Annotated in this window: 159 protein-coding genes, 2 pseudogenes and 1 riboswitch (2 of these 162 only partly in view); of the genes and pseudogenes, 87 read left to right on the top strand and 74 right to left on the bottom strand. The window is 72.2% G+C overall.

Features of this window, described 5'->3' with window-relative positions:
* The 4 genes from MID12_RS05135 to MID12_RS05120 all read left to right on the top strand — a co-directional run.
* Window positions 1–1,829 carry the 3' portion of a vitamin B12-dependent ribonucleotide reductase gene (locus MID12_RS05135; protein ID WP_040247432.1) on the top strand. Its footprint begins 1,081 nt before the window's first position, so 1,829 of the gene's 2,910 nt are visible here — the last part of the coding sequence; its start codon lies off the left edge, out of view; it ends in the stop codon at window positions 1,827–1,829.
* Between the two features lie 247 nt (window positions 1,830–2,076).
* The gene (locus MID12_RS05130) at window positions 2,077–2,682 is read left to right on the top strand and encodes a YdbC family protein (protein ID WP_040256399.1); all 606 of its coding nucleotides are present in this window, start codon (window positions 2,077–2,079) and stop codon (window positions 2,680–2,682) included.
* A gap of 77 nt (window positions 2,683–2,759) precedes the next feature.
* Complete coding sequence (locus MID12_RS05125) at window positions 2,760–3,455, top strand: histidine phosphatase family protein (RefSeq protein ID WP_052482153.1); 696 nt, start codon at window positions 2,760–2,762, stop codon at window positions 3,453–3,455.
* Window positions 3,456–3,467: 12 nt separating this feature from the next.
* Entirely contained in the window at window positions 3,468–4,367 is a 900-nt protein-coding gene (locus MID12_RS05120) for an ADP-ribosylglycohydrolase family protein (protein ID WP_263165119.1), read from the top strand.
* Between the two features lie 25 nt (window positions 4,368–4,392).
* Here MID12_RS05120 and MID12_RS05115 read toward each other — a convergent pair whose 3' ends face one another.
* Window positions 4,393–5,940, bottom strand: a complete 1,548-nt coding sequence (locus MID12_RS05115) for an MFS transporter (RefSeq protein ID WP_263165118.1) — start codon at window positions 5,938–5,940, stop codon at window positions 4,393–4,395.
* 397 nt (window positions 5,941–6,337) lie between these two features.
* On the opposite strand from MID12_RS05115, the gene MID12_RS05110 reads away from it, so the two are divergent.
* Together MID12_RS05110 and MID12_RS05105 are read left to right on the top strand one after the other, a co-directional pair.
* A complete protein-coding gene (locus MID12_RS05110; protein ID WP_040247428.1) occupies window positions 6,338–7,039 on the top strand; it encodes a ribonuclease HII in 702 nt (233 codons plus the stop codon).
* A gap of 67 nt (window positions 7,040–7,106) precedes the next feature.
* Window positions 7,107–7,727: a hypothetical protein gene (locus tag MID12_RS05105; protein ID WP_040247425.1), complete on the top strand. Its 621-nt coding sequence runs from the start codon at window positions 7,107–7,109 to the stop codon at window positions 7,725–7,727.
* A 66-nt stretch (window positions 7,728–7,793) separates the two neighbouring features.
* On the opposite strand, the gene MID12_RS05100 is transcribed toward MID12_RS05105, so the two are convergent.
* Together MID12_RS05100 and MID12_RS05095 are read right to left on the bottom strand one after the other, a co-directional pair.
* Window positions 7,794–8,429, bottom strand: coding sequence for a hypothetical protein (locus MID12_RS05100; RefSeq protein ID WP_263165114.1), 636 nt, complete (start codon window positions 8,427–8,429; stop codon window positions 7,794–7,796).
* A gap of 184 nt (window positions 8,430–8,613) precedes the next feature.
* Window positions 8,614–10,773 carry a RecQ family ATP-dependent DNA helicase gene (locus MID12_RS05095; protein WP_263165113.1) on the bottom strand — a complete coding sequence of 720 codons (2,160 nt, stop codon included), beginning with the start codon at window positions 10,771–10,773 and terminating at the stop codon, window positions 8,614–8,616.
* Between the two features lie 165 nt (window positions 10,774–10,938).
* On the opposite strand from MID12_RS05095, the gene MID12_RS05090 reads away from it, so the two are divergent.
* From MID12_RS05090 to MID12_RS05060, 7 genes are all read left to right on the top strand, one after another.
* Window positions 10,939–11,562, top strand: coding sequence for a ScbR family autoregulator-binding transcription factor (locus tag MID12_RS05090; protein WP_263165112.1), 624 nt, complete (start codon window positions 10,939–10,941; stop codon window positions 11,560–11,562).
* Window positions 11,563–11,918: 356 nt separating this feature from the next.
* On the top strand, window positions 11,919–13,421 hold the full coding sequence (locus MID12_RS05085; RefSeq protein ID WP_263165108.1) for a DUF4192 domain-containing protein: 1,503 nt from the start codon (window positions 11,919–11,921) through the stop codon (window positions 13,419–13,421).
* A 164-nt stretch (window positions 13,422–13,585) separates the two neighbouring features.
* The gene (locus MID12_RS05080; protein ID WP_040256389.1) at window positions 13,586–14,344 is read left to right on the top strand and encodes an NUDIX hydrolase; all 759 of its coding nucleotides are present in this window, start codon (window positions 13,586–13,588) and stop codon (window positions 14,342–14,344) included.
* A gap of 161 nt (window positions 14,345–14,505) precedes the next feature.
* Entirely contained in the window at window positions 14,506–16,677 is a 2,172-nt protein-coding gene (locus tag MID12_RS05075; protein WP_263165105.1) for an ATP-binding cassette domain-containing protein, read from the top strand.
* A 162-nt stretch (window positions 16,678–16,839) separates the two neighbouring features.
* A complete protein-coding gene (locus MID12_RS05070; RefSeq protein ID WP_078844761.1) occupies window positions 16,840–17,727 on the top strand; it encodes a FadR/GntR family transcriptional regulator in 888 nt (295 codons plus the stop codon).
* A gap of 442 nt (window positions 17,728–18,169) precedes the next feature.
* Complete coding sequence (locus MID12_RS05065; protein WP_040247415.1) at window positions 18,170–19,732, top strand: RNA polymerase sigma factor; 1,563 nt, start codon at window positions 18,170–18,172, stop codon at window positions 19,730–19,732.
* A 143-nt stretch (window positions 19,733–19,875) separates the two neighbouring features.
* Complete coding sequence (locus tag MID12_RS05060; RefSeq protein WP_263165102.1) at window positions 19,876–20,718, top strand: S1 family serine peptidase; 843 nt, start codon at window positions 19,876–19,878, stop codon at window positions 20,716–20,718.
* Between the two features lie 99 nt (window positions 20,719–20,817).
* Here the strand turns inward: MID12_RS05060 and MID12_RS05055 are convergent, their stop codons facing one another.
* Entirely contained in the window at window positions 20,818–21,048 is a 231-nt protein-coding gene (locus MID12_RS05055; RefSeq protein WP_040247410.1) for a hypothetical protein, read from the bottom strand.
* 455 nt (window positions 21,049–21,503) lie between these two features.
* Here MID12_RS05055 and MID12_RS05050 point away from each other — a divergent pair, with 455 nt between their 5' ends.
* From MID12_RS05050 to MID12_RS05030, 5 genes are all read left to right on the top strand, one after another.
* Entirely contained in the window at window positions 21,504–23,624 is a 2,121-nt protein-coding gene (locus tag MID12_RS05050; protein ID WP_040247408.1) for a type IIA DNA topoisomerase subunit B, read from the top strand.
* Between the two features lie 265 nt (window positions 23,625–23,889).
* Complete coding sequence (locus MID12_RS05045; protein ID WP_263165100.1) at window positions 23,890–25,041, top strand: sensor histidine kinase; 1,152 nt, start codon at window positions 23,890–23,892, stop codon at window positions 25,039–25,041.
* On the top strand, window positions 25,038–25,736 hold the full coding sequence (locus tag MID12_RS05040; RefSeq protein WP_040247403.1) for a response regulator transcription factor: 699 nt from the start codon (window positions 25,038–25,040) through the stop codon (window positions 25,734–25,736). Before MID12_RS05045 ends, MID12_RS05040 begins: the two co-directional genes overlap by 4 nt.
* Before the next feature lie 93 nt (window positions 25,737–25,829).
* Window positions 25,830–26,300, top strand: a complete 471-nt coding sequence (locus MID12_RS05035) for a DUF485 domain-containing protein (protein ID WP_263165099.1) — start codon at window positions 25,830–25,832, stop codon at window positions 26,298–26,300.
* Window positions 26,297–27,889, top strand: a complete 1,593-nt coding sequence (locus MID12_RS05030; protein WP_040247399.1) for a cation acetate symporter — start codon at window positions 26,297–26,299, stop codon at window positions 27,887–27,889. Before MID12_RS05035 ends, MID12_RS05030 begins: the two co-directional genes overlap by 4 nt.
* A 163-nt stretch (window positions 27,890–28,052) precedes the next feature.
* On the opposite strand, the gene MID12_RS05025 is transcribed toward MID12_RS05030, so the two are convergent.
* From MID12_RS05025 to MID12_RS05010, 4 genes are all read right to left on the bottom strand, one after another.
* Complete coding sequence (locus MID12_RS05025) at window positions 28,053–28,721, bottom strand: response regulator (protein ID WP_263165098.1); 669 nt, start codon at window positions 28,719–28,721, stop codon at window positions 28,053–28,055.
* Window positions 28,718–30,535 carry a sensor histidine kinase gene (locus MID12_RS05020; RefSeq protein WP_263165097.1) on the bottom strand — a complete coding sequence of 606 codons (1,818 nt, stop codon included), beginning with the start codon at window positions 30,533–30,535 and terminating at the stop codon, window positions 28,718–28,720. Before MID12_RS05020 ends, MID12_RS05025 begins: the two co-directional genes overlap by 4 nt.
* Before the next feature lie 103 nt (window positions 30,536–30,638).
* On the bottom strand, window positions 30,639–31,568 hold the full coding sequence (locus MID12_RS05015) for a sucrase ferredoxin (RefSeq protein ID WP_040247394.1): 930 nt from the start codon (window positions 31,566–31,568) through the stop codon (window positions 30,639–30,641).
* A 78-nt stretch (window positions 31,569–31,646) separates the two neighbouring features.
* Window positions 31,647–32,915 carry a citrate synthase gene (locus MID12_RS05010; protein WP_263165095.1) on the bottom strand — a complete coding sequence of 423 codons (1,269 nt, stop codon included), beginning with the start codon at window positions 32,913–32,915 and terminating at the stop codon, window positions 31,647–31,649.
* Window positions 32,916–33,175: 260 nt separating this feature from the next.
* Here MID12_RS05010 and MID12_RS05005 point away from each other — a divergent pair, with 260 nt between their 5' ends.
* Window positions 33,176–34,429, top strand: coding sequence for a citrate synthase (locus MID12_RS05005; protein WP_263165093.1), 1,254 nt, complete (start codon window positions 33,176–33,178; stop codon window positions 34,427–34,429).
* Between the two features lie 65 nt (window positions 34,430–34,494).
* Here MID12_RS05005 and MID12_RS05000 read toward each other — a convergent pair whose 3' ends face one another.
* The gene (locus MID12_RS05000; RefSeq protein ID WP_040247387.1) at window positions 34,495–34,872 is read right to left on the bottom strand and encodes a VOC family protein; all 378 of its coding nucleotides are present in this window, start codon (window positions 34,870–34,872) and stop codon (window positions 34,495–34,497) included.
* Between the two features lie 185 nt (window positions 34,873–35,057).
* On the opposite strand from MID12_RS05000, the gene MID12_RS04995 reads away from it, so the two are divergent.
* Window positions 35,058–36,230, top strand: coding sequence for a CobW family GTP-binding protein (locus MID12_RS04995; protein ID WP_263165092.1), 1,173 nt, complete (start codon window positions 35,058–35,060; stop codon window positions 36,228–36,230).
* Window positions 36,231–36,412: 182 nt separating this feature from the next.
* Here MID12_RS04995 and MID12_RS04990 read toward each other — a convergent pair whose 3' ends face one another.
* The gene (locus MID12_RS04990; RefSeq protein ID WP_263165090.1) at window positions 36,413–38,866 is read right to left on the bottom strand and encodes a DNA topoisomerase (ATP-hydrolyzing) subunit A; all 2,454 of its coding nucleotides are present in this window, start codon (window positions 38,864–38,866) and stop codon (window positions 36,413–36,415) included.
* 333 nt (window positions 38,867–39,199) lie between these two features.
* On the opposite strand from MID12_RS04990, the gene MID12_RS04985 reads away from it, so the two are divergent.
* The 4 genes from MID12_RS04985 (at window position 39,200) to MID12_RS04970 (ending at window position 44,005) form a co-directional block, all read left to right on the top strand.
* Window positions 39,200–40,555: a M16 family metallopeptidase gene (locus tag MID12_RS04985; RefSeq protein ID WP_078844758.1), complete on the top strand. Its 1,356-nt coding sequence runs from the start codon at window positions 39,200–39,202 to the stop codon at window positions 40,553–40,555.
* An 8-nt stretch (window positions 40,556–40,563) separates the two neighbouring features.
* Window positions 40,564–41,934 carry a M16 family metallopeptidase gene (locus MID12_RS04980; protein ID WP_040256387.1) on the top strand — a complete coding sequence of 457 codons (1,371 nt, stop codon included), beginning with the start codon at window positions 40,564–40,566 and terminating at the stop codon, window positions 41,932–41,934.
* A 202-nt stretch (window positions 41,935–42,136) separates the two neighbouring features.
* Window positions 42,137–42,324, top strand: a riboswitch (cyclic di-AMP (ydaO/yuaA leader).
* A 13-nt stretch (window positions 42,325–42,337) separates the two neighbouring features.
* Window positions 42,338–43,120, top strand: coding sequence for a M23 family metallopeptidase (locus MID12_RS04975; protein WP_040247376.1), 783 nt, complete (start codon window positions 42,338–42,340; stop codon window positions 43,118–43,120).
* Window positions 43,121–43,318: 198 nt separating this feature from the next.
* Complete coding sequence (locus MID12_RS04970; protein WP_040247373.1) at window positions 43,319–44,005, top strand: GntR family transcriptional regulator; 687 nt, start codon at window positions 43,319–43,321, stop codon at window positions 44,003–44,005.
* Between the two features lie 323 nt (window positions 44,006–44,328).
* On the opposite strand, the gene MID12_RS04965 is transcribed toward MID12_RS04970, so the two are convergent.
* Window positions 44,329–44,610 carry an HPr family phosphocarrier protein gene (locus MID12_RS04965; protein WP_040247371.1) on the bottom strand — a complete coding sequence of 94 codons (282 nt, stop codon included), beginning with the start codon at window positions 44,608–44,610 and terminating at the stop codon, window positions 44,329–44,331.
* 159 nt (window positions 44,611–44,769) lie between these two features.
* Here MID12_RS04965 and MID12_RS04960 point away from each other — a divergent pair, with 159 nt between their 5' ends.
* The 4 genes from MID12_RS04960 to MID12_RS04945 all read left to right on the top strand — a co-directional run bounded on the left by MID12_RS04960 (window position 44,770) and on the right by MID12_RS04945 (window position 50,229).
* Entirely contained in the window at window positions 44,770–47,685 is a 2,916-nt protein-coding gene (locus MID12_RS04960) for a GNAT family N-acetyltransferase (RefSeq protein WP_263165088.1), read from the top strand.
* 62 nt (window positions 47,686–47,747) lie between these two features.
* Window positions 47,748–48,335 carry a DUF5998 family protein gene (locus MID12_RS04955; protein WP_040247366.1) on the top strand — a complete coding sequence of 196 codons (588 nt, stop codon included), beginning with the start codon at window positions 47,748–47,750 and terminating at the stop codon, window positions 48,333–48,335.
* Window positions 48,335–49,522, top strand: coding sequence for an alkaline phosphatase family protein (locus tag MID12_RS04950; protein WP_263165087.1), 1,188 nt, complete (start codon window positions 48,335–48,337; stop codon window positions 49,520–49,522). Before MID12_RS04955 ends, MID12_RS04950 begins: the two co-directional genes overlap by 1 nt.
* Window positions 49,523–49,578: 56 nt before the next feature.
* Window positions 49,579–50,229, top strand: a complete 651-nt coding sequence (locus tag MID12_RS04945; protein ID WP_040247360.1) for a thymidine kinase — start codon at window positions 49,579–49,581, stop codon at window positions 50,227–50,229.
* Window positions 50,230–50,281: 52 nt separating this feature from the next.
* On the opposite strand, the gene MID12_RS04940 is transcribed toward MID12_RS04945, so the two are convergent.
* On the bottom strand, window positions 50,282–51,109 hold the full coding sequence (locus MID12_RS04940) for a VOC family protein (protein ID WP_263165086.1): 828 nt from the start codon (window positions 51,107–51,109) through the stop codon (window positions 50,282–50,284).
* Between the two features lie 334 nt (window positions 51,110–51,443).
* Between MID12_RS04940 and MID12_RS04935 the strand changes: the two genes are divergently transcribed.
* A complete protein-coding gene (locus MID12_RS04935) occupies window positions 51,444–52,274 on the top strand; it encodes a sulfurtransferase (RefSeq protein WP_263165085.1) in 831 nt (276 codons plus the stop codon).
* A 235-nt stretch (window positions 52,275–52,509) separates the two neighbouring features.
* On the opposite strand, the gene sepH is transcribed toward MID12_RS04935, so the two are convergent.
* Complete coding sequence (sepH, locus tag MID12_RS04930; RefSeq protein WP_263165084.1) at window positions 52,510–53,595, bottom strand: septation protein SepH; 1,086 nt, start codon at window positions 53,593–53,595, stop codon at window positions 52,510–52,512.
* Window positions 53,596–54,076: 481 nt separating this feature from the next.
* Between sepH and MID12_RS04925 the strand changes: the two genes are divergently transcribed.
* Entirely contained in the window at window positions 54,077–55,324 is a 1,248-nt protein-coding gene (locus tag MID12_RS04925) for a hypothetical protein (protein ID WP_263165082.1), read from the top strand.
* Window positions 55,325–55,382: 58 nt separating this feature from the next.
* On the opposite strand, the gene MID12_RS04920 is transcribed toward MID12_RS04925, so the two are convergent.
* Entirely contained in the window at window positions 55,383–56,690 is a 1,308-nt protein-coding gene (locus MID12_RS04920; RefSeq protein WP_040247349.1) for a D-arabinono-1,4-lactone oxidase, read from the bottom strand.
* Window positions 56,691–56,961: 271 nt separating this feature from the next.
* Here MID12_RS04920 and MID12_RS04915 point away from each other — a divergent pair, with 271 nt between their 5' ends.
* Window positions 56,962–58,089 (top strand): ferrochelatase, encoded by a 1,128-nt coding sequence (locus tag MID12_RS04915; protein ID WP_263165081.1) that lies wholly within the window; start codon window positions 56,962–56,964, stop codon window positions 58,087–58,089.
* A gap of 107 nt (window positions 58,090–58,196) precedes the next feature.
* A complete protein-coding gene (locus MID12_RS04910; RefSeq protein ID WP_040247342.1) occupies window positions 58,197–59,000 on the top strand; it encodes an inositol monophosphatase family protein in 804 nt (267 codons plus the stop codon).
* 97 nt (window positions 59,001–59,097) lie between these two features.
* Here MID12_RS04910 and MID12_RS04905 read toward each other — a convergent pair whose 3' ends face one another.
* A complete protein-coding gene (locus MID12_RS04905; protein WP_163011103.1) occupies window positions 59,098–59,271 on the bottom strand; it encodes a hypothetical protein in 174 nt (57 codons plus the stop codon).
* A gap of 351 nt (window positions 59,272–59,622) precedes the next feature.
* Here MID12_RS04905 and MID12_RS04900 point away from each other — a divergent pair, with 351 nt between their 5' ends.
* From MID12_RS04900 to MID12_RS04885, 4 genes are all read left to right on the top strand, one after another.
* Complete coding sequence (locus MID12_RS04900; RefSeq protein WP_040247340.1) at window positions 59,623–60,276, top strand: response regulator transcription factor; 654 nt, start codon at window positions 59,623–59,625, stop codon at window positions 60,274–60,276.
* 4 nt (window positions 60,277–60,280) lie between these two features.
* Window positions 60,281–61,561: a sensor histidine kinase gene (locus tag MID12_RS04895; RefSeq protein ID WP_040247337.1), complete on the top strand. Its 1,281-nt coding sequence runs from the start codon at window positions 60,281–60,283 to the stop codon at window positions 61,559–61,561.
* 393 nt (window positions 61,562–61,954) lie between these two features.
* Window positions 61,955–62,251: a DUF4193 domain-containing protein gene (locus MID12_RS04890; RefSeq protein WP_003951337.1), complete on the top strand. Its 297-nt coding sequence runs from the start codon at window positions 61,955–61,957 to the stop codon at window positions 62,249–62,251.
* Between the two features lie 17 nt (window positions 62,252–62,268).
* Window positions 62,269–63,198, top strand: a complete 930-nt coding sequence (locus MID12_RS04885) for a hypothetical protein (RefSeq protein WP_040247327.1) — start codon at window positions 62,269–62,271, stop codon at window positions 63,196–63,198.
* A gap of 18 nt (window positions 63,199–63,216) precedes the next feature.
* On the opposite strand, the gene MID12_RS04880 is transcribed toward MID12_RS04885, so the two are convergent.
* The gene (locus tag MID12_RS04880) at window positions 63,217–63,675 is read right to left on the bottom strand and encodes a DUF3093 domain-containing protein (protein ID WP_040247325.1); all 459 of its coding nucleotides are present in this window, start codon (window positions 63,673–63,675) and stop codon (window positions 63,217–63,219) included.
* A 183-nt stretch (window positions 63,676–63,858) separates the two neighbouring features.
* Between MID12_RS04880 and MID12_RS04875 the strand changes: the two genes are divergently transcribed.
* From MID12_RS04875 to MID12_RS04840, 8 genes are all read left to right on the top strand, one after another.
* Window positions 63,859–64,443, top strand: coding sequence for a PaaI family thioesterase (locus MID12_RS04875; RefSeq protein WP_263165080.1), 585 nt, complete (start codon window positions 63,859–63,861; stop codon window positions 64,441–64,443).
* On the top strand, window positions 64,440–64,997 hold the full coding sequence (gene dut, locus MID12_RS04870) for a dUTP diphosphatase (protein WP_263165079.1): 558 nt from the start codon (window positions 64,440–64,442) through the stop codon (window positions 64,995–64,997). Before MID12_RS04875 ends, dut begins: the two co-directional genes overlap by 4 nt.
* A gap of 1 nt (window position 64,998) precedes the next feature.
* Entirely contained in the window at window positions 64,999–65,760 is a 762-nt protein-coding gene (locus tag MID12_RS04865; RefSeq protein ID WP_040247319.1) for a DUF3710 domain-containing protein, read from the top strand.
* 295 nt (window positions 65,761–66,055) lie between these two features.
* Window positions 66,056–67,285, top strand: a complete 1,230-nt coding sequence (locus MID12_RS04860; RefSeq protein WP_263165078.1) for an alginate lyase family protein — start codon at window positions 66,056–66,058, stop codon at window positions 67,283–67,285.
* Window positions 67,286–67,518: 233 nt separating this feature from the next.
* Window positions 67,519–70,062 carry an ATP-binding protein gene (locus MID12_RS04855; RefSeq protein ID WP_040247313.1) on the top strand — a complete coding sequence of 848 codons (2,544 nt, stop codon included), beginning with the start codon at window positions 67,519–67,521 and terminating at the stop codon, window positions 70,060–70,062.
* A gap of 94 nt (window positions 70,063–70,156) precedes the next feature.
* Window positions 70,157–70,876 (top strand): response regulator, encoded by a 720-nt coding sequence (locus MID12_RS04850; RefSeq protein WP_052482150.1) that lies wholly within the window; start codon window positions 70,157–70,159, stop codon window positions 70,874–70,876.
* Window positions 70,877–70,988: 112 nt separating this feature from the next.
* Window positions 70,989–71,399 (top strand): OB-fold nucleic acid binding domain-containing protein, encoded by a 411-nt coding sequence (locus tag MID12_RS04845; RefSeq protein WP_078844757.1) that lies wholly within the window; start codon window positions 70,989–70,991, stop codon window positions 71,397–71,399.
* Between the two features lie 3 nt (window positions 71,400–71,402).
* A complete protein-coding gene (locus tag MID12_RS04840; protein WP_263165077.1) occupies window positions 71,403–72,212 on the top strand; it encodes a DUF3159 domain-containing protein in 810 nt (269 codons plus the stop codon).
* Between the two features lie 103 nt (window positions 72,213–72,315).
* Here MID12_RS04840 and MID12_RS04835 read toward each other — a convergent pair whose 3' ends face one another.
* A complete protein-coding gene (locus tag MID12_RS04835; RefSeq protein WP_040247305.1) occupies window positions 72,316–72,993 on the bottom strand; it encodes a potassium channel family protein in 678 nt (225 codons plus the stop codon).
* Window positions 72,993–73,661, bottom strand: coding sequence for a potassium channel family protein (locus MID12_RS04830; RefSeq protein ID WP_040247302.1), 669 nt, complete (start codon window positions 73,659–73,661; stop codon window positions 72,993–72,995). The genes MID12_RS04835 and MID12_RS04830 overlap by 1 nt, the downstream gene beginning before the upstream one ends.
* Before the next feature lie 296 nt (window positions 73,662–73,957).
* On the opposite strand from MID12_RS04830, the gene MID12_RS04825 reads away from it, so the two are divergent.
* Both MID12_RS04825 and MID12_RS04820 read left to right on the top strand, forming a co-directional pair.
* Entirely contained in the window at window positions 73,958–76,018 is a 2,061-nt protein-coding gene (locus MID12_RS04825; protein WP_263165076.1) for an APC family permease, read from the top strand.
* A 160-nt stretch (window positions 76,019–76,178) separates the two neighbouring features.
* On the top strand, window positions 76,179–77,507 hold the full coding sequence (locus tag MID12_RS04820) for a class I SAM-dependent RNA methyltransferase (protein WP_263165075.1): 1,329 nt from the start codon (window positions 76,179–76,181) through the stop codon (window positions 77,505–77,507).
* 206 nt (window positions 77,508–77,713) lie between these two features.
* Here MID12_RS04820 and MID12_RS04815 read toward each other — a convergent pair whose 3' ends face one another.
* Both MID12_RS04815 and MID12_RS04810 read right to left on the bottom strand, forming a co-directional pair.
* Window positions 77,714–78,067: a hypothetical protein gene (locus MID12_RS04815; protein WP_263165074.1), complete on the bottom strand. Its 354-nt coding sequence runs from the start codon at window positions 78,065–78,067 to the stop codon at window positions 77,714–77,716.
* 621 nt (window positions 78,068–78,688) lie between these two features.
* Window positions 78,689–79,057, bottom strand: a complete 369-nt coding sequence (locus MID12_RS04810) for a hypothetical protein (protein ID WP_263165073.1) — start codon at window positions 79,055–79,057, stop codon at window positions 78,689–78,691.
* Between the two features lie 236 nt (window positions 79,058–79,293).
* Between MID12_RS04810 and MID12_RS04805 the strand changes: the two genes are divergently transcribed.
* Window positions 79,294–80,427, top strand: a complete 1,134-nt coding sequence (locus MID12_RS04805; RefSeq protein WP_263165072.1) for a hypothetical protein — start codon at window positions 79,294–79,296, stop codon at window positions 80,425–80,427.
* A gap of 370 nt (window positions 80,428–80,797) precedes the next feature.
* Here the strand turns inward: MID12_RS04805 and MID12_RS04800 are convergent, their stop codons facing one another.
* From MID12_RS04800 to MID12_RS04745, 12 genes are all read right to left on the bottom strand, one after another.
* Window positions 80,798–83,143, bottom strand: a complete 2,346-nt coding sequence (locus MID12_RS04800) for a UvrD-helicase domain-containing protein (RefSeq protein ID WP_263165071.1) — start codon at window positions 83,141–83,143, stop codon at window positions 80,798–80,800.
* A 56-nt stretch (window positions 83,144–83,199) separates the two neighbouring features.
* A complete protein-coding gene (locus MID12_RS04795; protein WP_263165070.1) occupies window positions 83,200–89,910 on the bottom strand; it encodes a DEAD/DEAH box helicase in 6,711 nt (2,236 codons plus the stop codon).
* On the bottom strand, window positions 89,907–95,480 hold the full coding sequence (locus tag MID12_RS04790) for a hypothetical protein (protein WP_263165069.1): 5,574 nt from the start codon (window positions 95,478–95,480) through the stop codon (window positions 89,907–89,909). The genes MID12_RS04795 and MID12_RS04790 overlap by 4 nt, the downstream gene beginning before the upstream one ends.
* Complete coding sequence (locus MID12_RS04785) at window positions 95,477–98,623, bottom strand: DEAD/DEAH box helicase (RefSeq protein WP_263165068.1); 3,147 nt, start codon at window positions 98,621–98,623, stop codon at window positions 95,477–95,479. The genes MID12_RS04790 and MID12_RS04785 overlap by 4 nt, the downstream gene beginning before the upstream one ends.
* Window positions 98,624–98,736: 113 nt before the next feature.
* Window positions 98,737–99,900: a serine/threonine-protein kinase gene (locus MID12_RS04780; protein WP_263165067.1), complete on the bottom strand. Its 1,164-nt coding sequence runs from the start codon at window positions 99,898–99,900 to the stop codon at window positions 98,737–98,739.
* Window positions 99,901–100,293: 393 nt separating this feature from the next.
* Entirely contained in the window at window positions 100,294–103,758 is a 3,465-nt protein-coding gene (locus tag MID12_RS04775; protein WP_263165066.1) for a type ISP restriction/modification enzyme, read from the bottom strand.
* Between the two features lie 156 nt (window positions 103,759–103,914).
* Window positions 103,915–104,313, bottom strand: a complete 399-nt coding sequence (locus MID12_RS04770; RefSeq protein ID WP_263165065.1) for a PIN domain-containing protein — start codon at window positions 104,311–104,313, stop codon at window positions 103,915–103,917.
* Window positions 104,310–104,597 carry a hypothetical protein gene (locus MID12_RS04765; RefSeq protein WP_263165064.1) on the bottom strand — a complete coding sequence of 96 codons (288 nt, stop codon included), beginning with the start codon at window positions 104,595–104,597 and terminating at the stop codon, window positions 104,310–104,312. The genes MID12_RS04770 and MID12_RS04765 overlap by 4 nt, the downstream gene beginning before the upstream one ends.
* Window positions 104,598–105,785: 1,188 nt before the next feature.
* A complete protein-coding gene (locus MID12_RS04760; RefSeq protein ID WP_263165063.1) occupies window positions 105,786–107,744 on the bottom strand; it encodes a glycogen debranching N-terminal domain-containing protein in 1,959 nt (652 codons plus the stop codon).
* Window positions 107,741–109,093: an MGH1-like glycoside hydrolase domain-containing protein gene (locus tag MID12_RS04755; RefSeq protein ID WP_263165062.1), complete on the bottom strand. Its 1,353-nt coding sequence runs from the start codon at window positions 109,091–109,093 to the stop codon at window positions 107,741–107,743. The genes MID12_RS04760 and MID12_RS04755 overlap by 4 nt, the downstream gene beginning before the upstream one ends.
* Window positions 109,090–109,890, bottom strand: coding sequence for a sugar phosphate isomerase/epimerase family protein (locus MID12_RS04750; RefSeq protein WP_263165061.1), 801 nt, complete (start codon window positions 109,888–109,890; stop codon window positions 109,090–109,092). The genes MID12_RS04755 and MID12_RS04750 overlap by 4 nt, the downstream gene beginning before the upstream one ends.
* A gap of 10 nt (window positions 109,891–109,900) precedes the next feature.
* Entirely contained in the window at window positions 109,901–110,947 is a 1,047-nt protein-coding gene (locus MID12_RS04745; protein WP_263165060.1) for a zinc-dependent alcohol dehydrogenase, read from the bottom strand.
* 115 nt (window positions 110,948–111,062) lie between these two features.
* On the opposite strand from MID12_RS04745, the gene MID12_RS04740 reads away from it, so the two are divergent.
* The 6 genes and pseudogenes from MID12_RS04740 to MID12_RS04715 all read left to right on the top strand — a co-directional run.
* The gene (locus MID12_RS04740) at window positions 111,063–112,469 is read left to right on the top strand and encodes an ABC transporter substrate-binding protein (RefSeq protein ID WP_263165059.1); all 1,407 of its coding nucleotides are present in this window, start codon (window positions 111,063–111,065) and stop codon (window positions 112,467–112,469) included.
* A gap of 26 nt (window positions 112,470–112,495) precedes the next feature.
* On the top strand, window positions 112,496–113,467 hold the full coding sequence (locus tag MID12_RS04735; RefSeq protein ID WP_078844740.1) for a carbohydrate ABC transporter permease: 972 nt from the start codon (window positions 112,496–112,498) through the stop codon (window positions 113,465–113,467).
* Window positions 113,467–114,333, top strand: a complete 867-nt coding sequence (locus tag MID12_RS04730) for a carbohydrate ABC transporter permease (RefSeq protein WP_263165058.1) — start codon at window positions 113,467–113,469, stop codon at window positions 114,331–114,333. The genes MID12_RS04735 and MID12_RS04730 overlap by 1 nt, the downstream gene beginning before the upstream one ends.
* A 19-nt stretch (window positions 114,334–114,352) precedes the next feature.
* On the top strand, window positions 114,353–115,543 hold the full coding sequence (locus MID12_RS04725) for an ROK family protein (RefSeq protein WP_263165057.1): 1,191 nt from the start codon (window positions 114,353–114,355) through the stop codon (window positions 115,541–115,543).
* Between the two features lie 54 nt (window positions 115,544–115,597).
* Window positions 115,598–116,509, top strand: a complete 912-nt coding sequence (locus MID12_RS04720; protein ID WP_263172865.1) for a Gfo/Idh/MocA family protein — start codon at window positions 115,598–115,600, stop codon at window positions 116,507–116,509.
* A gap of 33 nt (window positions 116,510–116,542) precedes the next feature.
* Window positions 116,543–116,780: pseudogene (locus tag MID12_RS04715) on the top strand (IS5/IS1182 family transposase); the annotation flags it as partial.
* Window positions 116,781–116,911: 131 nt separating this feature from the next.
* On the opposite strand, the gene MID12_RS04710 reads toward MID12_RS04715, so the two are convergent.
* From MID12_RS04710 to MID12_RS04695, 5 genes are all read right to left on the bottom strand, one after another.
* Window positions 116,912–118,153 carry a hypothetical protein gene (locus MID12_RS04710; RefSeq protein WP_263165056.1) on the bottom strand — a complete coding sequence of 414 codons (1,242 nt, stop codon included), beginning with the start codon at window positions 118,151–118,153 and terminating at the stop codon, window positions 116,912–116,914.
* Between the two features lie 621 nt (window positions 118,154–118,774).
* Entirely contained in the window at window positions 118,775–119,026 is a 252-nt protein-coding gene (locus MID12_RS32380; protein WP_411576904.1) for an ATP-binding protein, read from the bottom strand.
* A gap of 874 nt (window positions 119,027–119,900) precedes the next feature.
* Window positions 119,901–121,217, bottom strand: a complete 1,317-nt coding sequence (locus tag MID12_RS04705; protein ID WP_263165055.1) for a lanthionine synthetase C family protein — start codon at window positions 121,215–121,217, stop codon at window positions 119,901–119,903.
* Window positions 121,214–124,321: a lantibiotic dehydratase gene (locus MID12_RS04700; RefSeq protein WP_263165054.1), complete on the bottom strand. Its 3,108-nt coding sequence runs from the start codon at window positions 124,319–124,321 to the stop codon at window positions 121,214–121,216. Before MID12_RS04700 ends, MID12_RS04705 begins: the two co-directional genes overlap by 4 nt.
* A gap of 109 nt (window positions 124,322–124,430) precedes the next feature.
* The gene (locus tag MID12_RS04695) at window positions 124,431–124,610 is read right to left on the bottom strand and encodes an FDLD family class I lanthipeptide (RefSeq protein WP_040246880.1); all 180 of its coding nucleotides are present in this window, start codon (window positions 124,608–124,610) and stop codon (window positions 124,431–124,433) included.
* 500 nt (window positions 124,611–125,110) lie between these two features.
* On the opposite strand from MID12_RS04695, the gene MID12_RS04690 reads away from it, so the two are divergent.
* The gene (locus tag MID12_RS04690; protein ID WP_263165053.1) at window positions 125,111–125,383 is read left to right on the top strand and encodes a DUF3253 domain-containing protein; all 273 of its coding nucleotides are present in this window, start codon (window positions 125,111–125,113) and stop codon (window positions 125,381–125,383) included.
* Here MID12_RS04690 and MID12_RS32375 read toward each other — a convergent pair.
* Window positions 125,334–125,726, bottom strand: a pseudogene (locus tag MID12_RS32375) (FG-GAP repeat protein); the annotation flags it as partial. The gene MID12_RS04690 and the pseudogene MID12_RS32375 overlap by 50 nt on opposite strands.
* A 189-nt stretch (window positions 125,727–125,915) precedes the next feature.
* The gene (locus MID12_RS04685; protein ID WP_263165052.1) at window positions 125,916–126,674 is read right to left on the bottom strand and encodes an SDR family NAD(P)-dependent oxidoreductase; all 759 of its coding nucleotides are present in this window, start codon (window positions 126,672–126,674) and stop codon (window positions 125,916–125,918) included.
* 147 nt (window positions 126,675–126,821) lie between these two features.
* Here MID12_RS04685 and MID12_RS04680 point away from each other — a divergent pair, with 147 nt between their 5' ends.
* From MID12_RS04680 to MID12_RS04660, 5 genes are all read left to right on the top strand, one after another.
* The gene (locus MID12_RS04680; RefSeq protein ID WP_263165051.1) at window positions 126,822–127,457 is read left to right on the top strand and encodes a TetR/AcrR family transcriptional regulator; all 636 of its coding nucleotides are present in this window, start codon (window positions 126,822–126,824) and stop codon (window positions 127,455–127,457) included.
* Window positions 127,458–127,519: 62 nt separating this feature from the next.
* Window positions 127,520–128,629, top strand: coding sequence for a hypothetical protein (locus tag MID12_RS04675; RefSeq protein WP_263165050.1), 1,110 nt, complete (start codon window positions 127,520–127,522; stop codon window positions 128,627–128,629).
* Window positions 128,630–129,204: 575 nt separating this feature from the next.
* A complete protein-coding gene (locus MID12_RS04670) occupies window positions 129,205–142,680 on the top strand; it encodes a non-ribosomal peptide synthetase (RefSeq protein WP_263165049.1) in 13,476 nt (4,491 codons plus the stop codon).
* Entirely contained in the window at window positions 142,677–156,293 is a 13,617-nt protein-coding gene (locus tag MID12_RS04665; protein WP_263165048.1) for a non-ribosomal peptide synthetase, read from the top strand. The genes MID12_RS04670 and MID12_RS04665 overlap by 4 nt, the downstream gene beginning before the upstream one ends.
* Window positions 156,290–156,523: an MbtH family protein gene (locus MID12_RS04660; RefSeq protein WP_263165047.1), complete on the top strand. Its 234-nt coding sequence runs from the start codon at window positions 156,290–156,292 to the stop codon at window positions 156,521–156,523. The genes MID12_RS04665 and MID12_RS04660 overlap by 4 nt, the downstream gene beginning before the upstream one ends.
* A gap of 16 nt (window positions 156,524–156,539) precedes the next feature.
* Here MID12_RS04660 and ssuE read toward each other — a convergent pair whose 3' ends face one another.
* The 11 genes from ssuE to MID12_RS04605 form a co-directional block, all read right to left on the bottom strand.
* Window positions 156,540–157,094, bottom strand: a complete 555-nt coding sequence (gene ssuE, locus MID12_RS04655; RefSeq protein ID WP_263165046.1) for an NADPH-dependent FMN reductase — start codon at window positions 157,092–157,094, stop codon at window positions 156,540–156,542.
* Window positions 157,095–157,229: 135 nt separating this feature from the next.
* A complete protein-coding gene (locus tag MID12_RS04650) occupies window positions 157,230–158,033 on the bottom strand; it encodes an alpha/beta hydrolase (RefSeq protein WP_263165045.1) in 804 nt (267 codons plus the stop codon).
* Window positions 158,030–159,085: an LLM class flavin-dependent oxidoreductase gene (locus MID12_RS04645; protein WP_263165044.1), complete on the bottom strand. Its 1,056-nt coding sequence runs from the start codon at window positions 159,083–159,085 to the stop codon at window positions 158,030–158,032. The genes MID12_RS04650 and MID12_RS04645 overlap by 4 nt, the downstream gene beginning before the upstream one ends.
* A gap of 10 nt (window positions 159,086–159,095) precedes the next feature.
* On the bottom strand, window positions 159,096–160,436 hold the full coding sequence (locus MID12_RS04640; protein ID WP_263165043.1) for an LLM class flavin-dependent oxidoreductase: 1,341 nt from the start codon (window positions 160,434–160,436) through the stop codon (window positions 159,096–159,098).
* Window positions 160,437–160,502: 66 nt separating this feature from the next.
* Window positions 160,503–161,363 carry an ABC transporter ATP-binding protein gene (locus tag MID12_RS04635; RefSeq protein ID WP_263165042.1) on the bottom strand — a complete coding sequence of 287 codons (861 nt, stop codon included), beginning with the start codon at window positions 161,361–161,363 and terminating at the stop codon, window positions 160,503–160,505.
* Entirely contained in the window at window positions 161,360–162,304 is a 945-nt protein-coding gene (locus MID12_RS04630) for an ABC transporter ATP-binding protein (protein WP_263165041.1), read from the bottom strand. Before MID12_RS04630 ends, MID12_RS04635 begins: the two co-directional genes overlap by 4 nt.
* Window positions 162,301–163,179: an ABC transporter permease gene (locus MID12_RS04625; protein WP_263165040.1), complete on the bottom strand. Its 879-nt coding sequence runs from the start codon at window positions 163,177–163,179 to the stop codon at window positions 162,301–162,303. Before MID12_RS04625 ends, MID12_RS04630 begins: the two co-directional genes overlap by 4 nt.
* Before the next feature lie 2 nt (window positions 163,180–163,181).
* Complete coding sequence (locus MID12_RS04620) at window positions 163,182–164,231, bottom strand: ABC transporter permease (protein WP_411577045.1); 1,050 nt, start codon at window positions 164,229–164,231, stop codon at window positions 163,182–163,184.
* Window positions 164,232–164,332: 101 nt separating this feature from the next.
* Window positions 164,333–165,883 (bottom strand): ABC transporter substrate-binding protein, encoded by a 1,551-nt coding sequence (locus MID12_RS04615; RefSeq protein WP_040246859.1) that lies wholly within the window; start codon window positions 165,881–165,883, stop codon window positions 164,333–164,335.
* A 432-nt stretch (window positions 165,884–166,315) separates the two neighbouring features.
* Complete coding sequence (locus tag MID12_RS04610; RefSeq protein ID WP_263165038.1) at window positions 166,316–167,260, bottom strand: DsbA family protein; 945 nt, start codon at window positions 167,258–167,260, stop codon at window positions 166,316–166,318.
* Window positions 167,257–167,685: an RrF2 family transcriptional regulator gene (locus MID12_RS04605; RefSeq protein ID WP_040256287.1), complete on the bottom strand. Its 429-nt coding sequence runs from the start codon at window positions 167,683–167,685 to the stop codon at window positions 167,257–167,259. The genes MID12_RS04610 and MID12_RS04605 overlap by 4 nt, the downstream gene beginning before the upstream one ends.
* Before the next feature lie 140 nt (window positions 167,686–167,825).
* Between MID12_RS04605 and MID12_RS04600 the strand changes: the two genes are divergently transcribed.
* Window positions 167,826–168,338: a cupin domain-containing protein gene (locus MID12_RS04600; protein WP_040246854.1), complete on the top strand. Its 513-nt coding sequence runs from the start codon at window positions 167,826–167,828 to the stop codon at window positions 168,336–168,338.
* A 156-nt stretch (window positions 168,339–168,494) separates the two neighbouring features.
* On the opposite strand, the gene MID12_RS04595 is transcribed toward MID12_RS04600, so the two are convergent.
* The gene (locus MID12_RS04595; protein WP_040246852.1) at window positions 168,495–168,959 is read right to left on the bottom strand and encodes a MarR family winged helix-turn-helix transcriptional regulator; all 465 of its coding nucleotides are present in this window, start codon (window positions 168,957–168,959) and stop codon (window positions 168,495–168,497) included.
* A gap of 131 nt (window positions 168,960–169,090) precedes the next feature.
* Between MID12_RS04595 and MID12_RS04590 the strand changes: the two genes are divergently transcribed.
* Window positions 169,091–169,828: an SDR family oxidoreductase gene (locus MID12_RS04590; protein ID WP_263165037.1), complete on the top strand. Its 738-nt coding sequence runs from the start codon at window positions 169,091–169,093 to the stop codon at window positions 169,826–169,828.
* 196 nt (window positions 169,829–170,024) lie between these two features.
* Here the strand turns inward: MID12_RS04590 and MID12_RS04585 are convergent, their stop codons facing one another.
* Window positions 170,025–170,576, bottom strand: coding sequence for a CGNR zinc finger domain-containing protein (locus tag MID12_RS04585; protein WP_263165036.1), 552 nt, complete (start codon window positions 170,574–170,576; stop codon window positions 170,025–170,027).
* A gap of 116 nt (window positions 170,577–170,692) precedes the next feature.
* Between MID12_RS04585 and MID12_RS04580 the strand changes: the two genes are divergently transcribed.
* The 8 genes from MID12_RS04580 (at window position 170,693) to MID12_RS04545 (ending at window position 177,230) form a co-directional block, all read left to right on the top strand.
* Window positions 170,693–171,640, top strand: a complete 948-nt coding sequence (locus tag MID12_RS04580; RefSeq protein ID WP_263165035.1) for an alpha/beta fold hydrolase — start codon at window positions 170,693–170,695, stop codon at window positions 171,638–171,640.
* A 530-nt stretch (window positions 171,641–172,170) separates the two neighbouring features.
* Window positions 172,171–172,704 (top strand): EF-hand domain-containing protein, encoded by a 534-nt coding sequence (locus tag MID12_RS04575; protein ID WP_040246847.1) that lies wholly within the window; start codon window positions 172,171–172,173, stop codon window positions 172,702–172,704.
* A gap of 13 nt (window positions 172,705–172,717) precedes the next feature.
* Window positions 172,718–174,031: an isocitrate/isopropylmalate family dehydrogenase gene (locus MID12_RS04570; RefSeq protein ID WP_263165034.1), complete on the top strand. Its 1,314-nt coding sequence runs from the start codon at window positions 172,718–172,720 to the stop codon at window positions 174,029–174,031.
* Entirely contained in the window at window positions 174,028–174,828 is an 801-nt protein-coding gene (locus tag MID12_RS04565; RefSeq protein ID WP_263165033.1) for a cysteine hydrolase family protein, read from the top strand. Before MID12_RS04570 ends, MID12_RS04565 begins: the two co-directional genes overlap by 4 nt.
* Window positions 174,825–175,742 carry an SAM-dependent methyltransferase gene (locus MID12_RS04560; RefSeq protein ID WP_263172862.1) on the top strand — a complete coding sequence of 306 codons (918 nt, stop codon included), beginning with the start codon at window positions 174,825–174,827 and terminating at the stop codon, window positions 175,740–175,742. Before MID12_RS04565 ends, MID12_RS04560 begins: the two co-directional genes overlap by 4 nt.
* A gap of 102 nt (window positions 175,743–175,844) precedes the next feature.
* Entirely contained in the window at window positions 175,845–176,063 is a 219-nt protein-coding gene (locus MID12_RS04555; RefSeq protein WP_052482122.1) for a hypothetical protein, read from the top strand.
* Window positions 176,056–176,619 carry an RNA polymerase sigma factor gene (locus tag MID12_RS04550; protein WP_237282656.1) on the top strand — a complete coding sequence of 188 codons (564 nt, stop codon included), beginning with the start codon at window positions 176,056–176,058 and terminating at the stop codon, window positions 176,617–176,619. The genes MID12_RS04555 and MID12_RS04550 overlap by 8 nt, the downstream gene beginning before the upstream one ends.
* The gene (locus tag MID12_RS04545; protein ID WP_263165032.1) at window positions 176,616–177,230 is read left to right on the top strand and encodes a DUF6099 family protein; all 615 of its coding nucleotides are present in this window, start codon (window positions 176,616–176,618) and stop codon (window positions 177,228–177,230) included. Before MID12_RS04550 ends, MID12_RS04545 begins: the two co-directional genes overlap by 4 nt.
* Before the next feature lie 149 nt (window positions 177,231–177,379).
* Here MID12_RS04545 and MID12_RS04540 read toward each other — a convergent pair whose 3' ends face one another.
* The 4 genes from MID12_RS04540 to MID12_RS04525 all read right to left on the bottom strand — a co-directional run bounded on the left by MID12_RS04540 (window position 177,380) and on the right by MID12_RS04525 (window position 179,649).
* Window positions 177,380–177,670, bottom strand: coding sequence for a hypothetical protein (locus MID12_RS04540; protein WP_040246844.1), 291 nt, complete (start codon window positions 177,668–177,670; stop codon window positions 177,380–177,382).
* A 235-nt stretch (window positions 177,671–177,905) separates the two neighbouring features.
* On the bottom strand, window positions 177,906–178,376 hold the full coding sequence (locus tag MID12_RS04535) for a hypothetical protein (RefSeq protein WP_397915866.1): 471 nt from the start codon (window positions 178,374–178,376) through the stop codon (window positions 177,906–177,908).
* Window positions 178,360–179,268, bottom strand: a complete 909-nt coding sequence (locus MID12_RS04530) for a Rieske 2Fe-2S domain-containing protein (RefSeq protein WP_078845382.1) — start codon at window positions 179,266–179,268, stop codon at window positions 178,360–178,362. Before MID12_RS04530 ends, MID12_RS04535 begins: the two co-directional genes overlap by 17 nt.
* 201 nt (window positions 179,269–179,469) lie before the next feature.
* On the bottom strand, window positions 179,470–179,649 hold the full coding sequence (locus MID12_RS04525; protein WP_040256273.1) for a DUF6480 family protein: 180 nt from the start codon (window positions 179,647–179,649) through the stop codon (window positions 179,470–179,472).
* 271 nt (window positions 179,650–179,920) lie between these two features.
* Here MID12_RS04525 and MID12_RS04520 point away from each other — a divergent pair, with 271 nt between their 5' ends.
* From MID12_RS04520 to MID12_RS04510, 3 genes are all read left to right on the top strand, one after another.
* Window positions 179,921–180,631: an SDR family NAD(P)-dependent oxidoreductase gene (locus MID12_RS04520; RefSeq protein WP_040246842.1), complete on the top strand. Its 711-nt coding sequence runs from the start codon at window positions 179,921–179,923 to the stop codon at window positions 180,629–180,631.
* On the top strand, window positions 180,628–181,851 hold the full coding sequence (locus MID12_RS04515) for a lycopene cyclase family protein (protein ID WP_040246841.1): 1,224 nt from the start codon (window positions 180,628–180,630) through the stop codon (window positions 181,849–181,851). The genes MID12_RS04520 and MID12_RS04515 overlap by 4 nt, the downstream gene beginning before the upstream one ends.
* 433 nt (window positions 181,852–182,284) lie before the next feature.
* Window positions 182,285–183,838 carry an NAD(P)/FAD-dependent oxidoreductase gene (locus MID12_RS04510; RefSeq protein ID WP_317633363.1) on the top strand — a complete coding sequence of 518 codons (1,554 nt, stop codon included), beginning with the start codon at window positions 182,285–182,287 and terminating at the stop codon, window positions 183,836–183,838.
* 72 nt (window positions 183,839–183,910) lie between these two features.
* On the opposite strand, the gene MID12_RS04505 is transcribed toward MID12_RS04510, so the two are convergent.
* Genes MID12_RS04505 through MID12_RS04490 form a run of 4 tightly spaced genes read right to left on the bottom strand, consistent with a single transcriptional unit; the run spans window position 183,911 to window position 188,598 of the window.
* Entirely contained in the window at window positions 183,911–184,918 is a 1,008-nt protein-coding gene (locus MID12_RS04505; RefSeq protein ID WP_263165031.1) for a Rieske (2Fe-2S) protein, read from the bottom strand.
* A complete protein-coding gene (locus MID12_RS04500; RefSeq protein WP_263165030.1) occupies window positions 184,915–185,910 on the bottom strand; it encodes a phytoene/squalene synthase family protein in 996 nt (331 codons plus the stop codon). Before MID12_RS04500 ends, MID12_RS04505 begins: the two co-directional genes overlap by 4 nt.
* The gene (gene crtI, locus MID12_RS04495) at window positions 185,897–187,465 is read right to left on the bottom strand and encodes a phytoene desaturase family protein (protein WP_263165029.1); all 1,569 of its coding nucleotides are present in this window, start codon (window positions 187,463–187,465) and stop codon (window positions 185,897–185,899) included. Before crtI ends, MID12_RS04500 begins: the two co-directional genes overlap by 14 nt.
* Window positions 187,462–188,598, bottom strand: coding sequence for a polyprenyl synthetase family protein (locus tag MID12_RS04490; protein WP_263165028.1), 1,137 nt, complete (start codon window positions 188,596–188,598; stop codon window positions 187,462–187,464). The genes crtI and MID12_RS04490 overlap by 4 nt, the downstream gene beginning before the upstream one ends.
* Before the next feature lie 99 nt (window positions 188,599–188,697).
* On the opposite strand from MID12_RS04490, the gene MID12_RS04485 reads away from it, so the two are divergent.
* Together MID12_RS04485 and MID12_RS04480 are read left to right on the top strand one after the other, a co-directional pair.
* Entirely contained in the window at window positions 188,698–188,853 is a 156-nt protein-coding gene (locus MID12_RS04485) for a hypothetical protein (protein ID WP_159392986.1), read from the top strand.
* 155 nt (window positions 188,854–189,008) lie between these two features.
* Window positions 189,009–189,551, top strand: coding sequence for a 2'-5' RNA ligase family protein (locus MID12_RS04480; protein WP_263165027.1), 543 nt, complete (start codon window positions 189,009–189,011; stop codon window positions 189,549–189,551).
* A gap of 65 nt (window positions 189,552–189,616) precedes the next feature.
* Here MID12_RS04480 and MID12_RS04475 read toward each other — a convergent pair whose 3' ends face one another.
* Both MID12_RS04475 and MID12_RS04470 read right to left on the bottom strand, forming a co-directional pair.
* Complete coding sequence (locus MID12_RS04475) at window positions 189,617–193,339, bottom strand: NB-ARC domain-containing protein (RefSeq protein ID WP_263165026.1); 3,723 nt, start codon at window positions 193,337–193,339, stop codon at window positions 189,617–189,619.
* Between the two features lie 150 nt (window positions 193,340–193,489).
* On the bottom strand, window positions 193,490–194,638 hold the full coding sequence (locus MID12_RS04470; protein WP_040256267.1) for a CapA family protein: 1,149 nt from the start codon (window positions 194,636–194,638) through the stop codon (window positions 193,490–193,492).
* Between the two features lie 1,031 nt (window positions 194,639–195,669).
* Here MID12_RS04470 and MID12_RS04465 point away from each other — a divergent pair.
* A complete protein-coding gene (locus MID12_RS04465; RefSeq protein ID WP_263165025.1) occupies window positions 195,670–197,568 on the top strand; it encodes a BTAD domain-containing putative transcriptional regulator in 1,899 nt (632 codons plus the stop codon).
* A gap of 168 nt (window positions 197,569–197,736) precedes the next feature.
* On the opposite strand, the gene MID12_RS04460 is transcribed toward MID12_RS04465, so the two are convergent.
* Window positions 197,737–200,007: an MMPL family transporter gene (locus tag MID12_RS04460; RefSeq protein ID WP_263165024.1), complete on the bottom strand. Its 2,271-nt coding sequence runs from the start codon at window positions 200,005–200,007 to the stop codon at window positions 197,737–197,739.
* Between the two features lie 310 nt (window positions 200,008–200,317).
* Between MID12_RS04460 and MID12_RS04455 the strand changes: the two genes are divergently transcribed.
* The 6 genes from MID12_RS04455 (at window position 200,318) to MID12_RS04430 (ending at window position 209,769) form a co-directional block, all read left to right on the top strand.
* Window positions 200,318–201,661, top strand: coding sequence for an FAD-dependent oxidoreductase (locus tag MID12_RS04455; RefSeq protein WP_078844730.1), 1,344 nt, complete (start codon window positions 200,318–200,320; stop codon window positions 201,659–201,661).
* A gap of 35 nt (window positions 201,662–201,696) precedes the next feature.
* On the top strand, window positions 201,697–202,722 hold the full coding sequence (locus MID12_RS04450; RefSeq protein WP_052482117.1) for a UbiA family prenyltransferase: 1,026 nt from the start codon (window positions 201,697–201,699) through the stop codon (window positions 202,720–202,722).
* A 54-nt stretch (window positions 202,723–202,776) separates the two neighbouring features.
* On the top strand, window positions 202,777–204,381 hold the full coding sequence (locus MID12_RS04445; protein ID WP_040246830.1) for a class I adenylate-forming enzyme family protein: 1,605 nt from the start codon (window positions 202,777–202,779) through the stop codon (window positions 204,379–204,381).
* 29 nt (window positions 204,382–204,410) lie between these two features.
* Entirely contained in the window at window positions 204,411–205,775 is a 1,365-nt protein-coding gene (locus MID12_RS04440) for a protoporphyrinogen/coproporphyrinogen oxidase (protein WP_263165023.1), read from the top strand.
* A gap of 225 nt (window positions 205,776–206,000) precedes the next feature.
* Window positions 206,001–208,448, top strand: coding sequence for an ATP-binding protein (locus MID12_RS04435; protein WP_263165022.1), 2,448 nt, complete (start codon window positions 206,001–206,003; stop codon window positions 208,446–208,448).
* A gap of 430 nt (window positions 208,449–208,878) precedes the next feature.
* Entirely contained in the window at window positions 208,879–209,769 is an 891-nt protein-coding gene (locus MID12_RS04430) for a S1 family peptidase (RefSeq protein WP_040246826.1), read from the top strand.
* A gap of 211 nt (window positions 209,770–209,980) precedes the next feature.
* Here MID12_RS04430 and ispG read toward each other — a convergent pair whose 3' ends face one another.
* From ispG to ispH, 10 genes are all read right to left on the bottom strand, one after another.
* Window positions 209,981–211,135 carry a flavodoxin-dependent (E)-4-hydroxy-3-methylbut-2-enyl-diphosphate synthase gene (gene ispG / locus MID12_RS04425; RefSeq protein WP_263165021.1) on the bottom strand — a complete coding sequence of 385 codons (1,155 nt, stop codon included), beginning with the start codon at window positions 211,133–211,135 and terminating at the stop codon, window positions 209,981–209,983.
* Window positions 211,135–212,958, bottom strand: coding sequence for a 1-deoxy-D-xylulose-5-phosphate synthase (locus tag MID12_RS04420; protein WP_040246823.1), 1,824 nt, complete (start codon window positions 212,956–212,958; stop codon window positions 211,135–211,137). The genes ispG and MID12_RS04420 overlap by 1 nt, the downstream gene beginning before the upstream one ends.
* 37 nt (window positions 212,959–212,995) lie before the next feature.
* A complete protein-coding gene (locus MID12_RS04415) occupies window positions 212,996–213,478 on the bottom strand; it encodes a DUF6917 domain-containing protein (protein WP_237282655.1) in 483 nt (160 codons plus the stop codon).
* A complete protein-coding gene (locus tag MID12_RS04410; protein ID WP_263165020.1) occupies window positions 213,475–214,392 on the bottom strand; it encodes a Gfo/Idh/MocA family protein in 918 nt (305 codons plus the stop codon). Before MID12_RS04410 ends, MID12_RS04415 begins: the two co-directional genes overlap by 4 nt.
* A 70-nt stretch (window positions 214,393–214,462) precedes the next feature.
* Window positions 214,463–215,608, bottom strand: coding sequence for an Ldh family oxidoreductase (locus tag MID12_RS04405; protein ID WP_040246821.1), 1,146 nt, complete (start codon window positions 215,606–215,608; stop codon window positions 214,463–214,465).
* Window positions 215,609–215,611: 3 nt separating this feature from the next.
* Entirely contained in the window at window positions 215,612–216,940 is a 1,329-nt protein-coding gene (locus tag MID12_RS04400) for a M20/M25/M40 family metallo-hydrolase (protein ID WP_263165018.1), read from the bottom strand.
* 55 nt (window positions 216,941–216,995) lie between these two features.
* The gene (locus tag MID12_RS04395) at window positions 216,996–217,865 is read right to left on the bottom strand and encodes a sugar phosphate isomerase/epimerase family protein (RefSeq protein ID WP_263165016.1); all 870 of its coding nucleotides are present in this window, start codon (window positions 217,863–217,865) and stop codon (window positions 216,996–216,998) included.
* Window positions 217,855–218,937 carry a Gfo/Idh/MocA family oxidoreductase gene (locus MID12_RS04390; protein WP_263165014.1) on the bottom strand — a complete coding sequence of 361 codons (1,083 nt, stop codon included), beginning with the start codon at window positions 218,935–218,937 and terminating at the stop codon, window positions 217,855–217,857. Before MID12_RS04390 ends, MID12_RS04395 begins: the two co-directional genes overlap by 11 nt.
* A gap of 58 nt (window positions 218,938–218,995) precedes the next feature.
* The gene (locus tag MID12_RS04385; RefSeq protein WP_040246818.1) at window positions 218,996–220,063 is read right to left on the bottom strand and encodes a polyprenyl synthetase family protein; all 1,068 of its coding nucleotides are present in this window, start codon (window positions 220,061–220,063) and stop codon (window positions 218,996–218,998) included.
* 106 nt (window positions 220,064–220,169) lie between these two features.
* Window positions 220,170–221,066 (bottom strand): 4-hydroxy-3-methylbut-2-enyl diphosphate reductase, encoded by an 897-nt coding sequence (gene ispH, locus MID12_RS04380; RefSeq protein ID WP_237283026.1) that lies wholly within the window; start codon window positions 221,064–221,066, stop codon window positions 220,170–220,172.
* Window positions 221,067–221,357: 291 nt separating this feature from the next.
* On the opposite strand from ispH, the gene MID12_RS04375 reads away from it, so the two are divergent.
* The 6 genes from MID12_RS04375 to MID12_RS04350 all read left to right on the top strand — a co-directional run bounded on the left by MID12_RS04375 (window position 221,358) and on the right by MID12_RS04350 (window position 230,126).
* Window positions 221,358–222,584, top strand: a complete 1,227-nt coding sequence (locus tag MID12_RS04375) for a DegT/DnrJ/EryC1/StrS family aminotransferase (protein ID WP_052482114.1) — start codon at window positions 221,358–221,360, stop codon at window positions 222,582–222,584.
* Window positions 222,581–223,738 (top strand): DegT/DnrJ/EryC1/StrS family aminotransferase, encoded by a 1,158-nt coding sequence (locus MID12_RS04370; protein WP_040246816.1) that lies wholly within the window; start codon window positions 222,581–222,583, stop codon window positions 223,736–223,738. The genes MID12_RS04375 and MID12_RS04370 overlap by 4 nt, the downstream gene beginning before the upstream one ends.
* A 57-nt stretch (window positions 223,739–223,795) precedes the next feature.
* Entirely contained in the window at window positions 223,796–225,061 is a 1,266-nt protein-coding gene (locus MID12_RS04365; RefSeq protein WP_040246814.1) for a nucleotide sugar dehydrogenase, read from the top strand.
* A gap of 169 nt (window positions 225,062–225,230) precedes the next feature.
* Entirely contained in the window at window positions 225,231–227,213 is a 1,983-nt protein-coding gene (locus MID12_RS04360) for an FAD/NAD(P)-binding protein (protein WP_263165010.1), read from the top strand.
* A gap of 104 nt (window positions 227,214–227,317) precedes the next feature.
* A complete protein-coding gene (gene pcaB, locus MID12_RS04355; RefSeq protein WP_040246812.1) occupies window positions 227,318–228,751 on the top strand; it encodes a 3-carboxy-cis,cis-muconate cycloisomerase in 1,434 nt (477 codons plus the stop codon).
* 97 nt (window positions 228,752–228,848) lie between these two features.
* A complete protein-coding gene (locus MID12_RS04350) occupies window positions 228,849–230,126 on the top strand; it encodes an MFS transporter (RefSeq protein ID WP_411576903.1) in 1,278 nt (425 codons plus the stop codon).
* A 152-nt stretch (window positions 230,127–230,278) separates the two neighbouring features.
* Here the strand turns inward: MID12_RS04350 and MID12_RS04345 are convergent, their stop codons facing one another.
* Window positions 230,279–230,686, bottom strand: the 3' portion of a protein-coding gene (locus tag MID12_RS04345; RefSeq protein ID WP_263165008.1) for a hypothetical protein. It continues 108 nt past the right edge of the window; 408 of the gene's 516 nt are visible here — the last part of the coding sequence; its start codon lies off the right edge, out of view; its stop codon occupies window positions 230,279–230,281.

Raw genomic sequence — 230,686 nt, 5'->3', positions numbered from 1 at the left:
ACGGCTCGAACCCCTGCAGCGAGTACATGCACCTGGACAACACGTCCTGCAACCTCGCCTCGCTGAACCTGATGAAGTTCCTCAAGGACGACGGCCTCGGCAACCAGTCCTTCGAGGCCGAGCGCTTCGCCAAGGTCGTCGAGCTGGTCATCACCGCGATGGACATCTCCATCAGCTTCGCGGACTTCCCGACCCAGAAGATCGGCGAGAACACCCGCGCCTTCCGCCAGCTCGGCATCGGCTACGCCAACCTCGGCGCCCTGCTGATGGCCACCGGCCACGCCTACGACTCCGACGGCGGCCGCGCCCTCGCCGGTGCCATCACCTCGCTGATGACCGGCACCTCGTACCGGCGCTCCGCCGAACTCGCCGCGGTCGTCGGCCCGTACGAGGGCTACGCCCGCAACGCGGGGCCGCACAAGCAGGTCATGAAGCAGCACGCCGACGCCAACGCCGAGGCCGTGCGCGTGGACGACCTGGACACCCCGGTCTGGGCCGCCGCGACCGAGGCCTGGCAGGACGTGATCCGGCTCGGCGAGAAGAACGGCTTCCGCAACTCCCAGGCCTCCGTGATCGCCCCGACCGGCACCATCGGCCTGGCGATGTCCTGCGACACCACCGGCCTCGAACCGGACCTGGCGCTGGTCAAGTTCAAGAAGCTGGTCGGCGGCGGCTCGATGCAGATCGTCAACGGCACCGTCCCGCAGGCCCTGCGCCGCCTCGGCTACCAGGAGGAGCAGATCGAGGCGATCGTCGCGCACATCGCCGAGCACGGGAACGTCATCGACGCCCCCGGCCTGAAGCCCGCGCACTACGAGGTCTTCGACTGCGCCATGGGCGAGCGCTCCATCTCCGCGATGGGCCACGTCCGGATGATGGCCGCGATCCAGCCCTGGATCTCCGGCGCCCTCTCCAAGACGGTCAACCTCCCCGAGTCGGCCACCGTCGAGGACGTCGAGGAGGTCTACTTCGAGGCCTGGAAGCTGGGCGTCAAGGCGCTCGCCATCTACCGCGACAACTGCAAGGTCGGCCAGCCGCTCTCCGCGAAGAAGAAGGACGTCGCGGAGGAGGAGAAGGCCGAGATCGCGGCCAAGGCCGAGGAGGCCATCCGCGGCGCGGTCGAGAAGGTCGTCGAGTACCGCCCGGTCCGCAAGCGCCTGCCCAAGGGACGCCCCGGCATCACCACCTCCTTCACGGTCGGCGGCGCCGAGGGCTATATGACCGCCAACTCCTACCCGGACGACGGTCTCGGCGAGGTCTTCCTGAAGATGTCCAAGCAGGGCTCGACCCTCGCGGGCATGATGGACGCCTTCTCCATCGCGGTCTCGGTCGGCCTCCAGTACGGCGTGCCGCTGGAGACCTACGTCTCGAAGTTCACCAATATGCGCTTCGAGCCCGCGGGCATGACCGACGACCCGGACGTGCGGATGGCGCAGTCGATCGTCGACTACATCTTCCGCCGCCTGGCGCTGGACTTCCTGCCCTTCGAGACCCGCTCCGCCCTCGGCATCCACTCCGCCGAGGAGCGCCAGCGCCACCTGGAGACCGGTTCGTACGAGCCGTCCTACGACGACTCGGTGGACGTGGACGTGGAGGGCCTCGCCCAGTCCGCGCCCCGGCACACCGAGTCCCTGAAGGCGGTCGACGAGGCCAAGGAGGCGGGCGCCGCCCCCGCCCCGCCGCAGGCGCACACCAGCGCCGAACTCGTCGAGATGCAGCTGGGCATCCAGGCGGACGCCCCGCTCTGCTTCTCCTGCGGCACCAAGATGCAGCGCGCCGGGTCCTGCTACATCTGCGAGGGCTGCGGCTCGACCAGCGGGTGCAGCTGAGCCGTGCCGATCCCGGGCTGACCCCGGAGTGAAGTGAACACCGTGTGGCGGAGCCGGAGTTGACGGCTCCGCCACACGGTGTCGGCGGGCCGGGTCCCGGAGCCCGGCGGAACCGATTCTTCCCAAGTCCCGCGCGCCCGTGCTCCGGCGACCGCGGAGCGAGCGGCTCCGCCAGGGCGCCCGCGACCCGGCCGGTGTGCTGCCGGAGCATGACCATGACCACACCCCGTGGCCTTACGATGGCGCGGTGCTGGTCAAGTGGATTCGCTGCACCGTGGTCGACCGCCGGGGTTTTGAGCGAGGGCAGCGGAAATGGGCGGGTCTCCCCGGTGAGCCGGGTTTCCGCGGGCAGGGCGGCGGCTGGAGCCGCGGCAAGGCGGGGGTCGCGCACCTCTTCTCCTTCTGGGAGAGCCGCGCCTTCTACGACTCCTTCATGGCCCGCTCCCACGCCCGGCTCGCCGCGGCGCAGTCCGGGACCTTCAAGAATCCCCAGGTCAAGCTCTTCGAGTACCGCTTCGATGTGAAGACCGGCTTCGAACCGCGCTTCACCGGCGCCGATCTGCTCCGCTTCGCCCACTGCCGCGTCCACGAGGAGCGCGCCGAGCACTTCGCGCTCATGCAGGAGAAGGTGTGGAACCCGGCGATGGCGGGCTCACCCGGCATGGTCCGGGGCCTGTTCGCCGAGGCCCCCGGCACCGAGTTCCTGATCCTCTCGCTCTGGGAGTCGGCCGCCGAACACGGCAAGTACCGCACCGAACGCGTCGAGCGGCTCTCGCTGCGCGCCCAGACCAGCGCCGACATCGCCGCCATCGACGGCGACCTGGTGGACCTCGAACCCTCCTGGACCGTCTGACCCCGGCCGAACCGGCCGCCGTCCCGCGATCCGGGCGGGCTGTCCGGTCCGCGGCCGGGCGATCTAGGGTTTGAGACATGGCACGTCCGCAACGCATCGTCCTCGTCCGGCACGGCGAGTCCCAGGGCAACATCGACGACTCGGTCTACGAACGCGAGCCCGACCACGCCCTCGCGCTGACCGAGGCCGGGCACGAGCAGGCCGTCAGGACCGGCGCCCGGCTCCGCCGCCTCTTCGGCGAGGAGCGCGTCAGCGTCTATGTCTCCCCCTACCGCCGCACCCACGAGACCCTGCGGGCCTTCGCGCTCGACCCCGCCCGGGTCCGCATCCGCGAGGAGCCCCGGCTGCGCGAGCAGGACTGGGGGAACTGGCAGGACCACGAGGACGTACGGCTCCAGAAGGCCTACCGGGACGCCTACGGGCACTTCTTCTACCGCTTCGCCCAGGGCGAGTCCGGCGCCGACGTCTACGACCGCGTCGGCTCCTTCCTGGAGAGCCTGCACCGCAGCTTCGAGGCGGACGACCACCCGCCGAACGTCCTCCTGGTCACCCACGGCCTGACCATGCGGCTGCTGTGCATGCGCTGGTTCCACTGGTCGGTCGCCGAGTTCGAGTCGCTGTCGAACCCCGGCAACGCCGAGATGCGGGTGCTCGAACGCGGCCCCGACGGCAAGTACACCCTCGACCAGCCCTTCGAGCGCTGGTGCGAGCCCGAGCCGTACGGTCTCACCGGGCAGCCGCCGGGCAAACCCGCGGGCTGGCCCGCCGGTTAAGCTGGCCGGGCCATGACCCACGACCTCACCGGTGCCGGGCGCCTGGAGCGCGCCCTGAGCAGCCTGCGCGGACTCGCCGTCGGCGACGCGCTCGGCTCCCAGTTCTTCGTCCCCGACAACCATCCGCTGCTCGGCGAGCGCGCCCTGCCCCCGGGGCGGTGGCAGTGGACCGACGACACCGAGATGGCCTGCTCGGTCCTCGCCGTGCTCGCCGCCCACCACCGCGTCGACCAGGACGCGCTGGCCCGCTCCTTCGCCGAGCACCACGACTTCGACCGGGGCTACGGGCCCGCCGTGAACCGCCTGCTCCGGTTGGTCAGGGAGGGCGGGGACTGGCGGGAGCTGGCCTCCGCCCTCTTCCAGGGGCAGGGTTCCTGGGGCAACGGCGCCGCCATGCGGATCGCCCCGCTCGGCGCCTGGTACGCGGACGACCCCGAGCAGGCCACCCACCAGGCCGAGATCTCCGCCTACCCGACCCACCAGCACCCCGAGGCGGTCGCGGGGGCCATGGCGGTGGCCGCGGCCGCCGCCCTTGCGGCCGCTCCTGGCGGCCCGGGCAGCGGTGCGGAACTCTTGGACCAGGTGAGCGCGCTGATCCCGCGCAGCGCCGTGGCCGCGGGCCTGCGCCGGGCCCGCGACATGCTCGACTACGAGGACGCCTCGACCGTCGCCGCGGTCCTCGGCCGGGGGCGGCGCACCAGCGCCCCCGACACGGTGCCCTTCGCCCTGTGGTCCGCGGCGCGGCACCTCGACGACTACGCCGCGGCCTTCTGGAACACCGCCCAGGTGGGCGGCGACGTGGACACCAACTGCGCCATCGTCGGCGGCATCGTCGCGGCCCGCGGCTCCCGGCCGCCCGCGGAGTGGTCCGCGCGCACCGAGGAACTGCCCGACTGGGCGCCGCGCGGCTGAACCGGGACGCCCGCGCCTCGCGGGGTCAGGCCGGGCCGGGACCCGCGGTACCGGCCAGCGCGTCGAGGTCGCTGCGGCGGACCCGCATCACGATCAGGCCGACGAGCAGGGCGAGCACGGCCATCCCCGCCGCCGGGACGAAGGCCGTGGCGATGCCGTGTGCGAGCACCTCGCTGCTCCAGGGCGCCGGCAGCTGCCGGGTCCGCGCGAACCGCGCCTTCTGCTCGGGCGAGGCCTCGGCGAGGAATGCGCGTACCTGCCGGCGGCCCTCGTCGCGGCTCGCCGTGCCGAAGACGGTGGTCAGGATCGACAGGCCGAGCGAGCCGCCGACCTGCTGCATCGCGTTGAGCAGCCCCGAGGCGGCGCCCGCCTCGTGCGGCGCCACCCCGGAGACCGCCGTCAGGGTCAGCGTCACGAAGTTCAGGCCCATGCCGAAGCCGAAGACCAGCATCGGCCCGAGGACCCCGCTCGCGTACGAACTGTCCTCCGTGATCAAGGTCTGCCAGCCCAGACCGGCCGCGGCGAGCGCGGAGCCGACCACGATGAACGGCTTGGGCCCGAACCGCGGCAGATACTGCTGGGACAGGCCCGCGCCGACCGCGATGGCCACGGTGATCGGGAGGAAGGCGAGCCCGGCCCGGATCGGCGAGTAGCCGAGCACGTTCTGCACGAAGAGCACCAGGAAGAAGAACATCCCGAACAGCGCCGCGGCCAGGCTCAGCATGATCACGTAGGTGGCGGAGCGGTTGGGGTCGGCGAACATCCTCAGCGGGGTGATGGGCTCCCGGGCCCTCGACTCGATCACCACGAAGACCACGAGCAGGAGCGCGGCCGCCGCGAAGGAGCCGAGCGTCAGCCCGTCGCTCCAGCCGTCGTCGGCGGCCCGGATGAAGCCGTACACCAGCGCGGCCATGCCGAGCGTGGAGGTCAGGGCGCCCGCGACGTCGAAGCGGCCCGGGTGGCGGTCGGACTCGTCGATGTAGAGCGGCGCGAGCAGGGCGATGAGCAGGCCGATGGGGGCGTTGACGAAGAGCACCCAGCGCCAGTCCAGCCACTCGGTGAGCATGCCGCCCGCGAGCAGCCCGACCGCGCCGCCGCCCGCGGACACCGCGGCGAAGACCCCGAAGGCCCGGTTGCGGTCCGGCCCTTCGGCGAAGGTGGTGGTGACCAGGGCCAGCGAGGTGGGGGAGCAGACCGCGCCGCCCACCCCCTGCAGGGCACGGGCCGCGAGCAGTTGCCAGGGTTCCTGGGCGAAGCCGCCGAGCAGCGAGGCCAGGCTGAACAGCAGGATGCCCGCGATGAAGACACGGCGGCGCCCGAGGATGTCACCCGCCCGGCCACCGAGCAGCAGCAGCCCGCCGAAAGTGAGGGTGTAGCCGCTGACCACCCAGGTGAGATTGGTGGTGGTGAAGCCGAGCGCGCGCTGGACGTCCGGGAGCGCGATGTTCACGATGGTCGCGTCGAGCACGACCATCAGCTGGCAGGAGGCGATCACCGCCAGGGCGAGGCCGGGATGCCTGCCCCGGCGCGCCGCACCGGGCTGCTGATCCTGCTTCAGGCGGGAGCTTGTCACGGAGGGGTCACCCACAAGTGCTCTGGTGAACGGGGGCGAGTGCGCCCGCGGTGGAACGCGCTCGCCCCCGGTCGTGCCGACTGGTGTCCACGATCGTGCCGACCGAGGTCCCGGGCCGCGCCGACAGTGGTGATGCACCGTCAGTGAATGCAACTCAGGGCCGGAATCCGCTCTCCCGGATCCCGTCGGCGTGTCCCGGCCGCCCGGTCGAAGTACCGCGATGGGGCGCCGCTCCGGCCCGCGCGCCGCGGCGGTGCCAACGGCCTTGCCGCGCACGGCAGTCCGCCTCCCCTGCGCCCCGGATCCGCCACCGGCCGTCTTCGGAGGGACGGCTTCCGGAAGCTGTGGGGGACCGGGGTGTCGTCGGCCGCGGTGCGCGGCGTAGGCTGGACGCGTCATGCCGTACGTACCGCCCACCCACACCGTCGAGCGCTCACTCCGCGCCACTACCGGTGCCAAGATCATCGCCGGAGTCGACGAGGTCGGACGCGGCGCCTGGGCGGGTCCGGTCACGGTCTGCGCGGCGGTCACCGGGCTGCGGCGGCCTCCCGAGGGGCTCACCGACTCCAAGCTCCTGACACCCAAGCGCCGCGAGGAACTCGCCGTTCTGCTGGAGAAGTGGGTCACCGCCCACTCCCTCGGCCACGCCTCCCACGAGGAGATCGACGAGCACGGCATGACGGCGGCGCTCAGGCTCGCGGCCGAACGGGCGCTCCACGCCCTCCCGGTCCGTCCCGACGCGGTCATCCTGGACGGCAAGCACGACTACCTGGGCGCGCCCTGGCGGGTACGCACCGTGATCAAGGGCGACCAGTCCTGCGTCGCGGTCGCCGCCGCCTCGGTGATCGCCAAGGTCCGCCGCGACAAAATGATGGCCGAACTCGGTGCCGACCATGCAGACTTCTGCTTTGCGGCCAACGCCGGGTATCCGTCCCCGGTGCACAAGGCCGCACTGCAGGAACGGGGACCCACCCCGTATCACCGGCTCACCTGGGCGTATCTTGATGCGCTGCCCCAGTGGCGGCACCTCAGGAAGCCCCGTCTCTGGGCGGAGCAAACGGTTCCGGAGATCGAAGGCCAGCTCGGCTTCGACTTCTGATCCGCCGTCCGTACGGATGCGCCACCCGCCGACTCGATCCGAATCGGCGTTTGATAGACATCAGCTCATGCCTCTCCCTCCCGAGGAGCCTCAGATTCACGAGAGTGCCCAGGGTCCCCGCGCCGCCGCGGCGAGCAGCCGCACCGCGCCGACCCCTCGTCCCGTACCTGGTCCCCGGCCCGTGGCCCCCGCGCGCCCCGGCCGTCCCGGTCCCGTACGCCCGTCGGCTCCCGCGCAGCGCACGCCGCGCGAGCAGCAGACGGCCGCTCCGGGCCCCGCCGCCGCACCCACCGGTACGGCGCCGCAGATCCAGCTCATCCCCGCTTCGCCCGAAGGCGCCTTGGACGCCGCCGAGGAAGCCGTCGACCTGCTGCTCGACTCCGGTCGCGCGCCGGGCGAGGTCCTCCTGGTGACCACGGGCGACCCGCACCCGTGGGCCGCCCACGAACTCTCCTTCGGCGAGGGCGCCTACTGGGCCCAGCACGACGCCGGGGACGACGTCTTCTACACCCAGCACGACATCGCCGCGCGGGCCACCGAACGCCCCGTCGTGGTCGTCGCCCTGAACGGCGGCTCCGATGCCGTCGCCGTCAGCGCCCTGCCCCTCGCGCTGACCAAGGCGGGAACCCTGCTGATCGTCTGCGGCGACCCGCAGCGCATCAACGCGGTTCTCGGCGCGAGCGTCTGAGAGCCCGGCCCCGGCGGCCGACCGGACGGGCTCCGGCCCCCCGGCCCGCCCTCGGGCCGGGCCCCCTCAGCGCGCGGCGGCCCGCCACATCGGCGAGCGGGTGCCGCCTCCGGGGCGTACATACGGTGCCTCGGTCTCCGCCAGCGGCGCGGGTGCGGAACCCGAGCGCGGGCTGCGCCCGCCGCGTCCCTCGCCCTGCACCCGCCAGCCCTCGGGCGTCAGCGTGATGTAGGCCCCGCACCGCAGCCCGTGCAGGGTGCAGGCGTCCCGCAGGCCCCACATCCACGCCCCGTCCTCCGCAGTCCAACGCCCGTCTCCGGCACGGCAGTAGAGCAGTACGGCGGTCCGCACCGGGGTCCTGCGCCGCAGATCGTGCGGGATGACCCGGCGCAGCCGGTCGAGCAGCGCGTTGCGGAAGGCCCAGCCGTCCGGTGCCGAACTCCGGCGGAAGGAGGCACTGGCCTGAAGCCGCTCCTCGGGATCGAACACCGCCACCACCGCGGTCTCCGGAGTGGGACTGTGCCTGCTGTACAGGCCGCCGACCACCTGCCGCGGATCACGCAGCAGGGGGATACCGGCGGAGGCCCACTCGGCTGGTTCCAGGAGACGTGGCGCGGTGTCCTGATGGCCGAAGAAGTCGGTGCCGGGACGGCGGGGGCGTTCCACCGGTCCGGGTGGGGGCTGCGTGGATTCGAAGGTCATGTCTCTCCCTTCGGACACGCGCCCGCAGAGGGCAGGGGAACAGGAGGCGCTTCCGCGGCACAGCGGTGCCCGGCACAGTGGACACGCGGAGGCAAGGCCAATTCTCCCTGCCGTTCACGTTCGCGGCAACGAGTAATCGACGCCACCTGCCGTCATTTCTGGTGCCTGCCCACCCGGCGCCGATTCAGGCCTGCACCGCGAGCACCAGGGGCAACACCCCCTGCGCGCCTGCCTTCCGCAGCAGCCTGGTGGCCATGGCCAGAGTCCAGCCGGTCTCCGTGTAGTCGTCCACCAGCAGCACCGGACCCTCGGACCGGGCCAGGGCGCCGCCGAGTTCAGCGGGCAGGACGAGTGCCCCGTCGAGTGCCCTGACCCGCTGGGCGCTGTTGCTGCGCCCCCGCAACTCGGCCTCCGCGCCCGGTGCATAGGCCAGTGACCCCAGCAGGGGCAGCCTCCCCACCTCGGCGATCCGCTCGGCCAGCGAGGAGATGAGCCGCGGCCGGGTGCCCGAGGGCATGGCGACCACACCGACCGGCCGCGGCTGGGCTCCCGGGCTTCCCGGGGCCCAGCCCTGCGGGCCCTTCGCCCAGTCCGCGAGCACCGAGACGACCGCACGGGCCACCTCCTCGGGCACCGGCCCGTCGGGGCTCTGGGCGCCGAGCATGGGCCGCAGCCGGTTGCCCCAACCGATGTCGGAGAGGCGCCCGAGTGCCCTTCCGGGCGCCGCCTGCTCATCGGCCGGGATCCGGCCCTTGAGCGCGAGGCCTGCCGCGGCGAGCCCGGTCGGCCACATCTTGCGCGGCTCCACGTCCACGCCCGCGCGGCCCAGTTCGCCGCTGGCGGCACTCAGGGCCGCGGGTGTCACCTCGGTGCCGAACCGCGGTCCCGCACAGTTGTCGCAGCGACCGCAGGGCGCCGCCTCCGGGTCGTCGAGCTGCCGGCGCAGGAACTCCATGCGGCAGCCCTCGGTCCGCGCGTACTCGCGCATGGCGCCCTGCTCCGCCTCCCGCTGCTTGGCGACCCAGGCGTACCGCTCGGTGTCGTACGTCCACGGTCGGCCGGTGGAGACCCAGCCGCCCTTGACCCGGCGCACCGCCCCGTCCACGTCGAGGACCTTCAGCATGGTCTCCAGCCGGGAGCGGCGCAGCTCCACCAAGGGTTCCAGGGCCGGCAGGGAGAGCGGGCGCTCCGCCGCGGCCAGGGTGTCGAGGGTGAGGCGCACCTGCTCCTGCGGGGGGAAGGCCAGGGAGGCGAAGTACCGCCAGATCGCCTCGTCCTCGCGTCCGGGCAGCAGCAGTACCTCGGCGTGCTCCACCCCGCGCCCGGCTCGGCCCACCTGCTGGTAGTAGGCGATGGGGGAGGAGGGCGAGCCGAGGTGGACGACGAATCCCAGGTCCGGTTTGTCGAACCCCATGCCCAGGGCCGAGGTCGCGACCAGGGCCTTGACCCGGTTGGCCAGCAGATCCTCCTCGGCCTGCTGCCGGTCGGCGTTCTCCGTCTTGCCGGTGTAGGAGGCGACGGTGTGCCCCGCACCGCGCAGGAAGGCCGTGACCTCCTCCGCGGCCGCCACGGTCAGCGTGTAGACGATCCCCGAGCCCGGAAGGGTGTCGAGGTGCTCGGCGAGCCAGGCGAGCCGGTGCGCCGCGTCGGGCAGTTCGACGACACCGAGGCTGAGGCTCTCCCGGTCCAGCGGGCCCCGCAGCACCAGGGCGTCCGAGGTGGCGCCGGTGCCGAGCTGTTCGGCGACGTCCGCGGTGACCCGGGCGTTCGCCGTGGCCGTGGTCGCCAGCACCGGGACGCCGGGCGGGAGATCGGCGAGCATGGTCCGCAGCCTGCGGTAGTCGGGGCGGAAGTCGTGGCCCCAGTCGGAGATGCAGTGCGCCTCGTCCACCACGAGCAGTCCGGTCGCCGAGGCCAGCTTGGGCAGCACCTGGTCCCGGAAGTCGGGGTTGTTGAGCCGCTCCGGACTCACCAGGAGGACGTCCACGCTGCCCTCCGCGACCTCGGCCTGGATCTCCTGCCAGTCCTCGGGGTTGGCGGAGTTGATCGTGCGCGCGTGGATTCCGGCACGGGCCGCGGCCTCGACCTGGTTGCGCATGAGTGCCAGCAGCGGCGAGACGATTACGGTGGGACCACTGCCCCGCTCCCGCAGCAGCGCCGTCGCCACGAAGTAGACCGCCGATTTCCCCCAGCCGGTGCGCTGCACGACGAGGGCCCGGCGGTGGTGCGCCACCAGTGCCTCGACCGCCCGCCACTGGTCCTCGCGCAGCCGGGCGCTCCCCGAGGCGTCGCCGACGAGCCGGGCCAGTACCGCATCGGCGGTGGATCGCAGATCTTCACTCATCCCCCCATGCAACCCGATCCCGGTGACATCGGGCCAACTCCGCTCCTCCGGGCCCGTCGGTGGGGCCCCGCCCGAGGCCGGGCAGGGCCGCTCGCGGGCCGTCCCGGAAGGGCCTCGGGAGTAGGCTGCTGCTGGGAGTGTCTCCTCGGCCGGGGCGGAGTGCGGATGGCACTGCAGGAACGCGGTATCAGGACGCGCCGTCTGATCCTCGAGGCGGCGGCGGGTGTCTTCGCGGAGAGCGGCTACGACGGGGCGAGCACCACCGCGATCCTGGCACGCACCGGCCTCACCCGCGGCGCGCTCTACCACCACTTCGCCTCCAAGGAGGACATCGCCGCCGCCCTGGTGGATGTCCAGTCGGAAGCGCTGGTCGCCCCGGAACGGTCGATCCGGCTCCAGGCGGTGATCGATCTGACCCTGAGCTTCGCCCGCAAGCTGCAGCGCGATCCCGTGCTCCAGGCCGGCGTCCGGCTCGCCGTGGAGCAGACCTCCTTCTCCGAGGGGAAGGTCGTGGCCTACCAGCGCTCGGCGGAGGTCGTCCTCGCTCTGCTCGCCGAGGCCGCGGAGCGGGGCGAACTGCAACGGGACGTCGATGTCGGGGACGTGGCCGATCTGGTCGTCGGCGCCTTCACGGGCGTTCAGTTGATGTCGCAGATCTACACGGAGCGCAGGGACCTGCTGCACCGGACCTCGGTGCTCTGGCGCTGTCTGCTTCCGGGCATCGCCGCCCCGGAGCTGCTGCCCCACCTGAGGACCACCCCGGAGCCGGTCGACGGCACCGCGAAGTAGTCCCGCGAGGCGCCCCAGCGGAGTCCGGGCCCGTCGTGGCGGCGGCCGGTGCGGGACGTGAGAGTGCCTGTCCGGCGTACGTGAGGGGGAGCGGTGCGGCGCCCGGTGCGAACCGGCGCGGCGCGCCGAACCTCGGCGCCCGGCTGCCTCCGGACCTCCCAGGAATCCTGAAAAGGCGGGCTTCCTCGCGTATGTGGCGTTCTGCTGTTGAATTTCGCGCATGCGCCGAGGCAACCCCGCTCCCCGGCATTCCGGCAAGTGACCCCGTCGGCCTGTGGACAACTCCTGGCATGCCCCTGACCCGAGTTGTCCACAGGCTTCCCCACGAGGTGACAAATCGCGCAAGGCTTGCCCGCATGACGAATCACCACGAGGCGGAACACTTCGACAAGCCGGAGCCCACCACGAGCCGTGGCGCGGATCCCCGAACCGATCCACTCACCGAGCAGAATCCCCTGACCCTGCGCACCGCGGGCGAACTGGCGGACGCCCTGCCCTATCTCCTCGGGTACCGGCCCGGAGACAGCATCGTCCTCGCGGCGGTGCACGAAGGAGACGGGCTGGGGAACTTCGGCGGCAGAGCGCGGCTCGCCATCCCGCAACGCCCGGAGGACTGGCCGCTGGTGGCACGCGAGACCGCGCGTTCGCTGATCGGCGGCATCGAGCGACGGCGCGGGAAGCCGGACGGCATGATCGTCTACCTCTCCCAGGAGCCGAAGGGCGAGGAGACCGGTCAGCAGGTGATGGAGCGGCTGAGGCCGCTGGCCCAACTGCTGCGCACCTCCTGCGGAAGCCTCGACGTCCCGGTGGTCGAGGCGCTGTGCCTGTCCGGCGGACGCATCTGGTCCTACTGCTGCCCCGGCCACGGGTGCTGCCCGCCGGAGGGCGTCCCCCTCGGCGTACCCGGCACCTCGGTTCTCGCCGCCGCGGCGACCTACGCGGGCATCCAGGTACGCGGCTCGCTCGATGAATTGCGGAGCCGCCTCAGCCCCTGGGCACCGACCGGTCTGGAGCAGATCACCCGCATCCAGGAGCAGGAGCGCGCGCTCGACGCCGCCCGTCCGGACATCGCGCCGCGGATCCTGGCCGCGGAGACCCGGGGCGCCGTGGCGGAGGAGACCGCTGACCTCGCCCGGAGGGTCCTGGCCCGACTGGCCGAGGCGCCACCCGTAGGGCGATCGGTGAGCCCGGATCCGCAGGACGACGAACTCCTCGCCCATGACGAGGCCGCGGCGCTCCTCCTGGGCCTCCAAGACCGCAGCACCCGTGACCGGGTGGCCGAATGGATGGAAGGGGAGGAAGCGGCACCGGCCCTCAGGCTCTGGCGGGCACTAGCGCGACGCTGCGTCGGCCCGTACGCGGACTACGCCGCGGCGCCCCTCACCCTCGCCGGATGGGTCGCATGGTCGCTCGGCGACGAATTCGAGGCCAGGGAGGCGCTTGCCATGGCCCTGGGGGCGGATCCGCAGTACACCTTCGCCCGGCTGCTGCACCGCGCGTGCACCGAAGGGCTCGATCCGGAGGCGGTCCGCAGATGCCTGCGGCAGGAGCGTGCCGACCGGGAGTCGGAGGAGGAGACGGCGGGGGACTCCGAGCCCTCGCAGACGGGAGACCGGACAGGGGAACCGAGGGAGCCAGGACAGCCGGAAGCACCGGGAGACCCGGAGGCGGGAACGGCGGCTGCACCGGCCAACACCCCGGCGGCTCAAGGCGGGTCGCAGCCCCGCCCTGCCCGCGCCACCCGTCGAGGCAAGAAGCGGCCGGGTTCGGGCCCCACGGGCGGTTCGTCGCACCCCGCACCCCGCGTCCCACCGCAGACGCGGAGGGCGGGACGGAGGGGAGCCCGGAGCGGCCGGTGATCCGAGGGCGGCGCGGTCTGGACAGGGAAAGGGCGCCGTAGGGCACGCCCGGGAGCGCCGGTAGGGGCGTGGCGGGGGCGGTGGGCGACGGTGTCCGGATCCGGGCGTGAAGCCGGGGTGCGAACAGGATGTTTATCGTCAGGCAGACGACTATGATCACCGTCATGTCGCCCTACGACCCCTCGGCCTTTCCGCCCTTCGCCGTCACCGTGGATCTGGTCGTGCTCACCGTGCGGCGCCACGCGCTGTGCGCCCTGGCGGTCCGGCGGGGGGAGCCTCCGTTCCAGGGCCGGTGGGCGCTCCCGGGTGGCTTCGTACGGGGCGACGAGGATCTGGAAGCCGCCGCGGCGAGGGAACTCGTCGAGGAGACGGGGCTGAGTGCCGAGGCGGGGGCGGCCGACCCGCAGGGCAAGGGCGCCCACCTCGAACAGCTCGCGACCTACGGGGATCCCGAACGAGACCCCCGGATGCGCGTGGTCAGCGTGGCGCACCTGGTGCTCGCGCCCGACCTGCCGGCTCCGCGTGCGGGAGGCGATGCCCACAGCGCCAGGTGGGCGCCGGTCGAGGACTTCCTCGATCTGGCGAGCGCCCCTCAGGACGAGCTGGCCGCCCCTCTGGCCTTCGATCACGCGCGGATTCTGGCCGACGGGGTCGAGCGTGCCCGTTCGAAGATCGAGTACTCCTCCCTGGCCACGGCCTTCTGCCCGCCCGAGTTCACCGTCGGGGAGCTGCGACGGGTGTACGAGGCCGTGTGGGGTGTCGTGCTGGACCCGCGGAACTTCCACCGGAAGGTGACGGGTACCCCGGGCTTCCTCGTGCCGACCGGTGGTACCACCACGCGGCAGGGAGGGCGCCCCGCGCAGCTCTTCCGCGCCGGGGGAGCGACCCTGCTCAACCCGCCGATGCTGCGTCCCGAGGTGTGATTCCGGCCCGGATGCAGCAAGCGGATCGCCACCCGGTTGCCGCTTCCCTGAAAATCGGATATTTCACGCTATCTTACTGAGGTACCTGCGGGGCCGGTCCGTGTCCGAACCCACGGAAGCGCCCCGGCCGCCGAGCGGTCGCACCTCTTGTGAGAGAAGCGATGATCCAGGCCATCGGACTGACGAGCAATCCGCACCGGAAACTCCCGCCCACCGTCGAGGACGTGACCTTCGAGGCTCCGGCGGGCCAGGTCACGGCGCTGCTCGGCAGCCCCCGTTCGGGCAGGACCACGACGCTGCGCCTGCTGCTCGGCCTCGAACCGGGCCGGGGGATCGCCTGCTTCCGGGGGAGGCCGCTGCACTGGTTCAGCCACCCCGCGCGCGAGGTCGGCGCCCTCCTCGACGAGGTCTCCGGCCACCCTTCGCGTACGGTCCGCGGGCAGCTGAGGATGCTGTGCGCGGCGGTGGGCGTGCCCCGAGGACGGGCCGACGAGGTGCTCGACGTGGTGGGCATGGCGGGGCTCGCGGAGGAGCGGCTCGGCAGGCTCTCCCCGGGGATGGACCGCCGGCTGAGCCTGGCCGGCGCCCTGCTCGGAGATCCGCACACCCTGGTCCTCGACGAACCGGTCCACGATCTGACGGGTCAGGAGGCCCGGTGGATGCACGGACTCCTGCGGGCCCATGCCGCGCAGGGCGGGACGGTGCTCTTCACCACCGCCGAAGCCCGGGAGGCCGCGCGGATCGCGGATCGCGTCGTGGTGCTCGAACGCGGGCGGATCATCGCCGAACAACCGGTGAAGGAGTTCGCCCGTACCCGGCTCCGGCCGCGGGTGACCGTCCGCAGCCCCTACGCCGCACGTTTGGGCACCCTCCTGGCCAAGCAGGCGCGAGCGGCCCGTGAATCCGTGGAGGTGACGAGCGAGGACCCCAACAGGCTGTCCGTGTACGGGAGTACGTGCGCGGAGGTCGGTGATCTCGCGTATCGGCACGGCATTCTGCTGCATCAACTGGCCGAGGAGAGCGGGGACGTGGGCCCCGGTGCGCACGGGGAGGACGTTGGTCACGGCCGGGCACCGCAGATGAACCGGGGCGTACGGGCGGACGGGAGAGGCCGGGCGGAGGCCGGGGGAGGCGGCCGGCCGCACGTGCCAGGTGCGCCCGTCGATCTCCTTGCCGGGGCAGAGCAGTTCCCCATCTCCGAGGGGAGCAACCCGGCGGCGTCTACGCATCACCAGGAGGCTGAGGAGCCCGGTCTCCCGGCAGCGATCGCCGACTCCGACCCCGCGGCGGTGCCCCCGACTCCTGAGCCGGGAGGCGAGCCGACAGAGCCCCGGGGGCGGCACGGGCAGGCACCGCCGCGTCCCCTTCCGGGGCGGGCGCTGTCCAGCGAGCCAGGTACTCCGGCCCACGACGAGGCGAGACTTGAGCCGCCATCGCGCGAGACCACCACGGCGGTCGCGGAGGAGCCGGGCAGGAGCGAGAACGCTGTCCGCCGCCGCGATCGGCCCCACCCACCCGCTGCGGCCGAGGAGTTGTCCGAACTCCCTCCGCCGCTGACCGTGCGCCCTGCGCGACACCCGCTGCGGCCGCTGAGCTACGAGCTGCGTCGCCTGACGGGCGTGGCAACCGCCTATCTCGTCCTGGGCGTGGCGGTGTTCGTCTCTGCGGTGACGGCGCTCCTGCTGGCGCGCGGCGGCCACACTCCGCAGCAGCGGGTACTCGCCGCCTGGCCGTTGGGGCTTCCGCTGCCGCCTGCCGCTCTCGGCGCGGGTCTGCTCGGCGCCCTGGCCTTCGGTGAGGAGTTCCGCTATCCCGTCCTGGCCGTGGACCGGCGAGCCGTACCCCGGCGTCTGTCGCTGCTCGGCGCGAAGTTGGCGGTATCCGCAGCGACGGGCTTACTCCTCGCCCTGCTCACACTGGGAACCGACGCCGCTCTGCTCCAGCTCGTCTACGGTCCCGGGCTCACGCGGGTGCCCGACGACTGGCCTGCCGCGACGGCTAGTTGGCTCGGTCTGGTGACCGGTTGCGGCTGGGCGGGTGTGCTGGCCGCCGGGGTGTTCCGGTCCGCAACGGCCGGGATCGCGGCCGTGGTTGCCGTACCGGTCCTGCTGGTGCCCGCGATGGAGAAGGCGCTGGCGGGGCCTTCCGCGCACTCGGCCGCCGGTCTGCCCGGGCGATTGCGGGCTCTCACGCTGTGGCCGTTCGGGACCGAACGCCCCTTCGTCATGCTCGTCCGGGCTGCCGGGCAACCGGTCGGCCTGGCACTGCTGTTGTCGCTTTTTCTCCTTTCCTTCGCTTATGTCCTCACGTCCTTGCGGAGTCGAGCCCAGTAACGGCAAACGGTCCGAAACGACACGGGTGTTGTACGGATACTTCTGCGGGGCGCTCAAATCCTTCTGATAAGGCGTCAATTGCCGCAGGGGAAGCGATCACCCTTTCGTGTGCTTTTCACCAAAGCCCTCAAGGGACTTGGGAACGGGGCCGACAAAAGTCTCATGAGCACTCTTGCGCACACCATGATGACCGCCGCCCGATCCTCAGAGTCCGGTATCGCCGGACCGGGCGAACTCGATCGCTACCCCTACGCCGAGGCCCCCGGGGCCGATCGCGTAGGCGCACCCGCGTGGGAGGGCGCGGACTCCGAACTGGGACGGGTGGGCCGGCGCACGGCGGGAAACCGCGGCCGGGGCCTGCACGGCCAACTTGTGCAGCAGCTCGGGCAGATGATCGTTTCCGGTGACCTCGGTGCCGACCGGCCCCTGGTGCCCGAGGAGATCGGGCAGCGCTTCGAGGTCTCGCGCACGGTCGTCCGCGAGTCGCTGCGGGTACTCGAGGCCAAGGGCCTCGTGAGTGCGAGGCCCAATGTCGGCACCCGGGTGCGCCCGGTGAGTGACTGGAACCTCCTTGACCCGGACATCATCGAATGGCGCGCCTTCGGGCCCCAGCGCGACGACCAGCGTCGTGAGCTGAGCGAGCTGCGCTGGACGATCGAACCACTCGCCGCGCGGCTGGCCGCCGGTCACGGCCGCGAGGAGGTGCAGCAGCGCCTGGCGGACATGGTCGAGATCATGGGGCACGCGCTCGCGCAGGGCGACGGTGTCACCTACGCCCGCGCCGACGCGGAGTTCCACGGACTGCTGATCCAGGTCGCGGGCAACCGGATGCTCGACCACCTGTCCGGCATCGTCTCGGCCGCGCTCCAGGTGTCCGGCGCCCCCGCGACCGGCTGCGACCGGCCGCACGAGGGCACCCTCGGCCACCACAGCCGTATCGTGGACTGCCTCGCGAGCGGTGACGGCCAGGGGGCGGAGAGCGCGATGCGTCAACTGCTCACCGTCCACCCCGAGGTGGAGCGCGTCGTTCCGGCTCCGCGCGAGCACTGACGCCCTCGGGGGCGAGCGCCGGGATGTGCCGCGCCGCCGTCCGTCCTCGCCCGGGTCCACTGGCTCCGGCCGGACCCGCGCCACTGCCCCGCCGGGCACGCGCGCAGGTCCGGCGGGGTGGGTTCGGGGCCGCACCTGATCGGGTGTGACGGACTCTGGTGAGGGTCGGGGTGCGTTCCGTGCAGGTATTTGATCGTGTATGCCTGCTTCTGCACGCTTCGGCGGTGTGACCCGGGCCACGCAGATTGGGCGTAACGCTTGCGGAAACAGCGCGATGACCTAAGAGGTGACAGTCGAGGAGGGAATACGGCCGCCGTTCACGGCGCTGTGAATCCTCCCGGCCCCCGCCCGCGTCGCCGACCCATCCCCAAGTCGGCGGTCGTCGGCCCCGGTCCTAGCGGACGGGGCCGGAAGCCGTTTCCATCGTTCCGAGAGGTTGTTCGTGTCGGCCAGCACATCCCGTACGCTCCCGCCGGAGATCGCCGATTCCGTCTCTGTCCTGGCGCTCATCGAGCGGGGAAAGTCTGAGGGGCAGATCGCCGGCGACGATGTGCGTCGGGCCTTCGAAGCTGACCAGATCCCGGCCACTCAGTGGAAGAACGTACTGCGCAGCCTCAACCAGATCCTCGAGGAAGAGGGTGTGACGCTGATGGTCAGTGCATCGGAGCCCAAGCGCACACGCAAGAGTGTCGCGGCGAAGAGTCCGGCCAAGCGCACTGCCACCAAGGCCGTCGCCGCCAAGTCCGCCGCGGCCAAGAAGACCACTGCCGCCGCCGCGTCCGAACAGGACACCGCGGAGGCCGGAACCTCCGCCGCACCGGCCGACGAGGCCGCCCCGGCCAAGAAGGCCGCGGCAAAGAAGAGCGCAGCGAAGAAGACGGTGGCGAAGAAGGCCACCACGAAGAAGGCCGCGGCCAAGAAGACCGCGGGGAAGAAGGACGGCGAGGAGGCTCCGGAGGAGGAGTCGGCCGCCGAGGAGACGCAGGGCGCCACCGGCAAGCCGGGCGAGGAGCCCGCCGAAGAGGGCAGCCAGGGATTCGTCCTGTCCGACGAGGACGAGGACGACGCCCCCGCACAGCAGGTCGCCGCGGCGGGCGCCACCGCCGACCCGGTCAAGGACTACCTGAAGCAGATCGGCAAGGTCCCCCTCCTCAACGCCGAGCAGGAGGTGGAGCTCGCCAAGCGGATCGAGGCCGGTCTGTTCGCCGAGGACAAGCTGGCGAGCGCCGACAAGCTCGCGCCGAAGCTCAAGCGCGAACTGGAGATCATCGCCGAGGACGGCCGCCGCGCGAAGAACCACCTCCTGGAGGCGAACCTCCGTCTCGTGGTCTCGCTCGCCAAGCGGTACACCGGCCGCGGCATGCTCTTCCTGGACCTGATCCAGGAAGGCAACCTCGGTCTGATCCGCGCGGTCGAGAAGTTCGACTACACCAAGGGCTACAAGTTCTCGACGTATGCCACCTGGTGGATCCGTCAGGCCATCACCCGCGCCATGGCCGACCAGGCCCGCACCATCCGCATCCCGGTGCACATGGTCGAGGTCATCAACAAGCTGGCCCGTGTGCAGCGTCAGATGCTCCAGGACCTGGGCCGCGAGCCCACCCCGGAGGAGCTGGCCAAGGAACTCGACATGACCCCCGAGAAGGTCATCGAGGTCCAGAAGTACGGCCGTGAGCCGATCTCGCTGCACACCCCGCTCGGCGAGGACGGCGACAGCGAGTTCGGTGACCTCATCGAGGACTCCGAGGCCGTCGTCCCGGCCGACGCCGTGAGCTTCACGCTCCTCCAGGAGCAGCTGCACTCCGTCCTCGACACCCTGTCCGAGCGTGAGGCGGGCGTGGTGTCGATGCGCTTCGGCCTGACCGACGGCCAGCCGAAGACGCTCGACGAGATTGGCAAGGTCTACGGCGTGACGCGTGAGCGGATCCGCCAGATCGAGTCCAAGACGATGTCGAAGCTGCGTCACCCCTCCCGTTCGCAGGTGCTGCGCGACTACCTCGACTAGTCCGCTGAGTGTGTGCTGAGGTCCGGATCCGCCCGACGGCGGTCCGGGCCTCACGCATGGGTGCGGATGCGTCACCCGGACGCCTGCCTCACTCTGTGATTACTGCCCTCTACACAGAGTGCGGAGCGGAGTGAGGAGAGCGTATGCGTCGGCGACTTGTCCGCGTGCTGGCCGCCCTGGCGGGCTCCCTCGCGCTCTCGGTGCCGCTTCTGCCGGGCTCCGCCGGTGCCCGCGGCGGTGTGGTGGGCGGCGAGCGGGTCGGCGCCGCAGAGAGCCCCTGGGTGGTCGCCCTGGTGAGCCGGGACCGCTTCGGTGCCGTGCGCGGCGGGCAGTTCTGCGGCGGGGCGGTGGTCGGCACCTCGACCGTGCTCACGGCGGCGCACTGCCTGAGCGGTGAGGTCCTCGGTGTGCCGCTGAGGGAGGTGCGCGACCTCACGGTGGTGGCGGGCCGTGCCGACCTGCGGGCGGGCGGAGGCACCGAGACCGCGGTGCGCCGGGTGACGCTCAACCCCGGCTACGACAGTTCCACCAACGAGGGCGACGTGGCCGCGCTCACCCTGGCGAAGCCCCTGCCGCGCTCGGCCGTGATCGCGATGGCGCCGGCGGGGGACCCCGCCTACCGGGCCGGGACGAGGGCCCGCGTGTACGGCTGGGGCGACACCAGCGGACGGGACGACTACCCGGACGCGCTGCGGGCGGCCTCCGTGCGGGTGCTGCCAGAGGCGACTTGTGCGAAGGCGTACCCGGGGAGCACGGAAGGCAGGTTCGTCGGGGCCCGCATGCTCTGCGCCGGGGAGGCCGAGGGGGGCCGGGACGCCTGCCAGGGGGACAGCGGCGGGCCGCTGGTGGCCCAGGGCAAGCTCATCGGCCTGGTGTCCTGGGGCAACGGCTGCGGCAAGGCGTCGAGCCCCGGTGTCTATACGCGCGTGGCCGGGGTGCTCGGGTTCCTGCGCGGCGGGATTGCGGAGAGCGGGGACCCGCGGTGACGAGCCGCCTACGCAAAGCGAACGGGCGGTCACCCCTGATGGGGGCGACCGCCCGATTCCGGCCTCTGCCGGAGTGGCTCGTCGTTGAATTGCGAGGGCTCAGCGGTCCTCGTCCTCGGCGGGCACCGGGGACGCGGTCAGCCGCTCGGTCTCGTCCTGTATCTCAGCGGCGATCTTCTTGAGTTCCGGCTCGAACTTCCGGCCGTGGTGGGCACAGAAGAGCAGTTCACCGCCGCTCAGGAGGACAACGCGCAGATAGGCCTGGGCGCCGCAGCGGTCGCACCGGTCGGCCGCGGTCAGCGGGCTCGCGGGGGTCAGAACAGTAGTCACGTCGCCTCTTCTCTAGCTCGACGAGCTGTCGTACCAGGGTCAACATCCAACCAGGCCGAAAACGTTCCCGCTCGCGGCGTTTCCCTGGAAGTTTTCTCTCCGTGGATGGCTGGCTGCTGACGGTTGGCGGCGAATGTGCCGTATTGCGTGTCTATGTGTCTTACGGGTTCGCGCGGTTTCTTGGTCTCGGTCCCCCCGGCTGGCTTGCCGGTTGTTGAGGAGGACGTGCCCGGAGCCTAAATGGTTCATGCCTTCTTGGGAACGTGATGTGGGCTTCACCCCACAGAGGGATCGTACGTACGTACGATTACCTCCCGGGCCTGCACTAGTCTGCGAGGGAACAAGGGTGGCGTGACAACGGCTCTACCAGGCCTCGGTACGCTCTGACCGGCTACCGATGCCGGGCCCCTTACCCACCAGGGCCGCAACTGAAATTCAGCGAGGAGCGAACCCGCGTGACCGCCGAAATGTCCGTGCCGTCCACTGCGCTGCTGACCGGAGCAGACCGTGACGGCTCCAACTACACCGCGCGGCACCTGCTGGTCCTCGAGGGGCTCGAAGCGGTTCGCAAGCGACCGGGTATGTACATCGGGTCCACGGACAGCCGCGGACTCATGCACTGCCTCTGGGAGATCATCGACAACTCCGTCGACGAGGCCCTCGGCGGCTACTGCGACCACATCGACGTCCTGCTCCACGACGACGGTTCCGTGGAGGTCCGCGACAACGGCCGGGGCATCCCGGTCGACGTCGAGCCGAAGACCGGCATGTCCGGCGTCGAGGTCGTCATGACCAAACTGCACGCGGGCGGCAAGTTCGGCGGCGGTTCGTACGCGGCCTCCGGCGGTCTGCACGGCGTCGGCGCCTCCGTCGTCAACGCACTCTCCGCCCGCCTGGACGTCGAGGTCGACCGCGGCGGCCACACCCACGCGGTCAGCTTCCGCCGCGGGGTTCCCGGGGCCTTCTCGGGCCGCGGACCCGAGGGCTCCTTCACCGAGGGCGGCCTGAAGAAGACCAAGAAGATCCCGAAGAACCGGCTGGGCACCCGGATCCGCTACTGGGCCGACCGCCAGATCTTCCTCAAGGACGCCAAGCTCTCCCTGGAGAACCTGCACCAGCGGGCCCGCCAGACGGCCTTCCTGGTGCCCGGTCTCACCATCGTCGTCCGCGACGAGATGGGCCTCGGCGAGGGCGGCACCAAGGGCGAGGAGTCCTTCCGCTACGACGGCGGCATCAGCGAGTTCTGCGAGTACCTCGCCTCCGACAAGCCGGTCTGCGACGTGCTGCGGTTCTCCGGGCAGGGGTCCTTCAAGGAGACGGTGCCGGTCCTCGACGACCACGGCCAGATGACGCCGACCGAGGTCACCAGGGACCTCGGCGTGGACGTGGCCCTGCGCTGGGGCACCGGCTACGACACCACGCTGCGGTCCTTCGTCAACATCATCGCCACCCCCAAGGGCGGCACCCATGTCGCGGGCTTCGAGCGGTCGGTGGCCAAGACGATGAACGAGGCGCTGCGGGCCCAGAAGCTGCTGCGGGTGGCCGAGGACGACATCGTCAAGGACGACGCCCTCGAAGGGCTGACCGCCGTGGTGACCGTCCGCCTCGCCGAGCCGCAGTTCGAGGGCCAGACCAAGGAGGTGCTCGGCACCTCCGCAGCGAACCGCATCGTGGCCAATGTCGTCGCCAAGGAGCTGAAGGCCTTCCTCACCTCCACCAAGCGGGACGCCAAGGCGCAGGCGCGTGCGGTGATGGAGAAGGCGGTGGCCGCGGCGCGCACCCGTATCGCCGCCCGCCAGCACAAGGAGGCGCAGCGGCGGAAGACCGCCCTGGAGACCTCCTCGCTGCCCGCCAAGCTGGCCGACTGCCGCAGCGACGACGTGGAACGCAGCGAACTCTTCATCGTCGAGGGCGACTCGGCGCTCGGCACCGCCAAGCTGGCCCGCAACTCCGAGTTCCAGGCGCTGCTGCCGATCCGCGGCAAGATCCTCAACGTCCAGAAGTCGTCCGTGTCCGACATGCTGAAGAACGCCGAGTGCGGCGCGATCATCCAGGTCATAGGAGCGGGTTCGGGCCGGACCTTCGACATCGACGCGGCCCGCTACGGAAAGATCATCCTGCTCGTGGACGCGGACGTGGACGGCGCCCACATCCGCTGCCTGCTGCTGACCCTCTTCCAGCGCTATATGCGCCCGATGGTCGAGTCCGGGCGGGTGTTCGCGGCGGTGCCGCCGCTGCACCGCATCGAGCTCAGCCAGCCCAAGAAGGGCCAGGAGAAGTACGTCTACACGTACTCCGACCGGGAACTGCGCGAGACGCTGCTCGAGCTCCAGCGCACCAACGTGCGCTACAAGGACTCCATCCAGCGCTACAAGGGTCTCGGCGAGATGGACGCGGACCAGCTGGCGGAGACGACGATGGACCCGCGGCACCGCACCCTGCGCCGCATCAACATCTCCGATCTGGAGGCCTCGGAGCAGGTGTTCGACCTGCTGATGGGCAATGAGGTGGCCCCGCGCAAGGAGTTCATCACGGGCTCGGCGGCGACCCTCGACCGCTCCCGTATCGACGCCTGAGGCGGCAGGTGGGGGCATCTCCGGGATGCCTCCACCCACGGGTGGAGACCGCAGATCCACCCATGATCCACCCCTGCTCCGATCCGGGTGCAGGAGAAGGCGCCGTACCGTGCGAAGTGCTCGTCAACGACTCTTCGACGGAGGCGCTCATGTCCGCGCTCGTATCCGCCCTTCGCGGCCCGGTCACTCCTGCCGTGGCGACCGCCGGGGCCATACGGGTGCCGCTCGGTGGACGCCCGGCCCGCCTGCCCCGAGGGGAGCGGGGATGATCGCCGAGACCTGGTCCCGGTGGCCCTCGCGGGAGGCGCTTTCGCCGGCCGAGATGACTCCTGCGCGCCGGATCCTGACCCGGGCGGTGCGGGTCATGGTGGTCGCGCTCGTGGTCTGGAGCGGGCTCGCGGACCGGGACGCCTCGGTGGCGGTCGTCGTCGGCGCGGGCTTCGGACTCGCCGTCTGCGCCGCGGCGGCCTGGGCCTTCTTCCGGATGACCTACCGGCATCGGCTCCGGCCGTCGGTGCTGCTGCTCGGGGTGCTCCTCGGGGCCGGGATCGCCGCGCAGGAGGTCGGGCTCGCGGTGCCCGCGTTGGTGCTGTGGTGCGTCTGCGCCGTCACCGCCCTGGAGCGGCTGCCGCTCTTCGCCGCGGTACCGGCGACGGCAGCGGCTCTAGGCGCCTACATAGCCGTCGACAACGACGCCTGGATCGTCACCGCCGTCACCACGGTCGGCATGTGCCTTGCGGGGTACGTGCTGCGGCTGGACGCGGAGGCCAGAGGCAACGCCGGGCGGCTGCTGGCCCAGGAGCGCGCCGCGCGGGAGGCCGAGCGGGAGTCGGCGGCCCTCGCCGAGCGGGCCCGGATAGCCAGGGAGATCCACGACGTCCTCGCGCACAGCCTCTCCGCCCAGCTCGTCCACCTGGAGGCGGCCCGGATCCTCCTGGACCAGGACGCCGAACGCGAAGCGGTACGGGAGCGGATCGTCGCCGCCCGCGGCATGGCGAAGGAGGGACTGGACGAGACCCGCCAGGCGCTCTCGGCCCTGCGGGGCGACATGACACCGCTGGAGGAGTACCTGAAGGAGTTGGTGTCCCTCGCGGAGGACGGGGAGGTCACCGTCACCGGGGAGCGCTGCCCCTTGTCCGCCGAGGCCTCCCAGGCCGTGCGGAGGGTGGCGCAGGAAGCCCTCACCAACGTCCGCAAGCACGCTCCCGGAGCCCGGGTCGCCCTGCGGCTGGAGTACGGCGGAGAACACATCACCCTGGCGGTGAAAAACGACGGGGGACCGGCGGGCGAACTGACGGTGGCCGGTGCCGGTTACGGTCTCCTCGGGATGCGGGAACGTGCCGAACTGCTCGGCGGTTCTCTGCACGCCGGGCCGTACGAAGAGGGATTCATGGTGAGGCTGAAGGTGCCGGTATGACCGTCGGGGAGGACGCGGGGCAGCAGCGGGTGGCCCGGGTCGTGGTGGTCGACGACCAGACGGTGGTGCGCGAGGGCATCGTGATGATCCTCGGTCTGCTGCCGGGGATCACGGTGGTCGGCTCCGCGGGAGACGGCGAGGAGGCCGTGGCGAAGGTGGCCGAACTCGCCCCGGACGCGGTCCTGATGGACCTCCGGATGCCGCGGTGCGACGGCGTCGAGGCCACCCGCCGGATCCGCCGGGAGTACCCGGGGACCCAGGTGGTGGTGCTGACCACCTTCGGGGACGACGACTCCGTCTTCCCCGCACTGCGGGCCGGGGCGCGGGGCTATCTGACCAAGGATGCCGGGGGCGAGGAGATCGTCCGGGTGGTGCACAGCGTGCTGGCCGGTGAGGCGGGTTTCTCGCCGAGTGTCCAACGCCGCCTGCTGGAGCGGCTGTCGGCTCCTGCGGAGGCCGAGGCGGCCTCTCAGCCGCCGGACGGACTGACCGCCCGGGAGACCGAGGTGCTCGTCAAGATCGCGGACGGCTGCTCCAACCAGGAGATCGCCGCCGCCCTGCATGTCTCCACGGCCACGGTGAAGACCCACATCAACAATCTCTTCGCCAAGGCGGGGCTCAAGGACCGGGCGGGAGCGGTGCGTTACGCATACGCCCACGGACTTGTCCGGCCGCCTGGACGGTCCATCACCTGATGGTGTGAAGAGGGGAAGGAGCCGAGCAGGGACGCTCACTCTCCGTCCATCCTTGATGACGCGTCTGAAGCAGTCGCGGGCAAGGAGAGTGCGGTGGACAAGCACGACGGGAGCGAGGCCGGGCAGATCCGGCTGGACGATCCCTGGCAGGACGCCCCGGCGGTCGGCCGGCCGGACACCGACGCCACCGCCGACCGGCCGGTCCCCGTGCCCGGACCCGGGGGCCCACCGGAGCGGAGCGCGGCGAGCGTCTACCGGGAGGTGCAGCAGAGCGCGGCCTTCCAGGAGGTGCGCAGCCGGTACCGCCGGTTCGTCGTCCCCGCCGTCATCGGATTCCTCCTCTGGTACGTGGCCTACGTGGTGGCCGCCACGACGGTGCCCGAGCTGATGGCGCGTCCGGTCGTCGGGGTGGTGAACATCGCGATGTTCGCGGGACTCGGGCAGTTCCTGACCACCTTCCTGCTCACCTGGGCGTACGCACGCCATGCCCGGCTGCGCAGGGACCGGGCGGCGCTCGAACTGCGCTGGGACACACAGGAACTGACGCGAGGAATCACGAAGTGACCGACGACCACCAGACCCTGGCCCTGGTGCTGTTCAGTGTCTTCATCGTGGCGACACTGGGGATCACCACCTGGGCGGGACGGAACCGGCAGGGCTCGGCGGAGGAGTTCTACGCCGGTGGGCGGCTCTTCTCACCGATGGAGAACGGCTTCGCGATCGCCGGGGACTACATGTCGGCGGCCTCCTTCCTCGGCATCTCGGGCCTCATCGCGCTCTACGGCTACGACGGCCTGCTCTACTCGGTGGGGTTCCTCGTCGCCTGGCTGGTCGTGCTGCTGCTCGTGGCCGAACTCGTGCGCAACTGCGGACGCTTCACGCTGGCCGACGTGGTGGCCGCCCGCATGCGCGAGCGCCCGGTGCGGATCGCCGCCGGGGCCTCCTCGGTGACGGTGTCGGTGCTGTACCTGGTCGCGCAGATGGTCGGGGCGGGCAGCCTGGTGGCCCTGCTCCTCGGCGGGACCGGCGGCCTCGCCCAGGCCTGGACGGTCATCGGCGTCGGCGCGCTGATGGTGATCTATGTGTCCCTCGGCGGGATGCGGGCGACGACGTGGATCCAGATCGTCAAGGCCGTGCTGCTGATGTGCGGCGCCGTGGCGCTCACCGTGCTCGTCCTGGTCAGGTTCCACGGGGACTTCGACCACCTGCTGCGCACCGCGGCCGAACGCAGCGGTCACGGCGGGGACTTCCTGGCACCCGGGCTCCGGTACGGGGGCGACTGGACCGCGCGCTTCGACTTCATCAGCCTGGGGCTCGCCCTGGTCCTCGGGACCGCCGGGCTGCCGCACATCCTCTCCCGCTTCTACACGGTGCCCACGGCGCGCGCCGCCCGGCGGTCCGTGGTCTGGTCGATCGGCCTCATCGGGGGCTTCTACCTGATGACCATCGTCCTCGGCTTCGGTGCCGCGGCGATCGTCGGCTCCCGGGAGGTGCGGGACTCGAACGCGGCGGGGAACACCGCGGTGCCGCTGCTCGCCGGGGACCTGGGCGGGGGACTGGACTCCACGGGCGGCACCGTGCTCTTCGCGGTGGTGGCGGCGATCGCCTTCGCGACGATCCTGGCCGTGGTCGCCGGCATCACCCTGGCCTCCTCCGCCTCGGTCGCCCACGACCTCTACGCGAGTCTGCGGCGCAAGGGCGCCGAGCAGCGCAGCGAGGTGGCCGTGGCGCGGGTGGCGGCGGCCGGGATCGGGGCGGTGGCGATCGGCCTCGCGCTGCTGGTGCGGGACCTGAACGTCGCCTTCCTCGTCGGTCTCGCCTTCGCGGTGGCGGCCTCGGCGAATCTGCCGGTCCTGCTCTACTCACTGTTCTGGCGGCGCTTCACCACCAGGGGCGCGGTCTGGTCGGTGTACGGCGGGCTGCTGCCGGCGCTGCTGCTCGTCGTGCTGTCGCCGGTGGTCTCCGGCAGTGGGTCCTCGATGTTCCCCGGACTCGACTTCCAGCTCTTCCCCCTGGAGAACCCGGGACTGGTCTCGATCCCCCTCGGCTTCCTCGCCGGGTGGCTCGGCACCGTGACCTCCCCGGAGCAGGCGGACGAGGACAAGCACGCGGAGACCGAGGTGCGTTCGCTGACCGGGGCGGGCGCGGTCTGAGAGCAGCGCCGCGGGCCTTCGTACCGGAGAGCTGATCCAAGGGGCCTCGTACCGCCGAGGGCAAGGCCTCGTACCCGAGACGGGCCCTCGTACCGGAGAGTGGGAAGCCCTCGTACCGGAAGCTCGGGCCTCGCTCGCTCCGGGGCCGGGGCTCAGGCCTCGTCTACGTGCCCCACTCGTAGCGGTGTTCCGGGCGGCCGGCGTCGCCGTAGCGGAGGGTGAGGCGGACGCGGCCGGTGCGTTCGAGGAGCTTCAGGTAGCGCTGGGCGGTCTGGCGGCTGAGTTGGGTGCGGTCGGCGAGTTCCTGGGCTGAGAGGGGGCCTTCGGCTTCGCGCAGGACGCGGCGTACCAGCTCGGCGGTGGTGGGGGAGTGGCCCTTGGGGAGTTCCGGGGGTGCCGTGGCGGACAGGGCGCCGAAGATCCGGTCCACCTCGGCCTGTTCGGCTTCACCGCCCTCGTCGAGGGAGCCCAGCTGTGCGTAGGCCTCCAGCTTCGCGCGCAGGCCGGAGAAGGAGAAGGGCTTGACGAGGTACTGCAGGGCGCCGTGCCGCATGGCCGCTCGTACGGTGGCCACGTCCCGGGCTGCGGTCACCATGATCACGTCGGCCTGGTGGCCGTGTTCGCGGAGGTGGCGGACCACGTCGAGCCCCGTTCCGTCGGGCAGGTAGTGGTCGAGGAGGACCAGGTCGACGTGGTGGGCGTCGAGCAGTCGCAGGGCCTCGGCGGCGCTGTGGGCGGTACCGGCCACGGTGAAGCCGGGGACGCGTGCCACATAGGCGGCGTTGACGTCCGCCACCCGGATGTCGTCGTCGACGACGAGGACCTCGATCACCGCTCACCTTCCCCCGTCGCGTCAGCCGGGCCGATCGCACCAGCGGCTCCTGGCGCGCCTGCCGTACCGCCCGTGCCGACCGAACCGGCTGCCTTCGGCGTACCCGCCGAGCTGCCCCCCTCTTCCGCGCCCGCCGGGCCAGTTGCCACCGAAGCGGTCCCGGCCGAGGACGCCGACGCAGCCGGTGCCGGTGCCGGTCCCGAGGGTGGTGCCAGGGCCTCCGGCAGGATCACGGTGAAGCGGGCGCCGCCGAGCGGGGTCTCGTCGACCGTGGCGCTGCCGCCCTGGCGTTCGGCGAGCCGCCGTACCAGGGCGAGCCCGATCCCGCGCTTGCCGTGGGCAGGGGGTCGCTTGGTGGACCAGCCCTCCACGAACACCGACTCGCGCTCGGCCTCGGGGACGCCAGGACCGGTGTCCCGTACCTCCAGGACCACGGTGCGCGCGTCCACCCGCAGCTCCAGCTCGACCCTGGCCCCGGTGGTCCCGGAGGCCGCGTCGAAGGCATTGTCGACCAGATTGCCGACGATGGTGACCAGGCCCCGGGCGTCCACCAGCCGGTCGGGCAGGGCGGGTTCGGCCCGGACCGTGAAGTCCACCCCGCGTTCCGCCGCGACCGTGGCCTTGCCGACGAGGAGCGCCGAGAGCAGCGGGTCGTGGATCATCTCGGTGAGCTGCTCCGCCGTCATCCGGTGGGCGCCGGTGACATCCGCGACGAACTCCACGGCCTCCTCGTACATGCCCAGTTCGAGCAGGCCGAGGAGGGTGTGCATCCGGTTGGCGTGTTCGTGGTCCTGGGCGCGCAGGGCGTCGATGAGGCCGCGGGTGGAGTCGAGTTCGCGGCCCAGCTCCTCGACCTCGGTGCGGTCGCGCAGGGTGGCGACGGCCCCGCCGTCCTCGGTCGGCATCCGGTTGGCGAGCAGGACGCGGGGGCCGCGTACGGTCAGCAGGTCGGTGCCCCGCACCCGCCCGGCGAGGACGTCGGTGGTGCGGCCCGGGCCGAGTACCGCCTCCAGGGGTTCGCCGATGGCCCCGGCGCCGAGTCCGAGCAGGCGCTGCGCCTCGTCGTTGACAAGGCGCAGGCGGCCCTCGCGGTCCAGGGCCACCACGCCCTCGCGGATGCCGTGCAGCATCGCCTCGCGTTCCGCGAGCAGCGCGGCGATATCGGAGAAGGCCAGGTCGCGGGTCTGGCGCTGCACCCGCCGGGAGATGAGCCAGGCGGCCAGCGCCCCGACGGCGAGGGCACCGCCCGCGTAGGCGAGCAGCTCCGGAATGGCGTGGATCAGGCGGGCGCGGACGCTGTCGTAGGCGATGCCGACCGAGACCGCGCCCACGATCTGGCCCTCCTCGTCCCGCAGCGGCACCTTGCCGCGGGCGGAGCGGCCGAGGGTGCCCTCGTCGATCTCCATGACCTCCCGGCCCGCGAGCGCGGCCCCCGGGTCGGTGGAGACCCGGTGGCCGAGGCCGGTGGTGTCGGGGTGCGACCAGCGCACGCCCCGGGTGTCCATGACGACCACGTACTCGGCGCCGCTCGCCCGCCGGATGCGTTCGGCCTCGGTCTGCACCGGGCCGTGGACCCCCGGCTCGCTGGTGCGCAGCTCCTCGGCCAGAGCGGGGTGCGCCGCCGTGGTCTGGGCGATGGCGAGGGCACGCCGCATGGCCTGGTCGTCGAGCTGGTCGCCCAGCGGCGCGAGGAAGAGGCCGGTGGCGAGGACCGCGACACCCGCGGCGATGCCCAGCTGCATCAGCAGCACCTGCGCGAAGGCCCGCCTGGGCAGGAGCCGGCGCAGTCGGCGGGCGGCGGATGTCGGGCTCATGGGTACGAACGGTAAGGGGCAGTACCAGGGCCGGGGCAATCCCTGTGACATGCGCCTCAGCCGGTGCGGCCCGGCGCCCTGGGGGCGGGCCGCAGAGCGCGGCTCAGCTCGCGGGCGCGGTCTCCCGGACCGCCACCACGTCCATCCGGGCCGGGGTCCCCAGCGCGGCCCCGCAGCTCTCCGGGCGGGGCGGCAGGGAGGCGCCCTGGGCCACGGTGACCTGCCAGTGCCGTCCGTCGCGGTGGGCGACGGTGACCTCCCAGCGCGGGGCGGCGCCCTCGGTGCGGGCCACCCGCAGCACCCCCGCCCGGGTCTCGCGGGCCGTGGCGCGTACGGCCAGTTCCGCGGCCTGGCCGGGGCGCTCCCAGGCGGAGCTGCCGCGGCAGCCCTCGAGGACGATGTGCCCGTCGGCGACCGCGGTCAGGACGTCCTTCACGGTGTGCGCCGCGGCCCTTCCGTAGGCGTAGCCGTAGGGCAGGACGAGGAGGGTGGGGGAGAAGCGGTGGCCGCCGAGGTGGGTGACCTCCCAGATGTCGCCCTGCCCGGACTCGGCCAGCTCGGTCGCCAGGGGGCGGCCGAGGAGGGCGCAGCAGCGGTCCCGCTTGCCGTTGGTGCACACCAGGACGAGGGGCGCCCCGCTGTGCGCGGCGGCGCCCGGCAGCCGGTCGAAGGAGCGGGGGTCGCCCGAGCCGAGGGCCGGGAGGTCCAGGTCGAGGAGGCGGGCGGGATCCTCGGTGGTGGCGGTGCGGATCCAGTCGGCGCCCGGTGCCGTGTGCGCGGCGTAGATCCGGCGGGCCGCATCGGGTCCGGCGTCGGAGTGGCGGCCGGGACGCCGGATCAGGGCGACCCGTACGCCGGTGCCCTCGGCCGCGGACTCCAGGGCGGCGCCGAGGGCGGGGTCGAGGTGGCTGGCGGTGAGTGCCTTGGCGCCCCAGGGGCCGGGCTGTTCGACGAGCAGCCAGGTGGTGGCGGTGGCGGCGGTCCCCGCGAGCGGCTCGCCGAGGTGCTGCGATGCAGGTGCGCAGATACTCACAGAGGTGAGCCTAACCTGCCTGGACCGTGTGCAACTGCGCGGCTCGGTCCCCTTCTCGCGCCGGCCCGCGGGGGCCGGTCACCCCGGCAGGGGCTGCGGCGGGAGGGGCCCGGCGTAGCGGCCCACGGGGCGCATGCGCAGGGGGCGTTCCCCGTACTCCTCCAGGGCGTGCGCGATCCATCCGGCGGTGCGGGCGACGGCGAAGACGGTCTCGCCCGCCTCCGCGGACATGCCGGTGCCGAGGGTCAGCACCGCGAGGGCCAGATCCGCGTTGGCGTGCAGGCCGGTGTGGCGGGCGCCCGTCTCGACCACGTCCCGGGCCGCGTCGAGGGCGGGTCCGGCCCCGGGGACCTCTTCGAGCAGCCCGAACAGGGCCTGCGCGCGCGGGTCCTCGCCGCGGTAGAGCCGGTGGCCGAGGCCGGGGATGCCGCGGCCCGCCCGCAGTTCGGCGGCGATGACCGGGCCCGCCCCGCCGCGCTGGAGCACCTCGTCGAGCAGCCGGTGGGCCAGGGCGCTGGCCGCGCCGTGCAGCGGGCCTTCGAGGACGCCGAGCCCCGCCGAGACGGCCGCGTAGGTGTGCGCGCGGGCGGAGGCGGCCACCCGTACCGCGAGGGTGGAGGCGGCGAGATCGTGGTCGGCGAGCAGGCCGAGGGCGGTGTCGAGCGCGTGCACGGCGGCGGTCTCGGGCGCCCTCGGGGTGAGGCGGCCCCAGAGGCGGGCGGCGAGGGGGCCGGTGTCCGGTGCCGTCTCCTGGAGCGGGGGCAGCGCGCAGGCCAGGGTCGGGATCAGGGTGCGGGCGGTGCCGAGCACCGACTCGGGGGAGAGGTCGAACCGCAGCGGGTCCGCGGTCGCCGCGGCGACGGCCGCCACCCGCAGGCGGTCGATGGGCCCGCTCTCCCCGGGCAGGGCGGCGACCGAGCGGCGGGCGGCGTCGAGGTGTGCCGGGGGAGCGGTGAACTCGGCGCCGGGCGCCGGCTTCCCGGTCCACAGCCACTCGGCGACCTCCTCGTAGGAGTGGCTCAGGGCGAGAGCGGCGGCGTCCACGCCGCGGAACCAGTAGCGGTCCCCGTCGATGAGGGTGAGCCGGGTCCGTACGGCGAGGTCTCCGGCCGCGGGCTCACCGCGCCGCTCCCGGCCGTTGCGCCGGGCGAGCGCCTCGACCTCCGCGGCGTCGAAGGTGCTGCCCCGCCCGCCTCCGCCGCGGCGGCTGCTCAACTGGCCGCGGCTCACATAGGCGTAGACCGTCTCGGGCTTGACGCCCAGGAGGTCCGCCGCCTCCCGGGTGCTCAGACGGCGCTCGGCGTCGCCGCCGCCCTGGGTCCGCTGAGGATGCTGCGCGTCGGTCATGGCGTCACCGTATCCCTGCTTCCCCATGCTCTGCCGTCGACTCTGCATGGCAGCCCAGCTGTGCATTGATTCAATCAATATTGACAGCTTTCAAGTCAACCATGGAGAGTCGAAGCATCTGAGGAAGTCCGGTAATCCCGGGCACAGCAGTCCCGTACGGAGAGCAGGACCGGGTGGGAGGAGCGAGGGCAGCCGTGCGTCGACTCCGCGCGGAGCCCTTCGCCCTTCCTCCTCGGCCAGAGCACAGGCAGGGGATCAATATGTCGATCAACTCGACCGCGGACGCGGGAAGTCAGCCGCGCGGTACGGCACCGGGAGCGGGCGGGGCCGACGGGGGCGCCGCCTCCGGGCCCGGCGCCCCCGACGCCCCGCGCGGGCTCGCCGGTGTCGTCGTCACGCGGACCGCCCTCGGCGATGTGCGCGGCCGCGAGGGCTTCTACCACTACCGGCAGTTCTCGGCGATCGAGCTGGCGCGGACCAGGAGCTTCGAGGACGTCTGGCACCTGATGGTCCACGGCGAACTCCCGGACGCGGCCCGGCGCGCGGCCTTCACCCGGCGGACCGCGGCACTGCGGCGGCTGCCCGAGGAGGTCAGGGCCGCCCTGCCCGCGCTGGCCGCGGCGAGCGCGCGGTCGGGTCCGCTCGCAGGGCTGCGCACGGCGCTGTCGCTCTACGGCGCCGCCCAGGGCTTCCGGCCGGTCTACGACACCGACGCCGAGGCGCGCCGGGAGGACACCCTCGCCGCCTGCGCCGTCACCCCGACGCTGCTGACCGCGCTGCACCGGCTCGGCCGGGGCCTGGAACCGGTCGACCCGCGCGAGGACCTGCCCTACGCCGCCAACTACCTCTACATGCTGACCGGTTCGGAGCCGGACCCGGAGCGCGCCCGGGCCGTCGAGACGTACTTGATCTCGACGATCGACCACGGTTTCAACGCGTCCACCTTCACCGCCCGCGTGATCGCCTCCACCGGCGCCGATGTGGCCGCCTGCCTCGCCGGGGCCGTCGGCGCGCTCTCCGGTCCGCTGCACGGCGGTGCGCCCAGCCGGGCCCTGGACACCCTCGACGCGATCGGCAGCCCGGACCGGATCGACCCCTGGATCCGCGCGCGGGTCCTGGCGGGCGAGCGGATCATGGGCTTCGGGCATCCCGTCTACCGCACGGAGGACCCGCGTTCGCGGCTGCTGCGGACCCTGGCCGAGGGGTTCGGCGGGCCCCTGGTGGAGTTCGCGACCGAGGTGGAGCGCCGGGTGGAGGCCCTCCTCGCCGAGCTCAAGCCGGGCCGCGAACTGCACACCAATGTCGAGTTCTACGCCGGGGTGGTGATGGAACTCTGCGGACTGCCCCGGGAGATGTTCACGCCCACCTTCGCCGCGGCGCGGGTCGTCGGCTGGAGCGCCAACATCCTGGAGCAGGCGGAGGACTCGAAGATCATCCGACCGGCGGCGCGCTATGTGGGCCCGGTGCCGCCCGTTCCCGTGCCGCCCGTCCCCGCACCGGAATCCGCCGCCTGAGGCCCGCGGGACGTGCGGGCCCGCACGCCCGGGCAGGTCTCACGTCCGCGCCCCCGGGCAGGGCCTCAGGTCCGCACCCACAGGCAGAACGGGTGCCCCGCCGGGTCCAGGAAGACCCGTACGTCGTCCTGGGGCTGGAAGTCGGCGAGGACGGCGCCGCAGGACTCGGCGTGCGCGGCGCCGGTGTCGAGGTCCGCCACCTCGAAGTCCAGATGCATCATCATCCCCGCAGCGCCCTCGGCGGCGGGCCAGGCGGGCGGCACATAGCGGGGCTCGGCCTGGAAGGCGAGGGCGGGGCCGCCCTCCGGGGCGGCGAGCTTCACCCACTCCGGCTCGTCCGCGACGATCCGCCAGCCCAGCAAGTCGGCGTAGAAGCGGGCGAGTCGGCGGGGATCGGGGGCGTCGAGGACGGTCCCGGTGAAGCGCGGTGGCGGGGTGGCCATGGTGACTCCCTCTGAGCTTCGCGAGCGTGGACGGGAGGCTACCGCCCACGCCCGCCCGGGGAGGAGCGGCGTGGCCGCGGTGTCGGACCCGGCTCGTATCCTGGCCGACGACCTGCCTCACGCCTCGCGGTGAGGCGGGTCCGACACCTGTCGTCAGCCGCCGCCTCCTGCCGAAAGGGCCCGCTGTGAGTGAGCCGCAGATTCCGGTCGTCGTCCTCGCGGGCTTCCTGGGATCGGGCAAGACGACCCTGCTCAACCATCTGCTGCACAGCAGCAGGGGCAGCCGTATCGGCGCCGTCGTCAACGACTTCGGCTCCATCGAGATCGACGCGATGGCGGTCGCGGGACGGCTCGGCGACTCGACCGTCTCGCTGGGCAACGGCTGCCTGTGCTGCGCGGTCGACGCCAGTGAGCTCGACGGCTTCCTGGAGCAGCTCACCCGCCCCGCCGCCCGGATCGACGTGATCGTCATCGAGGCCAGCGGACTCGCGGAACCCGAGGAACTCGTCCGCATGGTCCTGGCGAGCGAGAACCGCCGGATCGTGTACGGGGGGCTCGTCGAGGTGGTGGACGCCGTCGAGTTCGAGGCCACCCGGCAGCGCCACCCGGAGATCGACCGCCATCTCGCCGTGGCCGATCTGGTCGTCCTGAACAAGGCCGACCGCCTCGGTGCCGGGGAACTGCCGCGCCTGCGGGAGCTGGTGTCCTCCCGCACCGACCGGGCGGCGGTCGTGCACGCCTCCTTCGGGCGGATCGACCCGGCGCTGCTCTTCGAGCGCAAGCCGGTCACCGAGCGCTTCGGACAGCTCTCCTTCGACGACCTCCGCGCCGCCCCGGCCGGGGACGGCGACCACCCCTCCGACGGCCACGGCCACGGGGCGGACCACCTGCACAGCGGCTACGAGAGCCTGTCCTTCACCAGCGGGGCCCCGCTGCACCCGCGCCGCCTGATGGACTTCCTGGACAGCCGACCGGAGGGCCTCTACCGGATCAAGGGGTACGTCGACTTCGGCGCCCTCGACCCCGCCAACCGCTACGAGGTGCACGCGGTCGGCCGCTTCCTGCGCTTCTCCCCGGAGCCCTGGCCCCCCGGCACCCCGCGCGCCACCCAACTGGTGCTCATCGGCTCCGGCTTCGACGCCGCCGCCCTGGAGAAGGAACTGCACGGCTGCCGCCTGTCCGGCCCCGGCGACATCCCGGAGGAGCACACCATGTGGGGAGTCCTGCGGTACGTGGCCGATCCCGAGCCCGCGGCGGCCCCGGGGGAGTACGAGGCGCCGGAGCCCGCGGCCGGAGACGGCGCGGAGCCGGATGCCTACGGCTCGCCGGACGGTGACCCGGCGGTGTACCCCGGCTGACCGGCGGGATCTTCCGCCGGACGGGACACGCCGCCGGACGGGACACGCCGCCGGGCGGGACACGCCGCCGGGCGGGACACGCCGCCGGGCCGGACAAGCGACCGGGCTGCGGCGGGGCACGGAACGCCCCCGCCGCAGCCCGGCCCGACTCCCGGCGCCTGTCCGGGAGTTCGGCTGTCCGGCTACACCGGCCCCGCGACCACCGCGACCGTCTTGGGCAGCGAGACCCCCGAGCCGTCGCGGCGCGGATCCATCTCGGGCAGCTCCGCGGCCGCCCCGCTCTTCTGGGCGGCCCGCGGCGGAACGGGACCGGCCCAGGCGAGGTGGAGGCAGTCCTCGCCCTTGAGGAAGCGCTGGCAGCGGACGCCGCCGGTCGCCCGGCCCTTGCGCGGGTACTGGTCGAAGGGGGTCATCTTCGCCGTGGTCTGCACCGAGTCGTCGAGGGTGCCCCGTGAACCGGCGACCGTGAACACCACCGCCTCCACCGCGGGATCGACGGCCGTGAAGGAGAGCACCTTCGCCCCCTCCGCGAGCTTGACGCCCGCCATGCCGCCCGCCGCTCTGCCCTGCGGGCGCACCTGGGAGGCCTGGTAGCGAAGCAGTTGGGCGTCGTCGGTGATGAAGACCAGGTCCTCCTCGCCGGTGCGCAGCTCCACGGCACCCACGATCCGGTCGCCGTCCTTCAGCGTGACGACCTCCAACTCGTCCTTGTGGGACGGGTAGTCGGGCACCACGCGTTTCACCACGCCCTGCTGGGTCCCGAGGGCGAGCCCGGGAGAGGACTCGTCGAGCGTGGTCAGGCAGACCAGCGTCTCGTCCCCCTCCAGGGTCAGGAACTCGGCGACCGGGGCCCCGCCCGCGAGGTTCGGCGGCGCGGCCGCCTCGGGCAGCTGCGGGATGTCCACGACATTGAGCCGCAGCAGCCGCCCGTCTGAGGTGACGGCGCCGATCTCGCCGCGCGCGGTCGCCGGTACCGCGGAGACGATCACATCGTGCTTGGTGCGCTTGCCGTCGCCCTCGGGCAGCGGCTCCGCCGTCACCGTACGGCCGATCAGCCCGGTCGAGGAGAGCAGCACCCGGCAGGGGTCGTCGGCGACCTGGAGGTCGACCACCGGGGCAGCGGCGCCGGAGGACTCCAGGAGCACGGTGCGCCGGTCGGTGCCGAACTTCTTGGCCACGGCGGCGAGTTCGGAGGAGACGAGCTTGCGCAGCTCCGCGTCCGATTCGAGGATGCGGGTCAGCTCCTCGATCTCCTGCCTGAGCCGGTCGCGCTCGGACTCCAGCTCGATGCGGTCGTACTTGGTGAGCCTGCGCAGCGGGGTGTCCAGGATGTACTGGGTCTGGATCTCGCTCAGCGAGAAGTGCTCGATGAGGCGCTGCTTGGCCTGGGCCGAATTCTCGCTGGAGCGGATCAGCCGGATGACCTCGTCGATGTCGAGCAGCGCGACGAGCAGGCCCTCCACCAGGTGCAGCCGGTCGCGGCGCTTGCCGCGGCGGAACTCGCTGCGGCGGCGCACCACGCCGAAGCGGTGGTCGAGGTAGACCTCCAGGAGCTCCTTGAGGCCCATGGTCAGGGGCTGGCCGTCGACCAGGGCGACGTTGTTGATGCCGAAGGACTCCTCCATCGGCGTCAGCTTGTAGAGCTGCTCCAGGACCGCCTCGGGCACGAAGCCGTTCTTGATCTCGATGACCAGGCGCAGCCCGTGCTCGCGGTCGGTGAGGTCCTTGACGTCGGCGATGCCCTGGAGCTTCTTCGCCCCGACCAGGTCCTTGATCTTGGCGATCACCTTCTCCGGGCCGACGGTGAAGGGGAGTTCGGTCACCACCAGGCCCTTGCGGCGCGCCGTGACGTCCTCCACGGCCACGGTCGCCCGGATCTTGAAGGTGCCCCGCCCGTTCTCGTAGGCGTCCCGGATGCCGCCGAGGCCGACGATCCGCCCGCCGGTGGGCAGGTCGGGGCCGGGCACATGGCGCATCAGGGCGTCCAGGTCCGCGCCCGGGTACCGGATCAGGTGGCGGGCGGCGGCGATGACCTCGCGCAGGTTGTGCGGCGCCATGTTGGTGGCCATGCCCACGGCGATGCCGGAGGAGCCGTTCACCAGGAGGTTGGGGTAGGCCGCCGGGAGGACGGCCGGTTCCCGCTCCTGGCCGTCGTAGTTCGGCGCGAAGTCGACGGTGTCCTCGTCGATGGACTCCGTCATCAGGCTGGTGGCGTCGGCCATCCGGCACTCGGTGTACCGCATCGCGGCGGGCGGGTCGTCGTTGCCGAGCGAGCCGAAGTTGCCGTGGCCGTCGACCAGCGGCAGCCGCATCGAGAAGGGCTGCGCGAGCCGGACGAGCGCGTCGTAGATCGAGGCGTCGCCGTGCGGATGGAGCTTGCCCATCACCTCGCCGACGACGCGGGCGCACTTCACATACCCGCGATCGGGCCGCAGCCCCATCTCGTTCATCTGGTAGACGATGCGCCGGTGGACCGGCTTCATCCCGTCGCGGGCGTCCGGCAGGGCCCTGGAATAGATGACCGAGTACGCGTACTCGAGGAAGGAGCCCTGCATCTCGTCGACGACGTCGATGTCGAGGATCCGCTCCTCGAACTCCTCCCCGGGCGGCGGGGTCTTCGTGCTGCGGCGGGCCATCGCTGCTGCGGCTCCTTCACCAACATGAACGTGATCTGACGCCGACCATTGTGGACCTGCGCACCGACAACGCCGACCGCGACCCGTCACAAGAGGGCGATCCGCCCGCCGCGGGCGGCGCCGCGGCGTTCACTCAGGGCGTGCCGACTGCGGGAACTTCGCCAGGTGTCAGCACGCTTGCATACAGTGGCAGCGCATGCCGCCGCCGCGGGCACGACCAGCGGTCATGACGAGCACCACCGGCACGGCGAACAGCACGAGCACGACGCACACGAGCACGACCGAACAGCACGATCACACCGCGTTCAGCAGTTCTGGATCGAAGGGACGTACATGCCCATGGGTCACACGGCCACAGCGCAGGCCGGTTCCGGCGGCCTGACAGCGACCGAGCACCGCCTGGCCAATGGCCTCCGGGTCGTGCTCTCCGAGGACCACCTCACTCCGGTCGCCGCGGTCTGCCTCTGGTACGACGTCGGCTCCCGCCACGAGGTCAAGGGCCGCACCGGCCTGGCTCACCTCTTCGAGCACCTGATGTTCCAGGGGTCGAGGCAGGTGCAGGGGAACGGGCACTTCGAACTGGTGCAGGGCGCGGGCGGTTCGCTCAACGGCACCACCAGCTTCGAGCGCACCAACTACTTCGAGACCATGCCGGCCCACCAGCTCGAACTGGCCCTGTGGCTGGAGGCCGACCGGATGGGCTCCCTGCTCGACGCGCTCGACCTGCAGTCCCTGGACAACCAGCGCGACGTGGTGAAGAACGAGCGCCGCCAGCGGTACGACAACGTCCCCTACGGCACCGCCTTCGAGAAGCTCACCGCGCTCTCCTACCCCGAGGGCCACCCCTACCACCACACGCCCATCGGCTCGATGGCCGACCTCGACGCGGCCACCCTGGAGGACGCCCAGTCCTTCTTCCGCACCTACTACGCGCCCAACAACGCGGTCCTGTCGGTGGTCGGCGACATCGACCCCGAGCAGACCCTCGCCTGGATCGAGAAGTACTTCGGCTCCATCCCGGGACACGACGGCAAGCCCGCCCCGCGCGACGGCTCGCTGCCCGAGACCATCGGCGAGCAGCTGCGCGAGGTCGTCGAGGAGGAGGTCCCGGCCCGCGCGCTGATGGCCGCCTACCGGCTCCCCGAGGACGGCACCCGCGCCGGCGACGCCGCCGACCTCGCGCTGACCGTCCTCGGCGGCGGCGAGTCCTCCCGGATCTACAACCGCCTGGTGCGCCGCGACCGTTCGGCGGTCGCCGCCGGCTTCGGGCTGTTGCGGCTGGCGGGCGCGCCCTCGCTCGGCTGGCTGGACGTGAAGACCTCCGCCGAGGTCGAGGTGCCCGAGATCGAGGCCGCGGTCGACGAGGAGCTGGCCCGGTTCGCGGCCGAGGGCCCCACCCCCGAGGAGATGGAGCGCGCCCAGGCCCAGTTGGAGCGCGAGTGGCTGGACCGGCTCGGCACCGTCGCGGGCCGCGCCGACGAACTCTGCCGCTACGCCGTCCTGTTCGGCGACCCCCAGCTCGCGCTGACCGCGGTGCAGCGCGTCCTGGACATCTCGGCCGAGGAGGTGCGCGAGGTCGCCGCGGCGCGGCTGCGCCCCGACAACCGGGCGGTGCTCGTCTACGAGCCGCTGACCGCCGAGGGCGACGAGGCCGAGGCCGCACGCAACGACGAGGAGACGGCGAAGTGAGCGCGACCATGCAGTTCCACCCGCAGCCCCAGGCCGGCGAGGCCAAGCCCTGGGCCTTCCCCGCACCGGAGCGCGGCGCCCTCGCCAACGGCCTGACCGTGCTGCGCTGCCACCGCCCCGGCCAGCAGGTCGTCGCCGTGGAGGTGCTCCTGGACAGCCCCCTCGAGGCCGAGCCCGCGGGCCTGGACGGCGTGGCCACCATCATGGCCCGCGCCTTCTCGGAGGGCACCGACAAGCACTCCGCCGAGGAGTTCGCCGCCGAACTCGAGCGCTGCGGCGCCACCTTGGACGCGCACGCCGACCACCCCGGTGTGCGCCTGTCCCTGGAGGTGCCCGCCTCCCGGCTCGCCAAGGCCCTCGGTCTGCTCGCGGACGCCCTGCGCGCCCCCGCCTTCGCGGACAGCGAGGTCGAGCGGCTGGTCCGCAACCGCCTTGACGAGATCCCGCACGAGGCGGCCAACCCCGGCCGCCGCGCCGCCAAGGAGCTGTCCCGGCAGCTCTTCCCCGAGGGGTCCCGGATGTCCCGGCCGCGCCAGGGCACCGAGGAGACGGTCGCCGCGATCGACTCCGCCGCCGTACGCGCCTTCTACGAGAAGCACGTCCGCCCCGCCACCGGCACCGCGGTCGTGGTCGGCGACCTGACCGGCATCGACCTGGACGCCCTGCTCGGCGACACCCTCGGCGCCTGGACCGGCGGCACCGCCGAGCCCAGCACCCCGCCGCGGGTCACCGCCGACGACACCGGCCGGGTGGTCATCGTGGACCGCCCCGGCGCCGTCCAGACCCAGCTGCTCATCGGCCGGATCGGCCCCGACCGCCACGAGAGCGTGTGGCCCGCCCAGGTGCTCGGCACCTACTGCCTGGGCGGCACCCTCACCTCCCGCCTCGACCGGGTGCTGCGCGAGGAGAAGGGATACACCTACGGCGTACGGGCCTTCACCCAGGTCCTGCGGTCCGCCGAGGACGGTTCGGGCGCCGCGATGCTCGCCATCTCCGGCTCGGTGGACACCTCCTCCACCGGCCCCGCCCTCGACGACCTGTGGAAGGTGCTGCGCACCCTCGCCGCCGAGGGCCTGACCGACGCCGAACGCGATGTGGCGGTGCAGAACCTGGTGGGCGTGGCCCCGCTGAAGTACGAGACCGCGGGCGCCGTCGCCTCGACGCTCGCGGACCAGGTGGAGCAGCAACTCCCGGACGACTACCAGGGCAGGCTCTACCAGCAGCTCGCCGGGACCGGCACCGTCGAGTCGACCGCCGCCGTGGTGAACGCCTTCCCGGTGGACCGCCTCGTCACGGTGCTCGTCGGCGACGCCGCCCAGATCGAGGAGCCGGTGCGCGCCCTCGGCATCGGCGAAGTGACCGTGGTCACCGGCCAGTAGAGGCCCCGCGGCGGCGCCCGCGCCCCGCGACCGACCCCGGCGGCGACATGGCCGCCGGGGTCAGTCATGTCCGTATTGGTGCTGGGTTTCCGATCTGCCGTGTGGTGTGCGTGACAAAAGCCCGTTTCGGTTTGGTCCGGGCGGTTGTCCCGCTTAGCGTCTCTCCGGCTGTTCGTCATGTGTGCGCCGCACCCGCGGCACCGGGCAGCCATCGCCGAGTCCCCCCACGGCGCGAGCCAGGGGAGCCGGGGACCCACCTCCCGCCCGCCGTCCGCGGCGGCGGGAACGCAGTTCCTGGGGTGAATCGGGCGCCCCCGCAAGGGCGTTCCGTAGGAGACCTTCCTACTCCGAACCCGTCAGCTAACCCGGTAGGCGACAGGGAAGGAAAGGACGAGCCACACGTATGGCGATCACCCGTGCCCGCGGCAGACACCGCAGGCCGAGCCGCCTGACCCGTACCTCCGCCACCGCCGCGGGAGTTGCCGCCCTCACCACGGCGGGCGTCCTCGGCACCCTCGCGTCCCCCGCGGGCGCGGCCCAGCCGGAGCCCGAGGGCTCGGCGCTGGCCGGCGCGATAGCCGTCGACGAGGTGGGCACCTCGCTCGCCGAGAAGATCGCGGCCCAGGCCGACGCCCAGGAGAGCGCCGCCGACGCGGCCGCCGCCAAGAGGAAGGCGGAGGCCGAGGCGGAGCGCCGGGCCCAGGAGGCCAAGCGCAAGGCCCGTGCCGAGCGCGCCGCGAAGGAGCGCGCCGCCCGCGCCGCCGAACGCCGCCGCCTCAACGCCTATGTGGCGCCCGTCTCCGGCTCCTACGTCTCCACCGGCTACCGCACCGGCGGCGCGATCTGGTCCTCCGGCAGCCACACCGGCGTCGACTTCCACGCCGCCTCCGGCACCCCGGTCCACGCCGTCGGCCGCGGCACCGTCGTCAGCACCGGCTCGGGCGGCGCCTACGGCAACGAGGTCGTGCTGAAGATGCACGACGGCACGTACACCCAGTACGGGCACCTCTCCTCGATCGGGGTGAGCGTCGGCCAGTCGGTGACCCCCGGGCAGCAGCTCGGCCTCTCCGGCGCGACCGGCAACACCACCGGACCGCACCTCCACTTCGAGGCGCGCACCGGACCCGACTACGGTTCCGACATGGACCCCGTCGCCTATCTCCGCTCGCACGGCGTCGACCTCTGACGAGAACGCCGCACGGCCGGACAGGCCCTGGGCGGAAATGCCGTGAAAGCCCCGGCTCGTGAGCCGGGGCTTTCACGGTTGTCCCAAAAATATCTCCGGATTCCCATCCGCCATCGGAAATTCCGTCGTTCTGCAATAGAGTCACGACACGAGTGTTCCTGCAGAGCGTTACGCGCGGATCAATGCGGAGGTCCGGTCATGCGCATTCCCGCGCACACGGTATGCACGGCAATCCGGGACGACATCGTCGCCGGGGTCCACGAGCGGGGCGGGCGGCTGACCGAGGAAGTCCTCGCCCGGCGCTACGGCGTCTCGCGGGTCCCGGTGCGCGAGGCCCTGCGCACCCTGGAGGCCGAGGGCTTCGTCATCACCCGGCGGCACGCGGGCGCCTGCGTGGCCGAGCCCACCGAGCAGGAGGCGGCCGACGTCCTCGACATCCGGACGGTGCTCGAACCGCTGGCCGCCGCCCGGGCCGCGCAGCGCCGTACGGAGGCCCATCTCAAGGTGCTCCGGGGCCTGGTCAGGCTGGGGCAGGAGCGGGCCGGGCGCGGTCACAGCGAGGATCTGCGCTCGCTCGGCGGCTGGTTCCACGAGACCCTCGTCCAGGCCTCGGGCAGCCCCGGCCTGATCACCCTGCTGACCCAGCTGCGGCACAAGATCGCCTGGATGTACACGGCCGAGGGGCCCGCGCGGCCCGCGGACTCCTGGGCGGAGCACGGGGCGATAGTCGACGCCGTCGCCCGCGGGGACGCGGAGCGGGCGCGCGGGCTCATGGCCCTGCACCACGAGCGGGCGGCCGCCGGCTACCGGGTGCGGTTCGCCAGGAAGAGCCCGCCGGTGAGGAGTTCGCAACATGCCGTAAACACGGCGAGCGGCCGCGATTAACACGGCTGCCGTATACAAAGGGCAGAGCATTTCGCAGGCGTCTCTTTCTGCTGCCCGCATTCCTTTTCGGCGGCCGGGAAGAGGAAAGCGCCGCACCGAAAGAATTCGGCCGATGCGGCGCTCTGCATGTCCTGCCCACCGGCGGCGCGGAATTCTCCCGCGCGCCGTTTTCCGATGCCGGCTTTCCCGCGCCGGGGTCCTCCCGCGCCGTTCGCCCGCCGCCTCGAACCGCCTCAGACCGCGAACGGACGTCGGGCCGGACCGCGAACCGACCTTGGGCCAGGCCTCGTACCGTCCCGCGGCTCAGCCCGTCCCGGCAGGCCTCAGACCGTCTCCGGCAGTTCCCCGAGCCCCTCGGTGACCAGCTTCGCCAGGCGGTCGAGGGCCTGCTCGGCGCCCTCCACGTCCGAGCTGAGCACGATCTCGTCGCCGCCCAGCGCCCCGAGCCCGAGGACCGCCAGCATGGAGGCGGCGTTCACCGGGGCGCCCTCGCCCTTGGCCACCGTCACCGGCACCCCCGAGGCCGCCGCGGCACGGACGAAGATGGAGGCGGGCCGGGCGTGGAGGCCCTCCGGCCAGCCGACCTTGACGCGACGCTCAGCCATCTGATGCAGCCCTTCTGCTCGGGTGTCCCACCGTCTCGGCATCCAGTGTCGCGCACGCCCGCCCCGCCCCACGCGACCCCCGCCCCGCCGGGCCGCGCCCACCCCCGGGTCCGCCTCCCGCACGGGCCCGCACCGGGCCGGGACCCGTACGCTGGCCCCATGCAGACGCCGTCGGACCGGCACGACTACCCCGCCCACTGGGAGGCGGACGTCGTGCTGCGCGACGGGGGGACCGCGCGCATCAGGCCCATCACCACCGAGGACGCCGACCGCCTGACCAGCTTCTACGAGCAGGTCTCGGACGAGTCGAAGTACTACCGCTTCTTCGCGCCCTACCCGCGCCTGTCCGCCCGCGATGTGCACCGCTTCACCCACCACGACTACGTGGACCGGGTGGGCCTCGCGGCCACCGTGGGCGGCGAGTTCATCGCCACCGTGCGCTACGACCGCATCGACGCGAACGGCCGGGCCGCCTCCGCCCCGGCCGACGGCGCCGAGGTCGCCTTCCTCGTCCAGGACGCGCACCAGGGCCGCGGGGTCGCCTCCGCCCTCCTCGAACACATCGCGGCGGTGGCGCGTGAGCGCGGCATCCGGCGCTTCGTCGCCGAGGTGCTGCCCGCCAACAGCAAGATGATCAAGGTCTTCACCGACGCGGGCTACCAGCAGGAGCGCAGCTTCGAGGACGGCGTCGTCCGCCTCTCCTTCGACCTGGAGCCCACCGAGGCCTCGGTCGCCGTGCAGTGGGCCCGCGAGCAGCGCGCCGAGGCCCGCTCCGTGCAGCGCCTGCTCAACCCCGGTTCGGTCGCCGTCATCGGCACCGGCCGGGCCCCCGGCGGAGTGGGCCGCACCGTCCTCGGCAATCTCCTGGCCGCCGGGTACCAGGGCCGCGTACACGCCGTGAACCGGGCCTTCGCGCCGGAGCAGACCGAGCTGGACGGCGTACCCGCGCACCGGACCCTGGCCGAGATCACCGAGCCGGTGGACCTCGCGGTGCTCGCGGTGCCCGCCCCGCAGGTCCCCGAGGCGGTCGCCGAGTGCGGCGAACACGGCGTCCAGGGGCTGGTGGTGCTCTCCGCCGGATACGCCGAGAGCGGCCCCGCCGGGCGCGAGCTCCAGCGCGAACTGGTGCGCCAGGCCCGCTCGTACGGGATGCGGCTGATCGGGCCGAACGCCTTCGGGGTGGTCAACACGGCGCCCGGCACCCTGCTCAACGCCTCGCTCGCCCCCGAGCTGCCGCGGCGCGGACGCATCGGCCTGTTCGTGCAGTCCGGCGCCATCGGCATCGCCCTGCTCTCCAGCCTGCACCGGCGCGGCGGCGGCGTGACCGGGGTGACCGGCGTCTCCACCTTCGTCTCCGCGGGCAACAGGGCGGATGTCTCGGGCAACGACCTCGTGCAGTTCTGGTACGACGACCCGGACACCGATGTCGCCCTGATGTACCTCGAAACCCTCGGCAATCCGCGGAAGTTCACCCGCCTCGCCCGCCGCACCGCCGCCGCCAAGCCGCTCGTGGTGGTGCAGGGCGCCCGGCACAGCGGGGTCTCCCCGCTCGGCCACGCGGTCCGCGCCAGCCGCCTGCCGTACGCCACCGTCTCGGCCCTGCTGCGGCAGGCCGGGGTGATCCGGGTGGACACCATCACCGAGCTCGTCGACGCCGGGCTGCTGCTCGCCGGGCAGCCGCTGCCGGGCGGGCCCCGGGTGGCCATCCTCGGCAACTCCGAATCCCTCGGCCTGCTCACCTACGACGCCTGCCTCTCCGAGGGGCTGCGCCCGCTGCGCCCCCTCGACCTCACCACCGAGGCCTCGCCCGAGGCCTTCCGCGGTGCGCTGCGCCGGGCCCTCGCCGACGAGCTGTGCGACGCGGTCGTGGTCACCGCCATCCCCAGCGTGCAGGAGGGCGGCGCGGGCGACGAGGCGCTGGCAGAGGCCCTGCGCGCGGCGGCCGCCGAGTACCCGGCCAAGCCGGTGGCCGTCGTCCACCTCGAACTCGGCGGACTGGCCCGGGCCTTGTCCGCCGCGACCAGCACCGCCCCGCCCCGCTCCTCCTCCGCCACCCCGAGGCCGCGGCCCGACGCCCCGGGCCCCGCGGCCACCGGTTCTGCGACCCCTGGCCCCGCGCCCACCGGCTCCTCCGTCACCGGCGCCCCGGACACCGGCGTCGCGGACCCCGGCGGCCCGGACGCCGAGCCCGGCCCGCCGCGCCGCATCCCCGCCTATCCGGCCGCGGAGCGCGCCGTGCGGGCCCTCGCCGAGACCGTGCGCTACGCCCAGTGGCGCCGCGAATGGGCCGCCGACCCCGGCCGGGTGCCCGAGTACGAGGACATCGACGAGCAGGCCGCCGCCGCGCTCATCGAGGAGCAGCTCGCCGGCGCCGAGGACGACCCCCGCGGCCACACCCTCGAACCGGTGGCCGCCGAGGCGCTGCTCGCCGCCTACGGCATCGCCGTGCGCCCCTCGCCCCCGGCGCCCGGCGCGGACGCCGCCGCCGAGGCCGCCCGCGAGCTCGGCTACCCGGTCGCCCTCAAGACCACCGCCCCGCATCTGCGGCACCGCGCCGACCTCGGCGGCGTCCGCCTCGACCTCGCCGACGAGGACCAGCTGCGCCGCGCCTACGCCGAACTCACCGAGAGCCTCGGCAGCCCCGCCGAGCTGCGCCCGGTGGTGCAGGCGATGATGCCGCGCGGCGTGGACACCGTGGTGCGCGCCGTGGTCGACCCGGCCGCCGGGGCCGTCCTCACCTTCGGTCTCGCGGGCGCCGCCTCCGAACTGCTCGGCGACACCGCGCACCGCCTGATCCCGGTGACCGACCGGGAGGCCCAGTCCGCGATCCGGTCGATCCGCACCGCCCCGCTGCTCTTCGGCTGGCGGGGCTCGGCACCGGTGGACACCGCCGCCCTCGAAGAGCTGCTGCTGCGCCTGTCCCGGCTCGTCGACGACCACCCGGAGGTCGTCGCGGTCACCCTGGAACCGGTCGTGGTCGCCCCGCAGGGACTCTCCGTCCTCGGGGCGAGCCTGCGCCTGGCCAGGCCGCCCGCGCGCGGCGAGTTGGGCCCGCGCACCCTGCCCTCCTACTGACGGGCGAAGGGACCGCCGCACGCACGCACCGCGGGGGCCGCCGGGGGCCGTAGGATGGCCGCATGGCCAAGACCAGTACGACGACCCAGGGGCTGCGCGCGGCGATCGAGCGCAGCGGTTACTACCCGGCTCTCGTGGCCGAGGCCGTGGAGGCCGCGGTGGGCTCGGAGCCCCTCTGCTCGTACCTGGTCCACCAGGAGACGACCTTCGACGCGAACGAGGTCCGCCGCCATGTCACCGTGCTCGTGCTGACCGGCACCCGCTTCATCGTGAGCCACACCGACGAGCAGGCGGCCGACGCGACCTCCCCGAGCCCGTACGCGACCACCTCCACGGAGTCCGTGAAGCTCGGCCGGATCTCCTCGGTCGTGGTGAGCCGGGTGGTGGCGAACCCGGAGTCGTACACCCCCGGGACCCTGCCGCGGGAGGTCGTCCTCACCATCGGCTGGGGCGCCGTCTCCCGTATCGACCTGGAGCCTGCGGCCTGCGGCGACCCCAACTGCGAGGCGGACCACGGCTATACGGGCAATTCGACCGCCGACGACCTGAGCCTGCGGGTCAGCGAGGCGGGCGACGGCGCCGACACCGTGCGGCAGACCCTCGCCTTCGCCAAGGCCCTCTCCGAAGCGACACCGGACACCCGGAACTGATGGGCCAGGCCACCTGGGACGAACCCGAGCCCCTCGCGCTCGACACCGCCCCCGTGCCGCTCTACGGCACCGGTTCCCTCGCCGATCTGCTGCCCACCCTCGCCGCCGGTCTCGGTGTCCCCGGCTTCGAGGCGCGGCTCACCGAGCTGCCGGTCGCGGACCGGGTCTGCGTCTTCCTCGTCGACGGGCTCGGCTGGGAGCAGCTGAAGGTCCACCCCGGCGAGGCGCCCTTCCTCACCTCGCTGCTGCACACCTCGCGCGGCGGCACCGGACTGCCGCTGACCGCCGGATACCCGGCCACCACCGCGACCTCGCTCGCCTCGGTGGGCACCGGGCTGCCGCCGGGCGCGCACGGGCTGCCCGGCTACACCGTGCGCAATCCGTCCACCGGCGAGCTGATGAACCAGCTGCGCTGGCAGCCCTGGTCGCCGCCGGAGGCCTGGCAGCCGTATCCGACCGTCTTCCAGCGGGCCGCCGCGGCGGGGGTGCGCACCGCGCAGGTCACCGCCCCGGCTTTCCAGAACACCCCGCTCACCAAGATCGCGCTCAGCGGCGGAACGTTTCTCGGCAGACCCACCGGCGAGGAGCGCATGGACACCGCGGCCGCTCAACTCGCCGCCGACGACCGGGCCCTGGTCTACACCTACTACTCCGAACTGGACGGCGCCGGGCACCGCTTCGGCGTCGACTCCGAGCCCTGGCGGGCCCAGCTGCGCTACGTGGACTCCCTGGTCCGGCGCCTCGCCGAGCAGCTTCCGCCGCGCAGCGCCCTCTATGTCACCGCCGACCACGGCATGGTCGACATCCCCTTCGACGAGCAGCACCGCATCGACTTCGACGAGGACTGGGAGCTGGGCGCCGGAGTCGCCCTGCTCGGCGGCGAGGGCCGCGCCCGGCACGTCTACGCGGTGCCCGGTGCCGCCGGGGACGTCCTCACGGTGTGGCGCGAGGTCCTCGGCGAGCAGTTCTGGGTGGCCGGTCGGGAAGAGGCCGTCGCGGCGGGCTGGTTCGGGCCCGAGGTCGACGAGCGCGTCCTGCCGCGGCTGGGCGAGGTGATCGCCGCGGCCCGGGACGACGTCCTGGTCACCGCCTCGCGCCGGGAGCCCAAGGAGTCCGCGATGGTGGGCAACCATGGTTCGATGACGCCCGCCGAGCAGCTCGTCCCGCTGGTCGAAGTCCGCACCTGATCCGGCCCGACCGCCGCCCGAAGCCGACCCCCCCCCACCCGAAAGGTCTCCTTCCCATGCCCGAGCTGGTGTTCTTCTCCGGAACCATGGACTGCGGAAAGAGCACGCTGGCCCTCCAGATCGAGCACAACCGCTCCGCCCGGGGCCTGCAGGGAGTGATCCTCAGCCGCGACGACCGGGCCGGGCACGGCAAGCTCTCCTCCCGCCTCGGACTGGTCCGCGACGCCGTCGAGGCCGCCGAGGGCATGGACATGTACGCCTACGTGGTCGACCTCATCACCCGCGGCGGCCGGGTGGACTACGTCCTGGTGGACGAGGCGCAGTTCCTCGCGCCGGAGCAGATCGACCAGCTCGCCCGGATCGTGGACGACCTGGAACTCGACGTCTTCGCCTTCGGCATCGCCACCGACTTCCGCACCAAGCTCTTCCCCGGCTCCCAGCGCCTCATCGAACTCGCCGACCGCATAGAGGTATTGCAGGTCGAGGCGCTGTGCTGGTGCGGCGCCCGGGCCACCCACAACGCCCGTACGGTGGGCGGCCGCATGATCGTCGAGGGCGCCCAGGTCGTGGTCGGGGACGTCAACCAGGCGGCGGAGGAGGTCGGTTACGAGGTGCTGTGCCGCCGCCACCACCGGCGCCGGATGACCAGCGCGGCGGCCCGGGCCGGGGCCCTCTCACCCGACGTACTGCCGGTGTCCCCGCACTGAGACCGCGACGGCCCCGCCGGTCGGGGGCGACTTCCCTTGCCCAGGCCCCTGTTCAGGCCACCGCCCGGGGCCGCCGGTGCGCCGAGCGGATCAGCGTGAGGGCGGCGCCCTCGGGGTCCGCGATCGTCACCACCCGGCCGTGCGCGGCGTTTCTCGGCGGTTGCAGGATCTGCCCGCCGAGGTCGGTGGCGAGCGCGGCCGCCTCGTCGGGCTCGTCGACCTCGAAGAAGGTCATCCAGTGCGCCCCGCGGTCGCGCGGCAGCGACTGGCCGACCCCGTGCAGGGAGGCCACCGGTCTGCTGCCCACGTGCAGGGTCAGATAGTCGAAGTCGGCCGAGACCTCGGCCTCCACCTCGTAGCCGAAGACCGCCTGGTAGAACTTCACCACGCTCTCGGTCTCCCGGGTGAGGAGTTCGTTCCAGGCCGGGGCCCCGGCCACCCCGCTGACCGCGGTGCCGAGCCCCTCGGCGGGCTGCCAGATCCCGAAGACCGCCCCCGCGGTGTCGGAGGCGATGGCGAGCCGCCCCGCCTCCCCGGCGTCCAGCGGCCCCACCCCGACCGTGCCCCCGCAGAGCCGGATGGTCTCCGCGGTGCGGTTGGTGTCCTCGGTGGCCAGATACGGGGTCCAGGCCACCGGCAGATGCCGGTCCGGCGGCAGCTGGCCGATTCCCGCGACATCGTGACCGCCGACCAACGCCCGCACATAGGGCCCCAGTTGCTCCGGTCCGGGGGCGAACTCCCAGCCGAAGAGGGACTCGTAGAAGTGCTGGATGCCCGCGATGTCGTGGACCATCAGGCTCACCCAGGAGGGCTCGCCCGGCGACCGCCGCGGTGCCCCGTCGCGGAGGCCCGTGGTCTGCGGCTGCTGTGCCTCGGTCATCGTCACTCTCCTCGGGCCCTCTCGGGGCCTCACCCGTCCACCGCCCGGTGCCGTCGCCCGCGGCCGGTGCCCGGGGCGCCGTGCGGCGACCGGGTCCGGTTCGTGTCCTGCGCGCGTGGCGGACGCACTCCGGTACGGCGTCCACCACCGGGATGCGGTTCGCCGGGAGCGGCCGCCGCGCGGATTCCGGTGGGTGACCGTCCGCTCGCCGAGAGGCGTCGCTCAGTTCTACACCGTGTGCCCACTCCCGTACACCCTGTGGTGGTGCGCGTTGCTGAGTGCAGATTGGCTGAGCCGAGCCGAATCGGCCACCGGGTGCGCGAGGATGGGGAGCATGACTTCCTTGATCACCGCCGCCGGGCTCGCCGACGCCCTCGCGGGCGAGCGACCGCCCGTCCTCCTCGACGTCCGCTTCCAGCCGGCGGGCGGAGCGGACCAGCGCCCCGCCTACCTGGCGGGACACCTCCCGGGCGCGGTGTTCGTGGACCTCGACGCGGAGCTGGCGGGCCCGCCGGGACCCGCCGGGCGCCATCCGCTGCCCGATCCGGCTGTCCTCGGCGCCGCCCTGCGCCGGGCGGGTGTCTCGGCGGACTCCGAGGTCGTGGTCTACGACGACGGGCTCGGCTGGGGCGCCGCGCGGGCCTGGTGGCTGCTGCGCTGGGCCGGGCACGCGCGTGTACGGGTCCTGGACGGCGGGCTCCCGGCCTGGACGGGGGAGCGGGAGAGCGGCGAGGTGACGCCCGCGCCCGGTGACTTCGTGCCCCGGCCGGGCGGGATGCCGGTCCTGGACGCCGACGGCGCCGCGAAGCTCGCCCGCCGGGGGCTGCTCCTGGACGCCAGGGCCGCCGAGCGCTACCGCGGCGAGGTGGAGCCCATCGACCCGGTGGGCGGCCACATCCCGGGCGCCGTCTCCGCGCCCACCACCGAGAACCTGGCCGCGGACGGACGGCTGCGGCCCGCCCCCGAACTGGCGGCCCGCTTCGCCGCCCTCGGCGCCCCCGCGGCCGAGGAGGTCGGCGTCTACTGCGGCTCCGGGGTCTCCGCCGCCCAGCAGGTGCTGGCCCTGGAGGTGGCCGGAATCGAGGCGGCGCTCTACGTGGGCTCCTGGTCCGAGTGGACCGCGGACCGCTCCCGGCCGGTGGCCACCGGCGCCGAGCCGCAGTGACCGCGGGGCACTGAGCGCGGGGCCGTTCGTTCTTCGCATCGGGCTGGGCTCGCGGGGGCTGGCCCGCGCATCTGCCGCCTTGCCGTCGGCTGCCGGTGCCCCCGGGGGACCCGTCAGCCGCCGGTGCCCCCGGCGGACACGGCTGAGGGGAGCGCACCGAAGCGGTGCGCTCCCCTCAGCCGTGCGCGGTCATGTGCCGACCGCTCGGGGTCCGGCCCTGGTGAGGGCCGGACCGCTACTCCTTCTTGCGCCGGGTGCCGAAGACGATCTCGTCCCAGCTGGGCACCGCGGCCCGGCGGCCGGGACGCACCCCGTCGGCCTCCGCCTGGCGGTCGGTGGAGCCGACCAGGCGGTCGCGGTGGCTGGCCACGGCGCGCGGCATGAGCACGTCCGCATAGGCGGCACCGGCTCCGGCCGCGCTCGCGGGCGGCTCCTCGGCCTCCGGCTCCTCCTCGGGCTCGTCCTCCGGGGTGTGCTCGGCGGCGGCCGGAGCCGGACGCTCGGGCACGACCAGGTCACCGCGGAAGCTCGGCACCGCCTCCAGGAGGCTGGTGAGCGAGTCGCGGCCCTGGTCGGTCCCGGCGGTCGCGGTCGTGGACTCCTCCGCCTCCGGCGCGGGCGGCGGGGAGGCGGGCGGCAGCTGCCGGTCGAGTCCGCGGTCCAGCGGGCGGTCCCGGTCCAGCGGCCGGTCCCTGGGCAGGCGGGCGATCCGCGGGACGAAGGGGAAGCTCGGCTCCGGCTCGGCGAGGTCGTCGGACTCGCCGATCAGCGAGCGGGCCTCGTCGTCCACGGCCTGGACGAGCCGCCGGGGCGGGTCGTACGTCCAGCTCGCGGTGTGCGCCTCACCGGCCACCCGGTAGCCCAGGCAGACCTCCCAGGTGCCGTCGTCGCGGCGCCAGGAGTCCCACTGCACAGTGTCCTTCTCGGCACCGCGGACCAGCAGGCGCTCCTGCACGGCCTCGCCGAGCTGGGGGCCGGTGTTCTCGCCGGGCCTGCGCACCGGGGTCTTGCGGGCGCGCTCGGCCATGAAGGCGCGCTCGGCGAGGACCGGGCCCTCGAAGCGGCGCACGCGGTCGACAGGGATACCGGCGAGCTGGGCGACCTCCTCGGCGGTGGCACCGGCTCGTATCCGCGCCTGGATGTCACGGGGGCGGAGGTGGCTCTCCACCTCGATCTCGATCTGCCCGAGGCGCGGACGGTCACCGCGCACGGCAGCGCGGAGCCGTTCGTCGATGGGAAGCGTGTACTCCGTGCTGTCCGCAGCCTTGAGCACCAGCCGTGTGCCGTCGTTGGAGACGGCCACGACACGCAGTTCGGGCATGGGGACCTCCCGGGTGGTGCCTGCCGACGTCACCTGCGTCGCTGCTTCCGCTAGTCGAGTGTGGCCTGCCCGGGTGCAGCCTGCCACAACCTTGCCGAGTTGCCCGGCGTGTCGGGCGTGGGCCCTGGACCGCCGTTATGGCACGGTTACCAGTTCGCAACGCTCGGTGACCGGGCAGGTCACCCTGTGCAACGAGTCTCCCTCCTGGCGGCCCTGGCGAGCCCCCGTCACCCTGGTGGGAGACCTGACCCAGGGCTCGTCACACTACTCCATTCGTGCCATGTCGGTGGGGCGGCGCGCCACCGAACTTCTCGCGGGGGGCGGCAGTTGACCGCGCGGGGCCCTGATTCGGCCGTCACGGTCCGTGGCGTTCTTCACGTAATCGCCGTAATCGGAACTACGGACTTCGCCCGTACGTCCCTTTCTCCCGGAGCCCATGCACTTCGACGAGAAAGGCAGGCAAGGGTCAGATATGCGAGGGATGCCGGAGAGGGACCGGAAGCCGCCGGGCGGTGGCCGCGCCCGGGCCGGGGCGCCGGGGCGCCCGGCGGCCGAGGAGGAAGAGGAGGCGGGGCGCAAGCGCCGGCTCGACCTGAACCTGCCGCAGGTCGCGGGCGGCGCGGTGGCGGCGGTGGTCGCCGCCAAACTGGCCGCCAACCTCGGGGTCTACGGGACGATCCTGGGCGCGGGTGTGGTGAGCGTGGTGGCCACCTGCGGCGGCACCCTCTTCCAGCACTTCTTCCGGCGCACCGGCGAGCAGATCCGCGAGGTGGCCGTCCAGGCGAAGCCCAAGTCCCGCCAGGTGCCGGTGACTTCGGGCGGTGAACCGGTACCGCCCACCTTCCGGCCTGATCCCGCCCCGCCCCCCTTGCCGAGCGGCCCGCCCGCCCTGACGACCTGGAGCACCGCCGCCGCCGAGGGTGCGGCGGCCGGGGGCACCCGGCTGCTGCGCGACCCCGCCGCCGACCGCACCCGCCTGCTGCCGCAGGTCACCCCGGAACCCGGCGGCGACCGCACACCTGTCCCCGGGCTCCCCCCGGGTGAGTCGGCGCCCGGGGAGGACCCGGGCCGGGACGCCACCCGCCTGCTCACGGGCGCCGCCCCGAGCCCGCATGTCGCCGGGTCGGAGCCGGGGAGCGCGCGGTACGGGGAGGCCGAACCGCCGTACCGGGACGGCAGGTCCGGCGAACCGGACGGTCCCCGCCCGGACCACGGCTTCGGCGCCCCCTCGGTGCACCGCGCCCGCCGCGCCTCCCTGAAGCGCCCGCTCCTCGCCACCGCGGCGGTCTTCGCGCTCACCATGGGCGGGATCACCGCGTACGAACTCGTCTCCGGCCAGAGCCTGGACGGCGGGCGCGGCGGCACCACGGTCGGTGATGTGGTCTCCGGCGGCGGTCACCGCTCGGACCCCGCGCCCCGGGGGCCCGCGGACACCGGCGAGGAGCCCTCGGACTCGGGGAGCCAGGACGGCGGTTCGCCCCCTCCGGAGCAGAAGGAGACGCCGGGGAAGGAAGGCGCTCCGGAGGAGGACGGGGCGAACACGCCTTCCCCCGGGGCGAGTCAGCCGCAGCGGCCGGGGGAGAGCGATCCGAACGGCAGTTCACCGGAGGTACCGGGGGACGGCGACTCGACGCCCGCGCCCGAACCGAGCGGCGGCAAGGCCACCGGCGAGCCCCGCGAGAGCGGCAAGTCGCCCGCCGGGCAGGGGACTTCGGCCTCGGGGCGCTAGGGGTGGCGAGGGTCCGCGGCCGAGGCGGGCGGCCGGGGCGGGCAGCCGGGCGCCCCGCTCAGTCGCCGAGTACCCGGCGCAGATAGTCGTTCTGGAAGAGGCGGCCGGGGTCGAGGCGGTCGCGCAGGGCGGTGAACTCGCCGAAGTGCGGATAGGCCGCGGCGAGGTACTCGGCGCTCCGGGTGTGGATCTTGCCCCAGTGCGGGCGGCCCCCATGGGCGGTGAAGAGGCGCTCGGCGGCGCCGAAGTAGGCCTGGTGGGCGGTGCCGCGGTACAGGTGCACCGCGAGGTAGGCGGTCTCGCGGCCGGAGGCGGTGGAGAGCCAGACCTCGTCGGCGGGCGCGGTGCGCACCTCCACCGGGAAGCTGACCCGCAGCCCGGAGCGCTCGATCAGGGCGCGGAGTTCGCGCAGCACCTCCACCAGGGCGGCGCGCGGGAGGGCGTACTCCATCTCTATGAAGCGGACCCGGCGGGGGCTGGTGAAGACCTTGTGAGGGATGTCGGTGTAGGTCCGGGCCGAGAGGACGGTGCTCGCGAACCGGGCGAGCGGCGGGATCGTCGCCGGGACCGCCCGGCCGAGCGAATTGACCAGCTGGAAGGCGCCGTTGGAGAGGACCTCGTCCTCCAGGAGCCCGCGGACCCGGCCGACCGGGGCGGCCGGTCCCGCGCTGCGGTTGTTGCGCTTGGTGTTGCAGTTGCCGGTGTGCGGGAACCAGTAGAACTCGAAGTGCTCGTTCTCGGCGTGCAGCTGGTCGAACTCCGCGGTGACCCGCTCGAAGCTCATCGGCTCCTCACGGGCGGTGAGCAGGAAGAGCGGTTCCACCGCGAAGGTGAGCGCCGTCACGATGCCGAGGGCGCCGAGTCCGAGGCGCGCCGCGGCGAACAGCTCCGGGTTCTCCTCGGGGGAGCAGCGCAGCAGCTCGCCGTCGGCGGTGAGCAGTTCCAGGGCGCGGACCTGGGCGGCGAGCGAGGCGGTCTCGCGGCCGGTGCCGTGCGTCCCGGTGGCGAGGGCCCCGGCGACGGTCTGCTCCTCGATGTCGCCCATGTTGGCGAGCGAGAGCCCCTCGCGGGCAAGAGCCCGGTTCAGGCGCTTCAGGGGGGTCCCGGCCAGGACGGTCACCGTGCCCGCCGCCGGGTCGATCTCGCGTATCCCGGTGAGCAGTTCGGGGCGGACGAGCACTCCGTCGGTGGCCGCGGCGGCGGTGAAGGAGTGCCCGGTGCCGACCGCCTTGACCCGCAGCCCGTCCGCGGCGGCCGCCGCCACCGCCTCGCGCAGCTCCTCCACCGAGGCGGGGGTGACCTCCCGCGCGGGGCGGACGACGACGTTCCCGGCCCAGTTGCGCCAGGCACCGCTGTTCTTCGGCATGTGGTGAGGTCCCTCCGGGTCGCGACGCGCCGCGCGCGCATGGCACGTACCCCCCGGACGGGTCCTGGGACCCGCGGCTCGCGACGAGGGGCACCGAGACCGGCGCCCGTGTGACCCGCCGGTTCGCTGCTGGATCATACTCATGTGCCCTTTCGCGGCCTTCGGCCCGCTACCGGTCCGGCCCTCCCGGGTGCCGGGCGCGGGGAAGCCAAGGCGCCGCCCGGGCCGGTCGCCTGCGGTCGGGCGCGGGCCGGGTGGCAGGATCTCTGCCATGTCCCCAGAGCGCGATCCCGGTCCGTACGACGCCCTGCTGCTGCTCTCCTTCGGCGGCCCCGAAGGCCCCGAGGACGTGGTGCCCTTCCTGGAGAACGTCACCCGGGGCCGCGGCATCCCCCGGGAGCGGCTGAAGGAGGTCGGGCAGCACTACTTCCTCTTCGGCGGCGTCAGCCCGATCAACGAGCAGAACCGCGAGCTGCTCGCCGCGCTGCGCGAGGACTTCGCGGAGCACGGCGTGGACCTCCCCGTCTACTGGGGGAACCGCAACTGGGCGCCGTATCTGACCGACACCCTGCGCGAGATGGTCCGCGACGGGCGGCGGCGCGTCCTCGTCCTCGCGACCAGCGCCTACGCCTCCTACTCGGGCTGCCGCCAGTACCGCGAGAACCTCGCCGAGTCGCTGGCCGCCCTGGAGGCCGAGGGGCTGCCGCTGCCCCGTGTCGACAAGCTGCGCCACTTCTTCAACCACCCGGGCTTCGTCGAGCCGATGACCGAGGGGGTGCTCGCCGCCCTCGCGGAGCTGCCCGCCGAGGTGCGCGAGGGCGCCCACCTCGCCTTCACCACGCACTCCATCCCCACCGCCGCGGCCGACACCTCCGGCCCCGAGGAGGCGCACGGCGAGGGCGGCGCCTACGTGGCCCAGCACCTGGCGGTCGCCCGCCTGATCGCCGGGGCGGTACGGGAGCGGACCGGCGTCGACCACCCCTGGCGGCTCGTCTACCAGTCGCGCTCCGGCGCCCCGCACATCCCCTGGCTGGAGCCCGACATCTGCGACCACCTGGAGTCCGTCCACGCGGCCGGGGCGCCCGCCGTGGTCATGGCACCCATCGGCTTCGTCTCGGACCACATGGAGGTCCGCTACGACCTGGACACCGAGGCCCGCCAGAAGGCCGCCGAGCTCGGCCTGCCGGTGCGCCGCTCGGCCACCGTCGGCGCCGACCCGCGGTTCGCCGCCGCGGTGCGCGAACTGGTCCTGGAGCGCGCCGCCGCCGAACGCGGGCAGCCGGTCGAGCGCTGCGCCCTGGGCACACTCGGCCCGAGCCACGACCTGTGCCCGGTCGGCTGCTGCCCGGCCCGGACCCCCCGCCCGGCGGCCGCCGGAGCCGAGGGCCCCTACGCCTGAGAGCCTGGGCGAGGGCGGCCCGGATCCGCCGGATCCGCACCCCTCCCCGGCCGGGCAGCGCCGCCCGGCCCGCACATCCACCCCGTACGACCGGCCGGAGGAAACGAGTGACCGACCAGCTGAGGGCCGAACTCCTCGACATCGCCCTGGAGGCGGCCCGCCGCGCGGGCGACTTCCTGCGCGACGCCCGCCCCGACGACCTGGGCGTGGCCGCCACCAAGACCAGCGCGGTCGACGTCGTCACCGAGATGGACCTCGCCTCCGAGCGCATGATCACCTCGCTGATCACCGAGCGCAGGCCCGAGGACGGGGTGCTCGGCGAGGAGGGCGCGAGCGTCGAGGGCACCAGCGGCGTCCAGTGGGTGATCGACCCCGTCGACGGCACCGTCAACTACCTCTACGGGCTGCCCAGTTGGTGCGTGTCCATCGCGGCGCGCAAGGACGGCGAGACGCTGGTCGGGGTGGTCCACGCCCCGATGCGCGGCGAGACCTGCCGCGCCGTGCTCGGCGGGGGCGCCTACCTCGACGACCGGCCGATCCGGGTCCGCCCGGCCCCCGACTTCGCCCTCGCCCTGGTCGGCACCGGCTTCGGCTACCTCGCCGAGCGGCGTGCGAAGCAGGCCGAGGTGGTCCGGGCGCTCGTGCCGCGGGTGCGCGACATCCGGCGCGGCGGCTCGGCCGCCATCGACCTGTGCGATGTGGCGGCCGGCCGGCTCGACGCGTACTACGAGCGCGGGCTCAACCCCTGGGACATCGCGGCCGGCGACCTCATCGCCCGGGAGGCGGGCGCCCTCACCGGCGGGCGCCCCGGGCAGGCGGCCTCCGGCGAACTGACGGTGGCCGCGCCGCCCGGACTCTTCGAAGCCCTGCAGCAGCGCCTCGAGGAGCTGGGCGCCTGGCACGACGACTGAGACCCGGCGCGCGGGACCCCGGCACAGGGCAGGGCCCCGGCACCGGAAGCCCTCCGGTGCCGGGGCCCTGCCCCCGCGTGGGTCGCGCCTCGACGGCTCAGGCGTGCTGTACGTCCAGCTCCACTCCGTGATCGGCGGCGAGCCGGTGCAGATCGTCCAGCTCGGACTGCTCGACCTCGACGAGGAAGTCGTCGCCCGTCTCCCGGGCCCGGTGGAGGTCGGACTCGGTCGCCCTTATGCGCTGCAGAAGTCCCGTGGTGAAAGCGTCCATGGTTGCGCCCCCTCGTCCTGGGTCGTGGTCGGTGGCACGGGGGTGTGCCCAATGGGGACGATCACGGCTGCCCCGCCCTGCGGAAAGCGGTTCGTGGGTACGCCACAGCGGAAGCCTGATCGCGGGTGTGCAGTCGTCTTCCCCCTGCCGTCTTGGACGGAAACCTCGCCTCCGCAAGAAAATCTGCGCCCGTTCCCCCGTCCGGGGCGCGACCCTTGCGCCGCGGCGGTCCGGACCCCGCCCTCGGGCCGCCCTCCCGCCTTACCGCCGGTTTATGGCCGAAAGGGGCAGGATGGAGGCTCACCCCCGGAGCCGGGGCCGCCCCGCGCGGTCCCACAGGAAGGACGTCACGTGCGCGTACTCGTGGTCGAGGACGAGCAGCTGCTCGCCGATGCGGTGGCCACCGGACTGCGCCGGGAGGCCATGGCCGTAGACGTCGTCTACGACGGTGCCGCCGCCCTGGAGCGCATCGGGGTCAACGACTACGACGTGGTCGTCCTCGACCGCGACCTGCCGCTCGTCCACGGCGACGACGTCTGCCGCCGCCTGGTGGAGCTGGGCATGCCCACCCGGGTCCTGATGCTCACCGCCTCCGGGGACGTCAGCGACCGGGTCGAGGGCCTGGAGATCGGCGCCGACGACTACCTGCCCAAGCCCTTCGCCTTCACCGAGCTGATCGCCCGGGTCCGGGCGCTCGGCCGCCGCACCAGCCTGCCGCTGCCGCCCGTCCTGGAGCGCGCCGGGATCAAGCTGGACCCCAACCGCCGCGAGGTCTTCCGCGACGGCAAGGAGATCCAGCTCGCCCCGAAGGAGTTCGCGGTCCTGGAGGTGCTGCTGCGCAGCGAGGGCGCCGTGGTCTCCGCCGAGCAGCTCCTGGAGAAGGCCTGGGACGAGAACACCGACCCCTTCACCAATGTCGTACGGGTCACCGTGATGACCCTGCGCCGCAAGCTCGGCGAACCGGCGGTCATCGTGACCGTGCCCGGCTCCGGCTACCGGATCTGAGCCCGTGGTCAGCTCCGCGCCCACGCCCCCGGGGACCCCGCCGCGCCCGAACTGGGACCCCCGCCGCGTCGACCCGCCCTTCCCCTGGCTGCGCCCGACCATCCGGATACGGCTCACCCTGCTCTACGGGGGCATGTTCCTGATCGCGGGCATCCTGCTGCTCTCGATCATCTACCTGCTCGCCGCGCAGGCCGTCCACGTCGGCAACGAACTCCCGTTCAAGATCGTCCAGGGCACCGTGCTGCGGGTCTCCAGCGACGCCTGTCCGGCGCTGGTCTCCGCCACCGGCTCCCAGGACGCGTTCAACCAGGCGCTCAACGAGTGCGTGAACCACCAGCGCCAGGAGGCCCTGGACGACCTGCTGAGCCGCTCGCTGCTCGCCCTGCTCGGCCTCAGCGTGATCGCCTTCGCCTTCGGCTACGCCATGGCGGGACGGGTCCTCTCGCCGCTCGGCCGGATCACCCGTACCGCCCGGCAGGTGGCCGGCTCCGACCTCGCCCGCCGGATCGAACTCGACGGTCCCGACGACGAGTTGAAGGAGCTGGCGGACACCTTCGACGACATGCTGGAGCGGCTCCAGCGGGCCTTCACCGCGCAGCAGCGCTTCGTCGGCAACGCCTCGCACGAGCTGCGCACCCCGCTCGCGATCAGCCGCACCCTGCTGGAGGTGCAGCTCTCCGACCCCTCCGCGCCGCCGGAGCTGCGGCAGCTCGGCAAGACCCTCCTCGCCACCAACGAGCGCAGCGAGCAGCTCGTGGAGGGGCTGCTGCTGCTCGCCCGCAGCGACAACCAGATCGTCGAGCGCAAGCCGGTGGACCTGGCCGAGGTCGCCTCCCGGGCCATCGACCAGGTGCGCGCGGAGGCCGAGGAGAAGGACATCGAGCTGCGCGGCAGCCGCCAGGCGGTGATCGTGCAGGGCAACGGCGTCCTGCTGGAGCGGATCGCGCTGAACCTCGTGCAGAACGCCGTGCGCTACAACGTCCCGGCGGATCCGCGGGGCGAGGCGAAGACCGCCGAGCCGGGCTGGGTGGAGGTCGCCACCGAGGCCGCTCAGGGGCAGGCCGTGCTCGTGGTGGCCAACACCGGCCCGGTGGTCCCGGCGTACGAGATCGACAACCTCTTCGAGCCCTTCCGGCGGCTGCGCACCGAGCGGACCGGCAGCGACAAGGGGGTGGGGCTCGGCCTGTCCATCGTGCGCTCGGTCACCCGGGCCCACGGCGGGCAGATCTACGCGGAGCCGAGGGAGGGCGGGGGACTGGTGATGCGTGTCACGTTGCCGCTGTGAGCGGCGCGGCTCCCGGGGGACATTTTTCGCTTTCAGCGAAATCTCCGTGCCTGTCAACCTTTCCGGATTCTGTGTGATCACTCACAACAGAGCGGAGTTCACCTGTACTCTCCGTGTGCGCTCACCGGGCCGGAAGGCCTGGAAGATCCGGGTTTCCGGGGGTCCTGATCACGGGAAGTACACGGGGGTGGCCCCTGTGAAGTGCGAGATCGCGACCGTGTACGGTCCCGTTCGCCACCCAAGCCGATCACCCGCGGGGAGTCCGGTCGGGTGTCGATTGAGTAACAGACCTTGATGTGAGGCAAAATCTCCGCCTCAGGTCGGGCACAAGTCCGGCCTCTCACGCGTTACGTGCGCTGGAGACACCGCAGACACCCAGAGGGGGAGAGCGATATGGCAACCGACTACGACACGCCACGCAAGACCGATGACGACCTCAACGAGGACAGCATCGAGGAGCTCAAGGCGCGGCGGAACGACAAGTCCACCTCGACCGTCGACGTCGACGAGTTCGAGGCCGCCGAGGGGCTCGAACTCCCCGGCGCGGACCTGTCCAACGAAGAGCTGGCCGTCCGCGTCCTGCCCAAGCAGCAGGACGAGTTCACCTGCATGAGCTGCTTCCTGGTGCACCACCGCAGCCAGCTCGCGCGGGAGAAGAACGGTCAGCCGATCTGCCGGGACTGCGACTGATACGCGAAGGACATGCCGTGACCGGTTCGACCCCGCCCCGCAAGCGCTTCTTCCGAGGGCGGCAGGAGGCAGAGGGCGACCAGTCCGGCGGCGCACGTGACGACGAGCGGGGCCAGGAGGCCTCGCTCGCGCCTGCACCATCCGCCGCCTCCGGGGATTCCCCGGACAGCGGCACGGGGGCCGCCCTGGAGCGCGTGGCGGACGAGAGAGCAGACCTGGACCGACCATCCGGGTCCGGCGGCCGCGGTGCGGCCGTGAAGAAGGGGGTACGCAGAGGAGGCAGCCTCGCCAAGGCGGGCATCGGCCACCTCGCGGACCGCCTCATCGAGACCGCCCCGCGCATCCCTGTACGCGACCTGGCGACCCTGCGCCGGCACTTCCCCGGGCTCGGCCCCGAGGAGATCGCCGACAAGCTCGTCGCCGGCGCGGTCAACGGCACCTCCACCGTGGGCGCCGGAATCGGGGCCGCGGCGATGCTGCCGGTGCCGCCCGCGATGCCCGCGGAACTCGCGGCCGAGGTGAGCGGTGTCGCCCTCATCGAGCTGAAGCTCATCGCCGAGCTGTACGAGGTCTACGGCCAGCGTCCGGAGGGCAACCTCAAGGAGCGCAGCGTGACCTACCTGAACTCCTGGTCCGAGGAGCGCGGCATCGACGTCACCAAGCCGTCGACCTTCAACGCCGCCCTCGGCAGCCAGATGAAGCGCGAGCTGCGCCAGCAGATCATGAAGCGCATGGTGCGCAATCTGCCGAACCTGATGCCCTTCATGGTGGGCGCCACCGTCGGCGCGATGATGAACCGCCGCGACACCCGCAAGCTCGCCGAGCGCATCCGCAAGGACCTGCGCCGCCGCCAGGTCCCCTGGGACGCGCTGGCCGGACTCGGCCCGCTGGAGCAGCCGCCCGCGGCCCTCGACCTCACGAACCTGCCGCGCGAACTCGGCGGCTGACGCCCAACGCCCCGCCCCTCAGGAGGCGCGGACCTCGCCGAGCGCCGCCGCCAGCCGCTCGGGGTGGCGGGTGGAGAGATAGAGGTACGGCGTCGGGTCCTCGGGGTCGGTGACCTCGACCCGCAGGCCGGTGCGGACGTAGGCGCGCAGCAGCATGAAGGCCCGCGGATCCGCCTTGTGCGTACGCCAGGCCTGGCACTCCGCGGCGTCCATGACATGGCTCTCGCCGAGGGCGGTCAGCGGGATGCGGGCCTCGCCCGCGATCAGCGAGCCCTGGACGACGCGGATGCGCACCGCACCGTAGGAGCTGACGACCACCGCCGTCACCGCCACGCCCGCCACCAGCCCGCCGAGCAGCGCCAGCGGACCGAAGGGCAGCATCATCAGCCCGCCCGCGATCCCGACCAGGGCCGCGATCGCCCACCACGAGCGGGGCGCGGTCAGACGTTCTTCGTAGGGCGTGGCGGCAGGCTGCATGAGCCAAGCTTGGCACGCGGCCGGATAGCGGCGGTGGCGAGGTCCCCGCGGCGCCCGGGGCGGGCGGGAGCGCGGTGCCGGAGCGGGCGGGCGGCGGCGGCCCGAAGTCCCGTGCGCACGGCGCGGAATGCGGGGCCGGGCGGGGCGGCGCCCGGCGTCCGCCGCGGGGTAAGGTCTCGGCCTGTGAGTGGTACAACTTCAGCCCTTACCCCGCCCTCCTACGCCGTCGTCCCCGACCGCCACCCCGAGGCGCCCGCGCCCGGTGAGCTGCTCGGCTCCCACTACGGTCGGTGTTTCGGCTGCGGTACGGGCCAGTCGCACGGTCTGCACCTGGAGGCACGGGCGGGTGAAGGCCTGCGCGTGACCGCGGAGTTCACCGTCCGCGAGGTCCACCAGGGCGCCCCCGGGCTCGCGCACGGCGGGGTCCTCGCCACCGCGCTCGACGAGACCCTCGGCTCCCTGAACTGGCTGCTGCGCGCCATCGCCGTCACCGGCCGCCTGGAGACCGATTTCAAGCTGCCCGTCCCGGTCGGCTCGGTGCTGCACCTGGAGGCCGAGATCAAGGCGGTGGCCGGGCGCAAGATCTACTCGACCGCCACCGGGCGGATCGGCGGCCCCGAGGGACCCGTCGCGGTCCGCGCGGACGCCCTGTTCATCCAGGTCAAGGTCGAGCACTTCATCGAGAACGGCCGCTCCGAGGAGATCAACGCCGCCATGAACGACCCCGACCAGGTCCGCCGGGCCCGCGCCTTCGAGGTGAACCCGTGAGCGCCGGCCTGGAGGTGCGCATCCGCCGCGTCGACCCGGAGGTGCCGCTGCCCGCCTACGCGCTGCCCGGCGACGCCGGGGCCGATCTGCGCACCACCGAGCCCTGTGAACTGGCGCCCGGGGAGCGCGCGGTGCTGCCCACCGGGGTGGCGATCGCGCTGCCCGAGGGGTACGCGGCCTTCGTGCACCCCCGCTCCGGTCTCGCCGCCCGCTGCGGAGTCGCCATGGTGAATGCCCCGGGGACGATTGATGCCGGGTACCGTGGGGAGATCAAGGTGATCGTGGTGAATCTCGATCCGCGCGAGAGCGTGCGGTTCGAGCGGTTCGACCGGATTGCCCAACTGGTCGTCCAGCAGGTCGAGAGGGTCCGCTTCCGCGAGGTGGCGGAACTTCCCGGATCGGTGCGGGCCGAAGGGGGCTTCGGGTCCACCGGCGGTCACGCCGCCGTGGGCGTGGGGGCTCACCCGGGCCGGACCGAGGTCCTGCCGGGAGACGGCGGGCAAGAGGGCGGGAATCGATACGCATCGGTCGTATCCGACCGGGAAGGACAGTGACGTGTTCGGACGTCGCAACAAGAAGGAGTCCGCTGAGGCGGAGGCGGCGAGCGAGGCCGAGCAGGTCGACGTCGACGACGTCGCGGCGGACGAGGCCGAGGAACGGGTCCGGCTGGAGCCGGAGCCCCGCCCCGACGGGCCCTGGGACAGCACCGAGGTGACCAGCCCCGCCGAGGGCCGGGTCGATCTCGGCGGTCTCTTCGTGCCCGGGGTCGAGGGCATGGAGCTGCGGGTCGAGGTCGCCGGGGACGCCATCGTGGCGGCCACCGTCGTGCTGCGCGACAGCGCCATCCAGCTCCAGGGCTTCGCCGCTCCCAAGCGCGAGGGCATCTGGGGCGAGGTGCGCGAGGAGATCGCCACCGGCATCACCCAGCAGGGCGGCGTGATCGACGAGGTCGAGGGCCCGCTCGGCTGGGAGCTGCGCGCGCAGGTCCCGGTCAAGCTGCCGGACGGCACCGGCGGCTTCCAGGTCGTGCGCTTCGTGGGCGTGGACGGCCCGCGCTGGTTCCTGCGCGGGGTGATCTCCGGTCAGGGCGCGGTCCAGCCGCAGGCCGCCGGGCTCCTGGAGCAGATCTTCCGGGACACCGTGGTGGTCCGCGGCGAGGGTCCGATGGCGCCCCGCGACCCGATCGTCCTGAAGCTGCCCGAGGACGCGCAGATGGTGGCCGAGGGCGGCGTGCAGCAGGAGGACCAGGCGACCTCGCGCTTCTCCGGCGGCATGGGCCAGCTGGCCCGCGGCCCGGAGATCACCGAGGTCCGCTGAGACCCCCAGACCACCGAGGTCCGCAGAGGCACCGTCCCCGGATCGGCCCCGCGCCGACCGGGGACCAGGAGAGGGCCGCACCCCGCAGCCGGGGTGCGGCCCTCTCGTATGCCCGCTCCCTCCCCGCCGCCCGTTCCCGCCCGGCCCGCGCCTCCATTTCTCGAATGTGAAAAGCGGCCCGGCTGTGAACGCCCCTTCATCTCTTGACGCCCCCGGGTCGCCTCCCTAGGTTCACGAGCCAGCACGGTGTTCACCCATCAGATGCTGTTCCCCTACGAGAACGGATGGCCCCCACATGCCAGGCGACCCCGTTTCCGCGCTCGCCCCCCGCCGCATCCGCCGCCCCGCCTTCCTCGCCACCGCGGCCGCGGTGCTGCTCGCCCTCGCCGCCGGACTCCTCGGCCTGCCCGGCGCCCAGCGGGCCGAGGCCGCCCCCGCGGACTTCGCCCACCCCGGCGTCCTGGTCTCCAAGAGCCAGCTGGACCTCGCCCGCGAGAAGGTCGGCTCCGGAGCCCAGCCCTGGAAGTCCGCCTTCGACCAGATGATGGCGAGCACGTACGCCTCGCTCTCCCGGACCGCCAAGCCCCGCGAGATCGTCGAGTGCGGCTCGTACTCGGATCCCAACTACGGCTGCACGGACGAGCGGGAGGACGCGATCGCCGCGTACACCCAGGCGCTCGCCTGGTACCTGACCCGCGACGAGCGGCACGCGCGGAAGGCCATCGAGCTGATGGACGCCTGGTCCGCCACGATCAAGGACCACACCAACAGCAACGCCCCGCTGCAGACCGGCTGGGCCGGATCGGTCTGGCCGCGGGCCGCCGAGATCATCAAGTACACCTACACCGGTGACTGGGCGAACGCCGGGCGCTTCGCCACCATGCTGCGCGAGGTCTACCTGCCCAAGGTCATCAACGGCTCCAATTCCAACGGGAACTGGGAGCTGACCATGACCGAGGCCGCGATCGGCATCGCCGTCTTCCTGGAGGACAAGGGCGCCTACGACAAGGCGATGGGCCTCTTCCGCACCCGTACCGCCGCCTATGTCTACCTGGAGTCCGACGGCGAGCTGCCGAAGACGGTGCCCAGCCAGCACCTCGACACCCGGGAGAAGATCGTCTCCTACTGGCAGGGGCAGGGCACCTTCGTCACCGGGCTCACCCAGGAGACCTGCCGCGACTTCGTCCACACCGGATACGGCATCTCCTCGATCTCGCATGTCGCCGAGACCAGCCGCATCCAGGGCGAGGACCTCTACGGCACCGACGTCGGCGAGCGGCTGCGCCAGGCCCTCGGCTTCCAGTCCCGGTACGAACTCGGCGAGGCTCCCCCCGGCTGGCTGTGCGGCGGGGGAGTCGAGCGCGGCCTCGGTCCCGTCACCGAGGTCGGCTACAACGCCCTGCACGGGCGGCTCGGCATCCCGATGGCCAACACCCAGCGGCTCACCGAGCAGAACCGCCCGGCCGGTTCCAACAACCTCTTCGTCGCCTGGGAGACCCTGACCCACGGCGAGAACACCGCCTGAGCGGGGGCACGCGCGGGGGCCGGGGCCCGGCCGGCGGTCATCCACCGGGCCCCGGCCCCCGCGCCGCCCGGCCGTCGCGTACCCCCGCCAGGGCCGCCCCCGCGAGGCCCATCAGAGTTGCGTCAAAGAGTCCCGCACATCCCGCCCCTGCCGGTCTTTGCCCGGTTTGGCCGCTGTAACGTCGGCACCGTCCGCACACGGTTCGCGGTGGTCACGGGAAGACAATGGGGCCCATGGGACGAGGCAAGCTCCGCATCTACCTCGGTGCGGCACCCGGTGTGGGCAAGACGTACGCGATGCTCTCCGAGGCGCACCGCAGGGTGGAGCGCGGCACCGACTGCGTGGTCGCCTACGCCGAGCCGCACGAGCGGCCGCGCACCGAGATCCTGCTGCACGGCCTCGAACAGCTGCCGCGCAGGGAGCTGTGCCACCGCGGCGCCGCCTTCACCGAGATGGACGTGGACGCGGCCCTGGAACGCCGCCCCGCCGTCGCCCTCGTCGACGAACTCGCGCACACCAACATCCCCGGCTCCCGCAACGCCAAGCGCTGGCAGGACGTCGAGGAACTCCTCGCCGCCGGGATCGACGTCGTCTCCACCGTGAACATCCAGCACCTGGAGTCGCTCGGCGACGTCGTCGAGTCGATCACCGGGGTGCGCCAGCAGGAGACGGTGCCGGACGAGGTGGTCCGGCACGCCGACCAGATCGAACTCGTCGACATGTCGCCGCAGGCGCTGCGCCGCCGCATGGCGCACGGCAACATCTACCAGCCGGACCGGGTCGACGCCGCCCTCTCCAACTACTTCCGCCCCGGCAACCTCACCGCGCTGCGCGAGCTGGCGCTGCTCTGGGTCGCCGACCGGGTCGACGAATACCTCCAGCAGTACCGCGGCGAACACGACATCCGCTCCACCTGGCAGGCCCGTGAACGCATCGTCGTCGGCCTCACCGGCGGACCCGAGGGCCGCACCCTGATCCGCCGCGCCTCCCGGATGGCCGCCAAGGGCTCCGGCAGCGAGATCCTCGCCGTCTACATCGCCCGCAGCGACGGGCTGACCGCCGCCTCGCCGAAGGAACTCGCCGTCCAGCGCACCCTGGTGGAGGACCTCGGCGGCACCTTCCACCACGTGATAGGCGACGACATCCCCTCCGCGCTCCTGGAGTTCGCCCGCGGGGTCAACGCCACCCAGATCGTGCTCGGCTCCAGCCGCCGCAAGGCCTGGCAGTACGTCTTCGGGCCCGGGGTCGGCATGACGGTGGCCCGCGACTCGGGGCCCGACCTCGACGTGCACATCGTCACCCACGAGGAGGCCGCCAAGGGCCGCGGGCTCCCGGTCACCCGGGGCGCCCGGCTCGGCCGCCCGCGCCTGATCGCCGGGTGGATCATCGGCGTCGCCGGTCCCGCGCTGCTCGCCCTGCTGCTGCACGAGTTCGACTCCGACCTGGGCCTCGCCAACGACGTCCTGCTCTTCCTCAGCCTGACCGTGGCCGCCGCCCTGCTCGGCGGGCTGCTGCCGGCCCTCGCCTCCGCGGCGGTCGGCTCCCTGCTCCTGAACTGGTACTTCACCCCGCCGGTACGCCGGATCACCATCGCCGACCCGAGCAATATCGTCGCCCTCGTCGTCTTCATCGCGGTCGCGGTGGCGGTCGCCTCGGTGGTCGACCTCGCGGCCCGGCGCACCCACCAGGCCGCCCGGCTGCGCGCCGAGTCGGAGATCCTCTCCTTCCTCGCGGGCAGCGTGCTGCGCGGCGAGACCACCCTCGACGCCCTGCTCGAACGCGTACGGGAGACCTTCGCCATGGACTCGGTGGCCCTCCTGGAGCGCGAGAGCGACGTCGCCCCCTGGACCAGCGCGGGCAGCGTCGGGCCCAACCCCTGCGTCCGGCCCGAGGACGCCGATGTGGACATGCCGGTGCGCGACACCATGGCGCTCGCCCTGTCCGGCCGGGTGCTGCCCGCCGAGGACCGCCGGGTGCTCGCCGCCTTCGCCGCCCAGGCCGCGGTGGTCCTGGACCGCCAGCGCCTGCAGTCCGAGGCCGAGCAGGCCCGCGCCCTCGCCGAGGGCAACCGGATCCGCACCGCGCTGCTCGCCGCGGTCAGCCACGACCTGCGCACCCCGCTCTCCGCGATCAAGGCCGCGGTCAGCTCGCTGCGCTCGGACGACATCGCCTGGTCCGAGCAGGACCAGGCCGACCTGCTCGAAGGCATCGAGGACGGCGCGGACCGCCTGGACCACCTGGTCGGCAACCTGCTCGACATGTCCCGGCTGCAGACCGGCACGGTCACCCCGCTGATCCGCGAGATCGACCTCGACGAGGTGGTGCCGATGGCGCTCGGCGGCGTACCCGAGGGCAGCGTCGCCCTGGACATCCCGGAGTCGCTGCCGATGGTCGCGGTCGACCCCGGGCTCCTGGAGCGGGCGGTGGCCAATGTGGTCGAGAACGCCGTGAAGTACAGCACCGGCGCCTCCCGGGTCCTGGTCGCCGCCAGCGCGCTCGGGGACCGGGTGGAACTGCGGGTCGTCGACCGGGGCCCCGGTGTCCCCGAGGAGGCCAAGGACCGCATCTTCGAGCCCTTCCAGCGGCACGGCGACGCCCCCCGGGGCGCGGGCGTCGGCCTCGGCCTCGCGGTCGCCCGGGGCTTCGCCGAGGCGATGGGCGGCACCCTCGCCGCCGAGGACACCCCCGGCGGCGGGCTCACCATGGTGCTGACCCTGCGCGCCCCCGCGCCGCGGCCCCCCGCCGCGGCCGAGCCCTCCGGACGGGCGGCCCGGTGAGCGGCCGCACCAGCACCGGGACCGGCCGCCCGGCCGCCGCCGGATCACCGCAGGAGGTCACCCCGTGACCACGGAAACAGAAAGGCGGGCGCAGATGCCGAAGCCCTCCACCGGTACGGGCGCCGCCGCGGGTACGCGGGTGCTCGTGGTCGACGACGAGCCCCAGATCGTCCGGGCCCTCGTGATCAACCTCCGCGCCCGCGGCTACGAGGTCGACGCGGCCGCCGACGGCGCCGAGGCGCTGCGCCTCGCCGCCGCCCGCCACCCGGACGTCGTCGTCCTCGACCTCGGACTGCCCGACATGGACGGCGTCGAGGTCATCCGCGGCCTGCGCGGCTGGACCCGGGTGCCGGTGCTTGTCCTCTCCGCCCGGCACAGCTCCGACGAGAAGGTCGAGGCCCTGGACGCGGGCGCCGACGACTACGTCACCAAGCCCTTCGGCATGGACGAACTCCTGGCCCGGCTGCGCGCCGCGGTCCGCCGGGCGGAGCCCACCGGCACCGGCGAGGAGCCGGTCACCGTCACCGCGCAGACCTTCACCGTCGACCTGGCCGCCAAGAAGGTCAACCGGGACGGCCGCGACGTACGCCTGACCCCGACCGAGTGGCACCTCCTGGAGGTCCTGGTACGCAACTCCGGCCGCCTGGTCAGCCAGAAGCAGCTGCTCCAGGAGGTCTGGGGCCCCTCGTACGGCACCGAGACCAACTATCTGCGGGTCTACATGGCCCAGCTGCGCCGCAAGCTGGAGGCCGACCCCGCGCACCCGCGGCACTTCGTCACCGAGCCGGGCATGGGCTACCGCTTCGACGCCTGAGGCGCGGCCCGCGGCGCGCGGTCCGCCGGCCCCGGGAGCCCGGGTGCGAGAAGTGGCACAGTAGCGCGCACCCGCTCACTTGAGTCCGGCCCGCGCGGGTACGCTTCCCCTTATGAGTGCCTCTTCGCGTCCCGCCAGGCCGGGTGGCCGGTTCCGGCGCATGCTCGACCGGTTCGCGGACATATCCGCGTCCCAGGAGGACCTGGAGTCGGAGGAACTGCGCGAGGACGCCGCCGAGACCGCCGGCTGCACCCGGATCAACGACTGCCGGGACCGCCAGATCGTCACCGTGACTGGTACCTTGCGCACGGTGACCCTGCGGCCGCGGGCCGGAGTCCCGGCCCTGGAGGCGGAGCTCTTCGACGGTTCGGCCGCGCTGGACGTGGTCTGGCTGGGCAGGCGCTCGATCGTCGGTATCGAACCCGGGCGCAAGCTGATCGCCTCCGGACGTGTCTCGCTGAGCCACGGCCGCCGGGTGCTGTTCAACCCCAAGTACGAACTCAGACCGCTCGGACGGGAGTAGCCCTTGACGTCCCTCGACAAGCCGACCGCACAACGGGAGCCGCACGAAGGCGGGCCCGCCGGTGAGGACGACTCCAGGGCCGTGACCGAGGCCGCCCTCTTCGAGGCCTTCGGCGGCCTGCGCGGCATGGTGGAGACCGTCCTTCCCGGCCTGCTCTTCGTGACGATCTACACCGTCAACAAGGACCTGCACAGCTCCGCCATCGCGGCGCTCGCGGTCTCGCTGCTCCTGGTGGCGGTCCGCCTGGTGCGCCGGGACACCGTCAAGCACGCCTTCAGCGGCGTCTTCGGGGTCGCCTTCGGCGTGGTCTTCGCGATGATGACCGGCAACGCCAAGGACTTCTACCTGCCGGGCATGCTGTACACCCTGGGCCTGGCCGTCGCGTACATCGTCACCACGCTCGCCGGGGTCCCGCTGATCGGCCTGATCCTCGGCCCGGTGTTCAAGGAGAACCTCTCCTGGCGCACCCGCAACCCCGGCCGCAAGACCGCGTACGCGAAGGCCAGTTGGGCCTGGGGGCTGATCCTGCTCGCCAAGTGCGCGATCCTCTTCCCGCTGTACTGGTGGGCCGACACCACCCAGCTCGGCTGGGTCCTGGTGGCCCTGAAGATCCCGCCCTTCCTGCTCGCCGTCTACCTCACCTGGCTCTTCCTCGCCAAGGCCCCGCCGCCGATCGACGTCTTCGCCGAGATGGAGGCCGAGGAGGCCGCCGAGAAGGCGGAGAAGGAGCGCCGCGCGGCCGAGGCCGCCGGGGAGGACGCCGCCGCCGGGCCCGCGGAGAGCACCGGCGCACGCCACCGCCGCGACACCTGAGGCGGCGGTCCCGGCCCGCCCGGACACGTACCCACGCAGAGAAGCGGGGCACCCCACACCCGGGGTGCCCCGCTCGCGTTCCCGTACGGGCCCGCCGTACGGCTCAGCTCTCCACGTCCTCCCGGCGCACCGAGAGCAGGTCCTCCAGCTGCTCCTCGCGGGCCTGCGCGGCCACGAAGAGGAGTTCGTCGCCCTCCTCCAGGGAGTCCTCGGGGGAGGGGGCGAGCACCCGGTTCCCGCGGATGATGGTGACGAGCGAGGTGTCCTCGGGCCACTGGACCTCGCCGACCCGGGTGCCCGCGATCGCGGACTGCGGCGGCAGGGTCAGCTCGACCAGGTTGGCGTCCCCGTGGCTGAAGCGCAGCAGCCGCACCAGGTCGCCGACGCTGACCGCCTCCTCCACGAGGGCGGACATCAGGCGCGGGGTGGAGACCGCGACGTCCACGCCCCAGGACTCGTTGAACAGCCACTCGTTCTTCGGGTTGTTCACCCGGGCCACCACGCGCGGCACCCCGTACTCCGTCTTCGCCAGCAGCGAGACGACCAGGTTGACCTTGTCGTCGCCGGTCGCGGCGATCACGACGTTGCAGCGCTGCAGCGCGGCCTCGTCGAGGGAGGTGATCTCGCAGGCGTCGGCGAGCAGCCACTCCGCCTGCGGTACGCGCTCGACCGAGATCGCGGTCGGCGCCTTGTCGATGAGCAGGACCTCGTGGCCGTTCTCCAGCAGCTCGCCCGCGATGGAACGGCCCACCGCCCCGGCTCCGGCAATGGCGACCCTCATCAGTGACCGCCCTCCTCGGGGCCCTCGGCGAAGGCCGCCTCGACCTTCTCGACATCGTCCGTACGCATCATCACGTGCACCAGGTCGCCCTCCTGCAGCACCGTCTGCGAGGTCGGCAGGACCGCCTCGCCGAGCCGGGTGAGGAAGGCCACCCGCACCCCCGTCTCCTCCTGGAGGCGGCTGATCCGCTGGCCCACCCAGGAGTCGTCCGCGTGCACCTCGGCGAGCTGCACGCCGCCGGTCGGGTCCCGCCACAGGGGCTCGGCGCCCGAGGGCAGCAGGCGGCGCAGCATCTGGTCGGCGGTCCACCGCACGGTCGCCACGGTCGGGATGCCGAGGCGCTGGTAGACCTCGGCGCGGCGGGGGTCGTAGATGCGGGCCGCGACGTTCTCGACGCCGAACATCTCGCGGGCGACACGGGCGGCGATGATGTTGGAGTTGTCGCCGCTGGAGACCGCGGCGAAGGCGCCGGCCTCCTCGATGCCCGCCTCCCGCAGGGTGTCCTGGTCGAAGCCGACGCCGGTGACGCGGCGCCCGCCGAAACCGGCACCGAGGCGCCGGAAGGCGGTCGGGTCCTGGTCGACCACCGCGACCGTGTGCCCTTGCTGTTCCAGGGTCTGCGCGAGGGCGGAGCCCACCCGGCCGCAACCCATGATGACGATGTGCACCTACCTGTACCCCGTCCTGGTCGCGCCGTTGACCTGCGAATACACCCTGCTCACACTTCTTTCCCGGTCCGAGCGGCTACATCGGGCCACGGACTCGTGCCGGTGCCCCGCAGCCGAGCTTATGCCGCGGGCCGCACACCGCCGCCCTCCCCGTACCGTACGGCCGGGCGGGGCCCCCGGGGGAGGCGGGGCGCAAGGTGCGGGGGCTGGCCACTTCCTGACGGTCAGGTGGCTGCCCGGGTCGCGGGCAGGTGGCGGATAGGCAGGGCCTCTGCCCAACGCATACGATCCTCTGCGTGTCCAAACTGACCGACGTGCCCAAGCGGATCCTGATCGGGCGCGCACTGCGCAGCGACCGGCTGGGGGAGACCCTCCTGTCCAAGCGCATCGCCCTCCCCGTGTTCGCCTCGGACCCCCTGTCGTCCGTGGCGTACGCGCCGGGAGAAGTGCTCCTGGTCCTGTCCATCGCGGGTGTCTCGGCCTACCACTTCAGCCCCTGGATCGCGGTCGCGGTCGTGGTGCTGATGTTCACCGTCGTCGCCTCCTACCGGCAGAACGTCCACGCCTACCCCAGCGGCGGCGGCGACTACGAGGTGGCCAACACCAACCTCGGCCCCAAGGCGGGCCTCACGGTGGCCAGCGCCCTGCTCGTCGACTACGTGCTGACCGTCGCGGTGTCCATCTCCTCCGGGGTGGAGAACCTCGGCTCGGCGGTCCCCTTCGTCGTGGAGAACAAGGTCCTCTGCGCCGTCGCGATCATCGTCCTGCTGACCCTGATGAACCTCCGCGGGGTCAAGGAGTCCGGCAAGCTCTTCGCGATCCCCACGTACGTCTTCGTCGCCGGTGTCTTCCTGATGATCGTCTGGGGCGCCGTCAAGGGCATCCTCATGGACGAGACGCTGCGCGCCCCCACCTCGGTCTACGAGATCAAGCCCGAGCACCAGGGCCTCGCCGGATTCGCGCTGGTCTTCCTGCTGCTGCGCGCCTTCTCCTCCGGCTGCGCCGCGCTCACCGGCGTCGAGGCCATCAGCAACGGCGTCCCCGCCTTCCGCAAGCCCAAGAGCAGGAACGCCGCCACCACGCTGGCGATGATGGGCCTGCTCGCCGTCACCATGTTCTGCGGGATCATCGCGCTGGCCGCCGCCTCCAAGGTGCGGATGGCCGAGAACCCGGCGAAGGACCTCTTCAGGGACGGCGTCCCGGTCGGCGAGGGCTATGTCCAGGACCCGGTGATCTCACAGGTCGCCGCCGCCGTCTTCGGTGACGGAACGTTCTTCTTCATCGTCCTCGCCGCGGCCACCGCCCTGGTCCTCTTCCTCGCCGCGAACACCGCCTACAACGGCTTCCCGCTGCTCGGCTCGATCCTCGCCCAGGACCGCTACCTGCCGCGCCAGCTGCACACCCGCGGCGACCGGCTCGCCTTCTCCAACGGCATCGTGCTGCTCGCCGGGGCCGCGGCCCTCCTGGTCGTCGTCTACGGCGCCGACTCGACCCGGCTGATCCAGCTCTACATCGTCGGCGTCTTCGTCTCCTTCACCCTCAGCCAGATCGGCATGGTCCGGCACTGGAACCGCCATCTGCGCAGCGAGCGCGACCAGGCCAAGCGCCGCCACATGCTGCGCTCCCGCGTCATCAACGCCTTCGGCGCCTTCTTCACCGGCTTGGTCCTGGTCGTCGTCCTGGTCACCAAGTTCACCCACGGCGCCTGGGTCGCCCTGCTGGGCATGGTCATCTTCTACGTCACGATGAGCGCGATCCGCCGCCACTACGACCGCGTCTCCGAGGAGATCTCGGCCCCCGAGGAACCCGCCGACGACATCGTCCGCCCCTCCCGTGTGCACTCCATCGTGCTCGTCTCCAAGATCCACCGCCCGACCCTGCGCGCCCTCGCCTACGCCAAGCTGATGCGCTCGGACACCCTGGAGGCGCTCAGCGTCAACGTCGACCCGGAGGAGACCAAGGCCCTGAAGGCCGAGTGGGACCGCCGCGGCATAGACGTCCCGCTCAAGGTCCTGGACTCGCCGTACCGCGAGATCACCCGCCCGATCATCGAGTACGTCAAGAGCCGCCGCCGCGAGTCCCCGCGCGACGCGGTGAGCGTGATCATCCCCGAGTACGTGGTCGGCCACTGGTACGAGCACCTGCTGCACAACCAGAGCGCGCTGCGCCTCAAGGGCAGGCTCCTGTTCACCAACGGCGTGATGGTCACCTCGGTGCCCTACCAGCTGGAGTCCTCCGAGGCCGCCAAGAAGCGCGCCCGCAAGCGCGCCGACTGGAACGCACCGGGCTCGGTCCGCCGGGGCCCCGTCGAGAAGCGCCCGAAGGACACCTCGAAGCCGGGCGGCGGCAGGCGCTGAGGCCCGCCGGGGCAGGGGCCTCACCAAGCTCCGGCCGGGGGTGGTGAACGCTGCCGCCGCGCGCACCTAGACTGGTGGGCTGCGCCGCCCGGCCATCGCCGCCCCGGCGAACCGCCCCGCCGGGGCCCGGCGCCCCCACCCTCACCCTGGAGTCCCCCGCATGTCGTCAGAACCCAAGAAATCGCTGGTGGGACAGGAGTACGAGGTCGAGGTCGGCCCGGTCGCCCACGGCGGCCACTGCATCGCCCGTACCGACGAGGGGCAGGTGCTCTTCGTCCGGCACACCCTGCCCGGCGAACGGATCGTGGCGCGCGTGACCGAGGGCGAGGAGGGCGCCCGCTACCTGCGCGCGGACGCCGTGGAGATCCTCGACCCCGCCAAGGACCGCGTCGAGGCCCCCTGCCCCTACGCGGGGCCCGGCCGCTGCGGCGGCTGCGACTGGCAGCACGCCAAGCCGGGCGCCCAGCGCCGGCTGAAGGGCGAGGTCGTCGCCGAACAGCTCCAGCGCCTCGCCGGGCTCACCCCCGAGCAGGCCGGCTGGGACGGCACGGTCGTCCCCGCCCCCGGCGACAAGCTCCCCGCGGGCGAGGTCCCGGCCTGGCGCACCCGGGTCCAGTACGCGATCGACGCCGAGGGCCGGGCGGGACTGCGCCGCCACCGCTCCCACGAGGTCGAGGTCGTCGACCGGTGCCTGATCGCGGCCCCCGGGGTGAGCGAACTCGGCGTCGAACAGCGCGAATGGCCCGGCATGGCCACCGTCGAGGCGATCGCGGCGACCGGCTCCCAGGACCGCCAGGTCATCCTGACCCCGCGCCCCGGCGGACGCCTCCCGCTCATCGAACTCGACCGCCCCGTCTCGGTGTTGCGGGTCCACGAGGGCGACGGCAGCGTGCACCGCGTCCACGGCCGCCCCTTCGTGCGCGAACGCGCCGCCGAGCACACCTGGCGGGTCGGCAACGGCGGCTTCTGGCAGGTCCACCCGAAGGCCGCGGACCTGCTCGTCGAGGCGGCGATGCAGGGCCTGATGCCCCGCAAGGGCGAGACCGCACTCGACCTCTACTGCGGAGTCGGCCTGTTCGCCGGAGCCCTCGCCGACCGCCTCGGCGACAAGGGCGCCGTCCTCGGCATCGAATCCTCCAAGCGCGCCGCCGAGGACGCCCGCCACAACCTCCGCGACTTCGACCGCGTACGCATCGAACACGGCAAGGTCGAGTCCGTCCTCCCCCGCACCGGCATCACCGAGGCCGACCTCATCCTCCTCGACCCACCCCGCTCCGGCGCCGGCCGCCCCACCGTCCACCTCCTCACCACCCTCACCCCCCGCCGCATCGCCTACATCGCCTGCGACCCGGCAGCCCTGGCCCGCGACCTCGGCTATTTCGGGGAAGAGGGGTACCGGGTGCGGACTCTGCGGGTGTTTGATTTGTTTCCGATGACCCACCACGTTGAATGTGTCGCGATCCTTGAGCCCGTGGAGAAGGGCCGCTGACCTGCCGTTTTGGCGACTTTGCATTATGTGCGCTGTGTGCGTTACGGGCGATATCTTGACGCATGAGTGACGCACGCGGAGCCCTTGTGACGCACGTTTGACGCACGTTCTGATGGGGCGTCAGGTGCGCGTCCTCGAAGATGGCGGGCGTCGGGCGTGGATTCCTGCGGCCCCGTCTGTGCCGTTTCTTGGTGCGCCTCTGTCGGTTATGGCCTCATTTGTGAACGAGGGGAAGTGTGGTTTGCAAACGCCTTCTGGGCGAGGAGCGGTGCGAGATCGGCGCTGCTGGGTGTTGGCGGCGTGGGCAGTGTCGGCGTGGTGGCGGTGGCGATGAGCTCTTGAAGGTGGGCTTCGGCGAATGTGAGCCACTCCTTGATCTCAGTCCGTTCGGGTCCGGGGGTTAGGGGTGTGGCGCGTTCGCGTACCGCTGTGACGTACTCGGCCAGACGCTTGGCTTCGTGCCAGGCTGCTGTCTGTTCTTCGAGGCGCTTGACGCGGTAGGCGTGGGTGTACGCGGCGTGGGCGTTGCGCCGCGCGTTTTCCTGGTGCTGCAGTGCCACTTCCTCGGCTTGCGCCTCTGCTCGGCGGTTGCGTTCGGCGGCTTCGTCGCGGAGGTTGACTTCTTGGATGTTTCGGGGAGTTGGTCTTCCAGCGGCCGGCTGTCGAGGTCGGCCCATTCGGTTCCGCGGTGTGGGGTGCGGCCTCGGAGGATGAATCGCAGTCTGTTGGCGGGGGTGTAGTCGAAGCGGGGGATGCGCATCCATGTGTGCTTTGCGGCGTCGGCGCGTTCTTTGTCGGTGGGGATGTGTTTGTGGTGGTCGAGTTCCTGGAGGGTGAGGACGTCGAGGCGCTCACCCTGGGCGGTGATGGTGAAATGCGGTGCTGCGTGCCGGCGGTGACGGGACGGGGGAGTGCTCGGTACAGGGCTTGGTGCTGTTGTGCGGCCGTGTGATTCGGTGGCTGTAACGAGCGCTTGGGTGAGGCGCAGGGCTCGGGTGAATACGGCTTTGTTCAGTACCATGTGGCGTGGGTGCTGTTGGAGTGCGGCGACCACGCGGTGGGGTCGGATGAGTTTGGCCGGGACTGTGATGGGGGTGAGATCGATGAGCTGCCAGGCGGGGATGTCGGTCAGCCTGATTTCGTAGCCGGAGTCAGTTTGCTTTCCGCGGAGCTGCTGCGTGCTAGATTTTGCCGGATTTATGTGCGGCGCTGACCCTCGATGCCCAATTCACCGAGCGTGGAGCGGATTCGACTGGTTTGACGAGGTAGTTGTTGTTGGCTCTCAGCTCTTCGAGGAGTTGGTCGGTGTAGTTCGTGCGTGCCTCGGGCGCGGCGCCGAGATGCGGTGGATTGTCGGCGAGAGCTCGCCGTCCCTTGTCGGTGAGCGCGGCGTTCCAATGCCCACGCCGCTTGGTGATTCTGATCAGTCCTCGGCTTTGCAGGGCCTGAGCGCTGACCTTGTGGGTGCTGTCTGGCCAGATTCCGTCGGGATAGCCCTGGCTAACCCAGCTGAGGACATGATGTTGTCGCTCGTTGAGGTCCCCGTGCATGCGGTCCTCCCGTGGCCCCGGTGTGCTCCTCGGGAGGGACAGCTCCCGCCGCTTCCGTAGTAATTCCGAACGCGGTGAGGGGACCTTCGTTCGGACGGGACGTACTGCACGGTCTACGTACGGAGACGGTGGCGCTTTTCGGGAGCTCGCTCTGTCGACGTCTCAGTGACTCCCGGTATGAATCAGGGTGCATGTGGCTGAGTGCCGAGGCCACAGCTCACTGAAAGGGGCAGGGCGTGACGGATCAGCCGGTGTTCTTGCTGGGGCAAGGGCTGCAGGCGCTGGAAGTCGCCGGGTTCGAGACAGAAGCAGAGTTCCAGGAGTTGCTGGCGCGGCATCCTCGGGTGCTGGACTTCGGCACGTTGGGGGACGGACGTCCGTTGCGTCTTGTGCTGGTGGCGCGGGAGATGGGAGTGGCCACGAGCGCGGACGGCGGTTCCGCGTACTGGCTGGACCACCTCTTCGTCGATGCCGAAGGCGTACCGACGCTCGTGGAGGTCAAACGAGCCACCGACACCAGGATCCGCCGCGCGGTGGTGGGGCAGATGCTCGACTATGCCGCCAACGGAGCCCGCTACTGGCCGGCGGCCCTGCTGCAGCGCTCTTTCGAAGAGACATGCAGGGCTGATGGCCGTGATCTGGCTGAGGTGTACGGGGAGTTGCTGGATGAACGCTCCCCGGACGACTTCTGGGCACTTGTGGAGGAGAGGCTGGCAGCTGGACAAATGCGTCTGCTGTTCGTCGCCGACAGAATCCCGCTGGAGCTCCGCGCGATCGTGGAGTTCCTCAACCGCCAGATGCGCCACACCGACGTGTACGCAGTGGAACTGACCCAGTACCGCGGTGCTGGTGAGCTGACAGTTCTGGTGCCCCGTGTCTACGGTGAAGTCGCTACAGCCGCGAAGTCCCCCTCGGGCCAGCAGCGCAGTGCACCTCGCACGCGTGAGGAACTGGAAGCCGCCCTCGACAGGCGCTGCACGCCCGAGGTGCGTCGTGTCGCCAACGCCTTGTTGGAACACGCACAGGAGCGGGGGCGACTCGTGGGAGGCACCGGCAGGTATCCGAGCATGAATCTCCACTACCAGGCTTCAGGCCAATGGGTGCCGGTCGGGACCTTGTCGCTGTACGACGGAGACGCGGCCGGAGAACTTGCCTTCAGCCTGGGCTCCATCACAAAGCGATTGGGGCGTGAAGCTGTGGCCGGATTCGCGGATGCACTACCGCCCGTGGGCGGGCTGGGGACGAAGCTGGCCGTGCAGCGGGAGTCGGGCTTCAAAGGCTGGCTAGGCGTCTCTCTGCCAGCCCTTGCGGCCGCCCCGGGCACGGTAGAGCACATCATCCAAGCGATTGAGCAGCTCCTGGATCAGTAGCCGACAAGACCACGATGCGCTGGTCGGGCAGTGTCTGCGCAGCAATGCAATCTTTCTCCCGGCTTGATGCCACAAAAATCAGTAAGGGTGCAAGTGCCGCCCTTGAATCAGGGACTCTGCCGGCGACAGGGCACACCACGCCGTACGGACGCTGGCCGATGTACACCGGCAGGCCCATGGGTGAACTCGGGTGCCGCCGACTGCATAACTTCAACCTCGCCCGGTAGAGCAGAGGCCCCAGGGCGGGTGGCTAAGCCTTCACACCGTCATTGCCCTCTCGATCGCGTGCCAGCAACTGTCGGCACGCGGCCGACTCTTGTCCGGCGAACGGGGCGGGCTGCCCCTTCGCTGACTGGCCTCGATCGCTCCGCTACACCGGCAGAAACGGACTCGGCTGCCCGTGCCAGGAGATGCGCAGCGCGTCGCGGGCCCGAGTGGTGGCGACGAAGAGCTGGTTGCGGGCCTTCTTGAGTTCGCGTTCGTAGCGGTTCGGGTCGCTCGTCGCATATTTCTCGATGATGGAGGTACGCGGCACGACGCCGTCGCCGACTCCGATGACCGCGAGCTTCTGGTATTCGAGGCCCTTGAAACGGTGCATGGTGCCAATGTGGACCTCTCCGTCGCCTTGCGGACCGTCCTTGGTGAGCGTGGCAGTGGTGATGTCGTGCCTCTGATAAAGGTCGGCTGCGACGCGGCCGGCCATGTCGCCGTCGGCGACGCATACGGCGATGGCACCGCTGGGGTCGCGTACAGTGCCGTCCTCGGCAGGGCGTGTGATTTCCTGGCGCCAGATCTTGAGGGCCTTGGCGAGCTGGCTGATCTCGTCGGCCCAGTCTGCGCAGGCGATCATCTCCGGTACGGGGCCGCGGAGCAGGGAGTGGTAGCCGGTCAGGGAGTCGGTGCCGTCGTCGAGGTCGTCGTAGCCGGTGGTGGAGACGACCTTGGCCGCTTGGTCGAGGATCTCCTGGGTCGTGCGGTAGCTGAGGGTGAGCTTTGAGGAGCGGCCGCGGATGTTGATGCCGACGGTGGACAGGGTGACCTGGCGGTCGTAGATCCGCTGGTGGGTGTCGCCCGCGATGAACAGGTCGTTCGGGCCCTCCGCGACCATTGCGCGGAGCATCTTCCAGTGGGCGGGACTGAGGTCCTGGGCCTCGTCGACGACGATGTGGCGGTAGCGGTGGCTGAGGTAGCGCTGGGCGGAAGAAGTGGCGTCCCGATGGATGAGGTCGCCACCGCCGATGGCTTCCTTGAGTTCACCGCGCGCCTGAATTTTGCGGGCGCGCTCCATTTCCAGGCGGGCGGCGCGCTCCGCTGCCTGGGCCCAGGTTTCCCGGCCCATGCCGAGGCGCAGGGTGAACTGGTCGATGAGCTTCCACACGGCGGCGCGTTCGGGGCGGGTCAGGGGGCGTCCCATGCCGGCGCGACGGGCCTTGAAGTAGTCCTGGCGGGTGGCGATCGACTGGCCGAGGATCACCTGCTCCCACTCGTCGAGCAGGAACTCGGCGCTCCAGCGTCGCTCGTCGTGCTCGAAGAGGACTTCGGTCAGCAGTTCCAGAGCGCGTTCCTGCGGGAGCAGGCTGCGCTGTGCGCCGGGGGCGATGTTGTCGTTGAGGACGCTCTGGGCGAGCTGGTCGATGTGCTTGATGTCGACTCGGGCGAGCAACTCCTGGCCGATCAGCGACGTGAGCCTGGAGCGGAGGTCCGCGGTGAGGTTCTTGGTGTAGGTGGTGAGCAGGATGGGCTTGGAGTGGCCGGACGGGAGTGCTTGGGCGAGGCGTGCGACGCGGTGCAGGGCGACGATGGTCTTGCCGGTGCCGGGACCGCCGCTGACTCGGGCCGGACCGCTGTAGTTCCGCTCGACGATCTTGCGCTGGGTGGGGTGGAGATAGACCTTCCAGGCACGGAAGTTGCCCTCGGCCAGGACGTTGCGGATGTCGTCGTCGACAGTGGTGACCGCGGTCCGCACGAGGGCGGCGGCCATGTCGTCCTCGAAGCCGGGTTCGAGTTCGGCGGCCGCGGGCTGGGTGATCTCGCGCTCGACTTCGTCGACGCTGAGACCTGCGCCGAGGCCGGTGAGCACCTCTGCGGTGAGCCGGGGTGCGCCGGAGATGAGCTCGTCCAGTTCCTCATCGGTGGTGACGGTGAGGGCGAGCTCGATGAGGGCTTCGGCCACGCCGAGCGTACGCAGTTGCTCAACGGTGCATCCGGCGAGCAGAGGTGCGACCGGGGCTGGGGACGGCGGTTCGGGAACCGGGGCGCCGCCTGCGGGCTGGGGGCTGTCTCCGCTTGCCTTGCCGTGTGCATCGTCGCGGTCGTCGCCATGTTCATCTGGCGCCGGGGTGAGTTGAACCCCCGCGCGTTGTAGCACGCTCTGCCCGACCACGCCCAGGTCGACGAACTCGATCTCACCGGTGATCCGGTTGATCGCGACGGTGAGTTCCTCGTAGACGTGCTTGCGGTGGCGCACGGCTACGATCAGCCACTGCTCGACGCCGTCCTTGCCGATGCCTGCCTTGGACAGGAGCGTCCGGTAGGACCTGTCGATCTTGGCGCGGAAGATCCGGCCATCGCCCTTGAGCGGTTTGAGGTCAAGGCTGGGATGGTTGGGGTCGAGACGGAACTGGTGGCAGAAGTCGTAGAACTTCGTCTTGACCGAGGAGTCCATCTTGTAGAGCTCGTTCTCGGCCTTCTGGTACAGGCTCAGGCGTGCGGTCATCGGTCGGCACTCGGTTCTTCGTCGGGGTCTCCGGACCAGGTCCGGAGACCGGGGCGTCAGGCGCGGTGGTCGGTGGTGTCGGGCAGCAGAGCGAGAAGTCTGTCGAGGTGGTCCAGCCACTCGTCGGCGGTGCGGACCGTGAACCCTGCATCGCGGTAGGCCCGCCAGGTCTTGTCGCTCTCCTCGTCGTTCGTCTGGTGCGGCTCGGCCATCACGGCGATCCGCAATCCCTCGACGTTCCAGGCGAAGTCGGCGACCCAGCCGCGCTCGCCGAGCTCATATCCGAACGCGGGAGCGGACTTCCCCGCATCGGCCAGCGCGTGTCCGAGGCGGCCCAACGGAGAGTCGGGTTCGTCCTCGTCGAGGAATTCGAGGATCTCCGTGTCCCAGAGCAGATCCCGCAGCGCGGCCTTGACTGCTGTGACCTCCGCCGATACGGGGAGTTTGGGCGCTGTCCCGTGTCGCAGAACGAGCGTCTCGAGTTCACCGATGCCGCCGAGAGCCTTTAGCGTCCCGGGATCGAAATCGGCGGCGGTGGAGGTAGTGAGCTGCACGCCGTCGCCGCCGTGGTGGGCGAGAAACTGCAGGACGTTCGACCACTGCAGCCAGGCACGCCATCGCAGCTTGTGCTCGGCGGACCCGGTGCCGTCGGTGCCGGCGCGGGTGTCGTCGAGACAGGCGAGAGCAGACCAGTGGCCGGTGGCCGCGTCGACGTAGAAGGCGAGCGGTAGACCGGCCTGGTCGATTCCCTGGAAGAGGTTGAGCGCGCCGCTGCCTTGGACGGGAGCAGGATCGATGCCGTCGTGGGAGGACCATGCCGTCAGGAGCCGGCTGAGTGCGTCTCGGGTCTGACCGGGTGTGCCGTTGCCGACGAGTGCGTCGGGGTTCGTCCCGAGGAGTCCGCCGACGACGGCCGCCGCCCGCTTGCCCCATGCAGTGGTATCGGGGCTGCGCAGGAAGGCGAGAAGCATGCTCATAGGGTCGGTGAAGACGGTGTCGGCGAGATCGTCGCCGCCCGTCTCGGCGTAGAGCTGCTTGGCGAGGTCCTTTGCACTGGGTTGGTACGGCGGCCACACGGGCTCGGCGCCCTGGCGCTGACCGGCTCCGGCGGACCCCGCGATGTCCGTCCTGCGTTCGAAAGCGTCAAGGTCGTCCCACGTCAGCTGGAAGACCATCCGTCCCCGGGCGCGCAGCAGGTTGCGCTTCCTGGCATCTCCGGCCAGCCGGTTGTGAGTGGGCGTGGAGTGGAAGCGATGGCCGTCGAGGTAGACGGTGACGGTCCGCTTGGGGCCGCTGACGCGTTCGAACGTGAAGTCGGTACGCGTGAATCCCTCGTTGCGTTGGCTGGTGAGCCGCCAGTCGTAGACATTGCCGCTGCCGATGTCCTGCAACTTCAGATAGGCGCTGTTCTCACCGCTCTCCTCCATACCCGTGTCATTGCGCTCCTCGCGCTGCTCGGACCACTTCCGCAGAGCGGTGAGGAAACGAGCTTCGAGGTCGGACTCGACCTGTCCGTCCAGGCCGATCTGATCGGTGTTGCCGATGGGGCGGATGGCCCACGCATCGGTGTCGGTGCCGAGGAGTTCCTCGAGGATGTCCAGCGCGGTTTGCGCGGACACCACGTCGGTGTGCCGTTCCTCGGTGTAGCGGTACAGGCAGCGGTGGCAGGCCGCGGCGCTCTCGCCGCGACACGGGCAGTCGAGCAGCTGGGTGCGGGCGCCTTCGAGGACCCGCCGGAACGCGGCGGGATCGGTGAGCCGGTCCAAGTAGCCGGTGCCGTGCGGCAGACGATCGTACAGGACCAAGAAGTGACGCTTCTCCTGGGTGCCGCGGTCCGGCATGGTCGCCAGGGTGGTGTCCAGATGCTGCGGATCACCGCCGAACGCGTCGTCCACTCCGAGGCGCAGGGCGGCTTGGAACGAGCGGACTTTCTCGTCGACGAGGACGGTCGCGGCGGGCAGCAGGATCCTCAACGCCTCTGTGTGCAGTTCGTGGGTGAGCAGGACCGGTTCCTGCGCCACCCCGGTCTGCCCGCGGCGCAACGGGCACCAGGGGGTGTGGTGTTTGAGCTCGCGCTGTCGGTTGGCTGCACTGTCGACGGCGTCGCGGTCGTCGTCGAAGACGGGCTTCCCGTCCGCGCTCGCGGCCCCGCAGGCTGTGCAGACGTGGAACGGCGCGATCCGTACGAACTGTCCGCCGAGCTCGTCGTTCTCCTGTGCACCGATGGACAGCGGCCCGGTGTTGATACGGCGGATCACAGCGCGGCGTGTGTAGTCGACGCCGAAGATCTGGTTGAGGTGGCGCCAGGACTTCTTCGGCGCGAAGTCCTCAGGGGCGATGTCGACGGTGTCGATGACGGTGTAGAAGCGGCGGTCGCGGTCGTCGCTCTCATCGCCGATCCGTGCGTCCTCGCGCTTCGCGCGGGCGGTGACCGTGCTCGGTTGGACGATCTGCCACAGGCTGCCCGAGTTAGCGATCCCGGTTTCGCCGCAGCGAGGGCAGGGCTGGATGCCACGCTCGGCGTTCTCGGTGCGCACGTAGCCGCAGGACGGGCAGAACCGCCAGTGCCGCCATTCCTGTTCGCGCCCGGTGACGATGTCAATGCCGGTGATGCGGTGCTTGTAGCCCTCGGCGTAGAAGGTGTTGCCGGGGGCGAGCTCGGACAGAGCGAAACTACGGGGCCGCTCGTATGAGTACGTCTTGGACTTGTAGCGGTCGCGCCCTTCAGGGGTCTGCCCTTCGGGCCAGTACACGGTGGCGCTCAGCTTGGTCGCCGCGTCGATGAGGGCGTAGTTGGGCAGCAGCCCGAGATCGCACAGCACTGACTGGGACGGCTGCCTCCTGCGCTTGCCGCCCAGCTTCTGATGCGCCTCGATCTCGGCCTCCAGCTCGGCCTTGGTTCGGGCCTGTTCTTCGTCGCCGTCCCGCAGCTCGTCGATTGCTGCCCGCATGGTGCGGATACGGGAGCGGAGCTGCTCGTTCTCACGCTCCCACTCCCGCTCGGCACGCTCGATCGCGCTGCGCAGGCCACGCCGCGCGTATCGCTTCAGCTCCTCCTGCGCGGTCTCGCTCACCCCGGTCGGGAAGAGGGCGAGGAAACCCGTGACGAGGTCGTCGGCGTGGTGGAGGGCGGCGTCGATGAAGTCGGCCAAGTATCCGGATGGGCCGAACAGTTCGTCGACCCGCTGCCGCAGGGCTCCCACCGGGCGGCCGTCCTCGCGGACCAGTCGGCCGCGCGCCGCCAGGTCGAGGAGGTGCGCGGTGTACTGACGGCGCAGGATCTCGATCGCCGACAGGAACGAGCCAGGCGGCACGATCTGTCCGTCGATCATGTCGCGCGGCCGGTCGAGGAAGTACATGTCCCGCCGGGTCCGGTCCGGGATCGTCAGTAGAAATGCGTTGCCGGTACGTCGCCCAGCTCGGCCGGCCTGCTGCGCGTAGTTGGCGGGACGCCTCGGCAATGCTCCGAGCACGACCGCCGACAGGTCACCGATGTCGATGCCCATCTCCAGCGTCGGCGTGCAGGAAAGCACGTTGGGGTCGTTGAACCCGTCGCCCTTACGGAAGGCCTCCTCGACCCGCTCCCTCGTCCCGCGCGACAGCAGACCGGTGTGCTCGGCAGTGATGATCTGGTAGGTGCCGGCCCGCCGGTACAGCCCCCTGTAGTAGTCCTGCCGGTAGTCGCGGTCGCGGTCGTGCCGGTCGACCGTCTCCAGCCAGCGGTCCCCGGCGACCAGACGGCCCGAGGAACACCGGTACGACGGGCAGGGCTGACCGTGGTACTGGGCGAGCAGCGCCGGGTTGACGGTCTGCTCCCAGAAGCACTTCGGACACCGTATGTACGCCTGGTTGACCTCCCCGTCGGACAGCAGCCGCAGCCGGATCGCACCAGGCTGCAGCCCGTACAGACGCGCCGATGAGTCGCGCGGGGTACGGGACGCCAGCAGACCCGCCTCCGTGAGCTGCGGCAGCAGCCGTACGAGGAACTCGTCGGCCTGTTCACGCGTCATGTCCAGGCAGCGCTGCGCCCAGGTCTCGCACCACGACAGGCGGCCCGCTGCGAAGTCGAACTCGCTGCCGGCCTTGGGCCTGGCGAGCAGAAAGGAGGGCGCGGACACCCCCTTGGGGAAGGCCTTCATACCCCGTGGACGGCCGCCCCAGATGAAGTAGCGGCTCGTGCCGGCCTCGTCGAGGAATTTCGCCAGCCACCGGTGCCCGACCGCGCCACGGCTACGCAGCCGCTCCAACAGGCCACGCAGGAAGGCGAGGTAGCGAGTGTCGTCGTGTTCGGTGAGGGTGAGACCGCGCTGCGTCGCCTCCTCGTGAGCGGCGCGTACGAGCGCCAGTGCGGCAGGTTCGTCGGGGACGTGCACCCAGGCGGCCGTCGTACGGGTCAGCTCCAGGGTCCGTCCGTTGCGGGAGTGGTGCCCGAACTCCATCACGGCCTCGAACGCGAACCGTTCGCCGATCAGATCCCAGGTCCGCTTGTCACCGCCGCGCCCCTTGCCCGACAACAGACGCGCCACTCCCGCGTCGTCGTGCAGATCGGGCGGGACCACCGCGGCCAGAGTCTTCCGGTCGGTTGTCGCGTCGACCACGTCGGCGACCAGGTCGTTGAGAGCGCTGTCGTGCCGCTCGTCCAAGTGCTTCGCGAACAGCGCCCGCAGCGAGAAGGTGTACGAACGTGAGGCGACGAATCCGGCCCGGTGCGCGGCGTCCTGCACCGAGTCGTTGAACATCAGGGTCTTCGTCTCACGCTGCTTCTCGTCCGTCTCGCCACCGGTGAACAGCTGAGTGACGGACGCCGCGGCGAGCGCGGCCGCACCCGTGCCGAGGAACCGGATCGCGTTGCGGGTGCCGCAGGCCGGGCACCAGTCGTCCCGCGCCGCCCGTTCAGCGGTGTCCCCGAGCTGGACGAGGACGAAAGCCGAGTCGGGTGTGCCCGGCCTCGGCTCACCCTCGGGGGTGTAATCATCCTGGGTATCGGGCAGCCGGAGCCTGCGCGTCGTCCCGTCGAGCACCATCAGCACGCCGGCACCCCCCGTGGTCAGCGCCTTCTGCGTCGCCCGGTCGAGGAAGGCGGTACCGCTGCCCTCACGGGCCTCCTTGTCGGTGGCCGCGATCAGCGTCCGCACCTTAGCCTTGTCTGCGGTTACGCTCGCCCGCCGGATCTTGTGCGGCTCGAAACTCAGCTCCTCGAGATCCGACTCCGGAGCGAGCACCGACCAGCCCGAGCGCCCGCACTCACGGCAGTACACGGCGGGCAGGAAGATCTTCGAGTCCTGTGCGAGCGTGGTATCGGGTGTGGTCCGCTGCCGTCCGGGGCCGCCTGTCGCGTCCCAAGTGAATTCGGCGCGCGGCCAGGGCAGTACGCCGCGCAGCATCCGGGTCACGGAACGAGCCCACTGGTGTACCTCGATCTTCACCAGGGGTCGCAGTTCTCCATCTGGTGCGTCCGGGTCACGGGCCAGCGACAGCAGCGCCACGAACCGGGCCAGCGCGAGCGCGGCGACCTGTGCGCGCGTGGTGATCGCCTCGTCCCAGGCGTACGCACCACTGCGGCGCATCACATCCAAGACCTCGTCATACGTACGCACCTGACCGTCGAACGCGGATAGCACGGCATACGTGAGCCGGTTCTTCTTCAACTGGCCGCCGAGTGCGTCCGGGTCCTTGGCCAGATGTCGCGTCCCGGCACCCAGCACCGCTTCGACGAGGTCTCCGAGTGCCTCCGACTCGGGCTCCGGATCGGGTACCACGGTCAGAGCCTCTGGAGCCGGAACACTCCCGGGCAGGAATTTCGGGTCTGTGATCGTCTCGTCGAGCAGGAACTCGTCAACAGTGAGCCGGGCTTCACCGATGATCGCATCCTCGGTGAACTCGGCGCCGAACACGGCCGCAGCGACCTCCAAGAGCTTCGCGACGCCGTCTTCGTCGGTGCCGGAGGCAAGCGTTGCCGAGGTCGCGACGGGGGTGATCGTGCCGAGTGGCATGCCGGGCCGCGTGGCGCCCACGGCGGACGCGAGTCGGCGGAGGAGCATCGCGACATCCGTGCCCTGCGCGCCGTCGTAGGTGTGGAACTCGTCCACGACCACGTACCGGATGTCACTGTTCTCCCACAGCGGTGCGTCCGCGGCCCGCTGCAGCAACAGGTCGAGCATCTTGTAGTTGGTGATCAATATGTCCGGCGGCGTGACCTGCATGTCCTGACGACGGGTGTAGACCCGGTCGTAGTGGGTGGCCGCCTTGTCACCGATGTAGAGACCTGCCCGTACGCTGTCTAACTCCGGGTAGTCGGTGAGCAGTTCGTTGATGCGGGCAGCCTGGTCGGTGGCCAGGGCATTCATGGGGTAGAGGAAGACCGCCTTGACCCCGTTGTTCCCCGCTCGACGCTCTCGGGCGCAGTGGTCGAGGACCGGGTACAGGAACGACTCCGTCTTGCCGGACCCGGTACCGGTGGTGACCAGGGTCGGCTGCGGAGTGTGTCCATTGCGGGTCGTGAGGCGGGCGAAGGCGCGGGCCTGATGCGCGTACGGCGCCCAGCCGTCGGTCCGCCGCCAGTCCAGGTGGTGCTCCCACGTCCCTGGCGTGGCCGACGTGAACGGCGTACGCAGCCGCAGGAACGGGCCGCGGAACATCCCCGTGGTCTCGTCCCCGAGAAACGCGTGCAGCGCCTTGCGGGCGCCCTCGTCGGCCAGCCCATAGGTGGTGGACAGGTACTGAAGCAGGCTCTCCTTCAGTCCCTGCGCTTCGAGCGTCGGCCTCACGGCTTCGGGACCTCCATCGTCTCGGGGTCCCAACGACCCTGCTCGACCGCCTCGTTGAGGCGCTGGGTGAAGTAGGCGTGGGCGGCGCGCATCTCGCGTTCGCGGTTGGCCTTGTAGAAGGGGGCGGTGTAACCGTCGGGGACGGGGGGTGGGGTGGCTGGTTCCGGGAGGGTGCCGTCGTCGTCCGGCTGGCCAGCGGCCGCGAGGTACGTCTCGAAGGTGGTCCAGTGGTCCTTGGTCTGGTCGAAGCCGAAAGTATGGTGCTTGCCGGCGATCTTCCGCTCGTTGGCGTCGAACCAGGTCACGCGGTCGAAGTCCTGCATGATCGGGAAACGGGCCCAGTACATGGCGATCAGCGTGTCGGCGTCGATACCGAGCCAGACAGCTACGAGAGCGTCGATCTCTACGAGGGCGGCACGGCGGGCGTACTCGGTGCGGAGCGGGCTGTCGCGCTGCCAGGTGGGGGTGACGGCGTGGAGTTTGGTGGACATGCCGGGCCAGGGGATGGCCCAGGGCTCGTAGCCCGGCCACTTGGGGTCGTAGAGGTCGGACCAGAGGTCGGCGTAGGCGTTCGTCAGGGCATTGAGGCGGAGGGTGCGGAGGAGGAGGGCGGGGGCGAGGGGATGATCCGCTTGTGGTGCGGGCAGCCTCTTCGCTTGCGCTCCCTCCAGGTGCCCAACGCCCGTGATGCGGAGCAAGTAGTCCAATGGAAGAGCCGCCATAAAACCCGCAGTAAGAGCTGTCAGGTCCGGTGAAGGCATCCAGCCGGAACGCACAGCGTGAACATGGGTCACACCCGCGGGGATGAGCGCTGCGTAGAGGGCGCGCTCCGTATCGGGTGCAATCATTTCCCGCCACGCAACACGATGCTTCTCGCTGTACGGTCTGCTCACCTTCGCCCGCAGGAACGCCTCAACTTCTCCTTGTTCAACGTCGTCTGGCTGGACTTTACGCCTCTCCGCGATAGTCAGCCGCGCACGGGTCAGAGCCTCTTCATTCGCAAGCAATCGCCCGTATGTCGCCCAGTCATGCCATTTCTCTTGCTCTCTCGAAAACAACTCCCGGGGAGCTACTCGCCGATACTCGGACTCTGGCACAGCGTCATCAGCGAGCAGTGCTAGATCGAGCCCGCGCACTTCTCCGCTGCCCTGGCTCGGTTGCTTGAAAAGGGGGTTCGCTACTCCAATTTGAGGCCCTTTGAGGATGACATCGCACCAGGAGGGCGCGTGGTAATCGGTTTGACCGCCGATCCCGGTGTTGTATTCGATGAGTCGCTGATCCCTGTTCGGGCCGAACCTCGCCTTCTTGGCTGCACCCTCATCGAATCCAATGAAGATCTGTGGGCCCATTGATCCGAGTCGCAAGGGGAAACGCGCCACTGTGTCGATAGCTGGATCCTCGGCAGTGCTCACGGGGGTGAGCAGGCGAGTATGCTCCAGCGGCCCTTCGTCGCCAGCGAGTCGCTGCCAGCGGCGAAGCGTATCCACGGTGACGTGGACGACCCGCTTGGGATGTGCTCGCTCGTCCCAAGAACCTTCGTATTTGACGCCTGGGTCGACCGCATCGTCCGCTGCGCTGAATGACGCCCGCAGTGCATCAGGGGTGAACAACCAGGAGAGGCTCGCGAAGTTGATTTGATCGGCTGGCGCGTAGATGTGCACTCCGAATTCGGTGGAGTGTCCTACTGGTTCAGGGAAGATGCGTTTCTGATTGACGAACCCACCGTGTACGCGAAGTCGTTTGTACGCCGCAGCCCGCAGGTTGGCCTCCTTGTCTCCTGAGAAATGTGTGTCGGGATGCACCATCCCTGCTGTCCCGTGCTTGCCCGCGTGGTCCCACAGCTGACACATGAAGGCCCGATACAGGTCGGGCTTTGACCCCGAAATCAGCGGATAGACGGGAGCGGCAGACAGATACGACGCCATCGGTATCGTATTGGTGACCTCCCCAAGCAGATACTGTTGAACCTCCGGTTGTTCAAGCTGTTCCTGCCTGCGACGGGCCTTCTCCGTCGCCTTCGGTTTCTCTGTAAGCAGGAACCACGGCTCGTACTCCGCGAGAACGGGGTCTTCCTTCCAATGAGGCCGCACCCACGGCGGGTTTCCGACCTGGAGATCGAATCCGCCCGCCGCGCTCGCGAACACCCCTGAGAAATCCAACTCCCAGTGCAGGAAACCCTGTTCTGCGGCAATGTCCCGGACCACCCGCATCCACGGGTAGCGGGTCTCGACTGCCTTCCGCGCCTCGTCCATGCCCATCTCGGCCTGGATCAGCTGCTCGAAGGTCTTCAGCTTCTCCAGGGAGTCGACGGAGCTGGCCAAGGTGTCGTCCGGCACCGGGCCCGTACCCACCATGGATTCCACGAAGGCCAGCCAGCCATCGAGGTCGGCGAGGGGGATCAGGGGGCGGCGGGGCCCGGTGCCGGCGGCCTTCTTCTTCGGCGGGGCCGAGGGGCGGGGCTGCCCGATCTCCTTCTTCTCCACGAGCTCGCCCGCCGTCTCCATGTCACCGAAGGACATCTGGTCACCGTCCAGCGCGAACAGGAGCCCGTGCTCAGCGACCTGCGGCCTCGCGGCCACGACCGGCTCGCCTGCCGACGCGATGACCGCGTCGGCAGGCGGCTCGGGCGCAGGCTCCTTGCCTCCCACCGTCCCCACCCCGGACGCGATGAGCGCGTCCATCGACACCACGGGCGCCGTCGCGTACTCCGCGTCCGACCCGTCGAGTAGCCCCACCTTGTCCAGCGGCCAGAACCACAGTGCGCACCACGCGTCCATGACCTGCTTCAGCCGCCAGTACGGGGATCCCTCGGCCTCGAACAGATCCTTGAAGACCTGCTCCTTGGTGACAGGCAGGCTCTGGTCCGCGTTCTTTTTGTCGCGACGCAGGAAGGCGTATTCCTGCGGATACTTTTCGGCTTCCTCAGCCGTGCCCTTGTCCGTGCCCCAGACATCGATCGTTCGGGCGATCTCCTGCTCGCTGAGCTCCATGCGCTTGGCGACCAGGCCCCACAGGAACTCCACCCGTCGCGCGGCAGCCTGCAACCTCGCGAGCTGGCTGATCTTGCCGCCGGTCGTCTTCGGCTTCGTGCCGACCTTCTTCTTCCACGCTTTGAGGGCGTCCACCTGCGGCTTGGCGAGCTGCTCGACCAGCTTCTTCGCGTCGCCGCCCGCGCCGGCGACCGCACCCCAGCCGGGCGAGGGCAGCAGGAACTGGTGCACCGCGCCCACAGGGAGCGCCTGGGCCTCGCCGGTTTCTGGCGGGCGGAAGGGCAGCTTGGTCGGGGTCAGCGCGGCGACGGTCCGTTCCTTCTCCACCCGCTTCGCTTCGTACACCAAACGCCTCGCGCCGATAAGCGAGTTGCCGCGCCGCAGGTGAAGCCCGAACCAAGGCGCGCGCATGCCGGGATGCATGGTGTTGAGCCACAGCGAGACCTCTGCGAGCTCGACACCTGTTGAGTTGAGGTCGACGCCGTACGCGTTGTGCAGGGCGATGTACGCCTTGGCCTTCTGTTCTGCCTCCAGCACCTTCGAGGTGTCCAGCTCCCGGCCGAGTTCCTGCTGTCGGCGCTTCAGGTACTCCTTGGCGACCTGGTTGATCGCCTCGTTGAGGAACGCCCCCGAGCCGAGCGCCGGCTCACAGATCGTGTACTTGAGGAGTTCGCTGGCCCGCGTACGGACCGGATTTCCGTCGGAGTCCTTCTCCTGGTCCAGCCGGTGCTTCAGGGCCAGTTCGACTGTGACCTGAGTCAGCGATTCGGGCGTGTAATACGAGGCCGAGGTCTCACGATCCCGTCCTGCCAGGCGGTAGACGAAGGTGCCGGCGGGGTACTTCTTCGGGCCGCGCAGGCCGTGCTGCTCCGTCTCCTTTGCGGAGTGCACGACGTGGGTGTTCGCCGGGTAGTCGCGCAGCCGGTCGGCGGGCACCAGCCAGGAGCCCTTCTCCGGATCGCCGTACTGCTTGCCCCCGCTCTTGTTGCCGGGCTTGGCCACTTCCGCCAGCTCTTCCTCGGCGATGATGCCGGTGTACGACATCAGGCCCTCGTACACGGCACCGAGCTGGTTGATGCCCAGGTTGCGGTACGAGATGAAGCCGCCCTGGCGGCCCTTGGCGCCCGCTTCCTTCATGGTGAGCAGCCGCAGCATCTGGTGCAGGGCATCGTTGCGCAGCCGCAGATCGAGCCAGCGCGGCGGCTCCTGGAGCCCCTCTTCATCGCTGTCGGGGTGGGGCACACTCCGGCCGATGAGTGCGATCGCCTTGGGATCGAACAGCTCACTGCGCAGCGCCTCGAAACGCAGACCGCGCTGCTGACTGCGCTTCTCGACCGGCAGGTCATCGTCCGCCTCGGTGCCATGTAACCGGTGACCGTAATTGACCTTGTTGAAGAGGACGTCGAGGGACGCGTACAGGTGGAAGCCGTTCCGGCTCTCCTCCTCCACCAACTTGCGGTCGCGGGCGACCAGTTCCCGCAGCCGGGACACCGAGTAGCCCGCCTCGTACGTGTCATCGTCGGAGGGCAGGATGCCGAGCTCGGGGCGGGCCTCCGCGTACAGCAGGAACAGGACGCGGTAGAGGTAGCGCAGGGATTCGCGGGTGAGCTGGCGTGCGAACGGGCCCTGCTTCGGGTCCTCGATGTCGCGCGGGGCGACGCCCGCCTCGCGCAGCCGCGCCAGCACCTCGTTGGCGATGATCTCGACCGAGCGCTGGAGTCCCTTTCGCAGCTCGGAGTTGACACCGACGGCGTTGTTACGGGAAGCCGAAAGCAGGTCGTCGATGCGGCGCCCCTTGCCGTCGGCGCGCGGCGCGAGCATGTCGTGCGAGAACAGGGCGGAGAGCAGGGCGAGTTCGCCGGACTTGGACAGGTTGTTGCGGGCCAGCGCGGCGTCCAGGTTCGCTACGAGGTAGCGGCCCTCGGGCCAGGCGGTCCGGTCGGCGAGGACGAGGACACCGCCGCAGAGCAGCAGGACGAAGCGAGGCGCATCCTCCGACTCGCCGTCCGCTGTGAGTAGTTCGCTCTGGAAGAGCCAGTCGGCCAGCTTCTCCCCGGCCTCGATCTGCCCGTCCGCGGTCTTGAACGAGTGGAGAAGCCTGCCCGGTCCTTCCGGATCGAGTGCGTTGTCGAGGGAGGCTGTCCAGCCGCAGTCGATCGCGACGATCCCGTCTCCGTGCCAGGCGACGGGAACCTCGTACGCACGACCCGCGTGCTGCACAGTCAGCGGGCCACTGGACTCCCCGTATCCGAGGGCCTTGAGGATCGACTGATGCCAGGCGGCCAGCCGCTCGGCCCACTCGCCCGTCAGGTCGTCATAGGTGGCGCCGGGCGCCTCCTGCTGGCCGCGGGCTGCGAGGAAGGGGCGTACCTCGGAGGTGTAGGAGCCGCGGAGCCTCGGCAGGAGCTCGCGCGGGGTACGTCGGGTGTCTTTCTCGTCGGTCTCGCGACTGGTCCAGACGGTGAACAGGCCTTCGTCTCCGGCCTTGTTCTTCTTGAGAGAGTTCTCCAGCTCTTCGCTTAAGTAGTGCGCGGACAGGTACTCGCCGCGGTTGGCGAAGGAGTCGTGGGTGTAGCTCATCGTGCGGACTCCTCGGAGCGGGCAGTGTACGGGGCTGAGGGGTGGAGGGGTTCGAGAACGGCGAGCATGCGGACCATCGGGTCACCGGCGGTGCGTAGCCGGCTCACCAGTTTCTGACGGTCCTTCGCGGTGTCGTACACCTCTTGGCGGCGGCGTTCGGTGGTGCCGAAGGCGATCAGCGCGCCCTGCTCCCACACCTGCACTCGGTCTTCGTACGGGGCGAGATAGCCGTCGACCCGCCGGTCGTAATCCGCGCGGCGTTCACGCAGATATGCCTCCGCGGTGTCGACCGCCGGTGCGACCAGGCTCTGCAGCAGGGGCGGGTCCAGCGGCCGGTCACGGCCCGGCATACCGGGGCCCACACCGCAGGCGGCGAGGAAAGCCGAGTCCATGCGCCACACCTGCGGATCGCCCACCGCCAGGCCGGTGACGGCCATCCATTCCACGACGGTCGGCTTACCGGCCGCGTTGCAGTACACGCCCTGCAGGAGATAGACCAGGCCGTCGAGCGCGGTGGGCAGTGCGGGGTCGATGCGCCGTGCCCGCTCAGTGTCCGGTTGGTGGGCGAGAACGAAGGCCTCGTCGAAGCGGAGTGAGGCGAGGACCTTGTCGGTCAGCCAGTCAAGGACCGGGTGGATGTCGGAGACGTACGAGACGTTCGGCCACTGACTGGTCTTCTCGTCGCCCTTCGGCTGCTTGGCGTTGCGCGCGGCCTCCAGACGCTCCGCCGCGTACGCCTTGTTGAACGTCAGGCGCAGCGTCCCGTCGTACTTCTGCGTGGTGAGGATCTTCTCCTGCAGCAGATACGACTTGGGGAGCTCGCGGAAGCGGTACTGCAGGTCGTCGGGCGGGGTGAACTCGATGCGGCCGTTCGCCGTCTCAGGACGCCAGCCGATCGCCTCGCGCAGTGCCTGTGGATAGATGAGGTCCATCGCGGCGTGGAAGTAGGCCCGGGTGTCGGCGAAGACATGGGGGACGTCGGCCTCTCGTACGGCTTCCGCGCCGGTGACGCCCTGCGCGGCGGAGGGATCGGCGAGGCGGGCGTTGACGCCGGCGAGGAGTCCGGCGAGGACGCCGCCCGACTCCTCGCGGGATTCCTTGATGGACCGCTCGACCGTGCTGCCCTTGATCAGATCGCGGGTGAGCCGGTCCTCTTCCTTCTTGTCGTCGTACAGACCGGTGACCGCCTCGGCGCTGCCCTCACCACCCGTCTCGATCTGGTGCGCCTCGTCCTCCCGGCGCAGCAGCCGGGCGCCGACCAGGCGGTCGTCGAGTGTGAGGGTCTCGCCGGTCGCGTCATCGCGACGCCAGGGGACATCCGCGGTGAGGGTGAGCGCACGGAACTCGGGGCTGACGGCCTGCCCGTAGCGGTCGATACGGCCGTTGCGCTGCTCGATACGGATCAGCGACCACGGCAGGTCGTGGTGGATCAGGTCGTGGCACTGGTGGTGCAGGTTCACGCCCTCGGAGGCGATGTCGCCGGTGAACAGAAGCCGTACCTTCTCCTCGTGGCGGCCGAACCGGTCGATGATCTCGCGCTGTTGCTCGTCGTTCGTGGTGTCGCCGTGCATGACCTCCACGGCCCCGTCGTATGCCTTCCACGGACGGGAAGTGTCAATCCCTTCAACGGACTTGGCCTTGAAGCCGAGCCGTTCGGGGATCACCTCGGCCAGCCAGTTGAGCGTCTCGATCCGCTCGGAGAAGACGACCACGCGACGGTCCGAGCGCGGCCCGACCTCAAGGTTCGTAAGGGTTTGAACGAGGGCCTCGAGTTTGGCGGAGTCGTCGTCGGTGAAGTCCGCGGTCAGGGACTCGAGGGTGGTCAGGGCCTCGCGCTCCGAAGCGAGCGCGGCCGCACGCTCGGGAGCGGCGGGCTTGCGGCCGCGCTTGGGGTCCTCCAAATAGGCGCGGCGTGCTTCGAGGGACTTCTTCAACGCCCGGTGGGAGGAGAGGAAGGCCTTCAGGAAGTTGTACGCGACCAGCGGATCGGCGCACACGGAGGACCGGCCCGCGTCTCCAGGCGTCCAGTGCTCCGCGAGCTCCCGCAGAACGGCGATCTCCTTCGCCGTGGCATGCGCCGGTACCGGCCGTGACGGGCCGCGCTCGGCCCACGGCTTGTCCTTGAGTCCGTCGCGGACCTCTCGGTCGGTCTTGGTGCGGCGGATGTAGAGGTGGTCGAGGTCGGCGACCTTGTAGTTCTTCGGGTCCGCGATCGCGGCCGGATCGAGCATGCGGATCAGCTCGGCGAAGGACTCCACGTCACCGTTGTGCGGAGTGGCCGATGCCAGGACCAACGCATCGGTGGACCCGGCGAGACGCCTGGCGAGGCGGTTGTTGCGGGTGCCCTTGTTGATCAGGTTGTGCGACTCGTCGATCACCACCGCGTCCCACTGGGTGTTCTCCAGGTGGTGCGCGTACGTGGCCGATTTCAGGGTGTCGACGGAGACGATGACCCGCTTGAAATGAGCGAACGGATTACGGCCCGCCGGAATCTCCTGCTGGATGCGCTGGATACCCGTGGAGTCCAGACGCACCAGGGGCAGGGCGAACCGCGTCCACAGTTCACGCTGGAACTGCTCAAGGACGTGCGCCGGGGTGACGACCAGAATGCGCTCACCGCGACCACGCCGGATCAGCTCGGCGAGGAGCACACCGATCTCGAGGGTCTTGCCGAGGCCCACCACGTCCGCGATCAGCAGGCGCGGCTGTGGATTGCGCATCGAAAGCGCCAGCTCGGCCGGGCGCAGCTGGTGCTCCTGCCGGTCCATGAGAAAGGTGTCGGCGAGCGCCAGACCGTGTTCGGTCTGCGGCAGAGCAGTCTTGCGGATCACCGCCTCCAGATGGAGTCGGGCCTTGGCGTGCTTGGACGTGTCGTCCGCTACGAGCCGGGTCCGGCGCGGATCGAGGACCTCGATCTGGTCGAGCTGCTGGTAGAACACCGCGTCGGTGCCGCGTACGAACGGGGACACCCCGCTCACCTCGACCATCAGCCCGTCTGGGCTCTCACCGACCGCCTTGACCAGCCACTGCTCGTCACGGACCCGGACCTGCGCGCCTGGGGCGAAGGCCGGCTTCGTACCGGCCGGGTAGGCCTGGCCGGAGTCTTCCGGCCCGGATTCCGGGCGGTGCGTCGCCGTGGTCACTGGGGCTCCTCTGCGTGCAGCTTGTTGGAAATGTGGGAAATGCGGAGGTACGGCATGGGTGCGGGTGCCGGTGCGCTGCGGCCACGTTCAGGTCCAGAGGCCGGGCCCTGGCGTCAGCGGCTGGACCAGGCGAGTTCCGCACTCGCCGCATAGCGTCGTCGCAGCTCGCCGGCGACCCGTCGGGAGGCGGGGGGACGGCTGGACCGCACAGGGGAGAGAGCCGGCATCGGTGTATCGGCCACGGGTTCCGCTGATGCCGCCGCGTCCAGGGGCGCGGCGGCGTCCTCAGGGGTGGGCTCCTCTACAGCGGGCTCCGGTTCCGGTTCACGAAGCCGGCGCTCCAAGGCGTCCAGTCGATAAAACATCCGCGGGTCCGGCTGGGGCAGGGCGACGGCGGCCCGATCCTCGACCACGGTCTTCTGGATCAGTGCGTGCCGGGCGCTCACCGGATGCGTTCCCAGGCGCCGCATCACCTCAGCGCACTGACGGGTGACCTGCTCCAGACTTGGGCGGTCCTGCGGATCGTGCGCGAGCATGCTCGAGATGACGGGCAGCAGGTCTTCGGGTGCCCCGCCCAGATCGGGACCATGGTCACGGGACACGACTTGTACCGCGATGGCAGCCCATCCGGCGCCGTCATAGGGATAGTGCCCAGTCGCCGCGTACAGCAGCACAGTGCCCAGGCCGTACACATCGGCGGCCTGTGTTACCCGAGTTTCGCCGGCGGCCTGCTCGGGCGGCATGCAGGGCACGGTGCCCAGGAACGCGAGCCCTTGGCTCATCGAGCCGAGTGACGCGTCGAGAAACACTCCGAGACCGAAGTCGATGATGACAGGGCCGAAGTCACCGAGCATGACGTTGCTCGCCTTGAGATCACGGTGGAGCAACCCTGTGGCGTGCACCGCAGCCAGCCCTTCGGCAAGGAGAGCCCCCATACTGGCTACGAGCGCTGCAGACAGCGGCCCCTGCTCCTTGACCACCTCTACGAGCGTTCGGCCGGGCACATAATCCATCGCGATCCACGGCAGCTCCGCGAACGGATCGGCCTCCAGGAAACGCGCCACACGGCCGGTACCGGAGATCGTCCGGGCGATTTCCGCCTCCCGCTCGAAGCGGGCCCGTGTGTGCGGGTCGGTGCGGTCAGGCCGGATGACCTTGATCGCGACCGGATTGCCGCCCGTCGAATACGCGAGGTACACCTCACCCATCCCGCCGGAACCGAGACTCCGCTCCACGGCGTACGGACCGATGAACTCCGGCAGGGTGCTGCCTATCACGTGGCTCTCCCTGGCTGCCTCGGCGCTATCGAGAAGTGGTCCGCGCATCGCATCACCCGCAGGGCACGCCTGACTCGCACGGATGCTCGACGCCCGGCCAAGTCTACGGATCTTCCTCGGCGCATATGCAGGGGACCGGGAGAGCGGGGCTAGAGTCCGGGACCAATGGCTTGAAATGGCTCCCCCGAGCTCATGCCCGCAGGCAATGTCAGGTGCCAGGTATCTGCTTGTTCTTTCGAGGTGCTCGAGGCGACAGGTACGGGCTTATGCGGTGCGTGCTGCTTCCACGGCGGCTTCCCAGCGCCTCTGCTGGGCTGCACCATGCTGAGACGAGGCCGATGAGCACGAGCGCCTGGGCCGCTTGACGAGCCTTGCGACGACGCACCGGACGGCTCAGGCCGGACCGCGATGCCGCCGAGCGCGTGGGACGGGGTGCGTAGAGGAGTGCGATTCGGGTGGCGTAGTACTTGCGGGGTCGTTCGAGAGAGACAGAGGCTCCACGGGTTCTGGCGGTTGGCCGTCGACTGTGTCCATGCCGGGCAGAAATTCGTGATCCGGACCGGTGTGAGCGTGCTGGGCGCGCGCGGGTACCGGGAGGATGTGGCGTCGGGTGAGTTCAGGGACGTCGATCAAGGGGGCGGTGACTATGCGGTTGAGGGTCTCTGCCTGCTGAGGTTCTAAGGCTGTGAGATGTCTGAGTACGGCAAGGACTTCGACGAGTTCCCGGCTCCATTCGGGCTCCCAGCCTTCTGGGCGCTCGCGGTCGAGTTCACTGGTTACTTTGCCGACGGTACGGTCGCTGCGGTAGGCGAGCCAGCTGTCGAGTACGTTGCGCCCGCCCGTGGCGTAGTTGCGCATGCGTTGAGTGACACCGGTGAAGATGCCGCCCTCGATAACGAGGTACTGGCGTTCGATGTCGTAGTTGTCGGCCGATGGGAGCTTGTCGGACGCGACCTCTCGGGCGTACGTGATCTCGGGATACAGGCGCCGCCACCAGTTCGATGTGCCTGCCGGGCGGCCGTCGTCGGGGTTGATACAGCGCGCGCCGAATGTTGAGGCCCATATGACATGGCGCCCCAGGCTGATGGCCTCGTGCCAGAGGTCGCGATCGGAGGTCAAGGGGACGCGTACACCCAGGGAGTTGAGGTCGTCTGCATAGCGCTCGGTGAAGGCGGGGTGGGCAGTGACAGCGGCGATGTAGGCAATCAACTCCTCGGCGGCGACTTGCTGGAGGCCGTAGGCGTTGGCGAGGTGAGGTAAGAGTCCTGGTGTGATATTGGGGGTTCGGTCGGCGTGTATGAGCGGTAGGACGCGGCCACCGTTTCCTTTGAAGTAGTCATTGTCAGGAATGAGGGCGGTGAAGAGTAGCGCCGGGCCTGTTCGCAGGCGTTGGGTGTGCTGTTCGACTACGAAGATTTGGCCGTCGGTATCGGCCTGCCACAGCTCGGGACGCGAGCGGTCGATGACGCGGCCGTCGGGTATGAGCCATTGACGGTCCAGGGCTCTGCGGGCTACGCGTATCGGAGCGGGGCAGGGTCCTCGCTCGATGCGCATGCGGATGGATGGGTGGGGATGCCCGGGGATCTGGAGGGCTTCCTTGTCCAGGGTGCGGTCGCCGGTCTCTTTGAACAGGGCTTGTTTCGTTGCGGGGTCGCGTTCTTGGACGAGGCGGTTCCATCGTCGGTGCAGGACGGTTTTGGACGGACTGATGACCCAGTTGCGGTTGGGTTTAATGCCAGGTTTGCACCAGGGAATTAGCTCGGTGAGGGCTGGGAAAGTATCCCAGCCGTTCTGGGAAGCAGGTGTGAACGGGGCTGGCTCGGCAGGCCGAGAAGTACGCCAGCCAGGGTCGTTGATGTGTAGGTTGTGCAGTTGCTCCTCTTTGCTCTGGCGGGTGCCATGAACGGCTATGTAATGGACAGGGGCCGTCTCGTCTTGTCGCTCGTCTTGTCGGCGGACGAAGATGGCGATGGCCAACTCTTGCTGGACTCCAGGAAAGAAGCGGCTATTGGTTGGGGGCCTTTTGGTCTCGGGGGTGAGGTCGATGACCCAGCCTTCGGTGCAAGTGCGCCGCAGGTAGGATCGCATTCCTTGGAAGCCAGCGCCGCGGATGAATCCACCGGTGCTGACGAAGCAGACGACGCCGTGGCGGTGATCGCCATGTTGGTCGAAGACTTTGTGAGTGGCCCAGCGCCAGAAGTAGGTGCACAGGCTTTTCAGTTTGTTCTCGTAAACGCCTGCTGCACCGCGCAACCGAAAGTCATCCAGGGGTGGGGCCCCGCGGCCTGGTGAGCCCTTCTCTATCCATCCGCCCTGGCCTTCCGCTTGTTCGCGGTGGGGAGGGTTGCCGATGACGACGGTGATGCGTTCGTTGCGCTGGATAGTGCTTGCTGCCTCCGCGTCGTCACGTAAAGGCCCCCACAAAGCGCCATGTCGATCGAAAAGTTCACTGGGCCGCCACGGGTCGGCGAGAGTGTCGGCCAAGTGCAGGCGCATGTCCCGCAGCCGGACCCGGGCATTCAGATGCCGCAGCATCTGACCGACGCGCATTTGAGCGACGGCGAAGGCGCCCATTTGCTTCTCGAACCCGATCAGCCGACTTGCGAGTTCCTGCACGGATTCGGCACGGAAGCCTTCGTTGCCACCCTCGGATTGTCTGCGGGCGACGAGGTCGATGACGCCGGTGAGGAAGGTGCCAGTTCCCATCGAAGGGTCGATGATGGACACACCAGGGTCGGCGAAGCCATCTGGGCAATCCAACGTGTTGGTCAGGACCTCGTCAACAAGCCGGATCATCTCTGTCACCAGCGGGGCTGGGGTGTAGTAGGTGCCGGAGTCCTTGCGCAGGTCGGCGTCGTACTCCTGCAAGAAGTGCTCGTAGAGATGGATGTGGAAGCCCGGTTCGCTGGTGAGGGCATTTTTCCAGTCGATGGCGTCAATGACGCGGACGAGCATGTCCAGGCTGTCACGGAATTCTCCCTCGACCTGATCGGTGAGGATCTGTAACGCGCGGCCCATTACGGAGTGCTCAGCCCCAAGGCGTCGTCCTACCTCGTGCAAGCTCATGTCGATCAATGTTTTGTTCTTGTCGCCAGCGGTGTCTGAGCTGGCCAACAAGAGGGCGAAGGTGACGGACTGGGCATATCGGTCAGCGAAGGTGGCGCGCTTGTCCCGGCTGTCCGTGGTCGGGAAGAGGTCAACCTCAAGCGTGGATGCCAGGTCGGTGAACGGGCGCCGGTGACGTGGAAGGCCCGCTTCGGCATCGAGGCGGTCGTGGACGGCATCACGCAGGAGAGTGCACAGTGGGGCGACTTGGGCGACTACTTCCCGCATGGACGTCAGTGACTGGGGTTGCCAGCCGAAGAAGGCGACGAGCATGGCCTCGAAGGCGGCCTCATTGGTGACCGGCAGTCGTAGGCGGGAGCCGGCGCTGCGCAGGTCACCCTCGAAATGGATGGTGTCGCCGTACTGTCGACCTGAGCGGTACATGATCCAGGTCTGACCGTTCGTGTATATCAGGTTGGGCAGTTTCGCCATGCCTTCCCATTGACGGCGGTCGCGCTGATTCAGACCGCCAGGATGGATCGTGCTCTTGTCGGGGCTCTTCAGCTCGACGTAGCCGACGATGTTGCGCGGCAATTTTCCGATTCGTACTGCCAGGTCAGGGCGTATCCGGTGCGCGGCGATGGCGACCTCGGCGTGCAGTGCCGCCTGCAGTCCCAACACCCCTGCCGCGTCGACGAGAAGGGTTTCTACCGCTCGGCGGATCGCGGCTTCCTTCTGTCCGTGCAGCAATGCCTGCTTACACGTCGCACCGAATTCGCTGACGATGCGCCGAAACCGCTCCTTGCGCTGCATCCAGCCCCCCGAGGCCAGCACCCGTCCGCATCTTCCTCAACTTACGGTAAACGCAACATCACTCCCCGTCGAGAGTGTCGTTCCGATCGAGGAGCCGAGTGAGTGCTGCCGGTGGCGTTGCGGGTGCGGGCAGGATTGGTGCTGGCGCTGACTGTGTCAAACCTTCTCGGCTACGACTCGGCTGTGGTCCGCGGTGAGCATGGCGATGTCTTCGACGTCTGAGGTCAGGATCGTGACGCGCCCGGGCTGGGCTAGGGCGGCGGCGCAGAGCATGGCGTCGATGGCGTATTTGTGGCCGTGCAGTCCGGCTGTGCGCAGTAGCGTCGCCGCTGACTGGGCGAAGGCCTGAGTGACGGGCTCGACCCGGAGTCGAGATAGCGTCCATTTCAGTGCTGCGTCGTTGATCTTCGGGTGGATCACCTCGACCAGCACTGCGGCGGAGGTGACGACGGGCAGGTCGGCGTCACGGGCGGCGGTAAGCCACTCGTGGACTTCACGGTCGCGCTGAACGGCCTTGGCCAAGCCCTCGCTGTCGAGGATGAGGGCACCGCTCACGCGGCGGCTCCGGCGCCGGAAGAGGGCGAACTCCCGGTGAGCTTGGCCCGCTTGGCTGCCACGGCCTCCGGATCGGCGGGGCCGTTGGTCTTCTCGAAGTCGGTGATCAACTCGTCGAGGTTATCTCGCTCGATCTGCCGCTGCGCAGCCTTCTCCAGGTAGGCGGACACGCCTCGCTTGCCCACTCGCTCGCGGATCGCGTGCAGGGTGCCGGCGGTGAGAGAAACGGAGATGCCACTGGTGGGGCCGTCGCCGGGGAAGAAGTCGGTGTCGTCGTCAGCCATGACTTTGAGTATGGCATTTTCAATGCCATATGGCGACTCTTCGAGTCGAAGGAGTGCGGGCGCCGGGTTGGAGCATGCGTCAAGAGACTGCACGCAGTGCCCATAGCGCACGCAATGCACCCCGACTCCGTGTCCGGTTTGAGTCTGGTGGCGCGCTGACCTGCGATTTTTTTTCACATGTTTTTGTTTCACGTGATCCCGATGACGCATCATGTGGAGTGCGTGGCGATTCTGGAGCCTGCTGAGAAGGGTCGCTGAGCTGCGGGTTCAGGTGGTGCGCATGATGTGCGCTACGGGTGTTACGGGCGATATCTTGACGCTCGAATGACGTTCTCCGTGGTGTCTCGACGCTCGTTCTGATGGGGCGTCAGGAGCGAATTTGAGCTGGTCGGGTTCTGCCTGTGTGCCTTGTGTCGGCAGGGTGGCGGCGGTAGGTGAAGCTGTAGTGCTGAGTGCGGCTTCCGGCTGATCAGATGTCGCGGAAGAGACCACCAAGCGCGGTGGCCTGTCGCGATGTGGGGCCGGTCTGGATGGATGACGGCCCCTGTTCCTCCGCGGCAGTGGGCGTCCGCACTTCCGCTCGCGCGGAAGGACGTCTGCTGGCCCACCTGGGTGTGCCGGTTCAGCTCAGCTGTGCAGCGTCCACTTCCCGCCGTCTTCGCCGCATGGCCAGCCGAGTCGGCCAGGTTCCGGAGTGCGAGGGGCAGCCTGGCTGAGGAACTCCCCGATGTGATCGGCGAGGGGTGTCCTGCAGGTGCAGTGCAGTGCACCTGCAGGTCCGTCCGTCCGCCGAGGCTACCTAGCGTGTCCTGGGGGTTGCTCGTCACCGCCGTGGTGGTGACGACGTGATAGGTCCAGGTGATCCAGCCGGTGAAGACGAAGCCGGTGGGTGCTGTGAGGGTGAAGGTGACGTCGCCGGGGTCCACCGGGTCCGGGACGGTGCTGAGGATGACGATGGTGGGGTGCGCGGGAACTGCTCCTCCTGCAGCACCCTCGACGATGCCCTGCTGGGTGATCCACCGCTTCTTCTCGGATCCGGACTGAACAGGAGGCTTGGTCTCGTCCAGCAGTCGCGCGCCCGTGAAGGCAGGCACGGTCTCAGTCACGGCCCCCGACGGCGAACTCACAATGTCCTCGGTGCGAAAGCTGAAGACGCCCTTGCACGCGCTCTTTCCGGGCGCCGCGACGTCACGGCGTGGAGCTGCGCGGTTCCGTCGCCCTGCGCACGGCGGTGAGGAGGGCCAGGGGCGTGGCGGCTGCCCATGCCTGGGGTGAGCAGGCGTGCGGGTAGGGAATGGGCCCTTCGCCCTCGCGTCGTGGGTATCCGGCGAGTACTTCGGGCAGGCGGTGGTCGTACCGTGCGGCGGCTTCGGCGAGTGCTGTGGCGAGCGAGGCCGCTTCGCGGTGGAGCCCGTACCGGGCGAGGCCGAGCGCGATCAGGGCGTTGTCGTGGGGCCAGATACTCCCGCGATGATAGGACAGAGGGTGGTAGGGGCGCTGTTGCGAGGCGAGGGTGCGGATGCCCCAGCCCGAGAAGAAGTCGCTCTCCAGCAGTCGTCGCCCGGTGGCGCGGCCCCGGTCGGGGTCGAGGATGCCGGACCACAGGAGGTGCCCCGCGTTTGAGGCGAGGGTGTCGACCTGTCGGCCTTCGCTGTCGAGGGCGAGGGCCGGGAAAGCCTGGTCCGGCATCCAGAACTGGGCAGTGAAGCGCTCGCGCAACTGCTGTGCGAAGGCTTCGAGTTCGGCGGCCCAGTCGGGGGCGTTCCACACCTTGCGGGCGAGGCAGGCGGTGCGCAGCAGGGCGTCGTAGGCGTACCCCTGAGCCTCGGCGATGGCGATGTCGCCCACCGGCCTGCTGCCGTCGGTGAAGCACACGGCATCCTCGGAGTCCTTCCAGTTCTGGTTGACCAAGCCCCTCTCGTCGGCCCGGTAGGTGAGGTAGCCGTGCTGGTCGAGGCCGCCGTACGCGAACATCCAGTGCACGGCGGCCCGGGCGTGCGGCTCCAGATGTCTGCTCAGGGAGTCGTCCTGGGTCTGCTCGGCGTGGGCGTGCAGAAGGACGAGGAAGAGCGGGGTGCTGTCCACGGAGCCGTAGTAGCGGCCGTAGGGGATCTGCCGGAAGTGCGCGAGTTCGCCGTGGCGCATCTCGTGGAGGATCTTCCCGGGCTGTGCTACCCGTGCGGAGTCCGTCGTGGTGGCCTGGGTGGCGGCGAGCGCCTTCAGTGTGGCCGCGGCGAGTTCGGGCCGGTAGGGCAGGGCGAAGGAGGAGGTGAGCAGGGAGTCACGGCCGAAGAGCGTCAGGAACCAGGGCACTCCGGCCGCGGGCGGCGCCACGGTCTCTCCCTCGGGCCCTTCGGCGGGGATGCGCAGGGCGGTGAGGTCTGCGAGGCCTTGGTGGCAGGCGGGGGCGAGGGCCGTGTGTTCTGCGGGGGTATGGAGGGGGATCTCGGTCGCAGGGGCCGAGGCGGTTTGTAGCTCCGCCTTGCTCCCTGTTGATGCTGCGGGTGGCGGTGGAGAGGTGCGTGCGCCCCGGGAGTGGGTGAGGGCGTGCAGGACCAGGGTGGTACTGCCGTGTGGTGGCAGCATCACGGTCCAGGTGAGGCTGGTACGGGTTCCTCCCGCTGCTGTGCTCACCGCGGGGGGTGGTTCGGCGGTGATGGTGGTGCTCGCGTGCCAGTCGGCGCGGCGGTAGTGGAAGGCGGTGCCCTCGGCCGTCTCTTCCACGGTGCGGTGGCCGCCCGGTTTCTCGTAGCTGTGGTCGCCGCGCAGTTCGAACTGGTCGGCGAAGTCGGCGTCGGCGTCGAGCCTGAGGTTCAGCATCAGGGCTTCGCCCGTGTTGGCGGTGAAGCGGAGTCGTTCGACGAGCCGGCCGTGGCAGAGGTTCTGGTGGCGAAAGAGGGTCCAGCCGGGAGGTTCGTCGCGGGCGCTCGGGGCGGTGAGTACGGCGGCGGAGTCCTCGTCCGTCTCCCGTACGGGGACAAGGACGGTGGGCTGTTCGCCGTCGACGGTGAGGGTCCAGGTGCTGAGGTGGCGGGTGTCCCTGGCGATGAGGCCCTGTGGTGAGGTGGTCCGCTCGGCGCTGATGTCTCCGGCGGGGTCGGTGAGGGCGAAGGAGCCGGCGTGCAGCAGCAGGTGTGGTGCTTTCATCGAGGCTCCTCGCCGTCTTGGAGCCGGGCGAGCAGGTCGAGGACGACGGCCGCGGTCCAGCTGAAGTGTGGTGTGCCCCGGCCTTGTCCGGTGCGTGGGTCGACGTACTCGGCGAAGTTCGAGGTGCCCGCCGCGTCGAGGAGGCGCTCGCGCAGGGCGTGGGTCTGGCCGCCGTGATGGCGCAGCCCGCGTTCCAGGAGCCAGTTGGTGTTGAACCAGGCGGGACCTCGCCAGTACCGGTAGGCGTCGAAGGCGGTGCCCTGGAGGTCGTAGCTCGGGGCGAGGACCGTGGTGGAGCCGAGGCCGAAGTGCGGGCCGCGGGCGGTGTGTTGCAGGGCCGCGGCCACTTGGGACGGCAGCGAGGGGATGATCAGCGGCAGAAGACCGGTGACGCTTCTCTCCTCGATGACCGTGTCGGTGTGTCCGTCACGGCAGAGGAACATGCCCGCCTCGGGCTGCCACAGATGTCGCAGGAGGGACTCGGTGAGGGCGTCAGCCCTCTCGTGGTGCTGCTGAGGGTCCCGGTCGAGGGCCTCGGCGATGTCGGCCAGGGCGTGTTCGGAGGCGATGAGGAGGGCGTTGAAGCCGGGGTCCTCGACCACGAAGGGATGCGGGGTGCCGGTGTCCTGGTAGCCGTGGTCGCGGTAGTCGGCGGCCAGGCGTACGTAGCGGCCGTAGTCCAGGTCGGTCGGCCGTTCGGCCTGTTCGCCGTGGATGAGGTCGACACGGCTGAAGGACGAGCCCGGTGCGGGGACGATCCTGTGCAGGGGGCCGTCCCAGCAGGGGCTGTTGTCCATGCCCGGTTCCCACGGGTGGACCACACAGACCAGGCCGCGGCCGGTGAGGTCCCGCTCGTGCAGGAGGTAGTCGTGCCAGGCGGTCAGCCGTGGATAGAGGCGTTCGAGGAAGCCGCGGCGCCGTGAGGCCTCGGGGTCGCTCTCGTGGACCAGGGCTGCGGCCAGCGCGTGGACGGGGGGCTGGACGATCCCCGAGGTCTCGGCCCAGGCGGGTGCGCCCGCTGCCCGGCCCGAGGTACTCGATCGCCAGAAGTCGGGTCCCGGGAAGTAGGCGTCCGGGCGTACGGCGGGGTTGAAGACGATGTGTGGGATGCGCCCGTCGGCCCACTGGGCGCCGAGGAGGGTCTCCAGTTCGCGCTGGGCCCGACGGGGGGAGAGGTGGCGCAGGCCGATCGCGATGAACGCGGAGTCCCAGCTCCACTGGTGGGGGTAGAGGGTGTGGGAGGGGACGGTGGAGTTGCCGGTCCAGTTCGTCAGGAGGACACGGGTCGCTTCCTGGCGGAGCCGGAGGCGGGTGCGACCTTCCGGGGCGGTGGCCAGGGTGGTCGTCATGCTCCCGACCTGCGCAGGAAGGCGGGGATGGACCGGATGGCGCTGACGGGGTCCCCGGTCAGGCGGCACTCTGCGGCGAGGCAGCCGGTGTAGCCGATGGCGTGCAGAGCGCCGAGCCAGGTCGGCCAGTCCAGGTGTCCGGCACCGGGCTGGAAGCGGTTGGAGTCGCTGACCTGCGCGTGTCCGATGTAGGGCGCGGCCTCCAGGATGGCGGCGGCGGGATCTGCTTCCTCGATGTTCATGTGGTAGCTGTCGATGCCGATTCTGACGGAGTCGAGTCCCACGGCGCGGAGGAGGTCGACGGCCTGCTCCAGCCGGTTGACCATATGGTCCTCATAGCGGTTGAGGGGTTCGAGGTAGAGGTGGACGCCCTCCTTGCGGGCGTGTTCCCCGAGAGCGGTGAGGCCTTCCAGCAGGACGGTGCGTTCCTCCTCTGCGCTGCGTGGCGGTTCGAAGGGCGGCAGGCGGCGGGAGAACATGCCGTAGGAGGCGGGTGTCTGGGCCCCGCGGCCGCCGATTTCGGCGATGACGGAGAGCTGCGACTTCATCTGCTCCACGGCATCGCGGCGCAGATCGGCGTCGAAGGCGCCGAAGAAGTGCAGCATGTCGACACAGACGGTGGGCATGACCACGCCGTCCCGGAGGGCCGCGCGCAGTTCGGGGAGCCGTGCGCGGAAGTGGTGGTCCCCTCTGGCCCGCAGCTCGATGCCCTGGTAGCCGGCGTTCTGGGCGAAGTCCCACTTCTCCTGGAGGGTGTCTCCGGGCAGGAGTTGTTCCTGGCAGGTGATGTCGAGCACGGAGAGCCTTTCAGAATTCCAGGACGGTCTGGAGGGCGTCGGCAGGCTGTTCGTCCAGCAGTGTGTAGGCGTCCGCGGCCTCGGATGCAGCCATGACATGGGTGAGGAGAGGGGCCACGTCGATGTGTCCCTCGGCGGCGAGGGCGAGGAAGGTCTGCTGGAGGCGTTCGACGCTCCAGCGGCTGCTGAGCTGCGGGGGTACACCGCCGATCTGCGAGCAGACGAGCTGTACGCGGTTGTGGTGGAACTCGTCCCCGAGGCGCAGCCCGACGCCCTCGCCCTGGTAGAAGCCGGCGGCCACGACCCGGCCGCCGACGGCGACCGAGCGCAGGGCTTCGTGGAGGGCCGGGTAGGTGCCGCTGATCTCGATGGCCGCGTCGGCGCCGCGGCCGCCGGTGGTCTCCCGGAGCAGTTCGGCCACGCTGTCCGTGCGGGCGTTGAGGGTGGCGGCGGCCCCGTAGGCGCGGGCGGTCGCGAGTCGCTCGTCAAGTGCGTCGACGGCGGTCACCCGAGCCCCGTTGAGTTGGGCGAGCCGCGTCGTCAGCAGGCCGATGACACCCTGCCCGAAGACGGCGACGTCCTCTCCGACGTGGAGGTCGCAGGCGAGGACGGCGTTGTAGGCGATCGCGCCGACCCGGGCGAAGACTCCGGCGAGCGGGTCGAGCCCTGCGGGCAGGGTGTGCCCGATCATCCGCTCGGCCGGAACGATCCCTTCGCTGCGATGGCCCCAGATTCCCCAGACGGTGTCGCCGGGTACGGGGACCCCGGTGGTGCCGACGAGTTCGGCGGAGACCTCGCTCACCACACCGACCTCGGAGTAACCCCAGCCTGCCACGGGGTACTCGATACCGGCGGTGTCGTCGCGGAAGATCCGTGCCTCGGCGTCCCAGGTGCGGGTCAGATAGGGGTTCGTCCCGCGGTAGGCGGTGAGTTCGGTGCCGGCGGAGATGCCGGAGTAGCGGGTGCGTACGCGCAGGTGGCCCGGGGGTAGGGGAGCTCTCTCGTACTCGGCGACCTCGACCTGCCGGGGACCGGTGAACTGGACAACACGCTCCATGTAACGCTCCGCTCTCACGACTTAGGGCGAAGGTATCTCAGGTTTATGTCTTGTCAACATGCAAAAGTGATGCTGAGATGCAGCAACATCAAGCCTAAGTGGGCGGGGGCGGGGCATGCGCACGTGGATCGAGCGGTCCAAGACGGCAGCGGCATGCCTGCTGGCGATGGCCGGCCTCGGCGCCACCCTCGCCGGCTGCTCCACCGGCAGAGGTCCGGCTGTGCCGGACAACCGGATCACGGTCTGGACGCAGGAGAACCTTCCGCCGCGGATGGCGGTGACGAACAAGCTCGTCGACCGGTTCGAGAAGGAGACCGGCATCGAGGTCGAACTCGTCGGCGTGGACGAAGGCCAGCTCCCACAGCTCATCATGTCGGCCGCCGCAGCCGGCGAACTGCCCGATGTGATCGGCGCGGTCCCGATGGGCCAGGTCTGGCAGATGTACAGCAACGGGCTCCTCAACACCCATGTCAGCAAGGAGATCGTGCGCAGCCTCAGCCCGCGGACCTTCGACGCCAACGCCCTGCGGATGACCGAGGACGCAGGAACCCGGCTTGCTGTTCCCTCCGACGCCTGGCTGCAACTTCTGGTGTACCGCAAGGACCACCTGCGCCAGGCGGGCCTGCCCGTGCCCGACACCTACGCCACGCTCCTCGACGCCGCGGCCGCACTCGACCGCAAGGGGCGTAACGGCATCACGGTGGCCACCGACCCCGCAGACGTCTTCACCCAGCAGAGCTTCGAGAACCTGGCGTTGGCCAACGGCTGCCGCCTGGTCGACGAGGGCGGTGACGTCCAACTGGACTCTCCCGTCTGTCGGAAGGCCTTCACCACATACGACAGGCTGGGGCGCGGCCACGGTCCCGCGGGCACCCAGTCGGTGGACTCCACGCGGGCCACCTACTTCTCGGGCAAGGCCTCGATGGTCGTGTGGTCCTCGTTCCTCCTGGACGAGCTCGCGGGGCTGCGCAACGACGCGCTGCCGAGTTGCCCCGCCTGCAAGCACGACAAGGAATTCCTCTCCCGCAACAGCGGAATCGTCACCGCGATGTCGGGGCCCGATGGCTCCGAGCCCGCCCAGTTCGGCGAGATCACCTCGTGGGCGGTGACCAAGACCGCCGAAACGGCCGCCTCCCGGAAGTTCGTCACCTACATGATGACCAAGGGCTACGAAGAGTGGTTCGGTATGGCTCCCGAGGGCAAGATCCCCGTCCGTCTCGGCACCGCCGAGGACCCGCGGCGCTACCAGCGCGCCTGGCGGGCGAGCGAGGCGGGGGTGGAGACCCGCAAGCCCATGAACGAGGTCTACTCCGACGCACTCCTCGACCAACTCATGGGCGGCGTCGCCAAGATGAAGCGATGGGGCATCACCGAGGGCCAAGGGGCCCTGGTGGGCGCCACCAACGGCGAGCTCCCGGTACCGAAGGCGATCGGCGCCATGACCAGTGGCCAGATCACCCCCGAACAGGCCGCCCGGGAGGCAGCCGACGAAGTCAGCGCTCTCCAGAAATCCCTTCGGTAGAGTCCCCGCCAGGCCGAGGAAGTGACATGACCCCTGCCCCCGACGGTGCGAGCAAGCACCGCCTGCTCACCACCGGTCAACGCGAGAACCGTGCCGGGCTGGCCTTCGTCACCCCCACTTTCCTCGTGGTGCTGGTCGTCGTCATCATCCCGATCCTGTGGACCGTTCTGCTGGCCTTCCAGCACGCCCGTCTCGTCGACATCCAGGGCATGGGTCTGTTCGGCAACTGGTCCCTGGACAACTTCAGCCAGGTCTTCGACTCCGCCGGTTTCTGGTCCAGCCTGGTGACCACCCTCCTCTACACCGTCGGGTCCACCGCCGGCTCGGTGCTCCTCGGGCTGGCAGCCGCGCTCGCCCTGCGCAAGCCCTTCCGCGGCCGGGCACTGCTGCGCGGCTCCATGCTGCTGCCCTACGTCGCCCCCGTGGTCTCCGTCGCCTTCGTATGGGAGGTGGCGCTCAGCCCGCAGTACGGCATCGTCAACACCTGGGGCAGAGACCTCCTCGGCTGGGACGACCCCATAGCCTTCCTCTCCACCCGCTCCTACGAGGTCGAAGTGCTGGGCATACACGCTGACCTACCACTCGCCCTGCTGACCGTCATCGCCTTCGAGACCTGGCGGTACTTCCCCTTCGCCTTCCTCTTCCTGCTCGCCCGGCTGCAGGCCGTACCCGCGAGCCTGGAGGAGGCGGCACGGGTCGACGGGGCCACACCCAGCCAGCGCTTTCGGCACATACTGCTTCCCCAGCTCATGCCCGTCATCGCGCTCCTGTGCGTACTGCGCTTCATCATGACGTTCAACAAGTTCGACGACGTCTACCTGCTCACCGGCGGAGGATCCGGTACGGACGTGGTGGCCGTACGCGTCTACAACTTCCTCACCGCCCGCTACGACGTGGGCGCGGCCGCCGCCCAGGCACTGGTCCTCGCCGCCGTCCTGACCGTGCTGCTCGGCCTCTACTTCAAATTCTTCGCCAAGAAGGTGCAGGAGGAGGCGTGATGACCCGGGCCCAATTCGAGGAACGGTTCTTCGGCACACTGCGATGGGCGACCCTCGCCTTCCTCGCCGTGATCACGATCGCACCCTTCTACTACATGGTGCTGCTGTCGCTGAAACCGATCGACTCCCTGCTCTTCGACCCCGGTTCCCTCTGGGTGTCCAGCAGGGAACTCACCTTCGACACCTACCGCAGCGTGCTCAAACCGACCTCCGAAGGCGGCCAGGGCTTCCTGCGGATGCTCCTCAACTCCGCGGGTGTCGCCCTGGCCACCGTGGCACTCACCCTGACCGCGGCCGTCCCCGGCGCCTACGCCGTCAGTCGGCTGAAGTTCTTCGGCAACCGCCAGATCAGCGCCATGTTCCTCGCGATCTACCTCTTCCCCACCACTCTGCTCGCGGTGCCGCTGTTCGTGATGTTCGCCAAGGCCGGACTCTCCGGAAGCCTCGTCGGACTCGCCGTCGTCTACATCGCCCAGACCGTGCCGGTGTCGATCTACATGATGAAGAACTACTTCGTCACCATCCCGTACTCCGTCGAAGAGGCAGCGGCCCTCGACGGCTGTACCCGGCTCCAAGCCCTGCGCAAGGTCATCCTGCCGCTCGCCCTGCCCTCGCTCATGGCCACCGGCCTGTACATCTTCATGATCGCCTGGAACGAGTTCCTCTTCGCGCTCCTCTTCCTGGCCGCGGACCCGGACGCGTGGACCGTCTCGCTCGGACTGCAACAACTGGCAGGCGGTATCGAGGTGTCCAAAACCGTCCTGATGGCAGGTTCCGTGGTCCTGACCGTCCCCGTGGTACTGCTGTTCTTCGCCGCCGAACGCCTGCTGACCGAAGGCCTCACCAGCGGCGCCGACAAGACCTAGCGAGGAGCACGGGCACGCCATGCCGACGAGCCAATCGAGCGCAGGCCATCTGCTGGAACTGATCCGCAGCGGACAAGCCACCACCCGCAGCGAACTGCAGACCGCCACCGGACTCTCCCGCTCCACCGTCGGCATGCGCCTCGATCAGCTCTTCCGGGCCGGCTGGCTGCGCAACACGGCGGGCACCTCCACCGGCGGACGACCCTCCGCACGCCTGGAATTCGACGTCTGCCACGCCGCCGTACTGGTGGTCGATCTCGACACCACGCACAGCCGGGTAGCCGTCACCGACCTTGCGGGCACGATCCTCTCCGAGCGCACCGAACCGCTGCCGGTCTCCGAGGGACCCGAGACGGTGCTGGAGACCGTTGCCTCCTGGATGCCCGGCCTCCTGGAGGCAACCGGCACCGAGGCCGCATCCGTGTGCGGGATCGGACTCTCCGTCCCCGGCCCCGTGGACTGGGAGACCGGCATGATCGTCGAACCGCCGATCATGCCCGGCTGGAGCCGGTACCCCGTCCGGGCCACACTGCAGGCAGCTTTCACCCGGCATATGCACGTCCGGTCGGCACCTCCGGTGCTCCTCGACAACGACGCCAACCTGATGGCCTACGGCGAGCAGCGTCACCACTACCCCCACTGTCCCGCACTCGTCCTGGTGAAAGTGTCCGCCGGCATCGGGGCCGGGGTCATCCTGTCCGGAACCCCCTATCGGGGCATCGACGGCGGGGTCGGCGACATGGGGCACATCCGCCTGCACGACCGTGACGATGCACTGTGCACCTGCGGTTCGTACGGCTGCCTCGCCGCCGTCGCCAGCGGACGGGCAATCGCGCAAGAACTCTCCCGCGCAGGCGTCCCCACCGCCTCGGCCGCGGAGGCGGCCGCACATCTGGCCACCGGCCAGCCCGACGCAGTCCGGCTCACCCGCGAAGCGGGCCAGCGCACGGGCGAGGTGCTCGTGACGGTGGTGACCTTCCTCAACCCCGCCGTCCTCGTCATCGCCGGAGACATGGCCAGCACCCCCTTCCTCACCGGCGTACGGGAACTGCTCTACCGACGGGCCATGCCACGCACCACCGCCCACCTCACGGTGACGACCTCCCAGCTCGGCGACCGTGCCGCGCTCATGGGAGCGGCGGCAATGGTCGTGGAGCACCTCTACTCACCCGAGATCGCCGACGCCCGTCTCGCCTCCGCCGGCCCCTGATCACACCCTGCCCCCACCTCCCCGGAGCACGCCGTGACGTCCCACCACCCCCCACTGTCCCCTCGCACCACACCCGCGGCACCCCTGCGCGTCGGGCTCGTGGGCGCCGGTCCCTGGGCCCGAGCCATGCACGCCCGCGTACTCGGCAGCGGCCCCGAGACGGTGCTGTCCGCAGTGTGGGCACGGCGCACGGAGGCGGCGGCACACCTCGCTGCCGCCTACCACGCGCGGGTGGCGAGCTCCTTCGAGGAACTGCTCGACCTCAGCGAAGCCGTCGCCTTCGCCGTCCCGCCGGCCGTCCAGGCCGAGTTGGCGATCCGCGCGGCCGCCGCGGGAAAGCCGCTCCTCCTGGAGAAACCCCTGGGCCCGGACCTGGCCTCGGCCCGGCGGATAGCTGAGGCGGTGGCCGAGCACGGGGTGGTCACCCAGCTCGTGCTGACCAAGCGCTACCACCCGGCGACAAGAGAGTTCCTCCGGCAGGCAGAACACAGGACCGTACTCGGCGCTCGCGCCTGCTACCTCCACGGTGCTTTCGTCGAGGGCGACTTCGCCACCCCGTGGCGCCTGGAACACGGGGCTCTGCTCGACCTCGGCCCGCATCTGATCGACCTGCTCGACATGGCGGTCGGCCCCATCGACTCTCTCCACAGCACCGGAGACCCCCGCCGATGGGTCGAGTTGACCTGCGAGCACACCAACGGGGCGGTCAGCCAGGCCTCGCTGTCGGGATCGGTCCGTCTCGACAGTGCCCGCACCAGGATCGAGCTGTTCGGCACCCAACAAGAACTCGTCTACGACACCGCCGACTTGGACCACGAGGAGTGCTGGCCGATACTGCGCCGGGAGTTCGCCGAAGCCGTGCGCTCCGGCCGCTCCCACGAGATCGACGCCCAACGGGGTCTGCGGCTGCAGGAGTTGATGAGCCAAGCAGCCACTTGGGACCCGGCAATCAGGCCTGGGCGGTGATCGGGCCGTTGCCGGCTCCGTCTCGGCCGGTGCGAGCGGTACGAGCCGCAGCAGACGGTCTACGAACGTTTCCGCCGCTGGTCGGCGGGCGGGACATGGGACCGGCTCCTGGCCCATGTCCAGCAGCACTCGGATACGGTCGGGAGGTCGACCGGTCGATCGTGTGCGTCGACTCGACGATCGTGCGGGCCCACCAGCACGCGGCCGGGGCACGAAAAGGGGGGCCTGGCCGGGTGAGGCACTCGGCCGGTCCCGAGGCGGGCTGAGCACGTGGGCCAACAGGGGCCATGAGTTCTGGAAACCCGGCCGGACCCGCCACTCCACCTTCGCCGTATCGGAGCATTAACACCCCACGCGGTCCGGATGGCTTCTGAACGGTCGGTCTCAGGGCGGGCCGGGCTGTCAGCCTGTCTGGGCCGTTCGGGCTCGGTCGGAGAGGAGTCGGGTGAGACTTTCGAGGTCTGCGCCGCTGTAGCTGCGGCTCTCGTTGTCGTTGCCGGTGACGATGGTGAGGACCGTTCCAGTGCGGACCACGGTGCCGCGGGTGGTGTGGGTGACGTAGGCGTTTCCCTGGCTCGTCGAGATCGAGAACGCTGCGACCTGGTCCCCGATCTGCGCCATGGTCAGTGAACTCGCCCCTTGATCCAGCGCCTTGGAGGTTTTCGCGTCGAAGGCCGTCTGTGCCGTGTCCTCGTCCGGGTAGGAGAACACCAGGAACTGGGTCTCCATGCTGTAGCGCCCCAGATACTCCGCCTCACCTTCGAAGGTGGAGCCGTCGTCCTGCGAGGAGACGTCTGCGGTGGGTGCTGAGATCTCGGTCCAGCCCGACGGCAGGCTTGCCTTGTCCGGCAGCACGTTGAGGACGGCCTCTGCATCGGCGAGTGGCGTCGCGCGGCCCGCATCGCCGATGCCTGCTGTGTCGTCGCCCGTTTCGTTGCTGTCGGTCCCGGTCCTCTGTTCTCCCTGCCCCGGCTCCGACCCGCCTCTGGTCTGGGAGCCCGGAGAGTCACCGTCCAGGGCTTGGACACTGCCGTAGACCAAGAGTGCCACCAAGGCCGCCAGCGCGACGCAGATGGCACCGAAGGCGGTGCGTCCCGCGGGGGTGTTGTTGAAGGTCACCGGCCCGAGCGAAATGGTGTTGCCGCGCACCCGCGACCCACCGATTACCACGCTGTTCTGGATGGTCTGGATGGGCGGCTCCTTGGGCGGCGGCCCGGCAAGGACCGGAGCAAGAGCCAGGGCCAACGCGGCGGCGAAATCCTGGTCGGCCGTGACCCCCGCGTTGAGCTCGTCGTGCAGCCTTGCGGCGGCAGCCGGGTCATCGGGCTGCGCGTCCACAGCTGCCAAAGCCGCCTGTCCCGACGGCGTACCGTCGAGCCGCTGCCGTACAAGGTCGGAGACGGCCTGCCCGACGGCTCCGGTGGCCGCCGCAGTGGCGGCGCCGCCGGCAAACTCGGTTACTACTCTCACGGCCTGTGACACGAGCTCCGTCGGATCCACCGTTTCCCCCATAAGGTCGGTACTCGACTCCGCCCGCAAACACGGACTGAGCGCCTTCGAGGCCATCCACCACGCCTTCACCGGCAATCTCTGGATGCCCCGATCGAGCAGCAAGCCTGACCAGCCGATCTCACCGCCCGTCACCGGCCAGCGGCATTCCTCTGCATGCTTACGGTTCAGCTGCGGTGGTCCTACGTCAGAGGGGCCGACGACCGAACCACGCTTGGCTCTCCGGCTGGTCGGGGCGGACGATTGCCAGGACGGCCGACACGAGGCAGATCAGTCCCAGAACGAGGCGACATTTCGAAGAAGGCCAGGGTGAAGGGCAGCGCTGTCCAGCCGTAGGCGAAGGCGGAGACGCGCGGATTGGGGTGGCGCGTGGGGCCCTCCAGGCCCAGCCGCCACTGGGCTACCGCTGGCGCGCGATCGCTGCCACGGCCGCTGTCCGCCTGGCTCTTCTCCATCGTTCAAGCCCACGCTGGACAGCCCTTCCCCTGAACGGCTTCGCGCCTGCGCCCTATGCTCCGGCGGCCTACAACGAGTGTCCAGCCAAAATCCGGCCAGGGCCGCCTCGAAGAGGTTCGTCATCGATATGCGGTCGGCACGACACGCCGGCGCCATGCTGCCAGCACTCGGCGACATAGTGAGGCCAGTCGATCAATCGCTCCACAGCCGCCGATACACGCTCTCGTTTCTCACCTACCCAGCCGGCGTACGGATGCTGGTAGGGGAGCTGCTCCCTGACGTCATCCTCACCGCCTCGCGTTAGGGCGTCCGCACCGTCGCCCCGGCGACGCTTCTCCCCCCGGGGTCGTGTACATCGATCCGAACCAAGCCGTCAATGAACCGCAGGGTCAAGGTGACTTCATCGGCTCCACTGTGGAGGACCGCATTCGTGAGCAGTGCGGAGACCACGAGTTGCACGTCCTCCGCGAGCGGTGGAGGGACAGCCCACCGCTCCATCTCCGCGACGGTGATACGCCGTACCTGCCTCACCCGTTCCGGTGCAGCGTCCATGACGACTTGCAACCCTTGCGGCAGCATCGCTCGGTGTCTCAACTGGCCGATGCTGACCCGGCACGTTGCGCTCGCGACAGCGTGAGTGACGGTGGAGGCGTCCATGTGCGTGCTCCGCTCGTTCGAGTAGTGGGCCTCGATGAGCGAACCGCGAAGTGGCGGTGATCGGCATGGGGTAGGGCACCCCGGAGTGGTCAAGGCGGTCAAAGATCAACTGGCGGCTCTTCGGTCCATCCCGTCGTGGTCGAGGACCGGCCCTCCTGGTTGAGGGGTCGCACGGGGAGCGTGGCTTTTCGCCGTCTCCTCTGCACCTGCTGTTGCCTTCGGGCTACGTCGGATCACAGCCTGTGACAGAGCGAGGCGCGGGGCGGGCTTGGTCAACGTGAGCAAAGATCACTATCAGTACACCCGAGAGGAGCGGCGCTTCGGTGGCGGTCTTGCTGGTGCGAACAATGACGGCGGCGGCCGCGAATCTGGTGAACTAATCCTGGGCGCCTACGAGGCGTGGGTGCGCTGGGGCGGTTGCCGTGCTCCCTTATCGCTTGACGCTCGTTTGACGCTCAGAGGGGGTTTCGGGTAGATGGATGGGTCCGAAAGTGCCGCCTGACCTGGGGTTTCAAGATGAGCGGATTTTCTGACCTGTTCCCTTACCGGGTACCCGATGGCCCGGCTCGCTCCAACTGCCGTCGGTGGGGCCGGAGTAGGCGATGTGGGTGGTAGTTCCGGCACGTCGGGCGCTGGGTGACGAGTCCGGCGGTGCCAGGTCGGTGAGGTACCGCTCGGCGGGTACTTCGACGTCCGCGCCGCGGTCGGCGCCCGCCAGGAACGGGCGGCCCGGCATGCCGAGCACATGTCCCGCCGGTTCCAGTCGAGTTCAGGAAAGCAGCAGAGCCGCGTCCCAGGGCAGGGAGGCCGACTCCCGGTGTGCGGCTGCCGATTGGCTGTCCGGCGTGCGGGTCCGGTCGTGCAGGGCGAGCGCGATGCCGGCCGCTCCCTCCAAGAACGTCGGCGAATCCAGAGGATCGGGGCGTTGCGGTGCCAGTGCGCGGGTGGGGAAGCCGAAGGCGGTCTTCGGGTCGAAGCGTGCGCACAACCGGTCGGCGAGTTCGTCCGCCCGGGCGGACAGCCAGGCATCGTCGAGATCGGTGGCCATCCGTCCGGTGATCTGCATGATCCCGGCGAGCCCATGGCACAGGCCGGGCTCCTCGACTCCGGCGAGCGCGGCCGGGGAGCGCATCAGCGTCGCCATGGAGTTGCGCGCGCACTCCACCCACTCCTCTTCGCCCAGGGCGTCGCCCGCCAGTTGCAGGGCGCGGGCGACGCCTGGTGTCCCGTAGCACCAGGCCGCCACCGGAGCCCCCACCCTCGGTCGCGGTTGGGCCTGTTCCTGGCGGGCGCTGACCAGGCGCGGCCACCAGCCGCCCCCCTGACCGTCCTCGTGATGCCAGCTCAGCAGCCAGCGCGCACAGCGGCGCATGGCCGCGTCCTGACCAGGTACGCGGATGCCCTGCGTCCAGCAGAGCGCCATCAGGGCGAGCGGCCCCGCCACGCCGTGCGCGAGACCGAGGTCGAGCAGCCGGTCCTCGTGCTTGTCGGGGTCTCCTTGGCCCGTCCAGGGAGGGGCGAGCCAGCCGGGCAGGAGACCGCTCGGCGTGTGGACGGGGTCGGTGAGTGCGACAAGGTACCCGAGGACGTCGCGTACGGCCCGCGGATCGCGGCCGGGCTCCGCGAGGAAGTACCGACCCAGACCGGCAGCGCCGAAGACGGCGTCGAAGTGCGAACGCTGCGCGGGCGCCGAGCCATCCGCGATACGGAGGTGCTCCGCCTTCAGGACGGAGTCGAGATCGGCGCGCACGCTCGCGTCGATCTGGTGACGCAAGGTGGCGTACTCGGTCGGAGTGCGGGCGGCGTGCTTGCTGACGAAGCCCAGGCCCGTCAGACCCGAGAGGAGGCCGTGGCCGCCGGTGCGGAAGCCCGCCTTGGCCTCCGCGGTCAGCAGGGTGTGGACGGTGTGCCGCAGAACCGGCCTGTCCCTGCTCAACTCGCTGAACAGCAGCGCCGTTCCGCAGTGCCCTTCCGCAAGGCCCGGGCCGGTGGAAGGCGGCAGCTCGCCGGACCATGCCTGCACGCGGTGGGCGATTTCCGCCACGACGGCATCGATGTCCCGGTGACGGGGGCTGGAGGGTGTCACCGCGGAAGCCTCCTTCGTCCTCGGGCGATCTGCGCGAGGGCGCGGGTCACCGCCTCCGTGTTCTCCTCCGAGGCGCGCTGCGTACCGATCAGCCGGTTGTGGTGCATGTGCAGCACACTGGCGAGGACGCGAGGCAGCCGCAGGTGAGGAAACGCGTCCAGGGCCTCGTCCCTGGCGTCGAGGGCGTCCAGTGCCGCCGTCGCGCCCGCCGCGCCGAGCGCGGCGCGCAACCCGCCGCCGTCCAGCAGGCGGATGGCCTCGGCGCGGTGTTCGCGGAAGTACGCGTGAGCCCTGTCGTTCCGGGGACGGTCCAGGCACCAGTCCGTCCAGGCGTCGCCGCGGGCCCGTCGCAGCAGGTCGATGTAGTTGGCCGCGGCCAGCACCTGCGGGTCGGCACCGATCGCCTCGGTTTCGAGCAGCCTCAGTTGTTCGAGTACCGCGACGCTGTCGCGGTGGAACAGGTTCTCGGCCGCCGCGATCGCTTCCCGGCCGCCGTAGCGCGCCTGCTCGGGCTCGTAACCGTCCAGGACGAAGCCGCCCGCCATCCCGGCGCGGCGCAGCTGGGCCACCCAGTCCAGCATCAGCGGCGTCAACTGCGCGGCCAGCACGTCGGGTTCGGCGTGGAAACGCAATCTCAGATGCGGTTCCGAGTCGATGTAGCGGATGAAGAACCACCGGTCCACTCCGGACGGCAGTGCGGCGAGCAGGGGCGGCAGATGCTCGGTCAGCAGCTCGTTGTGGCGGCTCGTGGAGACGTACAGCCTCCCGTACAGCCAGTGGCGATCGTGGCGTGGTGGGGGCACCGTGGCCGCACGGAACGACGGCTTGCGGGACGGCTCGGGGGCGGGGTGCGCGGGAAGCAGTGACAGCACCAGCTCACTGCTGAAGGGCTTCCCGTCCGCGTTCAGCCACCCCTGTCCGCATCCCGCGTCCTCAGGTGTCTCGAACAGAGTCAGGTTGGAGTGGCGGTCGAGCTCTCGGCGCAGAAGTGTCCGATGCAGCGGGGCCGAGAGGTCCAGTTCCAGCCTGCGGTCTCCGTCTCCGGCCATGACGCGGTCGGGAAGGTGCCAGCGGTCCCGCCAGGCGGCGAGCCGTTCCGCCCAGGTGGCGTCGTCGACCGAACTGTCGCGCAGAGCCGGATCGGACAGGTTCCAGCGAGCCGGGGTGAGCACCGTACGGCCGTGCCGGACCCTGGGCAGCCGAGGGGCCGCGGTGAGGCTGCCCCAGCGCCACAGCGGCCAGGTGTCGTGCGACATGGCCGACACCTCGCGCATCAGCCGCACCGCGACGGGGGACATCGACGGCAGCAGCATGCAGGGGAACTCCGGCACGAGATGGCGCCCGGTGGTGGCGTCCACGACGTACAGCCGGTCACGATCCGCGGCGAGAGCCAGGTCCCGCATGCCGCGCACCGCGGGGGAGGAGCGGTCCGCGTAGCAGCCCACGGCGATCAGCTCGTCCCTGGTGCGGGGGACCCGGGTGACGTTCGTGGCCCGCCCGGAACGCGGAGCGAATTCGAGGTCCACATGGAGGGCGTCGCGGTCGGGTGTGGCATCGGCGGCTCGGCGCAGCGTGCCACCGAGTGCGGCGGTGCCGCCGACGAGGTGGGAGAAGCGACCGCTGAGCGAACCGGGCGAGAACGAACCCATCACCGGGGAGAGCACGAGTGCGAAGTCCCCCTGGCCGACTGCCTCGGCCGAGGTTCCCGTCAGCTGCACACAGAGTTCGACGCCGGTCGAGGGCGCGGGGCGGGCACCTCCCAGCCGTTCCAGCGTCGCGTCGTCGAGGACGACCTCGAGCGAAGCCGAGGCGATGGCGCCGAGGGCGAGGTCCGCGAGGACCGCGTCGCGGTCCTGCTCGCGCGGGCCGGGGGCATCGGCGCCCGGCAGGCGCCGCTCGCTGCCGGGATATCCGGCCGGTGCGCCCAGGCCCCGGTGCGGGTCCAGGACATCGGCCAGCGGTACGGCCTGCCCGGTTCCGTACCGTTCGGTGAACGCGGCGTGGTACTCGCGGAGTGCGGCGGGCGGCGCGCTGTCGGGCGCGACCAACTGCAGTACGTGTGCCGCCTGTTCGGCCTCGCGCAGCACCTCGCTGGGCAGCACGACCTCGGCATCGACGCGGAGGTCGACCTGGAGCGGGTGCTCGCCGGGGTGCAGAGCGCGGGCAGCCTCCACCGCGGTGTGCCATCGGTGCAGTCCCGTCCCGACGGGCGTCTCGCGGTAGTCGTCGACCAGGGCGGACAGCGAGGCGAGCCGGGCAGCCGCGTCCGGCTCGCCGATGCTCTCGAGCACGGTGATCACGTGGGACAGCGGGTCGGCCGCGGACAGGGGCGGCCGCATTTCGGTGAGCAGGAAACCCTGCTGGACCAGCCGCAGCAGCAGTTTCCTCTTCGCCGCGGCGGGGACGGTCGGGTACGCCGCGTCCAGGCGGGACAGGAGCTCCGATACGGGACACGGATGGTGCGCCGCTTCCAGAACGGCGTCCACCGCCCCGGTGTTCTTGACCGACACCTCCTGGACCGTCCGGCCGCTGCCGGATCGCGTCGAGGAGGCGGTGCCGGAATCCTCCTGCTCGACACCGGCCGGCAGCACCCAGCGTTCCGCCCGCAGGAAGACGAGATCGTTGGTGACGACGCGCAGCTTGCACAGCACATCGAGATCGCTCTCCCAGCGGGCGACCAGTCCCCGAAGCCAACCGCCGTCCGGCAGAACCGACTTGCTGTGAGACGAACCCAGACGTACGTGACAGGTGTCTTCGAAGGTCACCGGCGCCACCCCGGCGAGCAGTCCGAAGGGGGTGGGGCGGCCTGCCGCTCTCAGGGCATAACGAGTCGCCGAAACCGCGAGCTTGCGCAGAGCCTTGGGCCTGGCCTCCCCGGCCTTCCGGCGGACCGCGTCGAGAGCATGGTGCAAGGAGGGGCTGGAAACCGCGAGAGCCTCCGCGAAGCCCTTGTCGGCGGTCAGCTCATCGAGATAGGCCACCGTCTGCGCGCGGTCGAACGAACCGATGTCCGCATACGTCGCCGCGGAACTCGTCTTCGGCAGCAACGGCATCCGCAGCATCGCCGCGTGCTCCGCACGAAAACCCGAAGCCTCCACCTGCATGTGCTTTCCCCTGTCAGCGCAGTGCGGTCCCCGACGGGGACCGCTGGTACCACGGTCGCGAGGACGGGGCCCGGCCGGACAACCGGGCCCCGTAGTGGATCAATCGGGATCAGGAGCAGTAGCAGCCGCTGATACCGGTGGGACAGTGTTCCGTGGTGAGCCAGCAGATAGCCGAAAGGTCACTGGACGCAGGCGCTCCACCGATACCGGCGACTTCCACCTTGATATCCAGATCGAATTCCTGCAGCGCACTGTCCTCGCACTGCTCGACGAGCGCGATACCGGGCACGGGGCCTCCTCTGGTCGACATGCGTTTCTCGGTGAATCGTGCGGCAAGCAGTCTGGCCTCAAGAGGTGTCTCATCAATAGGCGCGCGAGTGGCACCTGAGAGAAGAACTAGTTCCCGACTGGACTACTGGACAGGCAGGTTGTCCATGAGTAGCCTCAATTCTTTTCGCTGTCGTCCGCATGCGCGTGATGCGTGCCGTTTGTCGCTTCCCGTTCGGGTGGACCAGGGAGGAGTGGCGGCGGGTGACGTCGGATAGAAACCCACGCGGCATCGCTCTATCTACTTTCTGAATCCGACATTGTGGCACGTATTTTTCTTCCCGGCGTGCCTTTCCGGTGTGGCCTTTCCAGCATGGGACTTTCCGGTATGGCCTTTCCGCGGCCGTCACTGCCGTAGTCGTGTCCCCATTGCTGGCGCGGGCCGCTCTTCACCGATTTCCAGTCGGCGCCTTCAGCTCACCGTCCTGTTCGCAGGTCGGTCGCCGATGTCATCCTGGCAAGGTGACCGGCAGCGAGCAGCGAACCGACAGGCGCCTGGAGCAGACGATCCGCGACCTCCTGGAGCGCCGGGGCCCCACCGCCACCATCTGCCCCTCGGAAGCCGCACGCGCGGTGTACCAGGGCGACGGCGACGGTTGGCGTTCCCTGATGGAACCGGCCCGTCGCGCGGCTCAGCGGCTGGCCGAGGCAGGCGAGGTGGAGATCACGCAGGGCGGCCGCCCTGTCAGGCCGGCCGAAGCCCGCGGTCCGATCCGCATCCGGCGCGTTCGCTGACTCCCTCGGGAACGCCCGGTTCACGGCTGGGCCCTGGCCGGAGGCCTCGTTCTCGCCGGGGGAACGGATCAGCAGTTCGGGGGCGCCGTCCCGGTTCAGGTCGCGCGGTCGTACCTCCGTGCCGAACGCGTCCCCGGCCTCGGCACTGCCGGGCGCCAGGTGGGCGTCGTGGTGGAAGAAGACAGCTCGGGCGGTGCCGGTGGGGTCCAGGAGACCTTCCGCACCGCCCACCGCCGTGCAGCAGTACGACCCGGCTGGTCTCGCGCCGGCTGCCGATCGCCTTGGCGGGGGTTCCGACGGCGAGTTCGGCGCGGCCGTCCCCGTCGAAGTCCCCGGCGCGAGCTGCGCCACCCTGCCGCCCATCGACAGCCGGACGATCTTCTCCGCCGGGCGTGCGGCGTCGCCCGGCCTGAACGACCCCAGCCGCCGGCGCCCTGCGCCCGCTGCGCGACCCGGGTGCCCCAGAGCTGGACGAGGACGGGACCGGTGCGGAACGAATTCGGCGTGGCCCGGGACGGGCTTGCCCGGTCGGTCAGAGGAGGGCGCCGCCGGAGACCTCGATGCGCTGGGCTGTCATCCAGCGCAGGCCCTCCGACGCCAGCGTGGCGATGGCGTCGCCGATCTCCTCGGGTTCGCCGACACGGCCGAGCGCGGTCTGCGCGGCCAGGCCCTGGCGCATACCGACGTCATCCCGCATGGCACCGCCGTTGAAGTCGGTGGCGGTCGGCCCCGGGGCGATGGAGTTGACCCGGATACCTCGGGGGCCGAGCTCTGCGGCCAGAGTGCGGCTCAGGGCCTCGACGGCGGCCTTCGAGGCGGAGTAGACCGACGTCGCGGGACTGGTGTGGCGCGTCAACGATGACGAGACGTTGATGACCTGGGAGCCCTGCGCCAGCAGCGGCACAAGCGACTGGATGAGGAAGAACGTGCCCCGCACGTTCGTGCCGAACACCGTGTCGAAGTCGTCGGCCGTGACAGCTTCCAGCAAACCGAAAACGCCGACCCCCGCGTTGTTGACCACGATGTCGAGCCGCGAGGCCCCCCAGCGCTCGAGCAGTGCGCTCAGCTCGGAAGTGAGGGCCCCGAAAGAGGAGATGTCGCTGATGTCGAGACGCATGACGGCGGCAGTCCCACCTGCGGCGTGCACTTGCCGCGCAGTCTCCTCGACCCCAGCCGCATCACCGCGATGAGTGACCACGACCCGCACCCCGCGTGCCGCCAGCGCAAGAGCCGTACTCCGGCCCAGACCGCGGTTCGCACCGGTCACCAAAGCGATCCTGTCGGCTGTCATCAGCTGCTCCCTCATCGCACGGCACCAGAGAGACATCGGGTACCGCCATCAGATGCGAGTCAGGTGACTCGCCTTTCCCTTGCAGGTTAGACACACCAAAAGAGGCGAGTCAAGTGACTCGCCTCGGGTCTGGGGCATACTGCACGCATGGCAGCAGAGCTCTCCGCACACCACCGCCGTCTCGCCCAGGAGAAGCGTGAGGCGATCATCTCCGCGGCCACGGACCTCTTCCTGAACCGTGGCTACGACGGAACCTCCCTCGCCCGCATCGCCGAAGGGGCAGCCGTCTCGAAGTCCACCCTGTTCAAGCAGTTCCCCACCAAGGCAGCCCTCTTCGAGGCCATCGTCACCGAGTCCTGGCAGCGTGACACTGCGGACACTGCCGCGCGCCCTCAGGCCGGAGACCTGCGCTCCGGCCTGACCTCCATCGGCACCCGCTACGCCGATCTGATCGGCCGACCCGGTATGACAGCCCTGTTCCGCATCGTCATCGCCGAGTTGCCCCGCTTCCCCGAATTGGGGCAGATGCAGTTCCAGCTCGGCAAGCTGCCCTACTTCACCTCGGTCCAGCACTACTTGGAGTCGGAGCACGAGGCCGGCAACGCCGACGTCCCGGACGCCGAGAGCGCTGCCAACCAGTTCCTCGGGATGATCGCCAACTACGTCCTGTGGCCCCGCATGCTGCTGACCGACTGGGACCCCTCAGCCTCCGGCATCCGCTACACCGTCGAGCAGGCGGTGGAGACCATGCTCGCCCGGTACGCCTCCGATCGACCAGCCTGATCCAAGGGCTGGAAGTCGTACGCCGCCGCCCAGCGCTGGAGGGGGTTCGCGGAGCCGCGAGCGTGTTCCGCCTCGTGCGCGGCAACCAGCACATCCTCGACGTGCTCGACGTCCTGCACCGCGACTGGCTCGCCCTGCGCATCCACGACGGCGCGTTCTCCACGATGGGCCTCACCGCCCGCCGCCCGCGCACCGGCGATCTGCTGGCCGCCGTGAAGTTCGTGGTGCAGACCCTCGCCGCCGCCGGCGAATCCCCACTGATCCCGTCCTGGCTGGTGAACATGGCGGCTCTCGCCCTGTCCGCCGCCTCCCTCACCGGCTGGTCCGGATCATGGCTGTGGCACTGGGCCCTGGTCGAGGTGCTCCTGCGCCTTACGGTGGGAGTGGCCGTGGGTATCGTCCTGGGCTGGCTCCTGGGACGGCTCTTCTTCCGGGCGCGCAACGAGTCGCTGCGCCTGGCCGAGCACAGTGAGGGCTTCGTCGCCCAGGGCGGCCTGTCGGCACTGACCTGGCGCGGCGCACTGCTCGCGATGCTGCTCCTGCTGGTCATCCGGCCCCTCATCGGATACCTCGCGCAGCCGCCGGGTACCCGTGCTCCCTCGGCGCGGCTGGTGACCGCTGTCTTCGGGATCCGGGGCATCGGCTCGTTCTTCTACCTCGCCTACGCCTTGGGACACGGTGAATTCGCGGTCGAGGCCGGGCAGTTGTGGGCGGTGGTCACGTTCACCGTCGTCGTGTCCGTCTTCCTGCACGGTGTCGCGGCGGCCCCGGTGGTGGCATGGCCCGCCGGGCTGATCACCCGCGCGGAGTGGAAGGCCGGCCGTATCGACCACGCCTTGAGCTTCGGCACGCTCCGCAATGACGGCCGCCCTGTCTTCCCGGCGGTGGACAGCGACGGCTCGGGCCGAGGGCCGTGGAGCCAGGGGCAGTTCATCTGGCTGGATCCTGCTTACGACATCGAAGCCGACACCTCGCTCGCGCCGTACGAGAGGGTGATCGCGAAGGCGCTGCAGGAGTACGGCGCGTTCAACGTCAAGAACTCGGGGGAGTTCGGTTTCCTCTCCGAGTACGGTTCGCGGCCGCCGGGCAGCGGCGAGGGCGACCACCCGTCCCTCTCTCACATCAAGTTCGGCAAGTATCTGCGCGCGGGGACGATCAAGCCCGCGTCATAAGGCCGCCTCTCGGGGTGCCGAGTCGGCCGAACGGTGAACTCGGTCTCGTGCCAGGGCTGTTGGCGGCCCTGGCCAGGTGTCCGCCCTTCGGAACGGATGCCGCTTGCGAAGCTCTTTCACGGTATACACAGGTGCCACCCGGGCCATGGCGGCTGAATGCCAGTCCTGTTCTTTCGCGCTGACGTCTTTTCTCATAGTGACCCTTCTTTCGCGTGGGCCGACCCCTAAGAAAAGAGGACTGCTTAGGGGTTGCCGAAGCGGCGGGTCCCGCTTTACCCGCCGATTGCATCCCCTTTGACGTGTTCGTCCGTTCGCGATAACGCGGCAGCGGCACCCAGGGTAGTCGATTGTGTGCTGCACGTTTCAGTGGGACAAGGGTGCTTGTTACGCATTCCCCGTATGTGACGGGTGGGCGGTAACTGCCCTGCTAGCGTGCGCGATTACGGTTTCTTGAAGACTGGGTTGCGCGGTCGTTGTGCATGCCCGACCCCATGCGCTCGTAGCCGAGTTATTCATCCAGAGACGATATGAACCGCGAGACGGGTCCAGGGGGAGCAATGCGCGATCGTGTGACCATGCCCTTGTCGGCTGCGCAGCTCGGTGTGTGGTACGCGCAGCAGATCGACGCGGCGAGCCCGGCCTACAAGATCGGCGAGTATCTGGAGATTCACGGGGCGATTGATGTCGCCCTGTTCGAGCGTGCTGTGCGCGGGGTGTGCGCGGGCGTCGACTCGCTGTGGATCCGTATTGCGGAAACCTCCGGGGGGCCGCGGCAGACCGTCGAGACGGAACGGGACTGGCGGCTTCCGGTAGTCGATGTCTCGGGTGAAGCCGACCCGCGGGCGGCGGCCGAGTCGTGGATGCGTCGGGAACTGGCGCGGCCGGTCGACCTGTTGGGCGAGCGGCTGTTCACCCACGCGCTGTTCACCGTGTCCGAGGAGAAGTTCTACTGGTTCCAGGCCTACCACCACATCGTCGTGGACGGGTACGGCTTCTCGCTGATCGCTCGTCAGGTCGCCAAGGTCTACTCGGATCTGCTTCAGGGCGGTCCGGGAGATGTGGGGTTTCCCGCGTTCTCCGAGTTGCTAGAAGAGGATTCCCGGTACCGATCCTCGAAGGATTTCGCGCGGGACGGAGAATTCTGGTCCTCGGCCTTCTCCGACCGGCCTGTCCCGCCCCGGCTCGCGGGGCGGCCCGAAATCCGTCCTCGGCAGGTGCTGCGGCATACCGCCTATCTGGACCGGGATGTCGTCGCCCGGCTCCGCGGTGTCGCCGACAAGGCCGGTATCCGGTGGTCGCGTCTCCTGATCGCCGCTGCCGCGGGTTATGTGCACCGCGGGACCGGTGAACGGGACGTGATTCTCGGTCTGCCGGCGCTGGCCCGGGTCACCGAGTTGAGCAGGCGGGTTCCCGCCATGATGTCGAACATTCTGCCGCTGCGGGTGCCCGTCAGCCCTGACACGGCTCTTGTGGATCTTGCCGCGGAGGTCTCCCACCGGACCCGGGAAGTGCTGGAGCATCAGCGCTACCGAGGTGAGGACCTGGCGCGCAGGCTGGCGTTGCGGGACGACATCCGGCGGTACGTCGGGCCGGTCATCAACATCACCACATTCGACTACGACATACGTTTCGGCGATTGCCGGACCACGGCGCACAATATGTCGGCGGGGCTCACGGACGACATGTCGTTCCTGCTGTACGACCGACCGGATCCGCGCGGGCTGCGCCTGGACCTCGACGCGAACCCCACGCTCTACTCCGCCTCGGATCTGGTCCGGCACGAGCAGCGGTTCGGCGAGCTGCTCTCGGTCATGGCCGACGACCCCCACCGCAAGCTGGGCCGGGTCGCCCTCACCGGAACCGGCGGCACGGGGCGGGCGCCGCAGAGGGCCGTCACCTCGGCCGAGGGGACGGGCGGGCCGGACGAGGACGAGGCCACCGCTGCCGCCACCCTGCCCGAGCTGTTCCAGGCCACCGCCGCCCGCCACCCCTTTGCCCTCGCCCTGGACGGCGGCGAGCAGCTGACCTACGCCGCGCTCAACGCACACGCGAACCGCCTGGCCCGCCGCCTGGTCGCGGAGGGAGCCGGCCCGGAGCGCATCGTGGCCCTGATCCTGCCGCGTTCGCCGGAGCTCGTGGTCGCCCAGCTGGCGGTGGCCAAGGCCGGAGCGGCGTATCTCTCGATCGAGCCGGGCCTTCCGGCGGACCGCGTCCGGTACCTCCTCGCGGACGCGTCCCCCGCACTTCTCGTCTCGTCCGCCGCGGTGGCCGCCGACCTGGCGGACGAGGTGCGCTCCCGCCTTCTCCTGATGGACGACGCGGCGGGCCCGGACAGGGACGACGTACCGGACCCGGACGGGAACAAGGCATCTGGCTCTGACCCGCACCCGCACGCGCCCCCGAACCCGAACCCGGACGCGGACCTGACCGACGCCGAGCGCCGGGGCCCGCTCACCCCCTCCGCGCCCGCGTACGTGATCTACACCTCCGGCTCGACCGGCCGTCCCAAGGCTGTCGTCGTCACGCACGCCGGGATCGCCGGTCTGGCGGCCGCGCAGCTGGAGCGCTTCGCCCTCACCGCCGAGGCCAGGGTGCTCCAGTTCGCCTCCCCGAGCTTCGACGCCTCCGTGATGGAGGTCCTGATGGCCTTCGCCGCGGGAGCGGCACTGGTGGTGCCGCCCGCCGGGCCGCTGGTCGGGGACGCGCTCGCCGAGGTCCTGCTGCGCGAGCGCGTCACGCACGCGCTGATCCCGCCGACGGTGTGGGCGAGCGTCACCGGCACCGCCTTCCCGCATCTGCGCACCCTGGTCGTGGGCGGTGAGCCGTGCCCGCCGGAGCTGGTGGAGACCTGGGCCGGGCGCCTGCGCCTCGTCAACGCCTACGGACCCACCGAGAGCACCGCCTGTGTGACGGTGAGCGCGCCGCTGTCCCCGGGAGCCGCCCCTCCCCTCGGACACCCCCTCGCGCACACCGGTCTGTACGTACTCGATCCGCATCTGCATCCGGTCGACGCGGGGACCTCCGGCGAGCTGTACGTGTCGAGCACCGGCCTGGCGCGCGGGTACCTCGGCCGGGCCGCGCTCACCGGCGAACGCTTCGTGGCGGACCCGTACGGGGCTCCCGGCGCGCGGATGTACCGGACCGGCGACCTGGTGCGGCGGCGCCCGGACGGGAACCTGGAGTTCCTCGGGCGCGTGGACGACCAGGTCAAGATCCGCGGCTTCCGTATCGAACCCGGTGAGGTCGAGGCCACGCTCTCCCGGCATCCCGGTGTCGCCCGCGCGGCCGTGGTCGCGCGGCAGGAGGAGTCCGGCGAACGACGGCTGGTGGCCTATGTCGTCCCGCGCGCCGAGGACGGCACCGCACGGGACGCGGGCCGGGAGGACCGGCACGTCGACGAGTGGCGGAGCATCTACGAGTCGGTCTACGAGGGCAGTGAGGCGCGGGGGGACCGCGGCTTCGTGACGGACTTCTCGGGCTGGAACAGCTCCTACGACGGCCGTCCGCTGCCGGTGGCGCAGATGGAGAAGTGGCGCGCTGCCGCCGTGGAGGCGATCCGGGCCCTGGGTCCGCGCCGCGTCCTGGAGATCGGCATCGGCAGCGGTCTGATCGTCTCGCAGCTCGCTCCGGAGTGCGAGGTCTACTGGGGGACCGACTTCTCGGCCGCCGCCGTCGACACCCAGCGCGCGCGGGTGGCCGGGCTGCCCGAGCTGGCGGGGCGGGTGGAGTTCAGCTGCCGGCCCGCCCATGACACGACCGGCCTGCCGGGGGACTTCGACACCGTCGTCGTCAACTCCGTGGCCCAGTACTTCCCCAGCGCCGACTACCTGCTGGACGTGGTGCGCAAGGCGGTGCGGCTGCTCCGTCCGGGCGGGCGGATCTTCCTGGGCGACATCCGCAATCTGCGGCTGCTGCGCACGCTGCACTCGGCCGTCGAACTGACCCGGCTGGAAACCGGCGCGGACCCGGCCGGGGTGAGCGGGCGGATCGACCACGCCCTCACGGTGGAGAAGGAACTGCTCGTCGACCCGGACTTCTTCGCGGGCCTGGTGGGGACCGTGGAGGGCGTCGACGGTGTCGACATCAGGCTCAAGCGCGGCGACTACCACAACGAGCTGACCCGCTACCGGTACGAGGTGGTGCTGCACAAGTCTCCCGACCGGCCGCTCCGTTCACTGCGCGAGGTGCCCGTACGGCGGTGGAGCGAAGTCGCCGGTTCCGGCGGGAGCGGCGGCCTCGACGAGATCGCCCGCCTGCTGGAGCGGGAGCGGCCCGCCTGCCTGCGTCTCGTCGGCATCCCCAACGGGCGGCTCGTCCAGGAGGCGAGCGCGGCACGCGAACTGCGGGTGAGCGGTTCGGTCCGGGCGGCCCTCGGCCACCTGAGCGGCGAGGAGGCTGCCGCCGCCGCGGTCGACCCGGAGGCGCTCCACCGACTCGGCGCCGCCCAGGGCTACCGGGTCGCGGCCACCTGGTCCGCGCGGGGAGCGGACGACTGCTTCGACGCGGTCCTGGTGAGCGGCGAGGCGGACCGGGAGGCGCCCTGGACGGACACCTATCTGCCCGCTGAGGGCTTCACCTCGGCTCCGCTGACGAACAGTCCGTCCTCCGTCGACGCCGGGGGCGAGCTGGTCCACGCGCTCCACGCATACGCCAGGGAGCAGCTGCCCGGCTATCTGGTCCCCTCCGCGTTCGTGCCGATGCGGGAGCTGCCCTGGACCTCCAGCGGAAAGCTGGACCGCGGGGCGCTTCCGGCACCGGAGGCGCACTCCTCCGGCCGGTCGCGGGCGCCGAGGACCGCGCAGGAGGAGATGCTGTGCCATCTCTTCGCCGAGGTGCTCGGGCGGCAGGAGGTCGGTCTCGACGACGACTTCTTCGCCCTGGGCGGCCACTCGCTCCTCGCGACCAGGCTGCTGACCCGGGTGCGCTCCGCGCTCGGTCTGGACCTGCCGATCCGCGTCTTCTTCGACACCCCGACGGTCGCCGCTCTGGCCGACCGGCTCGGCACGGCGGCGCCCGCCCGCCCCGCCCTGGAGCCCCGGCCGCGCCCGGAGGACGCCCGACTCTCCTTCGCCCAGCAGCGGTTGTGGTTCCTGCACCGCCTGGAGGGCGAGAGCTCCACCTATACGCTGCCCGTCGCCTTCCGGCTGCACGGCCCGCTGGACGTACGGGCCCTGGACGCCGCCCTGGAAGACGTCGTCACCCGGCACGAGAGCCTGCGGACCCTCTTCGAGGAGCGGGACGGGGATCCCCGGTACCGCGTACTGGACCCCGCCGAGGCGGCCGCCGCCCTGCGCCTGCGCGAAGTACCCACCGACGAAGGCGCGTTGGCGGAACAGCTCGCCGAGGCGGCGGGCGAGGGCTTCGACCTGGCCACCGAACTCCCGCTGCGCGCCACGCTCTTCCGCCTGGGGGCACAGGAGCACGTACTGCTGCTGATGCTCCATCACATCGCCGCCGACGGCTGGTCCCTCGGCCCCTTGCAGCGGGATCTGGGCACCGCCTACGCGGCGCGGCGGCAGGGCGGCCAGCCCCCGTGGCCACCGCTGCGCGTGCAGTACGCGGACTACGCGGACTGGCAGCGGGAGTTGCTGGGCGACGAGACCGAAGCGGACAGCCTGGGCGGCGGTCAACTGGCGTATTGGCGCGCGCAGTTGTCCGGGGTGCCGGCGGATCTGCCGTTGCCCGCCGATCACCCGAGGCCGGCGCGGGCCACCTACCGGGGCCGGACGGTGCCGCTCGGCATCGACCCCGCGCTGTACGCGCGGATCAGGGAGACGGCACGCGCCCACGACGTCACGGAGTTCATGGTGGTGCACGCCGCCGTGGCGGCGCTGCTGACGCGGACCGGGTCCGGTACCGACATCCCGATCGGCACACCGGTCGCCGGGCGCACCGAGGAGGCCCTCGACGAGCTGGTGGGCTTCTTCGTGAACACCCTGGTGCTGCGGACGGACACCTCCGGTGACCCGAGTTTCGCCCAACTCCTGGACCGGGTACGGGCGGTGGACCTCGCCGCCTACGCCCACCAGGACCTGCCCTTCGAACGGCTCGTGGAGGCCGTGCGCCCGGCGCGCTCGCTCGCGCGGCAGCCGCTGGTCCAGGTCATGCTGGCCTTCCAGAACGTGCCCGCGGCGGGGCCCGAGTTGGCCGGGGTACGGGTCGAACCGCAGCCGGTGGCCACCGACTTCGCCAAGTTCGACCTGACCTTCCACCTGAACGCGCGGCCCGGGACGGCCCACGACCCCGCCGAGCTGTCCGGCTCGCTGGAGTACAGCACCGACCTGTTCACGGCACGCACCGCGGAAGCCCTCGCCGCCCGGCTGGTACTGCTGCTGCGCGCGGCGACCGCCGACCCCGCCCGGCGCCTGAGCGGCCTGGACCTGTTCACCCGCGAGGAGCGGCAGCGGCTGACCGCCCACCGCAACCCCGCCCTGGCCGATGCGCCCTCGGCGACCCTGCCGGAACTCTTCGCCGCCCAGGTGCGGCGGGCACCGGGGGCCGTGGCCGTCTCCCAGGGCGACCACAGCCTCGGCTACGCCGAACTCGACGAGCGGGCGAACCGCCTGGCGCACCTGCTCCTCGACCGCGGTGTCGGCCCCGAGACCCCCGTCGCGCTGCTGATGGAGCGCACCCCCGACCTGGTGGTGGCGGTGCTCGCGGTGCTGAAGGCGGGCGGCGTGTATGTGCCGATCGACCCCGGCTACCCCGCGGAACGCGTCGCGTTCATCCTGGCCGACGCACGGCCCGCCTGCCTGATAGCCGACACCCGTCGGGAACAGGCGGCGGCCCCGGGCGCCGTGTGCCTCGCCCTGGACGATCCGGAACTCCGGCGGCAGCTGGAGAGCGCACCCGCCACCGACCCCGCGCGGCGCGTCTCCCCGCAGAACGGCGCCTATCTGATCTACACCTCCGGCTCGACCGGGACGCCCAAGGGGGTCCTGGTCACCCACGCGAACGTGGTCAGGCTCTTCGACGCGAGTTCCGCGTTCGCCTTCGGCCCCGAGGACGTGTGGACCCTCTTCCACTCCTACGCCTTCGACTTCTCGGTGTGGGAGATGTGGGGCGCGCTGCGCTACGGCGGGCGGCTCGTGGTGGTGCCGCGTCCGGTCGCCCGCTCCGCCGAGGCCTTCCTCGACCTCCTGGTCCGGGAGCGGGTCACCGTCCTCAACCAGACCCCCTCCGCCTTCCACCAGCTCGTCGCCGCCGGCCGGGAGCACACCCGGCTGGAGCGCGAACTCGCCCTGCGCGCCGTCGTCTTCGGCGGCGAGGCACTGGAACCCGCACGGCTGGCCGAGTGGTACGAGCGGCACGGCGACGGCGGTCCCGCCCTGGTCAACATGTACGGCATCACCGAGACCACGGTGCATGTCACGCACTGGCCCCTCGACGCCGCGAAGGCGGTGGCGGGCCCCAGCCGCATCGGTGTGCCCCTGGCCGATCTGGACACCTACGTCCTGGACGGCTCCCTGGGGCAGGTCCCGCCCGGTGTCGCCGGTGAGCTGTACGTCTCCGGCGGCGGACTCGCCCGCGGCTACGCCGCCCGCGCCGCGCTGACGGCGGAGCGCTTCGTGGCCGACCCGTTCGGCCCGCCGGGTTCCCGGATGTACCGCACCGGCGATGTGGTGCGCCGGAACGGCGCGGGGGAGCTGGAGTTCCTCGGACGCGCCGACACCCAGGTGAAGCTGCGCGGCTTCCGGATCGAACTCGGCGAGATCGAGGCCGCGCTCGGTGCCGCCCCGGGCGTCGAGCAGGCGGTGGCCACGGTGCGGGAGCACGGCGCGGGGGACCGGCGGCTGATCGCCCATGTGGTCCTCGCCGACGGCGGGCGGGACACCCGCGGACTGCGCCGCCACCTCGCGGAGCGGCTGCCCGAGTTCATGGTGCCCTCGGCCTTCGTGGCCGTGGACGCCTTCCCCCTGACGGCCAACGGCAAGCTGGACCGCGAGGCGCTGCCGGCACCGGACGCCGAACCGGTCGCCGTGGGCCCGCGGGGGCGGCAGCACACCGCGACCGAGGAGATCCTGAGCGGGCTGTTCGCCGAGATCCTGGGCGTGGCCTCGGTCGGTCCCGAGGACGACTTCTTCGCCCACGGCGGCCATTCGCTGCTGGCCACCCGGCTCGTCAGCCGCATCCGGTCGGTCCTCGGCGTGGAACTGCCGATCCACCGCCTCTTCGACGCCCCCTCGGTCTCCCGGCTGATCCCCCACCTGGACACGGCGGGCCGGGCCCGGCCCGGGCTGCGGCCGGGGCCGCGCCCCGAGGCCGTCCCGCTCTCCTTCGCCCAGCAACGGCTGTGGTTCATCCACCAGTTGGAGGGCCCCACCGCCGCCTACCACATCCCGCTGGGCCTGCGGCTGACCGGGCCGCTCGACGAGGCGGCGCTGAGCGCGGCGCTGCGGGACGTCACGGCCCGGCACGAGAGCCTGCGTACCGTCTTCCCCGCGGAGGGCGGGCGCGGACGGCAGCTCGTCCTGGACACCGAGGAGGCGTACCCGCGCCTGGAGACCGCGGACGTCACCGAGGCGGAGCTGGGCGAGCGCACGGCCGAGGTGGCGCGGCGCGGATTCGACCTCGCCGCCCAACCCCCGCTGCGCGCCGCCCTGTTCCGGCTGTCCGCGCGGGAGCACGTCCTCGTGGTGGTGCTGCACCACATCGCCGCGGACGGCTGGTCGCTGGCGCCCCTGGCCCGGGATCTGGCGACCGCCTACGAAGCCCGGTGCGCGGGGCGGGAACCCGGGTGGGCGCCCCTGCCGGTGCAGTACGCCGACTACACCAGGTGGCAGCGGGAGGTCTTCGGCAGCGAGCAGGACGAGGACAGCCTGATCGGCCGGCAGGCCGCGTACTGGCGCGCCCACCTCGCGGGGCTGCCCGAACGGCTGGCGCTGCCCGCCGACTTCCCCCGGCCCGCCGAGGCCGGACACCGCGGCGACACCGTCTCCTTCACCGTCGGACCGGAGCTGCACGAGCGGCTCCGGGCAGTCGCCGCGCGCCACCACGTCACCCTCTTCATGGTGCTCCAGGCCGGACTCGCGGCCCTGCTGACGCGGACCGGGTCCGGTACCGACATCCCGATCGGTTCGCCGGTCGCCGGGCGCACCGACGAGGCGCTCGACGAGCTGGTGGGCTTCTTCGTGAACACCCTGGTGCTGCGGACGGACACCTCCGGCGACCCGAGCTTCGCCGAACTCCTGGAGCGCGTGCGCGCGGTGGACCTCGCCGCCTACGCCCACCAGGACCTGCCCTTCGAGCAGGTGGTCGAGATGCTCAACCCCGAGCGCTCCCTCGCCCAGCACTCGCTGTTCCAGGTGATCCTCGCCCTGCAGAACGCCCCCGCGGCACAGCTGCGCCTGCCCTCGCTGGAGGCGGCTCCCGAGCCGGTCGGTCTCGCGGCCGCGAAGTTCGACCTGTTCCTCAGCCTGGCGGAGCGGCCGGACGGTTCCGGTGAGCCGGGCGGGCTCGACGGCACCGTCGAGTACCGGACCGACCTGTTCCGGGCCGAGACGGTACGCGCGCTCGTCCACCGCTACCTGCGCTTCCTCGACGCGGTCACCGAGGACCCCGGCCGTTCGCTCGGCTCCGTCGACCTCGTCACCGAGGAGGAGCGCCGACGGCTGCTCGCCGCGGGGACCGGCGGCACCTGCGCCGTGCCCGACGGCACCCTGGCGGAGCAGTTCGAGGCCCAGGCCGCCCGTACGCCCGATGCCCCCGCACTCCTCACCGGCGCGGTCCCGACGACGTACGCAGAGCTGGACGCGCGCGCCAACCGGCTCGCGCACTGGCTGATCGAGGCGGGCGTCACCCCGGAGGACCCGGTCGCCCTCGCCATGGAGCGGACGGCGGAGGTGGTCGTCGCGATCCTCGCCGTGCTCAAGGCGGGAGGGTGCTACGTCCCCCTCGACACCCGCAGCCCGCGCGTCCGTACGGACCGGATCGTCGAGCAGGTCGGCGCCGCGCTGCTGCTCACCGACGACCCGGAACGCCACCGGCGGCGGGAGCACCCGGCCCGCGTCGTGCCGCTCGGGGAACTGCCCCTGTCCGGCTACCCGGCCACCGCACCGGAGGTGCGCGGCCACGGCGCCCGGCTCGCCTGCGTGATGTACACCTCGGGTTCGACCGGGGTCCCCCGGGGAGTGGCGGTCACCCAGCGCGATGTGCTCGCCCTCGCCGGGGACACCTGCTGGCAGGGCGGCGACCACGAGCGGGTCCTGATGCACTCGCCGCACGCCTTCGACGCCTCGACGTACGAGCTGTGGGCACCGCTCCTGAACGGGGGCACCGCGGTGCTGCTGCCCCCGGGCGAACCGGACCTCGCGGTGCTGCGGCGGACGATCACCGAGGGCCGGGTCACCGCGCTGTGGCTCACCGCGGGGATGTTCGCCCTGATCGCCGAGGAGAGCCCGGAGTGCCTCGACGGCCTCCGGCAGGTCTGGACCGGCGGCGACGCCGTCTCCCCGGGCGCGGTCCGGCGGGTGCGGGCGCGCTGCCCCGGGCTCACCGTGGTCGACGGCTACGGACCGACCGAGGCCACCACCTTCGCCACCCGGCATCTCCTCCGGCCGGAGGACGCCGAGCACACCGTCCCCATCGGGCGGCCCATGGACAGCATGCGGGCCTACGTCCTGGACGAGCGGCTGCGGCTGGTCCCGCCCGGTGTGGTGGGCGAGTTGTACCTCGCGGGCACCGGGGTGGCACGCGGCTACCTGGGCCGCCCGGGAGCGAGCGCCGAGCGGTTCGTGGCGGACCCCTTCGGCGGACCGGCCGGGCGGATGTACCGCACCGGGGACCTGGCGCGGTGGAACGCCCGGGACGAGCTGGAGTTCCGCGGCCGCGCCGACGACCAGGTGAAGCTGCGGGGCTTCCGGATCGAACTGGGCGAGGTCGAGCGCGCGCTGTCCGGCACCCCCGGTGTCGGGCAGGCCGCCGCCCTGGTCCGGCAGGACGGACCGGGGAACAAGCACCTGGCCGCCTATGTCGTGCCCGCCTCCGGCGACGGCTCACCGGGAGCCGGTCCCGAGGCCGAGGAGCGGGTCGGGCAGTGGCACGAGATCTACGAGCAGCTCTACGGCCAGGTGGCGGAGCTGACCCCCGGCGCCGACTTCCGCGGCTGGAACAGCAGTTACGACGGGAACCCGATCGAGCCCGGCCAGATGCGGGAGTGGCAGTCCGCCACGCTCGACCGCATCAGGGAGCTGCGGCCCCGCCGGGTACTGGAGATCGGCGTCGGCACCGGGCTGCTGCTCGCGCGGCTCGCGCCCGACTGCGAGGCGTACTGGGGCACCGACCTCTCGGAGACGGTGATCGGGACCCTGCGGCGTGCGATCGCCGGGGACCCGGGGCTGCGGGACCGCGTCACGCTGCGCGCCCAGCCCGCGGATGTCTTCACCGGTCTGCCGACCGGGTTCTTCGACACCGTGGTGATCAACTCGGTGATCCAGTACTTCCCGGGCGCCGACTACCTGACCCGGGTGCTGCGCGAGAGCGTCCGGCTGCTCGCCCCCGGCGGGGCGGTCTTCGTGGGCGACGTCCGCAATCTGCGGCTCCAGGAGACCTTCGCCGGGGCCGTCGAACTGGCCCGCCGCGGCGGACCGGTGGACACCGAGGAGCTGCGCGCGGCGGTCCGGCAGGCGGTCGCGGTGGAGAACGAGCTCTTGGTGGACCCGTCCTTCTTCTGTGAGTTCGCCGACGAGGCACCGGTCGGCTGCGCCGACGTACGGATCAAGCGCGGGCACCACCACAACGAGCTGACCCGCTACCGCTACGACGTAACCCTCCACCGGGCACCGGTCGGCGGCCTCCGCCCGGCCGACTCCCTGGCGTCGGTCCGGTGGGGCCGCGAGGTCGCCGGCCTCGCGGCGCTCTCGGACCGCCTGAGCGGGCAGGCGGGCGGACTGCGGGTGACCCGGGTGCCCAACGCGCGGCTCGCGGCCGAGGCGGGGGCCGCGGCCGTGGTCGCGCCGGGCGGCCCCGACCCGGCGGCGGCCCCCGACCCCGAGGCGTTCTGGGAGCTGGGCGCCCGGCTCGGCCACCAGGTGGTCGCGAGCTGGTCGCCCGACGGCGACCACGGGGAGCTGGACTTCCTCTTCCTGGACGCCGAGGAGAGCCCCGATGCCCCCGTCGTCGCCTACCCGCCGGGTGAGGGCAGCCGGGCCTCCGCCCGCCCCCGTACGAACAACCCCGCCCGGCTCGCGGAGCGCGAGGCGCTGGTCCGGGCCGTGCTGGACCGGGCACCCTCGGTGCTGCCCGACTACATGGTCCCCGCGACCGTCGTGGTCCTGGACCGGCTGCCGCTGACCCGGAACGGCAAGATCGACCGCGCGGCCCTGCCCGCGACCCCGACACCCCGGGCGGCGGCGGGGGACCAGGGCGCGGGAACCCCGGAGGAGGAGAAGCTGTGCGAGCTCTTCGCCCGAGTGCTCGGCCTGCCCGCGGTCGGGGTGCAGGACAGCTTCTTCGACCTCGGCGGCGACAGCATCGTCTCCATCCAACTGGTCAGCCGCGCACGCGACGCGGGGCTCACGATCACCCCGCGGGACATCTTCCAGCACAAGACGGTCGCCGCCCTGGCGGCCGTCGCCCGGAGCCGGACGGAGCGGACCGCTGAGGCCACCGGGGCCGGGATCGGCACCGTAGAGCTGCTGCCGGTCGCGCACTGGCTGCGCGAACGCGGCGGCCCGGTCGACGAGTTCGAGCAGAACGTCCTGGTACGGGTGCCGGGCGGAGGCGACGAGGCGGGTCTCCTCGCCGCCCTGCAAGCCCTGCTGGACCGCCACGACGCGCTGCGCATGCGGCTGGGCCGCGACCCCTGGTCCCTGGAGGTGGGGCCGCCGGGCTCGATACCGGCGCGGGCCTGCGTCCAGCGGATCGACACCGGCGGCTGGGCGGAGAGCGCGGTCCGCGCGGCGGCCGACGAGCACGTGGTGCGGGCGCGGCAGCAACTCGCGCCCGAGGAAGGGCAGTTGGTCCGGGCCGTATGGTTCGACGCCGGGCCGCTCCGCTCCGGCCTGCTGCTCCTGGTCGTCCACCACCTCGCCGTCGACGCGGTCTCCTGGCAGATCCTGCTGCCGGATCTGGCGAAGGCGTGGGCGGCGACGGCCGCCGGTGAAGCGCCCTCGCTCGCGCCCGTGGGCACCTCGCTGCGCCAGTGGGCCCGGCGGCTCGCCGAGGAGGCGGTCCACTCGGACCGGGTCGCCGAACTCCCGCTCTGGCGGGGGGCGTTGGAGGCACCGGACCCGCTGCTCACCGACCGCCCGCTGGATCCGGCCCGGGACACCGGCAGCCGGCTCCGGAGCCTCAGCCTCGACCTGCCCACCGAGGTCGCCGCGCCGCTCCTGACGAGCGTGCCCGGTGTCTTCCACGCCCGGATCAACGAGGTCCTGCTGACCGCCTTCGCGCAGGCGGTCGCCGAAAGCCGGGGCCTCGCCGACACCGGCGTGGTCCTGGACCTCGAAGGGCACGGCCGCGAGGAGCTCGACGAGGAGAGCGACCTGTCGCGCACGGTCGGCTGGTTCACGAGCATCTTCCCCGTCCGGCTCGATCCGGGAGCGCGCGGACTGACCTCGGGCGAGGCCGTCAACCGGGTCAAGGAGCAGCTGCGCGCGCTGCCCGACAACGGCCTCGGCTTCGGACTGCTGCGCCATCTGAACCCCGAGACGGGCCCCGGCCTGGCCCGGCTGCCCCGCCCTCAGCTGGGGTTCAACTACCTCGGCAGGCTGCCGGTCTCGGACGGCGGCGACTGGACGATGGTGGCCGACCGCGGAGCCGGGAGCCCGGCCGCGGACCTCCCGGCCGCCCACGCCCTGGAGGTCAACGCGTACGCGCACGAGCGGGACGGCGGCTCGGTGCTGACGGCCCGTTGGACCTGGCCGGCCGAGCTGTGGCCCGAGGCGGGCGTACGGAACCTGGCCGACCGCTGGTTCGAGCGGCTGGGCCGTCTGGTCGCCGAGGCCGCCGACCCCGGGGCGGGCAGCCGCACGCCCTCGGACCTCCCCCTGCTCTCACTCAGCCAGGAGGAGATCGACATGCTGGAGACGGAGTGGGGGACGGAATCGTGACACGCAAGGGACTGCAGGACATCCTGCCGCTGGCGCCGCTTCAGGAGGGCTTCCTCTTCCACGCGCTCTACGACGAGCAGGCCCCGGACCTCTACCTCTCGCAGTTCACCTTCGACCTCGCCGGGCGGCTGGACCCGGAGGCGCTGCGCGCAGCCGCCGAGGGGCTTCTCGCCCGGCACGGCACCCTGCGTGCCGGGTTCCGCTCCCACGGTCTGAGCAGGCCGGTCCAGGTGATCCCCTACCGGGTCGAGCTCCCCTGGCGGGAGGTGGACCTGAGCGGGCTGGCAGCCGCCGAGCAGCAGGAGGAGGTGGCCGGGATCCTCGACGCGGACTACCGCCACCGCTTCGAGCCGGCCCGCCCGCCGCTGCTGCGCTTCACCCTGATCCGGCTGGCCGAGGACCGGCACCAGCTGGTGCTGACACACCATCACATCCTGCTCGACGGCTGGTCGGTGCCCGTCCTCGTACGGGAGCTCTTCACGCTCTACGCGCGGCGGGGCGACGCCGGGGGGCTGCCGCCGGTCACCCCCTACCGCGACTTCCTCGCCTGGCTGACGCGGCAGGACTCCGAGGCGGCGCTGACGGCCTGGGGGGCCGCGCTCGACGGCCTGCCGGGACCGGTGCGGCTGGCGGCGGAGCGCGGCGGCGAGCCGCGGACCCCCGAGGAGCTGGGCGTCGACCTGTCGCCGGAGGCCACCGAGGGCCTGCGGCGGATGGCGCGGAGCCGGGGGCTGACGCTGAACACCGTCGTCCAGGGCGCCTGGGGAGTGCTGCTCGGGCAGCTGACCGGCAGCAGCGACGTGGTGTTCGGCGGCACGGTCGCCGGCCGCCCGCCCGAGGTGCCCGGCATCGAGACGATGATCGGCCTGTTCATCAACACCCTCCCCGTCCGCGTACGGCTGCGCTACGAGGAGTCGCTGGGCGACCTCTGCGCGCGGCTCCAGGAGGAGCAGACGCGGCTGCTGGCCCACCAGCACGTGGGCCTGGCCGACATCCAGCGGGCCACCGGCCACGGCGAGCTGTTCGACACCGGCATGGTCCTGCAGAACTACCCGGTCGACGACTCCATGCTCGACGAGGCCGGGGGGTTGCGCGTGACGGTGCCGCAGGCCCGCGCCGGTACCCACTACGCGCTGAGCCTCATCGCCATGCCGGGTGAGTCCCTGCACCTCCGGCTCGGTTTCCGCCCGGACCTGCTGGACCGGGGGACCGTCGAGGGCGTCGGCGGCATGCTGGTCCGGCTCCTGGAACAGGTGGCGGCCGACCCCGGGCAGAAGGTGGGCCGGGTCGACCTGCGGTCCGAGCAGGAGCGGCTCCTGACGCGGCGGCACGGAACGGGCGGCCCGGCGGAGTCGGGCGAGCGGCCGACGCTGCCCGGACTCTTCGAGGCGCGCGCGGCGGCCGAGCCCGACGCCGTCGCCGTGGTCCACGGGGAGCGGACCCTGTCGTACGCGGAGCTGGACGACCGCGCCGACCGGCTCGCCCGCGCGCTGCTCGACCAGGGCGCGCGCCCGGGCGAGCGGGTGGCGCTGCTGCTGGAACGCTCGGTGGAGACCGTGGTGGCGGTCCTCGCCGTGCTGAAGGCGGGCTGCGCCTATGTGCCGCTGGATCCCCGGCATCCCGTACGGCGGATGGAGTGGATGCTCTCCGAGACCGGCGCGCGGGTTCTGCTCAGCAGCACCGAGGTGTACGCCTCGACGGAGCTGCGGGGGCTGCCGGTGCTGCTGGTGGACGGCGAGGCGGCGGGGGCGCCGCCCGGTCCGCTGCCGGAGGAGGTCCGCGCGCTCCGCCACCCGGAGCGGCTCGCCTATGTGATGTTCACCTCCGGGTCGACCGGGGTCCCCAAGGGCGTGGCGGTCACCCACCGGAACGTCGCCGACATGGCCCTGGACCCGCGCTGGCGCGAGGGGCACGCCGAGAGCGTGCTGCTGCACTCGCCCTACGCCTTCGACGCCTCCACCTACGAACTGTGGGTTCCGCTGCTCTCCGGCGGCCGGATCGTCGTGGCACCCCCCGGCTACCTGGACGCCGACCTGCTGCGCGCGCTCACCGCGCGGCACCGGATCACCGGCATGTTCCTGACGGCGGCCCTCTTCCAGCTGCTGGCCGAGGAGCCGGAGGCGCTGGCAGGGATCGGCGAGATCTGCGTGGGCGGCGAGGCGGTGTCGCCGGGTGCCGTGGCCCGGGTGACGGCGGCCTGCCCGGGGACGACCGTCGTCGACGTCTACGGGCCCACCGAGGCGACCACCTACGCGCTGACGCACACCGTGGACCCGGCCCGGTCCGCTTCGGCCCCGATACCGATCGGCCGCGCGATGAGCGGCACCCGGGCGTATGTGCTCGGTCCGGCGCTGGTTCCGGTGGCGCCCGGGGTGGTCGGCGAGCTGTACCTCGCCGGGACCGGTGTCGCGCGCGGCTACCTCGGCAGGCCCGGGCTGTCCGCCGAGAGGTTCGTGGCGGACCCGTTCGGCGAGCCGGGCACCCGTATGTACCGGACCGGCGACCTGGCCGGCTGGACGCCCGAGGGCGAGGTGCGCTTCGTCGGCCGCGCGGACGGCCAGGTGAAGGTGCGGGGCTTCCGTATCGAACCCGGTGAGATCGAGGCGGCGCTCAGGGAACACCCGCGGGTGGCCCAGGCCGTGGTGACGGTCCATCAGGATGCGCGCGGCGAGCGCCGGTTGGTCGCCTACGCGGTACCGGCGGACACCGGGATCGACGTACCGGCGCTGCGCGCCCACCTGGAGGCGCGGCTGCCCGCCCATATGGTCCCCGGCGCCGTGCTGGAGCTGCCCGCGCTGCCGCTGACACCGAACGGGAAGATCGACCGTGCTCTCCTGCCCGACCCGGACCGGCCGGGCACCGGCGGCGGCCGGGCCCCGCGCGGACCCCGGGAGGAGATCCTCTGCGGGCTGTTCGCCGATGTGCTCGGCCTCCCGGAGTTCGGGGTGGACGAGGACTTCTTCGAGCGCGGCGGCCACTCGCTGCTGGCCACCCGGCTCGCCAGCCGCATCCGGGGCGTGCTGCGGGTCGAGACGCCGGTACGCGCCGTCTTCGACGCTCCCACGCCCGCACGGCTGAGCCGCCGCCTGTCCGGCACGGGCGCGGTCCGGGCCGCGCTGCTGCCCGCGCCGCGTCCGGAGCCGATGCCGGTCTCCTTCGCCCAGCGGCGGCTGTGGTTCCTGCACAAGCTGGACGGACCGAGTCCGGTGTACAACATCCCCTTCGCCCTCAGGCTCTCAGGGGAGTTGGACGCCGACGCCTTCCGGGCGGCACTGGCGGACGTGCTCCTGCGGCACGAGAGCCTGCGCACCGTCTTCGAGGAACGCGACGGCGTGCCCTACCAATGGGTCCTCGACGCGGCCGGGATCCGCGCCGAGTCCCTGCTGAGCGTCGAGGACGTCGAGGCGGGCGCGCTCGACGACCGGCTGGCCGCCGCGGTACGCCACTGCTTCGACCTCACCGCCGACCTGCCGATCCGCGTCACCCTCTTCCGGATCGGCCCGGACGAGCACGCGCTGCTGGTGCTGCTGCACCACATCGCCGGTGACGGATGGTCCTTCCGCCCGCTGTGGCGCGACGTGATCCGCGCCTACACGGCCCGGCGCGAGGGACGGGCGCCGGACTGGTCGCCGTTGGCCGTGCAGTACGCGGACTACACCCTGTGGCAGCGCGAACTGCTCGGCGACCGCGAGGAGTCCGGGAGCGAGGCCGCCGCCCAGATCGACTACTGGCGCCGCACCCTGGAGGGCCTGCCGGACCGTACGGCACTGCCCGTCGACCGCCCCTACCCGCACACCGCCGCGTACGAGGGGCAGACCCTGTCCTTCGCCTGGCCCCCGCACCTGCTCGACCGGCTGGAGCAGGTGGCCCGCCGCTGCGGCACCAGCCTGTTCATGGTGGTCGACACCGCGCTCGCCGTGCTGCTCTCGCGGATGGGCGCCGGTGACGACATCGCGGTGGGGTCCCCCATCGCGGGCCGCACCGACGAGGCGCTCGACGATCTGGTGGGGTTCTTCGTCAACACGCTGGTGCTGAGGACGGACACCTCCCGCAACCCCACCTTCCGGCAGCTCCTGGAGCGGGTGCGCGAACGCAGCCTGGACGCCTACGCCCACCAGGACGTCCCCTTCGAGTACCTGGTGGAGAGCCTCAACCCCAACCGGTCCCTGACCCATCACCCGGTGTTCCAGGTGATGCTCGCCTGGCAGAACGCGGCCGGTGCGGAGGAGCTCGAACTGCCGGGCACCCGGGCGGAGTTGCTGCCCGTGTTCACCGGCAGCGCGCGGATGGACCTGCTCTTCAGCATCGTGGAGCCGCACCGGGCCCGGGGCTCCCGGGAGGGCGAGGGGCTTCAGGGCGTCGTGGAGTTCCGTACCGACGTCTTCGACGCGGAGACGGTGCTGTCGCTGGTCGCGCGCTGGCAGCGGGTCCTCGAGGCGGTGGCCGAGGACCCCACCGTCCCGGTGGACTCGATCGAGCTGCTCGACGCCGCCGAACAGGACCGGCTGCTGGCGTCCCGGAACGCGGACGGCGAGGCGGACGAACCGGTGGACACCGCAGGTCCCGCCGCGTCGTTCGTCCGGCGGGCCGCGGGCGACCCCGGGGCCACGGCCGTGGTCCTCGGCGAGCACCACCTCTCGTACGCGGAGCTGGACCGGAGGTCCGACCGCCTGGCCCGGGCGCTCCTGGAGCGGGGAGCGGGTCCGGAACGCGTGGTCGCGCTGGCCCTGCCGCGCTCGGTGGACGCGGTGGTCGCGGTCCTCGCCGTGCTGAAGACCGGCGGCGCGTATCTGCCGATCGACCCCGAACTCCCGCCGGAGCGCGCGAGGTTCATGCTCCAGGACGCCGCGCCCGCGCTGCTCGTGACGACCAGCGGGCTCCGGGACCGGTGGACCGGGCCCGGCGCCACGACGCCGCGGGTACTGGAACTCGACCGCCTGCGGCTCACCGGGGGCCCGGGCGGCCACGACGCGTACCCGCTGCCCGACCTCGCCCGGCTCCCCGCCGCGCGCGCCGCGTACGTGATGTACACCTCCGGCTCCACGGGGACGCCGAAGGCGGTCGTGATGCCCCTGCGGGCGCTCACCAACCTGCTGCGGTGGCACGCGCGCACGGTGGGCGGCGGGACCGGTGCGCGCACCGCCCAGTTCACCGCGCTGAGCTTCGACGTGTCGGTGCAGGAGATCCTCTCCGCGCTGCTGGCCGGGAAGACCCTGGTCATCCCGCCCGAGGAGGTCCGCCGCGATCCGGAGGCCTTCTCGGCATGGCTCCGCGAGCAGCGCGTGAGCGAGCTGTTCGCGCCGCACACGGTGATCGAGGCGCTGTGCGAGGCGGTGGACGAGAGCCCGGACGCCGGTCTGCCCGACCTGCGGGAGGTGATCCAGGCCGGTGAGGCGCTGACTCTCGGGCGGGGGATCCGCGACTTCTTCCGCCGCCACCCCGCGGCCCGGCTGCGGAACAACTACGGCCCGACCGAGACCCATGTGGTGACCGCCTGCGCGCTGCCCCCGGAGGTCGCGGACTGGCCCGCGGACTCCGCGACCATCGGCACCCCGGTCTCCGGGACGGCGGCCTATGTGCTCGACGCGTCCCTCCGGCCGGTCCCGCCGGGGGTGCCCGGGGAGCTGTACGTCTCCGGTGACTGCGTCGCCCGGGGATACGCGGGCCGGGCGGGGCTGACGGCCTCGCGGTTCGTGGCGGACCCCTTCGCCGCACCGGGCACCCGGATGTACCGCACCGGCGACCTGGTGCGCCGGAACCGCTCCGGTGAGCTGGAGTTCCTGGGGCGCGGCGACGACCAGGTCAAGATCCGCGGCTTCCGGGTCGAACCCGGTGAGGTGCGGGCCGTACTCGCCGGGCACCCCGCGGTGGCCCAGGCCGCGGTGGTCGCCCGCGACGATCTGCCCGGCGACCGGCGACTCCTCGGCTACGCGGTCCTCGCGCCGGGGGCCCGGGTCGCGGACGGTGCGCTGCGGGGCTTCCTCGCCGAGCGGCTCCCGGACTACCTGGTGCCCGCCGCCGTGATGGCACTGGAGCGGCTGCCGCTGACGCCGAACGGAAAGCTGGACCGCCGGGCGCTGCCCGTCCCGGACGCCGCCGCCGGACTCCCGCGGCGGCCGGGCACCCCGGCCGAGGCCGCCCTCTGCGAGATCTTCGCCGCGGTCCTCGGTCTCCCCGAGGTCGGCGTCGACCAGAACTTCTTCGCCCTCGGCGGCCACTCCCTGTCGGCCACCCGGCTGGTGGCCCGCACCAGGAAGGTCCTCGGCGTGGACCTCGGCGTGCGCGCCGTGTTCGAGGCGCCGACGGTGGAGTCGCTGGCGCGCAGGATCGGCGAGGCGCAGGCCACCCGCCCGGCTCTCGCCCGGCGTACCCGCCCGGCGGCGGTGCCGCTGTCGTACGCGCAGGCGAGGCTGTGGTTCCTGCACCGCCTGAAGGGCCCCTCGCCCACCTACAACCTGCCGGTCACCCTGCGGCTGCACGGCCACGTCGACACCGCCGCCCTGGAGGCGGCCCTGCACGACGTGGTGGCGCGCCACGAGAGCCTGCGCACCGTCTTCCCGGAGACGAACGGGACGCCGCACCAGCGGGTGCTCGCACCCGAGGAGGTGGGCCCGCTCCTCGCCCGGCACACCTACCGAGCGGACGGGCCGGCCCACGCCGTCCGCGGCACCTTCGACCTGGAGTCGCAGATCCCGCTGCGCGCCGAGCTGTTCAGCGCCGGTGAGCAGGAGCACGTCCTGCTGGTCCTCGTCCATCACATCGCCGGTGACGGCTGGTCCATGGCGCCCCTGCTGCGGGATCTGAGCGAGGCCTACGCGGCACGGCGCGCATCAGGCGCACCGGCCTGGTCCGAACTGCCCGTGCAGTACGCGGACTACACCCTGTGGCAGCGCGAGCTGCTGGGCGCGGAGGAATCACCGCAGGGCCTGTACGCACAGCAACTCGCCTACTGGCGGCAGCAGTTGGCGGACATCCCGGAACTCCTGGCCCTGCCCGCCGACCACCCGCGACCCGCCGAGGCCACCTACCGGGGCGGGATGGCCACCTTCCGCCTCGACGCCGGCCTCCAGCGGAAGCTGCACGCGCTGGCCGAACGGGAGAACGCCACCCTGTTCATGGTGGCGCAGGCCGCGCTCGCCACCCTGCTGACCCGGCTCGGCGCCGGGACCGACATCCCCCTCGGTACGCCGATCGCGGGCCGCCCCGACGACGCCCTCCAGGACCTGGTCGGCTTCTTCGTGAACACCCTGGTGCTGCGCACCGACACCTCCAAGGACCCGAGCTTCCGTACCCTGCTCCAGCGCGTCCGGGAGACGGACCTCGCCGCCTACACCCACCAGGACCTCCCCTTCGAGCGCCTGGTCGAGGAGCTCAACCCGGAGCGCTCCCTCGACCACCACCCGCTGTTCCAGGTCATGCTGGTGCTCCAGAACACCCCCGCCGCCCACCCGAGCCTCGCCGGGACGCGGGTGCGGCCGGAGGAAGTCCGGCTGGGCGCGGCCAAGTTCGACCTCACCTTCAGCCTCACCGAGCACAGCGGCCCGGACGGCTTCGCGGGGATGACCGGGGCGGTCGAGTACGCGAGCGACCTCTTCCGGGCGGAGACCGCCGAGGCGCTCGGCGCACGGTTCGTCCAGGTCCTCGCCGCGGTCGCCGAGGACCCCGGACTCCGGCTGAGCGCCGTCGACGTCCTGCTCCCGGGAGAGCGCCACGAACTCCTGAACCGGCGCAACGAGACCCGCCGCGACGTCCCCGCCCTGCCGTGGCCCGACCTCTTCGCGCGGGCCCGGCTCGGCGGCGGCGTCGCCGTGGAGCACGGCACGGACCAACTCACCTACGAGGAGCTCGACGCCCGTGCCGAACGGCTCGCCCGGGTGCTCCTCGCCCACGGCGCCGGACCGGAGCGGAAGGTCGTGGTGGCCCTGCCCCGTTCCGCGGACCTCGTCGTGGCCATGCTCGCGGTGTTCAAGGCCGGTGCCGTCTACGTCCCGGTGGACCTGGAGTACCCGGCCGCGCGGATCGCCTTCATGCTCGCCGACAGCGCACCCGTCTGCGTACTGACCACCTCGGAGCCGACCGCCTCGGAGCTGCCGGAACTGCCGCCGGGCACCGCCCGCATCCTGGTGGACGCGCCGGACCGGCATGCCCGGCCCGCCGCAGGGGACACCTGTGCCCCGCGCCGCCCGCTGGACGTGTCCCACGCCGCGTACGTGATCTACACCTCGGGCTCCACCGGCCGGCCCAAGGGCGTCACCGTGACCCACGCCGGTATCGCCGCTCTGGCCGGAGCGCACATGGCCGACCTGGGCGTGGGTCCGGGCAGCCGGGTGCTGCAGTTCGCCTCGCCGAGCTTCGACACCGCGATGTGGGAGATGTGCATGGGCCTGCTCTCCGGGGCGACCCTGGTCCTCGCACCCGAACCCCGGCCCACCGGGCGGGAGCTGGCCGACTTCGCCCGCGCGCGGCGGCTGACCCATCTGACGCTGCCGCCGGGCGCGCTCGCGACGCTGCCGCAGAACAGCCTCCCGGCGGAGGCGACCCTGGTCGTCGCCGGTGAGGCATGCCCCCCGGAACTGGTCGCGCAGTGGTCCGCCGGTCGGCGGATGTTCAACTCCTACGGCCCGACCGAGACCACCGTCGACGTCACCCTCTGGGAGTTCACCCCGCGCTCGCCCGAGGAGCCCCGAGGGCCCGGGACCACGGCCGTCGTGCCCATCGGGCGACCGGTCTGGAACACCCGGGTGTATGTGCTGGACGAGTGGTTGGGGGTGGTGGCTCCGGGTGTGGTGGGTGAGTTGTATGTGTCGGGTGCGGGGTTGGCGCGGGGGTATGCGGGGCGTGCTGGTCTGTCGGCGGGTCGGTTTGTGGCGGACCCGTTCGGTGGGGTGGGTGCGCGGATGTATCGCACCGGGGATTTGGTCCGGTGGGGTGCTGACGGTGCTCTGGAGTTTGTGGGGCGTGCGGATGACCAGGTGAAGGTGCGTGGTTTCCGGGTGGAGTTGGGTGAGGTGGAGGTGGTGTTGGGTTCGCATCCGTTGGTGGGGCGGGCTGTGGTGGTGCAGGGGGGTGTGCCGGGCGGTGGTCTGGTGGGGTATGTGGTGCCGGTGCCTGGTGGGGTGTTGGTGGCTTCTGAGGTGCGTGGGTGGTTGAGGGGGCGGTTGCCGGGGTTCATGGTGCCGTCGGTGGTGATGGTGTTGGACGAGGTGCCGTTGACGCGGAACGGGAAGGTGGATCGGGGGGCGTTGCCGGTTGCGGTGGTGGCGGGTTCGGGGGATTCGCGTGGTCCGCGGTCGTGGCGGGAGGAGGTGTTGTGCGAGGTCTTTGCCGAGGTGCTGGGGGTTGCCCGGGTGGGGGTGAACGACGGCTTCTTCGAGCTGGGCGGGCATTCGCTGCTGGCGACCCGGTTGGTGAGCCGCGTACGTTCCGTCCTCGGCGTCGAGTTGGAGATCCGCGCCCTCTTCGAGGCCTCCACCCCCGCCGGACTCGCCGAACGTCTGGAAGGCGCCGGACCCGCCCGCGCCGCCCTGAGCGCACGGGAGCGCCCCGAGCCGCTGCCGCTCTCGTACGCGCAGCAACGGCTGTGGTTCCTGGACCAGTTGGCCGACACCGAGGCGGTCTACAACTCGCCCTGGGCGGTACGCCTGCACGGGGCCCTGGACCTGGCGGCGCTCAGGGCCGCCCTCGCCGATGTGACGGCCCGCCACGAGGTCCTGCGGACCCTCATCGTGGCCACCGACGGCGTACCCCAGCAGCGGATCATCGATCCGGCGGACCTGCGGATGGAGTTGGAGACCGCCGACGTCGAGGCGGAGGCGATGGAGTCCGCGCTCGCCGCCGCGGCCGGACGGCGGTTCGACCTGGCCACCGAGGCACCGGTACGCGTCCATGTCTTCCGGCAGGCCGCGGACGAGCACGTGCTCCTCGTGGTGCTGCACCACATCGCCGGTGACGGCTGGTCCCTGGGCCCGCTCACCCGCGACCTGAGCAGCGCGTACGCCGCGCGGCGCGAAGGGCGCGCGCCGGGTTGGCCGGAGCTGCCGGTGCAGTACGCGGACTACGCGCTCTGGCAGCGCGAACTACTCGGGAGCGGAAGCGAGGCCGAGGACCCCACGAGCCCCCTGGCGCGGCAACTCGCCTACTGGACCGAGGCCTTGGACGGCCTCCCGGAGGAGATCCCGCTGCCGGCGGACCGGCCCCGGGGCGCCGAGGCGTCCTCGCGGGACGCGGCCGAGGAGTTCGGCATCGACGCCGAGCTGCTCCGCCGCCTGGAGGCGCTGGCCGCCGCCCACGACGTGACCCTCTTCATGGTGCTCCAGGCGGCCATCGCGGTGCTGCTGACCCGGATGGGCTCGGGGACGGACATCCCCATCGGCACCCCGGTGGCCGGACGCGTCGACGACGCGCTCGACGAGGTGGTCGGCTTCTTCGTCAACACGCTCGTACTGCGCTGCGACACCTCGGGGGATCCGACCTTCGGTGAGCTGCTCGGCCGGGTGCACGAGACGAACCTCGCCGCACACGCCCACCAGGACCTTCCGTTCGAGCGCCTGGTGGAGGAGCTGCGGCCCGCCAGGTCCTCCTCGCGGCAGCCGCTCTTCCGCGTGATGCTGGCCTTCCAGAACGACCCCGGTACGGATCTGGAGCTCAGCGGACTGACGGTGGCGCCCCAGCAGGTCCCGGCCGGACCGGCCAAGTTCGACCTGGTCTTCCACGCGTACCGCAGGCCCGCGCCCGCGGGGGAGCGGGGCACGGTGATCGCCGGGGCGATCGAGTACCGCGCCGGTCTGTTCAGCGCCGCCCTGGCCGAGAGTCTGGGCGCCGGGCTCGTCCGTGTGCTGACGGCCGTCGCCGATGCCCCCGAGACGCGGCTCAGCCGGACCGACCTGCTCGATCCGCTCGTACGCCGCCGACTCACCGCCGGGCGCGAGGGCCCGGTGAGCGCGCCGCCCGAGGCGCCCCTGCCCGAGCTGTACCGCGCCCAGGCCGCCCGCACCCCCGGCGCCCTCGCCGTGGTCGACGGCGACCGGCAGCTCAGCTACGCGGAGTTGGACACCCGCGCGAACCGGCTGGCACACCGGCTGCGGTCCCGGGGGGTCCGGCCCGGGGACGTCGTGGCACTGTTGCTCGAACGTTCGCTGGAGAGCGTCGTCTGCGTACTCGCGGTCCTCAAGGCGGGCGGTTCGTACCTCCCGCTGGAGGAGCGGTTCCCCGCGGAGCGCCGGGAGCACATGATGGCCGACGCGGGAGCCCGTCTGCTCCTCACGGATCAGCAGGCCACCGGCGGGCACCGCACCGCCGTACCCGTCCTGCCCTTCGACGAGGCCTTCGCCACCGGGGGACCGGAGCACGACCCCGAGGTGCACGGGCACCCCGAGAACCTGGCCTACACCATGTACACCTCGGGCTCCACCGGTGAGCCCAAGGGTGTGGGCGTGACCCAGCGGGGCGTCGCGAGCCTCGCACTGAACGCGACCTGGCACACCGGAGCCGGGGCACGCATGCTCCTCCACTCGCCCCCGGCCTTCGACGCCTCGACCCTCGAACTGTGGGTGCCGCTGCTCACCGGCGGGGCGATCGTGGTCCAGCCGCCGGGCGAGACGGATGTGGAGGCCCTGCGGCAGGTCGTCGCGGACCAGGGGGTCACCTGCCTGTACCTCAGCAGCGGACTGCTCGCGCTCGTGGCGGAGGAGGCTCCGGAGTCACTGGCCGGGGTGGGCCAGGTCCTCACCGGCGGCGAGGCGATCCCTCCCCATGCGGTCGAACGGCTCCTGCGCAGCTGCCCCTCGACCCGGCTGGTCAACCTCTACGGCCCCACCGAGATCACCGTGGCGGCCACCAGCCATCCCGTCTCGGCGCCCGAGGCGGCACAGGGCTCCGTACCGATCGGCCGCCCGAATCCTGACTCCCGGGTGTATGTGCTGGATGAGTGGTTGGGGGTGGTGGCTCCGGGTGTGGTGGGTGAGTTGTATGTGTCGGGTGTGGGGTTGGCGCGGGGGTATGGGGGGCGTGCTGGTCTGTCGGCGGGTCGGTTCGTTGCGGATCCGTTCGGTGGGGTGGGTGCGCGGATGTATCGCACCGGGGATTTGGTCCGGTGGGGTGCTGACGGTGCTCTGGAGTTTGTGGGGCGTGCGGATGACCAGGTGAAGGTGCGTGGTTTCCGGGTGGAGTTGGGTGAGGTGGAGGTGGTGTTGGGTTCGCATCCGTTGGTGGGGCGGGCTGTGGTGGTGCAGGGGGGTGTGCCGGGCGGTGGTCTGGTGGGGTATGTGGTGCCGGTGCCTGGTGGGGTGTTGGTGGCTTCTGAGGTGCGTGGGTGGTTGAGGGGGCGGTTGCCGGGGTTCATGGTGCCGTCGGTGGTGATGGTGTTGGACGAGGTGCCGTTGACGCGGAACGGGAAGGTGGATCGGGGGGCGTTGCCGGTTGCGGTGGTGGCGGGTTCGGCGGATTCGCGTGGTCCGCGGTCGTGGCGGGAGGAGGTGTTGTGTGAGGTCTTCGCCGAGGTGCTGGGGGTTGCCCGGGTGGGGGTGGACGACGGCTTCTTCGAGTTGGGTGGGCATTCGCTGCTGGCGACGCGGTTGGTGAGCCGCGTACGTTCCGTTCTGGGAGTCGAGTTGGAGATCCGCGCCCTCTTCGAGGCATCGACCCCCGCCGGACTCGCCCAACGCCTCGATGGCCCCGACCCCGCCCGCACCGCCTGGGAGGTCCTGCTCCCGCTGCGGGAGAAGGGGGACCGCCCCGCCCTGTTCTGCGTACATCCCGGCGGCGGACTGAGCTGGTGCTACTCCGGGCTGATCCGCCAACTCGACCCCGGACAACCGGTGTTCGGACTCCAGGCCCGGGGGATCGCCCGACCGCAGCCGCTCCCCGCCTCCGTGGAGGAGATGGCGCGGGACTACCTCCAGCACATGCGGACGGTCCAACCGGACGGTCCCTACCGCCTGCTGGGCTGGTCGGTCGGCGGGAATATCGCGCACGCGATCGCCACCCTGGCCCAGGACCAGGGGCTGGACGTCGACTTCCTGGCGATACTGGACGCCTACCCCGGCGGCGAGGAACAGGAGGAGTACCTGCCCGATCAGCAGGAAGTGCTCGCCGGTCTGCTGGAGTTCATCGGCGTGGACCGCGGCCGACTCGGCGGGGGACCGCTGCGGCTCGACGCCGTGATGGAGGTGTTCCGGGAGGAGGGCAGCGCGCTCGCCAGTCTCGGGGAGGAGCAGATCACCGCGCTCCGGGACGTGCTCGTCAACAACTCCAGGATCCGCAACGCCTATGTGCCGGACACCTTCCACGGCGAGGTGCTGTTCTTCGCCTCCACCGAGGGCGCCGAGGCGGCGGAACACGCGCCGCAGGAGTGGGACCCCTATGTGAAGGGCGGGATCCATGTGCACGAAATCGCCTGCGAGCACAGGTTCATGGCCGCGCCGGACGCACTCTCCCGCATCGGCGCGATCATCGACGAGCAGCTCAACGCCCTGACCGGAGCGACCGGAGCGACGGCGACAACCGAAGCGACGGCGACAACTGAAGCAATGGCGACAACAACCGAAGCAACCGAGGCGGCCCGGACCGCCGAGGCAGTCGAAGCACCTGAGAACCGCGAAGGAGAAACCTCATGACGAACCCGTTCGAGGACCCGGACGGCACCTACCACGTCCTCGTGAACTCCGAGGGCCAGCACTCCCTGTGGCCGACGTTCGCCGAGGTTCCGGCGGGCTGGGAGACCGCCCTCCGCGAGGAGAGCCGGGACGCGTGCCTGGAGTTCATCGAGAAGAACTGGACCGACATGCGCCCCCGGAGCCTCGTCGCGTTCATGGAGAACACGGAGGCTGCCGAGGCCGGGGCGTAGCGCGGCCCCGCCCCCGTCAGCCGCCGGCCAGGACGGTGGTCCCCGCGCCCAGCGCCCCGGCGAACTGGTCGGTGACGCGGCCGAGTTGGGCGGCGGCCTCGGGGGCTATCCGCAGGTGGCCGGTGTCGTCGACGGCCAGGTCGCGGTCCAGGGTGAACCAGCCCTGGACGATGTGCGCGGCGCCCATCGAGCTGAGCACCGGGCGCAGCGCGTAGTCGATCGCCAGGACGTGGGCGGTGCTGCCGCCGGTGGCCAGCGGGAGCACGGTCTTGCCCTCCAGCGCGTACTGCGGCAGGAGGTCGAGCAGTGCCTTGAGGAGTCCCGAGTAGGCGGCCTTGTAGACCGGGGTGCCGATGATCACGCCGTCGGCGCGGGCGAAGAGCGCCGCCGCCTCGACGAGTGCGGGGTGCCCGAAGTCGGCGCCGAGCAGCGCCTCGGGCGGCAGGGTGCGGACGTCCAGCGGGATCACCTCGTGGCCCTGCGCGGCGAGCCTGCTGTCCAGGTGGCGGAGCAGGCGGGCGGTGCGGGAGGTGGCGGAGGGGCTGCCGGAGACGGACAGGACGACGGCCATGTGGGGCCTTCCGGTTCGGGGCGGGATACGGCTCGGGTCGTGCGAAGCGGTACGACTCTGGTTGTTCGGGGCGGGTAAGGCTCTCGGGTCGTTCGGGGCGGGTGCGGTTCCGGGAGTTCGGGGCCGGGGTGCGGTTCACCAGGTGCTGGACTCGACCGCGACGAGCGGTACGAGTCCGTTGCGCAGGGTTTCCAGGAAGGTGACGATCTCGGCGGCGACGGCGCGGTGCTGGAGGTCGTTGAGCACGTCGTGGTGGGCGCCGCGGACCACCGCGAGGCGGGCGCGGGAGAGGGACGCGGCGGTGCGGGCGAGCGCGGCGGGGTCTCCCAGAGGGTCGGCGTCGCCGGTCAGGAGCAGCGCCGGGACGCCCGGATCACCCTCGTAGGCGGCGCTCAGCAGAGCTGCCGGGACCGGGCTGTCGAGGGCGCCTCGGTGGACACCCGCGTCGTCGGTGAGCCGCCCGCGGTGGGTGGGGCAGGCGGTGCGCACCTCCAGTTCGGCGTCCCAGTCGTGCGCGGTGGCGGGGGCCGCGGCGGTGCCGGGCGCGGGCAGACCGGCGAGGACCACGCCGTCCGGGCGGGCGGCTGCGGGCAGTTCGGGACCGGCGAGCAGGGCGGCGAGGGCGGCGGCTCCGGTGTCGGCGCCGAGCAGGACGAGCGGGCGTGCGGGGCTCGCCCGCGCCTCCTCGGCCGCGTCGCCGGCGGCGCCGATCCCGGCGAGGGCTTCGCTGAGCCGGGTGCCGAGGCGGGCGGGGGCGGTGGCCCAGCCGTCCGGGTCGGTGGCGGGTGCGTCGAGGACGCGGACCCGCCAGGCGTCGGCGCCGAGGCGGCGGCCGAGCCGGTCGTAGGTGGCACGGGTCTCGCCCCGGCCGGGGACGATCAGGACGGTGCCGCGGACGAGCAGGCCCTCGGGGGTGGGGTGGTCGGTGTACGCGCTCATGCCGGGGCTCCTGCCGGTGTGGGGGTGGGGTCGGGGGCGGGCCGCCAGCCGAGGGCGGGAGCGACCTCGGTCGCGAGCAGCTCCAGGGCCCGCAGGGCGGCGTCGTGGCCGGGGACGGCCGGGTTGAACTGGGCGATGAGGTCGGTGGCCAGCGGCAGCACCCGCTCGCCCGCCAGCGCGGCGACGATGTCCTCGGGAGCCCCGTAGAAGCAGTGGAAGCGGCGCAGTGCCTCCGCGGTGTCCAGACCGCGGGGGAAGGTGCCGCGCTCCGCCATCCGCAACGCCGCCTGGTGCACGTCCTGTGCGATGCGGTCCAGGGCGGTGCGCCGGTCGGCGGCCGGGAAGACGAAGCGGGAGAGCCCGATCCGCGGCGGGTGCGGCTGCCGCCAGGCGGCGAGGTAGGCCTGTGCCCAGGGCCGCTGGACCTCGTCGGTGGGCTCGTCGAAGCCGTACGCGGCCCGGTTGAGCAGGAGTTGGGAGCCGGCCCCGGCGGCGTGCTCCGCGCCGCGGGCACTGAAGACGCCCTGCCAGATCCGCCCGGCGAAGTCGCCGGGCGCGGGCTGGACACGGAAGCCGGTGGCGCCGCTCTCGCGTCCGGCCAGGGCGTCCCGGAGCACGGCCAGGTGCTCGGTGGTCACCTCGCGGCGGCGCACCGGGTCCGCGGCGAGTTCGGGCCGCCCGAAGGCCGCGTACTCGTCCGGGTGGGAGCCGCTGCCGACGCCGAGTTCGGCCCGGCCGCCGCTGAGTGTGTCCACGGTGGCCACGTCCTCGGCGAGCCGGAGCGGGTCCTCCAGCGGCAGTACGGTGATCGCCGTCCCGAGCCGGATGCGGCGGGTGAGGGCGGCCGCGTGGGCGAGGAAGGTCCAGGGCGAGGAGAGGCCGCCGCCGCCGAGCGGCACATGGTGCTGGGCGACCCAGCCGGTGTCGAAGCCGAGTTCGTCGGCGGCGACGAACAGCTCCTGGGCCTGCCGGTAGGTGCGGGCGGGGTCCTCGTCGCGGCCCTGGACATGGGTGAGGAAGCCGAGCCGCAGGCGCGGGGCGGGCGGGGTCACGGCCACCGCCTCAGCCCTGTGCGGCGCGGCGGGCGGCGGTGTGGCGGTTCTCCGGCACCGGCAGGCTGAGGTTGCCGCGCAGGGTGTCGGCCTCGTACTCGGTGCGGAACAGGCCGCGTTCCTGGAGCAGCGGGACCACGCCGTCCACGAAGAGGTCCAGCTCCTCGAAGGTGCGGAAGGCGAGGTTGATGCCGTCGAAGGTGCCGGCGGCGAACCACTTCTCGATGGTCTCGGCGACCGTGGCGGGCGCGCCGACGAACGGTGAGCGCCTGAACTCCGAGGCGGAGGCGACGACTTGGCGCAGGGTCAGGTTCTCGGTGCGGGCCCGCTCGATGATCTTCGCGGCGGCGGTCCTGCCGCCCTTCTCGGCGAGGTGGGCGATGTCGGGGAAGGGCGCGTCCAGGTCGTGCCCGGTGAAGTCGTAGGCGCCGAAGGAGCGGCCGAGCAGGGCGAGGCTGCGCTCCAGGTCGTTGTCCTCCTCGAAGATCTCCCGCTCCCGGAGGCGGGCGGCCTCGTCGGTGGCGGCGACCACCGGGCCGCCGTTGATGAAGATCTTGATGTGCTCGGGGTCCCTGCCGTGGGCGGCGGTACGGCGCTTGATGTCCGCGTAGTACTCCTGGGCCTGGGCGAGCGAGCCGCCCGGCGCGTAGATGCCCTCGGCGACCCGGGCGGCCAGGTCGCGGCCCTCCTCGGAGACACCGGCCTGGAAGATGACCGGCTGGCCCTGCGGGGAGCGGGAGAGGTTGAGGGGGCCCGCCACCTTGAAGTGCTCGCCGCGGTGCTCCAGGGCGTGCAGCTTGTCCGGGTCGAGGAAGAGGCCGCGCTCGGGGTCGGCGGGGAAGGCGTCGTCCTCGTAGGAGTCCCACAGTCCGCGGACCACCTCGACGGACTCCAGGGCGCGGCCGTAGCGGGTGGTGTAGTCGAGGTGCTCGTCCAGGCCGTAGTTGCGGGCGGTGCCGGTGTCGAAGCTGGTGACCACGTTCCAGCCGGCCCGGCCGCCGCTGATGTGGTCCAGCGAGGCGAAGCGGCGGGCCAGGTTGAAGGGGGAGTTGTAGGTGGAGCTCGCGGTGCCGACCAGGCCGAGGTGGCGGGTGCGGACGGCGACCGCGGAGAGCAGGGTGAGCGGTTCCAGGCGGTTGAGGTAGTGCGGCGGGTAGGTGGCGTTGATGAACTGGCTGTCCACGATGAACAGGGCGTCGAACAGGGCGTGTTCGGCGGCCTCGGCCTGCCGGAGGTAGTAGCCGATGTCGATGCTGGCGTCCTTGGCGACCCGGGGGTCCTTCCACAGGCCGTGCTGGCCGGGGCCGCCGACTCCGTACGGGTGCAGGGCGAGATGCAGCTTGCGGGACATGGCGGGGTCTCTCTTCCGTGAGGGCGGGGCGCGGGCGGTTCGCCCCCGGGAACGGCGGTTCGGGTGTCAGGCGTCGAGCAGGGCGCGGAGCTTCGCGCGGGCGGCACGGTCGGCGGGGGCGCCGCGCAGGGTGGGCGCGGAGCCGACGAGCAGGCGGGTGTAGGGGTGGACGGGGCGGCGGACCAGGTCCCGGGCGGGGCCGGTCTCGACGAGTGCGCCCCGGTGGAGGACGGCGATCCGGTCGGCGACCCCGGCCACCGAGCCGAGGTCGTGCGAGATGAAGACCAGGGAGGTGCCCGAGGCGCGCAGCTCCCGCAGGATCTCCAGGACGCCGACGCGGTTGGCCGAGTCCAGGGCGCTGACCGGTTCGTCCAGGAGCACCAGGCGGGGTTCGGTGACCAGGGCGCGGGCCACCGCGACCCGCTGGCGCTGGCCGCCGGAGAGCGCACCGGGCAGCCGGTCGAGCAGGTCCGCCTCCAGCCGGACCCGGGGCAGGAAGGCCCGGGCCCGCTCGGCCGCCTCGGCGCGCGGCACCCCGCGCACGAGGAGCGGTTCGGCCAGCGACTGGCCGATCGTCAGATCCGGGTCGAGGCTGCGCAGCGGGTCCTGGAAGACGTAGCCGACCAGGCCGCTCCTTCGCAGCGCGCGCCAGCGGCGGCGGTCGTACCCGGTGACGTCCTCGCCGTCGATCAGGACCGAGCCCGCGGTGGGCCGGACCAGTCCGAGTACGGCACGGGCCAGGGTGGACTTGCCGGAGCCGGTCTCCCCGATCAGGCCCAGGGTCTCGCCGGGCGCGACGCTCAGCGAGACCCGGCGCAGCACCTGGCGGCGCCGTCCGCGCAGGCCGTGGTGGACGTCGAGGCCGCTGACCGCGAGCACCGGGGCGGCGGGTCCGGCGGGTCCGGCGGGTTCGGCGGGGGTGCTCACAGGACCTTCTCCTCGTCGTCGTCCCGGGCGGGGGCCCCGGCGTCCGCCGGGTCCTCCGGTCCGAGCAGGCGTTCCAGGCCGTACTGTTCGTGCTCGCTCAGCAGCAGCCGGGTGTACGGGTGCCGCGGGCGGTGCAGGACCTCCTGGACGGGGCCCTGCTCCACCACCTCGCCTCGGCGCATCACCAGGACCTCGTCGCAGAGCTGGGCGACCACGGCGAGGTCGTGCGAGACGACCACCAGGGCGAGGCCGGTCTCCTCGCGCAGGTCGGCGAGGAGGTCGAGGATCTCGGCCTGCACGGTGACGTCCAGGGCGGTGGTCGCCTCGTCGGCGATGAGCAGGCGGGGCCCGGCGGCGAGCGCGGTGGCGATCAGGATGCGCTGGAGCATGCCGCCGGACAGCTCGTGCGGGTACTGCCCGGCGACCAGCCGGGGCTCGCGCAGCTGGACCTGGCGGAGCAGTTCCGGCACCCGGCGCCGGGCCTCGCGGCGGGTCAGCCCGCGCTTGACCCGCAGCACCTCGGCGATCTGCCGGCCCACCGGGAGCGAGGGGTTGAGGTAGGAGGCCGGGTCCTGGAAGACGGCGCCGAGGGTGGTGCCGCGCAGTGCGGTCCACCGGGCCGGGGTGAAGCCGGCGATGTCGCTGCCGTCGATCTCGATCCGGCCGCCGGAGACCGCGAAGTGCGGCGGCAGGATGCCGAGGGCGGCGCGGCAGGTCAGCGTCTTGCCGCTGCCGGACTCGCCCACGATGCCGACCGTACGGCCCGCCGCGAGCGTGAAGCCGATGCCGTGCACGAGTTCGCGGCCGGTGGCCCGGTCGGTGATCCGTACGCCGTCCAGGGCGAGGACGGGCGGGGCCGGATCGGGGGCCCTGTACGGCTCCGGTTCCGTCGCGGGGGCCGGGGCGGCCTCCGGGGCCGACCGGCGGGAGAGGGTGGTCATCGGGCACCTCCGGCGGGGGCGGCGGGGGTCTTGCCGGGCGGGGCGGGACGGCGTGCCACGGCGTGTCCGGCCTCGCCGGAGACGTCGCGGATCGCGTCGGCGAGCAGGTTGGCGGCCAGGACGGTGCCGGTGATGAGCAGCGCCGGGGGCACCGGGGACCAGGGCTGGTGGCCCAGGTAGCCGAGGTCGGAGGCGAGCAGGCCGCCCCAGGTCGGTTCGGGCGGCTGGACGCCGATGCCGAGGAAGGTGAGGCTGGAGACGATGACGAAGCCGGTGCCGAGGGTCTGCGCGAGCGCGATGGCCAGCGGCGGCAGCACCTTGGTCCAGACATGGCGGCGCACGATCCAGCCCAGCGAGGCACCGGAGAGCAACGCGGCCTCGACGTAGGGGGAGCGGGCGACCGCGAGGGTGGCGGCCCGGGAGACCCGGTAGAAGAGCGGCGAGACGAGGACTCCGGTGACCAGCATGGCCTGGGTCAGGCCGTTGCCGAGCAGCGCGATCACGGCGACCGCGAAGAGCAGGAACGGCAGCGCGACCAGGGTGTCGGTGAGCCGGAGCGTGACCCACTCGAAGACCCGGCCCAGGTACACCGAGAGGATGCCGGGGACGGCGCCCGTCACCAGCGCGGTGAGGGTGACCTCCAGGGCGCCGAGGACGCTGACCCGGGAGCCGTCCAGGAGGCGGCTGAACACGTCCCGGCCGAGGTAGTCGGTGCCCAGCCAGTGGGCGCCGGACGGGTCGGCCAGGGTGTTCCCGCTCTGGGCGAGCGGGTCCTGCGGGGCGAGCAGCGGCCCGAGCAGGGCGAGCAGCGCGACCAGGGCGAGGACGATCAGGGCCGAGCGGCCCGAGGCGAGGGACCAGAGGCGGCGGCGCACGGTCACACCCCCCGCTGGGAGGCCGGGGTGAGGCGGGCGAGCACGAGGTTGACCACCAGGTTGAAGGAGACGACCAGGGCGATGGAGACCACCAGGACGCCCTGGACGGCGGGGACGTCGCCGCTCTGCGCGGAGTCGTTGGCGAAGCGCCCGAAGCCCTGGAGCCCGAAGATCCACTCGGTGACGACCGAGGCGCCGACCAGGGCGGGGAACTTCAGGCCGAGGGTGGCGAGCGCGGGGCCGAGGGCATTGCGCAGTACGTGGCCGAAGAAGATCCGCCGCGGGCCGAGGCCCCGTACCAGCGCGCCGGTCACGTAGTTCTCGCGGTAGGCGGCGATCAGGCCGGAGCGCAGCTGGCGGGCCACGTCGGCGACCACGTCGAAGCTGAGCGCGAGGGCGGGCAGGATCAGATGGGAGAGCCAGGGGCCGAAACCGCCCTCGGCGAGCGGGACATAGCCCGCCGAGGGGAAGAGGCCGAGGCCGACGGCGAAGACGGTGACCAGGACGATGCCGACCACGAAGGCGGGCATCACCGAGAACACGGTGACGAAGCCGGTGACGCCGCGGTCGAGCAGGCTGCGCGGCTTCAGCGCGGCGAGGGTGCCGAGCAGGAAGCCGAGGACGCCGCCGAGCAGCAGGGCCAGGAAGGCGATGGAGAGGCTGACCCCGAGGCCGAGGCCGATCAGGGTGGAGATGTCGGCGCCGTTGGACCAGCTCCGGCCGAGCTGACCGTGCAGCACGCCGGTGATCCAGTCCCCGTACTGGGTCAAGAAGGGCCGGTCCAGGCCCCATTCGGCCTCCACCCGGGCGATGGCCTCCGGGGTGGCCTCCTCGCCGAGTTGGAGCCGGGCCGGGCTGAGCCCGCTGAGCGAGCGCAGGGCGAAGGTGACGAAGGTGGCCACCAGGAAGACGGGGACGAAGACGGCGACGGTACGGGCGAGGACCGCCGCGAGCCGGCCGAGCGCGCGGCGGGTGCGGGGGCCCGCCCCGGTCCGGGGCGGCGGATGGTCGCCGCTGTCCGGCGCGGTGGCCGCCGGGAGGTCCGCGGGGATCGGTGCGGTGAGGCTCTTCGGCACGGGAGGCCTCCTCTCTGCGAGAAGCGGGACGACGGTGAACAGGGCGGTAGGCGGCGGGAGTTGAGGGGACCCCTCGGTCAGTTGCCGCCGATGGTCACGCCGGTCCAGTTCAGGTGAGCGGGGTTCTTCGGCAGAGCGGAGATCTGGCTGCTCTTGGCGAAGAGGTTCGGCGAGGAGTACGTGAAGACCAGCGCCTTGGTGTCCAGCCCGGCCCGGGTGGCGGCCCGCAGCTTCGCGGCGTACCGCGGGTCGTCGATGGGGGTGCGGCGGGCCTCGGCGACCGCCCGCGGGAAGCCCGAAGGCTGGTAGGGCGAGCTGAGGTTGAGCGGTCCGTCCGGGCCGAAGTGGGCGGTGAGGGTCTGCACCGCGGAGTCGCGTCCGGTGGTGGAGTAGAGCGAGAAGGCGAGATCCTTGGCGAAGAACGGCGTCGCCCAGTTCTTGTCGATCTTGATGGTGACCTTGATGCCGACCTCGGCCAGCTGGGACTGCACGATCTCGGCGGCCGGGTCCTCGGCCGGGATGACGAGCTTGAGCTTGAGTTCGCCGGGCTCGTACCCGGCCTCGGCGAGCAGCTTGCGCGAGGCGGCGGGGTCGTACGGGTACTTCTCGGCGGAGCCCGGGTCGTAGGCGATGTAGCCGGGCGGGAAGGGCTGGTCGGTGGACTTGCCGTAGCCGAAGGTCAGTTTGTCGACGAACTCCTTGCGGTTGACGGCGTACCGGACCGCGTCCACCACCTTGTCGTCGTCGAAGGGCGCTTTGTTGACGTTGAGGCTGATGTTGGCGGCGTTGTAGCCGGGCTGCACGAAGACGTCGAGCCCGGCCTTCTTGGCCTCCCCGGCCTGCCGGGGGTCGATGTCGGCGAAGTTGTAGACGCCGGTGCGCAGTCCGGAGACCACGGTGGAGGCGTCCGGGGCCGAGGTCAGCTCGACCTTGTCGATGTGGATGTTCTTCGCGTCCCAGTAGTCCGGGTTCTTCTTCAGCACCGCCTTGGTGCCGGGGATGACCTGGGTGACGGTGAAGGGGCCCGCGCCGACCGGGTTCTGGTCCAGCGCGGCGGGCTTCTCCGCGGCCTTGGGGCTGGCGATCTGGAGCACCCGCTCGCCGAGCAACTGCGGTATCTGGTAGTCGACCTGGGTCAGGTGCACCACCGCGTCCTGGCCCTTGGCCTCCACCGACCTGATCGAGGTGAGGTCGCCGAAGAGCGCGGAGTTCTTCTGCTTCTTGGCGCGTTCGACGGCGGCCTTGACGGCCGCGGCGTCCACGGGCTCGCCGTCGCTGAACTTCAGCCCGGAGCGCACCCGGAAGGTCACCTGGTCGCCCTTGGCGTTGTACTTCCAGCTCTCGGCGAGGTCCGGGACCGCGTCGCCCTTCTCGTTCACCCGGGTCAGCGAGGCGTAGGTGAGGGCGAGCGCGCGGAACTGGGCGCCGCTGCCGCCGACCACCGGGTCCCAGTGAGCGGGGAAGGAGGAAGTCGCCCACTTGAGGGTGGAGTTCTGGGCGGCGGAGGAGGAGTCCCCGCCGCAGGCGGTGAGCGAGGGCACGAGCAGTGCGGCCAGGGCGGCGCCGAGGGCGGTGGCGCGGGCCGCGGGGCGCAGGGGACGGCGGCGGGGCGTGACGGGTCCAGGCATGGTGGCGGGAGCTTTCTGTGACGGACCGGGCCGCGAAGGGGACACGGCGGCAGAGCGGGTGCCACCGCTCAAGCCGCGGCCGGGGCACGGGTGGTACGCGCCGGGGCGTGCGGCAGGACTCCGGTACGGGGGACCTCGCGGGAGGACCTCGTCCGGGGAACGGGGCGACGGTTCGGCAACCCCTGGGACACGGGGCGCGGAAGGACGGACCGGGGCGGTCCGGGAAGCGGGCGTCGGCCGCCGGGGCGGCGTGGACGGTCGGTCAGCGACAGAGGGCGCTGGAGGTGCGCCGCAGGTCCACGTAGCGGCACTCCACACCGGGATGGGTCGGGTGCATGCCGCATATCCTGCGGGCGGCCCTCCCCGCTGTCAATGGACACCTATGGGTGTCTCATTGCTCGGGATGCGCGAGGCCGTCGCCTTTCCCGCAGCTCACAGGTGCGGGCCGGGCTCCGGGGCGAATCCGGGCCGGGCCGCGGCCTCCGAGGGGTGCAGCCAGAGCGGGCCGCCCGCGGTCTCCTGGCGGACCGCGTCCGGCGGCGGCCAGGACCCGGTCGTCAGCACCGCCGCCTCCGGTCCGGTGAGGGTGGCGAAGCGGGCCAGCGCGGCGGCGGGGGCGAGCGGGGCGGGCGCGGCGAGCGGTTCCGGGCAGAGGCTCGCGACGGCCGCCGCGTACTCCGCCCAGCCGCGCCGCCCGGGAACCGCCCGGTACCGGTCGCCGCTGCGGAAGAGCAAGGTGGGCAGGGCGTACCGCAGTTCGCCGTCCGGGGTCTCCTTGGCGGCGCCCGGGTGCGGCGAGCCGTCGGCGGCCTCGCGCACCTCGGGCACCGGACGGCGGGCCTCGGCCCGGTCGGCGGCGACCCGGGCGCGCACCGCGGGCGAGGCCGCGTCGGCGGCGAGCCGGTCGGCGTCCAGGCCGGGGACGCCGCGGGCGGCGGCGAGCGCCGACTCCGGGGTGTCGGCCGGGACGCCGAGCACGAAGACCGTCTCACGCAGCCGCCGCAGCACCCGCTCGGCCACCTGGGGGCCCTGGAGTTCGGCCGCCGCGGCGGTCTGCGAGGCGGGCCAGGAGCTGGCCGCCACCCGGCGCAGCCGGTCCGCGCGGGGCGCCCCGGTGTGCGCGGCGATCTCCGCGACGTAACCCTCGTACCAGGCGGTCTCGGCGGCCGGGTCGGGGGCCGGCTCCTCGTCCTCGTCGAAGAGGATCGCGTAGGCGCGTCGCCAGCGGGCGCGCCCCGCGAGCCCGGCGCGCAGCTGCCGGAAGACCGGCTCGGAGCCCCAGGACCAGGGGCACAACGGGTCGGTGTACTCGACGACTTCGAGCGCTGTTGCCCCGTCGGGCGCGGGGCCGGCGGACGGTTCGGCGGCTTCGTTCACGCGACCCCGCTCCGGGTCTCGGCGGCGCCCTCGGGCAGCAGCGCCGCGAGGGTCACGCCGCCGAGGACGGCCGCGGCACCGGCCTCCACCCGGCGCCAGATCCCGGGCAGGCCGCGGGCGGCGCCCGGGTAGTCGAGGCCGGCCGGGGTCTCACCGCGCAGGGTGAGCACCTCGCCGTCCACCGCACGCACCACATCGAGCAGGGAGATCTCCTCGGCCGGGCGGCCGAGCCAGTAGCCGCCCTCGCAGCCGCGCTGGCTGCGCACCAGACCGGCCCGGCGCAACTCGCCGACCACGGACTTCAGGAAGCGGAACGGGATCTCCTGCGAGGAGGCGATGGCCTCACAGGTCAACGGGCGGTCCGGAGCACCGGCTATCTCGAGGAGAGCGCGCGTGGCGTAGTCCGCCTTCGCGGAGATATGCATGCGCCCCATGATGCCGCAGCCGGGGCGGCGGCGGAGGTTTCTCCATGCGGTCCACTCCTTCATTGCGGCAGGATTGCCGCAGGTGAACCGTAATGGACACCTCTTGACATCCTTTTCCGGACGGTTCTAGCGTCCTCGCCATGAGCGAGTCCCTGACGAACCCGGGCGAAGGCTTCCATCCGCATCTGCACGAGCCGCCCGGCGGGACGGGACCGGTGGCGCCGCTGCGCGCCCGGCTGCACCACATCCGCGCCGACGCCCTGGACGGCGACACCGCGCAGACCGGCGGCATGCGCCGGTTCGCCGCGGTCAGCGGGAGCACGGTGGGCTCGGAGAAGCTGTGGATGGGCCAGACCCACGTGGCCCCGGCGACGGCCTCCTCCAACCACCACCACGGAGCCTCCGAGACCGCCATCTACGTGGTGAGCGGGCACCCGGAGTTCGTCTTCCTCGACGACAGCGGCACCGAGCCCGAGGAGATCCGGCTGCGGACCGGACCGGGGGACTACATCTTCGTACCGCCCTTCGTCCCGCATCGCGAGGAGAACCCGGACCCGGGGACCGAGGCCGTGGTGGTCATCGCCCGCAGCACCCAGGAGGCCATCGTGGTCAACCTCCCCGAGCTGTACGCGCTTCCCTCCGACCCGGGCTGAGGCTCCGTCCGCCACGGCGTACGGGGACGGTCCTCGACCGGACGCCGCCCGTGCGCCGACCGGAGCGCGAGTGCCGGAACTTGGTCAGGACACCGCAGACCCACCGGCCGCCGGGGTCGGGTACCCGCCCGCGCCGCCGGTCGCCGAAGACGCCGCCTAGGCGGATCGGTCGCCCTTGTGGTCCGGGCCGCGGCGCCGGGCGATGAGCTCGTCCTCGATGCGCCGGAGGGTGGCGTTGACGATCTCGATCGCGGCGGGGTCGTCGACGATGCCCCGGAGGGTCTGCTCCCAGTTGTCGTGGAGGTAGCCCAGATTCCGGCGGGCCTTCTCCGTGGGATACAGGCGCACGCCGCGGGCGCTGCGCTCGTCCACGACGCGGTCCACCAGATCCCTTTTCTCCAGGCCCCGCAGTACGCGGCTGAAGTTGCTCGACGGGAGCAGCGTCGCCTCGGAGGCGGCACGGGCGGAGGTGCCGGGGTTGCGGTGGACGAACCGCATGACGCTGATCTCGATCGGTGTGCACGGCTCGAACTCAGGGTCGGTCGGGGGGCGCAGCTGCCGCCCCACGGCGAAGACCAGGTCGGCCAGCTCGGGGAGACCGGAGGCTTCGGCATCGCTCATACCGTGACGGCGCCTTTCCTGTTACGCGATAGCTATCGTGTGATAGTTTCGAAGTGGAGTGTACGGGGCGCCCTGACGCCCTTGTCCTTGCTTCCGGGGAGTCTCCCCGGCCCACAGAGGAGGAACCGTTCATGGATGTCGACGGAGCCGTAGTGCTGGTGACCGGAGCGTCGTCGGGTATCGGGGCCGCCACCGCGCGAGCCGCCTCCCTGGCCGGCGCGCGCGTGGTGCTCCTCGCGCGACGCGAGGAGCGTATCCGGCGCCTCGCCGGGGAACTCGGCGAGGCGGTGGCCCTGGCCGTGCCGTGCGATGTGACGGACCGGGCGCAGGTGGAGGCGGCCGTACGGGCCGCGGTCGAGAAGTTCGGGCGTATCGACGTCCTGGTGAACAACGCGGGCCAGGGGCTGCAGGCCACCGTCGATGCCATCGACCCCGACGATTTCCGGGCGCTGCTCGAACTCAACCTCCTCGCCCCTCTGGTCGTCATGCAGGCGGTCCTCCCGGCGATGCGTGAGCAGGGGAGCGGGGCCGTCGTCAATGTCAGCTCCGGCATCACCTGGTCGACGCTGCCCGGGTCCGGTGCGTACGCCGCCTCCAAGGCGGCTCTGCAGAAGCTCTCGGCCATCGCCCGCGCCGAACTCGCGGACTCCGGCATCACCGTGTCGCTGATGTTCCCCTCGATCACCGAGACCGAGTTCGTCGGGACGGTCCGCGGCAGCGTCGAGGACGCGCGGCGGATGGAGGCCTCCAGCGGGCTGCGGCCGCAGTCGCCCGAGGGCGTCGCCGAGGCGATCCTCGCCCTGATCGGGAGCGGCGCCGAACAGGCGGACCTGGTCCCGGCGGAGTACGGCGGCACGTTCAAGGGCTGACTCACCGGGAACCGGGACTCGGAGTCGTCCCGCCGCAAGCCGTGGGTCCACGGCCGACTCCGCCGCACGCCTCCGCACGCCACCCCCGGCTCCCCGTCGAGCGGCCCCGGGGATGAGGGCTCGTGGGGGCGGTCGTCGAGGGATGCGGTCGTCGATCCGATGAAGCGGACACCCGTGAGCGCGGCCCTGTGCGACGTCACCGCTCGTGCCGCACGCGCATGGCGTCCTTCTTGGCCCGGTTGCCGCAGGTGCCCATCGAGCACCAGCGGCGGGACCGGCCGCGGGTGGTGTCGAGGAATACCGCCACGCAGCCGCTCCCCGCGCAGACCTTGACCGTGCCGGCCCTGACACCGCCGAGGGTGTCGACCGCGTCGCCGGCCAGCACCGCCAGAGCGGACCGCGCCGGCGATGCGCCCGGGAAGCGCCAGGCGGCGCCGGTGCCGTCGAGCACGCGGAAGGCGTCGTTGCGGCCGGCCCAGGCGTTGATGCGGTCCCGGTCCGCCTCGGCGGGCGGGGCCGCGTCCGCGACGGCCCGGGCCGCACGGTAGATCGCCTCCCGGAGTTCCCGCGCCTCCCGCAGCAACTCCTCGTCCACCTTCGGCAGTTGCTCGCCAAGCCCCGCGGCGAGGAGCCACTGGGCGAGGTCCGGCGGACGCAGCAGGGACTCCTTCGGCCTCGCGGCGGCTCGTGCCGTCGCGGTCTTGGTGAAGCGAAGACACAGGGGCTGCGTCTCGGCATCCGCGCCCATCCCACTCCCTTGCTGCCGCATCCTCCGACCGCCATCGGAACCACACTAGCCGGTTCAGCCGGGCTCTGTTACGTTGCGAACCGGCTCAGGTGGTTCACTACTCCCCGGAGGAAACCATGACCCTTGTCCCGGCAGCGCCCGTGACCGGCTTCGGTACCGTCGCCGCGGTGCCCGACCTGCCGAGCGGCTTCGGCGAACGGTTCCGGAGCAACCGCTACGACCTGGGCGACCTCTCCCTGCACGCCGTCACGGGCGGCTCGGGTCCCGCCGTCCTGCTGGTGGGCGGCTGGCCGCAGTTCTGGTGGCAGTGGCGCAAGGTGATGCTCCCGCTCGCGGAGCACTTCACGGTGATCGCGGTCGACCCCCGCGGAGTCGGCCGCTCCGACCTGCCCGAGACGGGCTACGACAGCGCCACGGCGGCAGGGGACCTGGCCCGGCTCATGACCGCGCTGGGCCACGACCGCTTCCGGCTGGTCGGTCACGACGTCGGCATGATGCTGGCCTACGCCCTGGCCGCCGACCATCCCTCGCGCGTTACCCGACTCGTGCTGGCGGAGGCCGCCCTTCCCGGTATCTCGGACGACCCGAGCGCCATCCCGCCGACCACCCTCGCGGCCGAAGCCACCTGGCACTTCATGTTCAACCGGCTGCCTTCCGTCAACGAAGAACTCGTCGAGGGGCGCGAAGACCTCTTCTACGGCGGCCAGTTCGCCGCGAAGGGCGCCACCCCCGACGCGATGCCGTCGGATGCCGTCGCTGTCTACGTCGAGGCGCTCCGGCGCCCCGGCGCGCTCCATGCCAGCTTCCAGTACTACCGCGCCCTGGACGTGACGATCGCCCAGAACCAGGCGCGCCTACGCACCCCCCTGACGATGCCCGTACTGGCGGTCGGGGGCGCGGCCTTCCGGGGAGCCGCCGTCGCCCGGGATGTGCGACGCGTCGCCAGGGACGTACGGGAGCTCGTGATCGAGGGATGCGGGCACTACGTCCCCGAGGAGGCGCCCGAGGTCTTCACCTCGGCGCTCCTGTCGTTCTTCGCGCCCACGGCCCCGGCGCGGGCCTGACGCTCGCCCGACCGGCAGCTCCGCGAGGGCGGGCCTCCCGCGAGGGCGGGACTCCCGCAAGGGGAGGCGAGGACGCATCACCTCGGCTGTGTGGCGCTCCTCGCACCCGCCGGATCCGATGACGGCCGAGCGTCCGGCGCGCAGCGAGGGCACGCCGTCGCCGATCCGCGCGGCTGTCACCTGAAGCCGCCGGGCTTCCACCCGGCGGGCCCACGGACCATCCGCGGAGCGCAGCCACGGCGAGGCTGTCGTCCGGCCGAGCACCCGACGGCAGAGCGACAGCTCCGTACCCGGTGCTCTCCCGCCCCCGGCCCGGCACACACCCCCTGCACGTCCGGCCGTGAACGCGCCCGGAAACAAGGCAAGTTGCGCCTTTCCGGTGAACCCCGGGGGCCGCTCGTATCGGTGGCGGGTGCGGGGGCAGTGATTCCGGGCCGGGCGACGTCCGGCGGTACGGGGCGGGGTCGCCGGGCGGGTGTCCGGACCGGGCGTCGCCCTCGGACCACAGGTGTACGAGAGGTGTAGACGTCATGCGCGCAGAGGCCACGCAGCGGGTCCGGCTCGTCTTCTCCCTGCTGGACGCGGACGGCAACGGGGTGCTGGAGGCCCAGGACTTCACATCGATGGGAGAGCGCGTCGCAGCGGCGGTACCGGGCGCGGACGGGGAGGCGATGGCGCGGCTGCGCACCGCCTTCGCGCGGTACTGGACCACACTGGTCACGGAGTTGGACGCGGACGCCGACGGCCGGGTCAGCTTCGAGGAGTACACGGCGTGTGTGCTCTCGCCCGAGCGCTTCGACGCGACGGTGACCGAATTCGCCTGGGCGCTCGCCGAGTTGGGCGACCAGGACGGGGACGGACTCGTCGAACGCGGGCCGTTCGCCGCCCTGATGGCCGCCATCGGCTTCTCCGAGGACAACACCCGGGCGCTGTACGAGGCGTTCGGGCCGGACGCCGAGGACCGTGTCCCGGTGCGCGTCTGGGCGGAGGGGATCAGGGACTACTACGCGCCGGACAAGGCGGGCATCCCCGGGGACCGGCTGGTCACCGGCTCCGCGGTCTGACGGGGGCGGCCGCATGAGCAGCGGGAGCGGTGCCGGGCATGTCGTCGGCCTGGCGGTCGGGCGGGGCACGGGTGCCGAAGTCGCCGGGATCTTCGGGCAGTTCGTGGACCGGTTCGCGGAGCTGTACGGCAGGAACATCCGGGTGGAGCGCGCCTCGCGTACGTACGACTCGTATGTCTCCCTCGCCCGCGAGTGCGCGGGCATCGAGGAGATCCGGCACCGCACCCGCGAGGACGCCGAGCACTACGAGCGGTTCCTCCGCGAGCGGGCCGCGGCGGGGACGCCCGTCGTCTTCCGGACGGCGATCAACGCCCAGACCCTCTACCTCGTCCGGCAGCGGCTGCGCGCGGTCAAGGAGGACGTCCTCGACGCCGGGGGGGCCCGGCTGCTCCTGGTGCGCGACCAGGCGCAGGGCTTCTACACCGGCGAGAACGAGCACAGCCCCGGACGGGTGCGCCGGGTCACGGAGTTCAGCCGGGAGACCACCGAGCAGGTCCTGCACCACGCGGTGCGCCGGGCCCGTCAGGTGTGGCCGGGGGAGGGGGCCGCGCGGATCGTCATGGCGTACAAGTTCCACCTCCTCGACGGTGCCCTCGACCGCTGGGTCAGCGACTTCGGGGAGCAACACGGCGTCGACGTACGGGTGTTCCAGCCGGACACGGTGAACCGCAACCTGATCGCCCACGGCCCGGAGGACCGCACGGTCCTGGTGGCGGGCAACGAGTGGGGCGACATCATGCATGTCGTCCTGCTCGACAGATTCGGTGCCGGACGGCAGGAGGAGCACTGCACCCGCAACGTCCATCTCCACCGGGATGTCGAGGGGTTGGTCGAGTACCAGACGGTGCACGGCTCGGCGGACGACCTGGAGGGCCTTGACCTGGTCAACCCGCTGGCCACGGTACGGGCCGCCGCCGCGGTCGCGGAGGGGTACGCGGAGTGCGGCGGCGCGGTGGCGGCGGCGGAACGGGCCCTCGCCGCCGTGGCACGGGCGGGCGTGCGGACACCGGATCTCGGCGGCCGGCACTCCAGCGGCGCCGTCGTCTCGGCACTGCTCGACGCACTGGCGGCGGAGCCCGCCCCGGTCGCCTCCGGCCGCCCGGCCGCTTCTGTCGGCTCCGGTTCTCCGGCCGCTTCGGCCGACCCCGGATCTCCGGCGGTCGGCGGCAGCCCGGCGTCCTCCCCGGCGGACTCCGGCGCACCCGCCGCCGTTCCCGCCGCGGCTTCGGGAGCAACGGGCGGCGTTCCGGCTCCGGCTTCCGGGGCAACGGCCGCCGCTCCGGCCGCAGTTGTCCCCGCCGCCCCGGCCCCGGTCTCCGGGTCGTGACGGCGTCCGCGCCCGCCGCCCGCGGGACGGCGCTGGTCGTGGTCGACGTCCAGAACGACTTCTGTGCCGGGCCGCTCGCGGCCTCCCGGTATCCGGGGGACCCGGGCCGCCTCGCGGAGGTCGTCGCGAACACCGCCCGGGCCGTCGCGGCGGCCCGGGCCCGCGGCACCGAGGTCGTGCTGGTCCGCTTCCTCGGGGACCCGCGGTACCAGGGGGCCGCCTGGCGCCGCCGGGACGCGGCGCGGGGCAAGCCGCCCAAGTGCCTGGCGGGCACCTGGGGTGCCGAGTTCACCGCCCCGCTCCGACCGGCGCCCGGTGAGGCGGTGTTCACCAAGCACGCGAGCTTCGACGCCTTCCTGGCACAGGGCCCGGAGCCGGGCGGCGGAGTCGAGGGCGCCGAAGTACCCGTGACCGCACGGGGGTTGGAGCGGTACCTCACCCAACGCGGCATCTCCCACCTGGCCTTCGCGGGCCTCTTCGCCGATGTCTGCGTGGACAGCACGGCCAGGACGGCCTTCCAGAAGGGCTTCCACATCACCGTCCTCAGCGACTGCACGACCGCCCTGCACACCTCCGACGAGCAGATCCTCACCTTCATGCGCCGCCTCTACGGCGCCCGCGTCACCACCCACGACCACCCGTCCCTGTGGGCACGGCATCCCGAGGAGGAACCATGGACCGAGCCACCGGCCACCTCAGCGCCACCACCGGCCGCTCCGGCTCCGATGCCGGGGAGCCCGCCGCCGCGACAGGCCGTTCCGGTTCCGGGGAACTCACCACCCCCACCGGCCGGTTGAGCCCCGGAGAACTCCCCGCCACCACCGGCCGACTCACCGGTGTCGACTCCGGCGTCGGGCTGACCGCGCTCCTGGTCGCCGCCGCGCGGGCCATCGAGACGGAACGTCCCGACGCCCTGGCCCGGGACGAGTACGCCGCGCACTTCGTCCGCGCGGTCGGGGCCTGCGCGGGCTGGCCCGTCCACCCCGACCAGGTGCCGGACGGCGAGGCCGACCCGCTGTGGGGCAGGCTCGCCCGCTACTTCGGGCTCCGGACCCGGGTCTTCGACGACCACCTGCTGCGCGCCGCGGACCGCGGCACCCGCCAGGTGGTCCTGCTCGGCGCCGGGCTCGACACCCGCGCCCTGCGGCTGCCGTGGCCGGGCGACTGCACGGTCTACGAACTGGACCAGGACGCCGTGCTCGCCTTCAAGCGCCGCACCCTGGCGGACGCGGCCCCCGCCGAACGCCCTCGGGCCCGCCGCGTCGCCGTCCCCGTCGATCTGCGCCAGGACTGGGCCCCCTCGCTGACCGCGGCGGGCTTCGACCCGGGGCGCCCGACGGCCTGGCTGGCGGAGGGGCTGCTGCTCTACCTGCCCGCCGCCGCCGAACGCCGCCTGATCGCCGCGGTCGACGCGCTCAGCGCCCCCGGCAGCTCCCTGGCGTACGAGGTCAAGCTGGGGGTCGAGTCCGCCGCCGTCCGCGCGGCCCCCGTCTACCGGGCGGCCCGTACCCGTATCGGCGTGGACCTGCTCGCCCTCTTCGATCCGCAGCCGCGCCCCGACTCCGCCGCCGACCTGGCCGCCCGCGGCTGGCTGCCGGGGGTCCGCACGCCGTTCGACTTCAGCCGCCACCTGGGCCGCGGCCCGCTCCCCGAGCCCGAGGACGCGCTGGCCGCCAACCGCTGGGTCTTCGCCACCCGTCCACCCCGCTGAGGGGACCGCCGGCCACTGTCACGATCCGGGGCCCTCGACGCACTCCCTCTTGTGACCGCGGGCGACAGCGCACCACGGACGGGTCCGAAGGAGGAGTGCCTCATGCTCGAAGCGGCTGTGGCGCTGAGCACCACGCTGTGCCTGGTGGTGGGCAGACTGATGTATCTGCTGCTGAGCGACCGTACCCGCGTGCGGATGGCGCGACTTCGGCAGCAGGGCACCAGTGAGCGCGTCCGTGCCCTGCCGCCGGGGAGCACCTTGGTGGAGCGGCGCGCCGGGGAAGAGGTGCGCGTCGAGATCGGCGGAGGCGGACGTGGATGACCTGCACACGGTCGGCGAGCGCACGGTCCGCCCGTCCTCCACGCCCGCGCCACCGCCCTCCGGCGCTCCCGGGCCCGTGGACTTCCGGCTCTACTACGCCCAGCACACGGGCCGCCTGGTGCGGCACCTGATGAGACTGGGAGCGGAGCCGTACGAGGCTGCGGAGGCCGTGCAGTCGGCGTTCACCGAGGCCTACGCGGTCTGGCCGCACCTGACGCATCCGGGGGCCTGGCTGCGCACGGTGGCGTACCGGCACTTCCTGAGGAGGGAGGCGCGGCGCCGCGAACTCACCGACGCCCCGCCCGACTCGCCCTCGCCTTCCTGTCCGCTGCGCGCCGTGGAGATCAAGGAGGAGGAGTTACGGGTGTACGAGGCCCTGGCCTCCTTGCCGCCCCAGCCGCGCCGCGTCATGGCCTGGCATCTCGACGGCTACCGCACGGCGGAGATCGCGCAGGCCCTGGGGATGCAGCCGGAAGCGGTACGGCAGAACCTGGCCCGGGCCCGCGCGCGGCTCAAAGCGGTGCTGGGACTCACGCAGGGAGGTGCACAGAGGTGATCAACGACCACAGCGACCGCGAACTCGACGCTCTGCTCGCCCGGGCGGACCGCGCGGTGCTCGATGCCGTGAGCGGCGGCCTGGACGTGGCCACCGGGCTGAGGCACTTCCCCGCGCCCACCGGCCCGACCCCCGAGGCGTCCGACCGGCCCGCACCGCGGCGGCAGAGCGATCCACCGGGCGAAGCGGGCGCCTCGCTGGCCGAGGTCCTGCACACCATCGACCAGCTGCGGGAGACGGTCAGTCGGGGGCGGGCGGAGTGGGTCGCGGTGCCGCCTCGCCCGATGCGGGATGTACGCACGTCCCTCGTCTCCCAACTGGGCCTGAGCACACAGAATTTGATCGCTCTGAGGGAGGGACTGGGACGGCGCAGGCTCTCGGAGTCCGAGGCGAGAAGCTTGATCACGAGGGCCGCCGCGAGGTTCGAACAGATCAGCCTGGACCTGGTGGGTGTCGCGGCGTCCAGCGCCGACGAACAGCTGTACTGGCAGGCCGTGGAGTGGATCGACAAGATCGACGAACTGCAGGACCGGCTGCTCCACCTCGCACGGGTCGTGCCCCGACTCTTCGACGACGCCGACGACCGGACGATGAACCCCGTGTTCCTGTAGTGATCACGTGGTTCGGAAAGGCCGACGGTTCGGCCGCATCGGCTCGGCGGCCGAACCCGTTGCAGTAGGCCGGCGGGCTGGGGGAACAGCGCGGCCGGGACTTCCGGCGGCCCGATGGTCCCCTGTCTCCTGACGCTCGACTCGGCGACTCAGGTGTCGAGTTCGCGGCGTACGCCCACCCGGAGGTGGCCGAGGGAGACGGCCGTGGTGGCGACGGAGGTGCCGTCCCGGAAGGCCACGGTGAGGGGGGTCAGCGGGTCGAGGCCGTTGACCTGGTGGAGGAGTTTGGCGATGTCGGCTTCGACGGCCGTCTTGCCGGAGGTGTCGGCAGCGGAGACCTCGGCGAAGGTGATCAGCGGGTCTTCCGTTTCCTGCTTGCGGACGAGTTGGAGCGGCTGCCAGCCGCCGCCGCTGTAGAGCTCTGCGCGCATGTATTTCATGCGGGTAGCGTCCTGCGGGGCGATGAAGATGGCATCTACATGTTTCTCGGTCGTGGTCCGCGGTTCCGCTCCGCGCCGCTGCCGGATCGTCCGCCTGCCCGGCGCGGGCGCCCCGGGGAACCGCCGCCACCCGGGCCGGGCGCCGTTCCGCCATCCGAGGGGGCGGGTTCGTGGCGAGCGGGCCGCGGGCTCCGTTCGCCCTCGGCCAGGACCTGCCGCGGCGCGCCGAGCGTCCTCAGGTGTCCGCGTCACCGGAGGGCGTGGACGTGTGCGCGCTGTGCCCGCGGGTGCGGCGGTGTTCCTTCATCCGGGCCTCCAGCACGTGCCGCCTGCCCCCGGTGAGGCGGTCGCGTACCTTCTCCTCCAGGCGGCGGAAGGTCGCGTAGTAGTCGTCGTCGTACTCCTCCACGAGCTGGAAGGTCCAGCGGCCCGGGAGGACGTTGCGGCCCAGCAGTTCGCGGCCGATCTCGTCCGCCAGGTCGGGGTGGCCGCAGCGGTGCAGCAGGTCCACCACGTCGTCCAGGCGCAGATCGGCGTGGCCGGTCAGCTGATGGAAGCTGTAGAGATGGCCCCGGGCGCGCTCGGTGGTCTCGAAGGCCTCCGAGAGCACACCGGCCGCCTCCACCGCCAGCGGACTCGTGCCGGACGACTCGGCGCCGCCCCGGCTGCCGGTCGAGGCAGCTCCGCTCTCACCGCCGCCGTTCACCACTGCTCCCCAGCGGGGCGGCCTTCCGGGGCGGGCCCCCGTTCTCCTGCTGCTCCGAGGCGGGCCGGTCCAGGCGGACCCGGACGCGTCCGGCGGAGAGCTGGACCTCGAAGGCCGGCTGGGGCGCGGTCGCGGGTCCCTCCAGGTTCCAGCCGTCGGAGAGCCGGAACAGGCTTCCGTGCCAGGGGCAGCGCACACAGCCGTCCTCCAGATGCCCCTCGCTCAGCGGGCCGCCCAGGTGGCTGCAGTGCTCCGCGAGAGCGCGCACGGTGTCCTCGTCCTCCCGCACCACCAGGACCGGTACGTCACCGAGGACGCGCCGTACCGCCCGGCCGACCGGGAAATCCTCGACGGCACCGAGGTCGTGCCATCCGGAGCCGACCAGATGCGGCACCTGCTCGGCGTGGTTGGCACCGGCGGCCTGCCGGTAGGCCAGGTGGCCGCCGAGTGCCCCGCCCGCGCTCGCCACCGTCAGCCCCAGGAAGCCGAGCCACTTCCCCCGCAGGCTCCTGCCCCGCAGGCGGGCCGAGAGCGATCCCGTGTACAGGACGACGGCGGTGGCGTTCGCGACCGCGTGCACGAAGCCCACCCGCTGCTGGTCCCGGTGGAGTTCGGCCCAGTCCACCCAGCCCGCCGCCGCGGCCGGTCCCGCACCGGCCAGCCCCAGGGCGACCAGCACACCCGCGCTCCTGCGCCGACCGGGAAGCAGGTCGAGCAGCGCGGCCGAGGTCCAGGCGCCGACCGGCACTTGGACCAGGATCGGATGCAGCGGGTGCCCGAGCCAGCGGCCGTGCAGCGCATCGCGTCCGGCGCCCAGCGGCAGCGCGCGTACCGCCCGCTGCACCGCGTCGAGCAGGCGGTCGCCGCCCGCGTACCGCTCCAGTCGGTCCATGGCGGTGAGGACCCGGCCCGGCCCGTCCGGCGAGGGCAGCGCCTGTTTCCAGGCGGCTTGCAGGCTGTCGAGGGCACGGGCGGAACTACTCGTGCGGATTCCGTTGTGCTGCACCTGTACTCCTTCTGCCCGGTGCCCGCGTCGAGGGGCCCGTGGCACATCGCCCGGGTCCTGGGCAGAGCGCCCGGACCTCCGGGTACGTCACAGGGAGACGAGACGGGCGATGAAGAACGCCGCCACGATCACCGCGCCCACGATGACCAGCCACAGCCAGATGCCGGGGTGCTCCCAGACACCGCCGTCCGGACGTTCCTCGTGGGCCTCCGAGATGGAGCCCTCGACCGGGGGTGTCTCCTCGGGTGGAACAAGCGGATCCGTCATGCTTCCAGCCTCGTGCAGGTCGCCCACCGGCGCATCCGCAGGGCGCGGCGCCCGTACCGGTGCCGTCGTGCCCGGCCCGGGTCCGATCCGGGCCAGGGGTGTACGGCTGCCTCACCCCGGTGCCATCCCGCCGCACGGGCCTTCGGGGCGTGGCGAGGTGCCGGGAGGGCTGCCGCGCGGTTGACTCGGCCGTGTCCGCCGCGTCCAGGTCCGGCCGCGGCCGGAAGAGGCTGTGCCAGAAGCGACTCGGCCCTGCGATCGGGAGTCAGACGTGGAACTCGACGGCGCGCGCGTGCTGGTGGCCGGTGCCACCGGTGTCCTCGGCGGGGCACTCACCGCCGAACTGGCCGCGCGGGGAGCGCGCCCGGCGCTCGCCGGACGCGACCCGGAGCGCCTCGCCCGCGCCGCCCGGAGGTACCCGGGTGCTCCCGTTCTCCTCTTCGACGCCTACGACCCCGCCTCCTGCGCCCGTGCCGTGGCGGAGGCGGCGGCCGGACTCGGCGGACTGGACGCCGTCGTGACCGCCTTCGGCGCGGTGGCCTTCGGTCCGGCGGCGGAGGTCGGGGACGAGGTCGCCGAACATCTGATGGCGGTCAACGTCCTCGCGCCCGCCGCCTTCTTCCGCGCGGCGCTCCCCCTCCTCGCGCCCGGCTCGGTCCTCGCCGCCTTCACCGGCGTGGTCGCCCAGGTCCCGCAGGCGGGCATGGCCGACTACAGCGCCTCCAAGGCCGCGCTCGCCGCCTGGCTCGGTGCCGTGCGCCGCGAGGCACGGACCGCCGGAGTCCGGGTCCTGGACGTGCGGCCCGGACACCTGGACACCGGGTTCGCCGACCGGGCCGTCGCGGGCACGCCCCCGCCGCTGCCCGCGGGCGGCGACCCGCTCCGTACCGTCGCCGCCGTGGCCGAGGCGATGGCGGCGGACGCGGAGCTGGTGCGCACCGCCCCGGACGGAGCACCCGTCGTCGAACGGCGCGCCAGGTGAGCGGGCGCGACGACCCGTACGAGGAGAGCTGCGAGGTGCTCATCATCGGCGGCGGGGCGTCCGGGCTCAGCCTCGCCTACCACTTGACGGCGGCGCGGGCCCGCGGGGTGACCGTGATCGAGGCGCCGGACGGGCCGCTGCGTCCGCCGGAGCGGACGTGGTGCTTCTGGGACGAGGGCACCGGCGATTTCGACGCGGTGGTGTGCGCCTCCTTCTCCCGGCTGCGGGTGCACGGCACCGGCGGAGAGGCCCTGACGGTGGACCCCTCGCCCGTGCGGTACCGCATGATCCGGTCCGCCCCCTTCGAGCGCATGGTGCACCACCGGCTGGCCCGTTCCCCCGGCGGGCGCCTGCTGCGCGCGACGGCCGGGGCGGTGCGCTCCACGCCCGGCGGGGCCCTGGTGCGCTGCACCGCGGCCGACGGCCGGCGGCTGACGCTGCGCGCCCGGCACGTGTTCGACTCCCGGCCGGTGCGCACCCTGCCACCGGCCAGGACCCATCTGACGCAGCACTTCCGCGGCTGGTTCGTCCGCACCGCGGCGGACCGCTTCGATCCCTCGGTCGCCGACCTGATGGACTTCCGGGTGCCCCAGCCCCGCCACGGGCTCGCCTTCGGCTACGTACTGCCGCTCGCGCCGAACCGGGCCCTGGTCGAGTACACGGAGTTCTCCCGGACCCCGCTGCCCACCGAGGCCTACGAGGCCGCGCTGGCCCGCTACTGCCGCCACACCCTGGACCTCCCCTCCTACACCGTGGAGTCCGCGGAACAGGGCGTCATCCCGATGACCGACGCACGCTTTCCGCGGCGGAGCGGGCCCGCTGTCTTCCGGATCGGGACCGCGGGCGGTGCCACCCGCCCGGCGACCGGCTACACCTTCGCCGCGGCGCAGCGGCAGGCCCGCACCGTCGCGGCCGCTCTGCGCCGCGGCCGGGTGGAGGTGCCCGCGCCGCACGGGCGGCGGGCGCGGGCCATGGACGCGGTGCTGCTGCGGGCGCTCGACACCGGGCGCATCGACGGCCCCGACTTCTTCACCGGCCTCTTCCGCCGCGTCCCGCCCACCCGCCTGCTGCGCTTCCTCGACGGGGCCACCTCGCCCTGGGAGGAGGCGGGCATCGGCCTGCGCACCCCCGTCGGCCCCATGCTGCGGACCGCGCTCGAACTGCCCTTCCTGCCCCGGCGCCCCCACCCCGTACCCCGAAGCGGAGAGCACCGCACATGACCCTGCCGCGCGACCCCGGACCAGCCCGCGCCTTCGACCGCGCCCGGCGTACCCGCGACCGCCGCCCGTGTCGCACCATCCCTGGCGGCGGCCGTGCGCTCTGCCGCCCGTGCCGGACCACCCCTGGCGGCAGCCGCGCGCTCCGCCGCCCGTGCCGCGCGATCTCCGGCGGCGACCGTGCGCTCCGCCTCCCGTGCCGCACCGCCTCCCGCGGCGACCGCGCGCTCCGCCGCCGTCCGCGGCGCGGACTCCTCGGCCTCGGCGTCGGCACCGGCACCGCCTCCTCCGCCCGGCTCCCGCGGGCCACCTCCGCCCCGCTCCCGCAGGCCGCCTCCGCCCGGGCGCGAGCGGTCCCCGTCGCCGGGCGGCAGACCGGCCCCACCCGCACGCTCTTCGCGCGCGGCGGCTCGGCGGCCGTCTCGCCGGAGGTCCGATGAGTGCGCCGCGCCGCGCGGCCCGGCGCGGGCGCGACCGCAGGGCCGAGATCCTGATGCCCGCGCCCGGACGGCTGCGGTTCGCCGGGGCCGACGCACCCGGCGTCGCCGTCGTCGGCGGCGGCATCGCCGGTCTCGCCGCGGCCGTGCTGCTGGCCGAACGCGGCGCCCGCGTCACCCTCTACGAGCGGGAGGAATCCCTCGGCGGCCGTCTCGCGGGCCACCGCACCCGCCTGGCCGACGGCTCCTCGGTGACCATGAGCCGGGGCTTCCACGCCTTCTTCCGTCAGTACTACAACCTGCGCGGCCTGTTGCGCCGGACCGATCCGGGACTCGACCGCCTCCGGCCGCTGCCCGACTACCCCTTGCAGCACAGCAGCGGACTGCGCGACAGCTTCGCCCGCGTCCCGCGCACGCCGCCCTTCAGCGCGCTCGGCTTCGTCGCGCTGAGCCCCGCCTTCGGCTGGCGCGACCTCGCCGCCCTCGACGCCCGGGCCGCGCTGCCGCTCCTCGACGTCCGGGTGCCGGAGGTCTACGAGCGCTTCGACTCGCTCGGTGCGGCCGCCTTCCTGGACCGCGTGCGCTTCCCGGAGGCCGCGCACCACCTGGCGTTCGAGGTGTTCTCCCGGAGCTTCTTCGCCGACCCCCGCGAACTCTCGGCCGCCGAACTGCTGCTGATGTTCCACATCTACTTCCTCGGTTCCGCCGAGGGCCTGCTCTTCGACGTGCCGGACGAGCCCTATCCGCAGGCGCTGTGGGAGCCCCTCGGCGACTACCTCCGGCGCCTCGGCGCGAGGGTGCGCACCGGCACCCCGGTCCGCGCCCTCCAGCCGGATGCCGAGGGGGCCGTGGCGGTGCGGACCGACACCGCCGTCCACCGCCACGACGCGGCGGTGCTCGCCCTCGACCCCGGGGCGCTGCGGGAGACCGTCGCCGCCTCGGCCGGACTCGGCACCCCCGCGTGGCGCGAGGACGTCGCCGCTCTGCGCAGCGCCCCGCCCTTCCTCGTCTCCCGGCTCTGGCTCGACCGGCCCCTTCGCGCCGACCGCCCCGGATTCCTCGGCACCAGCGGCTACGGCGGCCTGGACAACATCAGCGTCCTGGACCGCTACGAGGGCGAGGCCGCCCGCTGGGCCGCCAGGACCGGCGGCTCGGTGGTGGAACTGCACGCCTACGCCGTCGCCGCCGACGCGGACCGGTCCGAGGTGCAGGCCCGGCTGCGCGCGGATCTGAGCCGGGTCTACCCGGAGGCCGGCCGGGCCCGGATCGTCGACGCCCGGCACGAGTGGCGTGCCGACTGCCCGTTCTTCCCGGTCGGCTCCCACGCCCGGCGGCCCCCCGTCACCACGCCCCACCCGCGGGTGACGCTCGCCGGGGACGCGATCCGCTGCGATCTGCCCGTGGCCCTGATGGAACGCGCCGCCACCACCGGCTTCCTGGCGGCCGGGGCGCTCCTCGCGCGGTGGGGAGTACGGGGGCAGGTGCTGTGGACGGTGCCCCGGGCCGGCCGTTCCGCCGTGCTGCGGGCGCTCGGCGCGAGGGGCAGGGGCTGAGTTCCGGCCCACGGGCCCCCTCCCCGCCCGGTGCACCCGGGCGTCCGCCCGCCGTGCCACCGCCCGCCGCGCTCAGCCCGGAAAGCGCCCGGTGCTGCGCAGCGCCCAGCGCCGTTCCGCGTACGCCAGGTCGTCGCGCCACAGCCGTCCGGCCGTCCGGCGCATCAGCGGACGCAGCGCGGGCCCGAGGGCACGGGCCACCGCGAAGCCCCGGCGGTCCGACGCGGCGACGACCGCCTCCACCACGGCCGTCCGGGGCCGCCCGTCCGCCGGGGCGGTCAGCGGGGTGGCGTGGGTCTCCACCACGGACCCGGCCCCCTCGCCCCCGGTGATACGCATCAGCACCGTACGCGGCCCGGGCGCGGTGAACTCGGCCCGCACCGGCACCACCAGGCGCTTCGACACCCGGAAGGAGACCTCGACGAGGAAGGCGTCGTCCTGTTCGCCGCGGGGCGCTCGGAGCACGGTCAGATCCACGAAGGCGTACGGGTGCAGCCAGGAACCGTGCCAGGGGTCGAGGCGGTTGGCGACCACGTCCTGCGGCTCGCACCGGCCCACCCCGACGTACACCGCGTCCACCGCGCCACCCGGCACCGGACGCTCCGGCACCACGGGACGCCTCAGCGGCTCCTCGCCGCCCACGGCGTCCAGCCGGACCCAGACCAGGACCCCGTCGTCGTACGCGGGATAGGGGTCCCACCCCGCGAACGACCCGCCGTCCAGGCCGAGTCCGTGCCAGCGGCAGACCAGCGTGCCGCACACCACCCGGCCCTCGCGCAGGGGCGCCCCCAGATGGGGGCAGGCGCCCGGTCCGGCGTGCAGTTCCCCCTCGTCCGTGCGCCACAGCACGACCTCCACACCGCCCACCGTCCGGCCGCGCGGCGGGCCGCCCGCGCGGACGTCCCGGGAGGCGCCGACGGCGAACCAGTTGCCGGACGGCCGCGCCGTGGCCCGGCGCAGCGCCCCGGCGACGAGCGCCGGGCGCGCCTGCTGCCAGGTCGGCGCCTGCCCCGCCCAGTCCGGCCGTCCGCGCCGTCGCGACAGCGGCGTACGGCCGCTGCGGTGCGGAGGGCCGCTCACCGCGCGGCCCCTTTCCGCGGCGGTGCCGCGACGCCCGCCGGCGATCGGCCCCGGCGGACCCGGGCGCGCAGGCGGGCGCCCGCGATCTGCGCGGCGCCGACGGCGGCGGATGCCGCACGGCGCCCCCGCGGGACCACCGCACGCCGGTGCAGCACCGCGTAGTCCTGCGCGGCGATCGCGTCGAGGATTCCGCTGTACAGGGTGAACGCCGTCCGGATGCAGGGCCGTACCCGCGGATCGAGCATGGCGATGCCGGGCTCCGCCTCCCGGTAGACGCCCCTCGTCAGGGCCTCGGCCGCGACCAGGGCCGCGCGGATCCGCGGGTCGCGCCGCCCCGTGCCGCGGCTCCAGCTCAGCAGCTCCCGGTCCACGCCGTGGGCGGCGAGCAGATCCGCCGGCAGGTAGACGCGGCCCCGGTCCAGGTCCTCGCCCACGTCCCGCAGGAAGTTGGTGAGCTGGAAGGCCACCCCGAGGGCCGCCGCGTGCGGTGCCGCTTCCGCGCGGGGGACGACCGTGCCCAGCACCGGCAGTATCTGCAGGCCGATCACCGCGGCCGAACCGTGCATATAGGACCGCAGCTCCGCGTAGGTCGGATAGTCGGTGACATGCAGGTCGCTGCGCATCGAGGCCAGGAAGTCGGTGAAGAGGGCGGGGGAGATGGCGTAGCGCCCGGCGGTGTCGGCCACGGCCCGGACCACCGGTTCCGTCCCGCAGCCGGTGCGCAGCGCGTACCCGAGGTCGTCCTCCAGGCGGCCGAGCAGCCGGTCGCGCTCCCCGGGCTCGCGCCGCCGGTCCAGGTCGTCCACGATGTCGTCCGCCCAGCGGGCGAAGCCGTACAGGGCGTGCACGGCCGGGCGGTCCGCCACCGGCAGCAGGCGGGTGGCCAGGAAGTAGGTCCTGCCGTGGCGGGCGTTGAGTTCCCGGCAGCGGGTGTAGGCGGCGCGCAGGGCGGGGTCGGTGATCCCCGCGGCGGCCAGTTCACGAGCGGTCATGGCCACCCGCCCTCGCCGGGGTCTGGGGGAGGGGCACGGTGGGCGGCCGCTTCCCTCCGGTACGCCGTGCGCCGGTGTGCGCGGTGATGCGGTCGGCGGCGAGCTTCCCGCTGATCAGCACCGTCGGCACACCGACCCCGGGGGTGGTGCCGCAGCCGGCCAGTACGGCGTTCTCCACTCCGTGCACCAGATTGCGGGGGCGGAACGGGCCGGTCTGCGCGAGGGTGTGGGAGACCGAGAACGGGGTCCCGCAGGCGTGGCCCCGTGCCGTCCAGTCCAGCGGTGTCACCAGGTGCTCCTCGCGGATAGCGGCCGAGAAGCCCGTCAGGCCGCGGCGCTCCAACTCGGCCACCAGGCTGTCCCGGTAGCGCGGTCCCAGCTCCCGCCAGGCCTCGGCCGGTGGGCCCACCGCGGTGTTCGGACACGGCGCGAGGACGTAGTGCAGATGCCCGCCCGGCGGGGCCAGCGAGGGATCGTGCGCCGTCGGCCGGGTGATCAGCAGGGACGGGTCGCTCATCAGCCGCCCCGTGCGCGTCAGTTCCTCGAAGGTGCGCTCCCAGGCCCCGCCGAAGGAGAGCGTGTGGTGGCCGAGTTCGGGCCAGGTGCGGTCGGTCCCGGCGTGCAGGACCACGGCGGACGGTGAGTGGCGCAGCCGCAGCGGGCGCCGCGGTGTCCGGCCCAGCAGGCGGTAGGCGGTGGGCAGTTCGCAGGTGAGCACCACCGCGTCGCAGGGGATCCGTTCGCCGTCGGCCAGCCGGACCGCGCGCACCCGCCCCGCCGAGCGCTCCAGACCGGTCGCCTCGGCGGACCACCGGAACTCCGCGCCCGCGCCCGCCGCCGCCTTCGCCATCCCCCGCGGGAGCGCGTGCATGCCGCCCTTGGGGAACCAGACCCCGGCCACCGTGTCCATGTAGGCGATCACCGCGTAGGCCGCCAGGGCGCGGGCCGGGGCCACTCCGGCGTACAGGGACTGGAAGGAGAAGACCCGGCGCAGCCGGGGGTCGGACAGGAAGCGGCCGATGCGCTGCTCCAGCCGCCCGAAGCCGCCCAGTGCCGCGAGCCGGGCCAGGTCGGGGTGCAGGAGCCGGAAGGGGGAGTCGGTGTTCGCGTCGATGAAGCGGTCCATCTGCGCCCGGTACAGCCGCTCCAGCCAGCCGCGCAGCTCCCGGTAGCCCGCGGCCTCGGCGGGTCCGGCGAACTGCCGCACCGCGGCCTCCATCGCCGCCCCGTCGGTGTGCACGTCGAGCGAGGTCCCGTCCGCGAAGCGGGCCCGGTAGGCCGGGTGCAGCGCCACCAGCTCGACGTGCCGGGCCAGGCTGTCGCCCACGGCCGCGAAGGCCTCGTCGGCCAGATGGGGCATGGTCAGCACGGTCGGACCGGTGTCCAGCAGGTGCCCGCCCAGCTCGACGCGCCCGGCCCGGCCGCCCGGACCCGCGTCCCGCTCCACGAGCGTCACCCGGCGGCCCGCGCCCAGCAGATGCAGCGCGCAGGCCAGTCCGGACAGCCCGGCGCCCACCACGACGACATGGTCCGTCGGACCCGGCACCGTCCTCATACGGCCTCCTCGCTACGGCCCGCGGCGACGCCGGTGGCCCGCTCGGCCACCGCCGCGAACTCCTGCCGGACGTCGGGGGCGGCACCGCTCGTCCGGAAGTGCCGCAGGCTCTCGGCCACCAGTTCCGCGATCTTCGCCTGCACCGCGGCCCGGGCGCCGATCCGCTCCAGTACGGCCCGGGTGCGCGCGACGCTGTGGTCCGGCCCCCCGGCGGCGGCGAGCACGGCGGCGGCCTCCTCGTCGCCGCCGGCCTCCGCAAGCCTGGCGGCGACGGCCAGGAGGTAGGTGGGCTTGCCCGCCCGCAGGTCGTCCCCGGCCGGTTTGCCGGTCACCGCCGGGTCCCCGAACGCGCCGAGCAGATCGTCCCGGAGCTGGAAGGCCAGCCCCGCGCAGCGGCCGGCCGCGCGCAGCGCCCCCAAGGTGGGCTCGTCCGCGCCCGCCAGCGAGGCGCCCAGGGTCAGCGGGCGCGCGACCGTGTACCGGGCGCCCTTCAGCTCGGCGATCGTCAGCGCCTCGTCGGTGCCCGGGGAGCCGCTCGCCTCGGCGTGGATGTCCCGGTACTGCCCGGCGACCATCTCCTCGCGCATGGCCCGCCACTCGCGGTGCAGCCGCGGACCGTGCGGCGAGCCGAGCGCCGCCTCTGTGAGCAGGTCGTCCGCCCACACCAGCGCCAGATCGCCGACCAGCACCGCGGCGGAGGTGGCGAACGACTCCGCCGGGCCCGTCATCCCCGCGGCGCGGTGCTGGCGGGCGAGGTCCACATGCACGGCGGGCGCGCCCCGGCGCAGCGGCGAGCCGTCCATCACGTCGTCGTGGACGAGCGCGCAGACCTGCACGAGTTCCAGCGCGACTCCCGTGCACAGCAGGGCGGTGGAGTCCCCGCGACCGCCCGCCGCCCGCCATCCGCACCAGGCGAAGGCCGTACGCAGCCGCTTGCCGCCGCCTCGCGCGAGGGCGGCGACCCGCCCGGCCACGTCCCGGGCGCACACCGCGTCGGTGCCGCGGGCCGCGTCCAGCCGGGCTTCCAGCACCCGTTGCAGTAGCGCCTCGACGTCCGCGATGGCGTCCGGCACGGAGAGCGGGGCGCCGACTCCTCCGTCCGCTCCCGTCGCTTCTGGCCGCAGTCCCAGCATGCACAGCCTCTCTTCCGGCTCTCCGCCACTCGCGTACCCGTGCCTCCGCCCTCGTGCCGGACGCGGCCGCACCGATGCCCCGTGGGGACGGATTCCCCGGTGACCGCCCACCCCGGCGGTTCGTACGGGTGTTTCACCCTGCTGCGCCGCCGCGCCCCCGCCACCCGCCGGATCCCGTCGGCGGGGGCGCCCGGCATCCGGCGGCTGGCGGCGGCCGGCGACGCGCTCCCGGTGCCTGCCGCCGAGGCCGGGTGAGGGGCGCGCTTCCCGGCCGGGCCGCGTACGTACGGGAGAGGGGTGTGCTCGGCCCCGCCGCGGCGGCAGGGCCCGGATCCGTACGGCCGCCGAGCCGGTCTCCCTCCGTGGGCCGCCCCCGGCCGCGGGCCGGATCGACTCCGTAGCCTGGCCGTATGCACACCGTCGAGCTGCTGCCTGACGACGCCGCCGACAGCGCGGTACGGGCCGCCTGGCGCACCCTCGATGCCGCCGGACTGCCCAGCCAGGCCGGCCACCGCCACCCGACGAACCGCCCGCACCTGACCCTGCTCACCCTTCCCGCGCTGCCGCCGCCACTGCGGGCCGGGCTGGGCGAACTGCTCGCCGCGGCGCTGCCGCTGCCCCTGGCCGTGGCGGGACCGCGCGTCTTCCCCGGCCGGACGCAGACCCTGGTGTGGGCGATCCGCCCCGATCCGGCCCTGCTCGCGCTGCACGCCCGGCTCTGGAGCGCCTGCCGCGCCGTGCCGGATCCCGCCGCCCGGCCCGATTCCCGTCACGCGCCCGGCCGCTGGACACCCCACCTCACCCTGGGCCGGTCCCGCCGCTCCCGCGCCGCCTGGCCCGCGCCCGGTGACCCGGCCTTCCCCGTCCTGCCCCCGCTGCCGGACGCCCCCCACTGGACCGCGGCGCGCACCTACGACAGCGCGACCCGAACGGCCGACCCGCTGGCCCCCTGAGACAGCGGCGGCCCGGAGCGGCGGATCCCGACGGCCACCGCTCCCGCGGAGCCCGCCGCGCCGTCTCAGCGGTGCAGCGTGAAGCCGTAGAGACCGCGCTCGCCCGCCGCCACCAGGGCCGCTGAACCGCCCACCCAGGTAAGGGAGTTGAGGGCGGCGTCCGCGCGGGCGGCGGCGAGGGGGCGGTGGTCCGCGACGGTCCGGACGGTGAGGGCGCCGTCCTCGCCGGTGGTGGCGAGCAGGGTGCCGTCGGGGCTGGCGACGACATCGGTGACCGGGCCGGTGTGCACCCGCAGGCGGGCGAGCAGGGCGCCGGTGGCGGTGTCGAGGAGGCGGACGGCACCGTCCTCGTCGGCGGTGGCGAGCCAGCTGCCGTCCGGGGCCAGGGTGAGGGCGCGGGAGCGGGGGCCCGGGTCGCGGAGGACGAGTTCGCCCCGGAAGGCAGGCGGACCGGCGGGCGCCGCGGTGGCCGGGTCCCAGCAGCGCACTCCCGTCGGGGTGCCCCAACCCAGCGTGTACACAAGGCCGTTGGGTGCGAAGACGACCGCGGGGCGGGACTCGGCGGCGCCTCGCCGGAGGCGGCGCAGCGCGCGGAGCAGCCGGGTGCGGCGGCCGGTGGCCGCTTCGGTGCGCTCCTGCCGGCCCACGCGGAAGACGGGCGGGAGGCCGGGGCGGGCGAGCGCGATCCGGCCGTCCGGGGCGACGGCGCACGCGGTCCGGGTGGGCGGATCGGTCCGCTGCTCGGCGAGGGTCAGCTCGGGGAGCCAGGTGAGCGGGTCCCAGCGCACCACCGCGCCCTCGTCGTCGGCGGTGACCAGGGTGGAGCCGCCGGACGTCAGGCTGTCCCGGTGCGGCGCCACGGCCAGGGTGCGGATGTGTTCGGAGTGCTCGGCGCCGTCGCACTGGCTGCCGTCGAAGGGGTTCCAGAAGCGGACCAGGCCGTCGTCGCTCAGGCTGGCCAGCCAGCCGCCGTTGCGGGCGGCGACCGTCTGCCGCACCGGGCGCGGGGTACTGCGCAGCAGCGCAGGTCCGGCGTCGGCGAAGGCCCGGTCCCAGGTGCGGACCGTGCCGTCCGCGGCGGCACTGGCCAGCCACTCTCCCTCGGCGGCGACCACGAGCGCGGTGACCCTCTTGGTGTGCCCGTACAGCCGCCCGCGGGAGCGTCCTCCCCCGATCCCCTGGATCCGGATGCTGCCGTCCGCGCCGCCGGTGGCGAGCCAGCTGCCGTCCGGTGCCAGCGCCAGGGCCATGACCCGGCTGCCCAAGTGCCGTGCCCGGCCCACGTGTTGCGCACGCGCGGTCCAGTGCCGGACCCAGCCCTTCTCGTCGAGGACGGCCAGGGCGTCGCCGCGGGCGGAGAGGTGGAGGGAGAGGACCGGGCTCTCCCCGGCGAGGGTGGTGACCACGTTCCCGCCGGGCAGCTCCCGGAGCGTCACCTCTCCCGTGCCGTCCGCGGTGGCCAGCCGGCTGCCGTCCGCGGAGACCACCGCGGCCCGCACCGCCTCGTTGACCGCCAGGGTGGCGGATCCGCGGCCCGTCGCACGGTGCTCGACCCGGAGCCGGCCGCCGTGCGCGAGCACGAGCCAGCTGCCGTCCGCGGAGGCTCCGGCGAAGGTGGCCTCCGCCCGGTCCGCGGGGTGGCTCCAGGCGCCGGTGGCCTGCTCCCAGACGGCCTCCGTGACGCCCTCCTCGGAGAGCGCGGTCAGCGTGGAGCCGTCCGGAGCGAACAGCAGGCGCAGCGGCAAAGGGACGTACGGGTCCGGCAGTTCGTCCCGCGGGTCGGTGCCGGGCGGGAGCACGGTGGTGCTCCTGCGGATCCCGAGCCGCGCGTCCCAGACTTCGAGCACCCGGCGGGTGCGGGCGGGAACCACGCGGCCGGTGAGCCTCGGCCCCCTCGGCCCTCTCGGCTCGGGGGAGGCCCCGGACTCTCCGGGCGCCTCCCGGTAGGCCACCGCGAGCAGGCGCCCGTCCGGGGAGAGCGCCAGCGGGTACAGGGTCCGGTCGGGGGCGGTGATGCCGAGGGTGCGGCGCAGCGCCGGGTGCGGCAGGTCCGGCGGACGCCACCGGCTCGCCAGATACGGTCCCGGCGCCTGAGCCCGCCGCGCCGCCACCTGCTCCTGCCACTCCGGTTGGGTGTCCAGGCGCTGGTGCAGTACGCCGACCAGCGCGTCCGGCGACTCCACTCCGGTCAGCAGATGCGCGGTCTGCGCCAGGCTCCGGGCGAGGAGCTGGGAGTGCCGGGTGCCGGACTGCTCCAGGTCGCTCCACGGGGCGGCGGGGCCCGCGTGCCGCAGCCGGGTCTCCACCCAGCGCAGATCGGCCGCCACCTGCTCGGCCCGCGCCCCTCGCCCGGCCGCGTGCAGATGGCCGACCAGATGGTCGAGCAGATAGCCGGAGTCCGTCTCCCACCAGGCGGTACGGTCCGCTGCCGCCTCCGGCTCGTCCAGCGGCCGCGCCCGGGGCAGGCCCTCCGCCGCAGCGTCCGCCAACCGGCCGTGCAGCTCGCGCAGTTGCTCCGGGCCGAGGCGGCTGCGCAGGTAGTCCCGTACCACGTCGTGGAGTTGGAGGTGGCCCCCGTCGGCCGGAGTGAGGGACACCAGGGAGAGCCGGGCCAGTTCGCCGCAGACCGCGCGGGTCCGGTCCTCGGTCAACTGCCGTGTGCGGGACCAGAGTCGGGCCACCAGCGGGACGGGTACGGCGGCGTCCTCGGCGAAGACGCCCAGTTCGGTGAAGCAGTCCACCGCGCCCGGCGGCAGCAGTTCGAGAGCGGCGCCGAAGGAGGCGGCCACCGCCTGGTTGCGGCGCTCGGGGTCGTCGAGATCCCAGTCGGGCCCGTCCGCCGCCAGCGGCCCGTCGGTGCGCAGCCGGGTCAGCAGCTGCGCCGCGTACGTCCCGGGGTCGCCGCCCAGCCGGTCCTGGGCGGCGACGAGCCGGTTCACCAGCCGGAGCAGCAGCGGCCAGCGCCCGGTGACCTGGAGCAGGCCGCCGGTCAACTCCGAGGGAAGCGGCGGGAGTTCGTGCAGGAGCAGGGCGCGGGCCTGGGCGGGGGACATCTCGTCCACCTCGACCCGGGCCGCGTCGGCGGGCAGCAGCCCGGGGTCCCGGGTGGTCACCAGGCGGACGCAGCCGCTGCCGCCGCGCAGGAAGGGCGTGAGCTGCTGCCGGGACCAGACGTCGTCCAGGACCAGCAGGGTGCGCGGGCGGGCGTCGAGCAGTCGCCCGAGATGGTCACCGGCCAGCGCCGGGTCGTCGAACTCGGTGGTGTCCCCGGTGAGGAAGCGGGTGGTCTCCGCGACCTTGGCGGCGATCGCGGCCCGGCCCTGGACCTCCCGGCCGATGGTGACGGTGTAGACGCGGCCGCGGAAGTGGCGCCGCACCCGGCGGTTGGCGGCGACCGCGGTGGCCAGGGTGGTCTTGCCGAAGCCGCCCGCGCCGGTCAGGGCGGTGCTCAGACCCACCGCTGCGGTGTGCCGCCCGCACACCGCGGCCGCCGCCGCGGCGGACTGCGCCCGGTCCACGAACCAGCCGGGGACCTCGGGCGCGGACGGCGGCAGGGGGTCGTCCGCGGCGGCGTCCCGCTGGTTCTGCTGCCGGAAGGAGAGGAGGGCGAGGGCCACCGAGAGCACCAGGCCGACCCCGAGCACCTGCCAGGGCCAGCGGCGTACCCAGTCGACCGCGGCGGGCCAGTGGTCCTGCCCGGTGGCCGGACCCGCGGCCAGGCCGATCACAAAGGCGGCCACCGCGGTCAGCGCCGCGGTCACCGCCCCTTGGGCGGCCCGTCCCCGCATGCGCTCCTCCGCCCCGGCCAACCCCCGCCCGCTGCCGGGGAGTTGCCCCTCCCGCCCGGGAGCCCACCCCAAGGTGCCCACGAGTCACCGCGATGCTACCGCCGCGGGGGAGGGGCCCCGGCTCGCTTCGGCGGGGACGCGCGGGGCGGATCAGCCGGGGTCCCCCGGGGCGAAGACGAGGCCCGCGGAGCGTGCCCCGCGGCTGAGGACCGCCTGCCGGATGGTGTCGCGGGCGTGGAGGTAGTCGGTGCGGCCAGGGGCCTTGGCGAGGGCGCTGTTGAGGTCGACGAGCCGCAGCGGGTCGTTGTCCACGCGGAACGGGAGTGCTTCCGCCTTCTTCACGTTCCAGGCGGCACCCGGCGTGCGCGGCGGGGCGAAGGTGAAGCGGGCGGCGGTGCCGAGCTGGCCGCGGGCGTCGTTCATGCGCCCGGCGATCTGGTCGCCGAGCCCGTAGACGACCCAGGTGCCGTTGACCTTCTCGTAGGGCTGGGGCACATGGTTGTGCGTGCCGATGACGAGGTCGATGTCGCGCCGGCCGCCGGTCGCGGACCGGGTGAGGCGCTGGGCGAGGTCGAGTTGCTCCTGGTCCGGCTCCTGCTGCCACTCCGTGCCCCAGTGCGTACTGACCACCACCACGTCCGCCCCGGCGCGGCGGGCGGCACGGGCGTCGTGCACGACCCGGTCGGGGTCGAGGAGGTTGACCAGCCACGGGCGGTCCGCCGGTACCGGGATGCCGTTGGTGCCGTAGGTGTAGGCGAGGTGCGCGACGGTGGCGCCGCCCGCCTTGAGGAAGGTCGCGGCCTCGCCCTCCTTCGCCGAGCGCGCGGAGCCGGTGTGCCGCAGCCGGGCCGCGTCCAGCGCGCCGAGGGTGCGGGAGACGCCCGCGGCCCCGGCGTCCAGGGTGTGGTTGGAGGCGGTGGAACAGGAGTGGTAGCCGAGGTCCCGGACGCTCCGGGCGATCTGCGGCGGGGACTTGAAGAGGGGGTATCCGGTGTACGGGCCGCCGCTGGGTCCGTACACCGTCTCCATGTGGCAGAGCGCCACATCGGCGCCGGAGACCAGGGGCTTCGCGGCGGCGAGCATGGGGCCGAAGTCGTAGCCGCTGCCGCCGTGGTCGGCCCCGGCCTGCCGGATGACCGAGTCGTGGACGAGCAGATCGCCGGTGGCCACCAGGGTGAAGCCGCGCGCCGCGCCCGGTGTCCCGGCCTCGGTGGCGCCCGGCCGGGCGGGGGTGTCCCGGGTGAGCCCGCCCGAGCAGGCGGCCGTCGTGCCGAGCACCGCCACGGCGAGCGCCGCCACCACCGGCCGCTTCCCGCGGTAGCGGCCCCTCCTGACCGTCCGTCCTGTGGCGCCACACCGCATGGAATCGCTCCGCTCGCTCGCTGTCAGGGGGTGTCGTCCTGCCGCCGATGCTTCGGGCAGTGCTCCGGGGCCGCCATCGGGACCGGGCCATTCGGGCGCCCGGCCCGCTTCCCGCCACCGGGCGGACACGGATAAGCGGGTGACGGCCTCTCACCGGAGACCGGACTTCCGCCCCGGAGGCACTCGGGTCGCGGTAGGGGCCGAGGTAGGGCGGATTACCCGATTCCTCATCGCGAAGTCGGTGAAAGTGAACGCGCCCCCGCACGGAGGCGAAGGCGAGGTATTCCGGTCGGGAAATGGCGGGCCGCGGTCGGACAACCGCGGCTCGCGCGGTACGAAGTGCTTCTTGAGCCGACTTCCGGGGCGGCGGGGCACCGCGTTCGCGGCAACCGGTTCGTAAACCGCCCCTCGGGTCCGCCGCGCCGCCCGTACCGCCCCGCCGTGCGCGGGTGTCCGCCCTCCTCTCGCGGCAGGGCGAACTCTCGTCGTGCGGCGGGGCGAAGGGGTATATGACGGGGCGTATCGGCCGTCCGCGGCCGCCCGGCGGAAGCGGACACCGCGCTGTCCACTAAAGGCCATGACCGGAGGAATGGGCTCCATCAGTGCGTGGACTGTCGACGTCGCGGTCGATCAGGAGGCACCATCGGCAGCCGCACAGTAAGGTGCGCTTACTCATTCACGGGGAGTGGTAATTCTCCGGACATTTCCGCGGGGCCCACGTGTGCCCCGAGCCGCCGGAACGAGTGCCCGAAAGAGGTCGTCGAAGCCGACAAAACGGGCGCTCGATTTGTGGGACGGAAGGTGCGGGCGCGCAGTGCGCTGTCTCGGTCCGGGTTGCCGTGCGCATCCCGGAGAGGCGATTCGAAAGGACAGAACAGGAATTGACGTATCCGGCCACCGAAATCCCCGGCCCGTCCGGCACCCGGTCCGAGGGCACCGCGCCTCTGTGCATCCGGGTCCTGGGAGCCATGGAGATCACCGGGAGCAGCGTGGACCGGGCGCCGTCCGCGCCGATGGCCCGCCGCCTGCTCGCCTCCCTGCTGCTGCACGCCAATGAGCAGGTGCGGATATCCACCCTGGTCGACGAGCTCTGGGACGGTGAACCGCCGCGGCTGGCCCGCAAGACCGTGCAGACGTACGTCTACCAGCTCCGCAAGGAGTTCGCGGGCGGCTTCGGCGAGCGCCTGCTGACCTGCCCCAACGGCTACCGGATCCGCCTCGACCGCGACGAGTACGACCTGTGGCAGTTCGAGCGGTACCTCGCCGTGGGGCGCGCCGCCCTCGACGAGGACGACCCCGAGGAGGCCGCCCGGGTGCTGCGCGAGGCGCTGGCCCTGTGGCGGGGCGACGCCTTCGCCGACATCGACACCGGCCCCGCGCTCGCCGCCCGGATCGCCCCGCTCGCCGAGTCCTGGCTGACCACCGTACGGCTGCGGGCCGAGGCGGATCTGCGGCTCGGACGGCACCACCAACTCCTGGGCGAGCTGCGGCAGCTCACCGCGGAGCACCCGCTGAACGAGGACTTCGCCGCCCAGTTCATGCTCGCCGCCTACCGCTCGGGCCAACGGGGCGCCGCGCTCCAGGCCTTCGCCCAGCTGCGCCGCCATCTCGTCGGCGAGCTGGGCATCGAGCCCTCGCACCGGCTGCAGCGGCTGCAGAGCGACGTCCTCAACGAATCGCCCGTACTGGACCTCGGCCCCGCCCCGGCCGCCCCGACCGATCTCGGGGCGCGGGCGGCGAAGACCGCGAAGCACCGCTTCCTGAAGCGGCCCATCGCGCAACTGCCCTCCGACATACGGGACTTCGTCGGACGGCAGGCGGAGCTCTCGGTGATCGTGCGCCACGCGGGCGCGCAGAGCACCCCGCACCTCGCCGCCCCCCAGGTGGTCACCGTGCTCGGCGGGGTGGGCGCCGGCAAGAGCACCGTGGCCGTCAGGGCGGCGCATCTGCTGCGCTCGCGCTTCGCGGACGGGCAGTTATACGTCTGCCTGCACGACGAGGACGGCGCCCCGATCGACCCCCGGGCGGTGCTGCGCGCCCTGCTGCGGGACATCGGCCTGCCCGTGTCCGAACTGCCGGAGCGCATCGACGAGTTGGCGCGGGTCTTCCGCTCCTGGACCGCGGACAAGCAGCTGCTCCTGGTGCTCGACGACGCGGGCGGCCCCGAGCAGGTCCTGCCGCTGCTGCCCGGCGGCTCGCAGAGCGCCGTGCTGATCACCTCGCGGGTCCGGCTGCCCGGGCTGCCCGGCAATGTCATCGTCGAGATGGCGCCGATGGAGACCGGCGACGCCCTGTCCCTGCTCTCCTCGCTCGCGGGCGCGGAGCGTGTCGAGGCCGACCTCGACGCCGCACGCCGGGTGGTGCGCCTCACCGGCAACCGCGCCCTGGGCGTCCGGGCGGCGGGGGAGACGCTGCTCGCCCGCCCCATGTGGTCGGTGACCGAGCTGGCCGACCGGCTCGGTCCGGAGGCCTGCCGCCTCGCCGAACTGGGCGCCGGTTCGCTGGACGTGGCGGAGCGGATGGCCTCCGGTCCGCTGCGGTTGCCCGAGCCGGAGCGCCGGGCTCTCGGCAGGCTCGCGCGGGACGGGGGGTCCTTCGATGTCTCCTGGACGGCCCGGGTGCTCGCCCTGGACACCTCCGCCGCCGAGCTGATGATCGGCCGCCTCCTCGACCACCATGTGGTGGAGCTGGCCGAGGCCCGGCCGGGTGCCGAACAGACCTTCCGGGTACCGGAGTTGGTCCGGCTCGCCGCGCGGCTCCGGGCGGAGGGCACCGGGCCCGCGCCGCTGCGGCTGCTGACCGAGACCTCCACCGCCTGCGTACTCCAGGACCCCTGCCGGGTACCGAAGTTGACCCCCGCGGGATGAGGCGCCCAGCCGGACACCGGCTGGGCGCCCGGCCCGCACCGGGGGACCACCGGAAGCCACCGGAACATCAGAAGCCACCGGAACATCGAAAGCAGAGCGAAAGAGCGAAGTCCCCCTCCGCGGGAACCGTTCCGGTTCCGCCGAGGGGGACTTCGCGTGGGGTGCGGGTCAGCGCAGGCTTCCCGGGCGAGCGGGCTCGTCCCGGGCGCCGTCCGGTGCGGGCTCGCCGATTCCGGCCGCCACCGGCTCGGACTCCGGTGCCTCGCGCAGACCGTACTTCTGGTGGAAGCGGGCCAGCGGACCCGGCGCCCACCAGTTGGCGCGCCCGGCGAGCTTCATGAACGCCGGGACCAGGGCGCCGCGTACCAGGGTGGCGTCCATCAGGACCGCGAGGGCCAGGCCGAGGCCGATCGCCTTGAGGTAGGCGATGCCCGAGAGCAGGAAGCCCAGCCAGACGATGGCGATCAGTGCGGCCGCGGCGGTCACCATCGCGCCGGTGCGCTCCAGGCCGCGGGCCACCGCGAGGGTGTTGTCCGCCGAGCGGTCCCACTCCTCCTTGATCCGGGAGAGCAGGAAGACCTCGTAGTCCATCGACATGCCGAAGGCGATGCAGAAGAGCAGCAGCGGCACCGTCCAGGTGATGCTGTCGGTGACCACGAAGTCGCCGACCAGGCCCTCCAGATGGCCGTCCTGGAAGCCCCACACCAGCACACCGAAGGTGGCGCTCAGGCTCAGGCAGTTGAGGATCAGTGCCTTGAGCGGGAGCACCAGGCTGCCGGTGAAGAGGAAGAGCAGGATGAAGGTGGTGACGCCGATGATCCCGAGCGCGATCGGCAGCCGGTCGTACATGACGTCCAGCGAGTCCACCAACTCCGCCGCCGGGCCGCCGACTTGCACGTCGTACGGGGCCTTGGTGCCGCGGATGTCGTCGACGAGCTGCTCGCCCGCCTCGCTCATCGACTCGGTCTTGGGGATCACCGAGAGGAAGGTGCTGTTCTCCGCGCCGAACCGCTCCGCGGCCGTTCCCGGCGGGGCGACCAGCTTGCCCGCCGCGAAGGAGCCGGCCTCGCTGTCGACCCGGGCCACGTTGTCCAGCGAGGACAGCTGCTCGGCGTAGGAGTCGATCTTGCGCTCCCCGGCGGCCGGGGTGTCGTTCAGGACGACGTTCAGCGCCTCGGACTCACGGGCGTTGAAGTCCTTGCGCAGGATGTCGCTGACCTCGCGCGACTGCGTGTCGGCGGGCAGCACCCGGTCGTCGGGCATGCTCATGCGCAGGTCGAGGAAGGGCGAGCCGAGGACGAGGAGCACGCCGACCACGGCGACGGTGACCACGATCGGGTAGCGCATGACCTTGGTCGCCAGGCGGTACCAGAAGCGCTCGGACTCCGGCAGCTCCGGCTTCGGCGCCTTGCGGCCGAGGATGCGGCCCTTCTCGATGCGCGGGCCGAGCGCCTTGAGCAGCGCGGGCAGGAAGGTCACCGAGACCAGCGCGGCGAGCAGCGCGGTCGGGATGCCCGCGTAGGCGAAGGAGCGCAGGAAGTAGAAGGGGAAGACCAGGAGTCCCGCGAGGGCGAGCGCCACCGTGGCCGCGGAGAAGAGGACCGTACGGCCCGCGGTGCGCAGCGCGGTGCGGATCGCGGTGTCGGTGTCCGCCCCGCCGTGCAGCTCCTCGCGGTACCGCTTGATCAGGATCAGGCTGTAGTCGATGGCGAGGCCGAGACCGAGGCCGGTGGCGACATTGGTGGCGAGCACCGAGACATCGGTGAACAGGGTCAGGATGCGCAGGGTCAGCAGCACCGAGACGATCGTCAGACCGCTCACCATCAGCGGGACCAGGGCGGCCACCACGGTGCGGAAGACGAAGAGCATCACGATCAGCAGGACCGGGAAGGTGACCATCTCGATGAGCAGCAGGTCGTCCTGCGTGGTCTCGGTGATCTCCTTGTTGGCGACCGCCGAACCGCCCACCCGGGTGTCGAGCCCCTCGACCTGGCCCTCGTACTTCGGCTGGATCTTTTCCAGTACGTCCTGGACCTCGTCCTCGTCGCCGGCGATGCGCACAAGCACGAGTGCGCTGTTGCCGTCCTTGCCGCGCAGCGGCTGGACCTTGCCCAAGGACCAGTAGGAGATGGCCTGTTCGACATCCGTCTCGGCGGCGATGCGCTTGGTCAGGCGCGCACCGGCGGCGGCGACCGCGGGGTCGTCCACGCCGCGCTTGTCCGAGACCAGCAGGGTCAGATTGGGCGCGCCTGAGCCGAATCGTCCGTCGAGGATCTCGGCCGTCCGGGCGGATTCGGTGGAATCATCCGTGAACCCTCCGGCGGAGAGCGAGGAGATCACCGAACCGCCCAGGGCTCCCGCAACCACCAGGAGCACACCCGACAGGTACAGGACCAGTCTGCTTCGGTGCGTGGTGAATCTGGCCAGCAAGTCGAACATGGAGCAACCTTTCGAGGGGAAACGCCCTGCGTGCCGGAGGCGTGCCGGTCCCGTACACCCGATCAAGGTAGGGAGCGCACAAGCACACTGGCAATGACAAGTCTCCACTGCTCGGCCACAGTTGGCCGACATCGAGCGAGGGCACCCGCTGCTCCCCGGCCACCCTCCCTGCCGGGCCGAATGAAGAAAATGACAAGTGTGTGCGGGTCATTCCGCCGGTGACTGCTATATCTCGCGACCGCTCCGCCCTCCTAAATTGCGGCATGAAGAGTCGAGGGCAATCCCAGACATTCCCTGGAGGGTCAAGCGAATGAGCCAGCGTGGAAGGACCGCTGTCATCGGCGGAGGGATGGCCGGTTGCGCCGCCGCCAAGGAGTTGATCAAGGCTGGCCGTGAGGTCGTCATATTCGAGGCGGCCGCCGGACTCGGCGGCCGGGCTCGTTCGTGGCACCGTTCGGAGATCGAGCCCTCGGTCGGCATCAACCTCTGGTTCACCAGCTTTTACAAGCTGATGTTCGAGCGAATTCGCGAGTACGGTCTCGAGGACCAGCTCGTGGAGATGTCCAACAACGTCATTGTCGTGGACAAGGGCAAGCCCGCCGAGCTGCTGTCCGACTCGATGCGCAGCCTGCTGACCTACCCGCACGTGGGCCTGCGCGACCGGATCGGCTTCCTGACCGGCACCCTGAAGGAGACGGTCAAGCGCAAGCAGCTCGACATCTTCGACCCGGTCGCGCTCGCGCCGTTCGACGACGGCACCACCGCGGCGCAGTACGCCCGCAAGAGCCTGTCCCAGCGCGGCTTCGACAACCTGCTGCGCCCGGAGATCGAGTCCTTCTGGCTGTGGCGCTGCGAGGACATCTCCGCCGCCCACGTCCGCGCCATGCAGGCCCAGGTCGCCGGGGCGAAGTTCTACGTCTTCCGCAACGGCATGGAGGTCATCGCCGAGCGCAACGCCGAGGGCGCGGACATCCGCCTGGAGCACGAGGTCACCGAACTCCAGGTCGACGACGGGCGGGTGCACATCACGGCCCGGTCCGCCGACGGCGAGACCCGGAGCGAGGAGTTCGACGACGTGGTGGTCGCCACCACCGCCTCGGTCGCCGCCAAGCTCACCGCCGCGCTCCCCAACGACCTGGTGGGCCGCGACACCCGCGAGTTCCTGGAGACCCAGGTCTACGAGCCCGCCCTGTCGGTCTCCTACCTGGTCGACTTCTCCAGCATGCCCTCGGAGGCGCACATCGTGGCCGCGGGCGCGGACGACCCGCCGGTCAAGACGATCATCACCTTCCCGCGCACGGTACGCGACGAGAAGGGCAAGCCGGTCGACAAGCACCTCGCCTTCGTCTACCCGGGCCGGGCGCAGACCCGCCGCCTGCTGACCCTCTCCCCGGAGGAGCAGTACGCCGAGACCAAGCGCCTGGTCACCGAGCTGTGGCCGGACTTCCCCGCCGACGCCGAGCCCTTCGAGATCGCCAGCCGCCCGCAGGCGATGCCGCTGCCCGCGCCGGGCCGCTACCGGATGTCCGCGCGGGTCATCGGCCTCCAGCACGCCCCGGTCGTCTTCGCGGGCGACTACTTCACCTCGCCGATCTCCGAGGCGGCGATGCTCTCCGGCATCCGCGCCGCCGAGAAGCTGACCCAGACCGGCTGAGCCGGGGGTCGGCGAAAGGAGAGACGACAGCCGACATGGACGCCTTCACCTCCGTCGACGCGGTGTCCGGCGCGTCCGGCCCCGCTCCCGCTTCCGCTCCGGCCACCGGAGCGGAAGCGGGGCCGCCGGCCACCGGCCGGGCCCGACTCGTCGCCTACGCGCGGCTCGCGAAGTTCGAGTTCGTGCTCGACTACTACCTGAGCATGCTGGTGCTGTGGACCGCCCTCGCCGGGAGTGTGCGGTTCGCCTCCGACACCCTCACCACCCTGTTGCTCTTCCTCGTCGGCGAGGTGGGCGTGGTCTCGGCGGTGATGGCCCTGGACGACGTCAACGGCATCCGGGACGGCAGCGACCGGGCCAACTACCTCGGCACCGGCGGCACCCCGCTGCGCCCGCTGGAGCGCAAGCCCCTGCTGACCGGCGCGCTCACCGTCGCGCAGGCGACCCGCTTCGGGTACCTCAGCCTGATCTGGGGGGCGCTGTTCTGGACCGCGAGCGCGGTGCTCGCCCCGGAGCGGCCCGGCTGGGCCCTGGCGATCACGGGCCTGGTCCTCTTCGCCGGTTTCCAGTACTCCTGGGGCCTCAAGCTGAGCTACCGGGGCCTCGGCGAAGTCCTCATCATGGGCTGCCCGCTGGTCATCGTCATCGCGCCCTACGGCTTCGTGGCGGGGGAGCTGCCCGCCACGGTCCTGGTGGAGGGCGTGCTGTTCGGGCTCTGGCAGATCCTCGTCTCCTGCTACTCCAACACCAAGGACATCAGCGGGGACGCGGCCGTCGGGCGCACCACGGTCGCGGTGCGCACCTCGGCCCGCGGCAACCTGCTCTTCATCGGGCTGCTCTCCGCGGCCGACCTGCTGCTCGTCCTCGGGGCCTCGGCGGCGGGCTGGACCCCCTGGTGGTTCTTCGCCGCGCTGCTGCCGCAGATGGCGCTGAGGTCGCGGCAGTTCCTCTCCTTCGGCCGTACCGGCGACGCGCTCCTCGCACGCAGGCGGGGCGTGCTGGCGTTCCGTACCGGCGTCGCCGGAGTCGTCGTGGCCAACCTGATCCACTTCGCCAGCTGAGGGGCGGCGCCGCCTCCCGACAGGCGGCGCCGGCTCCGGACAGGACAGACAGACATGTCATTGAAGAAGAATCCCAGCGGCCTCGGTCTGCTCTTCGACGAGCAGGCGCAGGCCGGGCGCAGCACCCTCTTCCACCTCAGCCGCCCCTTCGACATCGCCCCCGAGGTCGGCACCGAGCTCTCCGTGCCCGCCCTCGCCGGACTCGTCGAGGAGATGTCGGCGGCCCTGTACGAGGCGGGCGCGCGGGCCGGTGACCGGGTGGCCATCGCCAAGGACAACCACTGGGACTACCTGATCCTCGCCTGCGCCGCCTCGCGCTTCGGCGCCCTGCCGGTGCTCGTCGCGGGCAGCCTGCCGCCCGCCACCCTGGGCACCGTGCTCAAGCGGGCCGAGGCCCAGGTCCTGGTCACCACCGAGGGCATCATCGCGCGCGCCGCCGAGGCCGGAGTGGACGTCAAGTCCCTTGCGCCGCGCACCGTGACGGTCGGCTCCGCCGCGCCCGGCACCGTCGCCCTGGAGGAGCTGCGCGGGGCCGCGAAGCCGCGGGTGCACAAGAGCGCGAGCTACGAGCCGATGGTCGCCACCCACACCTCGGGCACCACCGGTGTGCCCAAGCTGGTGGTGCACTCGGTGGACACCGTGCTCGGCCACCTCGGCCGCACCGAGTCGCTGCGCTTCCCGATCGTCGCCATGAAGCGCTCCGACATCGTGGCCACCGCCACCCCGTACAACCACATGCGCATGATCACCTGGAGCACCGGCACCCTGAAGCTGGAGCCCAAGGACGCCCTGGTGCTCACCGACGCCGACCCGGCGACCGCCGAGCGGATGTTCGCCAAGCGCCGCCCCACCTACCTGGAGGGGCTGCCCGCCGCGTACATCGGCTGGCAGGACCTGGCCGAGCGCCGCTCCGAACTCTTCGCGGACGTACGGCTGTTCGTGAGCACCTTCGACGCCGTGCACCCGCCCACGGTCCGCCGCTTCCTGAACGCGAGCAGGCGGCGCTTCCCGTCCTGGCTCCAGGGCTGGGGCCAGTCCGAGACCGGTCCGATGACCTTCCGGCTGCTGACCCGCAAGGCGATGGAGGCCAAGGGCGACCGGCACCCCACCACCCGCGACGTCGGCCGCCCCATCCCGGGCTTCACCTCGATGAAGGTCGTCGACCCGGCGACCATGAAGCCGGTCCCCAACGGCACCCCCGGTGTGCTGTTCACCCGTACCGACGGCCGCTGCATCGGCTACCTCGGTGAGCCCCAGCGCTGGCGGGAGAAGGCCAAGGGCAAGTGGTGGAACACCGGTGACTGGGGCGTGCGCAGCGCCAGCGGCAACTTCCGGCTCCTCGACCGCGAGGTCGACGTGATCCCGGGCATGAGCTGCATCGAGCTGGAGGACGTGCTCGCCGACCGGCTGCCCGAGCTGATCGAGGCCGCCGTGATCGGCATCCCCGGCAAGGAGCCGCTGCCGGTGCTCAGCACCAAGGACGGCACCCTCGACGAGGCCGCCTGGCGCCGGGCCACCGCCGACCTGCCCCCGCTGGGCACGCCGATGGTGATCCCGCTGGAGGAGATGCCGCGGACCAGCACCGGCAAGGTGCGCCGGGTCGAACTGCGCGAGCGCCTGCTCGGCGAGGAGACCTTCGGCACCGGACGCTGGACCTGAGCGGGCCGCGGGAGAAGGGGAGAGCTGCCATGGATCGCACGAGCAGTCATGTCGATGTGGCGGTCATCGGCGCCGGGATCTCCGGACTCACCGCCGCCTACCGGCTCCAGGAGGCCGGCCGCGTACCGGAGGTGTTCGAGGCCGACGAGGAGGTCGGCGGCCGGATGCAGGCGCGCAGGGAAGACGGCTGGCTGGTGGAGAAGGGCACCGAGACCCTTGCCGCGCACGGCTATCCGGCGACCTGGCGGCTGATCAAGGACGTCGGCCTCGACCGGGACGGCGGCGTGCTCAAGGTGAAGAGCCTCGCCGGGGTCTGGCGCGACGGCAAGGCGCACGCGGGCAGCGGGCACTTCGTCGGCACCCTCACCGGCGCGGGCCTCTCGCTGCCGGGCCGGATGGCGATGACCGGCATGATCGGTTCGCTGCTGCCCGCGCTCGGCAAGACGGACACCCGGCGGCCCGGCGAGGGCCCGCTCGGGCTGCGTACGGTCGCCGAGCTGGTCGAGGGCCGCCACCCCGATCTGCACGACTACCTGCTCCAGCCCGCCGCCGCCACCGGCTGGGCCTGGAACACCCGGCGCTCCTGTGTGGCGCCCCTGGTGGCCACCATGGTCGCCACCCGGGGGCTGCACGGCTGGCGCACCTACCGGGACGGCATGGACGCCCTCGCCCGGCGGGTGGCCGCGAAGCTGACGGTGCACACCGGCAGCGCCGTGCAGGAGGTCGCCGCGCAGCCCGGCGGCGGCGTCCGGGTGGCCTTCGCGGACGGCCGGGTGCTCACCGCGAACGACGTCGTCCTCGCGGTGCCCGCGCCGGTGGCCCGCAAGCTGTACCCCTCGGCTCCGGCGGCCGAACTGCCCTTCCTGGACGCGACCTCGTACTCCCGGATGATCCGGGTGACGCTGCGGGTGGACCGTCCGCTCGCGGTCAAGCAGTCGCGGGGGACCCCGAAGGTCTACGCGCTGCTGATCCCGGAGAAGGAGGACGGCTATCTGTCGGGGCTGACCTTCGAGCACTCCAAGGCCGCCAACCGGGCACCGCAGGGCAAGGGCCTGGTCTCCATGCTCACCGCCGAGCGGGCCACCGACGAGCTGATCGAGCGGCCCGACGAGGAGGTGGTCGAGGCGCTGCTCGCGCGCGCCGAGCGCTATGTGCCCCAGCTGCGCGCGGCAGTCCTCGGCTCCGCCGTGCACCGCTTCCCGTACGCGGCGCCGGAGGCCACCCCGGATGCGCTGCGCCTGCAGAGCGCCTTCCTCGACCGGCCGCACGGCCCGGTGGAGTTCGCCGGGGACTGGGTCTTCCAGCGCCCCACCAGCGAGGCCGCGGTCCAGGCCGGGGAACTGGCCGCGGAGCGGATCCTGTCCCGGAGCGCCGGCTCCGGATCCTCCGCCTGATCGCACCGGAGGTCCGGCCGCCGCCCCCGGCGGCCTCCTCACCGCAGCCGTCCGCAGGCCGTGTCCCCGGCCCGCGGGCGGCTGCTCCGCGTACCGCCGGGAGCGGAAGCCCGCCCTCCTGTGCCGCGTTGACCGAACCTTGACCGATCTTTGGACGGGACCTGCGAGGTTCCGTCAATCGGCAGACATCAGTCTTGCGGACACCACAAGCAGGCGGGGGCAGCTATGCGGGCGTCGAACGGTGCGGGTACCACATTCGCGGCAGGCACGACCGGGACAGGGCAGGCCGTACTCACCCACCAGCGGGCGCACTACCCGCTCACCTCCCATGTCGGCCGGGACACCGAACTCGCCGACCTCAAAGCCCGCGCCGGTGCGCCCGGCGGACAGGTCCTCACCCTCACCGGACCGGTCGGCGTCGGTAAGAGCCGCCTGGCCGACGTCTTCTTCGAGGAGATGCGCGGCGACTTCGCCGACGGCGGGCGCTACCTCGAACTCGACGCGCTGCCCGCCCGGCCCGGCGATCCGGACGGCGGCCTCGCCCGCGCGGTCGCCGAGGCGCTGACCGACGAGGGGTCCGCGGCCGGGGCCGACCCGCTGGACCTGCTGCGGGACTGCCTGACCGGGCGGGACTTCCTGCTCGTCCTCGACTGCGGCAGCCGCTCCTGCGAGGGCATCGCCGAACTGTGGGAGGCGGTCGCCCCGCTGGCCCGGCGGCTGTGCCTGCTCACCGTGGGCACCCAGGTCCTCGGCATGTACGGCGAGCACCGGGTGCCGCTCTTCCCGCTCGCGGTGCCCACCGAGGAGGACGCCCTGGACCTCGCCCGGCTCGGGCAGGTGGACTCGGTACGCCTCCTGGTGGACCGCACCCGGGCGCTGCGCCCCGGGTTCCGGCTCACCGAGGAGAACCGCGAGACCGTCGCCCGGCTGTGCCGGATGCTCGACGGACTGCCGCTCTCCCTGGAGGCCGCCGCCTCCCGGCTCAAGGTGAGTTCGCCGAGCGTGCTCCTCGACGAACTGCTGCGCGACCCGGCGATGTCCACCCCGGCCGGGACCGGTGCCAGGGCCGCCTCGGAGGAGGACCCGGCCCGCCCCGGCGCGGTGGCCGGACCCGACGCCCGCGGGCTCGCGCTCGACGCGGTACGGCTCCTGGTGCGCCTCGCGGTCTTCGAGCGCAGCTTCGGTGTGGCCGAGGCCGCCGGGGTGCTGGAACTGCCGCTCGACCTCACCCGGCGGGCACTTGAGGAACTGGTCGACCACAGCGCCCTGCTCACCGAGGAGCAGCGGGACGGCAGCGTGCGCTTCTGGATGCTGCGCAGGTCCCGGGCGTACGCGCTCGCGGACCTCGGCCGCCGCGGGGCGCTGACCGAGGCGCGTGCCGAGCACGCCGCCTTCTTCCAGCGCCAGGTGCACGGGCTCCGCGAACGGCTGCGGGGTGCCCAACAGGCCCAGGCCGCCGAGGAGTTCGCGCACTGGCGGCTCGATGTCCGGGCCGCTCTGGAGTTCCTGGTCGAGGGCGGCCGGGTCGAGGCGGCGGCCCGACTGGCCACCGCGGCCCAGCCCTGCTGGCTGCTGCGCGGCGAGGCGCGCGAGGCCGTGGACTGGCTCTCCGCCGCCCTCGGCCTCGGCGTGGAGAACCAGGAGGTGCGCTTGGCCGCCGCCCAGGCGCTCGGCGAGGCCCTGCTCCTGGACGGCGAGCCCGAGGCCGCCGCCCCGCTCCTCGAGGAGGCGCTCGCCGCGTACACCGCGCGGGACGAGGAGGCGGGCGTCGCGCTCACCCGGCTGCACCTGGCACGGCTCGCCCAGCTCCAGGGCGATCTGCCCGCCGCCGAGCACCAGTTGACCCTGGTCCTCGCCGAGCCCGGACCCGAGGGCTGCCCGGGGCGCAGGGCGGCGACCCTGGCCCGGCTCGCCGAGGTCCGCCGGGACCGGGGCGACACCGCGCAGGCGGTACGGCACGCGGCGGAGGCGGTACGGCTCTTCGAGGGCGCCGAGGACACCCGCGCCGCGGCCCGGGCCCAGCTCACCCTGGCCGGTCTGACGGTGACTCAGGGCGACTACGAGCACGCCGAGCAACTGGCCTGCCGGGCACTGCTGTTGCTCCAGGAGCGCGGTGATCTGCCTGAGGTGGCACGGGGATTGGCGGTGCTCGCCGAACTGCTGACCCACAAGTACGGGCGTACGGCGGCCGCTTGGGAGCGGGCGGCCCGGCTGCTCGGCTCGGCGGACGCCATCCGGCGCGGCGCGGGGGACACCCTGGCCGGGCAGCCGGGAGCGGTCGCCCCCGGACTGCTCGACCGGGTCAGTGAGCGGATGGGCGCGGCCGCCTTCGAGACCGCCTGGCAGGAGGGGGTCGCCAGCAGCCCGGCGGCGGCGGTGGCGCTGGCCCTCACCCTGATCGAGCCGACCAAGCACCAGCCCAGCTCCACCGATGTGGTGGGCTCGCTGACCCGCCGGGAGCACGAGGTGGCGATGCTGGTCACCGAGGGCCTCACCAACCGGGAGGTGGCCCGCAGGCTCGGCATCGCCGAGTGGACGGCGGTCAACCACATGCGCAAGGTGATGCAGAAACTCGGCTGCACCTCCCGGGTCCAGGTCGCCAGCCGGATGCTGCGGCCCCTGGACGGCCGCGAGGTGCAGGAGTCCGACTCCCGGGACCTGCTGCGGCGTTAGCCCGTACCCGGAGTCCCGCCTGCCGCCTTCCGCCTGCCGTGCGACGCCCGGCAGGCGGGACTCCCCGGAGACGGCCCGGAGACGGCGCGGGGCCGGGCCTTGCGGATGGGGCAGGTGGGACCGGGGTGCGGGGCGTGCCGGGTGGGGCGGGGCCGGGGGAGTCCCGGTCCGCGGAGGGGCCTGGGGGCCGCCGCTCGGTTTCCGTCATCGGGGCCTCTGCCCAGGGCTGCCAATCCACCGGTTTGGTGGTGTCTGGAGTACGGGTGGCGCCTGCATGTCGGCCAGCCCTGTCCCGGGGGTCTTGCGCGGACGGGCCGGCCTGCCCAGCATAAGCAACGTTGTCAGGGTCACATCACCTTCACATTCCTGACGACGTGTCATGGGGGCGTCCATCACGCCCCCTGGTTCCCCACGACCTGGAGGACACACAGTGCGACTCTCACACCCCCGCCACCTTTCGAGACGCGCACGACTCATCGCCGTGGCGACCGGCCTCGCGGCCACCGCGGCACTGGCGGTCCCCGCCGCCACCGCCTCGGCCCAGCCGGCCCCCAAGACGTTCAGCGCCACCGAGCTCAAGGCCACGGCCGACTCCCTGCGCACCGCCGACGTCGGCGGCACCGCGTGGTACGTCGACACCAAGACGGACAAGGTCGTCGTCACCGTCGACAGCACGGTCAGCAAGGCCGAGATCGCCAAGATCAAGGACGAGGCCGGCGTGAACGCCGACGCTCTCGTGCTCAAGCACACCCCCGGCAAGTTCTCCAAGCTCATCGCCGGTGGCGAGGCCATCACCACGGGTGGAGCCCGGTGCTCCCTCGGCTTCAACGTGCAGGACAGCGCGGGCACCAAGTACGCGCTGACCGCGGGCCACTGCACCAACATCGGCAGCTCGTGGTCGATCGGCACCACCGCCGGGTCCAGCTTCCCCGGCAACGACTACGGCATCATCCGCCACTCCAACGGTGGTGCGGCCGACGGCCGTGTCTACCTCTACAACGGCGGCTACCAGGAGATCACCGGTGCCGGCAACGCCTCGGTGGGCCAGTCGGTCCAGCGCAGCGGCAGCACCACCGGCGTCCACGGCGGTTCCGTCACCGGCCTCAACGCCACCGTCAACTACGGTGCCGACGGCATCGTCTCCGGTCTGATCCAGACCAACGTCTGCGCCGAGCCCGGCGACAGCGGTGGCTCGCTCTTCTCGGGCAGCACCGCGCTCGGCCTGACCTCCGGCGGCAGCGGCAACTGCTCCTCCGGCGGCACCACGTTCTTCCAGCCCGTCACCGAAGCGCTCAGCGCCTACGGTGTGAGCATCATCTGATTCCTGCTCCGACCGGGGTGGGATCCTCCCTGCCTTGAGCCTGTCCCCGTCCGGTTCGCCGGGCGGGGACAGCGCGCGTTCGGGGGCCCGTACGGACGACGGCGCGGGCGGGAGAGGGCGTACGGTGCGGATCCGCGCCGTACTCGCTCCTCTCCCGCCCGCGCCTGTGGCGAGACCTTCAACTCGGCTTCCCGCGGGGCCGGTCGACGGCTCAGGCCATGACCACCTCGGGTTCGCCGGAGGAGATGCCGTCGGCTTCCATCTGCTCGGCGATCTTCATGGCCTCCTCGATCAGGGTCTCCACGATCTTCGACTCCGGGACGGTCGCGATGACCTCGCCCTTCACGAAGATCTGCCCCTTGCCGTTGCCCGAGGCCACCCCGAGATCCGCCTCACGCGCCTCACCGGGACCGTTGACCACACAGCCCATGACCGCCACCCGCAACGGAACCTCCATCCCGGTCAGACCGGCGGTCACCTCCTCGGCCAGCTTGTACACATCCACCTGCGCCCGCCCGCACGAAGGACACGAGACGATCTCCAGACCCCGCTGCTTGAGGTTCAGCGACTCCAGGATCTGCAGACCGACCTTCACCTCCTCCGCCGGAGGCGCCGACAACGACACCCGCAGCGTGTCCCCGATCCCCTCACTGAGCAGCGCACCGAAGGCCACCGCCGACTTGATCGTGCCCTGGAACGCCGGACCCGCCTCGGTCACGCCGAGGTGCAGGGGGTAGTCGCAGGCCTCGGCGAGCTGCCGGTAGGCGTTGACCATCACCACCGGGTCGTTGTGCTTGACCGAGATCTTGATGTCGTGGAAACCGTGCTCCTCGAACAGCGAGGCCTCCCACAGCGCCGACTCCACCAGCGCCTCGGGGGTGGCCTTGCCGTACTTCTGCAGCAGCCGGCGGTCCAGGGAACCGGCGTTGACGCCGATACGGATCGGGGTCCCGGCGTCACCGGCGGCCTTGGCGATCTCCTTGACCTTGTCGTCGAACTGCTTGATGTTGCCGGGGTTCACACGCACTGCGGCGCAGCCGGCGTCGATGGCGGAGAAGACGTACTTGGGCTGGAAGTGGATGTCCGCGATCACCGGGATCTGCGACTTTCTGGCGATGGTGGCCAGCGCGTCCGCGTCGTCCTGGGTGGGGCAGGCCACCCGTACGATCTGGCAGCCCGAGGCGGTCAGCTCCGCGATCTGCTGGAGCGTGGCCCCGATGTCGGAGGTACGGGTCGTGGTCATCGACTGGACCGAGACGGGAGCGTCCCCGCCCACCGCCACGGTGCCCACCTGGATCTGGCGGCTCTTGCGCCGCTCGGCCAGCCTGGTCGGAACGGACGGAATACCGAGAGAAACCGCGGTCATCAGAGGGAAGTCCTTTCCGGGGCCCCGGAGGCGGTCACCGGGCTGCGGCGCTGACGCCAGTCGTGGATCTGTGCGGTGACGGCGCCGGGCGTCAGTCCGCAGTCCTCGAGAACCTGGGCACGCGAACCGTGGTCCAGGAATGCGCGGGGGATGCCGAAGGTGCGCACCGGGGTGTCGATCCCGGCGTCACCGAGGGCCTGGGCGAAGGCCGAGCCCACGCCGCCGGTGCGCCCGCTGTCCTCCAGGGTCACCACCCGGTCGAAGTAGGCGGCGGCCTCCACCAGCGTGGGGTTGACCGGGGCGACCCAGCGCGGGTCGACCACGGTGGCGCCGATGCCGGACTCGGCCAGCCGCTCGGCGACGTCGAGGGCGAGCCGGGCCATCGGGCCGACCGAGACGATCAGCACATCGCGGCCGGGCGCGTTGTGCAGCACGTCGAAGCCCTCGGTGCTGTCCAGGGCGGGGATGTCCTCGCCGCTGGAGCCCTTGGGGAAGCGCAGCACCGTCGGGCCCTCCTCCCAGGCCACCGCCTCGCGGAGCAGCTCGCGCAGCCGGGTGCCGTCGCGGGGTGCGGCGATACGGGTGTTGGGCACCGCCTGGAAGAGGGTCAGGTCCCACATGCCGTTGTGGCTCGCCCCGTCGTCGCCGGTGATCCCGGCGCGGTCCATCACCAGGGTGACCGGCGCGGAGTGCAGGGCGATGTCGGTGATCATCTGGTCGATCAGGCGGTTGCCGAAGGTCGCGTAGACGGCGAGCACCGGGTGCAGCCCGCCGAGCGCGAGGCCCGCCGCGGCGGCGGCGGCGTGCTGCTCGGCGATGCCGACGTCGATGGCGCGCTCGGGGAACTCCCGCAGGAAGTCCAGGAGTCCGACCGGCTCCGGCATGGCCGCGGTCAGCGCGACCACGTCCTCGCGCTCGGCGCCGATGCGCACCATCTCCTCGGAGAACACCGAGGTCCAGGAGGGTGCGGCCGGGGCCTTCGCCGCCGCGCCCGGGGCCACCGCCTTGGGCGCCGCGCGGACCACATGGCAGCGGTCGAGGTCGTTGGTCTCGGCGGGCCGCCAGCCGCGGCCCTTCTCGGTGACCACATGGACGAGCACCGGCCCGCCCAGGGCGGTGGCCCGGGTGAGGGCCTCCTCCAGGGCGGCCGTGTCGTGCCCGTCGACCGGGCCGAGGTAGCCGAAGCCGAACTCCTCGAAGACATTGCCGTCCGCCGGGTGGTGGCCCGCGCCCGCCGCGCGCAGCCTGGTCAGGTGCGCGGCGAGCCCGCCGACGGTCGGCGCGTAGGAGCGCTCGTTGTCGTTGAGCACCACGATCACCGGACGCTGCGGGGCGCCGCCCAGGTTGTTCAGCGCCTCCCAGGCGAGGCCCCCGGTGAGGGCGCCGTCACCGATGACGGCGACCACCGCGCGGTCGCTCTCACCGGTCAGCTCGCGGGCCCGGGCGAGCCCGTCCGCGTAGCTGAGGGCGGTGGAGGCGTGCGAGTTCTCGATCACGTCGTGCGGGGACTCGGCGCGCGAGGCGTAGCCGGAGATCCCGCCGCGCAGCCGCAGCCCGTCGAAGGCCGCGCGCCGCCCGGTCAGCAGCTTCTGTACGTACGTCTGGTGGCCGATGTCCCAGAGCAGGGTGTCCTTGGGCGAGTCGAAGACCCGGTGCAGGGCGATCGTCAGCTCGACCACGCCGAGGTTCGGGCCGAGGTGCCCGCCGACCCGGGTGACGGTGTCGATCATCACCTCGCGGATCTCGGCCGCCAGTTCGGCGAGCTGGGGGTGGCTGAGCTCCCGCAGGTCGCCGGGTTGTGTGATCTCCTCCAGTAGTGCCATGGCTGAGCTCCCTAACTCCGGGGGGTTTTCGGATGGTTCACTGACGTCCGAGGCCCGGCTCGCCGGCCTCGGCGGACGGCGGCGCGAAACTGATCTGCGAACCGGTCCGCAGCCCCGCCTCGGGACCGGTGAGCGTCCAGGCGGTGTGGATCAGGATGTTGTAGTGGTTGGGGAAGTGGCAGGCGTCGTAGCCGAGGACGATGCCGAGCGGTTCGCCGTCGAGCAGCACCACATCGCCCCGGTCGATGACCCCGGCCTGGGAGATCTCCACGAAGCCGAGGAAGCCGACCCGGTCGATGCGGGCGCCCTCCTCGGTCTCCACGTGGTCGGTGGTGACCAGTTCGTGCAGCTCGCCCCGGCGTACGCAGCGGGAGGCGAAGCCCTCCAGGCGCATGCCGCGGTCCTCGCGCCGGTGCCGAAGGACCTTGACCACCTCGGACCGCACGGTCCGCTTCTCGCCGTTCTCCGGGTTGGGCGCGAGCAGCGGGGCCGCCGCCGTGCCGTTGACCGTCCTGTTCACGCGGCGTCTCCCTCGCGGTAGGCGGCCTCCACCAGCTCCAGCATCGCGAGCCCGGGGCGGGTGACATCGGCCTCGTCGCGCACCGCGGCGGTGAACTCCTCCAGGACGCCCACGTATTCGTGCTTGAGCGAGCTCTTGAACTCGTGGTGCCCGGCGAGCATGTCGGCCCGCCGCTCGGTGCCGTCCTTGAGGCGGACGGTGACGTCCTTGGCCTCGCCGTGCGGGTAGGACCAGTCCAGCTCCACGGTCGCGGGCACCCCGTCGGCGGAGCGCAGCCGGACCACGGCCTGGCGGTCGACGCCCGCCTCGTCGCGGACCACCTCGGCGGACTCGACGGTGAGTTCGCCGAGGAAGAGCCGGGCCACGTCGAAGGCGTTGGGCCCGTTGTCGGCGACGCAGCCGCCGCCGCAGCGCTCGGGGTCCAGGTACCAGCGGTCCTGGCCGACGTGCTCCTCGATCTTCTCCAGATAGCGCACCGTCAGCTGCTCCACGGCGGCGTCCTCGGCGAGGCCGTCGCGCAGGGCGAGGACGTTGTCGTTGTAGCGGCGGTGGAAGGCGGTGAAGAGCACCGTGCCCCGGGCACGGGCGAGTTCGGTGAGCGCGCGGCCCTCTTCGAGGCGCAGGGTGAGCGGCTTCTCCACGCAGACGGCGACGCCCGCCTCCAGGGCGTCCCGGCACACCCCCTCGTGCGCGTCGTTGGGGACGTTGACCACGATCGCGTCGAGCCCTGCCTCGGCGAGCATCCGCCGGTGGTCGTCGTAGCAGGGCAGGCCCGCGGCGCGGTGCGGGGCGAGCGCCTCCTCACGCAGGTCGCAGACGGCGACCAGCTCGGTGCCGGGCAGCCGGGGGAAGGCGTCGAGGTAGAACCGGGAGATGACCCCGAGTCCCACCACGCCGATCCGCAGGGGTTCCATGTCCGTGTCCTCCAGGGTGGATCAGGTCGGTCGGCGAGCGAGTGCCCGGCCGCAGGGCCGCCGGCCGGGCTCAGTCGTCCAGGGCGGCCGGGGCGGTGAGTCCGCGTTCGGCGGCCACCTGCCGCAACTCCTCGTACAGGGCGGCGGAGAGCGGGACCCCGGACTTCTCGTACTCCGTGGCGCGCTCGCCCTCGAACCAGCCGGGGTAGCGCACCGGCCGGTCCTCGCGGACCGCGGGCGAGCCGGTGAGCGCGTCGAAGAGCCCGGCGGCCTGCGCCTCGAACTCGTCCTTGCGGCGCAGCTCCGCCGGGGCGATCACCAGCACGGTGAAGCCGATGTTGTCGTCCTGGCCGCTGGGGCTGCCGCTGCCGGACCAGGCCTCGGGCTCCGGGCCGAGTCCGGCGCCCGGCAGCATCGCGCCGAGGGTCTCCACAAGCAGGCCGAGTCCGTAGCCCTTGAAGGCGCCGGTCTCCGCGTCGCCGCCGAGCCACTTCAGATAGCCGTCGCCGCGGTCGAGGGCGTGGGGGTCGGTGACGGGCCGGCCCTCGGCGTCCTCCAGCCAGCCCTCCGGGATGTCCTGGCCGGCCCTGGCGGCGCCGCGGACCCGGCCGGTCGGCACCACGGTGGTGCTCATGTCGAGGACGAACGGCGGCCGGGGCCCGGCCGGGGTGGCGAAGGCCAGCGGGTTGGTGCCGAGCATCGCGGCGCTGCCGCCGGGCGGCCGGATGATGCGCTGCCGGCCGCAGTTGGAGACGAGCAGGCAGATCATGCCGCGGTCGGCGGCGCGCTTGGCGTGCGCGCCCGCGCAGCCGAGGTGGGTGGCGTCGCGTACGGTCACCAGGCCGACCCCGTACTCCAGGGCGCGCCCGGCGGCCAGGTCCACGGCCTCGCTCGCCGCCCACAGGCCGAGCGCCTTGTGCGAGTCGAGCAGGACGGCGGCGCCCTGGTCGGCGAGGACCTCGGGCTCGGCGGCCGGGTCGCAGCGGCCGTCCGCGAAGAGCTTCAGGTACAGGCGGGTGAGGTTGGTCAGGCCGTGCGAGGTGACCCCGGTCAGGTCGCCGTGGACCAGGGCCCGGGCGGCGGTGGTGGCCCGGTCCTGCGGCAGGCCGTGGTGGCGGAAGACGGCGGCGGTGAAGTCGAGCAGCGCGTCGAGGTCGACACGGACTTCGGCGGCGTGGGCGGGCTCGGTGGTGCCGGCGTCTGGTGCGGTCGTCATCGTTCAGTTCCCCTGGTCCAGCCGGTTGCGTGCGAAGGTGGTGAGCAGGCGGGTGAGTGCGGCGGCGTAGCGGTCGAGTTCCGCCAGGTCGGCGAACTCCCCTTCCGCGTGGGCCTGGTTGGCGCCGAGGTCGCCGGGTCCGAAGACCACGGTCGAGATGCCGGGGACCTCGGCCAGCCAGATGGCGTCGCAGGTGAAGGCGGGCTCCTCGGGCGGCCAGGGGTCGAGCCCGGCGCGGTCGAGCAGCAGCTTTTCGGCCCAGGTGTCCTCGCCGCCGAGCGCGGGCAGCCCGCGCTTGAGCCACTCCAGTGTGGTGATCGCCGCGGCCTCGCGGGCGGTCAGGGCGAGCAGCGGCTGCCCGGCGAAGCGGGAGTGGAACTCCTCCAGGCCGGTGCGCACCGCCTCGGCGAGTGCGCGCTCCATGGCCTCGCCGCCCGCCGGGGAGCCGTAGGAGAGGTTGAGCAGCAACCGGCCCGTTCCGTAGACCTTGTTGTGCAGGTCGCCGGTGTGCAGTCCGGCGACGCAGACCTGGCCGTCGGTGGCCTGCGGCGGCAGCACGGTGGCGAGGTGCTGGGCCAGGAAGCCGAGGAGCACGGTCGCGTTGTGGCCGGCGCCGGGCGCGTCGTCGATGCCGTCGCGGCCCTCGACGCGCAGCCGCGCGGTCATGGAGGCGGTCGCCCGGGGCAGCACCCGGCAGCCGGTGGGCTCGCAGAAGACGTTGAGGCGGCCGAGGTACCCCTGCTCGGCGAGGACCTTGGTGCCGAAGACGCCCATCGCGCCGCCCTCCTCACCGGAGACGAGCTGGATCAGCACGGCCACCTCGGTGCCGAGTCCGGGCACGCTCTCCAGCGCGGCGCGCAGCCCCGCGAGCAGGGCGACGGCGGGGCCCTTGGCGTCGATGGCGCCGCGGCCGTGGAAGCGGCCGCCGTCGAAGGAGGGCGGGCCGCCGCCCGCGACGGTGTCCAGGTGGACGTTGAACATCACGGTGGCCTCGGGCGGGAGTGCGTCCGGGCCGAGGCGCAGCACCATATTGGGCTGCGAGTCGAGGAAGCCGGGCATCGTGCGCACCGCCTCGCGCACCACCAGCGGGACCTGGTCGCCGGTCAGCGCCTCGGGTCCGGCGGCGGCGTGGTGCACCACCCGGAAGCCCAGCCGGGCCGCCGCCTCGGCGTAGACGCGCTGGGCCTCCCAGAGCTCCACCGGCTCGCGGCCGCCGGTCTCCAGGGGCCCGGCGGTGCGCAGGGCGAGCAGCCGCAGCAGGAGTTCCCGGTCCGCCTCGCCGAGCAGGGCGGGCGTGAGGCCGGTGGCGGGCAGGTCGGAGGTGCGGCTCATCCGGGCCTCACCGCCGAGCGCCCCCTGCCCGCCGGTTCATGGGTCCGCCGGGGGCTCATGTCGCGACCCCGGCGGTGTCCGCCGCGCCGAGCGCGCCGACCAGCGCCTCGAGGCGCCGTCCGTACGCCACGAACTGGTCCACGTAGTCCCCGGAGGGGTCCGACCAGCCCTCGTGTGGGCGGATGTTGAGGTGCGGCTCGATGGAGACGGTGCCGCGGTAGCCCCGGTCGAACAGGTACCGCAGCGAGTCGGCGACCCGGCAGCGCCCGTCGCCGGGCAGCGAGTAGAACTGCGTCTCGGTGTCGCCGGTGCCGTCCTTGATGTGCACGTGCTCGACGTACGGGGCGATGTACGGGAGCAGTTCGTGCGCCTCGTAGCCGTAGGCGATGCCGTTGCCGACGTCGAAGAGCAGCCGCAGCGCGGGGCCCCCGGCCTCCACCAGGCGCAGCATGCGCGCCGGGTCGCTGGCGGCCCAGCCCGCGCAGTTCTCGTGCACCAGGACCAGGCCCGCCCGCTCGGCGCGGGCCGCGAGCTGCTCCATCCGGGCGAGCACCTCGTACTCCCAATCGGCCTGCGAGAGACCGTCGTTGGGGTACGACATGATCCGTACGAAGCGGGTGCCGAGGGCGGCGCAGCGCTCGGCGAGGCGGTCGAGTTCGGCGAGGTCGTCCTCGAAGGGGCTGCGGACGGTGCGCGCCCAGTTGCCGATCCGGGAGTCGACGCAGGAGACGCCGAGCCCGGCGGCGGCCAGCCGGCCCGAGACGGCCTTGAAGGCGGCGTCGTCCAGGTCGGCGAGGGCGGTGCCGTCGACGGAGCGCAGCTCCACGCTGTCCCAGCCGAGCCGGGTGACGGCGGCGATCTGGCGGTCGATGCCGGGTGCGGCCTCGTCCCCGATGCCGCTGAGGCGGATGCGGTCAACCCTCATGGGAGGCTCCGTTCCCGAGTGCGGTGGTGGCGCCGGTCAGCGGCGGTGCGCTGTCCGTCTCCGGCAGCGACGCGGACGCCATCAGGCGGGCGTCCTGCAGGAGTTGGACGACGCGGCGGGCGATCGCGTAGTCGTCCGAGGTGCGGTCGGCCCCGGTGGCGTAGTCCCGGTAGGCGCCCTCGATGTACCGGGTCAGCGCGTCGTCGAAGAGCAGCCGGGGCGCGGCGGCGGCCGCCGCGCCGGTGCCCTCCTGCACGGTGAGGCTGGCGTGGTGGTCCACGTCGCTGATCGGGTAGTGGCCCTCGGCCTGGCCCCCGTCGAAGCGCAGCCCGATCCGGCGCTCGCGGATCGGCGAGGTGAGGTCGGAGTGGAACTCGGTGGTGACACCGCCCTGGTGACGCAGCGTCAGCCGGGCGGCGCCCATCCGCGGGATGACCTGCTCGCCGATGCGCATGTCGGTGACGCTGGCGGCGACCACCCGGGCGTCCCCGGCGAGGCGCAGGGCGACCCCGATGGAGTGCGGCAGCTCCACGTCGAAGGCGGTGCCGTGGTCGTGCGAGCGCAGGGTGCGCGACCAGCGGGGCTTGGACTGGGTGAAGGACAGCGAGCGCAGCGCGCCGAGGCTGCCGCGGCGTACCTGCGCGGTCAGTTCGTGGGTGAGCGCGCTGGCCAGCCAGGGGGAGACCACCCGCAGCCGCAGCCCGCGCACCCGGGCGAGGGTGTCGATGGCGTCGAGCCCGGTCACGCCCACCGTCATCGGCTTCTCGACGATGATCCGGGTGTAGCCGAGGTCGGCCAGCTCGCGCAGGATGTCGAAGCGGCCGATCGGCGGGGTGCACAGGTGGACGACCGTCTCGGCCGGGTCCGCCAGCGTGGCGGCGTGCTCCAGCGACCGCGCCGCCACCAGACCCTCGGAGCGGGCGCGCTCCGAGATGTCCTGGACGTCCCAGACCACGGGCTGTCCGGGCGCCCACAGATCGGCGGTGTCCGGCCGGTCGCGCAGCTTGCGCAGGACCTGCCAGTGCAGGCCGAGGCCGGCTCGGCCGCCGCCGACGATGAACGTGTTCAGCATTCCCGTTCCTTAGCTCCTGGGGAGATCTGGCGGCTTCGCCAGCGGACGCGGTAGGGGCTCAGTGGTCGCGGAAGGCCACTTCCTCCGCCATCAGGGCGAGTTCCTGCTTCCACTCCTCGGGCAGCGGGGCGGTGGCGAGCGCGCCCTTCGCCTCGGCGACCAGCTCCTCGATGCGGCGCTCGACCTCCTCGCGGACGCCGTTGCCGTTCAGCGCCTCGGCGAGGGCGGCGGCGTCCCACTCGGCGGCGCGCACCAGCTCGCCCACCGAGGCGTCGCGCAGCGCGGCCAGGCTGACCAGGAGGGTCATCTTGTGCTGACCCGCGTCGGCGCCGACCGGCTTGCCGACGGTGTCCTTGTCGCCGTAGGTGTCGATGAGGTCGTCGCGCAGCTGGAAGGCCTCGCCGAGCGCGGTGCCGTACGCCTCGAAGGAGGCCGCGGCGGAGGCGTCCCCGGCGAGGGCGGCGCCGAGTTCGAGCGGGCGGTGGATGCTGTAGCGGCCGGACTTGGCGTTGGCGATGTAGCGGGCCAGCTTCGGGTCCGGGACCGACTCGGCGGCCACGGTGACGTCCAGGTGCTGGCCGATGATCATCTCGCTGGTCATCCGGCTCCACACCTGCCGGGCCCGGGCGGGCAGTTCCTGGGTGAGCTGCGCCGCGTAGGAGAAGGCGAGGTCCCCGGCGAGGATGGCGATGCCCTCGCCGTAGCGGCGGGGCTCGCCCTGCCAGCCGGAGGCCTGGTGCCGCGCGGTGTGCTGCACGTGCACGGTGGGGATGCCGCGCCGGAGGTCCGAGTCGTCGATGACGTCGTCGTGGATCAGCGCGAAGGCGTGCAGCAGCTCCACGGCGGCGGCGGCGTCCGCCACCCGGCTGTCACCGGGGTCGCCGCCCGCGGAGAGGAAGCCCGCGGCGCAGAAGGCGGGGCGCAGCCGCTTGCCGCCGGCGCGCACCAGCTCCCGGATGGCGTCGACGGGGACGGCGGCGCGCGGGTCGACGGCCGACCATTCGGCGTGCTCGGCGCCGAGCAGGTCCACGAGCCGCTGTTCGGCGCGGTCGAGGACCTCCGCACGGGAATCGGCGGCGAGCCGGCCCGGGCGCTCGATGGCCGCTGCGGCGGGTGAGACGGTCATCAGCGTTCTCCTGTGATCGGCGGGACGGCTGGTCCCGCGGGGCGACTGCGCTCCCCGCGCCGGGGAACGCTGCTTCGGTCCAAGCGGACGGGGGTCGTACGCGGGGTCATGCGGAGGGGCGCGCCTGCCCGAGACCCGAGGGCAGCTGGAAGACGACGTCCTCCTTGGCGGTGGTCGCGAGTTCCAGACCGCCGTAGCCCAACTCCTCCAGACGGGTGAGGAGTTGCTCGATCAGGATCTCCGGTGCGCTGGCGCCCGCGCTCACGCCGACCGCGTCCACCCCGGTCAGCCAGTCGGTGTCCAGCTCCGTGACGTCCGGCACCAGATGGGCGGCGGTGCCCTCCAGCCGGGCCACCTCCACCATGCGCACCGAGTTGCTGGAGTTGCGCGAGCCGACGATGAGCACCAGGTCGCTGCGCCGGGCGATCTCCTTGACGGCGATCTGCCGGTTGGTGCTCGCGTAGCAGATGTCGCCGTCGGCCGGGCTCTGCAGATCCTCGAAGCGGTCCTTGAGTTCGGCGATCACCCCGGCGGTCTCGTCCTGCGAGAGCGTGGTCTGGGTGAGCACCGCCACCGGGGTGTCCCGCGGCAGGTCGAGCTCCCGGGCGCTCTCCGCGCTCTCCACGATGACCGTGCGGTCGGGGGCCTCGCCGTAGGTGCCCTCGACCTCCTCGTGGTCGGCGTGGCCGACCAGGAGCAGGGTGCGGCCGTCGCGGGCGTAGCGCCGGGCCTCCTGGTGCACCTTGGAGACCAGCGGGCAGGTGGCGTCGATGGTGGTGAGTTCGCGCGCCTGCGCATTGCCACGGACCTCGGGGGAGACCCCGTGCGCGGAGAACACGCAGACCGCACCCGGTGGAATATCCTCCTCCGAATCCACGAAGATCGCGCCCTGCCGCTTCAGCACCGCCACCACGTAGTGGTTGTGCACGATTTCTTTTCGCACGTATACCGGAGCGCCGTGTACTTCCAACGCTTTCTCGACGATTGCTATCGCCCGGCGCACCCCCGCGCAGAAACCGCGTGGTTCGGCGAGGATCACTTTCTTTTCGGTCACGACTGGAAACTCCTGTCGGTCCGTGGGATTGGGGATCACCGTCGGGCACGCGTCCGAGGCAAGTCAAGGTTTCCTGATTGGCAATAACCGAGCATCCGGCTAATAGGCAGTGTTCTGCGCGCAGTTGCCTGTTCCTGCCCCGCCGATTGCCAATGGCTTGTCGGGTCATTGCTATCGAACGGCGCCCGAGCCCCCGTCTACCTTCGGTCCGAGCATCAGCGCCGAGAGGACTGGAGTGAGATGGCCAGCAAGGCGACAACCGCTACGGACACCGCCGTGGACGCCGTTCCCTTCTTCACCCAAGCCGAGTCCTTCGAGCGGCAGTGGCCGCGGCTCAGCGCCCATCTGGACGAGATATGCGAGTCGGGCGTGTACAGCAACGGCCCGAAGACCGCCGAACTCGAAGCCGCCCTGGGCCGCTACACCGGAGCCCGGCACGCGATCGCGGTGGGCAACGGCACCGACGCCCTCGTCCTGCTGCTGCGCGCCGCGGGCATCGGGCCGGGTGACGAGGTCATCGTGCCCGCCTTCAGCTTCTTCGCCTCCGCCAGCTCGGTGGCCCTGGTGGGCGCGGTCCCGGTCTTCGCCGACATCGACCCGCTCACCTACGCCCTGGACCCGGCCGGACTGGAAGCGCTGATCACCCCGCGCACCAAGGCGATCATGCCGGTCCACCTGTTCTGCCAGCCCGCCGACATGGCCGCCGTCGCGGAGGTCGCCGAACGCCACGGGCTGCTCGTCCTGGAGGACAGCGCCGAGGGCATCGGCATGCGCCTCGGCGGCCGGCACACCGGGCTGCTCGGCGCGGGCGGCGTGCTCTCCTTCTTCCCCACCAAGACCCTGGGCGCCCTGGGCGACGCCGGCATGGTCCTCACCGACGACGACCAACTGGCCGACACCGTACGGCGGTTGCGCGACCACGGCCGTCCGGCCGCCGCGCGCGCGGCCGCCCCGCCCGGACCCCGCCCCGACCCGGTGGGCCGCGCCGAGCGCGCCCTCCAGGGCGAACTGGTCGGCACCAACAGCAAGATGGACGAGATCCAGGCCGCCACGCTGCTCACCAAGCTGACCACCCTGGACGAGGACATCCGCCGCCGCGCCCTGCTCGCCGACGCCTACAGCCGCCGCCTGCGCGGCATCCCCGGGGTGCGCAGACTCCCCAGCGTCGTCCAGCACGAGGCCGAGGTCGACCCGGTCTTCTACGTCTACCTGATCGAGGCCGACCGCCGGGACGCCCTGGTCGCGCACCTCACCGCCGCGGGCATCGGCACCGAGACGTACTACCCGCTGCCGCTGCACCGGCAGCCCTGCTTCGCCCATCTCGGCCACCAGCAGGGGGACTTCCCCCGCGCCGAGGCCGCAAGCCACCGCACCGTCGCGCTGCCGCTCTACCCCGAACTCACCCTGACGCAGCTGGGCGGGGTGTGCGAAGCCATCCGCTCCTTCTTCACCGGGAGTACGTCATGACGACCGAGACCACCTCGCGCACCCCGGCCCTCGCCGACGTCCCCTACGCCGACGCCCGCCTCGGCGAGCGCGACCGGGAGCTGCTGCGCGCCACGCTCCACGAGGTCGGCACCGACCCCGAGCAGAAGTTCATCCTCGGCCGCCGCACCGCCGCCCTGGAGCAGCGTCTCGCCGAACAGGCGGGCGCCCGGCACGCGGTGGCCTGCAGCAGCGGCACCCTCGCCCTCGCCCTCGCGCTGCGCGCCGTCGGCGTGGTCGCCGGTGACGAGGTGATCGTCCCGGCCTTCGGTGCCGAGCCGCTGGCCGCGACCGTGCTGAGCATCGGCGCCGTACCGGTCTTCGCCGACGTCGACCCGCTGACCATGACCATCGACCCGGTGGACGCGGAGAGCCGGATCACCGAGGTCACCCGCGCCGTCGTCCCGGCCCACCTCTTCACCACCATGGCCGACATGCCCGCCATCCGGGCCCTCGCCCGGCGGCACGGGCTCGCGGTGGTCGAGGACGCGGCGGTGGCGCAGGGCGCGAAGCTCGCCGGGCAGGCGGCCGGCACCTGGGGCGACGCGGGGCTGTACTCCTTCTTCCCGGTCAAGCCCTTCGGGATGCCCGGCGAGGGCGCCGTCGTCGTCACCGACAAGCCCGAGATCTCGGACGCGGTACGGCAGTTGCGCAACCACGGCCAGGACGGCGTCCACCGCTTCGTCCACCACGAGATCGGCGTCAACAGCCGCTTCGACGAGGTCCTCGCGGGCTACCAGCTCGGCCGCCTCGACCGCGCCGGGGAGATGCTCGCCCGGCGGGCCGAGATCGCCGAGCTCTACAGCACCCGCTTCGCCCCGCTGCGCCAGCGCGGCCTGCTCGCCCCCGCCACCGGCGCGGACGGCCAGTGCCACTACGTCTACGCCGTGCAGACCATCTGCCGGGACGCCCTCGCCGCCCACCTCGCCGCCCAGGGCATCGGCAGCCGCGTCTACTACCCGGTGCCGCTGCCCCGGCTGCCCGCCTTCGCCGCCTACGCGGGCGAGGGCTCCAACGGCCGCCGACCCGGCGCGGAACTCGCCGCCGCCCGCCACCTGGCGCTGCCGCTGCACCTCGGGCTCACCGACCGGGACGCCGAACGGACAGCCGATGCCGTCAGCGCCTTCTTCAGCTGACCCGGCCGCCCGCACCCCCTCCGGTGAGCTGACCAACTTCCTTCGACAGGAGCACCAGTGAACAGCAAGGTCGTCGTTGTCGGGCAGGGGTACGTGGGTCTGCCGGTCGCCGTCCGGGCGGCCCGGGCCGGCCATACGGTCATCGGATACGACGTGGACGTCGAACGCATCCGGCGCCTCGGCAAGGGCGAGTCCTACGTCGAGGACATCCAGGACGCGGAACTCGCCGAACTCCTCCAGGTGGGCACCTATCTGCCCACCACCGATCCTTTCGACCTCGACGGCTTCGACATCGCCGTCATCACCGTGCCGACCCCGCTCAGGGAGGGCGCCCCCGACCTGAGCTACATCGAGTCGGCCGCCGAGACCCTGGCCGCCCGGCTGCGCCCCGGCGCCACCGTGGTCCTGGAGTCCACCACCTACCCGGGCACCACCGTCGAACTCCTCGTCCCCCTCCTGGAGAAGGGCTCCGGCCTCAGCGCCGGGGAGGACTTCCACGTCGGCTACAGCCCCGAGCGCATCGACCCCGGCAACCCGACCTGGCGCCTGGAGAACACCCCCAAGGTCGTCTCCGGCATCGACCCGGCCTCGCTGGAAGCCGTCGAGGCCTTCTACGCCACCCTCACCGGCACCACCGTCCCGGTGCGCACCACCGAGGTCGCCGAACTCTCCAAGCTGATCGAGAACACCTTCCGGCACGTCAACATCGCCCTGGTCAACGAGATGGCGATGTACGCGCACGAACTCGGCGTGGACGTCTGGGAGGCCCTGGACGCCGCCGCCTCCAAACCCTTCGGCTTCATGCGCTTCACCCCCGGCCCCGGCGTCGGCGGCCACTGCCTGCCGGTCGACCCGGAGTACCTGTCCTGGCGGGTGCGCCGCACCCTCGGCCGCAGCTTCCAGTTCGTGGAGCTGGCCAACCACATCAACGGCCACATGCCCGACCACGTGGTCCAGCGGCTGCTGCTCGCCTTCAACGCCCGCCGCAGGGCGCTGGCCGGCTCGACCGTGCTGCTGCTCGGCCTCGCCTACAAGCCCAACACCGGCGACGTCCGCGAGTCGCCCGCGCTGCGGGTCGCGGAACTGCTCCTGGAGATGGGCGCCAACGTCCGCGCCACCGACCCGTACGTGGTCGAGGCGGTCACCGTGGACAGCAAGCTGGTGCGCTGCGACTTCACCAAGGAGGAGCTGGCCGCCGCCGACGCGGTGGTGCTGCTCACCGACCACGACGACTTCGACTACGAACTCGTCCGCGACCAGGCCCAGTTCGTCCTGGACTGCCGGCACCGCCTGGAGACCGGTGCCACCGTCGAGGTCCTCTGAGACGAGGCAGGGTCCGCCGAGCCCGGCTCGCCCGGCGGACCCGCGCCGTGCCGCGCCATCCGCGCGGCGCGGCCCCGACGAGACCCGGACAACACACCCCAGCCGTCCGGTGCCCGCCGCGTCCCGCCCCGGACGCGCGCCGGGGCGCCCAGGAACGACGGAGACTTGAGTGAGTGACGGACACCTGGAGGTCTGCCTCGTGGGCGCCGGCCCGCGAGGCCTGTCGGTCCTGGAGCGGCTGTGCGTCAACGCCCGTCGGCACCTCGCGCCAGGACGCACCCTCAGGGTGCACGTGGTGGACCCCCACCGCCCCGGCGCCGGAGGCGTCTGGCGCACCGACCAGTCGCACCACCTCCTGATGAACACGGTGGCCTCCCAGGTCACCCTGTTCACCGACGAGAGCGTGGAGATCGAGGGCGACATCGCCCCGGGACCGAGCCTGTACGAATGGGCCGCCGCGCTCGTCCAGGACACCGAACCGCTGCCCGGCGCCGGGCTCGACCCGGCCGACTACGACGACCAGGTCCGCGCCGAGGCACGCGATCTGACCCCCGACTCGTACCCCACCCGGGCCTTCTACGGCCACTACCTGGAGTGGGTCTTCCGCCAGGTGGTGCGCGAGGCGCCCGGGCGGCTGAGCGTGCTCGTCCATCCGCAGCGGGCGGTCGCCCTGGACGGCCCGCCCGAGGGACCGCAGTCCCTGAGCCTCGACGACGGCTCCCGGCTCACGGACCTGGACGCGGTGGTCCTCGCCCAGGGCCACCTGCCGGTGCGCGAGAGCGCCACCGGGCGCGCGCTCGCGGACTTCGCCGCCGAGCACGGGCTGCGGTACGTACCGCCCGCCAACCCGGCCGACCTCGACCTCTCCGCCATCCGGCCCCGGGAGGCGGTCGCCCTGCGCGGACTCGGCCTGAACTTCTTCGACCACCTCACTCTGCTCACCCTCGGCCGGGGCGGCACCTACACCCGCACCGGCGGCACCCTCGTCTACCACCCCTCCGGCCGCGAGCCCCGGCTGTACGCCTCCTCCCGGCGCGGCGTCCCGTACCACTCGCGCGGCCACAACCAGAAGGGCGCGCACGGCCGCCACACGCCCCGGGTGCTCACCCCGGACGTACTGGAGCAGCTGCGCGCCGACGCCGAGCGCCGCGGCGGCCTCGAATTCGGCACCGACCTGTGGCCGCTGATCGCCAAGGAGGTCGAGACCGTCTACTACGCGGCGGTGCTCGCCGGGCGCGCCGGTGCGGCCGAGGCCGAGTCCTTCGCCGACCGCTATGTGCGCACCGCCTGGGGATCGGCCGAGGAACTCGACCTGCTGGACGCCTTCGGCATCGGCCCCGGCGACCGCTGGGACTGGAAGAACCTGTGGGCCCCGCAGGCCGACCGGGGCTTCCGCGGGGTCGGCGACCACCACGGCTGGCTGGTGGAGATGCTCCGCGGCGACCTCGTCGAGTCCGCGCGGGGCAATGTCGAGGGCCCGCTGAAATCCGCCCTGGACGTGCTGCGGGACCTGCGCAACGAGGTCCGCCTGGTGGTGGACCACTCCGGTCTGCGGGGGCGCTCCTACCGCGACGACCTGGAGCGCTGGTTCACCCCGCTCAACGCCTTCCTGTCCATCGGCCCGCCCCCGGACCGCATCGAGCAGATGATCGCGCTCATCGAGGCGGACGTGGTGCGGGTCCTCGGCCCCGGCATGCAGGTCGGCACCGACCCCGAGCGGCGCGCCTTCACCGTGGAGGCCCCCGCGGTCCCCGGCTCCCTGGCCCATGTCACCACCCTCATCGAGGCCCGGCTGCCCGAGCCCGACATCCGCCGCACCACCGACCCCCTCCTCGGCCATCTGCTCACCACCGGACAGGCCCGGCCCTACACCATCCCCGACCCCGAACTCGGCGCCTACGAGACCGGCGGCCTCGCCGTCACCCCCCGCCCCTACCGCCTCGTGGACGCCGAGGGCCGCGCCCACCCGCGCCGCTTCGCCTACGGGATCCCGACCGAGGCCGTGCACTGGGCGACCGCCGCCGGGATCCGCCCCGGCGTCAACTCGGTGACCCTCCAGGACTCGGACGCCATCGCCCTGGCCGTCCTGGAACTCCCGGCCACCCGCGACCGTTCACCGGCCGCCGAGTCCGGCACCTCCCGCACGCCCTGACACCGCGGGCGGATCCGGCGGCGGGGCCACCACCGCCGGACCCGCCCGCGGCCACCGGGCCAGGACCGGACGACCAGGACGCCCCGAACCACCAGGAAGCAGCGATGACGCCTCCCCAGCACACCGCCGACTCCGGCCTCTTCGCCCCCGTATGGGCGGGCACCCCGGCCGCCGCCGCCACCTCGGACCGCGCCTGCCTGCAGGCCATGCTCGACAGCGAGGCGGCCCTCGCCCGGGTGCAGGCCCGCCTCGGCACGGTGCCCGCCGCGGCCGCCCGGCACATCACCGAGGCCGCCCGCGCCGAGGACTTCGACCTGGCCGAACTCGCCGTACGGGCACGGGGAGCCGCCAACCCGGTGGTCCCCCTGGTGCGGCAGCTGACCGAACTGGTCGCCGCCCGGGACCCGGAGGCCGCGCACAGCGTCCACCAGGGGTCCACCAGCCAGGACGTCCTCGACACCGGTCTGATGCTGCTCGCCGCCCGCACCCTGGACCTGATCCTCGCCGACCTGGACCGCACCGCCGCCGCGCTCGCCGCGCTCGCCGCCCGCCACCGGGACACCCCGATGGCCGCCCGCACCCTCGGCCAGCACGCGGTGCCCACCACCTTCGGCCTCAAGGCGGCGGGCTGGCTGGGCGGCGTGCTCGACGCCCGCGCGCGCCTCGGCCGGCTGCGCGAGCAGGGCCTGCCCGTCCAACTCGGCGGCGCCGCCGGGACCTTGGCGGGCTACCTGGAGTACGCCCTGGTCCACCTCCCGGCCACCGCCGAGGACGGCGGGCGGCGCTACCTCACCGAGCTGCCCGCCGCGCTCGCCGCCGAACTCGGCCTCGCCGAACCGCTGGTGCCCTGGCACACCGTGCGCACCCCGCTCGCCGACCTCGGCGCCGCGCTGGCCCTGCTCACCGGCGCGCTCGGTGGGATCGCGGGCGATGTGCAGCTCCTGTCGCGCACCGAGTCGGGCGAGGTCTTCGAACCGGCCGCCGAGGGCCGCGGGGTCTCCTCCGCCATGCCGCACAAGCGCAACCCCGCGCTCTCCGCCCTGATCCGCTCGGCCGCCTACCAGGTGCCCGCCCTGGTCGGCGCCCTGATGCAGACCGCGGTCGCGGACGACGAGCGGCCCGCCGGGGCCTGGCACGCCGAATGGCAGCCGGTACGCGACGCCCTGCGCCTGGCCGGGGGCGCCGCGCACACCGCCGCCGAACTCGCCGAAGGCCTGGACGTCGATGCCGAGCGGATGCGCGCCAACCTCGGCCTCACCCGGGGCCTGGTGGTCTCCGAGCGCCTCGCCGCCCTGCTCTCCGTGGAGCTCGGCCGGGCCGAGGCCAAATCCCTCGTGGCCCGCGCCTCCGCCACCGCGGCCACCCGCCGCGTCCACCTCGCCGAGGTGCTGGCCGAGGACCCCGCCCTCGCGGGCCGCCACACGGTGGAGGAGCTGCGGGGGCTCCTGGACCCGGCCGCGTACACCGGCGCCGCCGGGATGCTGGTGGACCGGGTCCTGGACCGCTGTGCCCGGGAGGTTCCGGCCGGGGAGCGGTGAACGGCCGCCCCCCTCGTGCCCGTCCGGAACGTCTGCCGGACCGGCACCGATTCCGCCTGCCTTGTCGCGGGGAGGGGTGCGCCCGTACATTGAATTTGTGCCGCTACTGAACAAAACCCTTCCCGCTGCCCGTGAGGCCACCGCCCGCGGCCTGCTGCGCCCGCGGACCGCGCTCACCGTCTTCTTCGCCCTCGACGGATTCGTCTTCGCGGGGTGGGTGGTGCGCATCCCCGCCATCAAGGAGCAGACCGGCGCCTCGGTGAGCGCGCTCGGGCTCGCGCTGCTCGGGGTCTCGGCCGGTGCCGTGCTCACCATGACGCTCACCGGACGGCTCTGCGCCCGCTACGGCAGCCACCGGGTGACCGCGGCCTGCGGTGTCCTGCTGCCGCTGAGCGTGGCGCTGCCGCCGCTCACCCACTCCGCGCTCGCGCTCGGCCTGGTGCTGCTGCTCTTCGGCGCCGCGTACGGCGGCATCAACGTGGCGATGAACAGCGCCGCCGTCGACCTGGTGCGGGCGCTCGGCAGGCCCGTCATGCCCAGCTTCCACGCCGCCTTCAGCCTGGGCGGCATGGCCGGCGCGGGCCTCGGCAGCCTGGTCGCCGGAGAGCTGACGCCGACCCGCCATCTGTCCGCCCTGGCCGCCGCGGGACTCCTGATCACCGCCCTCGCCGCCCCCTCGCTGCGGCCCTCCGAGCCCCCCGGCCCGCCGCCCGCCGACGCGCAGCCCCGGCCCGCCACCGCACCCGAGCGCACAACCACCGCGCCCGCCCCGCGCGGCGGACTCCCCTCCGGCCGCGCCCGGAGCACCCCGAAGGACCGTTCCGTACGCGGAGTCGTCCTCGTCCTCGGACTGGTCGCGCTCTGCACGGCGTACGGCGAGGGGGCGCTCGCCGACTGGAGCGCGCTGCACCTGGAGCAGGATCTGGGTGCCCACCCCGGGGTGGCCGCCGCGGGCTTCTCCTGCTTCGCGCTGGCGATGACGCTGGGGCGGCTCTCCGGCCGGGCGCTCCTGGAGCGCTTCGGTCCCACCCGCACGGTGGTGGGCGGCGGCGCCCTCGCCTCGGCGGGGATGTTCCTCGGCGCCCTGGCTCCGTCCACGGCCGCGGTCTTCGCCGGGTTCGCCGTCACCGGCCTCGGCCTGGCGAACATCTTCCCGGTGGCCGTCGAACGCGCCGGTGCCCTCGCCGGGCCGAGCGGCGTCGCGACCGCCTCCACGCTCGGCTACGGCGGGATGCTGCTCGGCCCGCCCGCGATCGGTTTCATGGCGGGCTGGTTCTCCCTGCCGGTGGCGCTGACCAGCGTGGCCGCCCTCGCCGCCCTCGCCGCGGTCATCGCCGCGGCGGCGGCCCGGACGGCGCCCGCCGGGACCGGCTGATTTCCGGTCAACTTCGCGGGAGCGGCGCGGCAGGGGCGGCGCGGCCGGGCGCTTCCGGCGGCGCGTGCCCGGCCCTCCTGAGCACGCGTACGGGGGCGGACGGTTGCCCGTCCGCCCCCGTACGCGTGCCGTGCCCTGTGCGTGAACGGCGGTCAGCAGCCGCCGCAGTTGTGGTAGGTCACGTCCCAGTGGTTCGACTCGTTGTAGTAGATGTTGCCGGAGCCGGACTGCCACTTGCCGCCACCGATGGAGGTGAAGGTGCCGGTGATGTAGTTCGTCAGGCAGCTCGTCATGGCGAAGTCGAGCTTGTAGCCGTTCCAGTGGCTGTAGGTGCCGCTGGCGTGGCCGACCTCGGTGCCGCCGGTGACGGTCAGGGCGCAGCCGGAGGCGCCCTTCAGGGTGATCGCGCCCTGGATGGTCGCGGAGTTGACCTGCTCCAGCGAGGTGCAGGTCGGGGTGTTGCGGTCGGAGCAGCCGCCGCTGGAGCGGATGCCGATACCGGCGTTGGAGAGCTGGGAGGCGGCCTGCGAGTGGCTGAGCTTGGCGAAGACGCCGACGTC

Source organism: Streptomyces sp. SCSIO ZS0520, assembly GCF_025643355.1.
Taxonomy (GTDB): Bacteria; Actinomycetota; Actinomycetes; order Streptomycetales; family Streptomycetaceae; genus Streptomyces; species Streptomyces physcomitrii.
Note: the sequence above shows the minus strand (reverse complement) of the source record. Positions and strands in the feature narration are given on the sequence as shown.

Bases quoted from the DNA above. Each gene is read 5' to 3' on its own strand.
- MID12_RS05125 (WP_052482153.1), top strand. From the start codon at position 2,760: ATGGCACGTCCGCAACGCATCGTCCTCGTCCGGCACGGCGAGTCCCAG.
- MID12_RS05120 (WP_263165119.1), top strand. From the start codon at position 3,468: ATGACCCACGACCTCACCGGTGCCGGGCGCCTGGAGCGCGCCCTGAGC.
- MID12_RS05110 (WP_040247428.1), top strand. From the start codon at position 6,338: ATGCCGTACGTACCGCCCACCCACACCGTCGAGCGCTCACTCCGCGCC.
- MID12_RS05105 (WP_040247425.1), top strand. From the start codon at position 7,107: ATGCCTCTCCCTCCCGAGGAGCCTCAGATTCACGAGAGTGCCCAGGGT.
- MID12_RS05100 (WP_263165114.1), bottom strand. From the start codon at position 8,429: ATGACCTTCGAATCCACGCAGCCCCCACCCGGACCGGTGGAACGCCCC.
- MID12_RS05095 (WP_263165113.1), bottom strand. From the start codon at position 10,773: ATGAGTGAAGATCTGCGATCCACCGCCGATGCGGTACTGGCCCGGCTC.
- MID12_RS05090 (WP_263165112.1), top strand. From the start codon at position 10,939: ATGGCACTGCAGGAACGCGGTATCAGGACGCGCCGTCTGATCCTCGAG.
- MID12_RS05085 (WP_263165108.1), top strand. From the start codon at position 11,919: ATGACGAATCACCACGAGGCGGAACACTTCGACAAGCCGGAGCCCACC.
- MID12_RS05080 (WP_040256389.1), top strand. From the start codon at position 13,586: ATGTCGCCCTACGACCCCTCGGCCTTTCCGCCCTTCGCCGTCACCGTG.
- MID12_RS05075 (WP_263165105.1), top strand. From the start codon at position 14,506: ATGATCCAGGCCATCGGACTGACGAGCAATCCGCACCGGAAACTCCCG.
- MID12_RS05070 (WP_078844761.1), top strand. From the start codon at position 16,840: ATGAGCACTCTTGCGCACACCATGATGACCGCCGCCCGATCCTCAGAG.
- MID12_RS05060 (WP_263165102.1), top strand. From the start codon at position 19,876: ATGCGTCGGCGACTTGTCCGCGTGCTGGCCGCCCTGGCGGGCTCCCTC.
- MID12_RS05045 (WP_263165100.1), top strand. From the start codon at position 23,890: ATGATCGCCGAGACCTGGTCCCGGTGGCCCTCGCGGGAGGCGCTTTCG.
- MID12_RS05040 (WP_040247403.1), top strand. From the start codon at position 25,038: ATGACCGTCGGGGAGGACGCGGGGCAGCAGCGGGTGGCCCGGGTCGTG.
- MID12_RS05020 (WP_263165097.1), bottom strand. From the start codon at position 30,535: ATGAGCCCGACATCCGCCGCCCGCCGACTGCGCCGGCTCCTGCCCAGG.
- MID12_RS05010 (WP_263165095.1), bottom strand. From the start codon at position 32,915: ATGACCGACGCGCAGCATCCTCAGCGGACCCAGGGCGGCGGCGACGCC.
- MID12_RS05005 (WP_263165093.1), top strand. From the start codon at position 33,176: ATGTCGATCAACTCGACCGCGGACGCGGGAAGTCAGCCGCGCGGTACG.
- MID12_RS05000 (WP_040247387.1), bottom strand. From the start codon at position 34,872: ATGGCCACCCCGCCACCGCGCTTCACCGGGACCGTCCTCGACGCCCCC.
- MID12_RS04990 (WP_263165090.1), bottom strand. From the start codon at position 38,866: ATGGCCCGCCGCAGCACGAAGACCCCGCCGCCCGGGGAGGAGTTCGAG.
- MID12_RS04985 (WP_078844758.1), top strand. From the start codon at position 39,200: ATGCCCATGGGTCACACGGCCACAGCGCAGGCCGGTTCCGGCGGCCTG.
- MID12_RS04980 (WP_040256387.1), top strand. From the start codon at position 40,564: ATGCAGTTCCACCCGCAGCCCCAGGCCGGCGAGGCCAAGCCCTGGGCC.
- MID12_RS04975 (WP_040247376.1), top strand. From the start codon at position 42,338: ATGGCGATCACCCGTGCCCGCGGCAGACACCGCAGGCCGAGCCGCCTG.
- MID12_RS04970 (WP_040247373.1), top strand. From the start codon at position 43,319: ATGCGCATTCCCGCGCACACGGTATGCACGGCAATCCGGGACGACATC.
- MID12_RS04965 (WP_040247371.1), bottom strand. From the start codon at position 44,610: ATGGCTGAGCGTCGCGTCAAGGTCGGCTGGCCGGAGGGCCTCCACGCC.
- MID12_RS04960 (WP_263165088.1), top strand. From the start codon at position 44,770: ATGCAGACGCCGTCGGACCGGCACGACTACCCCGCCCACTGGGAGGCG.
- MID12_RS04955 (WP_040247366.1), top strand. From the start codon at position 47,748: ATGGCCAAGACCAGTACGACGACCCAGGGGCTGCGCGCGGCGATCGAG.
- MID12_RS04950 (WP_263165087.1), top strand. From the start codon at position 48,335: ATGGGCCAGGCCACCTGGGACGAACCCGAGCCCCTCGCGCTCGACACC.
- MID12_RS04945 (WP_040247360.1), top strand. From the start codon at position 49,579: ATGCCCGAGCTGGTGTTCTTCTCCGGAACCATGGACTGCGGAAAGAGC.
- MID12_RS04940 (WP_263165086.1), bottom strand. From the start codon at position 51,109: ATGACCGAGGCACAGCAGCCGCAGACCACGGGCCTCCGCGACGGGGCA.
- MID12_RS04935 (WP_263165085.1), top strand. From the start codon at position 51,444: ATGACTTCCTTGATCACCGCCGCCGGGCTCGCCGACGCCCTCGCGGGC.
- sepH (WP_263165084.1), bottom strand. From the start codon at position 53,595: ATGCCCGAACTGCGTGTCGTGGCCGTCTCCAACGACGGCACACGGCTG.
- MID12_RS04925 (WP_263165082.1), top strand. From the start codon at position 54,077: ATGCCGGAGAGGGACCGGAAGCCGCCGGGCGGTGGCCGCGCCCGGGCC.
- MID12_RS04920 (WP_040247349.1), bottom strand. From the start codon at position 56,690: ATGCCGAAGAACAGCGGTGCCTGGCGCAACTGGGCCGGGAACGTCGTC.
- MID12_RS04915 (WP_263165081.1), top strand. From the start codon at position 56,962: ATGTCCCCAGAGCGCGATCCCGGTCCGTACGACGCCCTGCTGCTGCTC.
- MID12_RS04905 (WP_163011103.1), bottom strand. From the start codon at position 59,271: ATGGACGCTTTCACCACGGGACTTCTGCAGCGCATAAGGGCGACCGAG.
- MID12_RS04890 (WP_003951337.1), top strand. From the start codon at position 61,955: ATGGCAACCGACTACGACACGCCACGCAAGACCGATGACGACCTCAAC.
- MID12_RS04880 (WP_040247325.1), bottom strand. From the start codon at position 63,675: ATGCAGCCTGCCGCCACGCCCTACGAAGAACGTCTGACCGCGCCCCGC.
- MID12_RS04860 (WP_263165078.1), top strand. From the start codon at position 66,056: ATGCCAGGCGACCCCGTTTCCGCGCTCGCCCCCCGCCGCATCCGCCGC.
- MID12_RS04855 (WP_040247313.1), top strand. From the start codon at position 67,519: ATGGGACGAGGCAAGCTCCGCATCTACCTCGGTGCGGCACCCGGTGTG.
- MID12_RS04850 (WP_052482150.1), top strand. From the start codon at position 70,157: ATGCCGAAGCCCTCCACCGGTACGGGCGCCGCCGCGGGTACGCGGGTG.
- MID12_RS04845 (WP_078844757.1), top strand. From the start codon at position 70,989: ATGAGTGCCTCTTCGCGTCCCGCCAGGCCGGGTGGCCGGTTCCGGCGC.
- MID12_RS04835 (WP_040247305.1), bottom strand. From the start codon at position 72,993: ATGAGGGTCGCCATTGCCGGAGCCGGGGCGGTGGGCCGTTCCATCGCG.
- MID12_RS04820 (WP_263165075.1), top strand. From the start codon at position 76,179: ATGTCGTCAGAACCCAAGAAATCGCTGGTGGGACAGGAGTACGAGGTC.
- MID12_RS04810 (WP_263165073.1), bottom strand. From the start codon at position 79,057: ATGCACGGGGACCTCAACGAGCGACAACATCATGTCCTCAGCTGGGTT.
- MID12_RS04800 (WP_263165071.1), bottom strand. From the start codon at position 83,143: ATGACCGCACGCCTGAGCCTGTACCAGAAGGCCGAGAACGAGCTCTAC.
- MID12_RS04790 (WP_263165069.1), bottom strand. From the start codon at position 95,480: ATGAGCTACACCCACGACTCCTTCGCCAACCGCGGCGAGTACCTGTCC.
- MID12_RS04775 (WP_263165066.1), bottom strand. From the start codon at position 103,758: ATGCAGCGCAAGGAGCGGTTTCGGCGCATCGTCAGCGAATTCGGTGCG.
- MID12_RS04765 (WP_263165064.1), bottom strand. From the start codon at position 104,597: ATGGCTGACGACGACACCGACTTCTTCCCCGGCGACGGCCCCACCAGT.
- MID12_RS04760 (WP_263165063.1), bottom strand. From the start codon at position 107,744: ATGAAAGCACCACACCTGCTGCTGCACGCCGGCTCCTTCGCCCTCACC.
- MID12_RS04755 (WP_263165062.1), bottom strand. From the start codon at position 109,093: ATGACGACCACCCTGGCCACCGCCCCGGAAGGTCGCACCCGCCTCCGG.
- MID12_RS04745 (WP_263165060.1), bottom strand. From the start codon at position 110,947: ATGGAGCGTGTTGTCCAGTTCACCGGTCCCCGGCAGGTCGAGGTCGCC.
- MID12_RS04740 (WP_263165059.1), top strand. From the start codon at position 111,063: ATGCGCACGTGGATCGAGCGGTCCAAGACGGCAGCGGCATGCCTGCTG.
- MID12_RS04735 (WP_078844740.1), top strand. From the start codon at position 112,496: ATGACCCCTGCCCCCGACGGTGCGAGCAAGCACCGCCTGCTCACCACC.
- MID12_RS04730 (WP_263165058.1), top strand. From the start codon at position 113,467: ATGACCCGGGCCCAATTCGAGGAACGGTTCTTCGGCACACTGCGATGG.
- MID12_RS04725 (WP_263165057.1), top strand. From the start codon at position 114,353: ATGCCGACGAGCCAATCGAGCGCAGGCCATCTGCTGGAACTGATCCGC.
- MID12_RS32380 (WP_411576904.1), bottom strand. From the start codon at position 119,026: ATGGACGCTGCACCGGAACGGGTGAGGCAGGTACGGCGTATCACCGTC.
- MID12_RS04700 (WP_263165054.1), bottom strand. From the start codon at position 124,321: ATGCAGGTGGAGGCTTCGGGTTTTCGTGCGGAGCACGCGGCGATGCTG.
- MID12_RS04685 (WP_263165052.1), bottom strand. From the start codon at position 126,674: ATGACAGCCGACAGGATCGCTTTGGTGACCGGTGCGAACCGCGGTCTG.
- MID12_RS04680 (WP_263165051.1), top strand. From the start codon at position 126,822: ATGGCAGCAGAGCTCTCCGCACACCACCGCCGTCTCGCCCAGGAGAAG.
- MID12_RS04670 (WP_263165049.1), top strand. From the start codon at position 129,205: ATGCCCTTGTCGGCTGCGCAGCTCGGTGTGTGGTACGCGCAGCAGATC.
- MID12_RS04660 (WP_263165047.1), top strand. From the start codon at position 156,290: ATGACGAACCCGTTCGAGGACCCGGACGGCACCTACCACGTCCTCGTG.
- ssuE (WP_263165046.1), bottom strand. From the start codon at position 157,094: ATGGCCGTCGTCCTGTCCGTCTCCGGCAGCCCCTCCGCCACCTCCCGC.
- MID12_RS04650 (WP_263165045.1), bottom strand. From the start codon at position 158,033: ATGAGCGCGTACACCGACCACCCCACCCCCGAGGGCCTGCTCGTCCGC.
- MID12_RS04640 (WP_263165043.1), bottom strand. From the start codon at position 160,436: ATGTCCCGCAAGCTGCATCTCGCCCTGCACCCGTACGGAGTCGGCGGC.
- MID12_RS04630 (WP_263165041.1), bottom strand. From the start codon at position 162,304: ATGACCACCCTCTCCCGCCGGTCGGCCCCGGAGGCCGCCCCGGCCCCC.
- MID12_RS04615 (WP_040246859.1), bottom strand. From the start codon at position 165,883: ATGCCTGGACCCGTCACGCCCCGCCGCCGTCCCCTGCGCCCCGCGGCC.
- MID12_RS04605 (WP_040256287.1), bottom strand. From the start codon at position 167,685: ATGCATATCTCCGCGAAGGCGGACTACGCCACGCGCGCTCTCCTCGAG.
- MID12_RS04600 (WP_040246854.1), top strand. From the start codon at position 167,826: ATGAGCGAGTCCCTGACGAACCCGGGCGAAGGCTTCCATCCGCATCTG.
- MID12_RS04595 (WP_040246852.1), bottom strand. From the start codon at position 168,959: ATGAGCGATGCCGAAGCCTCCGGTCTCCCCGAGCTGGCCGACCTGGTC.
- MID12_RS04590 (WP_263165037.1), top strand. From the start codon at position 169,091: ATGGATGTCGACGGAGCCGTAGTGCTGGTGACCGGAGCGTCGTCGGGT.
- MID12_RS04585 (WP_263165036.1), bottom strand. From the start codon at position 170,576: ATGGGCGCGGATGCCGAGACGCAGCCCCTGTGTCTTCGCTTCACCAAG.
- MID12_RS04580 (WP_263165035.1), top strand. From the start codon at position 170,693: ATGACCCTTGTCCCGGCAGCGCCCGTGACCGGCTTCGGTACCGTCGCC.
- MID12_RS04575 (WP_040246847.1), top strand. From the start codon at position 172,171: ATGCGCGCAGAGGCCACGCAGCGGGTCCGGCTCGTCTTCTCCCTGCTG.
- MID12_RS04570 (WP_263165034.1), top strand. From the start codon at position 172,718: ATGAGCAGCGGGAGCGGTGCCGGGCATGTCGTCGGCCTGGCGGTCGGG.
- MID12_RS04555 (WP_052482122.1), top strand. From the start codon at position 175,845: ATGCTCGAAGCGGCTGTGGCGCTGAGCACCACGCTGTGCCTGGTGGTG.
- MID12_RS04540 (WP_040246844.1), bottom strand. From the start codon at position 177,670: ATGAAATACATGCGCGCAGAGCTCTACAGCGGCGGCGGCTGGCAGCCG.
- MID12_RS04530 (WP_078845382.1), bottom strand. From the start codon at position 179,268: ATGGACCGACTGGAGCGGTACGCGGGCGGCGACCGCCTGCTCGACGCG.
- MID12_RS04525 (WP_040256273.1), bottom strand. From the start codon at position 179,649: ATGACGGATCCGCTTGTTCCACCCGAGGAGACACCCCCGGTCGAGGGC.
- MID12_RS04510 (WP_317633363.1), top strand. From the start codon at position 182,285: ATGAGTGCGCCGCGCCGCGCGGCCCGGCGCGGGCGCGACCGCAGGGCC.
- MID12_RS04500 (WP_263165030.1), bottom strand. From the start codon at position 185,910: ATGACCGCTCGTGAACTGGCCGCCGCGGGGATCACCGACCCCGCCCTG.
- crtI (WP_263165029.1), bottom strand. From the start codon at position 187,465: ATGAGGACGGTGCCGGGTCCGACGGACCATGTCGTCGTGGTGGGCGCC.
- MID12_RS04490 (WP_263165028.1), bottom strand. From the start codon at position 188,598: ATGCTGGGACTGCGGCCAGAAGCGACGGGAGCGGACGGAGGAGTCGGC.
- MID12_RS04480 (WP_263165027.1), top strand. From the start codon at position 189,009: ATGCACACCGTCGAGCTGCTGCCTGACGACGCCGCCGACAGCGCGGTA.
- MID12_RS04475 (WP_263165026.1), bottom strand. From the start codon at position 193,339: ATGCGGGGACGGGCCGCCCAAGGGGCGGTGACCGCGGCGCTGACCGCG.
- MID12_RS04465 (WP_263165025.1), top strand. From the start codon at position 195,670: ATGGAGATCACCGGGAGCAGCGTGGACCGGGCGCCGTCCGCGCCGATG.
- MID12_RS04460 (WP_263165024.1), bottom strand. From the start codon at position 200,007: ATGTTCGACTTGCTGGCCAGATTCACCACGCACCGAAGCAGACTGGTC.
- MID12_RS04455 (WP_078844730.1), top strand. From the start codon at position 200,318: ATGAGCCAGCGTGGAAGGACCGCTGTCATCGGCGGAGGGATGGCCGGT.
- MID12_RS04450 (WP_052482117.1), top strand. From the start codon at position 201,697: ATGGACGCCTTCACCTCCGTCGACGCGGTGTCCGGCGCGTCCGGCCCC.
- MID12_RS04445 (WP_040246830.1), top strand. From the start codon at position 202,777: ATGTCATTGAAGAAGAATCCCAGCGGCCTCGGTCTGCTCTTCGACGAG.
- MID12_RS04440 (WP_263165023.1), top strand. From the start codon at position 204,411: ATGGATCGCACGAGCAGTCATGTCGATGTGGCGGTCATCGGCGCCGGG.
- MID12_RS04435 (WP_263165022.1), top strand. From the start codon at position 206,001: ATGCGGGCGTCGAACGGTGCGGGTACCACATTCGCGGCAGGCACGACC.
- ispG (WP_263165021.1), bottom strand. From the start codon at position 211,135: ATGACCGCGGTTTCTCTCGGTATTCCGTCCGTTCCGACCAGGCTGGCC.
- MID12_RS04420 (WP_040246823.1), bottom strand. From the start codon at position 212,958: ATGGCACTACTGGAGGAGATCACACAACCCGGCGACCTGCGGGAGCTC.
- MID12_RS04410 (WP_263165020.1), bottom strand. From the start codon at position 214,392: ATGGAACCCCTGCGGATCGGCGTGGTGGGACTCGGGGTCATCTCCCGG.
- MID12_RS04405 (WP_040246821.1), bottom strand. From the start codon at position 215,608: ATGACGACCGCACCAGACGCCGGCACCACCGAGCCCGCCCACGCCGCC.
- MID12_RS04400 (WP_263165018.1), bottom strand. From the start codon at position 216,940: ATGAGCCGCACCTCCGACCTGCCCGCCACCGGCCTCACGCCCGCCCTG.
- MID12_RS04395 (WP_263165016.1), bottom strand. From the start codon at position 217,865: ATGAGGGTTGACCGCATCCGCCTCAGCGGCATCGGGGACGAGGCCGCA.
- MID12_RS04390 (WP_263165014.1), bottom strand. From the start codon at position 218,937: ATGCTGAACACGTTCATCGTCGGCGGCGGCCGAGCCGGCCTCGGCCTG.
- MID12_RS04385 (WP_040246818.1), bottom strand. From the start codon at position 220,063: ATGACCGTCTCACCCGCCGCAGCGGCCATCGAGCGCCCGGGCCGGCTC.
- MID12_RS04375 (WP_052482114.1), top strand. From the start codon at position 221,358: ATGGCCAGCAAGGCGACAACCGCTACGGACACCGCCGTGGACGCCGTT.
- MID12_RS04370 (WP_040246816.1), top strand. From the start codon at position 222,581: ATGACGACCGAGACCACCTCGCGCACCCCGGCCCTCGCCGACGTCCCC.
- pcaB (WP_040246812.1), top strand. From the start codon at position 227,318: ATGACGCCTCCCCAGCACACCGCCGACTCCGGCCTCTTCGCCCCCGTA.